Source organism: Kitasatospora sp. NBC_01560 (assembly GCF_045208415.1).
Classification (GTDB): domain Bacteria; phylum Actinomycetota; class Actinomycetes; order Streptomycetales; family Streptomycetaceae; genus Kitasatospora.
The window spans coordinates 3945370-4171216 of the sequence record NZ_CP109364.1 but is presented as its reverse complement, the minus strand read 5'-3'; the positions used below and the strand labels follow the sequence as shown (position 1 = coordinate 4171216).

Genomic DNA, 225847 nt, shown 5'->3' with positions numbered 1-225847 from the left:
GCCCGGGGTCGACCTGGTCGTCGGCGTGGACGTGCTGCCGCCCCGGCAACCCGTCGAGGAGCCGGACGGCCCGGCCGCCCCCTACCGCTTCCACCAGCTCGACCTGCGCCGTCCGGCGGTGGCCCGGGTGATCGCCGAGCACGGCGTCGACACCGTCGTCCACCTGGCCGTCAGCGCCACCGGCCTGGGCTCCACCAACCGCTCGGCGGTCAAGGAGTCCAACGTCATCGGCACCATGCAGCTGCTCGGCGCCTGCCAGAAGGCACCCGGGGTGCGCCGGCTGGTGGTGAAGTCGACCACCGGCGTCTACGGGTCGGCGCCGCGCGACCCGGCGGTGTTCACCGAGCGGACCCAGCCGAAGAACCTGCCCGGCGGCGGCTTCGCCAAGGACGCGGTGGAGGTCGAGGGTTACGTCCGGGGCTTCGCCCGGCGCCGCCCGGACGTCGCGGTGACGGTCCTGCGGTTCGCCAACATCGTCGGCCCCGGCGCGGACACCCCGCTCAGCGCGTACTTCGCCCTGCCGGTGCTGCCCACCGTGCTCGGGTACGACCCGCGGCTGCAGTTCGTCCACGAGGACGACGCGCTCGCCGTGCTCTCCCTGGCCTCCGGCGAGCCCGGGCCCGGCGCCGTCAACACCGGCACCTTCAACGTCGCGGGGGAGGGCGTCCTGCTGCTCTCCCAGTGCGCCCGCCGGCTGGGCCGGCCGACGCTGCCGCTGCTGCTGCCGGCGATCGGCTGGATGGCCGGGCTGGCGCGGCAGACCAGGATGGTCGACTTCTCCCCCGAGCAGCTGCGGCTGCTCACCCACGGCCGGGTGGTGGACACCGCCCGGCTGCGCGAGACCTTCGGCTACCGGCCGGCGTACACCACCCCGGAGGCGTTCGCGGACTTCGCCGCCGCGCAGTCCGCCGGCCTGCTGCCGCCGGCCCGGCTGGCCGCCGTCACGGACGGCCTGGCCGCGCTGCTCGGGCGCGACCACGGCCCGGCCGGCCCGGCCCCGGGCCCGCCCGCCGACCCGGCCGCCGGCCCGCGCTCCGGTCCGACCCGCCCGCCGACCCGACCCAGGAGCTGAACCCGCGATGAATGCCGCAGCCGAGAACGCGCCGGGCGAGGCCAAGGTCATCCCGATCGAGTCCGCACCCAGCTGGAGCGAGCCCGACCGCCCCGCCGGGCTGGCCGACCAGCTCGCCGACGCCGTCGGCGGGGCGCTGGCCGGGCGGCTCGGCCCGGCCGCCACCCGGCTGTTCGGCAAGGGCTGGGAGGGCCGGGCCGCGGAGGGCCTCGCCTTCCTGCGCCGCCGGCTCACCGGCGACTACGAGGTGGACGAGTTCGGCTTCGACCAGGAGCTGACCGACCAGGTGCTGCTCTCGCTGCTGCGCCCGCTCGCCGAGAAGTACTTCCGGGTCGAGGTGCGCGGCATCGAGAACATCCCGGCCGAGGGCGGCGCGCTGATCGTCGCCAACCACTCCGGGACGATCCCGCTGGACGCCCTGATGACCCAGGTCGCCATCCACGACCACCACCCGAGCCGGCGCCATCTGCGGATGCTCGCCGCCGACCTGGTCTTCGTCCTGCCCGGCGTCAACGAGCTGGCCCGCAAGGCCGGCCACACGCTGGCCTGCAACGAGGACGCCCAGGGGCTGCTGGAGCGCGGCGAGCTGGTGGGGGTCTGGCCGGAGGGCTTCAAGGGCATCGGCAAGCCGTTCTCCGAGCGCTACAAGCTGCAGCGGTTCGGGCGCGGCGGCTTCGTCTCCTCGGCGCTGCGGGCGCAGGTGCCGATCGTGCCCTGCTCGATCGTCGGGGCCGAGGAGACCTACCCGATGATCGGCAACTTCCGGACGCTGGCCCGGCTGCTGGGCCTGCCGTACGTGCCGATCACGCCGACCTTCCCCTGGCTGGGGCCGCTCGGGGCGATCCCGCTGCCGACCAAGTGGACCATCCAGTTCGGCGAGCCGATCAACACCGACCGGTTCCCGGTGGAGGCCGCGGACGACCCGATGCTGGTCTTCGACCTGGCCGACGAGGTGCGGGAGACCGTCCAGCACACCCTCTACACGCTGCTGGTGCAGCGGCGGTCGGTGTTCTTCTGATTCCGGCTCCCCCTGAGGTTCCGGGGGCTCCCGGGGCCCCGGGGTTTCGGGGTTTCGGGGTTTCGGGGACTGTCGGGGCTTCGGGGCGGCACTGAGGGGCCCGGCGCTGCTGCCGGGCCCCTCGTCCGTCCTCACCCCGACCGGGCCTCCCCGGTCAGCCGCCGAGGATCCGCAGCCCGGGCAGCAGCCCGGGGATCAGCGGGGGTACGTCGACACCCTGCTGCTGGGCGCCGTCGGCGGCGGTGCTGGGCGCGCCGGACGGCTGCGGGGCCGCCCGGTCGGGCACCGGGTCGGGGCTGGGCGAGGGCTTCGCCCCGGTCAGCCCGCTGGTGAGGTTGTCGACCAGGCCGCTCACCGCGCCCGCGGCGTTGCTGGGCGCGCTGCTCGGGGCGCCGGCGCCGCTGCCGCCGCTACCGGGCGTGCTCGCCCCGGCGGACGGGGCCCGCTCGGTGCTGCCGGGCCTGCTGCCGCCGGCGCTGCCCGCACCGCTGTTCTGGGCCGGTCCGGCGCCCGGTGCGGCGTTGCCGCCGACGGCCGGGGTGCCGGCCGGGGAGCCGCCGTTCGCCGCGGAGCCCGCGCCGCCGCCCGCCCCGGTGCCGGCCGTGCCGCTGCCCTTGGCGGGCGGCTGGGCCAGGCGCAGGGGCGCGACGTCCTCGCTTATGTCGTCGAAGAGCTGGTCGACGAGATGCGCCTGCGGGATCAGCTGGACGGGGAGCTGGCTCTGCAGCTCGCTCCAGCGGCCGTCCTCGTCCTGGGCGAAGCCGGCCAGGGTGCGCATCGGGTCGAGCGAGCCGTTGGTGCGGTACACCGAGCGCAGCAGGTCGCGGCCCTTGAGGGCGTCCGCGTGCATGTCGTCCAGCGCCTTGCGGACCTGGTCGACGGTGCCCGGGCTGAGCGAGCCGGCCGCGTCCGTCCGGCCGACCAGGCTCGTGGCCTCGTGGAGCCGGGTGGCCGCGTTGCCGAGCAGCAGTTCGCCGCGCTCGCTGTCGGAGTCCGCGAAGTCCAGCCGGAGCCCTTCGAGCCCGCGCTTCATGCCGTAGAGCGTGTCCCCGGGCAGGGCACCGGCGCTGGCCGCGGCCACCCCGGTGAAGCTCCCGACGGCCAGCCCGGCGACCAGTCCGCCGATCGCGAACCGGCGGCTCCAGCGTCCGCGCGGGGCCACCCGCAGTGCCCGGTGCCGACGCTGGCGGGGCACCACGGCGCCCTGGCCGCCGGCGAAGGCCTGCTCGAACGCGGCCATCAGCTGGGCGCGTTGGACGCTTCGGACCTCCGGGTCCAGCGCCGGTCCGGGCAGCGAGCCGAGTGCACCGGCCATGCCGACCAGCTCGGCCATGGCGGCCGAACCGGCTCCGGTGGCAGCGGTGTTGGCCGATCCGGCCGCGGCGGGGCCGCGTTGCTCTGCCTGGTGGGCCTCCAGCGCCTCGGCGAAGGCCTTCGCCCGCCGGTGCTCCAGCACGTTTGCCGTCACGGGCCACACCTCCCTTCGTCGTTGTCGACACCCCGGCCTGCCGGACGGTTGCCTCGGCGGGCCAAAGCCACTCCATCGGGTGAGAGGTCGCAATTCGACTTGACCGTACGCCTGGTGGGGGCTTGCACGCTGGCCAACGAGTGGTGCGGGCGGTCGGTTACGCACGGCTGATCATCGGACCGACCGTTCACCCGGACGTGTCGGGCCGCCGCCGTCGGTGACGGCCCCCCGGTTATCTCCCCGGGACAGTCTCCGGCGCCGTCGCCGGTGGTGGTCCCCGATGCGGTCGCGCTCACCGCGCGTCGGGGGGCAGCAGGCGGGCGAGGGTCCGCACCGCGCGGTACTGGAGGGTCTTGATGGCGCCCTCGTTCTTGCCCATGATCCGCGCCGTCTCGGCCACCGAGAGGCCCTGCAGGAAGCGGAGCGTGACGCACTCCTGCTGCTGCGGGTTGAGCCGGCGCACCGCGTCCAGCAGGGCGGCGTTGGAGAGCGACTCCAGCACCGACTCCTCGGGGCTGCGCTCGCACTCGTTGGAGTCGAGCATCTCGCCGGTGGTGACCTCCAGCCGGAACCGGCTGGACTTGAAGTGGTCGGCCACCAGGTTGCGGGCGATGGTCACCAGCCAGGCGCCGAAGTCCCGGCCCTGCCAGGTGAAGGTGCCGATCCGGCGCAGCGCGCGCAGGAAGGTCTCGCTGGTGAGGTCCTCGGCGGTGGCCCGGCTGCCCACCCGGTAGTAGATGTAGCGGTAGACGGTGTCCGCGTAGTGGTCGTAGAGGCGGCCGAAGGCCTCGCTCTCGCCGGCCTGGGCCCGCTCGACCAGCTCCATGATCGGGTTGTGCTCGGTCTCGAAGCCGGGGCTCGGGGCCGTCCTGGCCCGGCTGCGGCTGCTGCCGGTGGCGCCGGTGCGGCTGCGCGAGCCGGTGCCGGCCGAGGAGCCGGCGGCGGTGGTGCGCAGGGCCGGGCCGGGGGGGTGCGGCTGGCCGTGGCCGAACGGGACTCCGGCGGGCACCAGTTGGGGGGAGACGGTGAGCTGGCTGCGGAGCAGGGTGCGCAGCAGCTCCAGGCCGGTGGAGATCTGCCGGGTGGAGGCCGGCCGGCCGCGGAGGCTGGTGCGGGAGCGCAGGGGCGCGGGCGACGGGCGGGAGGGTGCAGGCGCGTCGTTCCGGACGGGTGGGTACACGGGACTCCCAGAGGCAGAACTGTGGACGGATCACCTCCGCCTGCGCGGAGAGCACGCCCGCGCCGCCCGGTCGGGAGGTGCGCGTGGGTGACGTGCATCCAGGAGAGAATAACGCTTTGTGCAATGACAGCTACACCGTGTGGTCGAAGTGGTCGTTTGGGATCCGCATGACGCGGCATTCTGGCCGACACTGACCGAAGATGTCATCGTTCATCCGGCTCAACGTGATCGAACAGGCGCACAGGGTGACCAATTCGGCGGTCGGGCGGGCGGTTTCCCAGCCATTGGCCTCGGTAACCCCCGACTTTCCCGGTCTGGCGAACGATCAGAACCAGTCGCCGGCTGACAGGTTCGGTCGTCGGGCTTCGAGGAGCCTCCGCCACGCGGCAGTTAGCCCGTACGGGGGGCTTGGTCGGCATGCGGATTGACGCGTGGTCACCCCCGGAGAGGGCCTCCCGGCCGTCCGGACCGTCCGGCGCGCGGGTGCGCCCCGCGCCGGAGCGCCGGGGGTTCGAAAAGGGTTCGGCCGGGGTTCGCCGAACGGCCGGCCGGCGGTCGGCCGGCGTTCAGGCGCGCTGCCGGCGGTGCAGCGCGACCGCGGCCGCCGCCGCCCCCGCGGCGACACCCAGGGCGGCCGCCGCCGGCAGGCCCACCCGGGCCGCCTTGCGACCGGTCCGGAAGTCCCGCACCCGCCAGCCCTGGGCCCGGGCGTGCCGGCGCAGCGCGCCGTCCGGGTTCACCACGTACGGGTGGCCGACCAGGGAGAGCATCGGGATGTCGTTGGCCGAGTCGCTGTACGCGGCGCAGCGGTCCAGGTCGAGCCGTTCGCGGCGGGCCAGCGAGCGGACGGCGGCCGCCTTGGCGGGCCCGTGCAGCAGCTCGCCGACCAGCCGGCCGGTGTAGAGGCCGCCCCGGGCCTCGGCGACGGTGCCGAGCGCGCCGGTCATGCCGAGCCGGCGGGCGATCACCCGGGCCACCTCCAGCGGGGCGGCGGTGACCAGCCAGACCCGCTGCCCGGCCTCCAGGTGCATCTGGACCAGGGCGCGGGTGCCCGGCCAGATCTTGTCGGCGACGACCTCCTCGAAGACCTCCTCGCAGATGGCCTCCAGGTCGGCGGTGCGCTTGCCGGCGACCAGGCCGAGCGCGGTGTGCTGGGCGTCGGCCATGTGGTCCGGGTCCTCGGTGCCGGCCAGCCGGAACCAGGCCTGCTGCCACGCGAACCGGGCGATGTCGCGGCGGGTGAGGAAGCCGCGGCGGTAGAGGCCGACCCCGAGGTAGAAGACCGCGGCGCCGCGCAGGATGGTGTTGTCGCAGTCGAAGAAGGCGGCGGCGTGCGGGTCGTCCCGTTCGGGGGTGTGGTTCCCGGCGGGGGCCCTGGGGGTCTTCGCGGGCTTCCCGGCCGGCTCCGCCGTCCGGGCCGCCTCGGCCGTTCCGGCCGTCCGGGCCGGCTCCCGGTCGGTGGCCGGGCCGGTCCGCAGGGCTGCCTCCGCGGCCGCGGCCGCGGCCTCGCCGGCCTGGACGGTCCGCTCGGTGGTGGGACGCCTTGCCTGGGTGAGCCTTCGGAGCACGGCCATGCCACCGAGCATAGCCAGCCGGGCCGGGAGGGGCCGTGACGACGGCGTGCCCGGGTGGTGAACAGCGGGCTCCGCCCGGCCGCGCCGCCGGGTGGGGGTGGCCGGGCGCCCGCGGGGCGGGCGCACAATGGCCGGGTGAGCCCTCTGCTGCGACGTGACAAGAGCCCGAGCCCGAAGCCGTCCGACCGGACGGTGACCCTGATCGGCAAGCCGGGCTGCCACCTGTGCGACGACGCCCGGGAGGTGATCCTCCGGGTGACCGGCGAGCTGGGCGCGGCCTTCGAGGAGCGCGACATCACCCAGGACGAGGCGCTGTACCGGACGTACGCGGAGCAGATCCCGGTCACCCTGGTCGACGGCCGGCAGCACGACTTCTGGCGGGTGGACGAGCGACGGCTGCGCGCCGCCCTGGGGGCCTGAGCCGCCGGGGGCCGTCCGGTCGTCCGGACACGGACGGCCCGCACCCCGCCGACCGGCGGGGGCGGTTCGCCGAATCGTTGTGAAGAAATCCGGGATCGGCCGGGGGCGCCCGTCGGTGGTCGGCTTACGATCGAACTCGTTTGCGCCCGTGGGGGGCTGAGCACACGAGGAGTGCGCCATGCTTCCCGGTCCGACCCCAGGGCCGCCCCCCGCCCCCGTGGGCGCCGGGGGCTTCGCCGTGGTGGACGTGGAGGCGACCGGCCGCAGCCCGTGGCGGCACCGGGTGGTCGAGGTGGCCGTGGTGCTGCTGGACGCGGCGCTGCGCCCGGAGGCGGAGTTCTGCACCCTGCTGGACCCGCTGGGGCCGGTCGGTCCGACCCATGTGCACCGGATAGCCCAGGCGGACGTCGAGGGCGCCCCCCGGTTCCGGGAGATCGCGCCGCGGCTGCTGGAGCTGCTGGCCGGCCGGGTGCTCGTCGGCCACCACGTGACCTGCGACCACGCCTTCCTGGATCGGGAGTTCGCCCGGATCGGAGTGCTGCTGCCGCCCGTCCCGCTGCTCTGCACGATGCGGCTGGCCCGTGCGCACCTGCCGCAGGCCCGCGGCTACGGCCTGGTGGCCTGCGCGGAGGCGGCCGGGCTGGGCGGGTTCCCGGCGCACACGGCGCTGGGCGACGCCCGGGCCACCGCCGAGCTGCTGCGGCACTGCGTGGGGGCGCCGTCCTGCCCGCCGGACGACTGGGTGGTGCCGCTGCGCGAGGCGGCGCGGGTGCCGTGGCCGCGGCTGGGCCGGCCGCGGTCCGGGCCGGCGGGCGAGCTCGTCCCGTGGCTGCGCCGCGAGCCGCTCGCGGAGCCGCCGGCGGAGCTGCTCGCGGGCCCGCCCGGGCCGTCGGGCGGGCCGCCGGGGGAGCCGCCGCCGCCGTTGCCGTACGGCCTGCGGACACCCGGCGCACAGCCCCCGGCGGTGGTCCCGAAACAGTCCGGTGCTATGGGGTCCAGGGCGTGATGCGCATCACTGTGCGGGGACAAATCGGACACCATCTTTGTGCACACGTTCACAAACGCATAGCCTGGCTGCCAAAGCCCAGCTTCACCCACAGGAGCACCGTGGCAATCGGCCGATCACCACAGAGCAGTTCGCAGACGCCCGACCAGGGCGCCGCGCGCCGACCCTCGCGTGCCCGGGGTATCCCGGAGGCGACCGTCGCCCGTCTTCCCCTCTACCTGCGGGCCCTCACCGCGCTCTCCGAGCGCTCGGTGCCGACGGTGTCCTCGGAGGAACTGGCGGCGGCCGCGGGCGTGAACTCCGCGAAGCTCCGCAAGGACTTCTCCTACCTCGGCTCGTACGGCACCCGCGGTGTCGGCTACGACGTCGAGTACCTCGTCTACCAGATCTCCCGCGAGCTGGGCCTCACCCAGGACTGGCCGGTCGTCATCGTCGGCATCGGGAACCTCGGCCACGCCCTGGCCAACTACGGGGGCTTCGCCTCCCGCGGGTTCCGGGTCGCCGCCCTGCTGGACGCCGACCCCTCCGTGGTCGGCAGCAGCGCGGCCGGCCTGCCGGTGCGCCACATGGACGAACTGGAGTCCATCGTGGAGAGCCAGCACGTCTCGATCGGTGTCATCACCACCCCGCCCGGCGCGGCCCAGCAGGTCTGCGACCGGCTGGTCGAGGCCGGCGTGACCAGCATCCTCAACTTCGCCCCGACCGTGCTGACCGTCCCGGACGGCGTGGACGTGCGCAAGGTGGACCTCTCCATCGAGCTGCAGATCCTGGCCTTCCACGAGCAGCGCAAGGCCGGCGACGAGCCGGACCGCACCGAGTCGGTGCTCGACCGCGCCCCCGGCCCGGTCCGCGCCGCCGCGGCCAAGCTGCGCCGGGCCGCCGGCGGCACCGGCAAGGCCCGTCCGGCCACCGAGCCGGCCGCCAAGGACGCCGAGGCCCCCGCCAAGACCCCGCAGGCCAAGACCGGCGAGGGCGAGCTCTCCGCGGTGATGCCGGCGTGAGCACGTGGAACGGACGCACCGCCGGGATCCGCGCCCGGCGCGCGGCCGCCGCCGGGCACGGCGAGGTGGGCGCATGAGTACCGGGATCCGTGGCACCAGGGGGCGGGCATGAGTCTTCTTGTCGTAGGGCTGAGCCACCGCACCGCCCCGGTCGGCGTGCTGGAGCGCGCCGCCCTGACCGGTGACGTCCCGACCCGGCTGCTGCACGACGCGGCGGCCACCGCGACCGTCGCCGAGGCCGCGCTGCTCAACACCTGCAACCGGATCGAGCTGTACGCGGACGTGGACAAGTTCCACGCCGGCGTCGCCGAGCTGTCGCTGCTGCTGGCCCACCACAGCGGGGTGGACCTGGAGGAGCTGACCTCGCACCTCTACGTCCACTACGAGGACCGCGCCGTCCACCACCTCTTCTCGGTGGCCTGCGGCCTGGACTCGATGGTGGTCGGCGAGGGCCAGATCCTCGGCCAGCTGCGCGACGCGCTGGCCAAGGCCCAGGACGAGCACACCGCCGGCCGCGGGCTGAACGAGCTGTTCCAGCAGGCCCTGCGGGTCGGCAAGCGCGCGCACAGCGAGACCGGCATCGACAAGGCCGGGCAGTCGCTGGTCACCTTCGGCCTGGAGCAGGTCGCGGCCGGTGCGGGCGCGATCGCCGGCAAGCGGGCCCTGGTGGTCGGCGCGGGCTCGATGAGCTCGCTGGCCGCCGCGACGCTGGTCCGCTCCGGCGTCACCGACCTGCTGATCGCCAACCGGACGCCCGAGCGGGCCGAGCGGCTGGTCGAGATCCTCGGCACCGGGGCGGCCCGGACGGTCGAGCTGGCCAAGGTGCCCGAGGCGCTGGCCGACGTCGACCTGGTGATCTCCTGCACCGGCGCGGCCGGTGTGGTGATCCGCGCCGAGGACGTCGCCGCCGCCGTGGCGAGCCGCGCGGGGGCGACCCCGCTGGCCTTCCTCGACCTCGCCATGCCGCGCGACGTCGACCACGCCGTGCACGAGCTGCCCGGCGCGCTCCTGGTCGACCTGGAGAGCCTCTCGCACGCCCACGCCGCCAGCCCCGGCGCGGGCGACGTGGACGCCGTCTCCGGCATCGTCGCCGACGAGGTGACCGCCTTCGGCGCCGCCCAGCGGGCCGCCCGGATCGCCCCCACCGTGGTCGCGCTGCGGGCGATGGCCTCCGAGGTGGTCGCCGCCGAGCTGGGCCGCCTGGACTCCCGGCTGCCCGGCCTGGACGAGCGCTCCCGCGCCGAGATCAGCCAGACCGTCCGCCGCGTCGTCGACAAGCTGCTGCACGCCCCCACCGTGCGGGTGAAGCAGCTGGCCGCGGAGCCCGGCGGCGCGTCCTACGCGGACGCGCTGCGCGAGCTGTTCGACCTCGACCCGGCGGCCGTGCACGCCGTCTCGGGTACCCCGATCGGCGCCCAGCCCTCCGGCGGGGGCGTCAGATGAACCGTCAGCCATCCCACGAGTACCACCGGGACGATCACCTCATGAATGGTCAACCGCTCACCGACCAGGCCCCGGCCGCCACCGCACCCCTGCGGCTCGGCACCCGGCGCAGCGCGCTCGCCATGGCCCAGTCGGGCATGGTCGCCCGCGAGGTGACCCGGCTCACCGGGCGCCCCGTCGAGCTGGTCGAGATCACCACCTACGGCGACACCTCCCGGGAGGCGCTGGCACAGATCGGCGGCACCGGCGTGTTCGTCTCCGCGCTGCGGGACGCCCTGCTGGAGGGCCGGATCGACTTCGCCGTGCACTCGCTCAAGGACCTGCCCACCGCCGAGCCCGCGGGCCTGGTGCTGGCCGCGGTGCCCGAGCGCGAGGACGCCCGGGACGCCCTGGTCGCGCAGGAGGGCCTGGCCCTGCAGGAGCTGGTCGAGAAGCTGGCCGGCGCCGGCCGCACGGCCCGGATCGGCACCGGCTCGCCGCGCCGGACGGCCCAGCTGAACGCCTGGGCCCGGGCCCGCGGCGAGCAGCTGGAGACGGTCGCGATCCGCGGCAACGTGGACACCCGGATCGGCTTCGTCGCCTCCGGCGAGCTGGACGCGGTGGTGCTGGCCACCGCCGGCCTGAACCGGCTCGGCCGCGGTGGCGAGATCACCGAGCGCCTCGACCCGGAGCTGATGCTCCCGGCCCCCGGCCAGGGTGCGCTCGCCATCGAGTGCACCGCCGCCGACACCGGCCTGACCGCCGCCCTGTCGGCGCTCGACCACCTCCCCACCAGGGTCGCGGTGGCCGCCGAGCGCGCCCTGCTGGCCACCCTGGAGGCCGGCTGCTCCGCACCGGTCGCCGCGCTGGCCACCTGGGGCCACGAGTACGAACTGCAGCTGGAGGGCGTGGTCGGCACCGTCGACGGCGCCACCGTGCTGAAGATGTCCGCCAACGGTCCGATCGTCCTCGACGAGACCGCCGAGCAGCAGGCGACGGCCCTCGGCCGCGCCCTCGCCGCCCGGCTGCTCGACGCGGACGCGGCCGCCCTGATGGGGGAGCGAGCCCGATGAGCCCCACCGCCGCCACCGAGACGCCGTTCCCGGCCGACAGCCCGTTCGCGGGCGGGCCGGCCGCCGCCGGACGGTGCACCTTCCTGGGCGCGGGCCCCGGGGACCCGGGTCTGCTGACCCTGCGCGCGGTCGAGGTGCTGGCCTCGGCCGACATCCTGGTCGCCGACCCGCTGACCGCCGCCGCCGTGCGCAGCCACTGTCCGGCCGGCGTGCAGGTGCACGCCCCCGCCGCCGAGGGCACCGACTTCGACCTGGCCAAGCTGGTCGCCGAGGCGGTCCGCTCCGGCAAGCACGTGGTCCGCACCGTCGACGGCGACCCGGGCCTGGACGGCTGCGCCGCCGAGGAGATGCTCAGCTGCGCCGGCGACGGGATCCCGTTCGAGGTGATCCCGGGCGTCGCCCAGTCGGTCGGCGTACCGGCCTACGCGGGCGTGCCGCTGCGCGGCACCGCCGGCACCGACGTCCGGTTCGTGGACGGCGCCGCGCTGCTCGCGGGCAGCCCGGTGGACCTGGGCGCGCCGGAGACCACCCTGGTGGTCCGCACCACGCTGGGCCAGCTGCCGGCCACCGCCAACGCGCTGGTCTCCAACGGCCGCAAGCCGGAGTCCGCGCTCAGCGCGACGCTCTCCGGCACCACGACCCGCCAGCGCACCTTCACCGCGACCCTGGCCACCATCGCGGCCGACCTGAAGGCGGCCCGGGTGCTGCCCTCGCCGGTCTCGGCCCCGGTGGACCCGGCGACCTCGGTGATAGCCGTGGTGGGCGAGCAGGTCGCCCACCGCGCCTCGCACTCCTGGTTCGAGACCAAGCCGCTGTTCGGCTGGAACGTGCTGGTGCCGCGCACCAAGGAGCAGGCCACCGGCCTGTCCGAGCAGCTCCGCTCGTACGGCGCGGTGCCGCAGGAGGTGCCGACCATCGCGGTCGAGCCGCCGCGCACGCCGCAGCAGATGGAGCGGGCGATCAAGGGCCTGGTCACCGGCCGCTACGAGTGGATCGCCTTCACCTCGGTGAACGCGGTGCGCGCCGTCCGCGAGAAGTTCGAGGAGTACGGCCTGGACGCCCGGGCGTTCGCCGGCATCAAGGTCGCGGCGGTCGGCGAGACCACCGCGCAGGCGCTGGTGGACTTCGGTGTGAAGCCGGACCTCGTGCCGTCCGGCGAGCAGTCCGCGGCCGGCCTGCTGGAGGACTGGCCGCCGTACGACCCGGTGTTCGACCCGATCGACCGGGTGCTGCTGCCGCGCGCCGACATCGCCACCGAGACCCTGGTGGCCGGCCTGGTCGAGCTGGGCTGGGAGGTCGACGACGTGACGGCGTACCGGACGGTGCGCGCCTCGCCGCCGCCGGCCGAGACCCGTGAGGCGATCAAGGGCGGCGGCTTCGACGCGGTGCTCTTCACCTCCTCCTCGACCGTGCGGAACCTGGTCGGCATCGCGGGCAAGCCGCACAACGTGACGGTCATCGCCTGCATCGGCCCGGCCACCGCGAAGACCGCCGAGGAGCACGGCCTGCGGGTCGACGTGATGGCCCCGGCCCCGTCGGCCGCGGCGCTGGCGCAGGCCCTGGCAGACTTCGGGGCCAAGCGCCGCGACACCGCGACCGCGGCGGGCGAGCCGGTCTACCGGCCCAGCGAGCGCCGGCCGGGTTCGCGCCGCAAGGCCCGCTGAGCACCTTCCCGGACCGGGGGCGGCCGCACCGCCGCCCCCGGCACTGCACAACCGTTCGGAGAGAGAAGCCGTGACCGCTGAATTCCCGTTCGTCCGACCCCGCCGGCTTCGCACCACCCCGGCGATGCGCCGGCTGGTCGCGGAGACCCGGCTGCACCCGGCGGAGCTGATCCTGCCGCTCTTCGTCCGCGAGGGTGTCGACGCGCCGGTGCCGGTCACGTCGATGCCGGGCGTCGTCCAGCACACCCGCGACACCCTGCGCAAGGCCGCGGTCGAGGCCGCCGAGGCGGGTCTGGGCGGCCTCATGCTGTTCGGCGTGCCGGCCGTGCAGGACGCGACCGGCAGCGAGGGCACCAACCCGGACGGCATCCTGCAGCAGGCGATCCGGGACGTGGTCTCCGAGGTCGGCGACTCCCTGGTGGTCATGTCCGACCTCTGCCTGGACGAGTACACCGACCACGGCCACTGCGGCGTGCTGGCCGCCGACGGCAGCGTGGACAACGACGCGACGCTGGAGCGGTACGCGGAGATGGCCCGGGTGCAGGCGGACGCCGGCGTCCACCTGGTCGGCCCGTCCGGGATGATGGACGGCCAGATCGGGGTGGTCCGCCGGGCCCTGGACGAGGCCGGGCACCAGGACGTGGGCATCCTCGCCTACACCGCCAAGTACGCCTCGGCGTTCTTCGGCCCGTTCCGGGAGGCGGTCGGCTCCTCGCTCAAGGGCGACCGCAAGAGCTACCAGCAGGACCCGGCGAACGCCCGGGAGGCGCTGCGCGAGCTGGAGCAGGACCTCGCCGAGGGCGCCGACCTGGTGATGGTGAAGCCGGCCATGGCCTACCTGGACATCCTGCGGCAGGTGGCCGACGCCTCGCCGGTGCCGGTCGCGGCCTACCAGGTCTCCGGCGAGTACGCGATGGTCGAGGCCGCCGCGGCGAACGGCTGGATCGACCGGGAGCGGATGATCCTGGAGACGCTGACCTCGATCCGCCGGGCCGGCGCCGGGCAGATCCTGACGTACTGGGCGCTCGAAGCCGCGGCGATGGTGAAGTAGCCCCGCCGGTTCCGCACGCACGGCGAAGGCCGGGCCCCTCCCGTGGCGGAGGGGCCCGGCCTTCGCCGTGTCGCCCGGGCGTCAGCCGACGTGGGCGAAGCCCTCCTCGCCGCCGAGCGCGTCGGTGGAGGTGGCGGCGCCCCAGCCGTGGGCACCGGAGTGGATGTGCGAGGTGTGGGCCAGGCCCCACCACTCGCCGGCCGCGAACACCGGGTGGGCCGAGGCGACGAACTCGCCGCCGCCGGCCAGGCCGACGTGCGCGAACGCCGGGGTGGCGACACCCGCGAGCGCGAGCGCGCCGAAGGCGGTCAGTGCGGCCTTGCCCAGCTTGTTCTTCATGGATCTGCCCTCTCGTTCGGAGCGCCCGTTCGGGGCGCCCTGCCACTGATCACGTGAACACACGGTGCCGTCCGTCCCGGCGCCCCACGCGCCGCGCCGACGGCCTGTCACCCGGCCGGCCCGCGCCCGAACGAGCCCGCCCGGCCGGGCAGTTGATCCCACCGAAGCCCGGAGGGCCCGGGGAGACGTCCCCGGGCCCTCCGTCCGCGCCATGCCCCTGGATCAGCCGATCAGGTGCGAGACACCCGCGTCGCCCGAGGACTGGGTGTTCTGGCCGACGTTGCAGATCTGCTTCGGGGTGCTGTTGAGGACCGGAACCTCGACCGGAACCGCGACGCCGACGACGGCGACCGCGATGTTGTGCACCTCGGGCAGGCAGATGTTGGCGTTGTCCAGGGTGTGGAAGTTCGGGCTGCCGTTGCCGTGGGTGCCGGTCTGGTTGGTGCCGCCGTTGCCCTGGGCGGAGACGGCCGAGCCGTCCGAGTCGGCGATGGCGGAGGCCGAGCCGGCGGACATCGCGATGGCGGCGGCGGCCAGGCCGGCGGCGGCGAGGGTCTTCTTGATCATTTCTGGTTTTCCTCTCGGGAGGTGAATCGGGGAGCGATTCGAAGGGTGGTTCGGGGAGGTGATGCAGCTGGGGAGCAGGTCAGCCGATCAGGTGGGAGACGCCGGAGTCGCCCTTGCTCTGGGTGCCCTGGCCCTGGGTGCAGTACTGCTTGCCACCGCTGTTGGCGATCGGGACCTCGACCGGGACGGCCACACCGAGCACGCCGACGGCGATGTTGTGGATCTCGGGGAGGCAGACGTTCGCGTTGTCCAGGAAGTGGAAGTTCGGGCTGTTGTCGCCGACGGTGCCGGTGAAGTTGGTACCGCCGTTGCCCTGGAGGGACGCGGCGGAGCCGTCCGAGTCCGCGATGGCCGAGGCCGGCGCCGCGGCGGCGGCCAGTGCGGCGACGGCCAGGCCGGCGGCGGCGAAGGACTTCTGGATCATGGGGAGATCCCTCTCTGAAAAGCTTTTGGTTTCCGTGCGTACAACGCGTACAACGCTCAGACCCGGTCTGCGGTCACTGACATGGAGATCAAAGAATGACGGCACGGAAGGTTACGGGGATTTTTGAAAAGAGTCCGGGAGGCGCGACCCGGGACGGTTTCCGGTCGGATTATTAGGCCGAACCGGTTAACCGCCGCAATCCGGGCTCCAGGTGTCTCGTTGAGACAGAGTGCTTTCCGGCTGCGCCCGCGCAGCCGCTCCCCCAGATCCCTGTACGGACAGCAGAACGGTGAAAAGCATGAAGTTCTCCAAGCGGGCCGGTGCGATGCTCCTGGCGGTCGGTGCGGGCATGCTCGCCTCCCCGGGGGCGGCGTCCGCCGCCGCCGTCGGTGCCGACCAGGTCGGGGCGCTGGAGGACAGGCTGGCCACCCAGCAGGTCCCGGTCGACGTGCCGCTCGCCCCGCTGGACAGCCGGATCTCCGGCGGCATCCCGACCTCCCTGGTGATGCCGCCGGTGCCCGGCCGGACCACCGGCAACGAGCTCCTCCCGGACCGGCTCGTCCCGGCGCTCGGCACCGGCAAGGTCGGCCCGACCGCCAAGGCCGAGCTGCCGCTGCCGCTGGTCGACCGGGGTGCGGACCTCGGTGAGCTGCTGCTGGAGGCGCCGGCCGCACCGCTGCACGCCGACACCCCCGGGATCGGCCTCGGCAAGCCGCTCGCGCTGGCCCAGGACGGCACCGGGCAGCTGGCCGACGGCGCGCTCAAGGTGGACGAGGTCGACCCGCGGCTGATCACCGGGGCGGTCCAGGCCGTCCCGGGGGCCAAGGCCACCCTCGGCAACGAGGACGAGCGGATCTCGGTCACCGACTCGGTGGGCGACCTGGCGGCGACCACCACCGCGACCACCACCGGTGTGGTGCAGCAGACCGGCCTGGCCGGCCTCGCCCAGCTCTGAGCTGCGCCCCGGGCCTCCGGGCGGCCATGAGCCGCCCGGAGGCCCGGGGTGACCGGGCGGCCCTGAGCGACGCCCTGGGCCCGACGCGCGGGGCCCGACGCGCGCGAGTCCGGTACCCCGTCCGCCCGGACGGGGTACCGGACTCGCGCATGCCCGGGGCTCAGCCGGGCAGGGCGCCGAGCAGCTGGCCGACCACCGGCAGGTCCCGCGGACCGCCGCCCGCGCTCAGCGGGCCGGTCAGCGTGCCGGTGGAGACCGGCGCCAGGCCGGAGTTGTCCGGCTGGACGGTGGCGCCGTTGTTCAGCACGTCGGCGGAGGAGTTGGCCCACGGGTCCAGGCGCAGGTCCTTGACCGGCGCGACGCCGTACCCGAGGCCGGTGGTCGTGCCGCCGAGCGCCTGGGCGAGGTCGGTCCTGGCCAGCGACGCGCCGCCCTCGGCGGGTGCGGCGTGCGCCGTACCGGCACCGGCGCCGAGCAGCATCGCGGCGCCCAGGGCGGCGGCGAGGCCGGCCCCGCTCTTCATCGAAACCATGCGTAATCACCCTTCGGGGGATCGGGGCCCCGGGCGGCTGGACTGCGCCCGGGTATGCCGAACTGCCCCCCGGCCGGCTGGTCGGGGGGCAGTTCGGCCGGAACGCGTGCCGATCGGGATCAGCAGTCGTCCGCGTCGTGCTGCGGGTGCGCTTCCACGTTGGCGCAGCTGTTGCCGAACGCCGGGTTGAGGGCGCCGATCACGTCGATGGAGTTGCCGCACAGGTTGACCGGGATGTGCACCGGGACCTGGATCTGGTTGCCCGAGGCGACGCCGGGGGAGCCGGCGGCGACGCCCTCGGCGCCGGAGCTGGCGGAGGCGGCACCGGCCGCGCCCAGCACCAGGCCGGCAGCGGCGGCGGAAAGGACGGCGGCCTTCTTCACGTTCTGCATGGGGGTTGATCTCCTCGATCACACACGGGTTGAGCGGGCCGCACCCCGCTGTGGGCGGGGTGCGGCACGGACTCGGTGAAGCAGCTGTCGCCGGTGCGGCGACCGCCGGTTCAGCCGATGTTGGCGCAGTGGTTGCCGAACGCCGGGTTCAGGATGCTGACAACGCCGATGGAGTTGCCGCAGACGTTGACCGGGATGTGCACCGGGATCTGGATCTGGTTGCCGGAGAGCACACCGGGGGAGCCGGCGGCGACGCCCTCGGCGCCGGAGCTGGCGAACGCGCCGCCGGCCGCACCGACGACCAGGCCGGCGGCGGCGAGGGACAGGACGGCGGCCTTCTTGAGGTTACGCATGGGGTTCTTCCTCCGTTTTCTGCCCGACCGTAAAGGGGAAATAGTCGGGAGCCGGGCGAAGGGAAATCATCGCCCGCTGGCTTCTGGGAATGCCGTGATTGTCACTCTGGCGGCGCAAGTGGCGCGTGTCGCCCGTGGCTTGGGCGACGGACGGCGACCGCGTCCGCGCGTGTCGCGAACAATTCCCGCACGGCCGGGAACAATTCGCGCAGACACGCGACCAGGAGTATTTCCGGACGGGATCGGACCGGCGGCGGATCTCCCGGAGTCGATGGGCCGTCCGCCGGAGCGGGCGGGCGGCGTTCGGAGCTCGGTCAGGCGTTCGCGCAGTTGTTGCCGAACGCCGGGTTCAGCAGGCCGACCGGGTCGACGGTGTTGCCGCACAGGTTCACCGGGACGTGCACCGGGATCTCGATCCCGTTGCCCGAGACCACGCCGGGCGAGCCGGCCGCGACACCCTCGGCGGACGCGCCGTGAAGGTGGTGGGCGGAGGCGGCGCCGGCGCCGGCGGCCAGCATGGCGGCGGTGGCCGCCGTGCCGAGGACGCCGTGGGCGAGCTTGCGCATGTGCGGTACTCGATTCGTCTGGAGGGCCTGGGTGGAGCGTGTTCCGCCAGGGAGAACGAGGAAGGGCCCGCGGGGAAACGGTCGGGCCCGGTGATCACCCGAATGCCTGGCGGCGGTCCCGTTGGGCCACTCGGGTGACAAAGGGCGTGCTGTCGCAACCGGGTCGGGCGGGTGTCGTTCTAGATGTCGCACTCCCCGTGCATCTCTGTCGATCAATGCAGGAGGCTCCTATGAGCATCAAGAAGACGGCCGCCGTCGGTGCCGCCGTGGTAGGCATCGTGGCGGCCGGTGCCGGCACCGCGATGGCCAGCTCGGGCGCCGAGGGTGTCGCCGCGGGTTCCCCCGGCGTCATCTCCGGCAACCAGGTCCAGGTGCCGGTGCACGTCCCGGTCAACCTGTGCGGCAACACCATCAACGTGATCGGTCTGCTGAACCCGGCGTTCGGCAACCACTGCGTCAACGCGGGCTGATCTGCGCCCGGTTCGGCCGGCGCGAGCCGCCGTTCCGCGCTTCCCTCCTGGGGCGCGGGGCGGCGGCTCTCCCCTTTTCCGGGTGCCGGTTCCCGGTGCTGTCCGAAGCCTTGTTGCGTTACTTGTCAGTACTTAGAATATGAGACCTGCTCACCTTTCTTTGCTCCGAGCCGCCCGGCACCCCTCGGCCGGACGGTCCCCCCTTCGCAAGGAGTCGCGTGTGATCAGGTCACGTTCGTCAGGTGCGCGGCGGGCGGGGCCCGCTGCTCGCCGCTCCCCGTACGGTGCGCTGCTCGCGGCGGGCGCCCTCGTCGCCACCCTCGGCCTGGCCGGTGCCCCCGCCGCCCTCGCCGACACCGGAGCGGCCGCCGCGGCCGGCGCCGCCCGTCCGGCCGCGATCGTCGCCCTCGGCGACAGCGCCATCTCCGGGGAGGGCGCCGGCACCGACACCGGTGACGGCTACTTCCCCGAGACCGACAGCCCCACCAACTACTGCCACCGGCACCCCAAGTCGGAGATCTTCGTCACCGGCATCCCCGACGTCACCCCCGTCGACCTGGCCTGCTCCGGCGCCCAGACCGGCGACCTGGTCAGCGACCCGGAGCCGGCGAAGATCACCGGGCCGGGCAGCGGCGACTTCGGCGAGCGCAAGCAGGACGTCCAGCTCGCCGAGACGGCCGCGAAGTACGACGTCAGGATGGTCGTCGTCACCATCGGGGCCAACGACGACTTCGACTTCAGCGGGATCATGATGCACTGCCTCGGGCAGTACTTCCCCGTCCCCAAGGACCAGGGCTGCCGCGACACCATCGGCAGCACCGAGATCGCCCAGCGGGCCGAGCGGGTCCGGCCGAAGGTGGTCGCCGCGCTGCAGAACATCCGCCGGACCATGCGGCAGGCCGGCTACCAGGACTCGGCGTACCAGCTGGTCTTCCAGTCGTACTTCAACCCGATCACCCCGGACATCCGCCGCAACGACTACCTCGGCAAGATCGCGGACGGCTGCCCGGCCTTCCCCGAGGACCTCGCCTGGGGGCACAACCTGGTGGTGCCGCTCTTCAGCGACATGCTGCGCGGCGCGGCCTCGCAGGTGCCCGGTGTCCGGTATCTGGACCAGCGGCGGGTCGCCTTCGGCCACGAGGTCTGCGCCGAGTGGACCAGCTCCCCGTACGAGTACACCAACGGGGACGTCATCAACCTCGCCGAGTGGGTGCGCAACGGCTGCGACTCGCAGATCGGCATCCCCGGCCTCTGCATGAACATGGTCCGGCAGTCGTACCACCTGCGGGTGGCCGGCTACCGGGGCGAGGGCGGCTGCCTCGGCCAGTTCTACGCCCGGCCCGACCAGCAGCAGGCCTACTGCACCCTCGACCAGAAGAACACCACGTCCATCCAGCCGCTCACCCCCGGCCGACCGTTCGCCGACGCGCCCGAGGACGGCGCCTGGTACCAGCTCGCCAACTCCGCCGACGGCAAGGTGCTCGACCTCTCCGGCGGCGGCACCTACGGCGACTCCACCAACGGCCGGGCCGCCCTCACCTACACCGTGACCGGTGGGCTCAACCAGTCCTTCGTCCTGGAGGCCGGGCCGGGCGGCAGCTACGAGCTCGACTTCAGCGGCAACCGGGGCATGTGCCTGGACGCCAACGCCGGCTCGACCGCCCCCGGTACCAGGCTCCAGCAGTGGGGCTGCAACGGCGGCGGCAACCAGCACTGGGTCTTCGAGCCGGCGGGGAACGGCCTCTACAAGCTGGCCGACTCGCAGGACCGGTCCAAGGTCGCCACGGCGGGCGGCAGCACCGACGCCAAGGGCAACCGGCTCGTCGAGCTCGCCGCCGACACCGGTGCCGCCAACCAGCTCTGGCAGCTCACCAAGCTCGGCATCGTCTACCTGCACGGCTGACCGGCCCGACGCCCCGGCAACCCGACGACCCGGCGACCCGGCAACCCGCCGGGCCGTCGGCGGGGCGGTGCCGCCCGGGTGTCGGCGAGGAAGTCTAAGGCATCGTCAGATCTGCTCGCGGGCCGACACGTTGATGGAATTCCTGAGGGTCCGCGAGGTGCATAATCCATCGCGTGATCGCCACTCTGGAGGACGCCGCCCGGCTGTTCCGCCCCGCCGCGCACCTCGGGATCGTCTCCCGGCCGCTCTACCTGCTGCCCCTGCTCCGTACCGGCGCCCTGGCCGCCATGCTCTCCAGCGAGGCGGCGGACGCCGGCTGGGCCGCACGGTTCGGCGTGGAGCTGCACTCGCTGGAGGAGCACACGCTCAGCCGCGACGGCGGCCCCGGCGGACCGGGCCTGGACGGCGTGACCGCCCGGCTGCCCGCCCTGGTCGGCCACCGCTGGCGTGGCCGCGAGCTGCGGCTGGCCGGCTACGGCAACCAGCGCGAGCACTGGACGGCCGCCGTGGAGTCCACCGGTGCCCGGCTGCTGGTACCGCCGGCCGTCGCCCGCTCCGAGGTGCTGGTCGACAAGACCGCGATGCGGGAGTGGTTCGACCACCTCGGCGTGCCGACCCCGGCCAGCACGGTGGTCTCCGGACGGCCGGACCACCGCGTGCTCGGCCGCCGGTTCGGCGCGGTCTACGTGGCCCAGACCCCGCGCGGTTCCGGCGGCAACGGCACCCACCTGGTCCGCGACGCCGCGGAGGCGGCCGCGCTGCCCGCGCACGAGCGCTGGCTGGTCAGCGAGTACGTCGGGGACACCGCGCTCAACGTGCACGGCTTCGTCGGGCCGGACGGCCTGCCGCAGGTGCTGAACCCGTCGCTGCAGCTGATCGGCGTCGAGGGCACCGGCTGCCGGTTCGGCCAGTACGCCGGCTGCGACTTCGAGGCGCCGGAGCGGCTCTCCCCGCCCGCCCTGCGCCGCTGCCTGGAGGCGACCGAGCGGATCGGCTGGGGCCTCGCCGGCCTCGGCTACCGGGGCCTGTTCGGTGCGGACTTCGTCCTGCGCGGCGACCAGGCCTTCGCCCTGGAGATCAACTGCCGTGTGCAGGGCTCCAGCTGGCTGCTCGGCGAGATCGAGCTGGAGCGCGCGGACGGGCGGCTGCCGTCCCTGCTGCGGCACGTGCTCGGGCGGCACGGCGTCCCCACCCTGGGCAAGCCCGGCCCCGACCCCGCCCAGGGCGTCCAGCTGACCGTCCGGCACACCGGTGCGGCGGTCCGGGCCGAGCGGGCGCCGCAGGCCGGGGCGTACGCGCTGCGCGACGGCGCGCTGGTCCGCCGGGGCGACGCGGCGGGCCTGCTGGAGTGCGGCCCCGACGAGACCGTGCTGGTCAACCTGCCCCCGGCCGGCGCCCTGCTGCACCCCGGGGCCGTCCTCGCCCGCCTGGTGACCCGCCGCTCCCTGACGGCCCCGGACGGCCGCACCCTCACCGCCCACGGCCGGGCCCTGGTCGACGCCCTGCACCGGTTGCACTCCTTCGCGGACCCGGTACGGAAGGTTGACGCGGGCGCCCGAACCCCTGTGCCGTAGGCTCGCCCGGCGGCGGGGCTTTTCGTGGCCGCGCCGATCACGAGCGGGGGCGGGGAGTCCAGAGCTGATGAGCACGGCATCGAGCACATCGAGTACCGAGCCGACGAGTGCGGGCCCGTCCGGCGCCGGTGACCGGCCCGAGGAGGCCGGCCGGGGGAGCCGGTTCGCCGCCGCGGTGGACCGCTTCGCGCCCGCGCTCGGCGCTTACGCGGTGGTCAAGGCGACCGGCCTGACCGTCTTCATGCTCCTGCTCTCGCACACCGAGGACTTCCTCCGCAAGGACGTCGGCCGCGGCGGCGGCGCCCAGCCCTGGGACGTGCTCGGTACCTGGGACGGCATCTGGTACCAGCGGATCGCCGAGAACGGCTACGACCCGCAGCTGATCCCGCTGCACGGCTACCCGCTCGCCACCTACTACGAGAACTCGGCCGCCTTCTTCCCCCTCTACCCGTGGCTGATGCGGCTGGTCGGGGCGATCACCGGTCTCGGCCCGTACGGCTCCGGGATCGCCGTCTCGGTGATCGCCTCGTTCGTCGCGGCGGCCGGGATCTTCGCCGTCGCCGAGCGGCTCGGCGGGTTCCGGGCGGGCGTGATCGCGGCGGTCGTCTGGGGCCTCTTCCCCGGCTCCGGGGTGGAGTGGGCGGTCTACTCGGACTCGCTCTTCGTCGCGATCTCCGCCTGGGCCTGCTACTGCGTGATGACGCACCGCTGGGTGGCGGCCGGGGTGCTGGCCCTGGCGGCGGGCCTCAACCGGCCCACCGCCGCCGCACTGATCGCGGCCGTCTCGATCACCGCGCTGGTGGCCCTCGTCCGGCGCACCGACGGCATCGCCCGCCCGCTGACCGCGATGCTGATCACCCCGTGGGGCCTGCTCTGGTACGTCGCCTGGGTCGGCTACCGGATGGGCGACTGGGGTGGCTACTTCAAGCTCCAGCGCGGCGCCTGGAACCGCTACTTCGACTGGGGCGCCTCCACCTCCCGGACCTTCCTGGACGTGATCACCGGGCACTGGGACTTCTGGCAGTCCAACCCGGTGCCCGACCTCATCGCGGTGGCGCTGCTGATCGTCCTGCCCGGCCTGCTGGTGCTGCTGCTGCGCACCCGGCCGCCGCTGGTGCTGGTGGTCTTCACCGTGCTGACCGTGTTCACCGCCCTGAGCAGCAACCAGATCTTCGGCAACATCTCGCGCTACCTGCTGCCCGCCTTCCCGCTCTGCATCGGCCTGGCCGTCGCACTGCGCCGGGTGCGGCTGCCCGGCCTGGTCGGCCTGCTCGCCCTGCCGACGGTGGCGGCCGGCTGGTACGCGGGCTACGCGCTGTTCGAGCTGGGCATCCCGTAACCCCGGAGCCGGGCATCCCGTAACCCCGGCGGGGCCGGGTGGTTCCTCACGGGATCATCCGGCGGCAGACGGCATTGCTACGCTCGGACGTATGACGACGAGCCCGCCCGTGCGCCAGATCCGCGACATCTCCGGCCTGCTGGACCACGCCAGTCACGTGCTGGCGACCAGGATGTCGGCCGCCTTCACCGAGCTCGGGATCACCCCGCGCGCGTACTGCGTGCTCTTCCACGCGCTGGAGGCCGAACGCACCCAGATCCAGCTGGCCGAGCTGGCGGACCTCGACAAGACCACCATGGTCGTCACCGTCGACGAGCTGGAGAAGGCCGGCCTCGCCGAGCGCCGTCCGTCCGCCACCGACCGCCGGGCCCGGATCATCTCGGTCACGGAGGCGGGGGAGCGGGCCGTCGAACAGGGCACCGCGATCGCCGACCGGGTCCACCGCGAGGTGCTGGACTCGCTGCCGGACGGTGAGCGGACGGCCTTCGTCGCGGCCCTCACGCGGCTGGTGAACGGGCCGCTGGCGGAGCCGGTGGAGAGTGACCGGACGGTCCGCCGGGCCCGCCGCTCCCGAAGCTGAGGCAAGAACGGGACGTTCCCGAGAAAGATAGTCCCGAACAAAACCATCTGCTAATGTCGTACCCGGTACTCGACGAACCGGGAGAGCCCGACATGACCACGCACGCCCCGACCGCCCCCGCCCCGCACCGGGTCGCACCGGCCGCATCCGCCCGCTCGCGGGCCCTGGCCCTCGCGGTGCTCTGCGCCGGGATGCTGATGATCGTCCTGGACGGCTCCATCGTCACCGTGGCGCTGCCGGCCATCCAGGCCGACCTCGGCTTCACCCCCGCCGGTCTGACCTGGACGGTCAACGCCTACCTGATCGCCTTCGCCGGTCTGCTCCTGCTGGCCGGCCGGCTCGGTGACCTGGTGGGCCGCCGGAAGGTCTTCGTCGCCGGGCTCGCGCTCTTCACCGCCGCCTCGCTGCTCTGCGCGGCGGCCCCCGGGCAGGAGGTGCTGATCGCCGCCCGCTTCCTGCAGGGCGTCGGCGGCGCGATGGCCTCCGCGGTCAGCCTCGGCATGATCGTCACGCTCTTCCCCGAACCGCGTGAGCGCGGCCGGGCGATCGGCGCCTTCAGCTTCGTCGGCGCGGCCGGCGCCTCGATCGGCCAGGTGCTCGGCGGCGTGCTCACCGAGGCCCTCGACTGGCACTGGATCTTCCTGATCAACCTGCCGCTCGGCCTCGCCGCCGCCGTGCTCGCCGTCCGGGTGCTCGCGCCGGACCGCGGCCCCGGCCTGCGGGCCGGCGCCGACGCCCTCGGGGCCGTCCTGATCACCGCCGCCCTGATGCTCGGCATCTACACCATCGTCGGCACCGGCGAGCACGGCTGGGCGTCCACCCGCACCCTCGGCCTCGGCGCGCTCTCCGGGCTGCTGCTCGCCGCCTTCCTGCTCCGCCAGGCCCGGGCCGCCCACCCGCTGCTGCCGCTGCGGATGTTCCGCTCCCGCAACGTCTCCGGTGCCAACGCGGTGCAGGTCCTGACGATCTCCGGGATGTTCGGCTTCCAGATCCTCGTCGCCCTCTACCTGCAGAACGTGCTCGGCTACGGCGCCGCCGCCACCGGCCTCGCGATGCTCCCGGCCGCGGTCGCCATCGGCGCCGTCTCGCTGCTGCTCTCCGCCCGGCTGAACGCCCGGTTCGGCGAGCGCAACGTCCTGCTGGCCGGGCTGGCCCTGCTGGTGGCCGCGCTCGGGCTGCTCGCCCGGCTGCCGGTCGAGGCCGACTACGTCGCCCACCTGCTGCCGACCATGCTGCTGATCGGCGGTGGCGGGCTGGTGCTCTCCGGCCTGACCGGTCTGGGCATGTCCGGGGCGGGTGAGGCCGACGCGGGCACCGCCTCCGGCCTCTTCAACACCACCCAGCAGGTCGGTGCCGCGCTCGGGGTCGCCGTCCTCACCACCCTGGCCGGCTCCCGCACCGCCGCCCTGACCGCCGCCGGCCACTCCGGCGCCGATGCCCTCACCGGCGGGTTCCGCCTCGCCTTCGCGGTCGCGGCCGGCCTGCTGGCGCTGGCCCTGGTGCTCGCCGCCGTCGTCCTGAAGCCCGCCGCGCGGCCCGCCGCCGACCGGCCCGCGACGCCGGTGATCTGACGGACACTGACCTGACGGACACTGACCTGACGGCCGATCGGAAGACGGGCCGGTCACCGGGGGAGACCCCCGGTGACCGGCCTTTTCTGTTCGGTGACCGCCGGGACCGCGCCGGATTTATGTCTGATTTACAGCATTCACCCGGTTGGTCGCGTTTATTCAACAGCTTTGTTTACAGTGATGCTTGACCGCCGCCGGACAGGCTTGGCATGCTGGCAATGACGCCGTAACCGATCATGCGTTCTCCTGGTGCGAGGAGATCAATCGGATACGTGTCATATTCCGAGACGGGGGGTCGGGTGGGCTTGAGTCGGCCCCGACCGGTGCGACAGTGCGGGCGCCGGTGGGCCGGAACGCCCGTCTCACGGTTCGAGAATTCATCAGTCCTGGTCAGAGGGCAGTTCTAGACGTCCCGCAAGGGGATCGCTGCAACCGCAAATGGTGTGCCCCTCACATTCCTCAGTGGTGCATTGGGTCCGCAAATCAGTGCGGAGGGCGCTGCCTGCCTGCCCGCGTGCCTCGCGCATATTCCGTGGACCGGAGAATAGGAGGGGTGTGTCAAGTGCAAGGAAATTTGATCGCACAAAAAGCAATATCGGTTGCATATGTGCCCGAGCGCGAATCCTCGGGCCGCACCGCTGACCTGTGGGCCCGGGTGGCCCTCCCGGCGGCCTCGCCCGTACCGCCCGCCGAGCCCGTCGTGGCCCCCGGCTTACGTCTGGCGCTGTCCCTGCTGGAGGAGGGCGCGCTGACCAGTGGCGCCGGCCGCTCCAGCGGCTCGTCCGCGGCGCGCGCGGTGCCCTCGGCCGGAGCCGTCTACCCGTACGAGTTCGCCGTCCTCGCCCTGGAGAACGGTGTGCCGGCGGCCTTCAAGGTCGACGCCGACCGCCGCGCCTGCACCCGGCTGGCCGCCGGGGAGGTCGTCGCCGAGGCGCTGCGGGCCACCGGACTGGCCGTCCCCGAGGACGGCGGGGCGGTGGTGATCACCCTGACCCGCCCCTGGCTGTCGATGCGCAAGTACGGCGACCGCGGGTACCTGTACACCCAGCTCGACGCGGGTCACGCCGCCGGGAACCTCGCCCTGGCCGCGGCCGGTCGTGGCGCCACGGGGGCGCTGCGACTGCGCTTCGCCCGCGAGCCGCTCTCCGGGCTGCTGCAGGCGGGCGAGAACTGCCGGGAGATCCACTCGGCGGCCCTGGTGCCGGCCGGCGCGGCCGACGACTCGTGGACCCGCTGGACGGTGCACGACGGCACCGACCGGGAGCAGACCGGGCCCACCTGGCGGTCCTGGCTGGAGAGCACCTGCTGGGACTCCCTCGCCGGGTGGCCCGAGCACTCCGGCGCCCCGGCCCCCGGGGCGGCGCCCGCGCCGCTCGCGCAGATCCGGACCGACCACCGGCTCCCCGGCGAGGAGGCCGGACTGGGCGACGCGTCGGACTGGCCGAAGCTGATCGGGACGCGCGTCTCCAGCAAGGCGTTCACCGGCGAACCCGTCTCCGCCGCCGCCGTCTGGCGGGCGGTTTCGGCCCTCGCCACACCGCTGGGGACCGACCTCCCGGACGCCTCGCCGCTGTCCGCCACCCTCGTCCTGCGGTCCACCACGGACCCGGAGCAGGACGCGGTGTACCGGCTGGGCACCGGCGAGCGGCAGCCGGGACGGCTGCCGACCACCGACGAGGTGGCCCGGGCCTGCATGCAGCAGCGTGCCCTCGCCGGGGCCGCCGCCGTCCTGCTGCTGCACGTCCCGCGGACGTCGCTCGCCGGGCCCGGCGCGGCCGAGGACGCCGAGAACCTGCGCGAACTCGCCTTCCGCTGCGGCGCCCTGGGGCAGTTGCTCTACCTGGGCGCGAACCGCGCGGAGGTCGGCGTGACCGGCATCGGCGGCTTCGACACACCGCTCTGGCGCACGCTGGCGGGGCTGCCGGAGGACGACGAGATCCTCTACGCCCTGCTGCTCGGCAGCCCGGACGACTCGGGCATCAAGTTCGACCGGCTTGCCACCGCGCACGCCCAGAACGAGCGGTGAGCCCGTTGACCACCGTCCTTCCCGACGTCTTCACCGCCGTCCTCGCCCGCCACGGCGGGCGGGTGGCGGTCACCGACGCCGACGGCTCGATCGACTACGCCGGGCTGGCCGGCCGGGCGCGTGCCGCGGCGGACCGGCTCGCCGCCCACGGTGTGCCCGGCGAGCGGCTGCGGGTCGGCCTGTACGCCACCAACTCGGTGGACTACGTGGTCGGTTACCTGGCGACGCTGTTCGCCGGCGCGGTGCCCTTCCTGGCCGACTCGGCCTTCGGCCCGTTCGAGCTCTCCCGGATCGCCGAGGACTGCGGGCTGGACCTGCTGATCCACGCCCCGGGTGCCGACGTCCGCAGCCTGGTGGACGAAGGCCTGCCGGACGAGGGCGAGTTCGGCGCCCTGACGGTGAGCCGGGTGCGCCGCTACGACGCGCCGCGACCGCAGCTGCTGGGCGACACCGAGGTGTGCCGGTTCACGTCCGGCTCCACCGGCCGGCCCAACTGCATCGAGTTCTCCGGCGCGGCCGTCTCCGCAGCCGCCGCCAACTGGGCCGAGGGCACCGGCCTCTCGGCCGACGACCGGATCGCCTGCTTCGCCGCGCTCTCCAACGGCCTGGCGTTCAACACCTCCCTGCTGGCGGCGTTCCTGCCGGGCGCCTCGCTGCACCTGGCCCACGGACTGCCCACCGCCTCCCGCGTGGTGCGGCTGCTGGAGAGCACCGCCGCCACCCGGCTGGTGGCCTTCCCGGCGCTGTACGAGTCGATCGTGCGGCGCGCCCCGACGGAGGGCTTCGCCGCCGTCCGCACGGCGATCTCCTCCGGAGCCCCGCTGCGCGAGAGCGTCCGTGAGGAGTTCACCCGCCTCACCGGCGTGCCGATCAACAACTACTACGGGGTGGCCGAGGCCGGTCCGCTCACCTACGCCGCGGACGGCGCCGGCGGCGGACTCGGCGCCCCGCTGCCCGGCGTCCACCTGCTCACCGAGGAGCGGGGCATCCGGGTCAGGAGCGAGTCGATGGGCTCGCGCTACCTCAACGCCCCCGGCGTCTTCGAGGAGCGCGTCGACGACGAGGGCTACTACCACACCGGCGACCAGGGCCACCTGACCGACAACACGCTCCACCTCACCGGCCGTACGAGCCGGCTGGTCAACGTGGGCGGCCGCAAGATCGACCCGATCGAGATTGCCGAGGTGCTGCGCGCGGCCCCGGGCGTGCTGGACGCGGTCGCCTTCGAGGCCGACAACCAGCACGGCGAACCGACCCTGGCGGCCGTCGTCGCCGTCGAGGACGGGGTGAGCGCGCAGTCGGTGCGGGCGCACTGCACGGCCACGCTCCCCTCGTTCAAGGTGCCCGGGATCCTCCGCCTGGTGGACCGGATACCGGCGAACTCGATCGGCAAGCCGTCCGTCGAACGCCTGCGCCGCCTGCTCGGCGAATCCCAGAGCAACTGAACCTCCCTTCCAGACACAGGACTTCCCCATGGACAGCAGCTCGCTCCGCACCAAGATCCTCGACCTCGCCATCGCGGCCGGGGACGGCAGCATCTCAGCCAACGAACTCGCCGGCGCCAACTACTCGCTCCGCGACGTCGGTTACTCCTCGCTCTCGTACATGCGCCTGATCGACAGCATCGAGAACGAGGTCGGGGTCTACCTCGACCCGGAGGCCCCGATCGAGCACTACGAGACCATCGACTCCGTCACCGCCCTGGTGGTCGCCAGCGGCGTCGGCGCCGATGCCTGACAGCGCCACGGGCGACGGCCGCACGATCGGGATCGTCGGCCTCGGGCGGCTCGGCACGGCCCTGCAAGGGGCCTGCCGGGCCGAGGGCACGAGGGTGACGCTGACCGCCTCCCGCCGCGGCGGCTGGCAGGCCGACGCGGTGCCCGGGGTGCTGGTCGACGCCAGCGCCCCCGAGGCGCACCCCGACGTCCTCGACTACTGCGCCACCCGCAGGGTCCCGCTCGTCGCCTGCGTCTCCAACCTCACGGACACCCAGTGGAAGGCGCTGGAGGAGCTGGCCGAGGTGGTGCCGGTGGTCCGGGCCACCAACCTCTCCTTCGCCCACTACCTGCAGCTGCGGATCGCCGAGCTCACCGCGGCGCTCACCGCGGGACGGTTCGGCGCGACCACCACCGTCCGGGAGCGGCACCCGCTCGGCAAGGCGCACCGGCCGAGCGCCACCGCGCTGGCGCTGGCGGACACCTGGGCCGCGGCGAGCGGCCACGCGGTGGCCGACATCGCCGACGAGCGGGCCGGGCTCGCCGTCAGCGAGCACGAGGTGACCCACACCTGGGACGGCGAGGCCCTGCACGTGCGCCACCACGTCGCCAGCTGGACGGTGCCGGCCCGGGGCGCACTGGCCGCCGCCGACTGGGCCCGCACCGCGCCGCCCGGCCTGGTGACCATGCGCACCGTCTACGACGACCTGACCGCGAGGAGCACGACATGACCACCGCCGCCGCGCAGCCGCTGAGCCCGGCCGAACGCCGTATCGTCCAGCAGGTCGCCGTCGGTGCCCGGATGCTCTCGCTCGACGGGCACGACGACTTCAACCAGGGCCAGATCTCCGCCCGCATCCCCGGCCGGGACGAGTTCTTCATCAAGGGGGCGCTGGTCGGCTTCGACGAGGCCGCCCCGGCGGACGTGGTCCGCTGCTCCGTCGACCACACCCTGCCCGCGCCGCCGCTCGCGCCGCCGGAGCTGCCGCTGCACCAGGCCATCTACCGGGCCCGCCCGGACGTCAACGGCATCGTGCACAGCCACGCCCCGTACACCCTGCTGTTCGGCGCCACCGACCTGCCGATGCGCCCGATCTCCCACGACGGCTCGTACTTCCGCGACCGCATCGGCCTTTTCACGGAGACCAGCAACACCGTCCTGGACATCGCCACCGGCGACCACATCGCCAAGGACCTCGCCGATCACCCGGCCGTCCTGCTGCGCAACCACGGCGGCGTGATCGTCGGCAAGAGCGTGCGGCACGCCGCCGTCTTCGCGCAGGTCCTGGAGCGGGCCTGCCGGCTCCAGCTGATCGCCGAGGGCACCGGCGTGCCGTACACCTGGTCCACCGACCAGGACGTGGCCGCCAAGCAGGACTTCATCTACGCCGACCTCTCCGTCCGCTCGTACTGGGACTACGCCGTCCGCCGGGTCGCCCGGCAGTGGCCCGAGACCGCCGAGTGGGAGCGCGGCTGACCGCTCCACCCGCACGGTCTCCGCAGGTGGAGGATCCGTCGCCACGGAGCGGGCCCGCGCGCCCGTGCGGGCCTGCGGCCGCCTGCTCCGCCCCCCCCAACAACCGAGACCCACGGAGGTCGTTCGATGAAGGTTCAGCGCATCCTGCCCACCGAGGAGGCGGCCGATCTGCTCGGCCTGGTCCGGGAGATCGCGGCCGGTGAACTCGCGCCCCGCGTGGCCGAGTTCGAGGCCGCCCACGAGTTCCCCCGGGAGATCGTGCGGACTCTCGGCAAGGCCGGGCTGCTGAGCCTGCCGTACCCGGAGGAGTACGGCGGCGGCGGGCAGCCGTACGAGGTCTACCTCCAGGCGCTGGAGGAGATCGCCTACCACTGGTTCGGGGTGGCCGAGGCGGTCAACGTGCACAACCTGGCCTGCTTCGGCACGGCCACCTACGGCACCCCGGCCCAGCGCGAGGAGCTGCTGCCCGGCATGCTGGGCGGCGAACTCCTCGGCGCCTACTGCCTGTCGGAGGCGGAGGCCGGCTCCGACGCGGCCGCGCTGACCACCCGGGCGGTGCGCGAGGACGGCGACTACCGCATCACGGGCACCAAGGCCTGGGTCACCCACGCCGGCCACGCGGACTTCTACAACGTGTTCAGCCGCACCGGCGGCCCGGGGGCGCGCGGGCTGTCCTGCCTGGTGGTGCCCGGTGGCACGCCGGGCATGGTGGTGCACGAGCCGGAGCGGAAGCTGGGCGTCTGGTCCAACCCCACGGCCCAGGTGGGCTTCGAGGACGTCCGGGTGCCGGCCGGTCGGCTGATCGGCCGGGAGGGCAAGGGCTTCCTGATCGCGATGGGCGCGCTGGACTGCGGCCGGCTGGGCATCGCGGCGTGCGCCGTCGGCATCGCCCAGGCCGCCGCCGACTACGCGGTGCGCTACGCGAAGGAACGCCGCCAGTTCGGGCAGCGGATCATCTCGTTCCAGGGCGTGGGCTTCCTGCTGGCCGACATGGCCACCCAGATCGCGGCGGCCCGGGCGCTGACCCTGGCGGCCGCCCGGCTGAAGGACGCCGGGCTGCCCTACTCGCTGGAGGCGGCGAAGGCCAAGCTCTTCGCCACCGACGTGGCGATGAAGGTGACCACCGACGCGGTGCAGGTGCTCGGCGGCGCCGGTTACGTCGCCGACCACCCGGTGGAGCGGTGGATGCGCGAGGCCAAGCTGCTGCAGATCGTCGAGGGCACCAACCAGATCCAACGCATGGTCATCTCGCAGGGCCTCGACTAGCCCCGTGCGTTCGGCCCGATGTCAGGCCTCGGACGAGGCAACCCAAGGGAAGGTTTGGAAGACGATGACCACGGTCGAGGAGCGGACCATCAGGCTGGACTCCGCGAGGGCCGGGACGGGCCCGGCCACCTGGGGGCAGCGGGCGATCTGGGGTGTCGTCACCCGGCTCGGCGACGACGCCCCCCGTTACAACCTCCGGCTCGACCTGCCCGTCTCGCCGCCCCGGCCCGCCGACCGCGTGCTCGCGGACCTCACGGAGCTGCTCCGGATGCACGACAGCCTGCACACCCGGCTGCTGCCGGTGGGCGAGGACGGTCTGGAGCAGGTCGTGGACGGCAGCGGCGAACTCGCGGTGGAGGTCCGGACGTGCGCCGCGGCCGAGGCTCCGGCGGTCGGCGAGGCCCTGATGGAGGAGCTGGCCGGACGCTCCTTCGACCACGCGCGGGAGTGGCCGTTCCGGGTCGGTCTGGTGGAGTGCGAGGGGCTCGTCCACCGGCTGGTGCTGGCGGCCTCGCACACCGCGATGGACCTCTGGGGCGAGGGGCGGATGCTCCGGGACCTCGCGCTGATCGAGTCGGGGGAGTCCGTCGAGTCCCTGCTGGCGGCGCGCCCGGCCCTCCAGCCGCTGGAGGCCGCGGCGGTGCAGGCCTCGCCGCTCGGCCGCCGCCGGGACGAGGCGGCCCGCCGCTACTGGTGCGAGCGGCTGGCCGCCGGCCCCCGGAAGATCTTCCTGAACCCGGCGGCGCCGGAGCTCGCGGCCGATCCGGGCCGGATGTTCCCCAACGCCCTGCTGCGCTCGCCCGCGCTGGCGGTGGCCGTCGGGCCGGTGGCGGCGGCGCTGGGGGTGAGCGACGCCGCGGTGCTGCTGGGCGCGGCCTCCCACCAGCTGGCCCGGATGTCCGGCAGCAGTGACGTGCTCTTCCAGGTGGTCGTGGGCAACCGCTTCCAGCCGGCCGCCGCCGAGTCGGTCAGCACGATGGCCCAGGAGGCCGTGTTCCTGCTGACGGACGCCGACCAGGACTTCGGGGACGCGGTACGGCGTACCCGGTCGGTCGCGTTCGCCGCGTTCCGTCATGCGGGGTACGACAAGTGGGCGCTGGAGCGGGAGGTGGCGGGGCTGGTCGGGCGCGGTGAGGCGGCCGACCACTCGTACTGGTGGAACGACACCCGGGATCCGGCGAGCGGCCCGTTCGACACCGTGGAGCGGCCGCAGGCCACGCCGGGCGAGCTGGCCGGCCGGACGGAGTTCAGCTGGCCGACGGAGTTCCTGCCCCGGGTGAACGTGTCGGTGGCGGTGGACGTGCTGACGGCCCCCGGCGCCCTCGAACTCGCCATGACCGCCGACCCGGCCGTCCTCTCGCGCGACGGCATGGAGGAGTTCCTGCGCGGCGTCGAGCAGCTGGTCGTGGCCGCGGCGACAGCACTGGGGGAGGCGTGACCACCCGCTACGCGGGCATCGCCTGGACGGGCACCGGCTACCGCGTCGAGGTCGTCGACGCGGTGGGCCGGCGGGTGGTGGAGCCGGGCAGCTGGGACGCCGGCCGGGTCGCCGAACTCATCACCCGGCTGCGGGAACTGGCCGACGGCGGGGCGCTGGCCGTGGTCGTCGACAGCACCAACGGCCTGCTCGACGGCCCGATGACCGCCGCCGGCCTGGACGTCTACCGCGCCGACCCGTGGCAGCTGCCGCCCCGGCCGCGGTTCGGGTCCGTCCCCGCCGCGCTGCTGGCCGAGCAGGCCCGCAGCGCGCCGGGCACGCTGGCCCGGGTGACCGCCGAGGGCGGCAGCCTGACCGGCCGCGCCGAGGAGTTCCACGAGGGCGTGCGCGCCAGCGAGCCCGTCCGGGCCGCGCTCACCGCGGCCGGGCGCTACTTCGAACACGGCCGGCGCGACACCCCTCGCGTCGCGCTGACCTTCGACGACGGGCCCGACCCGGTCCACACCCGGCAGGTGCTGGAGATCCTGGACCGCTACGACGCGCGGGCCACGTTCTTCTGCGTCGGCCACCATGTGGCGGCCCTGCCCGACGAAGTCCGCCGGATCGCCGCGGCCGGCCACGAACTCGGCAACCACTCCTGGTCCCACCCCTTCCTCCCCGACCTGACGGCCGGACAGCTGCGCGAGCAGCTCGACCGCACGGCCGAGGCGGTCGCCCGGGTGACCGGCGAGACCCCGACCCGCTTCCGGCCCCCCTACGGCGCCCTCAGCCCCGAAGTCCCGGCCGCCCTGGAGGGGCATCCGGCCACGCTGACGCTGTGGGACGTGGACTCCCGGGACTGGTCGAGGCCCGGGCCCGGGCAGATCACCGCGACCGTGCTGGAGGCCACCGGGCCGGGCTCGGTGGTCCTCATGCACGAGGGCGCCGGTGACCGCGGGCAGACCGTCCAGGCCCTCCCGTCGATCATCGAGGGCCTGCTCGAACGCGGCCTGGAGCTGGTCACGGTGGGCGAGCTCGCCGAGCCGGCCGTCCACGCCGGGGTCGGCGGATCCGGCGGGCGGCCGCCCGCCGGATCCGCCGACCCCGGCGGGCGGCACTGACCCCGGCCCCGGACCGGCGCGCCGGGCGCCCGCGCCTCCCGGCACCGACGGCGAGCAGCCACTCGACCGATGAAGACCCCGATCCACGGCTGGAGTACCGAAGAATCATGACTGACCGTTTGGCAGACGAGACTGCGGTGGAGGCGTCACCGCAGCACCAGGACCGGCCCGCCGAGGAGCCGCCCGCCGCGGGACCGTTCCCGGGTGAGCCGGCGATCTGGTCCCGCAACTTCCGGTACTACTTCACCGCGCGCAGCGCCGGTCTGCTGAGCTGGGCGATGCTGCCGGTGGCGGTGTCGGCCGGTCTGCTGGCGGGCGGTTACGGGCTGGACACCGCCGGGTACGCGATGGCGTTCCTGGTCGCGCCGTTCGCGGGCCTGGTGCTGTTCGGCGGCGTCCTGGCCGACCGGTTCACCGCCCGCCGCATGATGATCGTCGCGGACCTGGCGAACCTGACGGCGCACCTGCTGCTCGCCCTGCTGTTCCTCAACGGCATCGACCATCTCTGGCAGCTCTACGGCCTGCTGGTGGTGGCCGGCGTCGCCAACGCGATGTTCCAGCCGGGTGCTTCGTCCACCGTCCCCCTCGTCTCCCGTGACGTCCAGGGGGCCAACGGCGTGCTGCGGACGTCGGAGGCGATCACCGGTCTCGGTGGCCCGGCGCTGGCGGGTGTGCTGGTCGGCTTCGGTTCGACCGGCTGGGTCATGGTCATCTCCGCGGTCGCCTACGGCACCAGCGCGTTCTGCCTCTTCACGCTCCGCCTCGGCAGGATTCCCGCCCCGCCCGCCGGTGAGAGCCTGTGGCGCAACCTGGTCGTGGGCTGGTACGAGTTCCGCTCCCGCAGCTGGCTCTGGGGCGTCATCCTGATCTGGATGTTCTACGCGATCCTCTCCTGGGGGCCGCAGCTGTCCGTCGCCGCCGGTGTGATCGTGCCCCGGCACGGTGCGAGCGCCTTCGGCCTCGTCAACGCCGCCCTGGGCGCGGGCACCGTCGCCGGCGGTCTCCTCGCGATCCGCTACAAGCCCCGCCGCCCCCTCGCCGCCGGGGCCGTCGCCATGATGGCCTACCCGCTCTACCCGCTCGGCATCGTCCTCGACTGGCCGGTCTGGCTCCTCGCCGCCGCCCAGGTCGCCGTCGGCATCGGCATCGGCGTCTGGGGCGTCATGTGGGCCACCAGCGTCCAGACCCAGGTCCCCGGCGAGGTCCTCAACCGCGTCCACGCCTACGAGGTCGCCGGCTCCGTCGGCATGTACCCCATCGGCAGCGCCCTCGCCGGCCCCGCCGTCCACGCCTTCGGCACCGACAAGGTCCTCCTCGTCGGCGTCGCCGTCGCCTTCCTCACCGCCACCGCCCTCCTCCTCACCCGCCCCATCCGCACCCTCGGCCGCGCCCCCGAACGCACCTGAACCCCACCGGGTACGCCACGGCGCGCCGGACCGCCCCGCCGAACAGCAGCGGGGCGGTCCGGCGCGCCGTGGTTGACAGGGCCTCAGCGGCCCCAGGGCCCCCAGGGGCCGCAGGTCAGGGCCAGACCAGGCAGTACAGCTGGTGGCCGGCGTCGTGGAGGCGGTTGGCGAAGTCCTGCCACTCGTGCAGCATGCTGTAGATCACGAAGGCGTCGCGCGGGCCACGGCGGTCGGGCACGGTGGACCAGATGAAGGCGGCGGCGCCGAGCTCGGTCTCGTCGGCCTTGCGCAGCGGCTCGACGACGTTCTGCGGGAGCTGCACGACGGCGTAGTCCGGGTGCAGGACCACCAGCTCCAGCGGCGGCACCTGGTGCAGCGGCACGCCCTGGATGCCGGTGAGGACCATGGCGCTCATGGTCTCCGGTTTGATCTTGGTGGAGAGGTGCCCGTTGGGCGAGCCGCTCGTCTCCATCAGGTCGCCGAGCCGGCCGAGCGAGCCGAGCTCACCCGCGTCCAGGCCCAGCCCGCCGGGGCCGAGCGCGGTGGGGACTCTCGCCGCGGTGGCACGGTCGGGCGCGCCGAAGTACTTGTAGGTCACCCCCACGCGTCCCTCACCCCGCCTCTCACCGCCGCGACCGCCGCGACCCGTACCCGCTCCCGTACCCCCGCGTGCGGTCTCGGCGGGCCTGCGGGAGCCACCCGCGGCCTCGTCGTGGCCGTCCTGCGCCTCGGACACTCGGACCATCCTCACCGGAATTCGCCGGAATCGACAGACCCCCGCACTCCCGGCGTCCCACCGGGAGTGCTCCTTACTCGTCATGCGCCGCCGTACCCAGCTGGGGCACGCGGCAGTCCTCTTCACACCCCTGCACACCCGGGCGTCTGCACGCGCCGGGTGGAAAGCCTGAGTACACAGTCTGACTGGTCCGGTAGGCGGAGGCAGTCAGAGCCCCGTTGTACGGATAACCGTACAGACTTCCTCACCCGGATCATCGTTCCAGATGATGAGGTCCGACATGCAGAGGTGAAGGACACGATTTGAGACCATGTCTCCCGTGAGCTACCCCTACGAAGCACCTCAGTCCCAGTCGCTCTTCGACCGCGCCTCGGTCGTCACGCCCGGCGGCGTCAACTCCCCGGTGCGCGCCTTCCGCGCGGTGGGCGGCACGCCGCGCTTCATGGTGTCCGGCACCGGCCCCTACCTCACCGACGCCGACGGCCGCGAGTACGTCGACCTGGTGTGCTCGTGGGGCCCGATGATCCTCGGCCACGCGCACCCGGCCGTGCTCGACGCCGTCCGGGACGCGGTCTCCCGCGGCACCTCCTTCGGCACGCCCGGCCTGGGCGAGGTCGAGCTCGCCGAGGAGATCGTCGCCCGGGTCGCCCCGGTCGAGCAGGTCCGCCTGGTCTCCTCCGGCACCGAGGCGACGATGTCCGCGATCCGGCTGGCCCGCGGCTTCACCGGCCGGGCGAAGGTCGTCAAGTTCGCCGGTTGCTACCACGGTCACGTGGACGCGCTGCTGGCCGCCGCCGGTTCCGGCGTGGCGACCTTCGGCCTGCCGGACACGCCGGGCGTCACCGGCGCCCAGGCCGGCGACACCATCGTGCTGCCGTACAACGACCTGGCCGCCGTCGAGCAGGCCTTCCGGGCGCACGCCGGCGAGATCGCCTGCGTGATCACCGAGGCCTCGCCCGGCAACATGGGCGTCGTCCCGCCGCTGCCCGGCTTCAACGGCGGCCTGGCCCGGCTCTGCCGGGAGAACGGCGCCCTGTTCATCTCCGACGAGGTGATGACCGGCTTCCGCGTCTCGAAGGCCGGCTGGTACGGCCTGGAGGCCGCGCACGAGGGCTGGGCGCCGGACCTGCTGACCTTCGGCAAGGTGATGGGCGGCGGCTTCCCCGCGGCGGCCTTCGGCGGCCGCGCCGACGTGATGGCCCACCTGGCCCCGGCCGGCCCGGTGTACCAGGCCGGCACCCTCTCCGGGAACCCGGTCGCCACGGCGGCCGGCCTGGCCCAGCTGCGCGGCTGCACCGACGAGGTGTACGCGACGGTCGACCGGGTGGCCGCCGAGATCGCCGGCCTGGTCTCCGCCGCGCTGGCGAAGGAGGGCGTGACGCACCGGCTGCAGACCGCCGGGAACATGTTCTCGGTGTTCTTCACCGACGCCGTCGTCACCGACTACGACGTGGCGAAGACCCAGGAGGCGTACCGTTTCAACGCCTTCTTCCACTCGATGCTCAGCCAGGGCGTCTACCTGCCGCCGTCCGCCTTCGAGTCCTGGTTCGTCTCGGCGTCCCACGACGAGCGGGCGGTCGAGCGGATCGCCGCCGCCCTGCCGGCCGCCGCCCGTGCGGCCGCCGAGGCCACGGCCTAGACCCTACGAAGCTCCAGGAGAACCGAGAAGTGAGCGCCAAGGACATCACCGTCGTCCACCTGATGCGACACGGTGAGGTGCACAACCCCGAGGGCATTCTGTACGGCCGCCTGCCCGGCTACCGGCTCTCCGAGCTCGGCCGGCAGATGGCCGACCGGGTGGCCGAGGACCTCGCCGACCGGGACATCACCCACGTGGTGGCGTCGCCGCTGGAGCGGGCGCAGGAGACGGCCGAGCCGGTCGCCAAGTCGCACGGCCTCGGCCTCGCGACGGACGAGCGGCTGATCGAGGCCGACAACATCTTCCAGGGCAAGACCTTCGGGGTCGGCGACGGCTCCCTGCGGAACCCGGGCTACTGGAAGTACCTGACCAACCCGTTCAAGCCCTCCTGGGGCGAGCCGTACATCGAGCAGGCGGTGCGGATGATGGGCGCGCTCGCCGCGGCCCGGGACGCCGCGCGCGGGCACGAGGCGGTCTGCGTCAGCCACCAGCTGCCGATCTGGATCGTCCGCTCCTTCGTGGAGCGCCGCCGGCTCTGGCACGACCCGCGCAACCGGCAGTGCTCGCTGGCCTCGCTGACCAGCTTCACCTACGAGGGCGACCGGATCGTCTCGGTCGGCTACCGCGAGCCGGCCCGTGACCTGCTGCCGGCGCACCTGGTCGGCAAGGGCGGCAGGAGCAAGCCGGTGGGCAAGAGCTTCGGCGCCTGAGACCGTGCTCCGGGCGGCCCGCGGCGGTGGGCCGCGCTGCCCGGTGCGACGTGGTGTAAAGCCGATCTAAATATGGGCTTCGTCACGTCGCGAAGGGCCGGGCGGTTCGGTCGAGCCGCAGGTCAGAGGGGGTCCGACACGGAATGTCGGACCCCCCCGAACCTGGTCGCAGGAGCATGCGAAACTTTTCACATGTCTGGCACGACGCGCCCCCGTCCCCGTCTCGCCGCAGCGGCCGCCGCCACCGCTGCCGCCGCCGCGCTCGCTCTCTCCGGGTGCTCCTCGTCCGGCTCGTCCGGCAGCGCCGACGGGCAGGTCGGTTTCGTCACGGCCAAGGGCACCAACATCTCCCGGGCCGAGGTGGGCCACCGCCAGGACGCGCCGGACATCGCCGGCAACACCCTGGAGGGCACCCCGGTCAAGCTCTCGGACTACCGGGGCAAGGTCGTCGTCCTCAACGTCTGGGGCTCCTGGTGCGGGCCGTGCCGGAGTGAGGCGGACGACCTCCAGCGGATCTGGGACAAGTACAAGGACCAGGGCGTCCAGTTCCTCGGTATCAACACCCGGGACCAGGAGATCAAGAACGCCGTCCGCTTCGAGCAGGAGAAGGGTGTCACCTACCCGAGCCTGTACGACCCGGCCGGCACCGAGCTGCTGAAGTTCCCCAAGGGCAGCCTCAACTCGCAGTCCATCCCGACCACCATCGTGGTGGACCGGGACGGCAAGCTCGCCGCCCGGGCCGTGGGCGGCCAGGTCGACGACGCCCTGGAGTCGATGCTGCAGCCGGTGCTGGCGGAGCCCAAGCCGTGAGCGCGGCGGTTCTCCTCGCCGACAACATCGGGACCATCCAGAGCGGGGCGCTGCTGGTCGCGGCGCCGATCGCGCTGGTGGCGGGCCTGGTCTCGTTCTTCTCGCCGTGCGTGCTGCCGCTCGTCCCCGGCTACCTCTCCTACGTGACGGGCTTCTCCGCCGCCGACCTCGCGGACGCCCGCGGTACCCGGCGCGGCCGGATGCTGCTCGGGGCGGTGCTGTTCATCCTGGGCTTCACCGCCGTCTTCGTCTCCGGCGGGGCGCTGTTCGGCCAGTTCGGCGACACGCTCCGGGAGCACCAGCAGGTCATCAGCAAGGTCCTCGGCGTGGTCACCGTCGTCATGGGGCTGGCCTTCATGGGGTTCGTGCCCGGCCTGAGCATGCGCGAGGTGCGCTCGCACCGCCGCCCGGTGATCGGCCTGCTCGGCGCGCCGCTGCTCGGCGTGGTCTTCGGGGTCGGGTGGACGCCGTGCATGGGGCCGACCCTGGGCGCCGTCACGAACCTGGCGCTCAACCAGGCCGACGCCCAGCGCGGCGCCCTGCTGATGTTCTTCTACTGCATGGGCCTGGGCGTACCGTTCATCGTGGCCGCGGTGGCCTTCCGCCGGGCGCTGGGCGCCTTCGGCTGGGTGAAGCGGCACTACCCGCTCGTCATGCGGATCGGCGGCGGCATGCTCGTCGCGGTCGGTCTCCTGCTCGTCACCGGGGTCTGGGACTCGATGGTGAACGACCTGCAGAACCAGTTCGCCGACTTCCAGATCGGAATCTGACCCGTGAGCAAGACCACGACCGATACCGAGCTGCCTCCGGCGGCCGAGGCCGAGGCCGCGGCCGAGCGGCTGACCTCCGCGCCGGTCGAGTCGGACGGCCCCACCGGCATAGGGATGTTCGGCTGGCTGCGCTGGATGTGGCGCCAGCTGACGTCGATGCGGGTCGCGCTGATCCTGCTCTTCCTGCTGTCGCTGGCGGCGATCCCCGGTTCGCTGATCCCGCAGAACGGCCAGAACCAGTTCAAGGTCGAGACCTGGAAGACGCAGCACACCACGGTCGCGCCGATCTACGAGAAGTTCCAGCTGTTCGACGTCTACAGCTCGGTCTGGTTCTCGGCGATCTACATCCTGCTGTTCGTCTCGCTGGCCGGCTGCATCGTCCCGCGCACCTGGCAGTTCGTCGGCGTGCTGCGGGCCCGGCCGCCGGCCGCCCCGCGCAACCTGACCCGGATGCCGGTCTACGCGGCCTGGCGCACCGACGCGGACGCGGAGACGGTCAACGCCGCCGCGCACCGGCTGCTGCGCCGGCGCCGGTTCCGCGCCAACCTGGCGGGCGGCTCGGTGGCCGCCGAGAAGGGCTACCTGCGCGAGGTCGGCAACCTGGTCTTCCACCTGTCGCTGTTCGCGCTGCTCGGCGGCTTCGCCTGGGCGAGCCTGGCCAGCGGCACCGGCGGCAAGCTGATGGTGGGCGGCGAGGGTTACTCCAACACCATCACGCAGCTCGACGACTTCACCGGCTCGCGGTTCTACGGCACCGAGGACCTCGACCCGTTCTACCTGAAGCTGGACAGCTTCAAGTCCAGCTTCCAGACCAAGGGCGACCAGATCGGCGCCGCCCGCGAGTTCACGGCGAACGTCCAGTACTACGCGGGCAACGACGCCTCCAGGCTGACCAAGGGCACGATCGAGGTCAACCACCCGCTGGAGATCGGCAGCAGCAAGGTCTACCTGATCGGCCACGGCTACGCCCCGGTGGTCACCGTGAAGAACGCCGCCGGCGAGACGGTCTACACCGGCGCGACCCCCTTCCTGCCCCAGGACGCCAACCTGACCTCCACCGGCGTCGTGAAGGTCTCGGACTACGGCGACAAGGACGGCAAGAAGACCCAGCTGGGCTTCTCCGGCTTCTTCCTGCCGACCGCCCCGCTCAGCTTCGAGGGCACCGGCCCGATCTCGCTGTTCCCGGGCGACGCCGCCCCGGAGCTGGTGCTGAACGCCTTCGCGGGCGACCTCGGCACCGACTCCGGCCTGCCGCAGAACGTCTACCAGCTGAACCAGAAGAACCTGACCCAGCTCCAGCAGGACGGCCAGCCGGCCAAGGCCCGGCTGAAGCCGGGCCAGGTCTGGGACCTGCCGGACGGCTACGGCACGGTCACCTTCGAGGGCTACAAGCAGTGGGCGAGCTTCAACATCTCGCACCGCCCGGGCAACGAGATCGCCCTGGCCGGCGGCGTGCTGGCGATCCTGGGCCTGATCGGCTCGCTGTTCGTCCAGCGCCGCCGGATCTGGGTCCGCGCGGTGGCACTGCCCGGCGGCGGCACCCTGGTCGAGCTGGCCGGGCTGGCCCGCAGCGAGTCGGCGAAGATCGCCGAGGAGCTGGCCGAGCTGGCGGTGGACCTCCAGGACGACGCGCCGGCGACGGACGACCCGGTGGACCCGGACGGTCCGGCCGGCCAGGTGGACCCTGACGGCCCGGCCGACGGCACCGCCACGAAGAGCGCGAACGACGGCACCGCCACGGCGAGCGCCGCCGACGGCGACGCCGACCACCCCGGGGCGGCCGGTGCGGCCGACGCCCCGGAAGCACCCTCAGACCCCGCAGTCCCTGCCGACCAGAACTCCAAGGAGTAGACGGTGCATCTCGCCTCGGCGGTCGACCCCCACCTGGCCGACCTCTCCAACAAGCTGATCTATTCGGCCATGGCCGTCTACACGATCGCCATGCTCGCCCACATGTTCGAATGGACCTTCGGCAGCAAGGGCGCCGTCGCCGTGCGCTCCACCGAGCAGGCGGGCAGCCTGGGCGAGACGGTCGCCGCGACGACCGGGACGAAGGCCACGAAGAAGGTCACCGTCACGGTGGCCTCGGCCGGCGGCGGCACCACCACGCTCACCCGCACCGCCCTGGCGGGCGAGGGCGCGACGGTCGTCACCAGCGGCCGCGGCGAGGACGAGACGGACGGCCCGGGCGCCGCCGGCACCAGCGAGCGGGCCGACCTGGCCGGCCGGATCGCGGTCTCGCTCACCGTCCTGGGCGCCACGCTGCACGTGGGCGGCGTGGTCACCCGCGGCCTCTCGGTGTCCCGCTGGCCGTGGGGCAACATGTACGAGTTCTCCTGCGCCTTCGCGCTGGCCATGACGGTCGCCTACCTCGGGCTGCTGGCCTCGAAGCGGCAGGTCCGCTGGCTCGGCCTGCCGGTCACGCTGGCCGTCGTGCTCACCCTCGGCATCGCCACCCAGGTGCTGTACACCGACTCCGAGCAGCTCGTCCCGGCACTGCACTCGTACTGGCTGGCGATCCACGTCTCCACCGCGATCGTCTGCGGCGGCGCCTTCTACGCGGCGTTCATCGCGACCCTGCTGTACCTGGGCAAGGACTCCTTCGACCGGCGGGTGGAGGCGGGCCTGACCACCGGCCCGCTCGGCACCTCGGCGTCGATCTGGCAGCGGCTGCCCGCCGCTTCGACGCTGGACAAGCTGTCGTACCGGATCAACGCGCTGGTCTTCCCGCTCTGGACCTTCACCATCATCGCGGGCGCGATCTGGGCCGAGGCGGCCTGGGGCAAGTACTGGGAGTGGGACCCGAAGGAGACCTGGTCCTTCATCACCTGGGTCGCCTACGCCTGCTACCTGCACGCCCGCGCCACCGCCGGCTGGAAGGGCCGCAAGGCCGCGTACCTGGCCCTGGCGGCGTTCGCCTGCTGGCTGTTCAACTACTACGGCGTGAACATCTTCGTCACCGGAAAGCACTCCTACGCGGGGATCTGACCGGAGGAAAGCACCCACCGGCCCGGCGCTCCGTCAGACAGGAAGCCGGGCCGAGGTGTGACAGGGGTAGTTCGTGCCGGCCCACCCGGGCCGGCACGGGGAGGAACGAGGAGGAAATCGCGCAATGGAGTGCGACGAGGTCATGCTGACCGTCCGAATCACCGCCGCCGAGCGCATGCTGCTCCGCCGGCTCGCTCAGGGGCACCGCAGCGACGTGTCCGAGGTCGTCGCGGACGGCCTTCTGGACATCATCCCCACGTTCAGCTCGCCGGCGGACGCCTACCGGCTGCTGGGCGCCCTCACGGCCCCCGCGCCGTGCGCGCTGACGGTCTGGCTGCCGACCCCGCTGGCCGACCTGCTGGTCCCGGGCGCGGCCCGGATCGCCCAGGTCACGCAGGTGCGGATCGGGTCGGCCAGCGCGATGCTGGGGGCCGCGCTGCGGCTCTGGCTGGCCCAGGACCCGGTCCGGCTGGCCGCCAACCTGAGCGTGATGCACGCGGGCCGGCCGGCCGCGCTGGTCGCGGCCTGACCGGCCGGTGCCGGGCGGACGGCACCGCGGCGGGTCAGCTGGCGAGCGGCAGGCTCTCGTCCCCGTGCGGGCCGCGGCCCGCACCGCGGTCCGGGCCGCCCGGGCGGCCGTCCCGGGTCTCCCGCCGGCCCGGGGCGCCCCCGGCCGGGACGGTGAGCAGCCGGCACTCGGCGGCCGTCCGGCCGTCCTGCACCAGCAGCACCCGGACCGGGACCGGGCCGTCCCCGGCGTCGGGCCCGTGGACACCGTCGCCGCTCCGCGCGCCGTCGTCCCCCCGGCCGGCCGCGCCGCCGTCGGTCTCGCGGACGGCCCGCACGAGGCAGGGCCGGTCCAGCTCGATGAAGCCGTGGAACGAGGAGACCAGCTCGACCGGCAGCACGGGTTCGGGGTGCCGCAGCTGCTGGGCGGCCTGCCGGGCGGCCTCCAGCACCAGCAGGCCGGGCACGTGGTCGGCCGCCCGGTCGAACAGCACCGGGTGACCGGTGCCGGCCTGCAACAGCCAGCTCCCCGGCACCGGCGAGGGCCCGAGGACGAGACCGTCGGGCCGGTCGCGGTCGGCCTGCGCGGGAACGGCCTGCCGGGCGGGGCCCGGCGCGGGGGCGGGGTGCGCGGGGGTGCTCTGTGGGGCGCTCTGCGGGTTGCCCTGCGGGGGGACGGTGGCGGCGCCGCCGGGGCGGCCGGGCGCGGCACCCCGCCGCGCGGACCCGCGCAGCCGCGCGTACGCGGCCGGGGTGAGCACCCGCAGCTGTCCGCCGGCACGGCCGACCGGCCGGCCGTCCCGCCGGATCTCGGCGTGCACCCGCAGCGAGGCCAGCCGGCCGTGCCGCATCCGGACGTCCTGGCAGCCGACCTCCAGCATCAGCGAGGCGGGCGCGGCGGTGACGGCGAGGCCGTCCATGCCGTCCGGGCCGAGCGTGTAGCTGAGCTCGTCGAGCGCGAATTCGTGGTCGCGCGGCACTCCGAAGCCGACGTGGCCGATCAGCAGCCCGGCCTGCCGGACGGTCTCCGCGAGCAGCAGCGGGTCGTGGTGCCGGGCGCCGGGCGGGCGGTGGAAGTCGTGCGGCCGCGGCCACTGCGCGCCGACCAGGAAGTCGTACGGCCCGGTGGCCTGCCAGCCGGTGATCAGTACCTCGGAGACGGCGGCGCGGTGCACCAGCTGCCGGGAGACCGTCCGGTCGTGGAAGTCGTATCCGGAGCCTGGGTGGGGATAAGGACCGTCGTCGGGTGCTGCGATCCATGGCATGACGGGCCCCACTCCCGGGTGTCGGTCGACCGGCTGCGCAGGCGGCCACGGAAAAACATACAGACCACCCGGTTTGCCGTCGGCGGGCGGGGTCACCGCTGCCGACAACTTGGCGTGACCACGTTACCCGGGCCCTGGTCTGCGACGACGCCCGACGGACCGAGGCCCGACCTTGGGCGGGGGTCGGTCCCCGCTGGACGGCGGGGGCCACCCAGGGGCTAGATTAGATACCAACCATGCGGTTTCGGGTGGGTCGTCCCGCATGCGAGGCGTCGCACCCACCGACGGCGGCGCCCTGACAGCAGCCGGGCGAGCCGGGATCTCGTCGAGGCCGAGGCCGGAGGGGCCCAGTGGTCAAGCAGGAACGCGCGGGGCGGACCAGGCAGGCCGTGCTGCTCGCGGCGGCGGACACGTTCGCGGACGCGGGGTTCGAGTCGGCCAGCCTGGTCGACATCAGCCGCCGGGCGGGGGTCAGCAAGGGCGCGCTCTACTTCCACTTCGTCTCCAAGCAGGCGCTCGCCGACGGCGTCCGGGCGGCGGCCGCCCGCGAGATCGGCTCGGCCGCGCTGCGCGCCCGGCGGGCCGCCGGTCCCGCTCTCCAGGGCCTGATCGACTTCTCGCACGAGCTGGCCAGGCTGCTCCGCGAGGACGTCGTCGTCCGGGCCGGTGTCCAGCTCGGCCGGGGGGCCCGGGGCGGCGCCGCGGCCGCCTGGCAGAGCCTGACCGCCGTCTTCCGGCGGCTGCTGGACCGGGCCGCCGCCGCGGGGGAGCTGCACCCGGGGCTGGACCGCCGGCAGGCCGCCGAACTCCTCACCACCCTGGCGGCCGGGCTGGTGCTGCTCGCCCCCGAGGACGCGCACCGGCTCCGGCCGGAGGCGGTGCGCACGCTCTGGGCGACCGCACTGCCCGCGCTGGTCCCGCTGGACCGCTGCGCCGCCTACCGCGCCTGAACCCGGCCGGGGCCGGGGCCGGGGTCAGGCCGGCCGCTCGGCCACGCTGAGCCGGGCCAGCGCGTGCGGCTGGACGAGGCCGGGCAGCAGCAGCGTCCAGAAGTCGGCCATCCGCCGGAGCAGGTCGCGGCGTTCGGTCAGTACCTGCGAGTTGAGCTGGATCCCGGTCACCGCACCGGTGATCACCCCGGCCGCGGCCGCCACGTCCAGGCCCGGGTGCAGGTCGCCGGCCGCGCGGGCCCGCTCCAGCAGCTCGCGCGCGGCGTCCGACCAGCCCTGGTAGGCGGCGATCTGGGGCTGGGTGAAGCTGCCGTGCTCGATGGTCAGCCGGATGCTGCCGCGCACCAGCGGGTCGTCCAGCAGCGCGTGCGAGAAGGCGTAGCCGAGGTCGATCAGGGTCTGCACCGGGCTGTCGGAGGTCGGCTGCCAGGTGGCGAGCCAGGCGCCCTGGCCCTCGATCACGGCCAGCGCCAGCTCCTCCTTGGAGTGGAAGTGGAAGTACAGCGCGCCCTTGGTGACGCCGGCCCGCTCCAGGATCTCCGCCATGGTGGCGGCCGCGTAGCCGCGTTCGTCGAACACCTCGGCCGCAGCGAGGAGTACCGCCTGGCGGGTTGCCAGCGCCCGGGCCTGCTTGGCCATCGCAGCCTCCCTGGATAGTTCTCGTGCTCGGCAGCGGCCGATCCTATGGGGGCCGACGGTGCGGGGGGCGCATACCGTCCAGTAGGTATTCTACCGAGCCGCCCGTGCCCGGCCCGGCCCCCGGCGGGGTCCGGGTCGTCCGCGGGCGCCGTCGGCCGGGGCCGGGCACGCCGGTGGCCGGCCACCCGGAGGGGTGACCGGCCATTGGTCGGGCGTTGCGGGGCCGTCAGGCGGCCTGCTGCCAGCTCACCGGCGAGAAGTACGCCGGGCGGCGCTCCAGGCGGTGCCAGTTGGCGATCGGCTCGACGGGCGCGGCGGCGGCCGCGGCCTGCTGGGCGGCCGCGGCGCGGGCCATCAGCACGGCGGTGAGGGCGGCGAGCTCCTCGTCGGAGAGCGAGCCGCGGACGATGCGGACAAGGGGTTCGGCTGAAGCGGTCATGGTGTGGTTTTCTCCCCCGGCACGTTTCTGGTGAATGGTCAGCAGAACTGCGGTGCTACATGGGCGGGTTGCCGTGCTTGCGGCTCGGCAGGTCGGCGTGCTTGGTACGCAGCATGGCCAGCGAGGAGGCCAGGACCTGGCGGGTCTCGGCGGGGTCGATGACGTCGTCCACGAGGCCGCGCTCGGCCGCGTAGTACGGGTGCATCAGCTCGCTCTTGTACTCCTTGATCTTCTGCGCCCGCATCGCCTCGGGGTCCTCGGCGCCGTTGATGTCGCGGCGGAAGATCACGTTGGCGGCGCCCTCGGCGCCCATGACGGCGATCTCGTTGGTCGGCCAGGCGAACGAGAGGTCCGCGCCGATCGAGCGGGAGTCCATCACGATGTACGCGCCGCCGTAGGCCTTGCGCAGGATGAGCTGGATGCGCGGCACGGTGGCGTTGCAGTAGGCGTAGAGCAGCTTGGCGCCGTGCCGGATGATGCCGTCGTGCTCCTGGTCGACGCCGGGCAGGAAGCCGGGGACGTCGAGCATGGTGACCAGCGGGATGTTGAAGGCGTCGCACATCTGGACGAAGCGCGCGGCCTTCTCGCTCGCGTTGATGTCGAGGACGCCGGCCAGCGACTGCGGCTGGTTGGCGATGATGCCGGTGACGTGGCCGTCGATCCGGGCCAGTACGCAGAGCACGTTGGTGGCCCAGCGCTCGTGGACCTCCAGGTACTCGCCGTGGTCGACGATCTCCTCGATCACCTTGCGCATGTCGTACGGCCGGTTGCCGTCGGCGGGCACGAGGTCGAGCAGTGCGTCGTTGCGGCGGTCGACCGGGTCGTCGTTGACGGCCGGCGGCGGCATCTCACGGTTGTTCTGCGGCAGCAGCGAGAGGAGGTAGCGGACCTCCTCGATGCAGGACTGCTCGTCGTCGTACGCGAAGTGCGAGACGCCGGAGACCGAGGAGTGGACGTCGGCGCCGCCGAGGCCGTTCTGGGTGATCTTCTCGCCGGTGACGGCCTGGACGACGTCCGGGCCGGTGATGAACATCTGCGAGGTCTCGCGGACCATGAAGATGAAGTCGGTGAGCGCGGGGGAGTAGGCGGCGCCGCCGGCGCAGGGGCCGAGCATCACGGAGATCTGCGGGATGACGCCGGAGGCGCGGGTGTTGCGCTGGAAGATGCCGCCGTAGCCGGCGAGGGCGGTGACGCCTTCCTGGATCCGGGCGCCGGCGCCGTCGTTGAGCGAGACGAGCGGGGCGCCGGCCGCGATGGCCATGTCCATGATCTTGTGGATCTTCTGGGCGTGGGCCTCGCCGAGGGCGCCGCCGAAGATCCGGAAGTCGTGGGCGTAGGTGAAGACGGTGCGGCCGTGCACGGTGCCCCAGCCGACGACGACGCCGTCGGTGTGGGGCTTCTTCGCCTCCAGGCCGAAGCCGGTGGCGCGGTGCCGGCGCAGGGGCTCGACCTCGTGGAAGGAGCCCTCGTCGAGGAGCAGCGCGATCCGCTCGCGGGCGGTCAGCTTGCCCTTGGCGTGCTGGGCCTCGGTGGCCTTCTCGCTCGGGCCGCGGCGGACCTGCTCGCGCAGTTCGTGCAGCTCGGCGACCCGCCCGTGGGCGTCGGCCGGGATCTCGGGGATCTCGTCGCCGACCGGCGCCTCGTGCACAACCGTCATCTCGAACCACTCCAAGGGTGAGGGAACTGTCCGACAGCCAACGTCTGCATTGCCCCCGGCTGCGAATCACTTCTTCACTTATGACTGTACGAGGGGCTGCACGCTGGTTTCGGCGTCGATTCCGTACAAGGTCGCGTCCGTTTAGATGTCAGGGCTGCACAGAAACCGGCCCTGACTGCCATGTGCACAACGTGTCCGTTCGATTACCCGGGGCTGTCCGCCCGGTGGCGTCCGGATGATCTGGACATGAGGAAACCCGCAGGTCAGGGTGGGCGCCAGAGCTTGCCGGGCGACCGGCCCAAGGCGCGCCTCAGGCCGGCTTGAGCGGGGTGTGCCGAGCGGGCCGGAGCGGGTTCGGGGGCTGCTCAGTCGTAGGGATACGCCAAAAATGCCGCAGCCCACCCGGAGCCTCCCGGGTGGGCTGTTCGAGGGAGCCGGGTCAGCTCCGGCGGCCGTCGTCCGGCTCGTCGCCGCCGCGCAGCTCCTCCTCGCGGCGGCGCAGATCGGCCTCCCACTGCTTGAGCATGTCCTCGTGCTGCTTGTTGTCCTTCTTCAACGACGCCAGGAACTCCGGGTCGTCGTCCGGTGCGAGCGGCCGGCCGCCGCGCGGGTGCTCGTGGCCGGAGAGGCCGCCCGCGCCCCCCGCCGGACCGGTCCGCACGCCACCCCGCCGCTTGCCCGCCACCAGCCAGGCGATCGAGCCGACCAGCGGGAAGAGCAGCACGATGATCACCCAGACCACCTTGGGCAGGTGCTTCACCTCGTCCTCGGGCGTGGTCAGGCAGTCGATGAACGCCCACACCCAGAGGGCGAGCGGAAGGACGAAGGTCAGGATCCTCAGCACGGCGGCGATCTCCCCCGGCGACGGCGGTGGTGGCGGACGTCCCCGGACCGGCGGGCGGCTTCCCGGGGGCCCTTGACCGGGCCAGGCTATCGGGTGGCGGATACTGACTGGCATGGCATACGACGATCTCCGCTCCTTCCTGCGGGCCCTGGACCGTGAGGGTGACCTCAAGCGCATCAAGGCCGAGGTGGATCCCCACCTGGAGATCGGCGAGATCGTCGACCGGGTGCAGAAGGCCAAGGGCCCGGCGCTGCTGTTCGAGAACGTCAAGGGCTCGTCGATGCCGCTGGCGATGAACGTCTTCGGCACCGAGCGCCGGCTCGCCAAGTCCCTCGGCCTCAAGGGGCCGGACGACATCTCCGAGAAGATCGCCGGGCTGCTGAAGCCGGAGCTGCCGCACGGCTTCACCGGCTTCCGGGACGCCTTCGGCAAGCTGGCCTCGATGGCGCACGTGCCGCCGAAGAAGGTGAAGCCGGGCGAGGCCCCGGTGCAGGAGGTCGTGCTCACCGGTGACGACGTCAACCTGGACGAGCTGCCCGCCCTCTTCACCTGGCCGCTGGACGGCGGCGCCTTCTTCAACCTGGGCCTGACCCACACCAAGGACCCGGACTCCGGCGTCCGCAACCTGGGCCTCTACCGGCTCCAGCGGCACGACCGGCGCACCATCGGCATGCACTGGCAGATCCACAAGGACAGCCGCAACCACTACGCCGTCGCGGCGAAGCGCGGGGAGCGGCTGCCGGTCGCGATCGCCTTCGGCTGCCCGCCGGCCGTCACCTACGCGGCCACCGCGCCGCTGCCGGGGGACATCGACGAGTACCTGTTCGCCGGCTTCGTGGCGGGGGAGCGGGTGAAGATGGTCGACTGCAAGACCGTTCCGCTGCAGGTCCCGGCCGACGCCGAGGTGGTGCTCGAAGGCTGGCTGGAGCCCGGCGAGATGCTGCCCGAGGGTCCGTTCGGCGACCACACCGGGTTCTACACCCCGCAGGAGCCGTTCCCGGCGCTGACGATCGACTGCGTGACGATGCGTCGCCGCCCGATCCTGCAGTCCATCGTGGTCGGCCGTCCGCCGACGGAGGACGGCCCGCTGGGCAAGTTCACCGAGCGCTTCTTCCTGCCACTGTTGAAGATCATCATCCCGGACATCGTCGACTACGACCTGCCCGAGGCCGGCGGCTTCCACAACTGCGTGATCGTCTCGATCGACAAGAAGTACCCCAAGCACGCCCAGAAGACCATGCACGCCATCTGGGGCGCCCACATGATGTCGCTGACCAAGCTGATCATCGTGGTGGACGCCGACTGCGACGTGCACGACTACCGGGAAGTGGCCTGGCGTGCCTTCGGCAACGTCGACTACAGCCGCGACCTGACCGTGGTCGAGGGCCCGGTCGACCACCTCGACCACGCCTCCTACCAGCAGTTCTGGGGTGGCAAGGCGGGCATCGACGCGACCCGCAAGCTGCCCGAGGAGGGCTACACCCGGGACGGCGGCTGGCCGGAGATGGTCAGCTCGGACCCGGCCACGGCCGCGCTGGTGGACCTGCGCTGGAAGGAGTACGGGCTCTGATGAGTACGGCCGCCGCACTGCCGGACGTCCCGCCGGGCAAGGTCAGGGCCTTCCTCCGGCTGGTGATGATCGAACACTCGGTCTTCGCCCTGCCCTTCGCCTACATCGCCGCGCTGACGGCGATGTTCCTCGCCGACGAGCGGGTGCACTGGGGCGAGCTGTTCGTCGTCACCGTCTGCATGGTCGGCCTGCGCACCTTCGCGATGGCCGCCAACCGGATCATCGACCGCGAGATCGACGCCCGGAACCCGCGCACCGCCGGGCGTGAACTCGTCACCGGCGCGGTGTCGGTGCGGACGGCGTACATCGGCTCGGCGGTCGCGCTGGTGGTCTTCCTCGGCGCCGCCGCCCTGCTGAACCCGCTCTGCCTGGCCCTGGCGCCGGTCGCGGTGGTGCCGATGGTGGTCTACCCGTACGGCAAGCGGTTCACCGACTTCCCGCAGGCGATCCTCGGCCTGGCCCAGGCGATGGGCCCGGTCGGCGCGTGGCTGGCGGTCACCGGTACGTGGTCCTGGGACGCGGTCGTGCTCGGCGCGGCGGTCGGCATCTGGATCGGCGGCTTCGACCTGATCTACGCCTGCCAGGACGTCGCCTCCGACCGGGTGGGCGGCGTGCGTTCGGTGCCGGCCCGGTTCGGCATCCCGGCGGCGGTGTGGGGCGCGCGCGTCTGCCACCTGCTGACCACGCTGCTGCTCGGCTGGTACGCGGTGCTGACCGGCGCCGGGCCGGCGTTCTGGGTCGGCCTCGCCGTGGTGGCGGGCGCCTTCGTCTACGAGCACACCATCGTGAAGCCGTCCGACCTGTCGAGGCTGAACCGGGCGTTCTTCCAGACGAACGGCTTCGTCGGGATCTCGCTGTTCTTCTTCGCGCTGGTCGACCTCGTCGTGCGCGGCCTCGGGATCTGAGGCCGCGCCCGCGGGGGTGTGGCGGCGTCAGGCGGCGTCCTCGTCCAGGGTGTGCTTGACCAGGGCGTTGGCGTGGCCGTGGCCGATGCCGTGCTCGGCCTTGAGCCAGGCGACGAGCTCCATGTGCTTGGTGAGCGGGGAGGAGCGGATCAGCTCCTTCCAGTGCGCGACCGGCAGGCCGTGCTTCTTCTCGATCGAGGGGAAGTAGCTGGCGGGGCCCTTGGCGGCGTCGGTCATGGTGGTGGTCTCCGGTCGGTTCGGCGGGACCCGCGCCGCGGGCGGGCGCCGCGGGCGGGTGTGTCGGACAGTCGGACAGTAGGACTGCCGGCGGGGGTGGAACTCATCGGCGTCCGGGTGTGATCCCGGTCACGCCGCCCGGAGGGCTCCGGGCGGCAGCCCTGGCATCGGACGGGTGACCGGGACCGGCGCCGACTTCCGCGCCGACCGGATCGGCAGCGCCCTGCGGGCCGCCGTCGGCGCCGAGCTCGACGCCCTGCGCCGCTATTCCCCCGGCCCGCCCGCGTCACTCCATCCCGTGAACCTTGCGGCGAAGCCAACCGCCCCGGGGCGGGCCGTGGTTACGCTGCGCCCATGGACATCGTGATCCCGCTCTTCGACCGCTTCGAGCCGCTCGACGCGATCGGGCCGTACGAGATCCTCGGGCACGTCCCGGGCGCCCGGGTGCGCTTCGTGGCGCCCGAGCCGGGGCGGGTCACCGACGTGCTGGGCGCGCTCGCGGTCGACGTTCCCACCCGGTACTCGGAGGTCGACTCCTGCGACGTGCTGGTCGTGCCCGGCGGCGGCGGGACGCGACCGCTGGTCGCCGACCCGGACTTCCTCGACTGGATCCGCGCCGTGCACGGGACCACCCGGTTCACCACCTCGGTCTGCACCGGCTCGCTGGTGCTCGGCGCGGCCGGGCTGCTCAAGGGCCTGGCCGCGACCACCCACTGGGCCGCGGTCGCCGACCTGGAGGCCTACGGCGCCACCTACACCGCGGAGCGGGTCGTCCGGCACGAGCGGATCATCACCTCGGCCGGCGTCTCCTCCGGCATCGACATGGCCCTGCGGCTCGCCGCGCTGCTCACCGACGACCTCACCGCCCGGGCCATCCAGCTCTGCACCGAGTACGACCCCCAACCGCCCTTCGACACCGGCTCGGTGGCCAAGGCGCCGGCCGCCGTCCTGGAGCGGGCCCACCGGCTCGGCCGGTGAGCCGCACTGCCGCGGAGCGTCCGGTGCGCTAGTCGGCGGACTCGGCGCTGATGTAGTCCCGGTACTCCGCGGCCGTGAGCAGGCCGTTCAGCGCGGACTGGTCGGCGATCGTGACCTCGATCATCCAGCCGTCCTCGTAGGGATCGTCGTTGACCCGCTCGGGCTCGTCGTTCAGGTCCTCGTTCACGGTCGCGATCGTGCCGCTGAGCGGCATGTAGAGCTCGCTCACCGACTTCACCGACTCGACGCTGCCGAACGGCTCGCTGCCTTCGAGCCTGTCGCCCTTCTTGGGGAGTTCGACGAAGACGATGTCCCCGAGCTGCCGCTGCGCGTGATCGGTGATCCCGACGCGGACCACGCTCTTGCCGGTGGACCGTACCCACTCGTGGTCCTTGGTGTACTTCAGGTCGTCCGGGGTGTTCGCCATGGAGGTCTCCGTCGAGTCGTCGCTCCGTGCACTGACGGGCCGTCAGCATCGAGGGAGAGCCTGCCGCAGATCCGTTCCCGCAGGCCGGACCATCACCCGGACGAGTGAGTCTGTGGCCGCCGGCCCGCCCGGCGCGCCCGCGGCCGCCCCCGTGATCGGCCGGCGTTCTCCCGGGCGGCCGGCCCGGCGCGCCCGCGGCCGCCCCCGTGATCGTCCGGCGTTCTCCCGGGCGGCCGGCCCGGTGTCCGGCGGCCGCGGGCCGGGCGGCCCGGGAGAGGAGAATGGCCGGAACGACTCCGGGAGGCTCTTCGTGATCGGCAAGCTGCAGTGCATCGTCCTCGACTGCCCCGACCCGGCGGCGCTCGCCCGGTTCTACGCGGCGCTGCTCGGCGGTGAGGTGGACCGGCCGGACCGCCGCTGGTCGCTGGGCGCCACGTGGTCCACCCTGCACACCGGCGACGGCCGGGTGCTCTGCTTCCAGGGGGTCGAGCAGTACCGCCCGCCGCAGTGGCCCGATCCGGCCCACCCGCAGCAGATGCACCTGGACATCGACGTGGCGGACGTCGATGCCGCCGAGCGCGCGGTGCTCGCCCTGGGTGCCACCCGGCTGAGCGACGCCGGCGGCTGGCGGGTCTACGCGGACCCGGCCGGCCACCCGTTCTGCCTGGTCGGTGGCTGAGCGGGCACGGCGGCCGGCTGCTACGGGAGGGCGAACGGCCTTCCCCGGTCAGTGCAGTGACAGGACGTCACCGATGCTGAGCCGGCCCGGCCTGGCCACCTCGGCGAGGGCGTCCAGCCGGGTGTCGTGCGCGTAGGCGATGGCCTTCAGGATCTCGGGGGCGTGCGGCAGCCCGGGCTGGGCGGCGGTGGCCATCACGCAGCGCTCGCTGGACCGGGCGAAGGCCAGCCGGGCGCCGGACCGGTCGCCGCTGCGGCCCTCCCGCCCGAACCAGGTGTCCTCGACGAACGCCGGCGTGCCGGGCGGCGTCCGCAGCAGGATGTTGGGGCGGAACCGGCGTTCGTCCACCACGGCGTCCGGTACGGCCTCGCGGACCCAGTCGAGGGTGGCGGTGGTGAGCACGCTGACCGGCAGCTGGTCGAAGTGCGAGACGGCGTCCTCGCGGGCGAGCGCGACGTCGGGGCGCTGGAGGTAGGCGCGCAGGAACGCGGTCGGGTCGGCGACCGGGCGGCCGAGCGGGTCGAACAGCTCGGGGCCGTCGATCCGGTGGCCGAGCCGGGAGGAGAGGCGGAGCAAGCCGTCCATCCGGCGGAACCGCCGGGTGTTCTTTCCGGAGCCGAGCTTGCCGGCGGCGTCGCGGACGGCGTACAGCCGGTCGCCGGCCAGGCCGCGCACGTCCACCTCGACGGAGCCGAGCCGCTCGCCGCCGGTGGACTTCACGGGGTAGCGCCAGAGCTGCTCGATCACTCCGATGATCTCTGCCATGGCGGGAAAGCGTAGCGGCGCGCGCGGGGGATGGTCTAGACCAAGTCCCGCTGCTGTCAGCCCAACCGGGCCACCGCCCGTACCGGCGCGCCGTCGGCGGCGACCAGGCGCAGCGGGAACAGCGACACCTCCACCGGCCGGCCGGCCCGCTGGGCGTCGAGCACCGCCCGCAGGTCGGTCAGGTTCTCGGCGATCACGCCGCCGCCGGGCGCACCGAGCAGCACCCGGTGTGCGGCCAGGGTGGGCTCCGCGGCCACCGGCTGGTCGTGCTCGTCGGTGAGGTCGGCCAGCAGCGCTGCCACCGCCGGGTCGCCCGGGCCCGGATCGGGGGTGGGGTCGACGCTCAGCGCGTCCACCCCGACCGTCCGCACCCCGGCGGCGACGATCGCCTCCGCCGCGCCGGGTGTCAGGCTCGGGTGCGCGAGGTAGGCGTCGGTGCCCCAGTGCCGTGCCCAGCCGGTGGCCAGCAGCAGCACCGTCCCCTCGGCGGCCCGCTCCAGGGCGGGGGCGAGCAGCTCCGCGGTCACCTCCGCGCGCGGCTCCAGGCCGCGCAGGTCGGCGACCACCGCCGGTCCGGTGAACCGCTCCAGCGGCAGCCCGTCCAGGGTGGGCCAGGTGACGTCCACGTGGTACGGCGCGTCCACGTGGGTGCCGGACTGCGAGCCGAGGTGCAGGGCCAGCACGTTCACCCCGGCCGTGGCGGTGGTGAGCGCGGGCTCCAGGACGACGGCCGGATCGCCGGGGTAGACCGGCATCGCGGTGGTCACCTGGTGGGTGAGGTCGACGAGAGTCGCTGCCATGCCGCCCATCCTCCCAGGGCCCGCGCCGGACGGGACCGGCGCGGGCGGACAACCGCCACCGCAACCGTCACCGCGACTGCCACCGCAACCGCCGCCGGCGCCCCCGACCTGCCCGGACACCCTCGGAGCCGTGCGTGACCGCGGAGCCGTATAGAAAGGGAGCCATGGGAACAGACAAGCGTCAGCCGTGGGTGGTCGGGGTCTCGGGCGCGTCCGGTACGCCGTACGCCGCTTCGGTGATCCGGGCGCTGCTCGCCGCCGGGGAGCCGGTGGACCTGGTGGTCAGCCGCGCCGCCCGGCTCACCATCCTGGACGAGACCGGAATCGCCTTCCGGGACGCGCACTGGCGCACCGACCTCGCCACCTGGCTGGCCGCCGACGACGTCGGGTTCGACCCCGGCCGGCTGGCGGACGTCCGCTACTGGGCGGCGGGGGACTTCGCGGCCGGCCCGTCCAGCGGCTCCTACCCGGCCAAGGGCATGCTGGTGGTGCCGGCCACCACCGGTGCGGTGGCCGGGATCGCGCTCGGCCTGAGCAAGGACCTCCTCCAGCGGGTGGCCAGCGTGACCCTGAAGGAGCGCCGCCCGCTGGTGGTCTGCGTCCGTGAGGCGCCGCTCAACGGGGTGACGCTGAAGCACCTGGTCGAGCTGGACGCCCAGGGCGCCGTCGTGCTCCCTGCGTCGCCCGGTTTCTACGCCGGCGGATCCACCGTCCGTGAGCTGGTCGACTTCGTGGCCGGACGGGTCCTGGACGCGGTCGGCGTACCGCACGCGCTCTACCGGCGCTGGGAGGGTGAGTTGGGCGCGGCGGCGCGCCACAGCGCGCCGCCGGAGTGAGGGGGAGTGGGGAGCCCGGGGGCGGGAGAGTATGTTCTCTGCGATATCCGGGTTGTCCCGCGCATGGCGCCTTTGAATCCGGATAATGATCTGTGGGTCTGGTGAGGTTCGGAAGGACGCGGACGGTATATGGACACGGTGGACAGACAGCTCATCCAGGCGCTCCGGGAGAACGGCCGTGCCTCCTACGCCGAGCTGGGCCGGTTGGTGGGCCTCTCCGGCCCGAGCGTCACGGACCGGATCAACCGCCTGGAGCAGGCCGGTGTGATCACCGGTTACCGCGCGACGGTCAATCCGGCCTCGCTCGGCTTCGGCGTCACGGCGCTGATCGGCCTCCAGCTCACCGACGCGGCCGACCACGAGGACGTCGCGTTCCGGCTGAAGGACCTCAACGAGGTCGAGGACTGCTGGTTCATCGCCGGTGACGACTCGTACATGCTCAAGGTCCGGGTGCCGGACGTGGAGGGCCTGGAGTCGGCGGTCAAGCGGATCTCCGGGACGAAGGGCGTGGCCCGGACCCGCACGACCGTCGTACTCTCCACGAAGTGGGAGAACCGGGTCAGCGAACTCCCCCTGGTCGAAGGAGAGTAGTCCGATGGCACTGGTCGGTCTGGAGGAGCTGCGCGCGGCCCGGCAGCGGATCGCCGGGGTCGCGGTACGGACCCCGCTGGTCCCCGCCCCCTGGGCGGCCGACGGTGAGCGCCGGCTCTGGCTCAAGCCGGAGAACCTCCAGCCGACCGGTGCCTTCAAGACCCGCGGCGCCTACAACCGGCTCGCGGCGCTCACCGGGCCGGAGCGCGCCCGCGGCGTGGTCGCCCAGTCGAGCGGCAACCACGCGCAGGCGGTGGCCTACGCGGCCGGGCTGCTCGGCATCAAGGCCGTGATCGTGATGCCGGACACCTCGCCCGCGGTCAAGGTCGACGCCACCCGCGCGTTCGGCGCCGAGGTGCTGCTGGTCGGCCCGGAGGAGCGCGACACCGTGCCCGGCGAGCTCGCCGAGCGGCACGGCTACGTCTGGGTGCCGCCGTACGACGACCCGTTCGTCATCGCGGGCCAGGGCACGGTCGGTCTGGAGATCGCCGAGGACGCCCCGGCCGGGCTGGACACCGTGCTGGTGCCGGTCAGCGGCGGCGGCCTGATCTCCGGGACGGCGGCCGCACTCAAGCTCACCCGTCCGGGTGTGCGGGTGATCGGCGTCGAACCCGAGCTGGCCGCCGACGCGCAGGCCAGCCTGCGGGCCGGCGAGCGGGTGGCCTGGCCGGTCGCGGACACCTACCGGACCGTCGCGGACGGGCTGCGCACGCCCTCGGTCGGCGTGCTGCCCTTCGAGCACATCACCGCCTACGTGGACGACATCGTCACCGTCGGCGAGGACGAGATCCGCGCCACGGTGGCCCTGTTGGCCCGCCGCGGCCGGCTGGTCGCCGAGCCCTCCGGCGCCGTCGCCCCGGCCGCGTACTTCCACCGGAAGGCGGAGCTGGGCGGCCAGGCGGTGGCGGCCGTGGTCAGCGGCGGCAACATCGAGCCCGCGCTGCTCGCCGAGCTGCTCGCGCACTGACCGCGCGTCCGGGGGCGGGCCGAGGCCAGGTCCGCGGGGTGCATAGGCGTACGCTCGTTCCGGCAAGGAATCGAAGTCGGAGGAGGCGGGGCACCGCATGGACGCAGGGCTCAAGCGCGAGCTGGAGGCGAAGGTCTACGCGGGTGAGCGGCTGACCCGCGAGGACGGGATCGCGCTCTACGAGAGCGACGACCTGGCCTGGCTGGGCGGGCTGGCCCACCACGTGCGGACGCAGAAGAACGGCGACGTCGTCCACTTCAACGTCAACCGCCACCTCAACATGACCAACGTGTGCAGCGCCTCCTGCGCGTACTGCTCGTTCCAGCGCAAGCCGGGCGAGAAGGACGCGTACACGATGCGCATCGAGGAGGCCGTCCGGCTGGCCAAGGCGATGGAGGTGGACTCCCTCACCGAGCTGCACATCGTGAACGGCCTGCACCCGACCCTGCCGTGGCGCTACTACCCGCGCTCGCTGCGGGAGCTGAAGGCGGCCCTGCCGAACGTCTCGCTGAAGGCCTTCACCGCCACCGAGATCCACTGGTTCGAGAAGATCAGCGGCCTGCCCGCCGACGAGATCCTGGACGAGCTGATCGACGCCGGCCTGGAGTCGCTGACCGGCGGCGGCGCGGAGATCTTCGACTGGGAGGTCCGCCAGCACATCGTCGACCACGACACCCACTGGGAGGACTGGTCCCGGATCCACCGGCTCGCCCACAGCAAGGGCCTCAAGACGCCGTCCACGATGCTGTACGGCCACATCGAGGAGCCCCGCCACCGGGTGGACCACGTGCTGCGGCTGCGCGAGCTGCAGGACGAGACCGGCGGTTTCCAGGTCTTCATCCCGCTGCGCTACCAGCACGACTTCCACGACTCCAAGGACGGCGTCGTGCGCAACAGGCTGATGGCGCGCACCGAGATGGCCACCGGCGCCGAGGCGCTGAAGACCTTCGCCGTCTCCCGGCTGCTCTTCGACAACGTCCCGCACGTCAAGGTCTTCTGGGTGATGCACGGCGTCACCACCGCCCAGCTGGCGCTCAGCCACGGCGCGGACGACATGGACGGCTCGGTGGTCGAGTACAAGATCACCCACGACGCGGACAACTTCGGTACCCCGAACAAGCTCGGCCGGGACGACCTGCTCGGCCTGATCCGCGACGCCGGCTTCCGCCCGGTGGAGCGCAACACCCGCTACGAGATCATCCGCGAGTACGACGGCCCGGACCTGACGCGCCGCGAGACCCCGCAGGCGATGCGTCTCTGACCCGGCGCCCGACCAGGGATTCTGCTGCGCCCCCCGGGCCGTCACCGGCCCGGGGGGCGTCGTCGTCCCGCCGGGGCGGCGTGGCCTTCACGGCTCCCGCACAGACTCCGGGTTTCCCAACGGGCCCTCCGTTTGGCAGGATCGGCCGCATGTCCGGTTCCCATCGCGCCACCGCGTACCCGCCGCACGAGCCGATGCACGAACCGGCTCACCGGCCGGGGGACGCGGTGCCGCAGCAGTCCTACGGGGTCTACGAGCAGCCCTCGTACACCGAGCAGCCCTCGTACACCGAGTACACCGAGTACGCCGAGTACACCGAGTACGGTGCGCCGGAGGCCTACGGGGCCGGCGGCGGCCGGGGGGCGTACGGGTACCCGCAGCAGTACGGTCAGCAGGCCTACCAGGGCCAGCAGGACCAGCAGGGCCAGGGCCACGAGACCCAGGACTACCGGACCCAGGGCTACGGGACGCAGGCCCGGCCGGACCGGGCCCACCCCGCCGCGGACGGCTACGACGCCTACGACCGGCCCTTCCAGGCGTACCCCGCGGCCGGCCCCGCCGAGCCCGTGCGGTCGTACGAGCCGGAGCCCGGGCCGCTGTACGCCGACGAGCTCGTCCCCGGGCCGGTGCCCCTGGCCCCGGTGACGGTGGCGGCCTCCACGGCCCCGGCCGGCGGCCGGGCGGCCGCGCGCGGCCACCGCCGCAAGGCCAAGCAGAAGAAGTACACCGGCAAGGCCGTGACGGCGGGCACCGCGCTGCTGCTGGCGGCCGCCGCCGGCTGGTACACCGTCGGCCAGGACGCCGCCAAGCCGGGCGTGACCGCCGCCGACGGCCCGGGCCCGGACGGCCTCGCCACCCCGGACCGGCCCTCCCCGGCCGCCGGTGCCCCGGCCCCCGCCACCGCCCAGGCCGCCGGGGACCGGCACACCGAGGCGCCCGCCGCCGACCGCAGCCAGGCCCGCCCGGACGGCTCGGTCGTCGCGATACCCGGCCTCGGCGCCGCCTTCACGGCCCGGATACCTGCCGAGACCAACCAGGTGGTGCTCGCCTCCGGCCAGGACAAGGACGCCAACCGGACGGCCGTCACGCTCTGGACCAGGACCGCCGAGGGCCGCTGGCTGGCCGGCGAGACCTGGCAGGGCCACAACGCCAACAAGGGCTGGACCACCGACCACAACGAGGGCGACCTGCGCAGCCCGATCGGCGTCTTCTCGCTGACCGACGCCGGCGGTCGCAAGGCCGACCCCGGCAGCAAGCTCCCGTACGACAAGGACGCCGACTTCGTGGTCTCCGGCAAGGGCTTCGCGGGCGAGCCGCTGGCCGGCTCCTTCGACTACGTCGTCGCGATCAACTACAACCGGGTCGCCGGCAACTCCCCGCTCGACCCGCGCCGCCCCAACGGCTCGACCAAGGGCGGCGGGATCTGGATCCACGTCGACCACGGCGGCCCGACGCACGGCTGCGTCTCCGTCCCCGAGGACAAGATGGCCGAGCTGATCCGGGCTCTCGACCCGGCCGCCCACCCGGTGATCGTGATGGGCGACGCGGCCTCGCTGGCGGCCTGAAACCCTGCGCGATCCGGCCGGGCCCGCTGGTCACGACCCAGTCGCCGCAACGCCCCTTGTCGGCCTCCTACAGGTTCCGGGGTCGGATCCTGTAGCCGGTCGCGCCCGGCTGACCAGTGGGTAACCCGGTTGAGTGGCTGTATGAGCGGTTCGCGCATTGTGGCACTCGGCCACTACCAGCCCCCGAAGGTCCTCACCAACGACGACCTGGCGGTGCTGGTCGACACCGACGACGAGTGGATCCGCAGCCGGGTGGGGATCCGGACCAGGCACATCGCCGAGGGCGAGACCCTGGTCGACCTCGCCACCGAGGCCGCCCAGAAGGCGCTGGCCAAGAGCGGTCGCACCGCCGCCGACGTCGACCTCGTCGTGGTCGCGACCTGCACCGCGGTCGAGCGCAGCCCGAACACGGCCGCCGCCGTCGCCGCACGGCTCGGCATCCGGTCGCCGGCCGCCTACGACATCAACACGGTCTGCTCGGGCTTCTCGTACGCGCTGGCCACCGCGGACCACGCGATCCGGGCCGGAGCGGCCCGCACCGCCCTGGTGATCGGCGCCGAGCGGATGTCGGACACCATCGACTGGACCGACCGCAGCACCTGCGTGATCTTCGGCGACGGTGCCGGCGCCGCGGTGGTGGAGGCGCAGGAGGACGGCGCCGAGCCCGGCATCGGCCCGGTGGTCTGGGGTTCGGAGCCGGAGAAGAACGACGCCGTGGTGATCACGGGCTGGGATCCGGTGATCAGCCAGCAGGGCCAGTCGGTGTTCCGCTGGGCCACCACCCAGATCGCCCCGCTGGCCCGGCAGACCTGCGAGAAGGCCGGGATCGAGCCCTCGGAGCTGAAGGGCTTCGTGCCGCACCAGGCGAACCTGCGGATCATCGACGCGATCGCGGCCAAGCTGGGCGCGCCCGACGCGGTGGTCGCCCGGGACGTGGTCGAGTCGGGCAACACCTCGGCCGCCTCGATCCCGCTGGCCTTCTCCAAGCTGGTCGAGCGCGGCGAGCTGTCGCCCGGCGACCCGGTGCTGCTGTTCGGCTTCGGCGGCGGCCTGGCGTACGCGGGGCAGGTCGTCCGCTGCCCCTGAGCGGCTTTCCGGCCCCCCGGTGCACTGCTGGGGCCTCCCGGGGCCCGGAGCGGCCCCGCGGGCCGCTGCGGGGGCCCTGAAACGCACGTGCCGGTGGGCGGACACCCTTGCGGGGGTGTCCGCCCACCGGCATGTCTGGCGCGCTGCGGACCGCCGGCGGACCTCCCCCGAGGACACGGCCGCCGTCCGTCGTTCCCCGGACAGGAGGCCGGGGCTGCGCGCGGAGCGGATGGGTGGGTAGGCGGATCGGTCTACTTGGGCGGCTTCTTGCCGGTGACACCCAGGTACACCAGGGGAGCGAGGTTGGGCTTGAGGTCCTTGACCTTGACGCCCCAGGAGGTGAAGGCCTTCTGGTGCTCGGCCGCCGAGGCGAGCAGCGAGACCAGTGCGCCGGCGACGGCGGCCGGGTCGAGCGACTTGTCGGCCTGCCCCTTCGCCTGGAGTTCCTTGACGGCATCCGTGAGCGGCTTGGCGACCGCGTTGAGGACCGTCATGCGGATCTTGAAGAACCGCTTGTCCCCTTCGGCGGCACCGAGCGTGACCACTCGGAGAATGGCGTCGTTCTTGCGCCAGAAGGCGAGGAATCCGTCGACCAGTTCTTCCGAAGTGGCCGTGCCGGACTTCCCTGCCCAGGACTTTCCGGCCACCAGCTCTTTGAGGGCGTCGGAGTCCTTGGCCATTTCCTCGGCGATTTCGAGGACAGCGCCCTCGACATCCGGGAAGTACTGGTAGAAGGTCGCGGGGGAGGTACCCGCCATACGGGCGACGTCGATGACCTTGACGTCCCGATAGGGCGACGTGCTGAGCATCTCGCGAAGGCAGTCGAGCAGCTTCTGCCGCGTCTCCTGTCCGCGTCGCCCGGCGACGCGACCGTCGACGGTGCGAACTTGTCCTGTCATGCCGTCAGCTTACCGTGGCTCGATCTTGGCGCGATTCGGTGATGTGACAATTACTCCGCCCGGGGGTTGGTATAGGGCTGTCAACCACTTCGGACGAATAATTTCCGGCGTTCTCGGCCCCCTGTTGTAGCCCCCCCGTGTGCTTATGACCCCACAGCGTGACGACCCCTCCGCTGAGGGGTGGTCGGGTGACAGAGCGTGACGATCGACGGAATCCTCAATTCCGCTCCGGGCGGAGTCCGGGCGGAGTCCGGCGAGCCCGGGAGCACCCGCCGCCGGAGCGGACGTCAGAATCCGGCCGTTCCGGCGCCACTGACCTGACGCTGGCCGCCCGCCGCCCGGTGGCGGGCCGTCGGCGCAGCGGTGGACGGTCGGTGGCCGCCGGGGGCGGCCCGGGCTCCCGGCCGATGGCGCACGGACGGTAGTCCCGTGGTCCGTTCCGGGCGGGGGAGGTTGGAGATGGGCCGGGCGGCATTGGAGAATCGGGTCCGGCACCCCGTGGCGGGTGTGCGGGATACGGGGAGGTGGCAGCGGAGTGGACCAGCTGACGGCGCACGATCCGAGGCGGATCGGGCCCTTCGAGGTGCTCGGGCGACTCGGCGCGGGCGGGATGGGCCTGGTCTACCTGGCGCGCTCCGCGTCCGGCCGGCGAGTGGCCATCAAGACCGTCCGGGGGGAACTGGCCGAGGACGAGCTGTTCCGGGTCCGCTTCGCCCGGGAGATCGAGGCGGCCAAGACGGTCGGCGGCTTCTACACCGCGGCGGTGGTGGACGCCGACGCCGACGCCCGGGTGCCCTGGCTGGCCACCGCGTACGTCCCGGCGCCCTCCCTGGAGGACCTGGTCACCGACTGCGGGCCGCTGCCGGTGGGGGCCGTGCGCTGGCTGGTGGCCGGCATCGCCGAGGCGCTGCAGTCGATCCACGCCGCCGGGCTCGTCCACCGCGACCTCAAGCCCTCCAACGTGCTGGTGGTCGAGGACGGCCCGCGGGTGATCGACTTCGGCATCGCCGCCGGCGTCTCCAGCACCCGGCTCACCATGACCAACGTGGCGGTCGGCACCCCCGCGTACATGTCGCCGGAGCAGGCCCGGGACAGCCGCAGCGTCTCCGGCGCCAGCGACGTCTTCTCGCTCGGCTCGCTGCTGGTCTTCTGTGCCACCGGGCACCCGCCGTACCGCGGCGCCAACCCGGTCGAGACCGTCTTCCAGCTGCTGCGCGACCAGCCCGACCTCTCCGGCCTGCCGGCCGAGCTGGTCGACCTGGTCCGCGCCTGCATGCGGCCCTCCCCCGAGCACCGGCCGTCCCCGGCCCAGATCCAGGCCGAGCTGGCCCCGCACCTGTTCTCCCGGGACGACGCCTCCGGTGAGGCGGGGGACTGGCTGCCGCCCAACGCGCTGGAGCTGATCGAGCGCAAGCGCGGCCGCCGCCAGCCGCCCACCCCGCAGCCCCAGCCGGTGCCCCCGCAGCCCCAGCCGCAGCCGGTGCAGCACCAGCAGCCGCCGGTGCCCCCGCAGCGGCCCGGCCAGGCCGACCCGCGGACCCGCCACCCGGCCGGCCACCACAACCCGCCCGGCACCGGACCGGTGCACGCCGCGCCGGCACCCCTCGCGCCGGACACCGAGGCCGCCACCGAGAAGATCGCCGCCCCCCGCCGGCACCGCGCCCCCGTCGCCGGGGAGAACGCCGCCGAGGTGCGGCTGCCCGGTGCCTCGGTGCGGATAGGCCCCGGACCGCGCGCCGAACAGGCCGGGCCGGGCACCGCGCCCGCCGAGACCGACTGGGTCCGCCGGGCCACCCCGCCGCCGGTGCGGGCCGTCCGCTGGCGCCCCTGGCGGTTCCGGATGTCCAACGACGTCTGGGGCACCCCGGTGGTCGCCGACGGCACGCTCTTCGTCTCCAGCTTCGAGGTGCACGCCCTCGACATCGCCTCCGGCCAGCGCCGCTACAAGACCCGGGACGTCGCCTGGGCGCTCGCCGTCGACGCCGGCCGGGTGCACGCGGCCGACGGCCCGCATCTCTACACGGTGGACGTCGCGGACGGCACCGAGCGCTGGCGGCAGTCCCTGGACGGCTGGGTCTACTCGCTGGACGCCGCCGACGGCGTGCTCTGCTGCGGCGTCCGGGGCGGCGGGGTGCAGCTTCGCTCGGCGGCCGGCGGCGCCGAACTGTGGCGCGCCGACGACGCCCAGCAGGACTACGAGAACCCGCAGTCCGGTCCGGCCCTGGTGGGCGGCGCCGCGTACTACTACGGCGGCGGGCGGCTGCGCTGCGTGGACCCGCGCGGTGCGGGCCTGCGCTGGTCCTTCCCGGTCGGCGAGGACGTGCCGTCCCGCCCGGTCGAGCGGGCCGGGGTGCTGTACGTGACGGCCGGCACCCGGGTGTTCGCGCTGGACGCGGCCAGCGGCGTCGAGCGCTGGCGCTTCGACGCCCCGGTGGTGCTCTTCACCCCGCCCGCGCTGGACGCGGACACGGTGTACGTCGCCGACTACCTCGGCACGGTGTACGCGCTGGACGCGGCCACCGGCCGGGACCGGTGGCGCGGTGCGACCGGCGCCCGCCAGGGCGCCGAGCCGGTGGTGGTCGGGGAGGGCATGGTGCTGGTCGGCAGCGGCGAGGTGCTGTACGCCTTCGAGGCGGCCACCGGCCGGGAGCGCTGGCGGTACACGGCGCGGGGCGAGATCGTCGGCTCCCCGGCGGTCGCCGACGGCCTGGTCCACCTCGGCAGCCGGGACCACTCGCTGCACACCCTGGACCTGGCCAGCGGTCAGCTGCGCTGGGAGCTCGGCACCAAGGGTGAGCTCACCGGCTCGCCGGTGGCGGTCGGCGGGAAGGTCTTCGTCGGCAGCAAGGACCGCTGCGTCTACGCGCTGGACGCCTTCTACGGGACGGCGGTGCCGTCGCACTAGCCGTGCGGCTGTGCGGCCGTACCGGGGGCCCGTGGGGCCCGGACCGCACGCGGTCCGGGCCGCTGTGCCCTAGGACTTGCGGGCCTCCGGGTGGCGGGCGCACCAGCCGTCCCAGGCCGAGGCCACCATCTCCTCGACCCCGTACCGGGCGGTCCAGCCCAGCTCGCGCCGGATCAGCTCGGCGGAGGCGACCACCCGGGCCGGGTCGCCGGCCCGGCGCGGGGTGACCTCGCCGGTGGTGTCGTAGCCGGTGACCTTGCCGATCACGTCCAGCATCTCCCGGACGCTGACGCCCTCGCCGCGGCCGATGTTGAGGACCAGGGACGTCCCGCCGGGCGGGTCGGCGGCCAGCCGACGGGCGGCCGCCACGTGGGCGGAGGCGATGTCGGCGACGTGGATGAAGTCGCGCACGCAGGTGCCGTCCGGGGTGGGGTAGTCGGCCCCGAAGATGCGCGGGGCCCGCCCGGCGGTGATCCGCTCGAAGACCATCGGGACGAGGTTGAACACGCCGTCGTCGGCCAGTTCGGGCGAGGCCGAGCCGGCCACGTTGAAGTAGCGCAGCGAGACGGTCGAGAGGCCGTACGCCCGGCCGGCCGCCGCGACCAGCCATTCGCCCGCCAGCTTGGTCTCGCCGTAGGGGTTCATCGGCACGCACGGGGCGGACTCGCTGACCAGCTCGACGTCGGGCATGCCGTAGACGGCCGCGGACGACGAGAGCAGGAAGCGCTTCACCCCGGCCTCGGTGGCGGCCTCCAGCACGGTCTGCAGGCCGGTCAGGTTCTCCCGGTAGTAGTGGAAGGGGCGCTCGACCGACTCGCCGACCTGCTTCTTCGCGGCGAAGTGCAGCACGCCGTGGACGCCGTGGGTGCGCAGCGCCGCGTCCAGCGCGGGGCGGTCCAGGGTGGAGCCCTCGATCAGCGCGACCTCGGACGGCAGCCGGGTGCGGTCGCCGGTGCTGAGGTCGTCCAGCACCGCCACCCGCTCGCCGGCCGCGACGAGCTGGTGCGCCACGTGCCGCCCGATGTAGCCCGCGCCGCCGGTGAGCAACCAAGTCATGCCCCGCATCCTAGGGGGTGCCGGCATCGTCGCCGGGGACCCGGCGGGGCGCTGCCGGCCCCGCCCGGGGCGTGTCCGGCGACTCGTCGCGGCACCGGGCGAGTCGGGGCGGCGATTCGGACATAACGGTGAAATGCTGACAAAGATCTCTGTCTGGTGAGGGAATCGGAGGCAGCCAAGGTGAACCGCAAGAAGGAGCCCACCCGCCCGCTCCCGGCCGGGCCGCGCCCCACCGGTCCCAAGGCGTTCGGAGGCCGGTTCGCCGTTCCCGGGACGGTCGCCGCGCTGACCGCACTCGCGCTGGCCGGGTGCAGCAGCGGCTCGTCCTCGTCCTCGTCGACCTCGGCCTCGACCACCACGGGCGCCTCCGGATCCGCCCAGCCGGCCGGGGGCAACCAGCTCCAGATCGACTACCAGCGGGTCATCGCCGACGTGCTGCCGTCGGTGGTGCAGATCACCACGGCGAGCGGTCTCGGCTCCGGGATCGTCTACGACAACAAGGGCGACATCGTCACCAACGCCCACGTGGTCGGCACCGCCACCACCTTCACCGTCACCCTGGCCAACAGCACCAAGCCGCTGGACGCCACGCTCGTCGCCAGTTACCCGGACTCCGACCTCGCGGTGATCAGGCTGAGCAGCCCGCCGGGCGGCCTCAAGCCGGCCGCCTTCGCGGACTCCGCCAAGGTCGAGCTCGGCCAGATCACGCTGGCCATGGGCAGTCCGTTGGGCCTCTCCAGCAGCGTCACCCAGGGCATCGTCTCGGCCACCGGCCGGACCGTCTCGGAGCCCAACAGCGAGGGCTCGCCCGGGGCCACCATCGGCAACATGGTGCAGACCTCGGCCGCGATCAACCCGGGCAACAGCGGCGGCGCGCTGGTCAACCTGAACAGCCAGGTGATCGGCATCAACACGCTGGCCGCCACCGAACCCGAGGCCAACGGCGCGGCCGCGCCGGGCATCGGCTTCGCCATCCCGGCGTCCACCGTCACCAGCATCGCGAACCAGCTGATCAAGGACGGGAAGGTCACCAACTCCGGGCGGGCCGCGCTCGGCATCACCGCCCGGACGTACTTCGACCAGGACTTCCGCCCGGCCGGCGCCGTGGTGGTCGCGGTCGCCTCGGGCGGCGCGGCCGACGCCGCGGGCATCCAGGCCGGCGACGTGATCACCAAGGTCGGGGACACCCCGGTCGACTCGCTGAACTCGCTCACCACCGCACTGGCCTCGCTCACTCCGGGCAGCAGAACGACCGTCACCTTCACCCGGGACGGGCAGAGCAAGACGGCCGACGTCACCCTCGGCACCCTGGCCACGCCCTAGGGCGGGCCGGGGGTTGGGCTCCGTACGCCGACAGCCCGCACACCGCGCAAGGGTTCGCGGGCGGCCGGCGTACGGCAACGGGCCGGGACGTCGTCGACTGCCTCGACGACGTCCCGGCCCCTCGGCGTCCGGGCCGGCGGCGTTCCGTGTCCGGCGGCCGCCCCGGCGGTGGTCGCGGGTCAGCGGCGGGCGGCGCGGGTGTGCCAGGGGAGCTCGACGGTGACGGTGGTCGGCCCGCCGTGCGGGCTCTCCACCAGGAAGACGCCGTCGACCGCCCGGATCCGCTCCGCCAGCCCGCCGAGGCCGCTGCCCGGGTACGGCGCCGCGCCGCCCTTGCCGTCGTCCTGGACGAGCAGCATCAGCTGGTCCCCGGCCCGCCAGGCGTCGACCGTGGCCGAGCGGGCGCCGGAGTGCTTGGAGACGTTGGTCAGCAGCTCGCTCACGGTGAAGTAGGCGATTCCCTCGACCGCGGAGTCCGGGCGTTCCACCGTGCCGTCCGCACCCTTCAGCTCGACGTTCACCTTGACCCCGCCGGGCACCGTGCAGCGGGCGGCCACCGCGGAGAGCGCCGCGTCCAGGCCGCGGTCGGTGAGCACCGCCGGGTGGATCCCGCGGGCGAGGTCACGCAGCTCCTGGAGGGCGAGCTTCACCTCGCCGTGCGCGTTGTCGACCATCCTGGCGGCGGCCTGCACGTCCTCCGGCGTCTCGGTCTCCCGCAGCCGCTCCTTGGCCAGGCCGAGGTCCATCGCCAGCGCCACCAGCCGGGCCTGGGCCCCGTCGTGCAGGTCGCGCTCGATCCGGCGCAGGTCGGCGGCCGCGGTGTCGACCACGGTGCCGCGGTCGTCCTCCAGCTCGCGCACCCGCTCGGACAGGGCGCCCTGGTGCAGCAGGGTCTCGACCAGCATCCGGTCGATCGCCGCCTCGAAGCGGACCACCCAGGGCAGGGCCGGCCAGCCGATGATCACGCAGATCAGCGTCACCGCGAAGCTCAGCAGGCCCCAGGGCAGCAGCAGCACGTTGTAGAGGGCCGAGCGCCAGCTCAGCGCATCGGTGAGGTGCGCGATCGCGAAGCCCGTGACGCCCGGCCGGGGCCGCTGGACCGGCTCGGGCTCGCTCACCGCGGAGCCGTGCACCCACCGGGCCCGGCGGCGGGCGACGGCGCCCAGCCCGCGGCAGCCGGCCAGTCCGGCGGCCAGCAGCGGCAGGCCGATCACCGTGACGGAGAGGGCGAGGCCGACCGAGAGCATCACGACGGTGAAGACGAACCCCGCGATGCCGAGCGGCAGGTTGAGCATCAGCTGGCCGGCCTGCCGCCACATCCGCGCGCCGTACAGGGGAGCGCGTTCCGTCTGCGCGCCCTGCTCCTCGGTGGCGTCCGCCGCGCGGCGGTGCAGAGACTTCATCTGGATCTACCGTTCCTGTCGGTCGAGCTGGTGATCCCCAGCTTCCCCGGAAAGGGGCCGCCAGGGCCATGGGGGTGATACGTCCTCCCGGCCGGGGGTTATCCCCACCCCCGGAACGGGACCGTCCGGCCGCGGGGAGCCGGAGCGGCGTCCGCGAGGTGTCCACCGGTCGTCTTGCGGATCGGGCGGGGTACGGCGCTGCGCGGCGGTGCACTTAGACTCACGCATTGGCGAAGGTTATGACCGTGTAAAGAAACGTCGTAGAACTGCCCCGACGGGCGGTTTCCACGGCCGATGTGGAGGCGAGTGGCATGGAGGGGCAGCCGGCAGCTGCCGTTGCTGCCGACCCGGCGGTCGGTAGCGGCTACTTCGACGCGTATGCCGCGATGGGCCTGCTCGCCGTGGTCGGCGTGCTCTTCGTCGCCGTGGCGTTCACCGCCAACCGGCTCCTGCGGCCGGTGGTGTACTCGCCGGAGAAACTCCTCGCCTACGAGTGCGGCGTGGACCCGGTGGGGGAGGACTGGGCGCACACCCAGGTCCGCTATTACGTCTACGCCTTTCTGTACGTGATCTTCGCGGTCGACGCGATCTACCTGTTCCCGTGGGCGACCGTCTTCGCCTCCGCCGGATACGGCGCCGGGACGCTGATCGAGATGTTCGTCTTCATCGGCTTCCTCGCGGTCGGGCTGCTCTACGCCTGGAGGAAGGGCGTGCTGGAATGGACGTGACGCACAACCACGCGCACGCGCACGGTGCCGCCGGAGGCCCGGTCCCGCTGGGACTGCCGGACCCGGCACGCCCCGGTGCGGCCGTCGAGCGGCGCGGCCTCGGCCCGCTGGCCCGGCTCGCGCCGGACCCGGTCAAGGTGGTCCTCAACTGGGGACGCCGCTACAGCCTCTGGTGCTTCAACTTCGGCCTGGCCTGCTGCGCGATCGAGTTCATCGCCGCCTCCATGGCCAAGCACGACTTCATCCGCATGGGTGTCATCCCGTTCGCGCCGGGCCCCCGGCAGGCCGATCTGATGATCGTTTCGGGGACGGTCACCGACAAGATGGCCCCCGCCGTGAAGCGCCTCTACGAGCAGATGCCCGAGCCGAAGTACGTCATCTCCTTCGGCGCCTGCTCCAACTCGGGAGGCCCCTACTGGGACTCCTACTCCGTCACCAAGGGCGTGGACCAGATCATCCCCGTCGACGTCTACGTGCCCGGCTGCCCGCCGCGGCCCGAGGCGCTGCTCCAGGGCATCCTCAAGCTCCAGGAGAAGATCGCCGCCGAGTCGCTGCCCGAGCGGTACGCCGCGCCGGACGCCGCGCTGCGCCGCCCGCTGGTGGCGGGGCCCGCGACCGAGAGCCCGACCGAGCGCCCCGCCGCGTCCGAAGGAGGCGTCTCGTGAGCACGGCCGAGCAGTACGCGGCGTCGGTCGGCGAGTGGGCCACCGGCGCCGAGGCGTACGGGCTGATCACCGTCGACGTGCCCGCCGAGCACTGGATCGAGGCGCTCACCGCGGCCCGGGACACGCTGGGGCTGGGCTTCTTCGACTGGCTGAGCGCCGTCGACGAGCTGGCCGACGGTTTTTCCGTGGTCGCCCACCTGGCCTCCGTCGACGCCCCGGGCGTGCGCCACCTGGCGCTGCGCACCCGGGTGCCGCGCGACGCGGCCGCCCTGCCGACCGCCGTCGCGGTCTACGCCGGTGCCGCCTGGCACGAGCGCGAGACGCACGAGATGTTCGGCATCGACTTCCCCGGCCACCCCTACCTCGCCACCCTGCTGCTGCCGGACGGCTTCGAGGGGCACCCGCTGCGCAAGGAGTTCGTGCTCGCGGCCCGGGTCGCCAAGGCCTGGCCGGGCGCCAAGGAGCCGGGCGAGTCCGACCACGGCGACGGGCCGGCGCGGCGCAAGATGCAGCCGCCCGGCGTGCCCGACCCGAACGAGTGGGGGCCGCTCAAGGGCACCCTGCCGCCCGTCGCCGAGCGGCCCGCGCGCGGTGCCCGGGCGGCGGGCGCGGCGGCGCGTACGCCGCGGGCCGCCGCGGGTGCGGCGGGTGCCGGTGCGGCGCCGGCCGAGGGCGGGCCCGCGGTGCGGGCCGACCGGCCGCGCCGCACCAGGACGGTCGGCGACGGCTCGGTGAGCCAGGCCGACGAGGCGGCGCAGGCCGCCGGGCCGGCGGAGGGTGCGGCGGAGACCGCCGCCCCGCCGGTGCGCGTCGACCGGCCGCGCCGGACCAGGTCGGTCTCCGAGGGCTCCGCGAGCCAGGCAGCCGCCGAGGGCGCCCCCGAGGCAGCCGCCGAGGGTGCTCCCGGGGCACCTGCCGAGGCGAAGCCGGAGCGGCCGGCCCGGACGCAGTCCGCGGACGCGCCCTGGCACCACGCCGTGCCCGCGCACGACGAGCCGCAGGGTGACCGGCCGCACGGTGCCGAGCCGAAGAGTGCCGAGCCCGAGGGTGCCGAGCCCGGGGACGGGACGTCCCGGGGCGGGCGGAACGAGAACCCGGCCGAGCCGGCCGACCAGGACGGGGACAGCGCGTGAACCTGCTCGACACGTTGCTGCGCTGCGTCGCCACCCTCGTCGTCTTCCTCACCCTCCCGCTGGTCATCGGCCAGACCGAGCACAAGGTGATGGCGCACATGCAGGGCCGGCTCGGCCCGATGTACGCCGGAGGCTTCCACGGCTGGGCGCAGCTCGTCGCCGACGGCGTGAAGTTCGCGCAGAAGGAGGACATCGTCCCGGCCGACGCCGACCGGCGGATCTTCCAGCTGGCGCCCGCCGTCTCGCTGCTGCCGTACCTGTTCGTGCTGCTCGCTGTCCCGGTCGGCCCGGACGGCTTCGTCGGCCAGGCCGTGGACGCGGGGCTCTTCTTCGTGCTCGCCGTGATGGGCGTCGGCGTGATCGGCAAGCTGATGGCCGGCTGGGCCTCGGCGAACAAGTTCTCGCTGCTCGGCGGTCTGCGGACGGCCGCCCAGCTGATGTCCTACGAGCTGCCGATGGTGCTCGCCGCCGCCTCCGTGGCGATGGCGGCCGGGACGCTCTCGCTGCCCGGGATCGTGGACGCCTGGCAGTGGTACTGGATCCCGTGGCAGATCATCGGCGCGTTCGTGTTCTTCACGGCCGGCCTGGCCGAACTTCAGCGCCCGCCGTTCGACATGCCGGTGGCCGACTCGGAGATCATCTTCGGCGCGTACACCGAGTACACCGGCCTGCGCTTCGCGCTCTTCCTGCTCTCCGAGTACGTGGGCATCCTGGTCGTCTCCGCACTGACCGCGGTGCTCTTCCTGGGCGGCTGGCACGGCCCGCTGCCGGACCAGCTCGGCTGGCTCTGGACGATCCTGAAGACCTTCGCGCTGGCCTTCGTGGTGATCTGGCTGCGGGTCACCTACCCGCGACTGCGCGAGGACCAGCTGATGAAGTTCGCGTGGATCGTGCTGATCCCGCTCGCCCTCGTCCAGCTCGCCCTCACCGGCATCATCAAGGTGGCGATCTCATGACCACGCGGTGGGGACACCCCCGGCCGGAGGCCGTGGGAGAGACCAGCACTGACAGGCGCGCACGGGCGGACGCCCCTGCCGAGCAGAGCGAGGCGGGCGCATGAGCTTCCCCGGCGCCGGCCTGGCCAAGGGCCTGGCCGTCACCCTCCGGACGATGACGAGGAAGAGCGTCACCGCGCAGTACCCCGAGGTCCAGCCCGTGCTGCCGCCGCGTTCGCGCGGCGTGATCGCCCTGCTGGAGGAGAACTGCACGGTCTGCATGCTCTGCGCCCGTGAGTGCCCGGACTGGTGCATCTACATCGACTCCCACAAGGAGACGCTGCCCGCCGCCGACCCGAACGCGCGCGCCCGCACCCGCAACGTGCTGGACCGGTTCGCGATCGACTTCTCGCTCTGCATGTACTGCGGGATCTGCATCGAGGTGTGCCCGTTCGACGCGCTGTTCTGGTCGCCGGAGTTCGAGTATGCGGAGACCGACATCCTGGAGCTGACCCACGAGCGGGACAAGCTCCGCGAGTGGATGTGGACCGTCCCCGCGCCGCCGGCGCTGGACCCGGCGGCCGAGGAGCCCAAGGAGATCGCCACCGCCCGCAAGGCGGCGGACAAGCTGGTGGCCGCCGCGGTCAAGGCCGCCGAGGCTGCGGAGGCCGCCGAGGCTGCTGGAACGGAGGGTGACGCGGAATGAGTGCCACCCTGCTCGCCGCGACCGGGTCGCTGGACCCGGCCGCGCGCTCCTTCCTCTCCCCGACCGGGGTCGAGATCGTCTTCCTGCTGGTCGGCATCGCCGTGCTCGGCTCCGCCGTCGTGGCCGTCACCACCAAGCAGCTGGTGCACGCCGCGCTCTGGCTGGTGGCCGCGCTCGGCGGGCTCGCCGTGGAGTTCCTGCTGCTCACGGCCGAGTTCATCGCCTGGGTGCAGGTGCTGATCTACCTCGGCTCGGTGGTCGTCCTGGTGCTGTTCGGGCTGATGCTCACCCGGGCGCCGATCGGGCGCTCGCCGGACGCCGACTCGGGCAACCGCTGGGTCGCCCTGGTGGTCGCGCTGGCCTCGGGCGGCACGCTGGTCACGCTCGTCGTGGACGCCTTCCGGACGTCCTGGATCGACCTCGGCGCGGGCGGCGGCTCGGCGGCGGTGACCGGCGCCAGCCTGTTCCGCACCTGGGTGCTGCCCTTCGAGGCGCTCTCGGTGCTGCTGCTGGCCGCACTGGTCGGCGCGATCGTGCTCTCGCGCGGGAACGCCCGGCGGGTGCCGGCGCCTCGGGCCGGGCGGATCCGGGCCGGCCGGCCGGTGGGCTCGAACGGGACGGTCGCCGCGACGGTGCCCAGGCCCGCGGCCCCCGCCCCGGCGGCGGAGTCGCCGGTCCCGTCGGTCCCGTCGGATGCGCCGGCCTCGCCGACCCCGCCGGTCCTGCCGACCTCGCCGGTCCCGCCGGAGGAGAGCTGATGCATCTCGCCTACCCCGCCGTGCTCGCCGCGCTGCTGTTCAGCGTCGGCGTCTACGGCGTGCTCGCCCGGCGCAACGTCGTCCTGGTGCTGATGTCCGTCGAGCTGATGCTCAACGCCGTCAACCTCAACCTCGTCGCCTTCGACGCCTGGCTGCGGGACTCCCTGCACGCCGGGCAGGCGCTCACCCTGTTCACCATCACCATCGCCGCCGCCGAGATCGGTCTCGGGCTCGCCATCGTGCTGCTGCTGTTCCGGGCCCGTGGCACCGCGGACGTCGACCGGGTCACTGCGCTCGGCGACCCGTCCGAGTCCGCGGCCGAGGAGACACCGGCCGGAGCCGAGGCGCTGAAGGGCCAGGCCGTCGCATGAACCTCGCCCTGCCCGCCCTCGTCCCCGCGCTGCCCGCGCTCGGGGCCGCCGCCACCCTGGCCACCGGCAAGAAGGTGCCCGGTCTGGCCCGGCCGCTGGCGATCGTGCCGGTCGCCGTGTCGGCCGTGCTGGCCCTGGTCGTCGCGCTCCAGCTGGGGACCGGCCAGGTGCTGGACGCCGGCACCCGGCTCACCCCGACCGGTGGCCCGGACATCACGCTCGGCTTCTACCTGGACGGCTACTCCTCGCTGATCTCCGTCCTGGTCGGCCTGGTCGCCACCTGCGTGCAGGTGTACTCGACCGCCTACCTGAAGGACGACCCGCGCTACCCGTCGTACGCGGCGCTGGTCTCGCTCTTCACGGCCGCGATGTTCCTGGTCGTCTACTCGGGCGACCTCATCGTGCTGCTGGTCGGCTGGGAGGTGATGGGCATCTGCTCGTACTTCCTGATCGGCCACCACTGGGAGACGGCCGACGCCCGCTCGGCCTCGCTGAAGGCCTTCCTGGTCACCAAGCTCGGCGACGTGCCGTTCCTGTTCGGCATCTTCCTGCTCGGCGCCGACGCCGGCAGCTTCCGGATCCCGGACGTGCTGGCCGCCGCCACCGACGGGCGGCTCGGCCACCCGACGCTGATCGCGCTGCTGCTGCTCGCCGGCGTGGCCGGCAAGAGCGCGCAGTTCCCGCTGCACACCTGGCTCCCGGACGCGATGGCCGGCCCGACGCCGGTCTCCGCGCTGATCCACGCCGCCACCATGGTCGCGGCCGGCATCTACCTGGTCGCCCGGCTGCTGCCGGTCTTCCTGCTCTCCGGTGCGGCGCTGGTGGTGCTGGCGGTGATGGCCGCCGTGACGATGATCGGTTCGGCGCTCTGCGCGCTCGCCCAGGACGACCTGAAGCGGGTGCTCGCCTACTCGACCGTCGGCCAGCTCGGCTACATGGCCGGGGCGCTGGCCAGCGGCGACCGCGAGGCCTCCGTCTTCCACCTGGTCAGCCACGGCGCGTTCAAGGCGCTGCTCTTCCTCGCGGCCGGTGTCGTGATCCACGCCGCGCACACCAACTCGATCTCCGAGATGTCCCGGATGCCGGGGCTGCGCCATCGCGTGCCGGACGCCTACTGGACGATGGGCATCGGCCTGGTGGCCCTGATCGGGCTGCCGCCGCTCTCCGGGTTCTTCAGCAAGGAGGCGGTGCTGACCGCCGCCGAGCACGCCGCCAACGGCGACGCGCTGACCAACGGCGTGGGCCCGGCCTCGGCCGTCCCGCAGGCGGCCGGGTGGATCGTGCTGATCTCGGCGGCGCTCACCGCGCTGCTGACGGCGGCGTACGCGACCCGGCTCTTCCTGGTGGCCTTCCACAGCCCGGCCGCAGCCGCTTCGGCGGCACCCGGCCCGACCCCGGCCGCCGCGGATCCCGCCGCGCACGAGGCGGACGCGCCGTACTCGCCCGAGGTGGACGAGGCCGACCCGGCCACGGCCGAGCCGCCCGCGATGCGCTGGCCGCTCTGGGTGCTGGCCGTCCCGACCATGGCCTTCGGCGTGGCCGGACTGCGCTCGGGCTGGCTGCCCGCCCTGCTGGACGGCGGCTCGCTGCGGCCCTCGGCCGTGACCGCCGTGACCGGCACCGGCCTCGCCGTGGCCGGCGTGCTGCTCGCCTACGGCGCCTGGCGCTCCGCCACGGCGCGGCTCGGGGCCGGCCGGCCCGCCCCCGCAGCGGCCGGCCGGGTGCCCGAGCAGGCCGGGGCACCGGCTGCCGAGGTGATCGTCGCCGACCCCGGACGCACCCTGCTCGGCCCGCTGTTCGGCCCGGCCCGGCACGGCTTCGGCGTCGACCGGCTGTACAGCGCGCTGTTCGTCCGCCCGGTGGCCGCCGCCGCGCAGTTGGTCCGCTTCCTCGACCGCGAGGTCGTGGAGACGTACGTGCGCGGCAGCGGGGCCGGCGCGAACCTGCTCGGGCGGGCCGTCCGGCTCGCCCAGACCGGCAACGTGCAGACCTACCTCAGCGCGCTGCTCGCCGGCGTCGTCCTGCTGGCCGTCCTGGTGGCGGTGTAGCGGATGCCGTACGTCCCTCTCCCGACCCGGCCGAACCTCCCGACCCGGTCGGCCCGCCCGGCCCTTCCGACCGCCGCAGCCCGTAGGAGCCCCCGATGAACGCGGTCCTCATCGCCCTCCTGGCGCTGCCGCTGGCCGGGGCCGCCGTCACCCTGGCGCCGGTGTTCGGCCCGGACGCGGCCGCCGCCGACCGGCGCGCGCTGCGGCTGAACAGCGTCGTCACCGGTGTCGTGCTGGTGCTGACCGCCGTCCTGGCGGCCGGCTTCGACCACGACGAGCCCGCCAGGATGCAGGCCACCACCGACGTGTCCTGGATCCCGGCGATCGGCGTCCGGTTCCACCTCGGCGTGGACGGCATCTCGCTCCCGCTGATCGTGCTGACCGCGCTGCTCACCTTCCTCTGCGCGCTGTACTCGGAGAAGCGGCTGCCCGCGGGCGCGGAGGTGCCGTCGGCCCGGGCGTTCGTGGGCCTGTTCCTCCTCCTCGAAGTCGGCATGCTCGCCACCTTCGCGGTGCTGGACCTGCTGCTCTTCTTCCTGGCCTTCGAGATCGTGCTGATCCCGATGTATTTCCTGATCGCTCGCTGGGGGAGCGGGGCGAAGGCGCCGGCCGCCAACCGGTTCATCCTCTACACGCTGCTCGGTTCGGCCGTGATGCTGCTCGGCTTCCTGCTGGTCGGCAGCAAGGCGGGCACCTTCGACATGCAGGCCCTGGCCGCCGCGCACGGCAACGGCCTGAGCCACACCACCCAGGTGGTCGCCGGGCTGGCGATCATGGTCGGGCTCGCCGTCAAGGCCCCGGCCTGGCCGCTGCACAGCTGGCTCCCGGACGCGCACACGGCCGCCCCGACGGTCGGCTCCGTGCTGCTCGCGGGCGTGCTGCTGAAGATGGGCACGTACGGTCTGGTTCGCGTCCTCCTCCCGGTCGTCCCCGACGGCACCGCGACGCTCGCCCCCTACCTGGGCGCGTTCGCCGCGGTCGGCATCGTCTACGGCTCGCTGGCCTGTCTCGCGCTGGCCCGCCCGGGGGCGAAGGGCGACCTCAAGCGCCTGATCGCCTACTCCTCCGTCGGCCACATGGGCTTCGTGCTGCTCGGCATCGCCTCCCTCACCCAGGTGGGCGTCAACGGCGCGCTGTTCGCCAACATCGCGCACGGTCTGATCACCGGTCTGCTCTTCTTCGTGGTGGGCGCGCTCAAGGACCGCTACGGCACCGCGGACCTCGACACCGTGGCCGGCGCCACCGGCGGAGCCCTGTACGGCCGGGCGCCGCGGATCGGCGCGCTGCTCGCCTTCGCCGCCGTCGCCAGCCTGGGGCTGCCGGGGCTGGCCGGCTTCTGGGGCGAACTGCTCGCGATGTTCGGCGCGTTCGACCCGGCCGAGGGGCTCTCGCGCCCCGCGTTCGTCACCTACATGGTCATGGCCGGCCTCGGCACCCTCCTCACCGCCGCGTACCTGCTGGTCGTGGTCAGGCGGGTCTGCATGGGCGACCCGAAGCAGCCGGCCCCCGTGGCCGAGCTCGCCGACCTGCGCCCGTACGAGGCCGTCAGCTGGACGCCGCTGGCCGCCCTCACCCTGCTGGCCGGGCTCTGGCCGGCGCTCCTGCTCGGTCTCTCCGACCCCGCCGTCAAGCACCTCCTCGGGGGTGGCTGAGCATGCTCGGACCCCAGCTCGCCGCACTCGGACCTCACTCCACGGGGCAGCCCACTGTGACCTCCCTCGCCGTAGCCGACCCGGGCAGCCTCATCCAGTCCGTGGACTGGGTGGCGATCGCGCCCCCGCTGATCGCCGCCGTGGCAGCCCTCGCCGTACTGGTCACCGACCTCTTCCTGCCCGAGCGCCACAAGAGGTGGCTCGGCCGGCTCACCGTCGCCGGGCTCGCCCTCGCGCTCGCCGCCCTCCTTCCGCTCACCGGGGGGTCACCCCGGGCGACCTTCTGTGCGCAGAACGTAGCAGCGGCCACTGACAGCGCACTGCCCGGCGGCTCCGCCGCGGCGGGCTGCTCGTACGTCGCCGACCACTTCGCGCTGGTCTTCCAGCTGCTCGCGCTGGGCGGCGCGCTGATCGCCGCACTGCTCTCGGTGCACACCGTCGACGGCAGCGCGTCCGACGGCGCGTCCGGCGACGGCCCCGGCGCGGGGCTGCCGCGCGGTGAGTACTGGTTCCTGCTGCTGTCCAGCGCCACCGGCGCCGCCCTGCTGCCCGCCTCCCGCGACCTCGCCACCCTGGTGATCGCGCTGGAGGTGGCCTCGCTGCCGGCCTTCGCGCTGGTGGCCCTGCGCCGGGACGGCCGGGGCGCCGAGGCCGCGCTGAAGTTCTTCCTCTCCTCCGTCACCGCGACCGCCGTGATGCTGCTCGGCGTCGGCTTCGTCTACGCCGCGAGCGGCAGCCTGCACCTGGGCGCCGTCGCCGACGGCCTGGCGCACGCCCCTGCGCAGCTGAAGCCGCTGGCCGAGGCCGGTGCGGTGCTCACCCTGGTCGGCTTCGCCTTCAAGGTCGCCGCCGTCCCGTTCCACTTCTGGGTGCCCGACACCTACGTCGGTGCCCCGCTGCCGGTGGCCGGCTACCTCTCGGTGGTCGGCAAGGCGGCGGGCCTGTCCGGCCTGGCGCTGGTCACCACGATCGCCTTCCGCCCGTACGCGCACACCTGGGGCCTCGTGCTCGCGGTGCTGGCCGCCCTCACCATGACGGCCGGCAACGTCGGCGCGCTGCGGCAGCGCTTCGACACCCGGTACAGCGCGGTGCGGCTGCTCGCGTGGTCCTCCGTCGGCCAGGCCGGTTACCTGCTCGTCCCGCTCGCCGCCGCCGGGTACGCGCCGGACGGGACCGACGCGCTCGGCGCGACCGCCGCCTACGCGCTGATCTACGGCGTGGTGAACCTGGGCGCCTTCGGCGTGGTCGCCGCGGTCGGCCGGACGGCCGGGACGAGCGTCGACGACTTCCGCGGCCTGTTCGCCCGGCGCCGCTGGACGGCCCTGGCGCTCGCCTTCTTCCTGCTCTGCCTGGCGGGGCTGCCGCCCGGCGTGATCGGCCTGTTCGGCAAGGTGGTGGTGTTCCGCGCCGCGGTCGACGCCGGGCTCGGCTGGCTGGCGGTGATCATGGCGGTCAACGTGGTCGTCGCGCTGTACTACTACCTGCTCTGGACGGCACGCCTGTTCGCCCCGGCCGACGCGGCGGCGCCGGCCGCCGCCGACTCCGGGCGCCGGCTGCCGGTGTCGCTGGCGGCCACCCTGGGCCTCACGGCCGGTGCCGCCGTGGTGCTCTCGGTGGCCCCGGAGCTGGTCCTCCAGGTGGTCGGCGGCACCCTGTTCTGAGGCCGCCGTACGGTGGCTGCCGGGCGCGCCGCCGGAACGGCCGCCGCACGGGGGCGGGGCACGGGCCGCGGACGTGTGCGGCGGTGGCCGCCGGGCCGCCCCGGCGGCAAGCGGGTGTCGCGCTGGTCACAAGGGAACAAGGCCGACGGCCTCGCCCGTTGAGCGTGCAGAGGGACGAGGCAGAGAGGGCTTCCCCACCGCACCATTGGAGGGCCTGCCGTGCACCGCCGGCACAACGGACTGAGGACCGCAGCACTGCTCGGCGGCCTCTCGGCGCTGATCCTCGTGATCGGCAGCTTCTTCGGCCGCACCGGCTTCGTGATCGCCCTGCTGGTCGCGCTCGGCACCAACGCCTACGCGTACTGGAACAGCGACCGGCTCGCCCTGCGCGCGATGCGGGCCCGGCCGGTCAGCGAGATCGAGGCCCCGCGCCTGTACCGGATCGTCCGCGAGCTCTCCACCTCCGCCCGGCAGCCGATGCCCCGCCTCTACCTCTCGCCGACCCCGGCGCCGAACGCCTTCGCGACCGGCCGCAACCCGCGCAACGCGGCGGTCTGCTGTACCGACGGCATCCTGCAGCTGCTGGACGAGCGCGAGCTGCGGGGCGTGCTCGGGCACGAGCTGAGCCACGTCTACAACCGGGACATCCTGATCTCCTCGGTCGCCGGGGCGCTCGCCTCGGTGGTGATGTTCCTGGTGAACTTCGCCTGGCTGGTGCCGTTCGGCCGCAGCGAGGACGACGACGGGCCGGGGCTGTTCGGGATGCTCGCGATCATGATCCTCGGGCCGCTGGCGGCCTCGCTGATCCAGCTGGCCGTCAGCCGCTCCCGCGAGTACCAGGCCGACGCCGACGGGGCCCGGATGACCGGCGACCCGCTCGCCCTGGCGAGCGCCCTGCGGAAGCTGGAGACCGGGACGCGGCAGCTGCCGCTGCCGCCGGAGCCGCAGCTCCAGACGGCCAGTCACATGATGATCGCCAGCCCGTTCCGGCCGGGCGAGGCCGGGGCGAAGCTCTTCTCCACCCACCCGCCGATGGCGGAGCGGATCGCCCGGCTGGAGCAGATGGCGGGCTACCGGGGCTGAGGCTCCCGCGCCCGCCCGGGGGGAGCGGCCCACGCCCGGCGGCCCCGGCCCGGCGGTCACCCCCGTGTCGCCCCCACCACCTCCTCGTACGCCCGGCGGAGCCGGTGGACGCCCTCGGCGGCCTGCGCCGGGCCGTTGGCGGCGGCGTAGCTCAGCCGCAGGTGCGGGGCCGGCGGTTCGGCCGGGTAGTAGGGCCGGCCGGGAGTGATCAGGACGCCGGCGCGCAGGGCGGCGGCGGTGAGTGCGGTGTCGTCGGTGCCGTCGGGCAGCCGCAGCCACAGGTGGTAGCCGCCCGGCCGGTACGCGCCGAGCAGGCCGGGCAGCTCGCGGCGGAGCGCGGCCACGGTGGCGGTGCGGCGGTCCCGGAGCTCGGCGCCGAGGGTGCGCAGGTGGCGGGCCCAGCCGGGATCGGCCACCAGCTCCAGGGTGGCCTCCTGGAGCGGCCGCGGCACGAAGAAGCTGTCCACCACCTGGGTGGCCCGCAGCCGTTGCAGGGCCGGGCCGCGGGCGGTGAGCGCGCCGATCCGCAGGTTGGGCGAGGCGGCCTTGGTCAGCGAGCGCAGGTGCACCACGACGCCGTCCGGGTCGTCGGCGGCGAGCGGCCGGGGCAGCGCGGGGGCGTCGGTGTGCACGAGCCGGCGGGCGAAGTCGTCCTCGACGACGAACGCGCCGGCCGTGCGGGCGATCCGCAGCACCTCGGTGCGGCGTTCGGGGGAGAGCACCGCGCCGGTCGGGTTCTGGAACAGCGGCTGGCAGACGAAGAGCCGGGCCCGGGTGGCGTCGAAGGCGGCGGCGAGCTGGTCGGTCCGCACCCCGTCCTCGTCCACCGGGACGGGGACCACCCGCAGGCCGGCCGCGCGGGCGACCGCGAGGATGCCGGGGTAGGTCGGCGACTCCACCAGGACCGGGGCGCCCGGGGCGGCCAACGAGCGCAGCGCGATGGTGAGCGCGCTCTGCCCGCCGGCCGTGATCAGGACGTCGCCGGCGCCGAGCGGACCGTTGTTGCCGCCGATGTCGCGGGCGAACCAGCCGCGCAGCTCGGTCAGCCCGTCGACCGGGGGCCGGTCCCAGGCCCCGGGCCGCCGGCCGGCCCGGGCCAGTGCGGCGGCGAGCAGCCGCTCCGGCAGCAGTGCGGCGTGCGGGTAGCCGCCGTTGAGGTCGATCACGTCCGGCGGCGGCACGTTCAGGGTGGCGAACAGCGGCTGGGCGCCGTCGAGGCGGAGGCCGCCGTCGGCGCTCAGGGCGACCTCCTGCCAGGAGAGGTCGCCCGGCCGGGCGGGCGGCGGGGCGGCGGGCGGCGGTCCGGAGGTGCCGGCGAAGGCGGCTGCCCGGAAGACCCCGGCACCCGGCCGGGAGACCACCAGGCCCTCGGCGGCCAGTACGGCGATGGCCCGGGAGACCGTCACCGGGCTGACCTGGTGGCGCTCGACCAGGGCCCGGCTCGACGGCAGCTTCCGCCCCTCGGGGTAGCGCTCCACCTCGCTCCGGAGTATTCCCGCGAGATCGCCCACGCTGCTACGCTCGTTCATGACAGCACAAGATAGCGCTACCCGGCCCGCGGCGATAGCACCGCGAGCGGTGACCGCCCCGGCGCCGAGCACCGCACCCGCCGCGACTGCTGCACCCGCCGCGCCGGCCGCGACTGCCGCGCCCGCCGGCTCGGGTTTCGGCTCCGGCACGCTGCTGGCCGCGCTCGGCGTCCTCTCGTTCTCCTTCAGCTTCCCGGCCACCGCCTGGGCCCTGACCGGCTTCGGCCCCTGGACGTCGACCGGGCTGCGCGGCGCGCTGGCCGGGCTGCTCGCCGCCGGCTGCCTGGCGGCGGCCCGCGTCCCCGTCCCCGCGCGGCGGCACTGGCCCGGGCTGCTCGTGGTCGCGGCCGGCTGCGTGCTCGGCTTCCCCCTGCTCACCACGCTGGCCCTGCGGGCCTCGTCCACGGCCCACTCGGCGGTCGTCATCGGCGTGCTGCCGCTCGCCACCGCCGTGTTCGCGGCGGTGCGCACCGGCCGGCGCCCGTCCCGGGCGTTCTGGGGTGCGGCGGTGGCCGGGGCGGCGGCGGTGCTCACCTTCACCCTGGTGCAGAGCCACGGGCGGCCGACCGTCGCGGACCTCTGCCTGTTCGCCGCGCTGCTGGTCTGCGCGGCCGGGTACGCGGAGGGCGGGCGGCTCTCCCGGGAGCTCCCGGGGTGGCAGGTGATCGGCTGGGCGGCGGTGGCCTCGCTGCCGGTCACCGTGCTGACCACGGCGGTCGCGCTGCCGGCCGAGCCGGTCCACCTGGGTGCGAAGGCGCTGGCCGGGCTGGCGTACACGGCGGTCGTCTCGCAGTTCTGCGGGTTCGTGCTCTGGTACCGGGGGATGGCGGCGATCGGGGTGCCGCGGGCCAGTCAGCTCCAGCTGGCGCAGCCGCTGCTGACGCTGGTCTGGTCGGTGCTGCTGCTGGGCGAGGACCTGCCGGCGGCGGCCCCGCTGACGGCGGGGGCGGTGCTGGTCTGCATCGCGGTCACCCAGCGCGCCCGGGTGTGAGCCGTGGCGGGCCGGGGCCGCTGCGGGGAGCGACGGGGGCGGGGCCGTTGCGGGCGGGCCGGACGTCGCCGCGCCCGGGACCGGTGCTGCTCGGTCCGGGCGCGGCGGCGGTCGGCGGGGGGACCGCCCGCACGGGCTAGAGCTCGTCGGGGCGGTAGACGCAGAGCGCCCAGATGATGAAGACGTCCATGGCGATCACGACGATCGACCAGAACGGGTAGTAGGGCAGGTCCAGGAAGTTCTCCAGGGCGCTCACCGCGGTGAGCACGATACCGGCGTAGCGGGCCCAGGAGGCGCCCTTGAGGAGGAACGCACCGACCACCGCGACCAGCACGCCCACCACGATGTGGATCCAGCCCCACCCGGTGAGGTCGAACCGGAACACGTAGCGCGGGGTCGTCACGAAGAGGTCGTCGTCGGCGACCGCCATGATGCCGCGCAGCGCCTCCATGAAGCCGTTGATCAGCATCAGGACACCCGCGAAGATCACCAGTCCGGGTGCCCAGTCGCTGAACCGGTTGACCGACGGCGGCGGTGGCGGCGCCCCGGTGCCGGATCGCCAGGGCGGGGGCTGGTCGGGGGTGGGCGACGACGCTGGGCTGCTCATGGGTTCCTCCTGGGCCGTAGCCGGGCCGGCGGCATGACGCGACCGGCAGCCGAACAGGCGTACGGAAAGGCGTACGGACTTCGACCGTCCGCCGGACCGGGGCGCGGGGCAATCGGGCCGCGGCTGTTCGGGTGACGGGCCCGCGCGGCCGACGGGCGTCGCGGCCGCCGCCTGGTACTGGTGGGGCGACCGCTGTCCGGGCCCGGCCCGTCGGCCCGGGCGGGCGGTCACCGGCGGGCCGGGCCCCCGTCCGGCCCGACTACGGAAGGCGCCACGTGACTCTTCTGCCGAAGGACGTCGTGGAGCAGGCTCCGCGCCCGTCGCGCACGCCCCGGTTCGACCGCTCGCGCGCGGTGCGCCGCCGCCGGCGCGGCCGGGCCCTGGTCGGCTGGCTGACCACCACCGACCACAAGCAGATCGGCACCCTCTACATCACCACCGCGTTCCTGTTCTTCCTGCTCGGCGGTCTGATGGCGATGCTGATGCGGATCGAGCTGGCCCGGCCGGGGCTGCAGCTGCTCTCCAACGAGCAGTTCAACCAGCTCTTCACGATGCACGGCACGGTGATGCTGCTGATGTTCGCGACGCCGCTGTTCGCCGGGTTCGCCAACTGGATCATGCCGCTGCAGATCGGTGCCCCCGACGTGGCCTTCCCCCGGCTCAACGCGCTCGCCTACTGGCTCTACCTGTTCGGCTCGCTGATCGTGATGTTCGGCTTCCTCACCCCGGACGGCGCGGCCGACTTCGGCTGGTTCGCCTACGCGCCGCTGAACAGCGCCGAGCGCAGCCCCGGGCTCGGCGCCGACCTGTGGATCATGGGCCTGGCCTTCTCGGGCTTCGGCACCATCCTCGGTTCGGTCAACTTCATCACCACGATCGTCTGCCTCCGCGCGCCGGGGATGACGCTGTTCCGGATGCCGATCTTCGTCTGGAACATCCTGCTCACCGCGGTACTGGTGCTGTTCGCGTTCCCGGTGCTGGCCGCCGCGCTGCTCTGCCTGGAGTCGGACCGCCGGTTCGGCTCGCACGTCTTCGACGCGGCGAACGGCGGGGCGATGCTCTGGCAGCACCTGTTCTGGTTCTTCGGGCACCCCGAGGTGTACATCATCGCCCTGCCGTTCTTCGGCATCGTCACCGAGATCATCCCGGTCTTCAGCCGCAAGCCGGTGTTCGGCTACTCCGGCCTGGTCGCGGCGACGATCGCCATCACGGGCCTGTCGATCACGGTCTGGGCGCACCACATGTTCGTCACCGGCCAGGTGCTGCTGCCGTTCTTCTCGATCATGACGATGCTGATCGCGGTGCCGACGGGGGTGAAGTTCTTCAACTGGATCGGCACCATGTGGCGGGGCTCGCTGAGCTTCGAGACCCCGATGCTCTGGACGGTCGGCTTCCTCGTCACCTTCCTGTTCGGCGGGCTGACCGGGGTGCTGCTGGCCGCGCCGCCGATCGACTTCCACGTCTCCGACTCGTACTTCGTCGTCGCCCACTTCCACTACGTGGTGTTCGGGACGGTCGTCTTCGCGATGTTCGCCGGCTTCCACTTCTGGTGGCCGAAGTTCACCGGACGGATGCTGGACGAGCGGCTCGGGCGGATCCACTTCTGGACGCTCTTCGTGGGCTTCCACGCCACCTTCCTGGTGCAGCACTGGCTGGGGGCCGAGGGGATGCCCCGCCGGTACGCCGACTACCTGGCCTCGGACGGCTTCACCACGCTGAACACCGTCTCCAGCATCGGGTCGTTCCTGCTCGGGCTCTCCACCCTGCCGTTCCTCTACAACGTCTGGCACACCGCCCGGTACGGCGAGAAGGTGACGGTCGACGACCCGTGGGGGTACGGGCGGTCGCTGGAGTGGGCCACCTCCTGCCCGCCGCCGCGGCACAACTTCGTCGCCCTGCCGCGGATCCGTTCGGAGTGCCCGGCCTTCGACCTGCACCACCCCGCGATCGCCGAGCTGGACCGGCGGCAGAACGCGCGCGAGCCGCAGGAGCCGGTGGCCGGCCGGGACCGGGGCGCGGGGCCGTCCGGGCCGGGCGGGCCCTGAGGCGGCCGGGGGCCGATCGATAGGATGAGAACGCGCTCCGCCGGCTGCGGGGCGCGGCATCCGGAGGGAGTGGCCGTCATGGCAGAGGAGAGGCACGCCCCGGCGGCCGGGGATCCACGGGCCCGGCGGCGCGGCCAGGGCGAGCTGGAGGCCCAGGTGCTGGCGGTGCTCCAGCGGGCGCCCGGTCCGGCCACCGCGGGGTGGGTGCAGGAGCGCCTGGACGGCGGCCTGGCCTACACCACGGTGATGACCATCCTGTCCCGGCTGCACGCCAAGAAGGCCGTCTCGCGGACCCGCGCCGGCCGCTCCTACCTGTGGCAGGCCGCCTCCGACGCGGCCGGGCTGGCCGCGCTGCGGATGCGCCGGATGCTCGACGGCGAGCCGGACCGGGACGCGGTGCTGGCCAGCTTCGTCACCGCGCTGCTGCCGCACGACGAGGAACTGCTGCGGACACTGCTGGACAGCGCGGCCCCGGACGGCCCGGCACCGGCCGGCGCGGCCACCGTACCGGGCGCCCCCGCCGAGCCGGCAGCGGCCGATCGCGAGCGCTGACCGGTGGGCGTCTTCGTCTTCCTCCCGCTCATCCTGCCGCTGACGGCGGTACCGATCGCCCGGCTGGCCGAGCAGCACCTGCACCCGCGGGGCGCGGCCCGGCTGCTGACCGTGATCAGCGCGGTGATGGCACTGTGCAGCGCCGTCTGCCTCGGCCTGATCGGCGTGGTGGGCACCGCCCAGATCCCGGGCAACCCGCTGCCGGACAGCTGGTCCGACCCCGAGGTGCGGGCGGCGCTGCCGTACCACGAGACGGTCGGCACGGCGGCGCTCTGCGTGCTGGTCGTGGTGGCCGCGGCCGGGGTGCGGACGGTGCTGCGGCACCTGCGGGTCCGGGCCCGGGCCCGGCGGGCCCTCGGCGGCGGCCTGTTCGGCGGCGGCCTGTTCGGTGGCGGACTGCCGGGCGGCCTGCCGGGCCGGGCCGACGCCGACGTCGCCGTGCTGCCCGACGACACCGCCTACGCCTACGCGCTGCCCGGGACGCCCGGGCGGGTGGTCGTCTCCACCGGCATGCTGGCCGGGCTGGCCGCCGACGAACGCGAGGCGCTGCTCGCCCACGAGCGTGCGCACCTGGCGCACCGGCACCACCGCCACCTGCTGGCCACCCAGCTCGCGGCCTGCGTCAACCCGTTCCTCCGGCCCCTCCAGCACGCGGTGGCCTACAGCGCGGAGCGCTGGGCGGACGAGGAGTCGGCCCAGGCGGTCGGCGACCGGCGGGTCACCGCGCGGGCGGTGGCCCGGGCGGCCCTGGTCTCGCACTGGGCACCGGCCCCCGGGTTCGCCGCCTTCGCCGCGCCGGCGGCCACGCCCGGCCCGGTGCCGCGGCGGGTGGCCGCCCTGCTCGGCCCGGTGCCGGCCGCCCGGAACTGGCCGCCGGCGCACTCCCGGGCCGGCCTGGCCGCGATGGTGGCGGCGGTCGGCACGGCCGCGTCGGCGCTCTGCGCGCTCAACGCGGCGGTGGCGCTGCTGCTGGTCCTGAAGGCGGTCACGCCGCTGTAGCGCAGAGCTGCCGCGTAGACACGCCTGTGGGCGGGGAGGATCAGTCATAGGTGCCGGCAGCACAGCGTGAGAGGGTGCCCACCATGAAGGTGATCGAGTTCGTCCTGAACGCCATCTGGCTGATCTTCTGCGGTATCTGGATGGCTCTCGGCTATGTGATCGCGGGAATCATCTGCTGCATCCTCATCATCACGATTCCCTTCGGCATCGCCTCGTTCCGGATCGCCGGCTTCGTCCTCTGGCCGTTCGGGCGCACCACCGTCGAGAAGCCGGACGCCGGGGCGCCGTCCTGTGTGGGGAACGTGATCTGGTTGGTGTTCGCGGGGTGGTGGCTGGCGCTGATGCACCTGGTGACGAGCATTCCGCTGTTCATCTCGATCATCGGCATCCCGTTCGGCTGGGCCAACCTCAAGCTGATCCCCATCTCCCTGATGCCGCTGGGCCGGGAGGTCGTCCCGACCGACGAGCGGTGGGGCGGCCGGTAGGGCGCGGACGTCACCGGCCCGGCGGAGGCAGCAGCCTCCGCCGGGCCGGTCGTGTCCGTGGGCGCGGTCGGCGCCGGGCCGGTCAGGTCAGGGGGCGTCGGTGAGCTGGACGATCATCTTGCCGGTGTTGGCGCCGCGGAGCATGCCGAGGAAGGCGTCGACCACGTTCTCGAAGCCCTCGACGACCGTCTCGTCCGGGACGACGGCGCCGGAGCGCAGGTGGGGGACGAGGAAGTCGTACAGCTCGGGGCGGGCGTCGAGGTGGTTGCGGACGAGGAAACCCTCCAGGCGCAGGCTCTTGCCGACCACGTCGTAGAGGTTGCGCGGGGCGGCGGGCGGGTCCTGGCGGTGGTTGTACTGGGCGACGGCGCCGCACCAGGCGATCCGGCCGTGGTCGCGCAGGGCGGCGATGGCGCCTTCGAGGTGGTCGCCGCCGACGTTGTCGAGGTAGACGTCCAGGCCGGTGGGCGCGGCCTCGCTGAGCCGGTCGGCGATCGGGGCGTCGTGGTAGTCGAAGGCGGCGTCGAAGCCGAGGTTCTCCGTGAGGTGGCGGACCTTGGCGGCCGAGCCGGCACTGCCGATGATCCGGCCGGCGCCGAGCAGCCGGGCGAGCTGTCCGGCGGCGCTGCCGACGCCGCCGGCGGCTGCCGAGATGAAGATCGTCTCGCCGGGCTGGAGGAGGGCGACCCTGGTCAGGCCGACCCAGGCGGAGAGCCCGGTGCCGCCGAGCACGCTCAGGTGGGCGGTGAGCGGGACGCCCGCGAAGTCGGGCAGCACGGTGGCCTCGGTGGCGCCGACCACCGAGTGGGTGCGCCAGGCCCGGCGGTGGTGGACCAGGGCGCCGACGGGCAGGGCCGGGGTGCGGGACTCCACGATCCGGCCGAGCGCGCGGCCCTCCAGCGGGGCGTTCAGCGCCCAGCCGCCCTCGTCCATCTCCTCGCGCATGTACGGGTCGACGGACTGGTGGATGTTCTCGACCAGGGCGTGGCCGTCGGCCAGGGCGGGGACGGTCTCCCGGACGAAGGCGAAGTTCTCGGCGGCGGGGGCGCCGGCCGGGCGGGAGACCAGGTGGACGGCGGTGGCGGTGGGGCGGGACATGGGAGCTCCGGTGCTGGGAGGGGGAAGGCGGGGTGGACGTGATCACCGTAGGAAGTGCGGTGCCACCCCGGGCAGGGGTCCGCGTCGATGGAAGGGCCGGTGCCATGAGCCGGATCGATGGATACCGGTAGGTTCGGGGGATGACCGACACCCCGCCGGGATCCGGGCCGGCCCCCGATCTCGCCCCGCAGGAGCTGCGCGTCCTGGTCGCCGTCGAGGAGGAACGGGGCTTCACCGCGGCCGCGGTGCGCCTCGGTACGACGCAGTCCGCCGTGTCGCACGCCGTGCGCACCTGCGAACGGAAGCTCGGCGCGGTGCTCTTCGACCGCGGGCGCCACGGCGCACGCCCCACGGCCGCCGGCGCGCGGGCCGTCGGGTACGCCCGGCGGATCCTGCGCCTGCTGGAGACGATGGGCCCCGAGGTGCGGGGAGCCGTCGCCGGGGAGGCGTCCGCCGAGATCACCGGGGTGCTGCGGATCGCGGCCTTCCGCAGCGTCGCCGCCCACCTGCTGCCGTCCGTCCTGGCCCGGCTGACCGCCCGCCACCCGGGGCTCACCCCGCAGGTCCGGATCGTCCGCGAGCTCGGCCGGGGCACGGCCGGCGAGGTCGCCGACGGCCGCGCCGACCTCGGGCTCGCCACCCTCGACGCGGGCGGTCCCCCGGCCGTCCCGGGGCTGATCGCGGTCCGGCTGTTCGAGGAGACGTACGCACTGGCGCACCGGGCCGGGGATCCGGCGCCGCGCGAGCTGCCGCTGGTCGACTGGGACGAGAACTGCGGGTCGTACACCAGGGCCTGGTGGGCCGAGCAGGACTGGATCCCGCCGCGGACGATCAACGTCGAGGACGACACCATCGCGGTCTCGCTCGTCTCCCAGGGGCTCGGCATGGCGATCATGCCCCGGAGCGCGCTGCTGGGGGCCCCGCCCGGCCTGGCGGTGACCGATCTCGGTCCGCGGCCGCCCAGCCGCTCCGTCGGGTACGTGACCACGCCCGAGCTGGCGGGCACGGCGGCCGTCCGGGCGCTGATCCGTGAACTGCGGGCGTCGGCCCTGCCGGAGGGCCTGTCGGCGGCCTGAGCGTTCCGGGGCGTCCGGGGCGTCCGGGACACCCCCGGCGCCCCGGGCGGCTACGGGCGGGCGGGCGGCTCCGCCACCGCCTCCCGCAGCCGGCGGAACTCCTCCGCCAGCGCGTCGAGCGTGTAGTGCGCGTTGAGTCCGCTCGGGTTGGGCAGCACCCAGACCTCGGTCTCCCCGATGCCCTCCGGCTGCCGTCCGATGCTCGCCGTGCGCCGCCCGAAGGCCGTCCGGTAGGCGCCGATGCCGAGGACGGCGAGGGCCCGCGGGCGCAGCCGCCGCACCCGCTCGACCAGGGCGGCCCCGCCCTCGCGCAGCTCGTCGGCGGTGAGCTCGTCCGCCTTGGCGGTGGCGCGCGGGGCGACGTTGGTGATCCCGAGGCCGAGGGCGGGCAGGTCGCCCTGCTCGTCCGGGCGGAGCCGGCGGGGAGTGAAGCCGGAGCGCTCCAGGGCGGGCCAGAAGCGGTTGCCGGGGCGGGCGAAGTGCCGGCCGGTGGCGCCGGACCAGAGCCCGGGATTGATGCCGCAGAACAGCACCCGCAGCCCGGGGGCGGCCACGTCGGGGATGGTGCTGTCGCGGGCGGCGAGCAGGTCCTCGGCGGTGGGCCGGGCGGTCCGGGCGGCGGCTTCTCCGCGCGCCCCGGACGCCCCGGGCTCGCCGGACGCCCCGGGCTCGCCGGACGCCGCGGGCTCGACGGACCGGACGGGTTTCCCGGGCTGCCCCGGTGCGGAAGGCTTCACCCGCCCAGTCTGCCCGCGACGGCCCCGGCCCCGGCCACGGGGGCCGGAACGGCCCGCAGCCGCTCCCACCGCCGGACCCGCAGCCACCGCAGGCCGTACACCACCACGGCCGCGTACGACCAGCCGGCCAGCACGTCGACGATGAAGTGCTCGGCGCCGTAGACCAGGGTGAACGCCATGGCGAGCGGGTACGCGACGAGCAGCGCCCGCAGCGGCCGTCCGGCGGTGGGCCAGAAGAAGAACAGCAGCATCGCCGGGTAGGCGGAGTGCAGCGAGGGCATCGCGGCGACGTCGTTGGCGAAGCGGCTGCCGTTCTCGAAGACCGAGCCGGCCCGCGGGAGTCCGCTCTGGGTGAGGACGTCCGACACCACCCGGGTCAGTGCGGGCAGGTGCCCCTGCTGGGAGGCCAGCCACGGCGGGACGGCGGGGTAGAGCAGGTACGTCGCGAAGCCGGCGAAGGTCAGTGCGAGGTAGCAGGTGAGCAACTGCCGGAACCGGTCGTGCCGGCGCCGCCAGAGCACGGCCAGCACCACGAAGACCACGAAGAAGTGCGACAGGTAGACGGTGACCGCCGCGTAGTCGTACCAGTGCGGCGAGCCGGGCGTGTAGAGCGCGTGCTGGAGCCGGACGGTCCAGGTCTCGCCGAAGCCGAGCACCTCGTCGGTGCGCAGCTGCGGCCACAGGTACGGCCCCCACGGGGTGTGCGCGCCGTAGCCGCGGAGCAGCGAGTACGCCCAGACGGCGGCCATCACCGGCACCCAGTCGCGCAGCACCAGCAGGAAGCCGCGCGCCCCGTGTCCGCTGTGCACGGCGGCGGCCAGCAGGGCGCCGATCAGCCAGAGGAACACCACGTCGTTGGAGTACGGCAGCCCGTACGCGCGCAGGTACCAGAGCAGGGCGAGGAGGTAGAGCGGCCACGCCAGCAGCCGGAGTCGTGCCAGGGCGCCGAGGTGCGCGCCGGGCAGCGGCCGGTTCACCGGACGCAGCCGCCCGGCGCGCTCGGTCGGGAGCGGCGCCGGGCGGAGCAGTTTGTCCATGCCTGCCGAAGCTAGCAAGGCATTCTTGGAGGAGTCTCCGTGCGAACCGCCGTTCGTCCAGCCGGGACTCAGAAAGCCTCCGCTCAGCGCAACGCCGTGCCCCGCTACGCGACGGTGCCGAGCTCGTGCGGGGTGTTGTTGAAGCGCCGCCCGCCGTGCTCGGTGACCGTCACGATGTCCTCGATCCGCACCCCGAACCGGCCGGGGAGGTAGATGCCGGGCTCGATCGAGAAGCACATGCCGGGGACGAGCGGCTGCTCCTCGCCCTCGACCAGGTAGGGCGGCTCGTGCGTGGTGATGCCGATGCCGTGGCCGGTGCGGTGGATGAAGTACTCGCCGTAGCCGGCCTCGGTGATCACCCGGCGGGCGATCCGGTCGATCTCCTGGCAGCTCACCCCCGGCCGGACGGCCTCGAACGCGGTCTGCTGCGCCTGCCGGACGACGTCGTGCACCTTCTGCACCTCGGCCGGGACGTCGGTGCCGACGTGCACCGTCCGGGTGGTGTCGGAGCCGTAGCCGTCCTTGAGGCCGCCGAAGTCCAGCACGACGGTGTCGCCGGCCCGGATGACCCGGTCGCCGGCCTCGTGGTGCGGGTTGGCGCCGTTGGGACCGGAGCCGACCACGGTGAAGTCGACCTGGCTGTGCCCGTACTTGATCAGCAGGGCGCTGAGGTCGGCGGCGACGTCGGTCTCCCGCCGGCCGGCGAACTCCACCTCCAGGATGCCCCGGTAGGCGGCGTCGGCCGCGCCGCCGGCTGCGGCGAGGCGCTCCAGCTCGTCGGTGCCCTTGACCGCCCGCAGCATCGGCAGCGCCTCGGTGAGCGAGGTCCAGCCGGTGCCGGGCAGCGCGGTCTGCAGGCCGAGCAGGTGCATCGCCCACGCGTTGTCGGAGATGCCGTACCGCCCGGCCGGGTCGAGCAGCGGGACGGCGGTGGCGTACGGGTCCTGCCCGTCGGTCCAGTCGAGCAGGCGCAGGGCGGTGGCGCCGGGCGCCTTCTCGGCGTCCGGGCGTTCCAGCCTCGGGACGACCAGGGCCGGTTCGCGCCCGGTGGTGAGGACGAGGGCGGTCAGCCGTTCGGTGATCGCGGTGGGCTGGTAGCCGCAGAGGTAGACGAGGTCGGGGCCGGGCGCGACGACCAGGCCGGTGAGCCCGGCGGCGGAGGCGGCGGCGGTGGCCCGGGCCAGCCGGGCGGAGTAGTCCTCGGTGGTGAACGGTCGTGGCACGGGTGTCTCCCGCCTTCCTGGGTCGGCAGCGTTCGGCCGGGGTGCCGGCGGTTGCGGTACTGACGCTCTATCACGTCCGGCCGGCGCCGGCGTAGTGCCGGAGGAACAGCGCCTCGACGTGCGCCATGTGCTCGATCTCGCCGGGGTCGACGCTCTCGTTGGGGGCGTGGATGAGACAGCGCGGCTCCTCGACGCCCATCAGGATGATCTCCGCCTCCGGGTACGTCCGGGCGAGGACGTTGCAGAGCGGGATCGAGCCGCCCTGGCCCAGGAAGGACATCGGCCGGCCGTAGACCTCCTGCATGGCCTTGTCGAGTGCGGCGTACGCCGGTCCGCCGGTGGCGGCCCGGAACGGCGCACCGACGCTCTCCGGCTCCACGGCGACCTGCGCGCCCCACGGCACGGCGGCCTTCAGGTGGGCGGTGAGCGCGGCCTGCGCGGCCTGCGGGTCGGTGCCGGGGGGCACCCGCAGGCTGACCCGGGCGCGGGCGGTGCCCGGGACGGCGGCGGCCGAGCCGACCACCGGCGGGCAGTCGATGCCGAGCACGGTGACGGCGGGCCGCGCCCAGAGCCGGTCGGCGACGCTGCCGGAGCCGGTCAGCCGGACTCCGTCGAGGACGCCGGCGTCGGTGCGGAACTGCTGCTCGTCGTAGCCGACCCCGCTCCACTCGCCGGTGCAGTCCAGGCCGTCGATCCGGGTGCCGCCGTCGGGGTCGCGCAGCGAGTCGAGCGCGCGGATCAGCGCGGCCAGCGCGTCCGGGGCCGGGCCGCCGAACATGCCGGAGTGCATGTCGCCGCGCAGCGTGGTCACGGAGACGACCAGGTTGGCGAGCCCGCGCAGCGAGGTCGTGGCGGTGGGGACGCCGACGGCGGCGTTGCCGGTGTCGCAGACCAGCAGGGCGTCGGCGTGCAGTTCGCCGGCGTGCGGGGGCACGTACGCCTCCAGGCCGCCGGTGCCCTGTTCCTCCGAACCCTCGGCGACGAACTTGATGCCGACCGGGACGTCGTCGCCGAGCGCCCGCAGCGCGGTGAGGTGCATGACGACGTTGCCCTTGCAGTCGGCGGTGCCGCGCCCGTACCAGCGGCCGTCGCGCTCGGTCAGCTCGAACGGCGGGGACGTCCAGGCGGCGTCGTCGAGCGGCGGCTGGACGTCGTAGTGGCAGTACAGCAGGACGGTCGGTGCGCCGGGCGGGGGCGGGCGGTGGCCGATCACGGCGTGGCTGCCGTCCGGGGTCTCCTCCAGGTGGACGTCGTGCAGCCCGGCCTCGGTGAAGGCGGCGGCGACCCACTCGGCGGCCTCGCGGCACTTCTCCGGCGGGTACTGGCGGGGATCGGCGACGGACGGGATGGCGACCAGCTCGGCCAGGTCGGTCTTGGCCCGGGGCATCAGGCCGGCTATCCGGCGGGCGAGTTCGTCGGTCATGGGAGTGGCTCCTGGGGGGGTGCGTCGGTCACGGTGCGTCGGTCGCGGTGCGTCGGCTGCGGTGCGTCGGTGGCAGTGTGTCGGTGGCGGTGCGTTGCCGGCCTCGGGTTGGCTGCGGTGCGTCGGCTGGGCCGGGTCGGCTGTGGTGCGTCAGTTGCGGACGGTGTCGCGGAGCTTGAGGTCGTCGATCCGGTCCTGGATGGCGGTGAGCCTGTCCGGGCAGTACACCGAGAGCACGATCGCCTCGGCGAGCACCACCTCGCGGTCGGAGAGCACCGGCCGCTGGCCGGGGCCGCTCGCACCGTTGGACATGCCGTACTTCCACTGCGCCTGCTGCAGCGCGTTCGCCGGGTCCGCGCAGACGGCGCCGCCGTCCTCGCCCAGGGTGTGCACGATCTGGCTCTGGTCCGGCACCGGGTAGCCGGCCGCCCGCAGGGCTTCGGAGAGCTGCTGGGCCTTCTTGCCGGCCTGGGTGGTGGCGTGCACCTGGGTGTAGCTCAGCAGGCCGATGACCAGCATCGCGACCAGCACGACGATCGAGCCCAGGTAGATCCAGCGGTGGCGCGAGGCCATCAGCGTGCCGGTCATGCCGCACCTCCGGTGCTGTCGTCGCCGCGGGTGCGGAGGGTGCCGTCGGGGGTGGCCCCGCCCAGCTCCTGCGCCTCCTGCGCGGCGAGTTCGGCCTGCGCCTCCGGTGAGCGCCACTCCGGCTTGCGCAGCCGCAGGAACAGGTAGGGGATCAGGGCGCCGAGCACCAGCAGGCCGCCGCCGACGATGGCGACGTAGACCCAGACGCTGCCGCCGCCGAACTGCGAGGACGGCACGAACCCGATCGCCATCGCGGCCGCCGAGGACAGCAGACCGATCACGCAGATCGGCACCAGCGCCGGTGCCCGGTAGCCGCGGGGGTGGTCGGGCTGGGTGCGGCGCAGCCGGATCGCCGCGGCGAACATCAGCAGGTAGACGATCAGGTACACCTGCGTGGTGATCACCGAGAAGATCCAGTAGGCGCTGGAGACGTTCGGGATGAGCGCGTACGCGAGGGCGATGACTGTGGTCACCACGCCCTGGGTGACCAGCAGGTTCTGCTGGATGCCCTCCTTGTTCAACTGCTGCAGGAACGGCGGCAGGTAGCCCTCCTGCCGGGAGATCATCAGCAGGCCCCTGGACGGCCCGGCCAGCCAGGTCAGCATGCCGCCGAGCGAGGCCGCGACCAGCGCCACCGCGATCACCGGGGTGAGCCAGCCGATGTGGAAGTACTGGAAGAAGGAGTCGAAGGCCTGCATCACGCCGGCCGTCAGGCTCAGCTGGCTGGACGGCACCACCCAGCTGATGGCCAGCGCGGGCAGGATGAAGATCAGCAGCACCATGCCGGAGGCGGTGAACATCGAGCGGGGGAACTCCTTCGCCGGGTTGCGCAGCGAGGAGACGTGCACCGCGTTCATCTCCATGCCGGAGTAGCTCAGGAAGTTGTTGACGATCAGCACCAGGCTGGCCAGGCCGGTCCACTGCGGGAACAGGTGGGCGGCGTTCATCGGGGCGGCGGAGGCGTTGCCCTGGCCGAGGAAGACCATGCCGAGCACCACCAGCAGCGTGCCGGGGATCAGGGTGCCGATCACCAGGCCCCAGGAGGAGAGGCCGGCCACGGCCTTCGTCCCGCGCGAGGAGACCCAGACGCCGGTCCAGTACAGCACCATGATCACTACGGCGGTGTACGGGCCGTTGCTGGCCAGGGACGGGTTGACCACGTAGGCGATGGTGGAGGCGACGTAGGCCAGCAGGGACGGGTAGTAGAAGATCGTCATCGCGAACTGGCACCAGACGGCGAGGAATCCGAGCGGCTTCGACAGGCCCTCCGACACCCAGCGGTAGACGCCGCCGTCCCAGCCGGACGCCAGCTCGGCGGAGACCAGCGCGGTCGGCAGCAGGAAGACGACCGCCGGGACGAGGTAGAGGAAGACGCAGGCCAGGCCGTACACCGCCATCGTCGGGGCCGACCGCAGGCTCGCCACCGAACTGGTGGTCATCAGGGCCAGCGTCAGCCAGGACATCCGTGGCGCGCTGGCGAGCCGGGCGGCCACCGACCCGCCGCGTTCCCGTACGGTGGCTGCTCCGGCCGGGCTGCTCCGGCCGGGCGAGGGTACGTCCGTGGAACTCATCAGTCCTCCTCGGGTGCGGCCCCGGGCGCCTGCTTGCGCCCGCTCCGGGCTCCGGGGCGTCCCGGAGGCGGGCCGTACCCGGCCAGTTCACCCGGTTGCCGCGCGCGTCGCATGCGGCGTGCACCCGCACGGGTGAGCGACTCTCAAGCCCGCGCGGCGGCGGTTCGGGCCCCGGCACGGGGGGTACCGGCACGGGGGGTACCGGCACGGGCGTCCCGGAGGGCGCCGGAGCGGCCCGCGGCCCGCGGCCCGGCGCCGCCCGCGGAGCCGGCGGATCCGCGATCGCGCGGCCGGCGAATTCGCCGGAGAACGACGCGCTGCCCGCCGGTGTCGACCCGGTCCGCGCCGACTTCGGCACGCACCTCCGGTCCGGCCGGGTCGACTTCAGTGCCCCCGAGGACGGCTCGGCGGGCCCGCCCGGCCTCCTCGCGGACTTCGCACGGCGCCCCGGCCCGGCCGGGCTGATCCGATTCCGCCGTCAACTCGCCGCAATCATGGACGAGTTGCAGGCCTCGCCGGAGGTCGACGGCGAGGTGCCCGGCGGGGCGGAGGGCGCCGTGGAGGCGATCGTGCCGACCCTGCTCTACGGCGTCCGGCCCGAGCGGCCCTCTCGGGCCGGTTCCCTTCCAGCCACGGAATCGTAAATGCCGGGCCGATTGTCAGTGCCGTGGTTCAGGATGACTGAATGCCCTACGAACTTCAGGCGCTGATCGGCCCGGCAGAACTGCTCGCCGTGGCCGCGGCCGAGGTGCCGGCCGCCCGCCTCAGCCCGCTGTCCCAGGGGCTCGCCCTGCTCCCGGCCACCCCCGCCTTCCTCTCCGCGCCCCAACTCGGCGGCAGTGACGGGGCGTCGGACTGCAGCGCCGGCTTCGACTGGTTCCCGGACGGGCTCGAACTGCGGATCGCCGCCTGGTCCAAGGCCGGCCCGATCGCCTGCGTCGAGACCGACTGGTCCGGCGGCGTCGGTACGCAGCGCGCCGCCGTCTGGGCCGACGGCCGGCTCGACCTCGGCCCGCTCGTCACAGCCGAGTTCGAGCCCTTCCCGCCGGAGGGCAGCCCGATATCCCGGGCCCTGCGCCGGCTCGGTGCCCGCGTCGGGCACGCGGACCACGCCGACGAGTTCGAGGCGGTCGGCCTGGCGGCGCACTCCAGCACCGCCCGCTGGGCGACGGCCGGTTGAGCCGTCGGGCCCCCGGCCTCCGGCCCCGGCCCTGCGTTCCTCCCGGCGTTGCGGTGTGTCGCCACCGTTCGGCGTACCTACGGTGGCCGGCCCAACCGGCCTGCCCCAACGTGTGAATCGGGCGATCCCGCCCGACTCGCATCGAGAGGAAGCAACACCCATGCGTGCCACCTGGATGGCCGCCGCGCTGACCGCAGCCATTGTGCTGACCCCGGTCGCCACGGCGTCCGCCACCGCCGCCGGCAATGGAGCCGCGGCCCCCCGAACCTCCCCCTTCTCCGCTGTTGTCCCGGGCCTGTCGGCCGTTCCGGTCGCCGCGGGCGTCCCCGTCGCCCCCGCGCGCCCGGCCGATGTGCCGCTGCCCGTCACGGTGCCCCCGGCCGATGCGCCGGTGTCCGGCCTCCCGGCCCTGCCGGACCTCCCGGCCGACCCGGCTCTTCCCGAGCTCCCGACCCTTCCCGAGCTGCCGGCCCTCCCCGCCGCCCCCGACCCGGGCGCGCTCCTCGGGACGGTCGGTGACCTCGTCGGCACCGTCACCGGGCTGGTCACGTCCCTGACGTCCGGGCTGCCCGACCTCGGCGCCCTCCAGCAACTGGTGGCCTCGCTGCAGTCGGCGCTGCAGGGCCTGCTCGGCCAGCTGCCGACCCCGCCGGTGACCGTTTCGACCCCGCCGACCGTCCCCGGCGTGAGCGCCCCCGCACCGACCCTCGCGGAGCAGCTCGCCGCCCTCAAGGCGCAGGGCCAGTCCCTCGCCGACGCCGCGGCCGCGGCCCGCCAGGCCGCCGGCCACCCCCACCCCGCCGCCGGCTGACCCGGCCCGGCCGACGAGAGAGGCCCCGGTCCCGAACAACTCGGGACCGGGGCCTCGCCGCACACACCCCGCAGAGGGTCAGCGGTAGTTCACGAACTGGATCGCGAAGTCGAGGTCCTTGCCCTTGAGCAGTGCCTGGATGGTCTGCAGGTCGTCGCGGCTCTTCGAGCTGACGCGCAGCTCGTCACCCTGCACCTGGGCCTTCACGCCCTTCGGGCCCTCGTCGCGGATGATCTTCGCGACCTTCTTGGCATCGTCCTGGGAGATGCCCTCCTTCACGTCCGCGAAGATCTTGTACTCCTTGCCGGAGAGCTGCGGCTCCTTGGTGTCCAGAGCCTTCAGCGACAGGCCGCGCTTGATGAACTTGCTCTGGAGCACGTCCAGAACGGCCTTCACCCGCTCCTCGCCGTTGGCCTTCATCTCGATCGTTTCGCCGGACCGGCTGATGTCGGCGCCGACGTTCTTGAAGTCGAACCGGGTGGCGATCTCGCGGGAGGTCTGGTTGATCGCGTTGTCGACCTCCTGCCACTCGACCTTCGAGACGATGTCGAAACTGGAGTCGGCCATGGGTGTTGGTCTCCTTGATGCTCTGGCTTCACTGACACGGTCCGCCCCACCGGGCGCCCGCCGTCCCAGCCTATCCAGCCCCGCCCCGCCCCCGCCCCCGACAGCCACGCCCACCCCTTGATCATCACGTGACCTATCGAGTGGCGAAGCACCCCCCGGCATCGGGTATCGTTTACGGAGTCGAACGGGGCAAGCCCCCGGGAGACACCGATCCTGGCTGGTTGCCCGAGCGGCCAAAGGGAGCAGACTGTAAATCTGCCGCGCAAGCTACGCAGGTTCGAACCCTGCACCAGCCACTGGATTATCGGACCGGCCCGGACAGCGGAAACGCTGTCCGGGCCGGTCCTTTTTGTTCGGCGGGTCCGGCAGGTCCGGCCGACCCGTGGTCAGGGGTTGGCGAGCAGGAGGGCCGCGGCCGCGGGGGTGTCGGGGGCGGTGCGGGTGGGGGTCGGATGGGACGGGGGGAGGGGTGCGGGCGGGGCCGGGGTGATCCAGATGGAGCTGACGCCGGCGGCGTGGGCGCCCCGGATGTCGGTGGCGGGGTTGTTGCCGACCATCCAGGTGTCGGGGGTGAGGGTGCGGCCGAGGCGGGCGGCGGCGAGCCGGAAGATCTCCGGGTCCGGTTTGCGGGCGCCGGCCTCCTCGGAGACGCAGACGGCGTCGACGGCGGGGAGCAGGCCGGTGCGGGCGAGTTTGGCGCGCTGGATGTCGGTGCTGCCGTTGGTGACGACGGCGATGGCCCAGCCGGCTTCGCGGAGGGCGGCCAGGGCGGCGGGCACGCCGGGGATCAGGTGGGTACGGGCGGCCTCCTGGGCGACGTGCTCCTCCCAGAGGGTGTGGCCGGAGTGCGGGAGGCCGTAGCGGGCGGCGATCCGGGCGAAGCCGGCGGGGGAGCGTTCGGCGCGGGACAGGGTGAAGACGATGGGGGCGGCTTCGGCGGGGAGGCCGTGGGCGGCGCAGAAGCCGGGTACCCAGGCGTCCGGGCCGCCGTCGCGTTCGACGAGGGTGTGGTCGAGGTCGACGAGGAAGAGTCGCGCAGGGTGAGTGATCATGTGCGAAGGGTAGCCATTCGCCTCGGGAGTGCCGTTATTGCGTATTACTTGCAATTACCTTCCCGAGCCAGCAGAGTGGTCGCAGGGGACGGGCAGGGCCGTGCAGCCTTGTCGCAGAGCAGTCCCGGTCGTGTCCGCATGCGCCGGGAGTCCTTCGTCCGAGCTGATCGTCTTCCCAACCGGCGCCCGCCGGGACGACGGCCCTCCCTCCCCGACCACTTCCTCCCCGGCCGTGCCTTCCCCGGCCGTGTCCTCTCCGGCCACTTCCTCCCCGACGTTCCCCGCCGGCCCCGCCGACGGCACGTCAAGAGCCCGTCAAGGGCGCCCGTCGCGGCGTCAGGAACGCGTAGGGGCGGCGGAGCGGGGGTCGGTCGGCCCGCAGGATCGGGAGCAGTAGCCCGACTGCGGAGGTTCCGTTCGATGTCCAGCCCCGTCACCCCGGCCACCGGTCCGGTCGTCACCGCCGGGCCCCGGCCCCCGGATGCCGGCGCGGCCCCGGACGAGCGCCACCGGCTGACCGCACTGGGCGGCCTGTCCGCACTGTCGTTGGACGCGATGGCGTCGGTGGCGTACGGGCCCGAGTCGATCGTGCTGGTGCTGGCCGCGGCGGGCGCGTACGGGCTGGGGTTCACCCTGCCGGTGACGGCGGCGATCGCCGTGCTGCTGGCCGTGCTGGTGGCCTCGTACCGGCAGGTGATCGCGGCGTTCCCGGACGGCGGCGGCTCGTACGCGGTGGCCAAGGCGCACCTGGGGCGGCGGACGGCGCTGACCGCGGCGGCCTCGCTGGTGATCGACTACATCCTCAACGTGGCGGTGTCGGTGACGGCCGGGGTGGCGGCGCTGACCTCGGCGGTGCCTGGCCTGTACGGCGACCGGGTCTGGCTCTGCCTGGGCGTGCTGGCGCTGGTGACGGCGGTGAACCTGCGGGGGATCGCGGAGTCGGCGCGCTGGTTCCTGGCGCCCACCGCGGTCTTCGTGCTGTCGGTCCTGGCGATCGTCGTCGTCGGTCTGTTCCGGGACGCGCCGGCGAGCACCGAGGCCGCCGCCGGGCACGCCTCCGTCCTGGCCGGGAACGCCACCGCGGTCGGCGCGCTGCTGCTGCTCAAGGCCTTCGCGGCCGGCTGCTCGGCGCTGACCGGCGTGGAGGCGGTGGCGAACGCCGTCCCGTCCTTCCGCGCGCCGCGGGTGAAGCGCGCACAGCACACCGAGGTCGCGCTCGGCGTGCTGCTGGGCGTGATGCTGATCGGACTGGCCGTGCTGATCGGCCGCTTCCACCTCCAGCCGGTGGAGGGCGTCACCGTCCTGGCCCAGCTCGCCGACGCCTCGCTCGGCCACGGCGCCGGCTTCTACCTGGTGCAGTTCGCCACCGTCGTGCTGCTCGCTCTGGCCGCCAACACCTCCTTCGGCGGCCTGCCCGTCCTGCTCCACCTCCTCGCCCGCGACAACCACCTCCCGCACGTCTTCGCGCTGCGCGCCGACCGCCAGGTGCACCGGCACGGCGTGCTGTTCCTCGCCGCCGTCTCCGCGCTGCTGCTGGCCGGCTCGGGCGGGGACGTCAACAGCCTGGTGCCGCTGTTCGCGATCGGGGTGTTCGTCGGCTTCACGATCTGCCAGGTCGGCATGGTCCGGCACTGGTGCCTCGAACGGCCGGCCCGCTGGCGGGCGAGGGCCGCGCTGAACGGTTTCGGCGCGCTGCTCACCGGCGTCGCCGCGGTCGTCGTCACGGGCACGAAGTTCACCGAGGGCGCGTGGGGCATCTGCCTGGCCCTGCCGCTGCTCGTCCTCCTCTTCGAGGGGATCCACCGCAGCTACACCCGGATCGGCGAGCGCCTGGAGCTCGGCCGCGTGCCCGGCCCGCTCACCCCGCAGCGCAGCCTGGTCGTCGTCCCCGTCACCGCCATCACCCGCCTCACCCGCGACGCCCTCTCCGCCGCCCTCTCGCTCGGCGACGAAGTCCTCGCCGTCACCGTCGTCCACGACGGCGCCGAGGCGGAGGCGCTGCGCCGGGACTGGGAGCTGTGGCAGCCCGGCGTGCCGCTGGTGGAGCTCCCCGACGGCCACCGCCGGCTCGGCCCGCCGATCGCCGCCTTCGTCAACGAGCTCGCCGCCGAGCACGCCTACGACCGGCTCACCGTGCTGATCCCCGAGGTCGAACCGGCCCGCTCCTGGCAGCGGGCGCTGCAGAACCGGCGCGGCGCCGTCATCGACCGGGCGCTGCGCCGCCACACCGACGCGGTGGTCTGCCGGCTCCGGATGCGGATGTAGCGGTGGACCGGAGCGGGCGGGCGCTGCGGTGCCGGCGAGCGGGCGGGCGGGCGGGCGGGCGGGCGCAGCGGCACCCGGCGAGTGGGCGGGCGGGCAGGCGGACGGGCCGGCAGGCGAACGGAGCGGCCCCGGAAGGGCCGGCCGGGCCCGGGCGAAAAGTACGGAATGCCCCGAATAATTCGGCCGATCGTCATATCTTGACGATGTCTTAACGGGGGGGCTCAATGCCCCGAAAACACCCCCGACCGACCCGGAACGGCCCGTACATAGCGGCTTCGACCTGCGAGAACACTCCGCCCAAAGGGCGCGCCGCCCCGGCCGGACACTCCGCCGCGGCTCATTGCCGCCCGGATCCAGGCCCTTACGCTCACCCATGTGTTCAACGTGCCCCAGGCGCTCAAGCGCCTAGTGATCGGCAAGGCCATGCGCAGCGAGGAGCTGGGCGAGACGCTGCTCCCCAAGCGGCTGGCGCTGCCGATCTTCGCTTCCGACCCGCTCTCCTCGGTCGCCTACGCGACCCAGGAGATCCTGCTGGTGCTCACCGTCGGTGGCACCGCCTTCCTGTACCTGACCCCGTGGGTCGCGGCCGGCGTGGTCGCGCTGATGGCGGTCGTGGTGATGTCGTACCGCCAGGTCGTGCACGCCTACCCGAGCGGCGGCGGGTCGTACGAGGTGGTCTCCCGCAACCTGGGGGCCAACTCCGGCCTGGTGGTGGCGGCTTCACTGCTGGTCGACTACGTGATGACGGTCGCGGTGTCGGTGGCCTCGGGCGTGGACAACATCATCTCGGCGCTGCCCTCGCTGGCCGACCACCGGGTCGAGCTGGCGGTCGGCTTCGTCGCCCTGCTGGCGGCGATGAACCTGCGCGGTGTCCGGGAGTCCGGCAAGGCCTTCGCCGCGCCGACGTACCTGTTCATCGGCGGCATGCTGCTGATGGTGGTCACCGGTCTGGTCAAGGCGGTCTTCGGGGACACCCCGGTGGCGGCCAGCGCCTCGTACGGGGTCCTGCCGGTGGACGGCAAGGACACCCTGGCCGGTCTCGGGCTGCTGATGCTGGGGCTGCGGGCGTTCGCCTCCGGCTGCACGGCGCTGACCGGCGTCGAGGCGATCTCCAACGGCGTACCGGCCTTTCGGGCGCCCAAGTCGAGGAACGCCGCCGCCACGATGGCCGTGATGGGCATCACGGCCGTGGTCATGTTCGTCGGCATCACCGCGCTGGCCCTGATGGCGAAGGTGCACCTCACCGACGACGCCTGTCAGCTGACCGGGTTCGTGGGCGACTGCCACACCGCGCCCCAGCAGACCGTGATCGCCCAGCTGGCGGCCGCCGTCTTCGGCGGGGACCAGAGCTTCCTCTTCTACTTCATCCAGGCCGTCACCGCGCTGGTGCTGATCCTGGCGGCGAACACCGCGTTCAACGGGTTCCCGCTGCTGGCCTCGATCCTGGCCGAGCACCGCTACCTGCCCCGGCAGATGCACACCCGCGGCGACCGGCTGGCCTTCTCGAACGGCATCATCGCGCTCGCGGTGGTGGCCGGCGGGCTGCTCTGGCTGTACGACGCGGACGTCACCAGCCTGATCCACCTGTACATCCTGGGGGTCTTCACCTCCTTCACGCTGTCCCAGATCGGGATGGTGAAGCACTGGAACCGCGCCCTGGCCACCGAGACCGACCCGGCCGTCCGCGGCGCGGCCCAGCGCTCCCGGGTGATCAACGCCTTCGGCGCGGTCACCACCGCGCTGGTGCTGGTCATCGTGCTGCTGACCAAGTTCACCCAGGGCGCCTGGCTGGCCGTGGTCGCGGCGGTCGTGCTCTGGGTGATGATGCGCGGCATACGCCGGCACTACGACAGCGTCGCCGAGGAGCTGGCGGTGGACGATCCGGACGCCGAGTCGGTGCGGCCGTCCAAGGTGCACGGGATCGTGCTGGTCTCGAAGCTGCACAAGCCCACCCTGCGGGCGCTCGGCTACGCGGAGGCGTTCCGGCCGGACTCGCTGGAGGCGCTGACCGTCGCGGTGGAGGACGACGCGACCCGGGAGCTGGAACGGCAGTGGGAGGAGCTGGACGTCCAGGTCCCGCTGAAGGTGCTGGACTCGCCGTACCGGGAGATCACCCGGCCGGTCGTCCAGTACGTCCGTGAGTACCGCCGGAGCAGCCCGCGGGAGGCGGTGGCGGTGTTCATCCCCGAGTACGTGGTCGGGCGCTGGTGGGAGCACCTGCTGCACAACCAGTCCGCGTTCTGGCTGAAGAGCCGGCTGCTGTTCACCTCGGGCGTGATGGTGATCAGCGTGCCGTGGCAGCTCACCTCGTCCAGCAAGGCGCACCACCCGTCCGGCCGGGCTCCGGGCGCGGTGCGGCGCGGGGAGCCGACGGTGCGGTCGGAGTACGAGAAGCTGCCGGCGCCCGAGAACGCCTGACCGGCCGCGGCGCCGACGACCGCCGCCGCCCGCCCGAGAGCCCCGGACGCACGCGTCCGGGGCTCTCGGCGCACCCGGTGCGCACCCGGTGCGCACCCGGCTCCCGGCCCCGGCCCCGGAGGCTCCCGGGCGGGCCGTGATGCCGCCCGCCGGACGCCCGTATGGACCTCGTCAACAATCGAACGGGCGCCGTATGGAGGGCGTCAAGAACGGCGGTAACGCCCCGTGAGCGCGGTTGGCTGGCCTTGCCGGCCTGCCGCCGGCGCCGCAGCCGGGCCCGCAGGGGCAGGCCGCGGCCACCCCCGAACCACTGTGGTGGAGCCCATGTCCGATCTCATCTACGTCGGTGTCACGGTCGCCGTGTTCGCCGTCATTGCCCTGATCGCGCGGGGGGTGGAGAAGCTGTGAGCGCGGAGAACATCGCTGGTCTGCTCGTGGCCGTCGCCCTCGTCGGGTATCTCGTCGTGGCGCTGATCTACCCGGAGAAGTTCTGACATGGGTTCGACTCTCGCGGGCTGGTTGCAGGTCCTCGCGCTCGTCGGCGCGCTGGCCCTGTGCTACCGCCCCCTGGGCGACTACATCGCCCACCTCCTGACCTCCAAGAAGCACCTGAGAGTCGAGCGCGGCCTCTACAAGGTGATCGGCGTGGACGGCGACGCCGACCAGCGCTGGCCGGTGTACCTGCGGTCGGTGCTGGCCTTCTCGGCCGTCTCCGTGCTCTTCCTGTACGGCCTGATCCGGCTGCAGGGCCACCTGCTGCTGAGCCTGGGGGTGCCGCAGATGGCGGGCCACCAGGCGTGGAACACCGCGATCTCGTTCGTCGCCAACACCAACTGGCAGTCCTACAGCGGTGAGTCCGCGATGGGCCACCTGGTGCAGATGGCCGGCCTGGCGGTGCAGAACTTCGTCTCCGCCGCGGTGGGCATCGCCGTCGTGGCCGCGTTCGTCCGCGGTTTCACCCGCAACCGCACGGACCGGCTGGGCAACTTCTGGGTCGACCTGACGCGGGTGACCCTGCGCCTGCTGCTGCCGGTCTCGGTCGTCTTCGCGCTTGCGCTGATCGCCACCGGCGTGGTGCAGAACTTCCACGGCTTCCACGAGGTGGCCACCCTGGCGGGCGACCCGCAGGCGATTCCGGGCGGGCCGGTGGCCTCGCAGGAGGTCATCAAGGAGCTGGGCACCAACGGCGGCGGCTTCTTCAACGCCAACTCGGCGCACCCGTTCGAGAACCCGACCGGGCTCAGCAACTTCCTGGAGATCTTCCTCATTCTGCTGATCCCGTTCGCGCTGCCGCGCGCCTTCGGCAAGATGGTCGGTGACCACCGGCAGGGCTACGCGATCGTCGCGGTGATGGGCCTGTTCTGGGCGGCCTCGGTCGCGCTGATCACCTTCTTCGAGGCACAGCACTCCGGTGCCGCGATGCAGGCGGCGGGCGCGGCGATGGAGGGCAAGGAGCAGCGCTTCGGCGTGGCCGCTTCGGGTCTGTTCGCGGCGTCGACGACGCTGACGTCGACGGGTGCGGTGAACTCCTTCCACGACTCGTACTCGCCGTTCGGCGGCGGGATCACGATGTTCAACATGATGCTGGGCGAGATCGCGCCCGGCGGGGTCGGCTCCGGCCTGTACGGGATGCTGGTGCTGGCGATCGTGGCGGTCTTCGTGGCCGGTCTGATGGTCGGCCGGACCCCGGAGTACCTGGGCAAGAAGCTGGGCGGCCGGGAGATGAAGTTCGCCTCCCTCTACATCCTGACCACGCCGACGATCGTGCTGATCGGCACGGGTTTGGCGATGGCGCTGCCCGGTGAGCGGGCCGGGATGCTCAACTCCGGTGCGCACGGCTTCTCCGAGGTGCTGTACGCGTTCACCTCCGCCTCGAACAACAACGGCTCGGCCTTCGCCGGCATCACCGTGAACACCGACTGGTACGACACGGCGCTGGGTCTGGCGATGGTGTTCGGCCGGTTCCTGCCGATGGTCTTCGTCCTGGCGCTGGCCGGCTCGCTCGCGCAGCAGCAGCCCGTCCCCGCCACCCCGGGCACCCTGCCCACCCACAAGCCGCTGTTCGTGGGCCTGCTGTCGGGCGTCGTCCTGATCGTCGTCGGCCTCACCTACTTCCCGGCCCTGGCCCTCGGGCCGATCGCGGAAGGTCTCTCCTGATGTCGTCCACCCTGACCGACAAGCCGGCCCCGCAGCCGGAGGCGCCCGCCGCGGCGGCGCCGCACAGAGTATCCGGCGGCCTGCTGGACCCGAAGCTGCTCGTCGCCTCCCTCCCCGACGCGGTGAAGAAGCTCGACCCCCGGGTGATGGTGAAGAACCCGGTGATGTTCGTGGTCGAGGTCGGCTCGGTGGTCACCACCGTCGCCGCGATAGCCGACCCGTCGGTGTTCGCCTGGTCGATCACGGTCTGGCTCTGGCTGACCACGGTCTTCGCCAACCTGGCCGAGGCCGTGGCCGAGGGCCGCGGCAAGGCGCAGGCGGACACCCTGCGCAAGACCAAGACCGACACGATGGCCCGCCGGCTGCTCGACTGGCCGAAGGGCCGGGCCGAGGAGGAGGTGCCGGGGACGGCACTGCGGCTCGGCGACCACGTGGTGGTCGAGGCCGGGCAGATCATCCCGGGCGACGGGGACGTCGTCGAGGGCGTCGCCTCCGTCGACGAGTCGGCGATCACGGGCGAGTCGGCCCCCGTCATCCGCGAGTCCGGTGGCGACCGCAGCGCGGTCACCGGCGGGACGAAGGTGCTCTCCGACCGGATCGTGGTGAAGATCGCCTCGGAGCCCGGAAAGTCGTTCATCGACCGGATGATCGCCCTGGTCGAGGGCGCGGCCCGGCAGAAGACGCCGAACGAGATCGCGCTCAACATCCTGCTGGCCTCACTGACCATCGTCTTCCTGATCGCGGTCGTCACGCTCCAGCCGATGGCGACGTTCGCGGGCGCCCCGCAGTCGATGATCGTGCTGGTCGCCCTGATCGTGGCGCTCATCCCGACCACCATCGGCGCGCTGCTCTCCGCGATCGGCATCGCCGGCATGGACCGCCTCGTCCAGCGCAACGTGCTGGCGATGTCCGGCCGCGCCGTCGAGGCCGCGGGCGACGTCAACACCCTGCTGCTCGACAAGACCGGCACCATCACCCTCGGCAACCGCCAGGCCGCCGAGTTCCAGCCGGCCAAGGGTGTGAGCATCGGTGACCTCGCGGATGCCGCGCAGCTCTCCTCCCTCGCGGACGAGACCCCGGAGGGCCGCTCGATCGTCGTCCTCGCCAAGACCGAGTACGGCCTGCGGGCCCGCGCCCAGGGCGAGTTGACGCACGCCACCTGGGTGCCGTTCACCGCCCAGACCCGGATGTCCGGCGTCGACCTCGACGAGGCCGACGGCGTCCACTCGGTGCGCAAGGGCGCGGCCGGTTCGGTCACCAACTGGGTCACCGAGAACGGCGGCACGGTCGGCAGGGACGTCGCCGACCTGGTCGACGGCATCTCCGCCGCCGGCGGCACCCCCCTGCTCGTCGCCTCCAGGACCGGCAGTGCGGCCCCGAAGGCCCTCGGTGTCATCCACCTCAAGGACGTCGTCAAGGAGGGCATGCGGGAACGGTTCGACGAGCTGCGCCGGATGGGCATCAAGACCATCATGATCACCGGCGACAACCCGCTGACCGCCAGGGCGATCGCGGAGGAGGCGGGCGTGGACGACTTCCTCGCCGAGGCCACCCCCGAGGACAAGATGGCCCTGATCAAGAAGGAGCAGGAGGGTGGCAAGCTCGTCGCGATGACCGGCGACGGCACCAACGACGCCCCCGCCCTCGCCCAGGCCGACGTCGGCGTCGCGATGAACACCGGGACCATGGCGGCCAAGGAGGCCGGCAACATGGTCGACCTCGACTCCAACCCCACCAAGCTGATCGAGATCGTCGAGATCGGCAAGCAGCTCCTGATCACCCGCGGCGCCCTCACCACCTTCTCGATCGCCAACGACGTCGCGAAGTACTTCGCGATCATCCCGGCGATGTTCGCCGCCGTCTACCCGGGCCTGGACAAGCTCAACATCATGGGCCTGCACAGCCCCCAGTCCGCGATCACCTCGGCGATCGTCTTCAACGCCCTCGTCATCGTCGGCCTCATCCCGCTCGCCCTGCGCGGCGTCAAGTACCGCCCCTCCGACGCCAGTTCACTGCTGCGCCGGAACATCGGGGTCTACGGCTTCGGCGGGCTGGTCGTCCCCTTCATCGGGATCAAGCTGATCGACCTCGTCGTCCAGTTCATCCCCGGCCTGAGCTGAGAGAGGAGAACCCAGATGTCCAAGCCCCTGCCCACCACCGTGCGCACGCACTTCACCGCACTGCGGATGCTGCTGGTGATGACGGTGATCCTCGGCCTCGCCTACCCGCTGCTGGTCACCGGCATCGGCCAGGTCGCCTTCAGCGACAAGGCCAACGGGTCGATCGTGACGGTCGACGGCAAGGAGTCCGGCTCCAGCCTGCTGGGCCAGAACTACAACCTGCCCAAGCAGAACCCCGACGACCAGAACGAGGAGGCCAAGCCGGACCCGCAGTGGTTCCAGCCCCGGCCCTCGGCCAACGGCTACGACCCGAAGGTCTCCGGCGCCTCCAACCTGGGCCCCAACAGCGAGGACCTCACCACGACGGTCGAGGACCGCCGCAAGGCCGTCGCCGCGTTCGACGGCGTCGACCCGGCGAGCGTGCCGGCGGACGCCGTCACCGCCTCCGGCTCCGGCCTCGACCCGCACATCTCCGTGGCCTACGCCAAGGAGCAGGCCGACCGGGTCGCCAAGACCCGCAACCTGCCGGTCCAGGCGGTGAACACGCTGATCGGGAAGTACACCGAGGGCCGCTCGCTCGGCTTCCTCGGCCAGGACGGCGTCAACGTCGTCCTGCTCAACACCGCGCTGGCCCAGCAGAAGTGAGGGCCGCACGAGTGACGGCCTCCCGGCCGGACCTGTGAGACGGGCCGACCCGGGCCGGGGCACCACCCCGCGCCCGGGTCGGCCGACGTACGCCCCGCCACTCGGACGAAGACGAAAGAGCAGCGCCCATGGCCCGCGACCTCGCCCCCGGCACCGGCCCCCGCCGCGGCCGGCTGAGGGTGTACCTCGGTTCCGCCCCCGGTGTCGGCAAGACCTACCGGATGCTGGACGAGGCGCGGCGCAGACAGGAGCGCGGCGCGGACGTCGTGGTCGGCTTCATCGAGTGCCACGGGCGCCGCCACACCGAGTCCATGCTGGCCGGTCTGGAGACCCTGCCGCGGGCCCGACGGGCCTACCGGGACGCCGAGTTCGACGAGATGGACCTCGACGCGGTGCTGACCCGCCGCCCGGCCGTCGTCCTGGTCGACGAGCTGGCGCACACCAACATCCCCGGCGGCCGGCACGCCAAGCGCTGGCAGGACGTCGACGAACTGCTGGACGCCGGGATCGACGTCATCACCACCGTCAACGTCCAGCACCTCGAATCGCTGAACGACGTCGTCCAGAAGATCACCGGCATCCCGCAGCGCGAGACCGTCCCGGACGAGGTGGTCCGCCGGGCCGACCAGATCGAGCTCGTCGACATGGCCCCCCAGGCGCTGCGGCGCCGGATGGCCCACGGCAACGTCTACAGGGCGGAGAAGGTGGACGCCGCGCTCTCCAACTACTTCCGGGTCGGCAACCTGACCGCACTGCGCGAACTCGCCCTGCTCTGGGTGGCCGGGCGGGTCGACGAGGGCCTGCGCGACTACCGGGCCAGCCACAACATCGACCGCGTCTGGGAGACCCGCGAACGCGTCGTGGTCGCCCTCACCGGCGGTCCCGAGGGCGAGACGCTGATCCGCCGCGCCGCCCGGATCTGCGACCGCACCGCCGGCGGGGACCTCCTCGCCGTCCACGTGACCCGCAGCGACGGTCTCGCGGGGGCGTCGTCGGGTGCGCTCGCCCAGCAGCGGCAGCTGGTCGAGACCCTCGGCGGCAGCTACCACATGGTGGTCGGCGACGACATCCCCACCGCGCTGCTCGCCTTCGCCCGCGCCCACGACGCCACCCAGCTGGTGCTCGGCACCAGCCGGCGCGGCCGGATCACCCGCTTCCTCACCGGCCCCGGCATCGGCGAGACCACCGTGGACGCCTCCGAGGACATCGACGTCCACATGGTCACCCACGAGTTCACCGGCCGCGGCCGGCTGCCCTCGCTCGGCCGCCGCCACTCCAGGCGCCGCACCGTCGCCGGCTACCTGGCCGGGCTGATCCTGCCCTGGCTGCTCACCGTGCTGCTCTCGCAGGCCCACGAGAGCGTCAACCTCACCACCGACGCGCTGATCTTCCAGCTCGGCGTGGTGATCGTCGCCCTGCTCGGCGGCGCCACCTCCGCCCTGCTGGCCGCGCTGGTGGCCTCGGTACTGCTGAACTACTTCTTCATCCCGCCCGTCCACACCCTGACCATCGGCGAGACCAACAACATCGTCGCCCTGGTGGTCTTCGCCGCCGTCGCGCTGGCCGTCTCCACCGTGGTCGACCACGCGGGCCGGCTCACCACCCGGGCCGCCCGGGCCACCGCCGAGGCCGAGACGCTGTCCACCCTGGCCGGCAGCGTGCTGCGCGGCGCCGACGCGCTGCCCGCGCTGCTGGAGAAGTCCCGGACGGCCTTCGGGATGGACTCCGTCGCCCTGCTGGAGCGCACCGGCGGCGGGGTGCTGGCCGTCTGCGGGGCCGAGCCGGCCGGGCCCGCGCACTCCGCGCCCGCGCAGTCGGGGGCGGTGACCGGAGCCGGGCCCGCACGACCGGGCGAGACCACCGAGATCCCGGTCGGCGCCGACGCCGTCCTCGTCCTCACCGGCCGCCGGCTGCCCGCCGCCGACCAACGCGTCCTCACCGCCTTCGCCGCGCACGTGGCCGCCGCGCTGGAGCGCGACCGGCTCGCCGTGGTGGCCGCCGAGGTGGAGCCGATCAAGGCCGCCGACCGGATGCGCACCGCCCTGCTCGCCGCCGTCAGCCACGACCTGCGCACCCCGCTGGCCGCCGCGCTCGCCTCGGTCGGCTCGCTGCGCAGCTCCGACGTCGAGTTCTCCGCCGAGGACCGGGCCGAACTGCTCGCCACCGCCGACGAGTCCCTGGTCAGGCTCACCCGGCTGGTGGACAACCTGCTCGACATGAGCCGCCTCCAGGCCGGTGCGCTCACCCTGCACCTCACCGAGACCCACCTGGACGAGATCCTGCCCCGGGCGCTGGACACCCTCCCCGACCCGTACGCGCCCGTCCGGCCGCTCGACCTGACGTACGACGTCGACGAGGGCGTCCCGGCCGTTCTGGCCGACCCGCCGCTGCTGGAACGCGTCCTGGCCAACGTCATCACCAACGCGCTGCGGTACAACGCCCCCGGCACCCCCGTCCTGGTCGCCGCCAGCCACCACCGCGGCCGGGTGGAGGTCCGGATCGTCGACCGCGGACCGGGCATCGCCCCCGAGGACCGCGACCGCGTCTTCCTGCCCTTCCAGCGCCTCGGCGACACCGACAACACCACCGGCGTCGGCCTCGGCCTCGCGCTCTCCCGAGGCCTCGCCGAGGCCATGGGCGGCAGCCTGGACGTCGAGGACACCCCCGGCGGCGGCACCACGATGCTGCTCACCCTGCCCGCCGCGCAGACCCTTCACGACGACCGTCCGGAAGAGGCGCCCGCATGAGTGAAATCCTGATCGTCGACGACGAACCGGCGCTGCTGCGCACCCTGCGGATCAACCTCAGCGCCCGCCGGTACGCCGTCCGGACGGCCGCCGGCGGCGTCGAGGCGCTGGACCGCGCCGCGCGGACCGCGCCCGACGCCGTCCTGCTCGACCTCGGCCTGCCGGACCTGGACGGCATGGACGTCATCCGGGGCCTGCGCAGCCGCAGCGCGGTGCCGATCATCGTGCTCTCCGGCCGCTCCGACACGGCCGACAAGGTGGACGCGCTGGACGCCGGCGCCGACGACTACCTGACCAAGCCGTTCCTGATGGAGGAGCTGCTCGCCCGGCTGCGCGCGGTGCTGCGCCGACCGCCGGGCGGCGCCGGCCCCGCCGCGCCCGGGCCGGTGATCGGCGACCACGCCGTGGACCTCGCCGCCACCACCGTGACCGGCCCGGCCGGCCCGGTCCGGCTCACCCCGACCGAGTGGCGGATCCTCAGCCTGCTGCTGGCCCACCCCGGCCGGCTGGTGCCGGGCCGGCAGATCCTGCGCGAGGTCTGGGGCCCGGCGCAGGAGGACCGCGGCAACTACCTGCGGGTCTACCTGGCCGGCCTGCGCCGCAAGCTGGAGCGGGACCCGGGCCGCCCGCGTCACCTGATCACCGAACCCGGCCTGGGCTACCGGTACGAGCCCTGAGCGCGGGCACCCCCGGCCCCGGGCCCGTACCGCCGGGCCGGTGGCCGGCAGGCCGGGGCGTGCGGCCGGCACCGCGCGCCCCGATCACCCGGTCGGCGCAGCCGGGGCACCCCTGACGGCCCTGACGGCCCGGCCGGCCCGGGGCCGCCGCACCGCGCGACCGGCCGGCCGGGCGCTCAGCCCCCGTCCACGCCCCCCGACTGCCGGGGCAGCGCCAGCGCCACCGTGTCGGCGAACTCCCGCACGGCGCTCGTCCTGCTGACCACCCGTCCGCTGTGCACCACCAGCCGGCTGTGCCCGCCCGCGAGCGCCCCCGGGAGGCTGTCCCCGCGCACCGCCAGCAGCTCCGCCGGGAAGCCGGCGTCCACCCGGACGGGCGGCAGCCCGAGCGCCGCCCGGGCCTGGTTGGACACCGCGTCGTACGCCGCCTCCGGGGCCAGCACCCCGCTCGCCGCCAGCAGGTACGCGGCCTCCAGCGGATCCGCCCGGCCCACCGGGTTGGCCGGGTCGCGCAGCGCTCCGCCGCCCGCCGCAAGTGGCACCCGGGCCTCCATCAACTCGCGCAGCAGGCCTGGCCGTTGTCCGCGGGAGCGGCCTTCGAGGCCGGTGCAGCAGCCGTTCTGCGGCAGGCAGACGACCCGCACGCCGCTGCCGGCCAGCACCGTCGCGCCGCCCGGCGCCAGCGCCCCGCAGGGGCCGAGTACCACCCGCGGGCGCAGCGGCCCGAGTGCGGCCGCCAGCCGGGCCAGCTGGGCCGGATCGGCGGCCGTGGTGTGCAGGTCGACCGGGCAGTCCGCCTCCCGGGCGGCGTCCAGCAGCACCTGGACGTAGCCGGCCGGGTCAGGGTCCAGCTCGGGGCAGCCGCCGGCCGCCGTGGCGCCCAGCTTGAGCGCCTCGCGCAGCTGCGCCCGGCCCTCCGCCCCGGCCAGGCCGGTGAGCAGCCGGGGCATCGCGACGGCCTGGAGCTCGGCCAGGCCGCGCAGCGCCTGCCGGGCGGTGAGCACCGCCTCCAGCCGGCGCAGACCGTGCACGTCGCCGATCCGGACGTGGGTGCGCTGCGCGGTGGCGCCGTAGCCGAGCGAGGTGAGCGCGGCCTCGGTGACCCGCCGGGTGAGGTCGGTGGCGGTCTCCGGCGGCGGGGTGGGCAGCGCGGCGGAGAAGGCCGCGTCGTAGTGGGCGTGCGGCTCGGCCGGGGCCGGCAGCAGCAGGTAGCCCTTCAGGTCGATCCGCGCGCCGGTGGTGGAGGTGGGGGCGCCGGGCAGGGCGGGCAGTGGGCCGAGGCCGCCGGCGGTGCCGACGGCCTGGATCCGGTCGCCGCTGATCCGCACGTCCACCACGCGCCCGTCGGAGAGCCGGGCGTCGGTGAGCAGCAGGACGGGGCCGTGCCCCAGCGGGTTGGCCGCCGGGCCGGGCCCGGAGTGCGGACCGTCGGCGGCTGCACTGTCCATGGCCCGGCTCCTTCTCGCGCTGGCCCGTTGCGTACCCCGGCCCGTCCCGATCAATGAGCGACGAGCCTATGGCGCGCGGGTGCGGGCGGCCGGGAGGCGGGCAATAGTCGTATCGGGTCGGGCCGCGCCGTCGGGGGCCGGTCGAACGCCCGGCCTTCGATCGCTCACCCGTGCGCGCCGCCGACCTGCGGACTTCGCGTCGGGATACGGATTTCACCTCTGGGCGCGGAACGTGTAATCTCTTCCTCGTTCGCCCCTATAGCTCAGTCGGTAGAGCGTCTCCATGGTAAGGAGAAGGTCTGCGGTTCGATTCCGCATGGGGGCTCTGGTGAGAAGGTCCTCGGCTTCGGCCGTGGTCCGGATCACTGTGGCGGTGTAGCTCAGTTGGTAGAGCAAGCGGCTCATAATCGCTGTGTCACCGGTTCAAGTCCGGTCACCGCTACCCCGCGTAGTCGGTCGGGAGATCGAACTCCCGGTCGGCTACTCTTGTTGTGTTCTTATTCAATGTCCAAGGAAGGCACTCCCGTGGCTGCCACCGATGTCCGCCCGAAGATCACGCTGGCCTGCGTGGAGTGCAAGGAGCGGAACTACATCACCAAGAAGAACCGGCGTAACGACCCGGACCGTCTTGAGATGAAGAAGCACTGCCCCCGCTGCAACTCGCACACTGCTCACCGCGAGACCCGCTGACCCTGAATCAGGGCGCCGGGCCTGCGTGAAGTCAGGTCTTATGGCTCCGGGCCGCACTCCTCAGGGGTGCGGCCCGGAGCCTTTTTTGCTACCCACCGGACATTCGAGGAGTTGCCCGTGGCACTCGACCCCTCCTTCATCGGGCGGACGTACCCGCCCACCGACCCGTACGAGGTCGGCCGGGAGAAGATCCGCGAGTTCGCGCTCGCCGTCGGTGACGCCAATCCGGCGTACACCGACCCGGAGGCGGCCAAGGCGCTGGGCCACCCGGACGTGGTCGCCCCGCCGACCTTCCCCTTCGTGCTCACCTTCCGGGCCGCCGCCCAGGTCGTCCAGGACCCGGAGCTGGGCCTGGACTACAGCCGGGTGGTGCACGGCGACCAGAAGTTCGTCTACACCCGCCCGGTGCTGGCCGGCGACCGGCTCTCGGTCGTGGTGAGCATCGACAACATCAAGTCGCTGGCCGGCAACGACGTGCTCACGGTGCGCGGCGAGGTGACGGACGCGACCGGCGAGCACGTGGTGACGTCGGTCATGACCCTGGTGGCCCGGGCCGCCGACGAGGCGGGGGAGTAGTCCGATGGCGATCAGTTTCGACGAGGTCGCGGTCGGCACCGAGCTGCCCGCGCAGTCCTTCCCGGTGACGCGCGCCACCCTGGTGCAGTACGCGGGCGCCTCCGGCGACTTCAACCCGATCCACTGGAACGAGAAGTTCGCTCTGGAGGTGGGCCTGCCGGACGTCATCGCGCACGGCATGTTCACCATGGCCGAGGCCGTCCGGGTCATCACCGACTGGGTCGGTGACCCGGCCGCGGTGGTCGAGTACTTCGTCCGGTTCACCCGTCCGGTGCCGGTGCCCAACGACGGCGTCGGTTCCGTGATCGAGGTCACCGGCAAGGTGGCCAAGCTGCTGGACGACCGCAAGGTGCAGGTCGACCTGGTGGCGACGTACGGCGGCCTGAAGGTCCTGGGGATGTCCCGGGCCGTCGTCCGGCTGGGCTGAGCGGCGGGCGGCGTACGGGACCCCCGTACGCTGGGGGGCGTGCTGGTAGAACTCGACGCCCCCCTCGCCCCGCTGACCACCCTCCGGCTCGGCGGTCCGGCCCGCCGCCTGGTGACCGCGACCACCGACGAGGACGTGATCGCCGCCGTCCGCGCGGCCGACGCCGCAGGTGAGCCGCTGCTGGTCCTCGGCGGCGGCTCCAACCTGGTGATCGGCGACACCGGCTTCCCCGGCACGGTGCTGCGGATCGCCACCTCCGGCTTCCTGCTCGACGGCACCGGCCTGGAGCTGGCCGCCGGCGAGGTCTGGTCCGAGGCGGTGACCAGGACGGTGGAGCACGGCCTGGCCGGCATCGAGTTCCTCGCCGGCATCCCCGGTTCGGCCGGCGCCACGCCCGTCCAGAACGTCGGCGCGTACGGCCAGGAGGTGGCGCAGTCCGTCACCGAGGTGGTCGCCTACGACCGCCGGGCCGGCGAGGTCGTCACGCTCTCCCGGGCCGCGTGCGAGTTCTCCTACCGGCACAGCCGCTTCAAGGCCGACCCGGACCGCTACGTGGTGCTGCGGGTCCGCTTCGCGCTGGAGGACAACGGCGGGCTCTCCACCCCGGTCCGCTACGCCGAGACCGCCCGGCACCTGGGGGTCGAGCAGGGCGAGCCGGTCGCGCTGCGCGAGGCCCACGACGCCGTGCTGCGGCTGCGCGCGGGCAAGGGCATGGTGCTCGACCCGGCGGACCACGACACCTGGTCGGCCGGCTCCTTCTTCACCAACCCGGTGCTGAGCGCCGAGCAGTACGACGCCTTCCTGGCGCTGGCCGCCGAGCGCGAGCTCACCGCCCCCGCCTACCCGGCGCCGGACGGCTGCACCAAGACCTCGGCCGCCTGGCTGATCGACAAGGCCGGCTTCGGCAAGGGCTACGGCAGCGGCCCGGCCACCCTGTCGACCAAGCACACCCTGGCCCTGACCAACCGCGGCGCGGCCACCGCCGAGGACCTGCTGGAGCTGGCCCGGGAGATCCGCGACGGTGTCCGGGCGGCATTCGGCGTCGAGCTGGTCAACGAGCCGGTCATGGTCGGCGTGGCGCTCTAGAGCGCACCCGGGCTGTCCGGCGCCCCCTCGGCGCCGCTCGCGGAGCCGTTCACCAGCCAGGCGTCGATGTCCGCCAGCAGCTCCTTCCGGGTGCCCTCCGGGGCGCGCGAGCCGCGCACCGACTGGCGCGCCAGCTCGGCGAGTTCGGCGTCGTTGAAGCCGAGCACGTCGCGCGCCAGGTCGTACTGGGCGGCCAGCCGGGAGCCGAACAGCAGCGGGTCGTCGGCGCCCAGCGCCAGCGGCACGCCCGCGTCGAACAGCCGGCGCAGCGGCACGTCCTCGGCGTGCTCGTAGACCCCGAGCGAGACGTTGGAGGACGGGCAGACCTCGCAGGTGACCTGCCGGTCCGCCAGCCGCTGCATCAGCCGCGGGTCCTCGGCGGCCCGCACGCCGTGGCCGATCCGGCCGGCGCCGAGGTCGTCCAGGCAGTCCCGGACGGACTCCGGGCCGGCCAGTTCGCCGCCGTGGGGGGCGGCCAGCAGCCCGCCGTTGCGGGCGATGTCGAAGGCCCGGTCGAAGTCCCGGGCGAGGCCGCGCCGCTCGTCGTTGGAGAGGCCGAACCCGACCACCCCCCGGTCGGCGTACCGGACGGCGAGCCGGGCCAGGGTCCGGGCGTCCATCGGGGACTTCATCCGGTTGGCCGCGACCAGCACCCGGATGCCCACCCCGGTGGCGGCGGAGGCCTGTGCCACGGCGTCCAGGATCAGCTCCAGGGCGGGGATCAGGCCGCCCAGCCGGGGCGCGTAGGAGGTCGGGTCGACCTGGATCTCCAGCCAGCGCGAGCCGTCCCGGGCCTCGTCCTCGGCGGTCTCCAGGACGAGGCGGCGGATGTCCTGCTCGTCCCGCAGGACGGAGCGGGCGGTGTCGTAGAGGCGCTGGAAGCGGAACCAGCCGCGCTCGTCGGTCGCCCGCAGCCGGGGCGGCTCGCCGGAGCTGAGCGCCTCCGGCAGCCGGACGCCGTGCCGGTCGGCCAGTTCCAGCAGGGTGGCCGGGCGCATCGAGCCGGTGAAGTGCAGGTGCAGGTGGGCCTTGGGGAGGTCCCTGACGTCGCGCGGTTTCAGCAGGCGTTCCATTCGCCGATACTGCCGCATCCGGCCCCGGTACGGGAACCGCCCCCTTCACATCCCCCGAAGGGGTGAAAAGGGGGCGGTGCGGGCCGGGCGGTTGCCGTCAGGCGGTCGCCTCGGCGAGCAGCTTCTGGAGCCGGCCGACGCCCTCGACGAGGTCGGCGTCGCCCAGCGCGTACGACAGCCGCAGGTAGCCCGGGGTGCCGAAGGCCTCACCGGGGACGACCGCGACCTCGGCCTCGTCCAGGATCAGCGCGGCCAGCTCGGCGGAGGTCTGCGGGCGCTGCCCGCGGATCTCCTTGCCCAGCAGGCCCTTGACGGACGGGTACACGTAGAACGCGCCCTCGGGCTCGGGGCAGACGACGCCCTCGATCTCGTTGAGCATCTTCACGATGGTGCGGCGGCGCCGGTCGAAGGCGGTGCGCATCTCGTGGACGGCGGAGAGGTCGCCGGCGACGGCGGCGATCGCGGCGCGCTGCGCGACGTTGGAGACGTTCGAGGTGGCGTGCGACTGCAGGTTGGTCGCGGCCTTGATGACGTCCTTGGGGCCGATCACCCAGCCCACCCGCCAGCCGGTCATGGCGTAGGTCTTGGCGACCCCGTTGACCACGATGCACTTGTCGGCCAGCTCGGGGAACAGGGCCGGCAGCGAGGTGAACTCCGCGTCGCCGTAGACCAGGTGCTCGTAGATCTCGTCGGTGAGCACCCAGAGGCCGTGCTCGACCGCCCAGCGGCCGATCGCCTCGGCCTCGGCCCGGGTGTACACCGCGCCGGTCGGGTTGGACGGCGAGACGAACAGCACCACCTTGGTGTTCTCGGTGCGGACGGCCTCCAGCTGCTCGATCGAGACCTTGTAGCCGGTGGTCTCGTCGGACCGGACCTCCACCGGCACGCCGCCGGCCAGCTGGATCGACTCCGGGTAGGTGGTCCAGTACGGGGCCGGGACGATGACCTCGTCGCCCGGGTCGAGGATCGCGGCGAAGGCCTCGTAGATCGCCTGCTTGCCGCCGTTGGTCACCAGCACCTGGGAGGCGTCCACCTGGTAGCCCGAGTCGCGCAGCGTCTTGGCGGCGATCGCGGCCTTCAGCTCCGGCAGGCCGCCGGCCGGGGTGTAGCGGTGGTTCCTGGGGTCGCGGCAGGCCTCGACGGCCGCCTCGACGATGTAGTCCGGGGTGGGGAAGTCCGGCTCGCCGGCGCCGAAGCCGATCACCGGCCGGCCGGCCGCCTTGAGGGCCTTGGCCTTGGCGTCCACGGCGAGGGTCGCGGACTCGGCGATCGCACCGATCCGGGCGGAGACCCGGCGGTCGGCGGGGCGGACGGAACTGTCGGGCTGCGGGGTGGAAGCGCTCATGCCTGCATGGTCGCAGAACCGGGACGGACCGGGCATGGGGGTTTCACCATATGTACGGGCTCGTCCGCATGGCGGCCCCTCCCGGCGCCGGTCACGGCAGGTCGGGCGCCCGGCGGGCGAAGAAGAGGTTCGACCAAACGCCCCTCGACCACGTACACTCACTGCTCGACGGCCACCGAGAAAGCCGAAGCTTTCACCGCTTGTGCATACAGCGGCGGGAGATGCGGTAGGTTGGTGGTCGCTACAGGGGCCGCAAGGCACCGTAGGGCAATAGCTCAATTGGTAGAGCACCGGTCTCCAAAACCGGCGGTTGGGGGTTCAAGTCCCTCTTGCCCTGCTGCTTGATCCGTATTCAGCCCGTTCGCTCCGAAGAGCGAGCGGGCTTGATGCGGAGAGGGCACCGAACAGCACCGCTTTAGCCGGCCGCTCGTGCCCGATCGGGTACGCAGGTGATGCTCGGCAGGACCCGGATTCAGGTGAGGACGAGTGACGGAGACCACGGGCTCCACCGCAACGCCTGAGAGCGGCAACCCCGAGGGTGCCGACGGCGCTGAGGAGAGCACGGCCGGCGAGAGCGAGTCGCGCCGCGACCGCAAGCGGGCCAAGGGCGAGAAGAAGTCCGGCAAGCGGGCCAAGAAGGGCGTCTTCGCCCGGCTCGCGCTGTTCTACCGCCAGATCATCGCCGAGCTGCGCAAGGTCGTCTGGCCCACCCGCAGCGAGCTGGTCAACTACACCACCGTCGTGGTCGTGTTCGTCGTGGTCGTGATGGGCTTCGTGGCCGGCCTCGACTACGGATTCTCGAAGCTCAGCCTCTGGATCTTCGGCTGACCGAGCCGCCCCACCTTCGAAACAGCCACCCGACCCGGGCCGATTCTTCGGCCCGGGTCGAGCTGTCGGCGCCGGACGTACGAGGCCGCTACCGTTGACTCGGTACTGTTGAAGTCTCCGAGGCATCTCCTGGCGCCCGCGTGAGCGGAGCGGCGCCGGAGCGGTTCCGGAGCGCGCCACCTTCACCATCTCCAGGAAAGAAGCAGCCACCGTGTCTGAGTCCCCCCTGTACGACGCCGACGAGACCGTCCGCGAGGCGGATGTCGCCGCCGAGCCGGACGCGGCCGAGCTGGCTGACGACGTCGAGGCCGCCGAGCAGATCGTGGACGCCGCGGACAGCGACGAGGACGAGGCCGAGGCGTTCGACGAGGCCGAGGCCGGCGAGCCCGCCGAGGAGGCCGCGCTGCACGTGGAGTCCGACGAGGAGCTCACCGCCGAGGACACCGAGGACACCGAGGAGGCCGCGGACGAGGCCGCCGAGGAGACCGAGGCCGAGGCCGGCACCGAGGAGGTCGTCGAGGCCGAGGAGGTCGTCGAGGTCGACCCGGTCGCCAAGTTCCGCGAGGACCTGCGCTTCATGCCGGGCGAGTGGTACGTGATCCACACCTACGCCGGCTACGAGAACCGGGTGAAGCAGAACCTCGAACAGCGCGCGGTCTCCCTCAACGTCGAGGAGTACATCTTCCAGGCCGAGGTGCCGCAGGAGGAGGTCGTCCAGATCAAGAACGGCGACCGCAAGACCATCCGCCAGAACAAGCTCCCCGGCTACGTCCTGGTGCGCATGGACCTCACCCCGGAGTCCTGGGGCGTCGTGCGCAACACCCCCGGTGTCACCGGCTTCGTCGGCAACGCCTACGACCCGTACCCGCTGACCCTGGACGAGGTCGTCAAGATGCTCGCCCCGGACGTCGAGCGCCAGGCGGCCAAGGAGGCCGGCAAGCCCTCGCCGGTCAAGCCGAGCGAGATCCAGGTGCTGGACTTCGAGGTCGGCGACTCGGTCACCGTCACCGACGGTCCGTTCGCCACGCTCCAGGCGACCATCAACGAGATCAACCCGGACTCGAAGAAGGTCAAGGGCCTGGTCGAGATCTTCGGCCGCGAGACCCCGGTCGAGCTCTCCTTCGACCAGATCCAGAAGAACTAGTACGAGCCTTCGACTTCGGGGCGGGGCCGCGGCCCCGCCCCGAAGTCGTTTTGGTCCGGCGGCGCATTCGCGTTAGCCTGGTCCGATGTGTGTGCTGGCGGCCGGGTGTCGCCCCGGCCCGGCATGCACCAGCAATCACCTCTCGGAAGGACCCGGAGAGAAATGCCTCCCAAGAAGAAGAAGATCACGGGGCTTATCAAGCTCCAGATCAACGCCGGTGCGGCCAACCCGGCTCCGCCGGTCGGCCCCGCGCTGGGCCAGCACGGCGTGAACATCATGGAGTTCTGCAAGGCCTACAACGCTGCGACCGAGTCGCAGCGCGGCATGATCGTGCCGGTGGAGATCACGGTCTACGACGACCGCTCCTTCACCTTCATCACGAAGACGCCGCCGGCCGCGCGCCTCATCCTGAAGGCCGCGGGCGTCGACAAGGGTTCGGCCGAGCCGCACAAGACCAAGGTCGCCAAGCTGACGGCCGCCCAGGTCCGCGAGATCGCCACGGTCAAGCTCCCCGACCTGAACGCCAACGACCTGGACGCCGCGTCCAAGATCATCGCCGGCACCGCCCGGTCGATGGGCATCACGGTCGAGGGCTGATCACCCTTCTCGTCCATGTGGTAGGGCCTGCGCGGCCCGTACATACCACGACTCCATTCCCCATTCAGGAGCAGCAGTGAAGCGCAGCAAGGCTCTGAAGGCCGCGGACGCACAGGTCGACCGCGAGCGCCTTTACGCCCCCCTCGAGGCCATCCGCCTCGCCAAGGCGACCAGCACCAGCAAGTTCGACGGCACCGTCGAGGTCGCCATGCGTCTGGGCGTCGACCCGCGCAAGGCGGACCAGATGGTCCGCAGCACCGTGATCCTCCCGCACGGCACCGGTAAGACCGCTCGGGTCCTGGTCTTCGCGACCGGCGAGCGTGCCGAGGCCGCGCGTGCTGCGGGCGCCGACATCGTCGGCTCCGACGAGCTCATCGACGAGGTCGCCAAGGGCCGCCTCGACTTCGACGCCGTCGTCGCCACCCCGGACCTCATGGGCAAGGTCGGCCGCCTGGGCCGCGTGCTCGGTCCCCGTGGCCTGATGCCGAACCCGAAGACCGGCACCGTGACCCCGGACGTGGCCAAGGCCGTGAACGAGATCAAGGGCGGCAAGATCGAGTTCCGCGTCGACAAGCACTCGAACCTGCACTTCATCATCGGTAAGGTCTCCTTCACCGACGAGCAGCTGGTCGAGAACTACGCCGCCGCGCTGGACGAGGTGCTCCGCGCCAAGCCGTCCGCCGCCAAGGGCCGCTACATCAAGAAGGCCGCGGTCTCCAGCACGATCGGCCCCGGCATCCAGGTGGACCCGAACCGCACCCGCAACCTCCTCGTCGAGGAGGACCCGGCCTCCGTCTGAGCCACTGGCTCCGACCGGTAGCCGCGTCCTGGGCGCAGCACAGTCCGTACGACGGGCCCGCACCCCCTTCACCGGGGGTGCGGGCCCGTCGTCGTGCCCGGGGCGCGGTGGCTCCGGTGGCCCCGGCCGTCCCGGCGCGGCTCTTGGCAGCCCCGGCGGCCGGGCGGGCCGTGGCCGCCGTTGTGGCCGGATCGAGACCGGGCCGGGGAGGACGCGCGGCACGCCTCGTCGTACGCTCAGCCGGTCTGATCATGTGACCGACCGTGTGACCGCCGGAGTGTGCCGTGCCACCCGCCCTTCGCCCCGCCGCCTGGGGGGCGGCCCTGCTGCTGCTCGCGGGCTGCCTCACCGCGTGCAGCCTGCTCGCCGTCTCGGGGGACCGCACCCCGGCCGGCGCGGCGGAGACCGTCCGGCCGCCCCGGCAGGTGCTGCTCTCCGCGGTGCAGAACCTCGACGACTCCGGCGGGGCCCGCGTCCAGCTGGTCGAGGAGGGCCCGGCCGGGCGGCGCGCCGCGGGCGGCACGCTCGCCTGGGGGGCCCGGGACGTGGCCGAGCTGACCGTCACCGACGAGCAGGGCTCCGGCCGGCTGCGGGCCGAGGACGGCACGCTGGAGCTCGGCTACGACGGTGCGCCGGTGAAGCGGGCCGGCCGGGACGCCGCCGAGACGCTGGACCCGCGGGGCGGCGGGGCGGCGTACGCGGGCGGCTGGCTGAGCGGGCTGGTCGCCAACCCCGGGGGCCCCGCGCACGCGATGGCGCTGTCGGGGAAGCTCACCTCGCTCGGCGGTGAGCAGCTGGCCGGCACCACCGTCGCCCACTACCGGGGCTCCGCACCGGTCGCCGAGTTCTTCGCCGCCGAGCAGGGCCTGAGCCCGGAGCGGCTCGCCGTGGTGGTCGGCTACCACCGGGACCGCGGGATCACCACGATCGGCTACGACTTCTGGGTCGCTCCCGGCGACCGGCTGCTCAGGCTCCGCGCCACCGTCGGAACCGTGGTCACCACGACCGACGTCTCCGATCCCGGCACGGCGACGGCGGGCCCGGCGACGCCCACCGGGAGCCCAACGGCGACGGGATGACCGGGGGTTGGGACGATCGGTGGGCGCCGGCCCGGCCATCCGTTAGAGTCCGCTGGGTATGACCTGATCATCAGTCACTACGGGGGGTTCCTTCATGCGCGCTCTGCGCCACGCTTCCGTCGCCGTCACCGCGGCCGTCCTGCTCACCGGCCTGACGGCCTGCGGCAGCGACGGGAAGCCGGTCGCCAAGGCCGATGCCACGGCCGCGGGCGACGCCGTCGCCGCCCAGGTCGCCGACCTCGACCCGAAGGCGGCGCTGACCGCCGCCGCCCTGGTGATGCAGAAGGCCGGCAACGGCAACATCCAGCTGACCACCCCGGACGAGGTGGGCACCGGCACCGCCGACTGGCGGGACCGGACGGCCGTCGACGTGACCGGGAAGACCGGCAACAAGATGCGCGTGGTCGGCGACGACCTCTACCTCGGCGGTGGCCCCAACGTGACGGCCGTCCTGGGCGGCAAGCACTGGGCGAAGGCCGATCCCAAGGACCCGGTCGTCGGCCCGATGACCGGCACCTTCCTGACCAGCGCCCAGATGGTCAACCCGGTGCTCCAGCTGGGCGTCGCCGCCCAGGCCGGAAAGCCGGTCAAGGTCGGACAGGAGACCCTCGACGGGGGCGAGACCACGCACTACCGCGCGGTGGAGGACGCCGCCAAGCTGATCGAGGGGCTGACCACGCTCGCGCCCGACCAGCGCGCCGTCGTCCAGAAGACCCTCGACCGGGACGGCAAGACGCTCACCGTCGACTTCTGGCTCAACGCCAAGCAGGAGCTGGTCCAGCTCAAGGAGTACGGCGACAAGGGCGGCGTGGCGACGTCCGTCACGGTCAAGTACTCCGGTCTCGGCACCGCGCCCGCGATCACGGCGCCCGCCGCGGGCGACGTGGGCAGCGCCGCCGCGCTCGCCAAGCTCCTCGGCTGAGCCACCGGCGCCGCCCGTCCCGGGCCGGCGGCCGGGCGGGGGAACGCGGCGCAAGCCCGCGCCCCCGCGGCGGGGGCGCCGCCGGCCGGCCGGGCCGTTGGTGGCACAGTGGCTCGGAGCGGACCGGACGGGCACGACCGGTACGACCGGCGGCACGGGCGCCGCGGGCGGGAACGGACAGGACCGGACGGAAGGGGAGCGGGCATGGCGGTGCGGCAGCGGCTGGCGGCGGCGGTGGCCGCGGCGCTGCTGGCGAGCGGCCTGACCGCCTGCGACGGCGGGGCGGCCACGCCACCGGCGCCGTCCGGCACACCGACGCCGACCAGCGCCTCCCCGACCGGCCCCGCCAAGCCGACCGACCGGTCCCCGCACGGCGTCCTGCTCTCCGCCCAGCTCGCGATGCAGACCGCCCGCCGCGCCAAGGTCAGCTACCGGCTAGGGCCGGACGCCGGCGCGGGCCCGCTGTTCTGGCTGCCGAAGACGGCGCTGCAGGTCAAGCGCTCGACCCCGGCCGAGGCCGAGCAGCTGATCGTGGTGGACACCGTGGCCTACCAGGGGGGCGACGCCGCCACCGCCGCACGGCAGGGCGGCCGGCACTGGGAGCGGTTCTCCGTCCCACCCGGTCCGGACGGCCACCGGGAGATCCCCTACGCCGGGCTGATCGACCTGCTCAACCCGGTCGAGGCGCTGGCCGCCGCGACCGCGGACGGGGTGGAGGCGCAGTTCGTCGGCGAGGAGAAGTTCGAGGACAGCACGGTCGAGCACTACCGGGTCGGAACCAACGCCGAGCGGTACGCGGCCGCGCAGACCCAGCTGAGCCAGACCCGCCGGGACGGCCTGCGCACCGCGCTCGCGCCCGGCGGCTCGGCCACGCTGACCCTGGACCTCTGGCTCAACGACAAGGACCAGCTGGTGAAGCTCCAGCGGACCGGCACCGGGGACGGCGGCCGGGCGGACGACTCGGTGCTCTACTCCGACTTCGCCGGCACCCTCTCGGTGCAGGCCCCGGCCGAGGCGGACGCCGTGGACGTCGGTACCCGCACCGTCTCCCCGCTGGCCCGCTGACCGGCCCGGGCCCGTCCGGTGGAGGGCGATTTGCCCCGGACGGCGGAGTCCGGTTACTGTTTCCGAAGCCAAAGACCGCTGGTTGTCGCCGTCCGCTCGTCAGAGGGGTCGCGACCGAAGGATCTGCGTTTGTTCGCAGACAGCCCGCGCAGGATTGTTTGGAGCTTGGACCTCCGGGTCGCACGTGTTCGCACGTGGGATCTGTCGAGGTCGTGGTGAGCCCCGTGCGCCTGCGCACCGGGGCTCCTCTGCTTTTCCGCAGGAGCTTTCCTTCCGTCCGTCGGTCCGAGGCGCGAATGGTCGACTTTCGCGGTCGGCCGGACTTCGACATCACGGAAGGAGGCGTAAGCCTATGGCTAGGCCCGACAAGGCTGCTGCCGTCGCCGAGATCGCGGACAAGTTCCGTGCCTCGAACGCGGCCGTGCTGACCGAGTACCGCGGTCTCACGGTGAAGCAGGTCAAGACTCTGCGTCGCTCGCTGGGTGACAACGCCCAGTACGCCGTGGTGAAGAACACGCTGACCAAGATCGCTGCCAACGAGGCCGGGATCACGGAGCTCGACGACCAGTTCAACGGTCCGACGGCTGTCGCCTTCGTCACCGGTGACCCGGTGGAGTCGGCGAAGGCTCTGCGTGACTTCGCCAAGGAGAACCCCGCACTCGTCATCAAGGGCGGTGTTCTTGATGGCAAGGCGCTGTCCGCCGATGACATCAAGAAGCTCGCGGACCTCGAGTCCCGCGAGGTGCTGCTCGCCAAGCTGGCGGGTGCCCTGAAGGGCAAGCAGTCCCAGGCTGCCGCGCTCTTCCAGGCCCTGCCGTCGAAGCTCGTCCGCACTGTGGACGCGCTGCGCGACAAGGTCGAGCAGGGCGGTGCCGGTACGCCGGCTCCCGCCGCCGAGGACGCGGCCGCCGAGTAATTCGGCAGGCTCACGCCTCGCTGCGGGCCCGTGCCCGCCCAACCCGTACATACGGCACCACCTGCCGATTTAGTGGAAGGACGCCATCATGGCGAAGCTGTCCCAGGACGAGCTGCTCGCGCAGTTCGAGGAGCTCACCCTCATCGAGCTCGCCGCCTTCGTGAAGGCCTTCGAGGAGAAGTTCGACGTCACCGCCGCTGCCCCGGTCGCCATCGCGGCCGGCGGCGCTGCGGGCCCCGCGGCCGAGGCCGTTGAGGAGCAGGACGAGTTCGACGTCATCCTCGAGGGTGCCGGCGACAAGAAGATCCAGGTCATCAAGGAGGTGCGCACCCTGACCTCCCTCGGCCTGAAGGAGGCCAAGGACCTCGTTGACACCGCCGGTGCCAAGGTCCTGGAGAAGGTTGCCAAGGACGTTGCCGAGAAGGCCAAGGCTGCCCTTGAGGGTGCCGGCGCCAAGGTCACCGTCAAGTGACTTCTCCCCGGCCATGACGGCCGGGAGGTGCCACCACGCCCCCTCTGAGGGGCTGGAGCTCCTGAGGCCGGGCCGATCACCCCTGCGGGTGGTCGGCCCGGCCTTTTTGCGTACCCGGGCCCGGGCCGGCCCCGCCGGCGGACGGCGGACGGCGGGGCGCCGGGCGGCCGGCCGGGCCGCCGCCCGGCGGTGGGCCGGCGGCGGTCGGGATTCCACCGGTCCGGCCGAGCGGGCACTCGGCACTGTCGGTGCGGGCGGGTATGGTGATCGATGTCATCGAGAGTGGCCCCCACCACGGCTTCTGTAACGCCGGGCGGGCTCGCGACGATAGACGGGTCGAGGTCCGAGCCGGAGGCGGGCCCTTGACGAACCAGGCGCGGCGCGCGATTCTCAAGGCGCGAGTTCGCCCGGTTGGTTCGGTGCTGGATGCATAACCAGCGCCTCCGGCGGGAAGTGACTCCACGTGAGTGGTGGAGGCCCGGGAGTTCCCGGGCCGGTGCAGTACCCGGTGGGCGTTCGCGTCCGCCGGCTACCGGGAGGAGTCTCCGATTCGGTTTCCGAATCAGAGCTGGACAGCAGTGTGCCGTTTGGCTACACTGTCCCTTTGCGCTGCCTGTTAGCTGCTCCGTGACTCGTCGCCCGGAGTTTGCGTTGCCCTGAAGGGGTCTGGCACCGCCTCCGCAAAGCGGCTTTGACCTGGGGTTTCGATCCCGGCAGAGGCCAGTGGCGCAGGGGTGGCACCAAACCCAAGAAGGCCCGGCCGGTACGCGCGTAGTGAGCTCCGAGCCCTCGGAAGGACCCCCCTCTTGGCCGCGCCGCGCAACGCCTCGAACAATTCCGCCGCATCCACCGCCCCGCTCCGCGTCTCGTTCGCGAAGATCAAGGAGCCCCTCGAGGTCCCGAACCTCCTGGCCCTGCAGACCGAGAGCTTTGACTGGCTGCTCGGGAACGCGGCCTGGAAGTCCCGGGTCGAGGCGGCCCTGGAGAGTGGTCAGGACGTCCCCACGAAGTCCGGTCTGGAGGAGATCTTCGAAGAGATCTCCCCGATCGAGGACTTCAGTGGGTCGATGTCGCTGACCTTCCGCGACCACCGTTTCGAGCCGCCGAAGAACTCGATTGACGAGTGCAAGGACCGCGACTTCACGTTCGCGGCCCCGCTCTTCGTCACGGCCGAGTTCACCAACAACGAGACCGGTGAGATCAAGTCTCAGACGGTCTTCATGGGCGATTTCCCGCTCATGACCCACAAGGGCACGTTCGTGATCAACGGCACCGAGCGTGTCGTCGTCTCGCAGCTCGTCCGTTCTCCGGGTGTGTACTTCGACTCCTCCCTGGACAAGGTGTCCGACAAGGACATCTACTCCTGCAAGGTCATCCCCTCGCGTGGTGCCTGGCTGGAGATGGAGATCGACAAGCGCGACATGGTCGGCGTCCGCATCGACCGCAAGCGCAAGCAGTCCGTCACCGTGCTGCTGAAGGCGCTCGGCTGGACCAACGAGATGATTCTCGAAGAGTTCGGCGAGTACGAGTCGATGCGCGCCACCCTGGAGAAGGACCACACCCAGGGCCAGGACGACGCGCTGCTCGACATCTACCGCAAGCTGCGTCCGGGCGAGCCGCCCACGCGCGAGGCCGCGCAGACGCTTCTGGAGAACCTGTACTTCAACCCGAAGCGCTACGACCTCGCGAAGGTCGGCCGTTACAAGGTCAACCGCAAGCTGGGCAACGCCGAGTCGCTGGACTCCGGCGTGCTCACCGAGCCCGACATCATCGGTGCGATCAAGTACCTGGTGAAGCTGCACGCGGGCGAGACCGAGTGGCGCGACAACGAGGGCCGGGACATCGTCGTCGAGGTCGACGACATCGACCACTTCGGCAACCGTCGCCTGCGCAACGTCGGCGAGCTCATCCAGAACCAGGTCCGTACGGGTCTCGCCCGTATGGAGCGCGTCGTGCGCGAGCGCATGACCACCCAGGACGTCGAGGCGATCACGCCGCAGACCCTGATCAACATCCGGCCGGTCGTCGCCTCCATCAAGGAGTTCTTCGGCACCAGCCAGCTGTCGCAGTTCATGGACCAGACGAACCCGCTGTCGGGCCTGACCCACAAGCGTCGTCTGTCCGCCCTCGGTCCCGGTGGTCTCTCCCGTGAGCGCGCCGGCTTCGAGGTCCGTGACGTGCACCCCTCGCACTACGGCCGCATGTGTCCGATCGAGACCCCCGAAGGCCCGAACATCGGTCTGATCGGGTCGCTGGCCTCCTACGGCCGGGTCAACGCCTTCGGCTTCATCGAGACCCCGTACCGCAAGGTCATCGAGGGTGTCGTCACCGAGCAGGTCGACTACCTCACGGCCGACGAGGAGGACCGCTACGTCATCGCGCAGGCCAACGCCCCGCTGACGGCGGAGCTGACCTTCGCCGAGCCGCGTGTCCTGGTCCGCCGCCGTGGCGGCGAGATCGACTACATCCCGGGCACCGAGATCGACTACATGGACGTCTCGCCGCGCCAGATGGTGTCGGTCGCGACCGCCATGATCCCGTTCCTCGAGCACGACGACGCCAACCGCGCGCTCATGGGCTCGAACATGATGCGCCAGGCGGTGCCGCTGCTGAAGAGCGAGGCCCCGCTGGTCGGTACCGGCATGGAGTACCGCTGCGCCGTCGACGCCGCGGACGTCATCACCGCCGAGAAGGCCGGTGTCGTCCAGGAGGTCTCGGCCGACTACGTCACCGTGGCCAACGACGACGGCACGTACACCACGTACCGCGCCGCCAAGTTCACCCGCTCGAACCAGGGCACCGCCTTCAACCAGAAGGTGCTCGTCGACGAGGGCGCCCGCGTCGAGGTCAACCAGGTCCTCGCCGACGGTCCCTGCACCGACGAGGGCGAGATGGCCCTCGGCAAGAACCTCCTCGTGGCGTTCATGTCGTGGGAGGGCCACAACTACGAGGACGCGATCATCCTGTCGCAGCGCCTCGTGCAGGACGACGTCCTCTCCTCGATCCACATCGAGGAGCACGAGGTCGACGCCCGTGACACCAAGCTCGGCCCGGAGGAGATCACCCGGGACATCCCGAACGTCTCCGAGGAGGTCCTCGCGGACCTCGACGAGCGCGGCATCATCCGCATCGGCGCCGACGTCGTCACCGGCGACATCCTGGTCGGCAAGGTGACGCCCAAGGGCGAGACCGAGCTGACCCCGGAGGAGCGTCTGCTCCGCGCGATCTTCGGCGAGAAGGCCCGTGAGGTCCGCGACACCTCGCTGAAGGTGCCGCACGGTGAGTCCGGCAAGGTCATCGGCGTCCGCGTCTTCGACCGCGAAGAGGGCGACGAGCTGCCCCCGGGCGTCAACCAGCTGGTCCGCGTCTACGTGGCCCAGAAGCGCAAGATCACCAACGGTGACAAGCTCGCCGGCCGTCACGGCAACAAGGGCGTCATCTCGAAGATCCTGCCGGTCGAGGACATGCCGTTCCTGGAGGACGGCACCCCGGTCGACATCATCCTCAACCCGCTGGGTGTCCCGTCCCGAATGAACCCGGGGCAGGTCCTGGAGATCCACCTCGGGTGGCTCGCCAAGCAGGGCTGGGACGTCTCCGGCCTCGCCGACGAGTGGGCCCAGCGCCTGCAGGCGATCGGCGCCGACACCGTCCAGGGCGGCACCAACCTCGCCACCCCGGTCTTCGACGGCGCCCGCGAGGACGAGATCACCGGCCTGCTGGACAACACCACCCTCACCCGTGACGGTGAGCGCCTGGTGAACTCCACCGGCAAGGCCCGGCTGTTCGACGGCCGCTCCGGCGAGCCGTTCCCGATGCCGGTCTCGGTCGGCTACATGTACATCCTCAAGCTGCACCACCTGGTCGACGACAAGCTCCACGCCCGTTCGACCGGCCCGTACTCGATGATCACCCAGCAGCCGCTCGGTGGTAAGGCGCAGTTCGGTGGTCAGCGATTCGGTGAGATGGAGGTGTGGGCCCTTGAGGCGTACGGCGCGGCCTACGCGCTGCAGGAGCTCCTCACCATCAAGTCCGACGACGTTCTCGGCCGCGTGAAGGTCTACGAGGCCATCGTCAAGGGCGAGAACATCCCCGAGCCCGGCATTCCCGAGTCCTTCAAGGTGCTCATCAAGGAAATGCAGTCGCTCTGCCTCAACGTGGAGGTGCTGTCCTCGGACGGCCAGTCCATCGAGATGCGGGACTCCGACGAGGATGTCTTCCGCGCCGCCGAGGAGCTCGGCATCGACCTGTCCCGGCGCGAGCCGAGCAGCGTCGAAGAGGTCTGACGGAGGCCGGGCCGGCTCTCCACCACTGGGAGCCGGCCCGCCCCCAGGCCCCCCTCAGACCACATGAACGACTCTCGACTTACGAAAGAGGGCTTGACGACCAGTGCTTGACGTCAACTTCTTCGACGAGCTCCGCATCGGCCTGGCCACCGCCGACGACATCCGCCAGTGGTCGCACGGCGAGGTCAAGAAGCCGGAGACCATCAACTACCGCACCCTGAAGCCCGAAAAGGACGGACTCTTCTGCGAGAAGATCTTCGGTCCGACCCGGGACTGGGAGTGCTACTGCGGCAAGTACAAGCGCGTCCGCTTCAAGGGCATCATCTGTGAGCGCTGCGGCGTCGAGGTGACCCGCGCCAAGGTGCGCCGTGAGCGGATGGGCCACATCGAGCTGGCCGCCCCGGTCACGCACATCTGGTACTTCAAGGGTGTCCCGTCCCGTCTGGGCTACCTGCTCGACCTGGCGCCGAAGGACCTCGAGAAGGTCATCTACTTCGCCGCCTACATGATCACCTGGGTGGACGACGAGCGTCGCCAGCGCGACCTCCCGTCCCTGGAGGCGCACGTCTCGGTCGAGCGCCAGCAGATCGAGAACCGCCGCGACTCCGACCTCGAGGCCCGTGCCAAGAAGGCCGAGACCGACCTGGCCGAGCTGGAGGCCGAGGGCGCCAAGGCCGACGTGCGCCGCAAGGTGCGCGAGGGTGCCGAGCGCGAGATGAAGCAGCTGCGCGACCGCGCGCAGCGCGAGCTCGACCGCCTCGACGAGGTGTGGGCCCGCTTCAAGAACCTCAAGGTCCAGGACCTCGAGGGCGACGAGCTGCTCTACCGTGAGCTGCGCGACCGCTTCGGCACCTACTTCTCCGGCTCGATGGGCGCGGCGGCCCTCAAGGACCGCCTCGAAACCTTCGACCTGGCGGAGGAGTCCGAGCGCCTGCGCGAGATCATCCGCACCGGCAAGGGCCAGAAGAAGACCCGTGCGCTCAAGCGCCTCAAGGTCGTCTCCGCGTTCCTGCAGACCACCAACAAGCCCAACGGCATGGTGCTGGACTGCGTCCCGGTCATCCCGCCGGACCTGCGTCCGATGGTGCAGCTGGACGGTGGCCGCTTCGCGACCTCCGACCTGAACGACCTGTACCGCCGCGTGATCAACCGCAACAACCGCCTGAAGCGCCTTCTCGACCTCGGTGCCCCCGAGATCATCGTGAACAACGAGAAGCGCATGCTCCAGGAGGCCGTCGACGCCCTGTTCGACAACGGCCGTCGTGGTCGCCCGGTCACGGGCCCCGGCAACCGTCCGCTGAAGTCCCTCAGCGACATGCTGAAGGGCAAGCAGGGTCGTTTCCGTCAGAACCTGCTCGGCAAGCGAGTCGACTACTCGGCCCGTTCGGTCATCGTCGTCGGCCCGCAGCTCAAGCTGCACCAGTGCGGTCTGCCCAAGGCCATGGCGCTGGAGCTCTTCAAGCCGTTCGTGATGAAGCGCCTGGTGGACCTCAACCACGCGCAGAACATCAAGTCGGCCAAGCGCATGGTCGAGCGCGCCCGCCCGGTCGTGTGGGACGTCCTCGAAGAGGTCATCGCCGAGCACCCGGTGCTGCTGAACCGTGCACCCACCCTGCACCGCCTCGGCATCCAGGCCTTCGAGCCGCAGCTGGTCGAGGGCAAGGCCATCCAGATCCACCCGCTCGTCTGCACCGCGTTCAACGCGGACTTCGACGGTGACCAGATGGCCGTCCACCTGCCGCTCTCCGCGGAGGCGCAGGCCGAGGCCCGCATCCTGATGCTGTCCTCGAACAACATCCTGAAGCCGGCCGACGGTCGCCCCGTCACCATGCCGACCCAGGACATGGTGCTCGGTCTGTTCTTCCTCACCTCGGACCGCGACGCCGTCAAGGGCGGCGGCCGCTCCTTCTCCTCGACCGCCGAGGCCGTCATGGCCTTCGACGCCAAGGAGCTGGACGTCCAGGCCGTCATCGACATCCGCCTGCCGATCGGCACCGTCCCGCCCCGTGGCTGGACCCCGCCGGTCGACGAGGACGGTCAGTCGAGCTGGTTCGAGGGCGAGTCCTTCCGCCTCCAGACCACCCTGGGCCGCGCGCTCTTCAACGAGCTGCTGCCCGAGGACTACCCGTTCGTCGACTACGAGGTGGGCAAGAAGCAGCTCTCCGCGATCGTCAACGACCTGGCGGAGCGCTACCCCAAGGTCGTCGTCGCGGCGACCCTGGACAACCTGAAGGCGTCCGGTTTCCACTGGGCGACCCGCTCGGGTGTCACCGTCTCGATCTCCGACGTCGTCGTCCCGCCGAGCAAGCCCCAGATCCTTGAGGGCTACGAGGCGAAGGCGGAGAAGGTCCAGCGTCAGTACGAGCGCGGCCTGATCACCAACGACGAGCGCAAGCAGGAGCTCATCGGCATCTGGACCCAGGCGACCAACGAGGTCGCCGAGGCCATGAACGCGAACTTCCCGAAGACGAACCCCATCTTCATGATGGTCGACTCGGGTGCTCGTGGAAACATGATGCAGATGCGTCAGATCGCCGGTATGCGTGGTCTGGTGTCGAACGCCAAGAACGAGACGATTCCCCGTCCCATCAAGGCGTCCTTCCGTGAGGGCCTCACCGTTCTCGAGTACTTCATCTCGACCCACGGTGCCCGTAAGGGTCTGGCCGACACCGCGCTGCGTACCGCCGACTCCGGCTACCTCACCCGTCGTCTGGTCGACGTCTCGCAGGACGTCATCATCCGCGAGGAGGACTGCGGCACCGAGCGCGGCCTCAAGCTGGCGATCGGCACGGTCGAGAACGGCGTCCTGCGCAAGACGGACGACGTCGAGACCAGCGTCTACGCCCGCATGCTCGCCGAGGACATCACGGTGGACGGCAAGCTCCTTGCCACCGCCAACACCGACCTCGGTGACGTGCTGATCGACGAGCTGATCCGCCACGGCATCAGCGAGGTCAAGACCCGCTCGATCCTGACCTGTGAGTCGGCCGTCGGCACCTGTGCCTTCTGCTACGGGCGCTCGCTGGCCACCGGCAAGCTGGTCGACATTGGTGAGGCGGTCGGCATCATCGCCGCCCAGTCCATCGGTGAGCCCGGTACCCAGCTGACCATGCGTACCTTCCACACCGGTGGTGTGGCCGGTGACGACATCACCCAGGGTCTGCCGCGTGTCGTCGAGCTCTTCGAGGCCCGTACCCCCAAGGGTGTGGCCCCGATCTCGGAGGCCTCCGGCCGGGTCCGCATCGAGGACACCGAGAAGACCCGCAAGCTGGTCGTCACGCCGGACGACGGCACCGACGAGATCGCCTACCCGGTCTCGAAGCGTGTGAAGCTGCTCGTCAGCGAGGGCGAGGCGGTCGAGGTCGGCCAGAAGCTGACCATGGGTGCCACCAACCCGCACGACGTGCTGCGGATCATGGGCCAGCGTGCCGTCCAGATCCACCTGGTCGCCGAGGTCCAGAAGGTCTACAACTCGCAGGGCGTGTCGATCCACGACAAGCACATCGAGATCATCATCCGGCAGATGCTCCGCCGCGTGACGATCATCGAGTCGGGCGACGCCGAGCTGCTCCCGGGCGAGCTCGTCGAGCGCGGCCGCTTCGAGACCGAGAACCGTCGTGTGGTCTCCGAGGGCGGTCACCCCGCCTCCGGCCGTCCGCAGCTGATGGGTATCACCAAGGCCTCGCTGGCCACCGAGTCCTGGCTGTCGGCCGCCTCCTTCCAGGAGACGACCCGGGTCCTCACCGACGCGGCGATCCACGCCAAGTCGGACCCGCTGCTGGGCCTCAAGGAGAACGTCATCCTCGGTAAGCTCATCCCGGCCGGTACGGGTCTGCCCCGCTACCGCAACATCCGGGTCGAGCCGACCGAGGAGGCCAAGGCCGCCATGTACTCGGCCGTCGGCTACGACGACTACGACCTGTCGCCCTTCGGCGCCGGCTCCGGCCAGGCCGTTCCGCTGGACGACTACGACTACGGCCCGTACACCGGCTGAGTCAGTCACCTCCGGCCCGTCCTCGGGCCGGGACCGCCGGGCGGTCACCCCTCACGGGGTGGCCGCCCGGCGGCGTTCCCGGGGCCGGCCGGGAAACCGATTAGGTTTCCCGGACGAACTCACGTAGAGTCGTGTTTACCGACGCGGGGTGGAGCAGCTCGGTAGCTCGCTGGGCTCATAACCCAGAGGTCGCAGGTTCAAATCCTGTCCCCGCTACAAATCGAAGGGCCCGGAGGCATTCAGCCTCCGGGCCCTTCGGCGTTCCCGGACGTCTCCGCGTCTCTCCGGGCCGCCGCACCGGTCCGGCTCCCCCGCGCGGGGGAGCCGGGGGAACCGCCCGGGCGGGCGAGGCGGCGGCGGGCCGGAGCGGAGGAGGCTCCTCGGTGTCGGAGCAGGGCGGACACGGAGGGGAACCGGGATGAAGCGGGTACTGGGAGCGATGGCGGTCACCGCGGCGGTGCTGGCCGGCACGTCGGGGTGCGTGTGGGACGACGAGGAGCGGCGGGACGTCGCCTACGGGGTGACCGGGCCGGTCCGGGTGCTGGTGGTCGAGGCGCACACCGGTGGGGTGACGGTGCGCGGCGGCGGGGACGCGGTGCGGGTGACCGAGCACCAGAGCTTCAAGGACGGCGAGCCGCGGAGCAGCCACGAGGTGCGGGACGGCACGCTGACCCTGGCCTACGACTGCGACGGGTGCGCGATCGGCTACGAGGTGGAGGTGCCGGCCGGGACGAAGGTCAGGATCGGGGCCGGGACGGGTGGGGTGCGGCTGAGCGGGCTGGCCGGCGAGGTCGAGGCGACGGTCAGCACGGGCGGGATCGAGGCGAGCGGGCTGACCTCGCCGACGGCACTGCTGCGGACCGGGACGGGCGGGATCGAGGCGGACTTCGCCGCCGCGCCGGTGAAGGTCGAGGCGCGGGCGGGGACCGGCGGGGTCCGGGTGCGGGTGCCGGCCGGTGACGCGTACGCGGTGGACGCGGGCGCGGAGACCGGCGGGGTGGAGGTCACGGTGCCGCGGCAGCCGGGGGCGCCGCGCAGCATCCTGGCGCGGGCCGAGGTCGGGGGCGTGACGGTCGCGCATGGGTGAGCGCGCCCTCGCGGGCCCGCCCGGCGCTCCACCGGGCCCGCCAGGTGCTCTCCCGGGCCCGCCAGGCGGCGGGCTCGGCGTACCGCTCCTGCTGCCGGTCGGGCATGATCTTCTCCGCGGGGGCGGCACGCCCGCGCACGGGGGAGGAGCTGCGATGGGGAGTGTGGCGCGCTGGTGGGCCCGCCTGGCCGGGGGGAGCCCGTACCTGCTGGACGTCCCGCTGGCCCTGTTCTCGTTCGGGGTCTCGCTCTGGTCCGTCCACAACGACGACGTCGCCCGGCCCTGGTGGATCTACCTGATGACGCTCGGCACGGCGCTGCCGCTGCCCTGGCGCCGCCGGGCACCGCTCACGGTGGCCGCGCTGAGCGGGCTGGCGTCCGTCCCGGTGTCGGTGATCGCCCACTCGGTGATGCCGCAGATCCCGGTGTACGCGGTGCTCACCGTCTACACGGTGGCCGACCGGGGCCGGGACTGGCAGCGCGGGCTGCTGCTGGGCGTCCTGGTGGTCTCCAACATCCTGGGCACCCACTCGGTCAACGGGGCGTTCTTCAGCCTGCTGCTGACCGTGGGCACCTTCGTCCTCGGCTCGCTGGTGCGCGAGCTGCGCCGGCTGGCCCGGGTCGAGGCGGAGCGGGCGCGGGAGGCCGGGCAGCGGGCGGCCAGCGACGCGGCGCGCGCGGTGGCCGAGGAGCGGGCCAGGATCGCCCGGGAGATGCACGACATCCTGGCGCACGCCGTCTCGCTGATGGTGATCCAGGCGGAGGCCGGGCCGCTGGTGGTGCACCGCGACCCCGAGCGGGCGATCCGGACCTTCGACACCATCGCCGACTCGGGCCGCGACGCGATGGTGCAGCTGCGGCGGGTGCTCGGGGTGCTGAAGGAGGAGGGGGCGGCGCCCGAGCTGGCGCCGCAGCCGCGGCTGGCCGAGCTGGCGGCGCTCGCCGAGCGGGTGCGCGGGGCCGGGCTCCGGGTCGGCCTGGAGCTCGGCACCGGGGCGGGGCCGCTGCCGGCCGACGTCGAGGCGGCCGCGTACCGGATCGTGCAGGAGGCGCTGACCAACACGGTGAAGCACGCCGGTGCCTCGTCCGTCGAGGTCCGGGTGGTCCGGACGGGGGAGGAGCTGACGGTGGTGGTGTCCGACGACGGGCGCGGGCTGCGGCAGCGGGCCGACCGGGCGGTGAGCGACTGGTCCGGCGGGCGCGGGCTGGTCGGGATCCGGGAGCGGGCGGCGGCCTGCGGCGGCCTGGCCGAGGCCGGTCCGGGGCCGGCCGGCAGGGGTTTCCTGGTGAGCGCCCGGCTGCCGGTGGGTGCAGCGGGCCGGACGGAGAGGGTGGGCGGATGACGCCGATACGGGTCGTGGTCGCGGACGACCAGGAGCTGGTGCGGGCCGGGTTCGGGATGATCCTGGACGCGCAGCCGGACATCGAGGTGGTCGCCGAGGCCTGCGACGGTGCCGAGGCGGTGGAGGCGGTCCGCGAGCACGGCCCGGACGTGCTGCTGCTGGACGTCCGGATGCCGGTGATGGACGGCCTGGAGGCGGCCCGCCGGGTCTGCGCGGAGTACCCGGCGACGAAGGTGATCATGCTGACCACCTTCGACATCGACGACTACGTGTTCGACGCGCTGTACGCGGGGGCGAGCGGCTTCCTGCTGAAGGACGTCCGCCGGGACGACCTCGCGCACGGGGTGCGGATGGTGGCCTCCGGCGACGCGCTGCTGGCGCCCTCCGTGACCAGGCGGCTGATCGGCGAGTTCGCCGCACGCCGCCCGGGCGGGCCGGACCGGTCGGCGCTGGGCGTCCGGGCGCCGTCGCGGCTGCTGGAGCAGCTGACGGTGCGCGAGCAGGAGACGCTGCGGCTGCTGGCGCGCGGGCTCTCCAACGCGGAGATCGCGGCCGAGCTGGTGGTGAGCGAGCACACCGTGAAGACGCACGTCAGCAATGTGCTGAGCAAGCTCGGGCTGCGCGACCGGGTGCACGCGGTGGTGTTCGCGTACGAGGCGGGGGCGGTCGTCGCGGGGGAGGCCTGAGGCCGGCGTACCGGTGCCTCCCCCGCACGGGGGAGCCGCCGCTTTCACCGGCGCGGGCGATCCGCGACGAGGGGGCCGGCCGACAGCATCCGGGGTGTCGGAATCGGAACCCGCAGACCGGAGATCACTCGTGGACAGCACGAAGCGCGACCGCCTCACCCCGTACGCCGTCGTCGGCGGCCCCGCCCTGATGGCGCTCTACGGCGGCATCCGGCTGCTGGCCGGCTCCCGCGACCCGGGGCCCGGCTGGCTGGTCGGCCACAGCCTGATGCTGGCCGGGCTGCTGCTGTTCGGCCCGGTGCTCACGGCGCTGCACGGGCGGCTCTCACCACGCGGAGCGGCGGGCCGGATCGCCGCCGGCACGCTCACGGGGGTGGCCTTCGCGGGCCTGGCGGCCTCGGTGGTGCAGATCGGCATCGACCTGTACGTCGGGGCGGTGGCCGTCGACAAGGCGGACCAGCACCGGCTGTTCGACCGCGTCCAGAGCCACCCCGGGGTGCTGCCGGCCTTCTACTCGGTGGGCCCGCTGCTGTTCTACGTCGGACTGCTGGCGCTGCTGACCGCCGCCTCGGTGGGCCCGGCGCGCGTGCTGCGCTGGTGGAGCCCGGTGCTGGTGCTGTGCGGCGTCGCGATGACGGCGGCCGACCTGGCGCTGATCCCGCCGGCCGCCGTGCTGTTCCTGGTGGCGCTGGCGCCGCTGGCGGGCTTCGGCGGGGCCCGGCGGTCCGCGGTCGCCTGACCCCCCGGCAGGACGGCCCGGTGCCCGTGGATTTTCGGTGGCGGGCGGGAGGCCCGGGCCCGTACCGTCCGGGGCATGAACGCGAAGCGCCCGCTGATCGCCGTGCTCACCGGCGCCGGGATCTCCACCGACTCCGGCATCCCCGACTACCGCGGCCCGAACGGACTCTGGCAGCGCGACCCGAAGGCCCAGGAGCTCGTCACGATCGGCCCGTACCTGGCCGATCCGGACGTCCGCCGCCGGGCCTGGCTGATGCGCCGGGACGTGGGTGCGCTCGCCGCCGAGCCCAACGCCGGGCACCGCGCACTGGTCGACCTGGAGCGCAGCGGGCTGCCGTTGCGGGTGCTCACCCAGAACATCGACGGCCTGCACCAGCGGGCCGGGCTGACGGCCCGCAAGGTGCTCGAACTGCACGGCACCGCACGGGAGGTGCAGTGCGTCGACTGCCGGGCGGTCGGGCCGACGGAGGAGACGCTGGAGCGGGTGACGGCGGGCGAGCCGGACCCGCCCTGCCGGGCGTGCGGCGGTGTGCTCAGGCCCCGCACGGTGATGTTCGGCGAGGAGCTGGACCAGGCCGTCCTCCAGCAGGCCGAGTCCGTGGCCAAGGCCTGCGACGTCTTCGTCGCGGTCGGCACCAGCCTGCAGGTCTTCCCGGTGGCCGCGCTGCCGTTCGTCGCGGTGAAGGCCGGCGCCCGGCTGATCATCGTGAACGGCGAGCCGACGCCGTTCGACGAGGCCGCGGCCGAGGTGGTCCGCGAGCCGATCTCCACCGCGCTGCCGGCCCTGGTCCGCAGGCTGGTGCGGGAACGGGCCTGAGACGCCCCTGCTTCGTCCGGTCCGGTCCCGTGCGGGCCTGGACCGGACGGGCTGCGTGCGTACGATGATCACCCCGGCTCCCCCCTCACGGCCTGGAGTGATCGAGCAGTGACGACGACGGCGAAGTTCGACCCCTGGTCCGCGGCCTTCGTGGCCCACCCGTACGACGCGTACGCCGAGCTGCGCGCGCACGCACCGGTGACGTACTACGAGCCGACCGGCCAGTGGCTCGTCTCCCGGCACGAGGACGTCGCCGCGCTGCTGCGGGACCGGCGGCTCGGGCGGACGTACACCCACCGGTTCACCCACGAGGAGTTCGGGCGGCCGACGCCCGATCCGGCGCACGAGCCCTTCCACACGCTCAACGACCACGGGCTGCTCGACCTGGAGGCGCCGGACCACACCCGGATCCGGCGGCTGGTCTCCAAGGCCTTCACCCCGCGGATGGTCGAGGGGCTCCGGCCGACCGTGCGGCGGCTGGCCGGCGAACTGGTCGACGGGCTGCTCGCGGACGGCGGCGGCGACCTGATCGCCGCCGTCGCCGAGCCGCTGCCGGTCGCGGTGATCGCCGAGATGCTCGGCGTCCCCGAGCCGGACCGCCACCTGCTGCGCCCGTGGTCCGCCGACATCACCGGCATGTTCGAGCTCAACCCGACCGAGGAGGCCGCCCGCCGGGCCGTCACCGCGAGCGTCGAGTTCTCCGACTACCTGCGCGCCCTGATCCGCGAGCGCCGGACCGACCCGGGCGGCGACCTGATCAGCGCGCTGATCCGGGCCCAGGAGGGCACGGACGCGCTCAGCGAGCAGGAGATGGTCTCCACCTGCGTGCTGCTGCTCAACGCCGGCCACGAGGCGACCGTCAACACCACCGGCAACGGCTGGTGGGCGCTGTTCCGCAACCCGGACGAGCTGGCCCGGCTGCGCGCCGACGTCGACGGCCTGCTGCCCACCGCCGTCGAGGAACTGATGCGCTGGGACACCCCGCTGCAGATGTTCGAGCGCTGGGTCCTGGAGGACGTCGAGATCCGCGGCGTCACCGTCCCGCGCGGCTCCGAGATCGCCCTGCTCTTCGGCTCCGCCAACCGCGACCCGGCCCGCTTCGCCGACCCGGACCGGCTCGACCTCGGCCGCACCGACAACCCGCACGTCACCTTCGGCGCCGGAATCCACTTCTGTCTGGGCGCCCCGCTCGCCAGAATGGAGCTCGCCGAGTCGTACGGCGCACTGCTGCGCCGGGCGCCGGGCCTGCGGCTCGTCCGCGAGCCCGCGTGGCGCCCGGGGTACGTGATCCGGGGGCTGGAGGAACTGCACGTCGAGATCTAGGGGGAGTCGTGGGCAAGGCGACGGGAACACTGCTGGGCCTGGCGATCGGGGACGCGCTGGGCCGGCTGACGGAGTTCCGCACGATCGAGATGATCGCCGCCTACGAGGGCCGCGACTGGCGCCGGCTCCCGCTGCCGGAGAAGGCGCTCGTCACCGACGACACCCAGATGACGCTCGCCCTCGGGCGAGGCCTGCGCACCGCCCTGGAGCGCGGGCCGCTCGGCCCGCTGCGCCTGGAGCGGCCGCTGCGCGAGGAGTTCGTCGAGTGGTCCCGCTCGCCCGAGAACAACCGGGCCCCCGGGATGACCTGTCTGCGCTCCTGCCAGCGGCTCTCCACCGGCCGCCGCTGGCAGCTGGCGAGCGACATCGGCTCCAAGGGCTGCGGCGCCAACATGCGGGTCGCCCCGATCGGCCTGGTGGCCGAGCTGACGACGCGCCAGCTCTCCGGCGCCGCCCAGCTGCAGTCCGCGCTGACCCACGGCCACCCGACCGCGCTCGCGGCGAGCGACCTCACCGCCTACGCCGTCCGCAAGCTCGCCGAGGGCCTGCCGCCGGCCGGGCTGACCGCCGTCCTGCGGGCGTACGCGCTGGCGAACCGCACCCGGTACGACGAGTTCTGGCTCGGCGACCTCGCGGCCCAGGCCCACGACCACTCGCCGGAGAAGTTCGTCGCCCGCGGCTGGGACGAGTGCCTCGGTGTGCTCGACCGCCTGGACGCGGCGCTGGCCGATCCCGACGTCGAGGCGGACCCGTGCCTGGCCACCGGCGAGGGCTGGATCGCCGAGGAGGCGCTCGCCACCGGTCTGCTCTGCTTCCTGATGCTGCCGGAGGACCCGGTGGCCGCCGTCCGCCGGGCCGCCTACTCCTCCGGGGACTCCGACTCGATCGCCTGCCTGACCGGCGCCTTCGCCGGCGCCCACCTCGGCGGGCAGGCCTGGCCGGCCGACTGGGTGGAGCGGATCGAGTACCGCGACGAGCTGCTGGAGCTTGGCGCGCTCTGGGACTGAGCGGCGCGGCCCGCCCCGGCGGAGGGAACCGCCCGGGCGGGTGCCGCGTCGAACCGCCATGACCAGTCGAACCAGCCGGACCAGTCGAACCCACCCGACCGGCCGCCGCCCGGCGGTCCTGCTCCTCGCCGCGACCCTCACCGCGGCCCTCGCCACGCCGCTGCTGCTCGCCGGCTGCGGATCCACCGCCGCCGCGCCCGTCGTCGTCCGCGCCACCACGCCCGCCTCGCTGCCGGCCCCCGACCCGGCGCAGGTCGCCGCGACCGCGGCCGCCACCGACGCCTTCGGCCTGGACCTGCTGCACACCCTCACCGCCGCGCCCGACCAGGCGGGCCGCAACCAGGTGCTCTCGCCGTCCGGGCTGGCCACCGTGCTCGCCCTGCTGCTGCCCGGCGCCCGCGGCACCACCGCCGACGAGCTTGCCAAGGCCCTGCACACCGGCCTCACCCCGCAGCAGTACGCCCTCGCCACCGGCGCGCTCAATCGCCGGATCCCGCCCACCGACGGGCTGACCCTGCGCCAGGCGGACGACCTCTGGGCCCAGGAGGGCCTCCCGCTCTCCGCGGACTACCTGGCCACCCTCGCCGCCGCGTTCGACACCGGCGTGCACACCGTCGACTTCGCGAAGGACCCGGAGGGTGCCCGCAGGACCGTCAACGCGGCCGTGGAGAAAGCCACCGAGGGCCGGATCAAGGACCTCTTCCCCGAGCGGACGATCAACTCCGACACCCGGCTGGCGCTCACCGACGCGCTCTACCTGAAGGCGAAGTGGGCCACCCCGTTCAAGGCCGCGCAGACCGCCGACAAGCCGTTCCACCGCCTGGACGGCTCGACCCCCGTGGTCAGCACGATGGGGCAGGCCGGCACCTTCCGCTATGCCGACGGCTCCGGCGGGATCCTCGGCCAGCCCTGGCAGGCTGTCGAACTCCCCTACGCGGAGGGCGGGCTGGTGATGGATCTGCTGGTGCCCGCGCAGGGCGGCTTCGCGGAGTTCACCAAGAGCCTGGACCAGGCCCGGCTGGACGGCATCCTGGGCGCACTCGCCGAGCGGTCCGTCGACCTGACGCTGCCGCGCTTCCACGTCGACACGGCCAACGAGCTGACCCCGGCGCTGCGCGCGCTCGGTGTCAACGCCGCCTTCGACGCTGCCGACCTCGGGGGCATCCCCGCGCAGGGCGTGAACCAGGCACTGAAGGTCGGCACCGTCGTCCAGAAGGCCACCATCACGGTGGACGAGGCGGGGACGGTGGCGGCCGCCGGCAGCGGCGTCGGCGTGGACGTGGCGGCCGCGTCGGCGCCGAAGCGGCCCGTGGAGCTGCACGTCGACCGGCCGTTCCTGTTCCTGGTCCGGGACACCGGCACCGGCCGGCCGCTCTTCCTCGGCCAGGTCACCGACCCGCAGGCCGGCTGACCGGCCGACCGGCCGCGGGCGGGGCCGCCGCCCGCGGACCGGGCCGCACCGGGACGGCCCCGGCTACCAGGCCGGGTAGCGGCCGCCTAGTGCCGGGTGCGCGGGCTCCCGGCTGCCGAACAGCACCAGCAGGTCGTCGGCGACCCGCAGCAGCGTCTCGTTGCCCTCCACGGCCTCCGTCCAGGCGGTCGGGAGGGCGGCGGCGCCGTACGCCGCGCCGACCAGGTTGCCGCAGACCGCGCCGGTGGAGTCGCTGTCCCCGGAGTGGTTCACCGAGAGCAGCAGCGCCGTCCGGGCCGGGTCGGGGCCGGAGTCGGCGGCCAGCAGGCAGTACACGGCGATGGCCAGGCACTCCTCGGCGATCCAGCCCAGCCCGACCCGCTCCACCGCCTCCGCCGAGGGGTCGGACTCCTGGGCCACCCGCACCGCCCGGGCCAGCGCCTGCACGGTCTCCTTGGAGCCCGGGAGGTCCCTGGTCTGCTCGACGGTGTCGCCGACCGCCGCCCACGGCTCCACCCCGTTCGCCAGCCGCTCGACCAGCGAGGCGAACGCGCCCGCCGCCAGGTAACCGGTCGGGTGCCCGTGGGTGAGCTGCGCGCACTGCGCGGCCAGCCCGAAGGACTGCTCCGCGCCCAGCCGGGCCAGCCCGAACGGCGCCGAGCGCATCACCGTGCCGCACCCCTTGGAGTGCGCGTTGACCGGCCCCGGCTGCCCGAACGGCGCCGGCGCCTGGAACTCCGGGTGGTAGGAGACCCCGGTCAGGCAGGCGTTGCCCGGCGCCCGCCGCGCGTACAGGAAGGGCTGGCGCAGCAGCCAGCCGTCGTACGGCCGGGGCAGCGGCTGCTGGTCCGGCGCACCCTGGTTCTGCGTCAGCAGCCAGCGACGGTAGGCACCGTGGACGGCGTCCGGCACCGAACCGCCGCCGCCCGACCAGCCCCGGACGAAGCCGCGGATCAGGCCCTCGGCGGTGAACAGCGTCATCTGGGTGTCGTCGGTGACCTCGGCGATCCGGCCCCCGGACGGCAGCCCGGTCACTCCGTCCGGGCCGTACCGCTCCCGGATCTGGTCCAGCTGCTGGAACTCCACCGGCCAGCCCAGGGCGTCCCCGACCGCCCCGCCGATCAGCGCCCCGCGCACCCGGTCCGGGTACCCCGCCTCCGTCACCGCCACCACCGTCCCCCCTCGCTCGTACCGGAGTCCGTTCTATCAGGCGGCGCCGGCCGGACGCCCGGGGCCGCCCCGGCGGGCCGGCCCGCCCTACGGACGGATCTCGCCGGCCCGTCCGTGCAGGGCGGCCCGGTCGGCGGCCGCGCGGCCGGCCGCCCAGCCCTCGCCGTCGCTCACCCGGACCCGCTGCGAGACCAGCTTCGGGAACATCCGCCCGACCTCCTGGTCGACCGCCTCGCTGCGCGCGGCCAGGGCCGGCAGCAGCCGCTCGTCCGGCACCAGCTGCTCCTCGGTGCCGTCCTCGCGCAGGTGCCGGCCGGCCGCCGCGTCGCTGGTCGCCCGGTCGGTGGCGGCGGCCAGCCGCTCGCGGATCCGGGCGGCGTACGCCACCAGGAACGAGTGCCGGAAGGCCTTGGTGCGGGAGGCGCCGTCCAGGTGCTGGCGCGAGCCGGCCCGGTGCATCGCGTGCGTGGCCTGCACCAGCAGCGAGGTGTACAGCAGCTCGACGCCGTCCAGGTCGCCGTCGAAGCCGATGATGGTGCAGAAGCCGAACTCCTTCGCCCAGATCACCCGGCAGCGGTTGGCCGCCGCCACCGCGTCCAGCAGCATCGTCTTCGGTCCCTCGTACGGGTTGTCCACGCCGATCCGCAGCGCCGCGGGGGTGTTGCGGTCCGCCCCGGCGACGGCCAGCAGCGCCTCGTCGATGCTGTGCTGCGCCATCAGCTGCTGGGCCTTGGCGGTCAGCGCCTCGGCCTCCTCCGGGTACTCGGTGGACTCGGCCTTCGCCAGCAGGGCCCGGATCCGGGAGAGCATCCGCGGCTCGCCCGCCACCGGCCCGGGCGCGGGCCGGTCCGCCCGGGGCACGCCGCCGCGGCCGGGGGCCGGGCCGACCGGGGAGATCGGGGGCAGCCGGCCCCACACCCGCACCAGCTCCAGCACGGCGGTGGCCAGCGCGAAGCGGTCCAGCCGGTGCCGGTGGGCGAACGCGGCGAGGTACTCCTCGTCCGCCTGCCACCAGACGGCGCACTCCAGCTCGCGCAGCTGCTCCTGCCAGCGCCGGTCCGCGGCCGCTGCCGGGTGGCGGCGCCCTTCGGCGGCGATCAGGTCGACGGCGAGCGCCAGGTGCACCGGCTTCAGCTCGCGGCGCACCACCCGGGCCAGGTCGGCCGGGCGCCAGCCCGCCGACCAGCACCGCCCGACCGCGACGTCGGCGTGGCCCAGCAGGGCCCGGCTCACCGCCGGCCACTGCGCGGGCGAGGCCGCCAGCAGCGAGGCCCCGGTGTCCAGGGCGAGGTCCAGCGTCTCGTCCGGTGCGGCCAGCACGGCCCCCACCGCACGTTCCAGCAGTGGCCCGGCGCTCTCGTCCGACCCGGCCCGCCCGGGCTGCCTGCGCTTTCCCACGGTGTTGCCCGCTCTCCTCGTACCCGCCCTGCGGTCAGGACAGCCTCCCGCCCATGATGCCGGAGCGCCCGGCCCCGCGACGGGGACCGGGCGCTCGGGGCCCTCCGCGGGGCCGGGGGCGGTGCGCCGCCGTCAGCGTTCGACGGTCTTGGCGAGGATCTCCGGGATCCGCTCCAGCAGCCGGCCGGCGGCGAGGCGGACGCCGAGGACGGCGACCAGGGCGCCGTACAGCGGTCCGAGCAGGAGCACCGGCCAGGCCGGGCCGTCGGTGACCAGGGCCCAGCCGAGGTAGCCGCCCACCGGCGCGGCCAGCAGGGCGGCGCCGAACATCGAGCCGAAGCTGTTCAGCATCACCAGGCCGCCCTGGCCGGGGGCGGCGTTGCGCATCGGGTTGCTGTCGGACGGCATCGTGTACGGCGCCAGCACGCTGAGCACCGCGCCGACCGCGAGACCGCAGCCGAGCAGGGTGAACGCCGTGCCGAGGGCCGGGGCCAGCCCGGCCCAGTCACCGGTGACGGCGGCCAGCCCCACCCCCAGCACCGTGGTGACCGGCAGGGCGTAGGAGAGCACCGCGTAGGCCCGGCCGCGCAGCTCGGCCCGGGCGTCGGCGGGGGTGAGCAGGGTGGCGGCGACCATCCAGAACGCCGAGCCGTCCATGCCGAACAGGTTGAGCATCTGCAGGCCGAGGAAGAGCCCGGTCGCCGCGATCAGGTAGACGGTGGACCAGCCCTGGACGACCGACAGCACGCAGACCACCAGGGTCATCCCGATGCTGGTGAAGACGGCGGCCTTGGCGCGCGGCTCCCGCCAGGCGTAGCGCAGGTGACGCTGCATCACCGCGCCGGCCCGGCCGGCGGGCAGGAAGCCCCAGCCGCGCGAGCTCTGCACGCCGCGCGCCACCTCCAGGGTGGAGGCGTCCGCGGTGACCATCAGCTGCTGGAGGCTGGCCCGCCACCAGCGCAGCAGCAGCACCAGCAGCGCGGCGGTGCCGGCGAGCTGGAGCAGCGCCAGGCCGTACCGGCCCTCGCCCGCGGTGCGGGCGGCGTCCACCGCGGAGACCGGCGGCACCCAGCGCACCACCGAGGCGATCGGCGCGAGCGGGGAGAGGTCGAGGCCGTGGTCGCCGGGCTTGCCGAAGACGCTCTGCGAGCCGACGTTGGCGACCTGGATCAGCAGGGCGAAGAGCAGCCCGCCGAAGATCGCGAAGTCCTTGCCGCGCCGGCTGGAGAGCAGCCGGGCGTTGCCGGCCGCGACCGAGCGGGAGAGCGTCACCAGGCAGAGCACGGCCAGCGGGACGCCGATCAGGGCGGCCACCGCCGAGGCGGCGCCGTCCGCGCCGGACAGCGCCGCGCCGGTGACCAGCACCAGCGAGACGAGCGGCCCGGGCCCGATCAGCGCGGCCAGCACCGAGCCGCGCAGCAGCGGTGCGGGCCGCAGCGGCAGCATGGTGAGCCGGGTCGGGTCGGCGCTCTCGTCGCTGGAGAAGAGGAAGAGCGGCAGGGCGGCCCAGCCGATCGTGAGCACGCCGACCAGCATCACGCCGGCGTCCCCGGCGCCGGCGTGCCCGTTGAGCAGGGCCATGGCGAGGGCCACCGCGGCGGCGAACAGCAGGCCGAGCAGGGCACCGATGACGTAGACGGCGGCCCGGCCGCGGCTGCGGCGCAGGCCGTTGCGGAGCAGCCGGAGCTTGAGGGCGACGAGTGCGCGGACGACCGTGCGCCCGTCGGGCACCGGTGCGGTGGCGGCGCGGACGCCGGTGGTGGCGGGGGAGGGGCTCACCGCTGCTCGCCCCCGGTACCGGCGGCGTCGCCGTCGAGCCGTGCCTCGCCGGCCGGCGCCTCGTCGCCGCGTCCGCCGCCGAGCCAGCCGAGCGCCTGCCCGTCGTCCTCCCGCACGCCGATCAGGTCGAGGAAGGCCTCGTGCAGGCTGTGCTCGCCGCGGACGGTGTCCAGCGGGCCCTGGGCGATCACCCGGCCGGCGTTGACGACGGCGACCCAGTCGCAGAGCTGCTCGACCAGCTCCATGACGTGGCTGGAGAACACGACGGTGGAGCCCGCCGCGGCGTACCGCTTGAGCACTCCTCGGATGGTCTGGGCGGAGACCGGGTCGACACCCTCGAAGGGCTCGTCGAGGAAGAGCACGTCGGGGTTGTGCAGCAGCGCGGCGGCCAGGCCGATCTTCTTGCGCATGCCGGTGGAGTAGTCGGCGACCAGCTTGTCGGCGTGGCCGGCGAGGTCGAGGACGGTCAGCAGCTCCTCGGCCCGGCGGTCCACCTCGGCGCCGGGCAGGCCGCGCAGTCGCCCGTTGTACTGGAGCAGTTCGCGGCCGCTGAGCCGTTCGAACATCCGCAGGCCCTCGGGCAGGATGCCGATCCGGGCCTTGGCCGCGACCGGGTCGCCCCAGACGTCGGAGCCGTGGATCAGCACGGTGCCCTGGTCCGGCCGGAGCAGACCGGTGGCCATCGACAGGGTGGTGGTCTTGCCGGCGCCGTTCGGGCCGACCAGTCCGATGAACGCACCGGCCGGCAGCTCCAGACTGAGCCCGGCCACGGCGGCCTGGCTGCCGAAGTGCTTCCACAGCCCTTGGATGCTCACGGCCGACCGGGGGGCGGGCCCGGTGGCGGGGGCGGGGGACGGCGGCGCTGACGCCTGCATGATGGCCTTCTCTGCTGGTCGGTGCGGGTGCTGACGGATGATCCGGTCGACAGCCTGCCACTGCGCCGGGCGGGCTGTCGCCCGACTTGATGGTCCTCTGAGGGTCCGGTCCGAGCGGGCGGCAGTGCCGCACTGTCCGGAGCCGGTCGCCGAAAACGGCAACTACTCGGAGGCGGGGATCGTCCTGCACTATGAGAGGCGACGGGCGGAGCGCTCGTCGGGGTGTCGGAGGTGGCGGATGGGCGTTCAGCCGTGGGGCGAGCAGGGCCACGGTCAGGGGGGCCCGCCGTCGCAGGTGCCGCCCGTGCCGTACGCCAAGCCGTGGCCGGTCGCATCCCCGGCGCCGGCGCCCCAGCCGGCCGTGCACCTGCACCAGTCGCAGATGCGGGCGGCGCACGCGGACCGCGACCGCACCGTCGACGTGCTGAAGGCCGCGTTCGCCGAGGGCCGGCTCACCGCCGACGAGTACGGCCAGCGCTTCGACGCGGCGAGCAGCGCGCAGACCTACGGCGAGCTCACCCGGCTGGTGGCCGATCTGCCGTCCGGCCCGATGGTGACGCCGGTGCCGATGGCGGCCCAGCCGGTGCCGCAGACCTTCCTGCCGCCGCCGGTCATGATGCCGCTGCCGCGGCCGACCAACAGCGCGGCCGTGACGTCCCTGGTGCTCGGCCTGCTCGGGCTCGGGCTGCCCGCGGTGATCGCCGGCCACGTCGCCAAGGGCCAGATCCGCGAGCGCCGGGAGGACGGCGACGCGATGGCCACGGTCGGCCTGGTGCTCGGCTACGTGGAGTGCGTCTTCTGGTGCCTGTTCTGGGTGGCGGTGCTGGCGGTCTGACGCGCGCCCGCGCCGGCCCCGGGCGGCGCCGCTCCGGCGGCGCCTCCGGTGGCGGCGCCCGTCCGGGTGTGGTAGAGCGGCAGGAGAGAGGTCCGACACCGGGCGGCCGCGTGCGGGACACCCGGGCGACACTCGGCCGAGGGCCACGACCTGCGGCGTTGCATTTGTTTTGACCGAGCCCGATGCGCTAGGTACGCTCTGACCTTGTGCCTGGGGTGTCCCCGGGTCCTTGTGCGTGCATGCACACCGGTCGCCGCGCCAAGCCGGAGCGCCTTTTCGGCGCGCCGCGCGTGAGCGCCGTCGCTGTACAGCAGCCCATGGGATTCCGTACCGGAATAAGCCCAACACACCCGACCGCGTGGGTCGACCACGGGGTCGTGTGCAACGGGAACACCGCAGGTTAGTTCCACCAAGCCTTGGCACACAGAAAACGGAGAAACGGTGCCTACGATCCAGCAGCTGGTCCGAAAGGGCCGGCAGGACAAGGTCGAGAAGAACAAGACTCCCGCGCTGAAGGGTTCCCCGCAGCGCCGTGGGGTCTGCACGCGTGTGTACACGACCACCCCGAAGAAGCCGAACTCGGCGCTTCGCAAGGTCGCCCGTGTGCGCCTCACCAGCGGGATCGAGGTCACCGCTTACATTCCGGGCGAGGGCCACAACCTGCAGGAGCACTCCATCGTGCTGGTGCGCGGTGGTCGTGTGAAGGACCTTCCTGGTGTCCGCTACAAGATCATCCGCGGCTCCCTTGACACCCAGGGTGTCAAGAACCGCAAGCAGGCCCGCAGCCGCTACGGCGCCAAGAAGGAGAAGTAAGAATGCCTCGTAAGGGCCCCGCCCCGAAGCGCCCGGTCATCATCGACCCGGTTTACGGCTCCCCGGTCGTCACCCAGCTGGTCAACAAGATCCTGCTGCACGGCAAGCGCTCCACCGCCGAGCGGATCGTCTACGGCGCCCTTGAGGGCGTCCGCGAGAAGACCGGTGCCGACCCCGTCGTGGCGCTCAAGCGCGCGCTGGAGAACGTCAAGCCGGCCCTCGAGGTCAAGTCCCGCCGTGTCGGTGGCGCGACCTACCAGGTCCCGGTCGAGGTCCGTCCGGGCCGCGCCAGCACCCTGGCGCTGCGCTGGATGGTCGGTTACTCCCGCGCCCGTCGCGAGAAGACCATGACCGAGCGCCTGATGAACGAGATCCTCGACGCCAGCAACGGCCTGGGCGCTTCCGTGAAGCGTCGCGAGGACACCCACAAGATGGCCGAGTCCAACAAGGCCTTCGCGCACTACCGCTGGTAGTCCCAACCCCGTCACTAGACAGAGAGAGAACGAGCCACCATGGCTGCAACCTCCCTTGACCTCGCCAGGGTCCGCAACATCGGGATCATGGCGCACATCGACGCGGGCAAGACCACCACCACCGAGCGGATCCTGTTCTACACCGGTGTCTCGTACAAGATCGGTGAGGTCCACGATGGCGCTGCCACCATGGACTGGATGGAGCAGGAGCAGGAGCGCGGCATCACGATCACGTCGGCCGCGACGACCTGTCACTGGACGCTCGACGGCGTTGACAACACGATCAACATCATCGACACCCCGGGTCACGTCGACTTCACCGTCGAGGTGGAGCGCTCGCTGCGCGTCCTCGACGGTGCCGTCACGGTGTTCGACGGTGTCGCCGGTGTCGAGCCCCAGTCCGAGACCGTGTGGCGGCAGGCTGACCGCTACGGCGTCCCGCGCATCTGCTTCATCAACAAGCTGGACCGCACGGGCGCGAACTTCTTCTTCTGCGTCGACACCATCGTGGAGCGCCTCGGCGCGATCCCGCTGGTGATGCAGCTCCCGATCGGTGCCGAGGCGGACTTCCAGGGCGTTGTCGACCTGGTCCGCATGAAGGCGCTGGTCTGGACGGCCGAGGCCGCCAAGGGCGAGATGTACGACATCGTCGACATCCCCGCCGACCTGGTGGACCAGGCCGAGGAGTACCGCGAGAAGCTGCTGGACACCGTGTCGACCGTCAGCGACGAGGTGATGGAGCTCGCCATGGAGGGCGAGACCGTCCCCGAGGCGCTGCTGATCGCCGCGATCCGCAAGGGCACGCTGAACTCGGACTTCACGCCGATCTTCTGTGGCACCGCCTTCAAGAACAAGGGCGTTCAGCCCCTGCTCGACGCGGTCGTCAACTACCTCCCGTCGCCGCTGGACATCGAGTCCATCGAGGGCACCAAGCCCGGCGACGACACGGTCAAGATCTCCCGCAAGGCGTCGGACGACGAGCCGCTCGCGGCTCTGGCGTTCAAGATCATGTCCGACCCGCACCTGGGCAAGCTCACCTTCGTCCGGATCTACTCCGGGCGCCTTGAGGCCGGCACCGCCGTCCTCAACGCGGTGAAGGGCCGCAAGGAGCGCATCGGCAAGATCTACCGCATGCACGCCAACAAGCGTGAGGAGATCGACTCGGTGGGCGCCGGCGACATCGTCGCCGTCATGGGTCTCAAGCAGACCACCACCGGCGAGACCCTGAGCGACGAGAAGCACCCGGTCATCCTGGAGTCCATGGACTTCCCGGCCCCGGTCATCCGCGTCGCGATCGAGCCGAAGTCCAAGGGCGACCAGGAGCGGCTCGGTACCGCCATCCAGCGCCTGGCCGAGGAGGACCCGTCCTTCCAGGTCAACACGGACGAGGAGACCGGCCAGACCATTATCGCGGGTATGGGCGAGCTGCACCTCGAGGTGCTGGTCGACCGTATGAAGCGTGAGTTCAAGGTCGAGGCCAACGTCGGCAAGCCGCAGGTCGCGTACCGCGAGACGATCCGCAAGGCCGTCGAGCGCATCGACTTCACGCACAAGAAGCAGACCGGTGGCTCCGGCCAGTTCGCGAAGATCCAGATCGCGATCGAGCCGATCGAGTCCGGCGAGGGCTACGAGTTCGTGAACAAGGTCACCGGTGGCCGCGTGCCGAAGGAGTACATCCCTTCGGTCGACGCCGGTTGCCAGGAGGCCATGGAGTTCGGCGTGCTCGCCGGCTACCCGCTCCAGGGTGTCCGCGTCACGCTGCTCGACGGTGCCTCGCACGACGTCGACTCCTCCGAGCTCGCGTTCAAGATCGCCGGTTCGATGGCCTTCAAGGAGGGCGCTCGCAAGGCGTCCCCGGCGCTGCTCGAGCCGATGATGGCCGTCGAGGTCACCACGCCCGAGGACTACATGGGCGATGTGATCGGCGACATCAACTCGCGCCGTGGCCAGATCCGGTCCATGGACGAGCGTTACGGTGCCCGCGTCGTTTCGGCGCTGGTGCCGCTCTCCGAGATGTTCGGCTACGTCGGTGACCTGCGCAGCAAGACCTCCGGTCGCGCAAGCTACTCGATGCAGTTCGACTCGTACGCCGAGGTTCCGCGGAACGTGGCGGACGACATCATCGCCAAGGCCAAGGGCGAGTAAGGACCGGCACCTGCCGGCTCCTTGCCCGCGGTCGCAGGAGGTCCCGACAATCGGGACGATTGCGAACCCTTAGGCTATTAGGAGGCGAACCCGGGGGAATCCACTCGGATTCCCCCGGGGGCCTCCGCCCCCACCCGCGGGACGGCATGGGGTGCTCCGGCACTCCGTACCCAAACCCGATCAAAGACCAACTGACGTCAGCACGGCGTACAGAACTGTCCTCAGGAGGACTGCAGTGGCGAAGGCGAAGTTCGAGCGGACGAAGCCCCACGTCAACATCGGCACCATCGGTCACATCGACCACGGTAAGACCACTCTTACCGCGGCGATCACCAAGGTGCTGCACGACGCGCACCCGGACATCAACCCCTTCACGCCGTTCGACCAGATCGACAAGGCGCCGGAGGAGCGGCAGCGCGGTATCACCATCTCGATCGCGCACGTCGAGTACCAGACCGAGGCGCGTCACTACGCCCACGTCGACTGCCCCGGTCACGCGGACTACATCAAGAACATGATCACCGGTGCGGCCCAGATGGACGGTGCGATCCTCGTCGTCGCCGCCACCGACGGCCCGATGCCGCAGACCAAGGAGCACGTCCTCCTGGCCCGCCAGGTCGGCGTCCCCTACATCGTCGTCGCCCTGAACAAGGCCGACATGGTGGACGACGAGGAGATCCTGGAGCTCGTCGAGCTCGAGGTCCGTGAGCTCCTCTCCGAGTACGAGTTCCCGGGCGACGACCTGCCGGTCGTCCGCGTCTCCGCGCTGAAGGCGCTGGAGGGCGACAAGGAGTGGGGCGAGAAGCTCCTCGGCCTGATGGCCGCGGTCGACGAGGCCATCCCGACCCCGGCCCGCGCCGTGGACCAGCCGTTCCTGATGCCGATCGAGGACGTCTTCACGATCACCGGTCGTGGCACCGTCGTCACCGGTCGTATCGAGCGTGGCATCCTCAAGGTCAACGAGACTGTCGACATCATCGGCATCAAGGAGACCAAGACCACCACCACGGTCACCGGCATCGAGATGTTCCGCAAGCTGCTCGACGAGGGCCAGGCCGGCGAGAACGTCGGTCTGCTCCTCCGTGGCATCAAGCGCGAGGACGTCGAGCGCGGCCAGGTCATCATCAAGCCCGGTTCGGTCACCCCGCACACCGAGTTCGAGGCCCAGTCCTACATCCTGTCGAAGGACGAGGGTGGCCGTCACACCCCGTTCTTCAACAACTACCGCCCGCAGTTCTACTTCCGTACCACGGACGTGACCGGCGTCGTGACCCTCCCCGAGGGCACCGAGATGGTCATGCCGGGCGACAACACCGCCATGACGGTCGTGCTGATCCAGCCGATCGCCATGGAGGAGGGCCTGAAGTTCGCCATCCGTGAGGGTGGCCGCACCGTCGGCGCCGGCCAGGTCACCAAGATCATCAAGTAATTGATGCTCTAGACCTGCCTGCACCACAGGCATCCGAAGGGCTCCGCACACTCCGGTGTGCGGGGCCCTTCGGCCTTTGACGGTACGTTCATGCGCTCTCACAGTCGGCTCACGACCGACTGCTATTCTCGGGCTCGATCCAGCCAGCAGCAGCGAAAGCGGGACCAACTCATGTCGACGGCGCCCCTGTTGTCGGTTGTGATGCCGATCTACAACGAGCAGGAGGCACTGCCGCTGACGGCCGAGCGCCTGCGGCCGATCCTCGACGGCCTCGGTGTCGACTACGAGGTCGTCGGCGTCGACGACGGCAGCACCGACGCGACCCCGGTCATCATGCAGAAGCTCCGCCAGGACTGGCCGCAGCTGAGGACCGTCCGGTTCGCGCGCAACTCCGGCCACCAGGCCGCACTGACCGCCGGCATCCACCGGGCCTTCGGCGACTACGTCGTCTCCATCGACGCCGACCTCCAGGACCCGCCGGAGAAGATCCCCGAGATGCTCGCGCTCGCCCGCGAGCAGAACCTCGACATCGTGTACGGCGTGCGCGGCGACCGCGGCACCGACACCTTCTTCAAGCGGCGCACCGCGGGCGCGTACTACTGGCTGATGCGCCGGCTGGTCGGCAAGCGGATGCCCAGCCACGCGGGCGACTTCCGGCTGCTCAGCCGCGCCGCCGTGGACGCGCTGAAGGCGATGCCCGAGCACCAGCCGGTCTACCGGCTGCTGGTGCCCTGGCTCGGGTTCCCCAGCGGCGAGGTGGTCTACGTCCGCGAGGAGCGGGTGGCGGGCAGCACCAAGTACCCGCTCTCCAAGATGGTCCGGCTGGCGCTCGACAGCATCACCAACTTCTCCGCCAGCCCGCTGCGGCTCGCCACCTGGCTCGGCCTGCTGAGCTTCCTGGTCTGCCTCTGCCTGGCGGTCTACACCACCGTGTCGTACGCGTTCGGCTCCACCGTGCCCGGCTGGTCCTCGCTGTTCATCGGGATGCTCTTCATCGGGGCCGTGCAGCTGGTCTGCGTCGGGCTGCTCGGCGAGTACGTCGGGCGGATCTACTCGGCCGTGCAGGCCCGGCCGGCGTACTTCGTCGGCTACGACTCGGCCGAGGACGAGGCCCCGCAGGCCCCGCAGGCCCCGGGGAAGCCGTGATGACGGTGACCGGCGAGCCGGCCGGGCCGACGAGGGCGGGCCGGAGCACCCGGCGCCAGCTGCCGTCGTTCCTGGTCATCGGCGTCCTGAGCACGCTCTTCTACCTGCTGCTGTTCGTCGTCGCGCGGTCCTTCACCGGCGCGCAGGCCGCCAACCTGATCGCGCTCGCGGTCAGTGCCGTCGCCAACACCGCCGCCAACCGCCGGTTCACCTTCGGGATCACCGGCAGTCGCGGCGCGCTGCGGGACCAGCTCCAGGGCGCGGTGGCCTTCCTGATCGGCCTCGGGCTGAGCAGCGGCGCACTCGCCCTGCTGGACGTGCTGGTGCCGGACGCCTCCCGGCCGGTCGAGGTGGCCGGTCTGGTGGTGGCCAACGGCCTGGCCACGGTGGCGCGCTTCGTGCTGCTCAAGGTCTGGGTGTTCCGGGGCCGTTGAGCCGCGGCGGCAGGGCGGTACGGCCGCAACGGCCGGCCGCCGCCGACGCCCGAGGGCCCGGTCGCAGACGCTGCGACCGGGCCCTCGGGGTGTCCGGGGCTGACCGGATCAGGCGCGGTACGCCTCGCTCAGGCCCGCGGTGAACGCCTTCACCTGCTGGTAGTCCGGCAGCAGGCCGCCGGCGAGCGCCTCGGCCAGCGTCGGCGCCGCGGTGTCCTTGGCGGAGAGCTGCGGCGCGTCGGCCGGCCACTCGATGCCGAGGTCCGGGTCGAGCGGGTGCACGCCGTGCTCGCCGGTCGGGTTGAACGTCTCGGAGCACAGGTAGCTCAGCGTCGCGTCGTCGCTGAGCGCGCAGAAGCCGTGGCCGAGGCCCTCGGAGATGTAGACCGCCTTGCGCTCGGTCTCGTCCAGCCGCACGCCTTCCCAGCGGCCGAAGGTCGGCGAGCCGACCCGCAGGTCGACGATCACGTCGAGCACCGCGCCGCGCACGCAGGTCACGTACTTGGCCTGGCCGGGCGGGACGTCGGCGAAGTGAATGCCGCGCACGACGCCCCGGCTCGACACCGAGAGGTTGGCCTGGGCCAGCCGCAGCGGGTGCCCGACGACCTCGGCCAGCTTGTCGAAGCGGAACCATTCGGTGAACAGTCCGCGCGCATCGCCGTGCAGCTGCGGGGTGATCTCCCAGGCGCCCTCGATGGACAGCTCGTTGAACTTCACCGGGCCGCCTCCTCGTCCAGCAGCGCCACCAGGTACTGGCCGTACCCGCTCTTGAGCAGGGGCTCGGCCAGCTCGCGCAGCTGCTCGGAGCCGATCAGGCCGGCCCGCCAGACGGCCTCCTCGATGCAGCCGATCTTGAAGCCCTGGCGCTCCTCGATGACCCGGACGAACTCCGAGGCCTGGACCATCGAGACGAACGTCCCGGTGTCCAGCCACGCGGTGCCGCGGTCCAGGATCGTCACGTGGAGGTCACCGGCCTGGAGGTAGGCCTCGTTCACGGCCGTGATCTCCAGCTCGCCGCGGGCGCTGGGCTTCAGGCCGCGGGCGATCTCGACGACCCGGTTGTCGTAGAAGTACAGGCCGGGGACGGCGTAGCGCGACTTGGGCTCGGTGGGCTTCTCCTCGATGGAGATCACCTGCCCGGCGTCGTCGAACTCGACGACGCCGTAGGCGGTCGGGTCGGCCACCGGGTACGCGAAGACCCGGCCGCCCTTGGCGCCGGTGTGCTCGGCGAGCCGGGTACCGAGGCCGCTGCCGTGGAAGATGTTGTCGCCGAGGATCAGCGCGACCGGCTCGTCGCCGATGAAGTCGGCACCCAGCACGAAGGCCTGGGCGATGCCCTCGGGACGCTCCTGGACGGCGTACTCCAGGCGCAGGCCGAACTGCGACCCGTCACCCAGCAGGCGCTCGAACTGCTCCCGGTCGGCCGGGGTGGTGATGATGAGGATCTCGCTGATCCCGGCCATCACCAGGGTGGAGAGCGGGTAGTAGATCATCGGCTTGTCGAAGACCGGGAGCAGCTGTTTCGAGACCGCTCGGGTCAGCGGCCACAGCCGCGAGCCGGTACCGCCGGCCAGAAGGATTCCACGCATGCGTGCACCTTATGCGAGTTCCCCGGGGCGGGTGAGGCCCGGGTCATGAGGGGCCCGGGCGCGAAGGTAGACTCGGCGCCACTATGCGCATCCTCGTGACCGGCGGTGCCGGCTTCATCGGTTCTGAATTCGTCCGCCAGCTGCTGGGCGCCGACACCACTGACCGGATCACGGTCTTCGACAAGCTCACCTACTCGGGCGTCGAGGCCAACCTGGCGTCCGTGGCGGACCACAGCGGCTACTCCTTCGTCCGGGGTGACATCTGCGACGTCGACGCCGTCGACCAGGTCATGCCCGGCCACGACGTCGTCGTCCACTTCGCGGCCGAGTCCCACGTGGACCGCTCGATCGCCGGCGCCGGCCCCTTCGTGCTCACCAACGTGGTCGGCACCCAGGTCCTGCTGGACTCCGCCCGCAAGCACGGCGTCGGCCGCTTCGTGCACATCTCCACCGACGAGGTCTACGGCTCGATCAGCGAGGGCTCCTGGACGGAGACCTGGCCGCTGGTGCCGAACTCGCCGTACTCGGCCTCCAAGGCCTCCTCCGACCTGCTCGCGCTGGCCTACCACCGCACGCACGGCATGGACGTCGTGGTGACCCGCTGCTCCAACAACTACGGGCACTACCAGTTCCCGGAGAAGGTCATCCCGCTGTTCACCACCAACCTGATCGACGGCAAGAAGGTGCCGCTGTACGGCGACGGTGGCAACGTCCGCGACTGGCTGCACGTCTCCGACCACTGCCGCGGCATCGAGCTGGCGATGCGCAACGGCCGCGCCGGCGAGGTCTACAACATCGGCGGCGGCACCGAGGCGACCAACAAGGAGCTCACCGGCCTGCTGCTGGAGGCTGCCGGGGTCGGCTGGGACATGGTCGAGTACGTCGAGGACCGCAAGGGCCACGACCTGCGCTACTCGATCGACATCAGCAAGATCCGCGAGGAGCTCGGCTACGAGCCGCAGGTGCGCTTCGAGGACGGCCTCGCCGCGACCATCGCCTGGTACCGCGAGAACCGCGCCTGGTGGGAGCCGCTGAAGACGAAGGCGGCCCTGCAGAAGTGACCGCCAACTCCGCCGGCCAGGTCCGCTGGCTGGTCACCGGCGCGGCCGGGATGCTCGGCCAGGACGTGCTCGCGGTCCTGGCGGCCGACCCGTCCGCCGAGGTCACCGCGGTGCGCCGGGCCGACCTGGACATCACCGACGCGTCGGCCGTGGAGGCCGCCGTCGAGGGCCACGACGTGGTCGTGAACTGCGCGGCGTGGACCAACGTCGACGCCGCGGAGACCGAGGAGGAGGCCGCCACCGCCGTCAACGGCACCGGTGTGCGCCACCTCGCCGCGGCCTGCGCCAAGACCGGCGCCCGGCTGCTGAACGTCTCCACCGACTACGTGCTGCCCGGCGACGCCACCGAGCCCTACGCCGAGACCGCGCCGACCGGCCCGGTCAACGCGTACGGCCGCAGCAAGCTGGTGGGGGAGCGGGCCGTCGCCGACCTCCTCCCCGCGCACGGCTACAACGTGCGCACCGCCTGGCTGTACGGGGAGCACGGCGCGAACTTCGTCGCCACCATGCTCAAGCTGGCCGCCCAGCGGGACAGCCTGGACGTGGTGGACGACCAGCACGGCCAGCCGACCTGGTCCTACGCGCTGGCGGAGCGGCTGGTCGGGCTCGGCCGGGCCGCACTCGCCGGGCAGGCGCCGGCCGGCGTCTACCACGGCACCGCGAGCGGCCGGACGACCTGGTGCGGGCTGGCCCGCGAGACGTACCGGCTGAGCGGGCTGGACCCGGAGCGGATCCGCCCGACCACCTCGGACGCCTTCGTCCGCCCGGCCGTCCGCCCGTCCTTCAGCGTGCTCGGCCACGACGGCTGGGCCGCGGCGGGCCTGGCCCCGCTGCCGGACTGGCAGGCCATGCTGGCCGAGGCCCTGGAGCGCCCGGCGTTCCGGGCGCTGCGCGCCGCGGCGGAGCGGTGACCGGCGTGCTCGGCCGGCTGACCCGCGCGCTGCCGCCCGGCCTGCTGGCCGTCGGCGTCGGCACGGTGACCCTCGGCTTCGCCTCGTACGCGCACCTGGCGGTCGCCGGGCACGCGCTGGACCGCGAGTCGCTGGCCGAGGTCTCGGTCCTGTGGACGATGGCGATGTCCTTCGGGCTGGGGCTGTTCTTCCCGGTCGAGCAGGAGCTGACCCGGGTGATCGCCGCCCGGGCGGCGAGCGGACAGGGCGCCCTGCCCGTCCTGCGCAAGGCGACGGTGCTCACCGCCGGGCTGCTGGTGGTGGTGCTGGCCGGGCTGGCCGCCTTCTCCGGCCGGCTCGCCGACGTCTTCTTCCACGGCGACCGGACGATGGTGCTGGCGCTGGCCGCCGCGTTCGTCGGCCCGGCCGCCTGCTACCTGACCCGCGGCGTGCTGGCCGGTCTGGGGCACTTCACCTCCTACGGCGTCCAGCTGGGCGTCGACGGTGTGCTGCGGATCGCCTTCTCGGTGGGTCTGATGGTGGCGGGCGTCCATTCGGCGCTCGCCTACAGCCTGATCCTGGCCGTCTCGCCGCTCCTGGCGATGCTGGTGAGCCTGCCGCGGACGCTGCGGATCGCCCGCCCCGGGCCGGCCATCGGCTGGCGGGAGCTGTGCAGCGGCCTCGGCATGCTGACGGCCTCGTTCCTGCTGGCCCAGTTCGTGGCCAACGCCGCCGTGCTCTCGATCCAGGTGCTGGCGCCCTCGCAGGCCGTCCTGGTCGGGGCGTTCACCGGCGCGATGGTGCTCAGCCGGGTGCCGCTCTTCGTCTTCGGCGCGCTGCAGGCCTCGCTGATGTCGGGGCTGTCCACCGCGGTGGCCACCGGCGACCGGGCCGGCTTCCGCCGCCTGCTGACCAGGACCTGCGGCATGGTCGGCGCCCTCGGCGTACTCGGCGGAGTGCCCGCCGTCGTGCTGGGGCCGTGGATCATTCACGTGGCGTTCAACGCGGACCGGCATGCTCTCGGCCCGGTGGACTTCCTCTGGCTCTCGGTCGGCACGCTGGCGTACCTGCTGGCGACCGTGGTGGGCCAGGCGGTCATCGCCCGGGGCCACCACCGCCGGCAGCTGGCCGGCTGGGCCCTCGGTACCCTGGCGCTCCTGCTCATCACCTGCCTGCCGGGTGATCCGGCACTCCGCGTCGAGGCCGCCTACACGGTGGGACCGCTGGTGGTCCTGGCCGTGATGTTGCTGGCGCTGCGCGGTGGCGGTAGCGTGCCGGGCGCCGGACCCGACGCCGCGCGGGCAGCTGTCGCCGCCGACACCGTCTCCGCCGGCTGAGCCCCTCGTGCTCCCCCCGGCCCCCTGGAAGGGCACTGCGGCACCGGCCCATTCCATAGGTGCCTCACCCACGCGTGAAAGGCGTAACCCATCGTGCAGCTGAGTGTGCTGACCTCGATCACCGGCGTGCTGGTGCTCGTGTGGATTCTGGAGCTGTTGCGTCGGCAACAGCTCCGGGAGAAGTACGCCGCGCTCTGGCTCGGTATCGGGGTCGTGGTCGCACCCCTGGGGTTCTTCCCCCGGGTACTCGACTCGACCGCCCGCCGCCTCGGCGTCGCATCGGGCGTCAGCCTGGTGCTGTTCGCGGGCTTCCTGCTCGTCCTCCTGGTCTGCGTCCACCTCAGCTGGGAGACCAGCCGGCTGGAGGCCGAGACCAGGACCCTGGCCGAGGACGTCGCGATGATGCGGGCGCACCTGGCCGAGCACCACGACTTCCCGATCGCCCGCGCGAGCGGTGGCGTGACCGACCCCGAGGTGAAGGCATGATCGACGGCAAGCGGGTTCTGATCATCCTTCCCGCCTGGAACGAGGCGGAGGGTCTGCCCAAGATCCTCCGCGAGATCCAGCAGAAGCTGCCCGGCGTGGACACCCTGGTGGTGGACGACGGCTCGAAGGACAACACCGCGGCGGTCGCCGCCGCGTCCGGCTCCCGGGTCGCCCAGCTTCCGTACAACCTCGGTGTCGGCGGCGCGATGCGCTTCGGCTACCGCTACGCGCACCTGCACGACTACGACGTCGCGCTGCAGTGCGACGCGGACGGCCAGCACGACCCGGCCTACGTCCCCGCGCTGCTGGAGATGCTCAAGGAGGCCGACCTCGTCATCGGCGCCCGCTTCGACGGCGAGGGCAGCTACAAGGTCCGCGGCCCCCGCAAGTGGGCGATGAAGCTGCTGTCCGTGGTGCTCTCGCGGGTCACCAAGACCCGGCTGACCGACACCACGTCGGGCTTCAAGGCCTGCAACAAGCCGATGATCGAGTTCTTCTCGCAGTGGTACCCGGTCGAGTACCTCGGTGACACGATCGAGAGCATGGTCGGCGCGGCCCGCTGCGGCTTCGTCATCCGGCAGGTCCCGGTGGCGATGCGCGAGCGCACCACCGGCACGCCGAGCGCCTCCCCGGTGAAGGCCATGATCTACCTGGCGCGCGCCGGTCTGGTGCTGCTGCTCGCGATGATCCGCCGGATGCCGGCGAACCTGAAGGCGATCCAGCCCGCCACCCGTACGGCCGCCCGTCGGCCCGAGCTCATCGGCAAGGTCTAGGTCCCCGCGATGTCCCGATTCGAGATCCTGCTGCCGTACTACGGCGACGTCCGCCTGATGCAGGACGCCGTCCGCAGCGTGCTGGTCCAGGGCGGCGACGACTGGCGGCTGACGGTCGTCGACGACGGCAAGGAGCCGGACGTCCCCGGCTGGTTCGAGTCGCTGGGTGACCCCCGGGTGCGGTACTTCCGCAACGAGCAGAACCTCGGCGTCTCCGGCAACTTCAACCGCTGCGTCGAGCTGGCCGAGTACGAGCACCTGGTGCTCATGGGGTGCGACGACCTGATGCACCCCAACTACCTGAAGGTGATCCGGGAGACGCTGGAGCGCTTCCCGGACGCCGGCATGGTGCAGCCGGGCGTGCTGGTGATCGACGGGGACGGCAAGCCGGTCGAGGGCCTGGCCGACGCGGTGAAGCGCAAGCTGTACGCGCCGAAGGACCCGGGGCCGAAGCTGATGGCCGGCGAGCCGCTGGCGATCAGCCTGATGCGCGGGAACTGGCTGTACTTCCCGTCGATCTGCTGGCGGACGAAGGCGGTCCAGCAGTTCCGCTTCCGTACCGACCTCGGGGTGATCCAGGACCTCGCGCTCATCCTCGACCTGCTGCTGGACGGGCAGTCCCTGGCGGTCACGCCGGAGGTCTGCTTCAGCTACCGGCGGCACGCCGTGAGCGAGTCCTCGGCGACGGCGTTCAGCGGCAAGCGGTTCGAGGAGGCGCGGCGCTTCTTCCGGGAGGCGGCGGACCGGCTCGACACGCACGGCTGGCACCGGGCCGCGACGGTCTCGCGCCGCTTCTTCTCCTCGCGGCTGCACGCGCTGACCATGATCCCGGCGGCCGGCAAGAAGGCCGGGATGCAGGGCGTCGGAGCGATGCTCAGCCATGTGACGGGGCGGCGGGCCTGAGGGTGCCGGCCGCAGCGCCGTACACGGAGCAACGACGAGGAGCCCGGCTCTCTCCCCCCGCGGGAAGGAGCCGGGCTCCTCGGCACTTTCGGGCAGGCCTTCACCGGTCGCGTATGACACGCCCTTGGGGGTGTGACTACCATGAGTCGCGCACGGAGTGTGATATGTGAACCGGCCGTCCCCCGAGGCGGCCGCTTCTCTGCGCGGGAGCACGCACCGGACCTACCCGGCACGCCCGCGTAACCTTCACATCCGGTCGTCCCGAGCGGTGCGTACGTGACTGCGGGAGGACCGTCATCGGGCCGAGCGGCCTGCCGGATCCCATTCAGAGCCGGGCTACCAGGGGAAGAGTCGGAGTTCAGTGCAGAGTTCAGCGAAGACCGCCGAAGAGCGGCCGGACGGCGTCGACACGTCCACACCGGCCGGGAGGCCGCCCGGTGACCGCCCGGACGTCATAACCCGCGTCGGCGCACTGGCGCTGCGGGCCAGCACCCACCGCCGGTTCTGGCCGATTCTCATCCTCGCCGGCTACCTGCTGGAGGTGGCCTACCGCCTGGTGCTGGTGCGCCACCTGAGCTATCCCTCGGTGCACGCGGACGAGGACACCTACCTGGTGCTGGCCCGGGTGCTCGCGGGCCGGCCGACCACCGAGATGCCGGTCGGCGTGGTGATCCCCGGCGGGTACCCGCTGCTGATCTCGCCCGCGCTCCGGTTCTCCGACGACCCCGTCCTCGCGTACCACCTGGTGCTGGGCCTGAACGCGGCGTTCAACGCGCTGGTCTTCCCGCTGGCCTACCTCGCCCTGCGCCGGCTGGGCCTGCGCCGGCTCCTGGCGTACCTGTTCGCCTTCGCCACCGCCCTGCTGCCGCCGGTCATCTTCTACTCGCAGTTCGCGATGGCCGACACGGTGCTCCCGGTCCTGGTGCTCTGCTGGCTGCTCTGCCTGCACGGCTGGCTCTCCGAGGGCTCGCCCAGGGCCCGGTACTGGTACGCCGCGGGCGCGGCGGCCTCGGCCGCGTACTCGATGGCGACGCACGACCGCGGCGGCGTCATGATGGCGATCACCGGCGTGGTGCTGGTGGCCGCCGTGGTCTTCCGCTGGGCGCCCTGGCGCACCGCGGTGGCCGGGCTGGGCGTCCTCGTCCTCGGCTTCGGCGGGGTCAAGGTGCTGGCCTGGTGGCTGCTGAAGCAGTTCACCGTGAGTGACAGCAGTGTCGGCACCCAGGCGATCGACAACTTCACCAACCCGGAGCTGCTCGGCCGCACCCTGACCCGCTCGCTCGGCCAGTTCTGGTACCTGATCGTCTCGACCTACGGCGTGGCCGGCCTGGCGATCGTGTTCTGTGTCTTCGGCCTCTTCAGCAGCCGGATCGAGCGGCCCCTGCGGATCGTCGGCGCGGTCATGCTGGCGCTGATGGCCGGCGTCGCGCTCGCCTCCTCGGCCGCGCTCCCGGACGACGGCCGGATCGACAACTGGGTGTACGCCCGCTACCTGTCGCTGCTGGTGCCGGCGATGTTCGTGACCGGTGTCGCGGTGCTGAGCAGGCTCGGCCGCCGCCAGCTCGGCTACGTGGCGCTGGCCACCGTCGGCCTGACCCTGGCGCTGTACGAGGTCGTCACCCAGTACGCCGGATCGCAGCTGTACAAGAAGGTCTTCATCGGCTGGGCGCTGCCGGACACCTCGTTCCTCAGCGCCAACTGGTCCGGCCTGCAGATGCTCCGGGTGACGGCGGCCGCGTTCGCGCTGCTGCTGGTCGCCTGTCTGCTCCGGGTCGCGGCCGGGCGCAAGGTCCTCTGGGCGGTCGCGATCGCCCTGAGCCTGTTCGCTGGCTTCGCCACGGCGACCATCACCGAGCGGGTCTCCTACTCGCACTCGAACTGGCGCAAGTTCGAGGCCACCGGCTTCACCAAGTCGGCCGGGCTGAAGCCGAAGGACAACCTGGTCATCGCCTGGGACATGGAGTGGGGCCTGCGGATGGCGCAGACCTACGAGGTCTACCAGGGCCGGGTCTGGTACCGGGACCCGCGCTGGCAGGAGATCCCCAAGGAGGCGACCGCGATCGTCACCCCGCTGCCCGAGGAGGGCAAGGCGCCGGAGTCCTACTGGAAGGACCACCCGGCGGAGTGGTACGTCTCCGCGACCAGCAAGGCGCACGGCTGGATGGTCTGGCGCCGCCACTGAGCGGCGGGTGCCCGGTCGGGGCCGGCGGGGGGAGACCTCGCCGGCCCCGATTCGCGTTTGGACTGCTCCATGTGGCAGTATGTCCAAGTTGCTCGGTTGAGTGCCGATGCTGTGCGCCTCCCGCCGGGAGGACCGGAAGCGAGTCCCAAGTACTCGTCGTTCCCGTGATGGCCGTTCATGTGTCCACGAGAAGTATGTGGACGCAGTGGTGTGAAATCGACACCGCGGCAGCTGCGGGGCGGACGTACGGGAATCTTCCGGGAAGCATGGGCAGGGCCTCGATCCGGCGCCTGGTGGGTGCAAGACCTCACCGACCCAGTGGAAATCCGCAGGAGGGGAACCTCATGCCGGATTTTTTGCAAGCGGGAGTGCGACACGCCCGACCGCGTGGGTCGAAGGCAACCACCCAGGGGTGCCACCGGACACAGTCCACCTGGATGAATCCGGCCGCAGAAGCAGCAGACGACACAAAGGACTACTGAGTAGCCATGGCGGGACAGAAGATCCGCATCCGGCTCAAGGCCTACGACCACGAGGTGATTGACTCCTCGGCGAAGAAGATCGTCGAGACTGTCATTCGCACTGGTGCGCAGGTCGCGGGCCCGGTGCCGCTGCCCACTGAGAAGAACGTGTACTGCGTCATCCGCTCGCCGCACAAGTACAAGGACTCGCGCGAGCACTTCGAGATGCGCACTCACAAGCGTCTGATCGACATCCTCGACCCCACGCCGAAGACGGTTGACTCGCTCATGCGTCTCGACCTGCCGGCTGGTGTCGACATCGAGATCAAGCTCTGAGAGGCACACCGAAGATGGCTAAGCAGATTAAGGGCATCCTGGGCGAGAAGCTCGGCATGACCCAGGTCTGGGACGAGAACAACCGGATCGTTCCGGTGACCGTCGTCAAGGCTGGGCCCAATGTCGTGACCCAGGTCCACACCGCCGACAGCTCGGCCGGCTACGACGCCGTCCAGATCGGCTTCGGCGAGATCGACCCCCGCAAGGTGAACAAGCCCCTCGCGGGTCACTTCGCCAAGGCCGGTGTCACCCCGCGCCGCCACCTGGTCGAGCTGCGTACCTCGGACGCGTCCGAGTACACCCTGGGCCAGGAGATCACCGCCGAGCTGTTCGAGGCGGGTGTCAAGGTCGACGTGACCGGCACCTCCAAGGGCAAGGGCTTCGCCGGTGTCATGAAGCGCCACAACTTCCGGGGCCTCGGCGCCGGTCACGGTGTGCAGCGCAAGCACCGCTCGCCCGGCTCGATCGGTGGCTGCGCCACCCCGGGTCGCGTGTTCAAGGGCGTACGGATGGCCGGCCGGATGGGCCACGAGCGTGTGACCACCCAGAACCTGACCGTCCATGCCGTTGACGCGGAGAAGGGGCTGCTCCTGATCAAGGGCGCAATCCCGGGTCCGAACGGCGGCCTCGTCCTCGTCCGCACCGCGGCGAAGGGGCTGTGAGGATATGAGCACCATTGACATCCTGTCGCCCTCGGGCGACAAGACCGGCAGCCTGGAGCTTCCGGCCGAGATCTTCGACGCGAGGGTCAGCGTTCCGCTGATGCACCAGGTCGTCGTGGCGCAGCTCGCTGCCGCCCGTCAGGGCACCCACAAGACCAAGACTCGTGGCGAGGTCCGCGGTGGCGGCAAGAAGCCGTACCGCCAGAAGGGCACCGGCCGCGCCCGTCAGGGCTCGACCCGCGCCCCGCAGTTCGCCGGCGGTGGCGTCGTGCACGGTCCCGTGCCGCGTGACTACTCGCAGCGGACGCCCAAGAAGATGATCGCCGCCGCTCTCCGCGGTGCGCTCACCGACCGGGCCCGCCACAACCGCATCCACGTCATCACCGACGTGGTCGCGGCCGAGGCGCCGTCGACCAAGGCCGCCAAGGGTCTGTTCGGCAAGATCACCGAGCGCAAGAACGTCCTCCTCGTCGTCGAGCGTGCCGACGAGCTGGGCCTCAAGAGCGCCCGCAACCTGCCGAACGTGCACATCCTGGACGCCGGCCAGCTGAACACCTACGACGTGCTCGTCTCCGACGATGTGGTCTTCACCCAGGCCGCCTTCGAGCGTTTCGTGGCGGGTCCCGCCGCGTCCGCCAAGGCCGTGGCTGCTGAGGGCGAGCTCGAAGGGAGCGCCGCCTGATGGCTGCAGAGATCACGAGCAAGACGTTCACGGACCCCCGTGACGTCCTGGTGAAGCCGGTCATCTCGGAGAAGAGCTACTCGCTCCTCGACGAGAACAAGTACACGTTCGTCGTGTCGCCCGGTGCCAACAAGACCCAGATCAAGCAGGCCGTCGAGGCGGTCTTCTCGGTCAAGGTCGAGTCCGTCAACACGCTCAACCGTCAGGGCAAGCGCAAGCGCTCCAAGACGGGCTTTGGCAAGCGCAAGGACACCAAGCGCGCCATCGTGACGCTGGCTGAGGGCAACCGCATCGACATCTTCGGTGGTCCGGTCTCCTAACGGAGATCGTGATCGTCGATAAGGACGAGGACGAGAGAGCCAAATGGGCATCCGCAAGTACAAGCCGACTACGCCGGGCCGTCGTGGCTCCAGCGTGGCCGACTTCGTAGAGATCACGCGGTCCACGCCGGAGAAGTCGCTGGTTCGCCCCCTGCACAGCAAGGGCGGCCGTAACAACGCCGGTCGGATCACCGTTCGCCACCAGGGTGGCGGGCACAAGCGCGCCTACCGCGTGATCGACTTCCGTCGTCACGACAAGGACGGCGTGCCGGCCAAGGTCGCGCACATCGAGTACGACCCGAACCGCACCGCGCGTATCGCGCTGCTGCACTACGCGGACGGCGAGAAGCGCTACATCATCGCCCCGCGCGGCATCGCGCAGGGTGACCGGGTCGAGAACGGCGCAGGCGCCGACATCAAGCCCGGCAACAACCTGCCGCTTCGCAACATCCCGGTCGGTACGACCATCCACGCGGTGGAGCTGCGTCCCGGTGGCGGTGCCAAGCTGGCCCGCTCCGCCGGTTCCGGCATTCAGCTGCTGGCGCGTGAGGGCAAGATGGCGCACCTGCGCATGCCCTCCGGTGAGATCCGCCTGGTCGACGCGCGCTGCCGCGCGACGGTCGGCGAGGTCGGCAACGCCGAGCAGTCGAACATCAACTGGGGCAAGGCCGGCCGTATGCGCTGGAAGGGCGTTCGCCCGACCGTGCGTGGTGTGGCCATGAACCCGATCGACCACCCGCACGGTGGTGGTGAGGGTAAGACCTCCGGTGGTCGCCACCCGGTCTCGCCGTGGGGCCAGAAGGAGGGTCGCACTCGTAGCCCGAAGAAGGCTTCGAACGCCCTCATCGTGCGCCGCCGCAAGACCAACAAGAAGCGCTAGGAGCAGGTCAGATGCCGCGCAGTCTCAAGAAGGGCCCCTTCATTGACGGCCACCTTCTCAAGAAGGTGGACGCGCAGAACGAGGCGGGTACCCAGAACGTCATCAAGACCTGGTCCCGTCGCTCCGTGATCTTCCCGGCCATGCTCGGCCACACGATCGCGGTGCACGATGGCCGTAAGCACGTCCCGGTGTTCGTCACCGAGTCGATGGTCGGCCACAAGCTCGGCGAGTTCGCGCCGACGCGTACCTTCCGCGGTCACGTCAAGGACGACCGCAAGTCGAAGCGTCGCTAGTCGCCAGCGAGATTACCGACTCAATGACTTACACCAGCAAGGGGACAACCATGGAAGCCAGGGCCCAGGCGCGGTACATCCGCGTCACGCCCATGAAGGCCCGCCGCGTGGTGGACCTCATCCGTGGCCTGAACGCCACGGAGGCCCAGGCGGTCCTGCGTTTCGCTCCGCAGGCCGCTACCGTGCCGGTCGGCAAGGTGCTCGACAGCGCCATTGCCAACGCCGCGCACAACTACAACCACTCCAACGTGGACGACCTCGTCATCAGCGAGGCGTACGTTGACGAGGGCCCGACCCTGAAGCGGTTCCGTCCGCGTGCCCAGGGCCGTGCCTACCGGATCCGCAAGCGGACCAGCCACATCACCGTGGTCGTCAGCAGCAAGGAAGGGACCCGGTAATGGGCCAGAAGGTTAACCCGCACGGGTTCCGCCTCGGCATCAGCACGGACTTCAAGTCCCGCTGGTACGCCGACAAGCTGTACAAGGACTACGTCAAGGAAGACGTTGCCATTCGTCGCATGATGACGAAGGGCATGGAGCGCGCCGGCATCTCGAAGGTTGAGATCGAGCGCACCCGCGACCGCGTCCGCGTCGACATCCACACCGCGCGCCCCGGCATCGTCATCGGCCGCCGTGGCACCGAGGCCGACCGCATCCGCGGCGACCTGGAGAAGCTGACCGGCAAGCAGGTCCAGCTGAACATCCTCGAGGTCAAGAACCCCGAGCTGGACGCCCAGCTCGTGGCTCAGGGCGTCGCGGAGCAGCTGTCCTCCCGCGTCTCCTTCCGTCGTGCCATGCGCAAGTCGATGCAGGGCACGATGAAGTCCGGCGCCAAGGGCATCAAGGTCCAGTGCTCCGGTCGTCTCGGCGGCGCCGAGATGAGCCGTTCGGAGTTCTACCGCGAGGGCCGTGTGCCGCTGCACACCCTGCGCGCGAACGTCGACTACGGCTTCTTCGAGGCCAAGACGACCTTCGGCCGCATCGGCGTGAAGGTCTGGATCTACAAGGGCGACGTCAAGAACATCGCCGAGGTCCGCGCTGAGAACGCCGCTGCCCGCTCGGGCAACCGTCCGGCCCGTCCCGAGGGTGGTCGTCCCGCCCGCGGTGGCGAGCGCCGTGGTGGCGAGCGCGGTGGCCGTGGCCGTCGTCCCGCCGGTGCCGAGGCTCAGGCCCCGGGCTCCGCCGAGACCCCGGCTGCCGAGAACACCGGAACGGAGGCCTGACCCAAATGCTGATCCCCCGTCGGGTCAAGCACCGCAAGCAGCACCACCCGAAGCGCCGTGGCGCTGCCAAGGGTGGCACCGAGCTCGCCTTCGGCGAGTACGGCATCCAGGCCGTCACCCCGGCCTACGTGACGAACCGGCAGATCGAGTCCGCTCGTATCGCCGTCACCCGTCACATCAAGCGTGGCGGCAAGGTCTGGATCAACATCTACCCGGACCGTCCGCTCACCAAGAAGCCGGCCGAGACCCGCATGGGTTCCGGTAAGGGTTCGCCCGAGTGGTGGATCGCGAACGTGCACCCGGGTCGGGTCATGTTCGAGCTGTCGTACCCCAACGAGAAGGTGGCTCGTGAGGCGCTGACCCGCGCAGCTCACAAGCTCCCGATGAAGTGCCGGATCATCCGGCGCGAGGCAGGTGAGAGCTGATGTCGGCCGGCACCAAGGCTGCTGACCTCCGCGAGCTGGACAACGAGGGTCTCGTTGCCAAGCTCCGTGAGGCCAAGGAGGAGCTGTTCAACCTCCGCTTCCAGGCGGCGACCGGGCAGCTCGACAACCACGGACGGCTCAAGCTCGTCCGTAAGGACATCGCGCGGATCTACACCCTGATGCGCGAGCGCGAGCTGGGCATCGAGACGGTGGAGAACGCCTGATGACTGAGAACACCAACGAGACGCGCGGTTTCCGCAAGACCCGTGAGGGCCTCGTCGTCAGCGACAAGATGGACAAGACCGTCGTCGTCGCCGTCGAGGACCGCGTCAAGCACGCTCTGTACGGCAAGGTCATCCGCCGTACGAACAAGCTGAAGGCGCACGACGAGGCGAACGCCTGCGGCATCGGCGACCGGGTCCTCCTCGCGGAGACCCGCCCGCTGTCCGCGACGAAGCGCTGGCGCGTCGTCGAGATCCTCGAGAAGGCCAAGTAACGAAGTTGATGCGGTACGGCCGTATGTGCACCAGGTCCCTCGCGGGCGCTGGTGTGAGCAGCGGCCGGCCCGTCAGCTCTCGTTGACGATCAGGAGAAAGCTGTGATCCAGCAGGAGTCGCGACTGCGTGTCGCCGACAACACGGGCGCGAAGGAAATCCTTTGCATCCGCGTTCTCGGTGGTTCCGGTCGCCGCTACGCCGGTATCGGGGACGTCATTGTCGCGACCGTCAAGGACGCGATCCCCGGCGGTTCGGTGAAGAAGGGTGACGTCGTCAAGTGCGTCGTCGTCCGTACCGTGAAGTCGCGCCGTCGTCCCGACGGTTCGTACATCCGGTTCGACGAGAACGCCGCTGTCGTTCTCAAGAACACCGACGGTGACCCCCGCGGTACCCGCATCTTCGGCCCGGTGGGCCGCGAGCTGCGCGACAAGAAGTTCATGAAGATCATCTCGCTGGCGCCGGAGGTGCTCTAACCCATGGCGAACAGCATGAAGATCAAGAAGGGTGACCTGGTCCAGGTCATCACCGGCAAGGACCGCGGCAAGCAGGGCAAGGTCATCCAGGCCATGCCCGCCGAGAACAAGGTCCTGGTCGAGGGTGTCAACCGGGTCAAGAAGCACACCAAGCCGGGCCCGGGTACTCAGGGTGGCATTGTCACCGTCGAGGCCCCGGTGCACGTCTCCAACGTCCAGCTGGTCGTGGAGAAGGACGGCAAGAAGGTCGTCACCCGCGTTGGCTACCGCTTCGACGACGAGGGCAACAAGATCCGCGTTGCCAAGCGAACCGGTGAGGACATCTGATGTCTGAGACGTCTGTTGAGAAGGTGACCCCCCGTCTCAAGGAGCGTTACAACTCCGAGATCAAGGGTCAGCTGCAGGAGCAGTTCTCGTACGAGAACGTCATGCTGACGCCCGGCCTGGTCAAGGTCGTCGTCAACATGGGTGTCGGCGAGGCCGCCCGTGACAGCAAGCTGATCGAGGGCGCGATCCGCGACCTGACCGCGATCACCGGTCAGAAGCCGGCCGTGACCAAGGCTCGTAAGTCCATCGCGCAGTTCAAGCTGCGCGAGGGCCAGCCGATCGGCACCCACGTCACCCTTCGTGGTGACCGCATGTGGGAGTTCCTGGACCGTCTGGTGTCGCTGGCCCTGCCGCGTATCCGTGACTTCCGTGGTCTCTCCCCCAAGCAGTTCGACGGCCGTGGCAACTACACGTTCGGTCTGACCGAGCAGGTCATGTTCCACGAGATCGACCAGGACAAGGTCGACCGTCAGCGCGGTATGGACATCACCGTCGTGACCACCGCTCAGACCGACGACGAGGGCCGGGCGCTCCTGCGCGCTCTGGGCTTCCCGTTCAAGGAGGCGTGAGCCAATGGCGAAGAAGTCCCTCATCGCGAAGGCCGAGCGGAAGCCGAAGTTCGGCGTCCGGGCCTACACCCGGTGCCAGCGCTGCGGCCGTCCGCACTCGGTGTACCGCAAGTTCGGCCTCTGCCGTGTGTGCCTCCGTGAGATGGCGCACCGCGGCGAGCTGCCGGGCGTGACCAAGAGCTCCTGGTAGTCAGGACCTCGCGGTAATGCCATAGCGAAGCAGGTGTGCCCGATCGCACAACACCCCTTTTTTGGGGGTCCGTACGGGAATCCCGTAAGGTAGTGGGGTCGGGCCCCCTGTCGCGGTGGCTCCATAGCTGCCGTCGACCCTCTTCGGAGGGCTCGCACCCAGTCTTACGACGCCGCAGGTCCCCTGCGTCTGTGCCCCTGCCGCACTCCCCGGAGTGCGGCAGGGGGACCTGGCGCGGAGAAACCACGGCGAGAGAGGCCTGAGGCCATCATGACCATGACCGACCCCATCGCAGACATGCTCACGCGTCTGCGTAACGCGAACTCGGCGTACCACGACTCCGTGGCGATGCCGGCCAGCAAGATCAAGGCGCACGTCGCCGAGATCCTGCAGCAGGAGGGGTACATCTCCTCCTACAAGGTTGAGGAGCCCACTGAGGGCGAGGTCGGCAAGAAGCTGACCATCGAGCTCAAGTTCGGCCCCAACCGTGAGCGCTCGATCGCTGGCATCAAGCGGATCAGCAAGCCGGGCCTGCGGGTCTACGCAAAGTCCACCAACCTGCCGAAGGTCCTCGGCGGCCTGGGCGTGGCGATCATCTCCACGTCCTCCGGTCTCCTCACGGACAAGCAGGCTGCCAAGAAGGGCGTAGGCGGAGAAGTTCTCGCCTACGTCTGGTAATTCGGGAAACGGAGGTACAGCAATGTCTCGCATTGGACGGCTGCCCATCCCGGTTCCCGCCGGCGTGGACGTCACCATCGATGGCCAGGCGGTCTCGGTGAAGGGCCCGAAGGGCTCCCTCACCCACGTTGTCGCCGCGCCGATCGAGATCGGCAAGGGCGAGGACGGCGTTCTGGCTGTCACCCGCCCCAACGACGAGCGTCAGTCGAAGGCCCTGCACGGCCTGACCCGCACGCTGGTGGCGAACATGATCACCGGCGTGACCGCGGGCTACCGCAAGTCGCTGGAGATCAGCGGTGTTGGTTACCGAGTCGCAGCGAAGGGCTCCAACATGGAGTTCCAGCTCGGCTACAGCCACCCGATTCTGGTCGAGGCCCCGGAGGGCATCTCCTTCGTGGTCGAGTCGCCCACCAAGTTCCACGTGGACGGCATCGACAAGCAGAAGGTCGGCGAGGTCGCCGCGAAGATCCGCAAGCTGCGCAAGCCCGACCCGTACAAGGCCAAGGGCGTCAAGTACGCGGGCGAGGTCATCCGCCGCAAGGTCGGAAAGAGTGGTAAGTAAGCGATGAGCGTCTCTGTCAAGATCGGCAAGGGCAACGCCTACAAGAGCGCCGCTCGCAAGCGCCGCGCCATCCGTGTTCGCAAGCGCGTCACCGGCACCGAGGTGCGTCCGCGCCTCGTGGTGACCCGCTCGAACCGCCACATGGTCGCCCAGGTCATCGACGACGCCAAGGGTCACACCCTGGCGTCGGCGTCCACCCTCGACGTGTCCATCAAGGGCGTCGAGGGCGACAAGACCGAGCTGGCCAAGAAGGTCGGGAGCCTGGTCGCCGAGCGCGCCAAGGCCGCCGGCATCGAGTCGGTCGTCTTCGACCGCGCGGGCAACCGGTACGCAGGCCGCATCGCCGCTCTGGCCGATGCTGCCCGTGAGGCCGGGCTCGACTTCTAAGCCGCTCGTCGGCTCAGTCGACGGACGTAATCGAGAGAGGTAATTCCAATGGCTGGACCCCAGCGCCGCGGTAGCGGCGCCGGCGGCGGCACCGGCGGTGGCGAGCGGCGTGACCGTAAGCGTGACGACCGGGGCAACGCCCCCGCCGTCGAGAAGACTGCTTACGTCGAGCGCGTTGTTGCGATCAACCGTGTCGCCAAGGTTGTCAAGGGTGGTCGTCGTTTCAGCTTCACCGCGCTGGTCGTGGTGGGCGACGGTGACGGCACCGTAGGTGTCGGCTACGGGAAGGCGAAGGAGGTTCCGGCCGCCATCGCCAAGGGTGTTGAGGAGGCCAAGAAGAACTTCTTCAAGGTCCCCCGTATCCAGGGCACCATCCCGCACCCGATCCAGGGCGAGAAGGCTGCCGGCGTCGTGCTCCTGAAGCCGGCTGCCCCCGGTACCGGTGTTATCGCCGGTGGCCCGGTGCGTGCCGTGCTGGAGTGCGCCGGTATCCACGACATCCTGTCGAAGTCGCTCGGCTCCGACAACGCGATCAACATCGTGCACGCCACCGTGGCGGCTCTGAAGGGCCTCGTGCGCCCCGAGGAGATCGCCGCCCGCCGTGGCCTGCCGCTGGAGGACGTGGCTCCCGCCGCTCTGCTGCGGGCTCGTGCTGCAGGGGTGAGCGCCTGATGGCTCGCCTGAAGATCACGCAGACCAAGTCCTACATCGGCAGCAAGCAGAACCACCGCGAGACGCTGCGCTCGCTGGGTCTGAAGCGCATGCACGATGTGGTCGTCAAGGAGGACCGTCCCGAGATCCGCGGGATGGCCCAGACCGTGCGTCACCTCGTCACGGTCGAGGAGGTGGACTGATTATGGGCGACTCGCCGATCAAGGTTCACAACCTGCGTCCCGCCCCGGGTGCCAAGACCGCCAAGACCCGTGTCGGTCGTGGTGAGGGCTCCAAGGGTAAGACCGCCGGTCGTGGCACCAAGGGCACCAAGGCCCGCTACCAGGTTCCGCAGCGCTTCGAGGGTGGCCAGATGCCGCTCCACATGCGCCTGCCGAAGCTGAAGGGCTTCAAGAACCCGTTCAAGATCACGTTCCAGGTTGTCAACCTCGACAAGCTGGCCGAGCTCTACCCGCAGGGTGGCGCGGTCACCGTCGAGGACCTGGTCCTCAAGGGCGCGGTTCGCAAGAACTCCCTCGTCAAGGTGCTCGGCACCGGCGAGATCTCGGTTGCCCTGCAGGTGACGGTGGACGCCGTCTCCGGCACCGCCGCCGAGAAGATCACCGCCGCCGGCGGTACCGTCACCGAGCTCGTCTGAGCCCGCTGACTCCCCACGAGCCCCGCACCTCCTCCGGGAGGTGCGGGGCTCGTGTCGTCGCGCCGCGGGGCCCGCACTTTGCTCAGGCAGGTGCGGGCCTCGTTCTTTTGTGTGGCAAACCCGGGCATCCCGTACCCCGTGAGTGGGGGAGGGGCCGTACGCGCTTCTTTCGAGTGGCTGCGCACTGTTAGAGTCCGTGGAGTTCCCTTGTAGGCTGCGCGTAGGTTCGCCTGTGCCGTCTGTGGGGGGGCCCGACCGCAAACTCCCCATTCAGGACCGACCCTCCCGCCGACGACGTGCGGGAGGCGCAGGAGGCACCGTGCTCAGTGCGTTCGCGCGGGCGTTCCAGACGCCCGACCTGCGCAAGAAGCTGCTGTTCACGCTGGGCATCATGGTGCTGTTCCGGCTGGGCTCCCACATCCCGGTACCCGGGGTGGACTTCCAGGCCGTCAACGCCTGTGTGAAGGAGACCAAGAACAGCGGTCTGTTCGGGCTCGTCAACCTGTTCAGCGGTGGCGCGCTCCTCCAGCTGACGATCTTCGCGCTCGGCATCATGCCGTACATCACGGCCAGCATCATCCTCCAGCTCCTCACCGTCGTGATCCCGCGGCTCGAGGCGCTGAAGAAGGAGGGGCAGGCCGGTACCGCCAAGATCACCCAGTACACCCGGTACCTGACCATCGCGCTCGCCGTGCTCCAGGGCACCGGCATCGTGGCGACGGCCTCCAGCGGTGCGCTGTTCTCCGGCTGCGTCTACGCCAACCAGATCGTGCCGGACACCGGCGTGTTCCGGATCGCCGTCATGGTGCTCACCATGACCGCCGGCACCACGTTCATCATGTGGCTCGGCGAGCTGATCACGGACCGCGGCATCGGCAACGGCATGTCGCTGCTGATCTTCACCTCGATCGCGGCGCAGTTCCCGTCCTCGATGTGGGCGATCAAGACCTCCGGCACCATCGGCGGCGGCTGGGTCGAGTTCCTCTCCGTGGTCGCGGTCGGCGTCATCGTTGTGATGCTGGTCATCTTCGTCGAGCAGGCGCAGCGCCGGATCCCGGTGCAGTACGCGAAGCGGATGATCGGCCGCCGGGCCTTCGGCGGCACGTCGACGTACATCCCGCTCAAGGTGAACCAGGCCGGTGTCATCCCGGTCATCTTCGCCTCGTCGCTGCTGTACATCCCCGCCCTGGTGGTCCAGCTGACCAACAGCCAGGCAGGCTGGGCGACGTGGATCAGGACCAACTTCGTCAAGGGTGACCACCCGGTCTACATGGCCACCTACTTCCTGCTGATCGTCTTCTTCGCCTTCTTCTACGTCGCCATCTCCTTCAACCCCGAAGAAGTTGCCGACAATATGAAGAAGTATGGTGGGTTCATCCCGGGCATCCGGGCCGGCCGGCCGACGGCCGAGTACCTGAACTACGTGCTCACCCGCATCACGTGGCCGGGTTCGCTCTACCTGGGCCTGATCGCGTTGATCCCGATGATCGCCCTGGTCGCCTTCGGACAGCAGACCAACTTCCCGTTCGGCGGCACCAGCGTTCTCATCGTCGTCGGCGTCGGACTCGAAACTGTTAAGCAGATCGAGAGCCAGCTCCAGCAGCGCAATTACGAAGGGTTCCTCCGCTGATGCGTATCGTCCTCGTCGGGCCTCCCGGGGCCGGGAAGGGTACTCAGGCGCACCTGCTCGCCAAGACCCTGTCCATCCCCCACATCTCCACCGGCGACCTCTTCCGCGCCAACATTGGTCAGGGCACCCCGCTGGGGCTCGAGGCCAAGGGCTTCATGGATGCGGGTCGTCTGGTACCGGATGAGGTCACCATCGGGATGGCCAAGGACCGCATGCTCCAGCCGGACGCCGTCAACGGCTTCCTGCTCGACGGCTTCCCCCGCAACCTGGGGCAGGCCAAGGCGCTGGACGAGTTCCTCGCCGAGCAGGGCATCGAGCTCGACGGCGTGCTCGACCTGGAGGTCCCCGAGGACGAGGTCGTCAAGCGGATCGCCGGCCGGCGGCTCTGCCGCAACGACGGTGGCCACGTCTTCCACGTGGACTACAACCCGCCGAAGGCCGAGGGCGTCTGCGACGAGTGCGGCGGCGAGCTGTACCAGCGCTCGGACGACACCGAGGAGAAGGTGCGCACGCGCCTGGAGGTCTACCACACGGAGACCGAGCCGATCATCGACTACTACGCCCAGCAGGGCCTGGTGGCGACCATCCCGGCCCTCGGCAAGGTCGACGAGGTCACCCAGCGCGCGATCGAGGCGCTGAAGCAGGACAACTGAAGTCTGAGCAACGCACGTACGGCCGCGCTCCCCTCCCCGGGGCAGCGCGGCCGTACGGCGTCGTACGGTGGAACGAGTGCACGGCCGCCCGGCAAGGACCGGGCGGGAACCCTAGGAAGGCGTGACCAGATGGTGGAGATCAAGACCCCCGAGCAGATCGCGAAGATGCGAGCGGCCGGGCTGGTCGTCGCCGAGGCGCTGAAGGCCTGCCGCGAGGCGGTCGCTCCGGGGGTGACCACCCAGGAGCTCAACGACGTCGCGGACAAGGTCATCGCCGGCCACGGCGCCACCTCGAACTTCCGCGCCCACCACGGGGGCCTCTGGTTCCCCGGGGTGATCTGCGCCTCGGTGAACAACGAGGTCGTGCACGGCATCCCCGGCGACCGGGTGCTGCAGGAGGGCGACGTCATCTCGATCGACTGCGGCGCGATCCTGGACGGCTGGCACGGCGACGCGGCGATCACCGTGGCGGTCGGCGAGGTCCGGCCCGAGGTGGAGATGCTCAGCCGGGTCACCGAGGGCTCCATGTGGGCGGGCATCGCCCAGATGAAGAAGGGCAACCGCCTGGTCGACGTCTCCAAGGCGATCGAGGGCTTCATCCGCCGTCAGCCGCTGCCGCCCAAGGGCAAGTGGGGCATCACCGAGGGCTACGGCGGCCACGGCATCGGCACCGCGATGCACATGGAGCCCCACGTGCTGAACTACGTCGAGCGCGGCCGCGGCAAGGGCCCGAAGCTGATCCCCGGCACGGTGCTGGCGATCGAGCCGATGGTGTCGCTCGGCACTCCGCACACCACGGTGCTGGAGGACGAGTGGACCGTCGTGACGAACGACGGCACCTGGGCCTCGCACTGGGAGCACTCGGTGGCCGTGACGGAGCAGGGTCCGCTGGTGCTGACGGCCTTCGACGGCGGCGCGGCGGAGCTGGCGAAGCTCGGCGTCACCGCGGCGCCCGACCCGCTCGCGTAGCAGGTCAGGCGGCCTGTCGCCGTAGCCGGCAGGGGATCGGGGCCCTGGAGGTTTGGACCTCCAGGGCTTTTGTCCTATTTTTATCGGCTGGCAGGGGCTTCAGCGGCTTCGGCGGCTTCGAACGGCAGGAGAGAGCAGTGCTCAAGGGATTCCGCGACTTCATGATGCGCGGCAACGTGGTCGACATGGCCGTGGGTGTGGTCATCGGTGCGGCCTTCACCGGTGTGGTGACCGGCTTCGTGTCGGCCTTCCTCACCCCGCTGGTGGGCGTCGTGGTGGGCGCGGCCGGCGACTTCAGCTCGTACAAGGCCAACCTGGGCGGGGTCATCTTCCCGTGGGGGCAGTTCCTCAACGTGCTGATCGCGTTCCTGATGACCGCGGCCGTGCTCTACTTCTGCGTCGTGCTGCCGGTGACCAAGGCCACCGCCCGGTACCTGCCGAAGAAGCCGAAGACCCCGAAGCGGCCCTGCCCGGAGTGCCTGACCGAGATCCCCGAGGCCGCCCGCCGCTGCGCGGCCTGCACCGCGCACGTCGAGCCGCTGGCGCTCCCGCTCCCGCTCCAGCGCTGAGCCGGGCCGGGGGCCCCGCGCCGGGCCGTGCGCCCCGGTTTTGGTGCTTCCCACGGGCTGGCGTAGGATGGACCGTCGGCTCACTCGTAGCGTGCTTCAGCACGCCCTCTTCCCTCGCGGGTCGGGGTGAACCCAGGTTCGCACGAGCGTGCCGCATACGGTAGCCGGTCCCGGAAGGTGGATCTCGCAGTTCATGGCTAAGAAGCAAGGCGCCATTGAGATCGAGGGCACCGTGATCGAGTCTCTTCCGAACGCGATGTTCAAGGTCGAGCTGCAGAACGGTCACAAGGTCCTCGCGCACATCAGCGGCAAGATGCGCATGCACTACATCCGCATCCTGCCGGACGACAGGGTCGTCGTGGAGCTCAGCCCCTACGACCTCACGCGTGGCCGGATCGTCTACCGCTACAAGTAAGTGAAACCACCGCCTCGCGGCGGTGGCGCCAGATCTAGACCCGGAGAACCTGAGACATGAAGGTCAAGCCGAGCGTCAAGAAGATCTGCGACAAGTGCAAGGTGATCCGCCGTCACGGCCGGGTCATGGTGATCTGCGACAACCTGCGCCACAAGCAGCGCCAGGGCTGATCAGTTCTCCGCAGCATTTCTCGTAGTACTTCGCGCGACGCGAAAAACGTCATAAGCGGGCTGCCCGATCCATCCGTGCGCGGGTGGACTGCCGCCCCCGGTCAGAGGCCGGGGCTCCCTCACCGTGAGGTGTCGGAGTAGGCAGCACGCAAGACCTCTGAAAAATCACAGGAGCCATGAATGGCACGCCTCGCCGGCGTTGATCTCCCCCGTGAGAAGCGGATCGAGATCGCCCTTACCTACGTGTACGGCATCGGCCGTACCCGCGCCCAGCACACCCTCGCCGAGACCGGTGTCAGCCCGGATGTCCGCGTTCGCGACATCTCCGAGGAAGACCTCGTCAAGCTGGGTCAGTACATCGACGCCAACTACACGGTCGAGGGTGACCTCCGCCGTGAGGTGGCCGCCGACATCCGCCGCAAGGTCGAGATCGGCTGCTACGAGGGTCTGCGTCACCGCCGCGGCCTGCCGGTCCGCGGTCAGCGCACCCACACCAACGCGCGTACCCGCAAGGGCCCGCGTCGCGCGATCGCCGGTAAGAAGAAGCCGGGCAAGAAGTAGTCCGTCCCGTCACCGGACATCCCTCCGGCCCGCGGGTCAGCGGACCGACCACCTCAGTAGGAGAACAGACTTATGCCCCCCAAGGGTCGTCAGGCTGCCGGCGCCAAGAAGGTGCGCCGCAAGGAGAAGAAGAACGTCGCTCACGGGCACGCCCACATCAAGAGCACGTTCAACAACACCATCGTTTCGATCACGGACCCCGCGGGCAACGTGATCTCCTGGGCCTCCGCCGGCCACGTCGGCTTCAAGGGCTCGCGCAAGTCCACCCCGTTCGCCGCGCAGATGGCCGCCGAGGCCGCTGCCCGTCGCGCGCAGGAGCACGGCATGCGCAAGGTTGACGTCTTCGTGAAGGGTCCGGGCTCCGGCCGCGAGACCGCGATCCGTTCGCTCCAGGCCACCGGCCTGGAGGTCGGCTCGATCCAGGACGTCACCCCCACCCCGCACAACGGCTGCCGCCCGCCGAAGCGCCGCCGCGTCTGACGCAGCGCCTTCGGGCACTGGCGTTCGCTCGACACCGCGTACGGGGTCCCGGTTCGTCCGGGACCCCGTACGCTGGTTCTGTTCGGCATCAAATAGTGGGTGCCGAAGACAACTGGAGGATCTGAAAACATGCTGATCGCTCAGCGCCCCTCGCTGACCGAAGAGGTCGTCGACGAATTCCGCTCGCGGTTCGTGATCGAGCCGCTGGAGCCGGGCTTCGGCTACACCCTCGGCAACTCCCTTCGCCGCACGCTCCTCTCCTCGATCCCCGGCGCCGCTGTCACCAGCATCCGCGTCGACGGCGTCCTGCACGAGTTCACCACCGTGCCGGGCGTCAAGGAGGACGTGACCGACCTCATCCTCAACATCAAGCAGCTGGTCGTCTCCTCGGAGCACGACGAGCCGGTCGTGATGTACCTGCGCAAGCAGGGCCCGGGTGTCGTCACCGCCGCCGACATCGCGCCGCCGGCCGGTGTCGAGGTGCACAACCCGGAGCTGGTCCTCGCCACGCTGAACGGCAAGGGCAAGCTGGAGATGGAGCTGACCGTCGAGCGCGGTCGCGGCTACGTCTCCGCCGTCCAGAACAAGGCCTCCGGCCAGGAGATCGGCCGCATCCCGGTCGACTCGATCTACAGCCCCGTGCTGAAGGTCACCTACAAGGTCGAGGCCACCCGTGTCGAGCAGCGGACCGACTTCGACAAGCTGATCGTCGACGTCGAGACCAAGCCCGCCATGCGCCCGCGTGACGCCATGGCCTCGGCCGGCAAGACCCTGGTGGAGCTGTTCGGTCTCGCCCGCGAGCTGAACATCGACGCCGAGGGCATCGACATGGGCCCGTCCCCGACGGACGCCGCCCTGGCCGCCGACCTGGCGCTGCCGATCGAGGAGCTCGAGCTCACCGTTCGGTCGTACAACTGCCTCAAGCGCGAGGGCATCCACACCGTGGGTGAGCTCGTCGCCCGCTCCGAGGCCGACCTGCTCGACATCCGCAACTTCGGTGCGAAGTCGATCGACGAGGTCAAGGCGAAGCTGGCCGGCATGGGCCTGGCCCTCAAGGACAGCCCGCCCGGGTTCGACCCGACCGCCGCCGCCGACGCCTTCGGCGCCGACGACCTGGACGACGCGGGTTACGCGGAGACCGAGCAGTACTAGGGGTTTCCCGACGGGAGCGGCTCCCCGGAGCCGCCCCCGTCACCATGGACCACGGTCGTGACGGGACCGGCATGAGGGCCTCCGGGCCCGCGTGAGAAGCCCCCTCCCCGGAGGGGGCGGCGTCACCCAAGTCGTACGGGCACCGTGTCCGTACGCCCGCTGCGGTACCTGGTACGGCCGCAGTAGGAGATCCAAGGAGTCATTCCATGCCGCGTCCCACCAAGGGTGCCCGCCTCGGCGGCGGCCCGCACCACGAGCCGCTGCTGCTCGCCGGTCTGTGCCGGGAGCTGTTCCAGTACGGCCGCATCACCACGACCGAGGCCAAGGCCCGTCGGATGCGCCCGCTGGCTGAGAAGCTGATCACCAAGGCGAAGAAGGGCGACATCCACAACCGTCGCCTGGTGCGCAAGACCATCACCGACATCTCGGTGCTGCACACCCTCTTCACCGAGATCGCGCCGCGCTACGAGAACCGCCCGGGTGGCTACACCCGTATCACCAAGATCGGCGGCCGCCGTGGCGACAACGCCCCGATGGCCGTGATCGAGCTGGTCGAGTCGCTGACCGTCGCGCAGAACGCCGTCGGCGAGGCCGAGGCCGCCACCAAGCGTGCCGTCAAGGAGGCCGACGCCAAGGCGGAGGAGACCAAGGTCGAGGAGGCCCCCGCGGCCGCCGAGGCCGAGGCCGCCGAGCAGGCCTGACACCGTCAGTTGTGATGCGGGCCCGCTCTCCCATTCGTGGGGGAGCGGGCCCGTTCCTCGTTTTCCGGGTACGAGAAGCAGTCTCTGGAGTGGAGAGCAGTGGTCAACGATTGCGCCGAGCGGCCGCCGGTGAAGGACGGGCCGGCGGACGGGTACGTCCGGGTCCGGCTGGACCTCGCCTACCACGGGGCCGAGTTCTCCGGCTGGGCCCGTCAGCGCGGCGGGCGCCGGACGGTGCAGGAGGAGATCGAGACCGCGCTGCAGATCGTCACCCGCAGCCCGGAGCTGTTCCCGCTCACGGTGGCCGGCCGCACCGACGCCGGGGTGCACGCCCGCGGTCAGGTCGCGCACGTGGACCTGCCGGCCGGGCTCTGGGCCGAGCACCGCGAGAAGCTGCTGCGCAGGCTGGCCGGGCGGCTGCCCGGTGACATCCGGATCTACCGGGTCGGCGAGGCCCCGGCCGGCTTCGACGCCCGCTTCTCGGCGATCTGGCGCCGCTACGCCTACCGGGTGGCCGATCACCAGGGCGGCGTGGACCCGCTGCTGCGCGGCCACGTGCTCTGGCACGACCGGCCGCTGGACGTCGAGCGGATGAACGCCGCCGCCGCGCTGCTGCTGGGCGAGCACGACTTCGCCGCGTACTGCAAGAAGCGTGAGGGCGCGACCACCATCCGCACCCTGCTGGAGCTGCACTGGGACCGCGTCCCGGTGGACGGCTACGCCACGCAGGAGGGCTCGCTGGCGGTCGCCACCGTCCGGGCCGACGCCTTCTGCCACAACATGGTGCGGGCCCTGGTCGGCGCCATGCTGCTGGTCGGCGACGGCCACCGGCCGGTGGAGTTCCCCGGCGAGGTGCTGGCCGGCGGGGTGCGCAACTCCGCGGTCAACGTGATCCGGCCGTACGGACTGACGCTGGAGGAGGTCGGCTACCCGGCCGACGACCAGCTCGCCGAGCGCAGCCGGCTGGCCCGCCGGATCCGTACGCTGCCGGGCCAGGGGTAATCCGTTTTGGTCCTGGGCGGTGGCTTGGGACAATCTCCCTCATGGGACACGTCGAGATTTCGCACCTTGAGTACTACCTGCCGGACGGGCGGGTGCTGTTCGACGACGCGTCCTTCCGGGTCGGCGAGGGCTCCGCGGTCGCCCTGGTGGGTGCCAACGGAGCCGGCAAGACCACGCTGCTGCGCATGATCGCGGGCGACATCCAGCCGCACGGCGGCTCGGTGACGATCAGCGGCGGCCTGGGCGTGATGCGCCAGTTCGTCGGTACCACCGGCCGTGAGGACCAGAAGGACACGCCCGGCGCGCTCGCCGCCGACGCCTCCGTCCGCGACCTGCTGGTCTCCGTCGCCCCCGAGCGGATCGCCGTCGCGGCCCGCGCGGTGGACGCGGCCGAGCTGGCGATGATCGCCCAGGACGACGAGAAGACGCAGATGGCCTACGCCCAGGCGCTCTCCGACTGGGCCGACGTCGGCGGCTACGACTACGAGACCGACTGGGACGTCTGCACCATGGCGGCCCTCGGCATGCCCTTCGACAAGGCCCAGTGGCGCGGGCTGAACACGCTCTCCGGCGGCGAGCAGAAGCGCCTGGTGCTGGAGGCGCTGCTGCGCGGCCCCGAAGAGGTGCTGCTGCTGGACGAGCCGGACAACTACCTGGACGTCCCGGGCAAGCGCTGGCTGGAGGAGGCCATCCGCGCCACCTCGAAGACCGTGCTCTACATCTCGCACGACCGTGAGCTGCTCTCCCGGACGGCCGAGAAGATCATCAGCGTCGAGTCCGGGGCGGCCGGCAGCAGCGTCTGGGTGCACGGCGGCGGCTTCGACTCCTTCCACGAGGCCCGCAAGGACCGTTTCGCGCGCTTCGAGGAGCTCGGCCGCCGCTGGGACGAGGAGCACGCCAAGCTCAAGAAGCTGGTGGTCACCCTGCGCCAGGCGGCCTCCGTCAGCCACGCGCTCGCCACCCGCTACGCGGCCGCCCAGACCCGGCTGAAGAAGTTCGAGGACGCCGGCCGGCCGGAGGAGCCCCCGCGCGAGCAGAGCATCACCATGCGGCTCCGGGGCGGGCGCACCGGTGTGCGCGCGTTCACCATGGAGCAGCTGGAGCTCACCGGGCTGATGAAGCCCTTCGACCTGGAGGTCTTCTACGGCGAGCGGGTCGGCGTGCTGGGCTCCAACGGCTCCGGCAAGTCGCACTTCCTGCGGCTGCTTGCCGGTGACGCGACGGTCGCGCACACCGGCAGCTGGAAGCTCGGCGCGCGGGTGGTACCGGGGCACTTCCGGCAGACCCACGCCCACCCGGAGCTCTTCGGCCGCACCGTCCGCTCGATCGTCGAGGAGGAGCACGCGCTCAGCCGCGGCGCCGCGATGGGCGTGCTGCGCCGGTACGAGCTGGACCGCCAGGAGGAGCAGAAGTTCGAGTCGTTGTCCGGCGGGCAGCAGGCCCGGCTGATGATCCTCAAGCTCGAACTCTCCGGCGTGACGGCCCTGTTGCTGGACGAGCCGACCGACAACCTGGACCTGGAGAGTGCCGAGGCACTGCAGGCCGGGCTGGAGGCCTTCGACGGCACCGTGCTCTGTGTGACGCACGACCGCTGGTTCGCCAGGACCCTCGACCGTTTCCTGGTCTTCGGGGCCGACGGACGGGTCTACGAGTCCACCGAACCGGTCTGGGACGTGACCCGCGTCGAGCGCGAACGCTGAGCGTTTTTGACCCGTCCGGGGCAGCCCGGTAGGCTGGGGGCTTGTTGTGCGTATTGGCTCGCTCTATCTCACGTGAGAGGTCGGTACGCCGGAGATACCAGGTCGACGAACCAGCGGCTCCCCTTGAATTGCGTCCAAGGCGGCCAGGCTGTGTGCCTCGACCGGGTGCTCCTGTCAGGACTCACTCACTGAAAAGCAGAGGCTACGACCGTGCGTACGTACAGCCCCAAGCCCGGCGACGTCCAGCGTCAGTGGCACGTCATCGACGCGACCGACGTCGTGCTCGGCCGTCTGGCCTCCCAGGCCGCCAACCTCCTCCGGGGTAAGCACAAGGCGATCTACGCGCCGCACGTTGACACGGGTGACTTCGTCATCATCATCAACGCGGACAAGGTGCACCTGTCGGGTAACAAGAAGACCCAGAAGCTGGCGTACCGCCACAGCGGCTTCCCGGGCGGTCTCCGCTCGGTCCGCTACGACGACCTCCTGGCGAACAACCCGGAGAAGGCCGTCGAGAAGGCCATCAAGGGCATGGTCCCCAAGAACAGCCTGGGCCGCCAGATGCTCTCCAAGCTGAAGGTCTACTCGGGCGACCAGCACCCGCACGCTGCCCAGCAGCCGGTGCCGTTCGAGATCACCCAGGTCGCGCAGTAATTCCGGCCACCTAGCCCCCCAACACTGAAAAGAGCTGAGGAACCCCGTGGCCGAGACCACTGAAACCCTTGAGGTCGAGTTCGACGAGACTGTCGTCGAGGGCGAGTACACCTCTGAGGAGAACTACACCTCCGAGTCGCTGGCCGGCCGCTTCGGCGAGGCCGTCCCCGGCGCCGGTCTGGGCCGCCGCAAGGAGGCGATCGCCCGCGTGCGCATCGTCCCCGGCACCGGTGTCTGGAAGATCAACGGCCGCACCCTGGAGAACTACTTCCCCAACAAGGTGCACCAGCAGACCGTGAACGAGCCCTTCAAGCTGCTGGAGCTCGACGGTCGTTACGACGTCGTCGCCCGCATCTCGGGTGGCGGCACCTCCGGCCAGGCCTACGCGCTGCGCCTCGGCGTGGCCCGTGCCCTGAACGAGGCCGACGTGGACAACAACCGCGCCGCCCTCAAGAAGGCCGGCTTCCTGATGCGTGACGCGCGTGCCGTCGAGCGCAAGAAGGCCGGTCTCAAGAAGGCCCGCAAGGCGCCGCAGTACAGCAAGCGCTAGTCGCACCCGAGGGGTGTGCGCCGCCCTGGTGGTGCACGCCCCTGGTGCGCTCTCACGCCCCGGAGTACCCCGTGTACTCCGGGGCGTTGTGCTCCCCGGCATGGTGCGGAGGCCGGGGATTCGATCGAATGGTGCTGCCGGATCACGGCCGGCAGCAGCGATGGAGGACTGGACAGTGGGACGACTCTTCGGTACGGACGGCGTGCGTGGTGTGGCCAACGAAGGCCTGACGGCCGAGCTGGCGCTCGGGCTGTCGGTCGCGGCGGCGCACGTACTCGGTGAGGCGGGGGCCTTCGACGGCCACCGGCCGGTCGCGGTCGTGGGACGTGACCCCCGGGCGTCCGGCGAGTTCCTGGAGGCCGCCGTCATCGCCGGTCTGGCCGGCGCGGGCGTCGACGTCCTGCGGGTCGGCGTGCTGCCCACCCCCGCTGTGGCCTATCTCACCGGCGCGCTCGGCGCCGACTTCGGCGTGATGCTCTCCGCCAGCCACAACGCCATGCCGGACAACGGCATCAAGTTCCTCGCCCGCGGCGGCCACAAGCTGGACGACCGGATCGAGGACGCCATCGAGGCGCACTACCGGACGTACTCCATCGGCACCGACGAGTGGAAGCGCCCCACCGGCGCCGCCGTCGGCCGGGTCCGCGAGTACACCGAGGGCTTCGACAAGTACGTCGCCCACCTGATCGGCGTACTGCCCAACCGCCTGGACGGCATCCGGGTCGTCATCGACGGCGCGCACGGCGCGGCCGCCTACGTCGCCCCCGAGGCCTTCGCCCGGGCCGGCGCCGAGGTCGTCCTCACCCTGGGGGCCGAGCCCACCGGCCTCAACATCAACGACGGCGTCGGCTCCACCCACCTGGACCGGCTGCAGACCGCGATGCGCGACCACAAGGCCGACCTCGGCATCGCGCTCGACGGCGACGCCGACCGTTGCCTGGCCTCCGACGCGGACGGCAACGAGGTCGACGGCGACCAGATCATCGCGATCCTGGCCGTCGCCATGAAGGAGGCCGGCACGCTGCGCCGCAACACGGCCGTCGCGACCGTGATGTCCAACCTGGGCTTCAAGCTGGCGATGGAGCGCGAGGGCATCGAGCTGGTGCAGACCGCGGTCGGCGACCGCTACGTGCTGGAGGCGATGAAGGAGCACGGCTTCGCGCTCGGCGGCGAGCAGTCCGGCCACGTCATCCTGCTCGACCACGCGACCACCGGCGACGGCACGCTGACCGGTCTGATGCTCGGCGCCCGGCTGGCCGCCACCAAGCAGCCGCTGGCCGACCTGGCCACCGTGATGACCCGGCTGCCGCAGCTGCTGATCAACGTCAAGGGCGTCGACAAGAGCCGGGTGCACAGCAGCGTCGAGCTGGCCGCCGCGGTCGCCGAGGCCGAGGCCGAGCTGGGCTCCACCGGCCGGGTCCTGCTGCGTCCGTCCGGCACCGAGCCGCTGGTCCGGGTGATGGTGGAGGCCGCCGACCAGGTGCAGGCCAAGGCCGTCGCCGAGCGGCTGGCCGAGGCGGTCCGGACCCACCTGGGCTGACGCCCGCTCACCCGGGTCGGTGCTCCACCGGCCCGGGGTGACGCCGGCTCACCTGTTCGCCCGGGCCAACGGGGCCCAGGGGCGCCGGAGTCGGAGCCGTTGCACGGGAAGGCCCCCGCCCTGCGGCGGGGGCCTTCACATGTTCCGGTCTGCGGTCGGGGCTTCTCGCCGGCCGACGCCGGTGTCGGGTCAGAGCTTGCGGAGCAGGGCGCGGCGGACCTTGTGGTCCTGGCCCTTCTGCAGGACCAGCGTGGCGCGGCCGCGGGTGGGCAGCACGTTCTCCAGCAGGTTCGGCTTGTTGATGGTGCGCCAGACCTGCCGGCCGTACTCCATCGCCTCCTCCTCCGGCACTTCGGTGAAGCGGCGGAAGTAGGAGTTCGGGTCCTGGAAGGCGGTCTGCCGCAGCTTGCGGAACCGGTCCAGGTACCAGTTCTCGATGTCGTCGGTGCGGGCGTCGACGTAGATCGAGAAGTCGAAGTAGTCGGTCACCGCGAGGCGGGTCCGGCCGTCCGTGCCGGGCAGGGCCGGCTGGAGGACGTTCAGGCCCTCGACGATGAGGATGTCCGGGCGCTCCACGGTGAGCCGCTCACCCGGCACGATGTCGTACACCAGGTGCGAGTAGACCGGGGCGGTCACCCGGTCCTTGCCGGCCTTCACGTCCGCCACGAAGCGCATCAGCGCGCGCCGGTCGTACGACTCGGGGAAGCCCTTGCGGGCCATCAGGCCGCGGCGGCGCAGCTCGGCGTTGGGCAGCAGGAAGCCATCGGTGGTGACCAGCTCGACCCGCGGGTGCTCGGGCCAGCGGGCCAGCAGCGCCTGGAGCAGGCGCGCCGTGGTGGACTTGCCGACGGCGACCGAGCCGGCCACGCCGATGATGAACGGGGTCCGGGTGCGCTCGGTGTCCGGGGTGTCCAGGAAGGTGCCCAGGGCGCCGCGCAGATCGTGCGTGGCGTGGATGTAGAGGTTCAGCAGCCGGGACAGCGGCAGGTAGACGTCGCGCACCTCGTCCAGGTCGAGGGCGGTGCCCAGGCCCCGCAGCCGTTCCACCTCCTCCGCGGTCAACGGCAGCGGCGTACGCTCGCGCAGCGCGCTCCACTCGGCCCGGCTGAGGTCCACGTAGGGGGACGGGGACGGGCCGGGCGTGGCAGCGCCCCGCGTACAGAGTTCGGTCAGCACATGCTCCATTGTGGGCCGTAGCAGCGTTCACGGTGCTTGTGGTGTCGGTCACGCGCTGTGGGCGAACTGTGCGAAAGGGGCATCCCGGCCGCCCTTATGCTGGCACGCATGTGCGGAATTGTTGGATACGTGGGCGCGCAGCCCGCTCTTGACGTAGTAATCGCAGGCCTGCAGCGACTTGAGTACCGGGGCTACGACTCGGCCGGTGTCGCGGTGCAGGTCCAGGGCTCCGACGGGCAGTGGAGCCTGGCCACCGACAAGCGGGCCGGCAAGCTCGCCAACCTGGAGAAGTCGCTCGCCGAGACCCCTCTTCCCGGCGGCACCACCGGCATCGGCCACACCCGCTGGGCCACCCACGGCGGCCCGACGGACGCCAATGCCCACCCCCACCTGGACGACGCCGCCCGGGTCGCCGTGGTCCACAACGGCATCATCGAGAACTTCGCCCAGCTGCGGGCCGAGCTGGCCGAGCGCGGTCACACGCTGCGCTCGGAGACCGACACCGAGGTCGTCGCGCACCTGCTGGGCGAGGTGTACGACGGTGACCTCGCGGAGGCCATGCGGGTGGTCTGCCGCCGCCTCGACGGCGCCTTCACCCTCGTCGCCGCGCACGCCGACGCGCCGGACGTCGTGGTCGGCGCCCGTCGCAACTCGCCGCTGGTCGTCGGGCGCGGCGAGGGCGAGAACTTCCTCGCCTCGGACGTCGCCGCCTTCATCGCGCACACCCGCGAGGCGATCGAGCTGGGCCAGGACCAGGTCGTCGAGCTGCGCCGCGAGGGCGTCACGGTGACCAACTTCGACGGCACCCCGGCCGACGTGCGCGAGTACCACGTCGACTGGGACGCCTCGGCCGCCGAGAAGGGCGGCTACGACTACTTCATGCTCAAGGAGATCGCCGAGCAGCCGAAGGCCGTCGCCGACACCCTCCTCGGCCGGATCGGCACCGACGGCCGGCTCACCCTCGACGAGCTGCGGATCTCCGACGCCGACCTGCGCTCGGTCGACAAGGTCGTCATCGTCGCCTGCGGCACCGCGTTCCACGCGGGCATGATCGCCAAGTACGCGATCGAGCACTGGACCCGCATCCCCTGCGAGGTCGAGGTCGCCTCGGAGTTCCGCTACCGCGACCCGATCATGGGCCCGGGCACGCTGGTCATCGCGATCTCGCAGTCCGGCGAGACCATGGACACCCTGATGGCGCTGCGCCACGCGCGCGAGCAGGGCGCCAAGGTGCTGGCGATCTGCAACACCAACGGCTCCACCATCCCGCGCGAGTCGGACGCGGTGCTGTACACCCACGCCGGCCCCGAGGTGGCCGTCGCCTCCACCAAGGCGTTCCTGACCCAGCTGGTGGCCTGCTACCTGGTGGCGCTCTACCTCGGCCAGGTGCGCGGCACCAAGTGGGGCGACGAGATCTTCACCATCATCCGCGAGCTCGGCGACGCGCCGAAGCAGGTGGAGCAGGTGCTGGAGACCATGGAGCCGGTCCGCGAGCTGGCCCGCTCCCTGGCCGACGCCAAGTCGGTGCTGTTCCTCGGCCGGCACGTCGGCTTCCCGGTGGCCCTGGAGGGCGCGCTCAAGCTCAAGGAGCTGGCGTACATGCACGCCGAGGGCTTCGCGGCGGGCGAGCTGAAGCACGGGCCGATCGCGCTGATCGAGGAGGGGCTGCCGGTCGTCGTGGTCGTGCCCTCGCCGCGCGGCCGGTCGATCCTGCACGACAAGATCGTCTCCAACATCCAGGAGATCCGGGCCCGTGGCGCCCGCACGATCGTCATCGCGGAGGAGGGCGACGAGGCGGTCGTCCCGTACGCCGACCACCTGATCCGCATCCCGGCGACGCCGACGCTGCTGCAGCCGCTGGTGTCCACCGTGCCGCTGCAGGTCTTCGCCTGCGAGCTGGCCACGGCCAAGGGCCACGAGGTCGACCAGCCGCGCAACCTCGCGAAGTCCGTCACCGTCGAGTAGCCGGCTCCTGCGGCACCGGGCTCCTGCGGTGGGTGCGTCCTACCGCAGGGGCCCGGTGTCCAGGGTGAAGGAGAACGGGGCGGGCAGGTCGAGCGGCTTGCCGAAGTCGACCTGGCTGTGGGCGGTGTAGTCCTCGCCCTCGGGGTCGGTGAAGAGGGTGACCTTGCCCTCGCCGCGGTCGACCAGCAGGTAGCAGGGGATGCCGGCGGCCGCGTAGCCGCGGCGCTTGGGGCCGCGGTCCTTGACCGGGTTGGTCGACGTCACCTCGAAGACCAGCAGGACCCCGGAGGTGCTCGCCCAGGAGCCGGCGGTCTCGAAGTGGCCGACCGGGGAGACCGTGCCGTCGGGGACGAACCGGCCCGTGGGGGTGATCAGCCCCTTGTTCCCCGAGAGGTCGAGATCGATCGCGGCCTTGCGGAAGAACTGCTTGCTGAGCAACGAGAACGCGGTCTCGTGCGATCCGTCCGGCGGCGGCGTCACGACGATCTCCCCTTCGATCAACTCGGCCTTGAAGCCCGGCGGTGTGTCCAGCTCCAGGAACGCCTGGAGGATGTCCTGCTGCGGCGGGTGCTCGACTGCCGGCATGGCGACCATGGCCCTTCTCCCTCCTGCTGGTCCTTGCGCCTGTCTGCCTCGCGAGCGACACGGTAGGCGTACGGACCGACACCGGTGGGGGATCGAAGTGGTTGTCACTCGAAAGTGTCCCGCAAAGCCGGAGGAACAGCTGGTGATCATCGGAGTCGGGATCGACGTGGCGGGGATCGACCGGTTCGGCGCCGCGCTGGAGCGGACGCCGGGCATGGCGGAGCGGTTGTTCACCCCGGGTGAGCTGCGGCTGCCGACGGGGGAGCGGCGGGGCGCGGCCTCGCTGGCCGCGCGGTTCGCGGCGAAGGAGGCGCTGGCCAAGGCGCTCGGGGCGCCGGGCGGGCTGCACTGGACGGACGCCGAGGTGGTGACGGAGGCGTCCGGGAAGCCGGAGCTGTGGGTGCGGGGAACGGTCGCCGCGCGGGCGGCCGAGCTGGGCGTCGTCTCGTGGCACGTGTCGCTCAGCCACGATGCGGGCGTAGCGTCGGCGGTAGTCATCGCCGAGGGTTAGGGCTTTCGCATGCGCAGCGCTCACCGTGTCGACCAGGTCCGGGCCGCCGAGGCCGAACTGATGGCCCGACTGCCGGAGGGCACGCTGATGCAGCGCGCCGCCACCGGCCTCGCCGCCACCTGCGCCCGGCTGCTGACCCGGAGCCGCGGCCGGGTCTACGGGAGCCGGGTGGTGGTGCTCGCGGGCAGCGGCGACAACGGGGGGGACGCGCTCCACGCCGGCGCGGCGCTGGCCCGGCGCGGTGCGCGGGTGGTGGCGGTGCTGCTCTCGCCGCAGCGCGTCCACGCCGGGGGGCTGGCGGCGCTGCGGGCGGCGGGCGGCCGGGTGACGCAGGAGCAGGAAGTCGGCCTGGCCGACTTCTCGCGTGCGGACCTGGTGTTGGACGGCATCGTCGGCATCGGTGGACGGGGTGGCCTGCGACCGGAGGCCCAGCCCTATGCCCGGGCCGCGCGGCCCGGGGTGGTGGTGGCCGTGGACGTGCCGAGCGGGGTGGACGCCGACACCGGCGAGGTGGCGGGCGAGGCCCTGCGGGCGGACGTCACGGTCTGCTTCGGGACGTACAAGCCGGGGCTGCTGATCGACCCGGGCGCCTCGTACGCGGGGGTGGTGCAGTTGGTGGGGATCGGGCTCGACCTGCCGCCGGCCGAGGTGGCGGCGCCGCAGCACGCCGAGGTGGCCGCACTGCTGCCGGCACCGGGAGCGGAGAGCGACAAGTACCGGCGCGGCGTCGTCGGCGTCGCGGCCGGCTCGGCGACGTACCCGGGGGCGGCCGTGCTCGCGGTCGCCGGCGCGCTGCACGGCGGCGCGGGCGCCGTCCGGTACGTCGGCACGGCGGCCGAGGAGGTGGTGCGGCGCTTCCCGGAGGTGCTCGTCACCGAGGGCGGCCCGGCCGGCGCGGGGCGGGTACAGGCCTGGGTGGTCGGCCCGGGCGGCGGGGACGGGGCGCGGCAGGCACTCGCGGAGGCACTGGCGAGCGACGTGCCGGTGCTCGTGGACGCGGACGGCCTGACCGAACTGGCCCGGATCGGCCCGGAGGCACTGGCCGGGCGGACGGCCCCCACCCTGCTCACCCCGCACACCGGTGAGGCGGCCCGGCTGCTGGCGGGAGCGGACGGCAGCGCGCCGCGGTCCGCCGACGAGCTGGCGGCCGCCCGGCTGACCACCGCCCGGCGGCTTGCGGCGGCGTACCGCGCGACGGTGCTGCTGAAGGGCTCCACCACGGTGGTCGCCGACCCGGACGGCACGGTGCGGGTCAACCCGACCGGTACCTCCTGGCTGGCCACGGCCGGCAGCGGCGACGTGCTGGCGGGTCTGGCCGGCTCGCTGCTCGCGACCGGCCTCCCCGCGCTGGACGCCGCATCGGTGGCCGCCTACCTGCACGGTCTCGCGGGCCGTCACGCGGCCTTCGGGTCGGGTGGGTCTGGTGGGCCGGGTGGGCTGGGCGGTGTGGCCGCGGGTGTCGGGGGTGCTGCGGCGGGTGGGGGCGACTGGGGTGCGCCGGTCACTGCGCTGCAGGTGGCCGGCGCGCTCCCGGCCGTCTGGCGCGATGTGCGGGCTTCGGCGGGGAGCGCGGGCAAATAGGTCGACCGGTCTACATATACCGACCGGTCTACATATTCTCTCCGGCCTCCGCAGGCGCGGTGCGGTGGTGCTGATACCTGCGCTGACCCTGCGCCGATCTGGTGCCGACCCTGCGCCGATCCGAGCGAAAGGGTGACGGAGGACTATGTAGACCGGTCCACTTACTTAAGTGGACCGGTCTACATAGTCCTCCCTCCGAGCACCCCCGACCCCTGCCCCGGCGCAGGAGCAAGCACGGCGGCCCGCCCGGAGGACCCGGTGCACCCGGGAGTGGGAAGTCGGCCGGGTCGACTTCCCACTCCTGAGGTGCACGGGAACCGGTGGTGCTTCGTGGGCGTCCGGAGCGGGGGGAGGGGTGCGGGGGCCGCCGCGCCGACGGGCCGTTCGGCGAGGACCCTGAGACGTCTGGGAGACTGACCCTGATGACAACTGCGAAGACGACCGGCACGGCCACCCTCACCGACGGCGTACGGGCCGAGGCGGCGATCGATCTGACCGCGCTGCGCGGCAACCTCGCCGCGCTGCGCGAGCGCGTGGGCGCCGCCACGGTGATGGCCACGGTCAAGGCGGACGCCTACGGCCACGGCGCGGTCCGCTGTGCCCGCGAGGCGGTCGCCGCAGGCATCGGCTGGCTCGGCACGGCGCTCCCGCAGGAGGCGCTGGCGCTGCGCGCCGCCGGTGTCCGCCCCGACCAGGCCCGTATCCTCTGCTGGCTCTGGACGCCCGGCGGCCCCTGGCGGGAGGCGCTGCTCGCCGATGTCGACGTCTCGGTGAGCGGGCAGTGGGCGCTGGACGAGCTGCTCGCGGCCGTCCGGGCGACCGGCGTGCCGGCCCGGGTGCACCTGAAGGCCGACACCGGCCTCGGCCGCAACGGCTGCCAGCCGCACGACTGGCCCGAACTGGTCGCCGCCGCCCGGCGCGCCGAGGCGGAGGGCCTGCTCAGGGTGGTCGGTGTCTGGTCGCACTTCGCGGCGGCCGACGAGCCCGGTCACCCCTCCATCCAGGCCCAGCTGGACGCCTACCGCGAGGCCCTGGCCCACGCCGAGGCCGCCGGGCTGCGCCCCGAGGTCCGGCACCTCGCCAACTCGCCGGCCACCCTGCTGCTCCCGCAGTCGCACTACGACATGGTCCGCACCGGCCTGGCGATGTACGGGCTCTCGCCCGTCCCGGAGGTCGGCGCACCCGCGGACTTCGGGCTGCGCCCGGTGATGGCGCTGACCGCCCGGCTGGCGCTGGTCAAGCACGTCCCCGCCGGCCACGGTGTCAGCTACGGCCATCACTACACGACGCCGGGCCCGACCACGCTGGGTCTCGTCCCGGTCGGCTACGGCGACGGCGTTCCCCGGCACGCCAGCGGCACCGGCCCGGTGCAGATCGCGGGCAAGTGGCGGACGGTGGCGGGCCGGGTGGCGATGGACCAGTTCGTCGTCGACCTCGGGGGCGACACCCCGGCGGTCGGTGACGAGGTCCTGCTGTTCGGCAACGGCGAGCGGGGCGAGCCGACCGCCGAGGACTGGGGCCGCGCCTGCGGCACCATCTCGTACGAGATCGTGACCAGGATCGGCGCCCGGGTGCCACGCCGCTTCGTCGGCGGCATCGCCGAGGAGCCGGTCGTCCAGGGCCGGGTGGCGGACGGTCTGGTGACGGAGGGCCCGCTCGTGCCCAGCCTGTTCGCGCACAGCCCGCTCGGAACGGCCCCGCTGGTCGACGGTCCGCTCGGATGAGTGAGGGGACCGGCTCCGATCCGGTGGCGGCGGTGACCGCGGCGGCGGGCGCGGCGTCCGGGGTGAGCCGGGCGGGCCTGATCGGCATCTCGGTCGGCGTCGTCGCGGCCGGTGCGGCCGCCGGCGTGGCGATCGAGCGGCTGACGGTCGGCCGGGCGACCCGCCGCCGCGCCCGCGCCGAGCTGGACGCCAATGCCCCGTACGGCTCTCTGCGCGGCCGCCCGTGCACGGTGGCCGCCGCCGACGGCACCGAGCTGTACGTGGAGCTGGACGGTACCGGCTGGCCCGGTCCCGCCCGGGAGCTCCCCGAGCCGCCGCGACAGACCCCGACGGCGACCCCGACCCCGATCCCGGCGCCGACCACGGACGCCCCGGGCGGTCGGACCGTCCGGCGCAGCTGGTTCGCCCGTCGCCGCCCGGGCCCCGCGGCCACCACCGTCACCGTCACCGCCGCCGGTGCTGCGCCCAGGATCACCGCCACCACCAGGCCGGCCACCACCAGGCCGGCGCCCACCGACTCCGCCACCGAGCCCGCCATCACCGAGCCCGCCGCCGAGCCGCTGACCGTCGTCTTCTGCCACGGCTACTGCCTGAACCAGGACAGCTGGCACTTCCAGCGGGCCGCTCTGCGCGAGGGCATGCGGCTGGTCTTCTGGGACCAGCGCAGCCACGGCCGCTCCGAGCGCTCCCGCTCGTACCTGGCCGGCGAACCCGCGAGCATCGACCAGCTCGGCGGGGATCTCAAGGCCGTGATCGACGCCGTCGCGCCGACCGGTCCGCTCGTCCTGGTCGGCCACTCGATGGGCGGCATGACGGTGATGGCGCTGGCCGACCAGCACCCGGAGCTGTTCCGGGAGCGGGTTGCCGGCGTCGCCCTCGTCGGCACCTTGGCGGGGGACTGGGACGCCGTCACGCTCGGGCTGCCGGCGGCCGGTGCCAAGCTGTTCAAGAAGGTCGCACCGAGCATGATGAAGCTGCTCGGCCGTCAGGTGGAGCTGGTGGAGGCGACCCGTCGTCTGGGGGCGGACGTCAGCGCCGTCTTCTACCGCAAGTTCTCCTTCGGCGGGAAGGACGTCGACCCGGGCGTGGTCCGGTTCGCCGAGCAGCTGCTGGACGCCACCCCGATCGACGTGGTGGCCGAGTTCTACCCGGTCTTCGGTGCTCACGAGAAGTCCGCCGCGCTGGCCGCCCTGCGCGGTATCCCCACCCTCGTGCTGGCCGGCACCAAGGACCTGCTGACGCCGCCCGGCCACAGCGAGGCGATCGCCCAGCAGCTGCCCGGCGCCGAGCTGGACCTGGTCGAGGATGCCGGTCACCTGGTGATGCTGGAGCGTCCCGACCTCGTCGACCGCCGGCTGGCCGGGCTGCTCAAACAGGCGGTCGACCACCGCCGGGCGGCCCCACTGCCGCCCTCGGTGCGCGAACTGGCCTGACGCCCGGTGGCCCGGACCCCTTGCTCGGGGTCCGGGCCGCCGTCGTACCGGGCACGGGCCCGGGTGCGGAGATGTCAGGCGCCGGCGCCGGCCTTGCGGCGACGCAGCACGACGAGGGTGCCGACACCGGCTGCCAGCACGGCCCCGCCGGCCACGGCGATGGTGGTGGTGTTGTCGTTGCCGCCGGTGGTCGCCAGGTTGGCACCGCCCGACGGGCGGTTGGCGGCCTTGGCCTTGGCCTTGGCGACCGCGCCGGCGGACGGCTTGGCCTGCACCACCTTGGCCTGGAGGGCGCCGACGGGCGGCACGGTGGCCGGCTTGGCGGCGGGGGTCGAGCCCGTCGTGGTGGCCGGGGCAGGCGCCGCGGAGGTGGCCGGTGCGCTCGGGCGGGCCGAACCGGTGGCCGACGCGGAGGCGGACGGCGATACCGATGCCGACGCGGAGGCCGACGGGGAAACCGAGACGGAAGCCGAAACCGAAGCAGACGCAGACGCAGACGCCGAGGCAGAAGCCGAAGCGGTGGCCGACGGCGAGGCCGTCGCGCTCACGGTGGCACTGGCACTGGCACTGGCACTGGCACTGGCGCTGGCAGTCGCGGACGCGGACGCAGTCGCGGACGGGCCGGTCGTGGCACCACCCGGGGCGACGATCGAGAACCGGGCCGGCTCGCTGTTGGTCGGTTCGACCTCGGCCTCGGCCGACTCCAGATCGATCGAGGTGGTGACGAAGACGGCGCTCGCGTCGTCCGGCAGGGTGCCCTCGGGCAGCGAGAGCCGGACCTGGATCCCGAGCGACTCGTCCTCGCGGAGGAAGAGCCAGGAGTCCTCGGTGGCCGTCCCGTTCGCGTCGAGTGCGCCGAGCAGCTGGAAAACGCCCTTGTCGGCCGGGGCGGGCTTCAGCGTGGCGACGTCCTTCCAGCCGCCCTTGCCGTCGACGTCCAGGTACTGGAGCTTGTGCTGCTCCTTGGCGAACAGCGGGGAGCGGTCGGCCTCGGTGTAGAGGAACGGCAGGAAGACCAGGGCGCGGTGGGCGGTGTTGGTGATCTCCAGGGTGAAGGTCACCGCCCGGCCGTCCGCGGTGACCTTCGCGGGCAGGTTCTTGACGGCCAGGGCCGGGTGGACCTCGGTACCGGCGGCCGCCTTGGCGGCGACAGGCGCGGCGGACGTGCCGACCGCGGTGGCGGCGGCGAGTGCGGCCGGGGCAGCGGCGATGACGGAGGCCGTGGCCAGGGCGGCGACGGCGGGTATCGCAAGACCGCGACGGAGCTTCATGGAGTGTGTGACCTCGGTGAACCGGCCGGACCGTCGGGTGGTCCGGGCGCTGGAGTCGGGCCGGCGCCGGCGTGCCCGGCGACGGCCCGAAGGGGGATCAAGGACAGGACCGTAGCGGGATCCTGAGGATTTCCTGAGAGCGGGGTCCGGTCCGGTACGAACGCTCGGGCGGCAAATGCGGACACACCAGGACGGGACGGCCCCGGAGCGCGGGGGGTCGTCGATGTGGCACCGTAGCGGGGGGCGCCCGGTGGTCGGTGCGCCGTTGCAGGGAACGTACCGAAGGGCTTGATTCGCGCATGGGCTCGCACGCCACTCTCACCGTTGCCACTCCCGAGCGGATGGGCCGGCTCGGCCGGGAGCTGGCCGCGCTGCTTCGGCCGGGGGACCTCGTGCTGCTCTCGGGGGAGCTGGGCGCGGGGAAGACCACGCTGACCCGGGGTCTGGGGGAGGGGCTGGGAGTGCGCGGCGCGGTCACCTCGCCGACCTTCGTGATCGCCCGGGTGCACCCGTCGCTGGTCGGCGGTCCGGCACTGGTGCACGTGGACGCGTACCGGCTGGGCGGGGACCTGGACGAGATGGAGGACCTCGACCTCGATGTGTCGCTGCCGGAGTCGGTGGTGGTGGTCGAGTGGGGCGAGGGCAAGGTCGAGCGGCTGTCCGAGGACCGGTTGGAGGTCCGGATCGAGCGGGCCCTCGGTGCCGAGCTGGAGGGCGACGACGAGGACCCGCGCCGGGTGGTGCTGACCGGGATCGGCCCGCGCTGGGCCGGGGCGGAGCTGGCGCGGCTCGCCTGAGCCCGTCCCGCCCGGGATTCGCCGGGATTCGCCGGGGTTCGTCGGGGTTCGTCGGGGCTCACGTGCGGCTGCGGCCGGGAGCCGGTGCGGGCACGTGGCGGCCGGTGACGGGCCGACCGTTGCCGACAGGTTGTCGGCAACGTGTTGCGGGCGGGGGACCGGGCGTGATGGGATGGGTGCTGCGGTTAGGTCTGCCTAACTAGGGAGGCGCCATGTCGAGCACCACCCCCGTTCCGGAGCGCGCGCCGCGCGGCACCGGAGCCGGAGAGCCCGCCCGCAGTGTCCGGGGCGCACCGATGCGGGCCCTGCTGGCCGCGTGTGCGGCCGCCGAGGCGATCTCCACTCCGCCGGAACGCCGGGACAGCACCCGGGACGGCACTCGGGAAAGCACCCGGAACGGAGCCCGGGAGGGCGCCGAACGCTCCTGTACGACCGCCGGCCCGAAGGCCAGGACCGACACCCCTCGCGCCGACACCCCCCGCGCTGCCTGACCGCTGACACCCCCCCCGCGCCGCCTGACCGCAGCCGGGGCACCCGCCGGGCGCTGCCCCTCCCCGGGGCAGCCGGCCCGGTCAGGCGATCACGACCACCTTGGTGCCCTGCGGCGCGAAGTCCCAGAGCAGCTGGCCGTCGGGGCGGCTGCTGCGGATGCCGCCGGTCTTGGCCTTCGGATCGGTGGTCGGGGTGGCGCCGTCCGCGGCCGCGCTGAAGCCGAAGACCACGCCGTTCTGCTGGGCGAAGCGCACCACGTGCTCGATCTGCCGCCCGTCGGTGCCCGTGGTGGTGGCGGTTCGGCTGTAGACCGGGTAGCTGCCGGCGACGGGCTCCACCGAGCCCGGGGTGACCGCGAAGGCGGCCACCACCTGCGGGTTCTTCTTGGGGTCGACCAGCCAGACGTAGTGGCTGCCGACCGAGTACACGACCCGCAGCCCGGTGCCCGAGGTGGCCGGCAGCGCGGGGGCGGTCGGGGTGGCCGAGGCGGAGGGGGTGGCCGAGGCGGCCGGTCCGCTCGACGAGGCGGACGTGCTGGTGGCCGGCCGGGCGCCGCCTGCGCGGTCCTGCGCGCCGTTGGCCTGGAAGGCCAGCAGGCTCACCACCGCCAGGGCCCCCAGGGTCAGCCCCGTGACCACCACTCCAGGACCCATCTTCGCCACGTGTGCTCCCACCGCCGTCCCAAAACCCGTCGGCCCCATCGTGCCAGGTCCGTCCGCCCGGACCGGCACCACGTAGGACGTGTGTTCCGAACCCGGACGGGGTGTCGACCGGGCGGAGCAGGAAGGCCCGGCTGCCGGACCGGCGGTGGCCGAGCGCCCCGACCGGTCTAACCTTGACCCGTGCTGCTGCTCGCGTTCGACACCGCTACCCCCGCCGTCACCGCCGCCGTCCACGACGGTACGGCCGTCCTCGCCGAGACCGACCAGGTCGACGCCAGGCGCCACGGCGAACTGCTCCTCCCCGCCATCGACCGGGTGCTGAGGACGGCAGGCGTCGACAAGCACCGGCTGACCGGCATCGCGGTCGGCGTCGGCCCGGGCCCGTACACCGGCCTGCGGGTCGGCCTGGTCACCGCCGCCGCGCTCGGCCACGCGCTCGGCGTGCCGGTGCACGGCGTCTGCACCCTGGACGCGATCGCCCACGCGGCGCGTGCCGCGGAGCCGGCCGGCGGACCCTTCACGGTGGCCACCGACGCGCGTCGCAAGGAGGTCTACTGGGCCTCCTACGACGCCGACGGCCGCCGGACCGAGGGCCCCTCGGTGGACCGCCCGGCCGAGCTGACGCCGCAGCCGCGCGCGGTCGGCGCCGGTGCGCTGCTGTACCCGGACCACTTCCCCGGCGCGCACGGACCGGAGCACGTCTCGGCGGGCGCCCTGGCCGACTTCGCCGCGGGCGAGCTGGCCGCCGGCCGCGAGCTGCTCCCCAACGTGCCGCTCTACCTGCGCCGCCCCGACGCCCAGGTGCCGGCCGGGTACAAGCCGGTGCTCCCGGCGTGACCGGCCCGACCGCACAGACCGGCGTGACCGGCGTGACCGGCGTGACTGCCCCGGCCGGCCCTACCGCCCAGACCGCCCGGGCCGGCCAGACCGGCGCCACCGCCCAGACCGCCGCCCTGCGCCCGATGCGCTGGTGGGACATCGCCCCGGTGATGGAGCTGGAGCTGGAGCTCTTCCCGGAGGACGCCTGGTCCACCGGGATGTACTGGTCCGAGCTGGCCGAGGCCCACCCCGGCGGCACCCGCCACTACACCGTCGCCGTCACCGCGGACGGCGCCGTCGCCGGCTACGCCGGCCTGATGGTGGTGGCCGGCGAGGGAGACGTGCAGACGATCGCCGTCCACCACCGCCACCAGGGCTCCGGCCTCGGCGCGGCGCTGCTCACCGACCTGATCCGGGAGGCCGCCCGGCGCGGCTGCGCGGAACTGCTGCTGGAGGTGCGGGTGGACAACCCGCGCGCCCAGCGGCTGTACGAGCGGTTCGGTTTCGAACCGGTCGGCATCCGGCGCGGCTACTACCAGCCGGCCAACGTCGACGCGCTGGTGATGCGCCTCGACCACCCAAGCACCGAACCGAAGGACCTGAAGGAAACCCGCCATGGCTGACGAACCGCTCGTCCTCGGTATCGAGACCTCCTGCGACGAGACCGGCGTCGGCATCGTGCGCGGCACGACCCTGCTCGCCGACGCGGTCGCCTCCAGCGTCAACGACCACGCCCGGTTCGGCGGCGTCGTCCCGGAGATCGCCAGCCGCGCGCACCTGGAGGCGATGGTCCCGACCATCCAGCGCGCCCTGGACACCGCCGGCGTCAAGGCCAGTGACCTGGACGGCATCGCCGTCACCGCCGGCCCCGGCCTGGCGGGCGCCCTGCTGGTCGGCGTCAGCGCCGCCAAGGCCTACGCCTGGGCGCTGGACAAGCCGCTCTACGGGGTCAACCACCTGGCTTCGCACATCTGCGTGGACCAGCTGGAGCACGGCCGGCTGCCCTCGCCCACGATGGCGCTGCTGGTCTCCGGCGGGCACTCCTCGCTGCTGCTCAGCGAGGACATCACCACCGACGTCCGCCCGCTCGGCGCGACCATCGACGACGCGGCCGGCGAGGCCTTCGACAAGGTGGCCCGGGTGCTCGGGCTGGGCTTCCCCGGCGGCCCGGTGGTCGACCGGACGGCCCGCGAGGGCAACCGGAAGGCGATCGCCTTCCCGCGCGGCCTGACCGGCCCGAAGGACCCTGAGTACGACTTCTCCTTCTCCGGCCTGAAGACCGCCGTCGCCCGCTGGGTGGAGGCCCGGCGCCGGGCCGGCGAGGAGGTGCCGATCGCCGACGTCGCGGCCTCGTTCCAGGAGGCCGTCACCGACGTGCTGACCCGCAAGGCCGTCAAGGCCTGCAAGGACAACGGCGTCGACCACCTGATGATCGGCGGCGGGGTCGCGGCCAACTCGCGGCTGCGCGAGATGGCCCAGCAGCGGTGCGACAAGGCCGGGATCCGGCTGCGGGTGCCGCGTCCGGGCCTGTGCACCGACAACGGCGCGATGGTGGCCGCGCTCGGCTCCGAGATGGTCTGGCGCAACCGCACGCCCTCCGCCTTCGACCTCTCGGCCGACTCCTCGCTGCCCGTCACCGAGACCCACGTGCCGCACACGGACGTCCACGGCCAGGCGTACGAGGCGCTCGGCGGGGACGCCCGGTGACGGCACCGGCGGGGACCACCACCGCCGCCATGTGGGAGGCCCGGGCCGCCGAGGGCCGCGGCGCGGAACTGGCCGCCTGGGTCCGGGGGACGGCGCTGCCGGCCCTGCGCGGTTCGGCGGGTCTGGTCCGCACCGAGCTGTTCGGCGCGCCGGGTGACCGGGTGCTGCTGATCACCTGGTGGACGGGGGAGCCGGTGCCGGTCGCCGAGCCGCCCGCCGGCCTGGTGGGCCGCCCGGTGCACCGCTGGTCCTTCACCAGCGAGCACGTGGAGTAGCCGCTCGTAGATCCGTCCGGGAACCGAACACCCGACCGCCGCCGTGCTTAGCTGAGAGAAAGCTGGACGGGACCGGGGAGCGCGGCGCGGTGAAGAGGTACGGGCGGGGCAGGACGAGGACGTACGCGGTGGGGGCACTGGTCCTGCTGGCGGCCGCCACGGGTTGTGGCGGTGGCGGTGCGGGCACGCCGGCCGCCGCGGGCAGCACCCCGCCGGCGGCGGTCACCCCCACGGCCGGCACCACCGCGGGCCGGCCCACCCCGGCACCCGCGGCCGGCACGCCCGCCGCCGGGGACGCGGCTGCCTGGGCGAAGTGGAACCTCAAGCCGCTGCCGGCCGCCCCGGCGGCGCCCGCCGACAAGCCGGTCAAGCTCGAACGGACCGGCCCGGTACCGGTGTTCAGCGATGTGAAGACCACCGACAAGGTGGTCTTCATCACCATCGACGACGGCGCCGAGAAGGACCCGAAGTTCGTCGAGATGCTGACCGACCTCAAGGTGCCGGTCTCGATGTTCCTGACCAGGGACATCGTCAAGGACAACTACGGCTACTTCAAACCGCTCCAGGCGCTCGGCAACCACATCCACAACCACACGGTCGACCACGCCCAGATGAGCAAGGTCCCGCCGGAGAAGCAGAAGTCCGAGATCTGTGACGCGCAGTCGGCGCTCACCCAGCAGTACGGCACCGCGCCGCTGCTGTTCCGCCCGCCGTACGGGGACGGCGCGAACACCCCGGCGCTGAACACCTCGGTGCAGCAGTGCGGGCCGCGCGCGATCGTGCTCTGGCGCGAGTCGATGCAGATCCACGACATGCAGTACCAGGCCGCCGACAAGAAGCTGAAGCCCGGCGACATCGTGCTGGCCCACTTCCGCGGCCCGAAGGACCTCAAGGGCGAGACGATGACGCAGATGTTCGGCGAGATGCTGGCCCGGATCCAGGAGCAGGGCTTCGCGGTGGCCCGGCTGGAGGACTACATCCAGGCGCCGCCGGCCTGAGCCGCCGGCCCGAGCCGCCCGCCGGGGCCTTCCCCGCCGCGCCGCAGGGCGTGCCCCGGCGGGCGCTACGGCGCCGTGACCGGCTGGCCGAGCATCATCAGCGGGCCGTGGTCGGTGCGGCTGAGGATCACCGTGACGCTGTTCGGGCCGCTCGGCTTCAGCTGACGGCGCAGCTCCTCCGGGGTGATCGCCATCCCGCGCTTCTTGATCACCACCGTGCCGACGGCCCGTTCACGCAGCAGGGCCTTCAGCTTCTTGATGTGGAACGGCAGCACGTCGGTGAGTTCGAAGGCGTGCGCGAACGGGGTGGCGACCAGCTCGTCCGAGGTCAGGTAGGCGATCTTCGGGTCGATCAGCCGGCCGTTCACCTGCTCGGCCACCTCGGCCACCAGGTGGGCGCGGATCACCGCGCCGTCCGGCTCGTAGAGGTAGCGGCCGACCGGGCCGGCCGGCGGGTCGGGCAGGTCGCCGCCGGTCAGGCAGGCCTGCTGGGGGAGCAGGGTGGCGCGGTGCGGCCGCTCCGCGCGGGTGCCGAACCAGAGCACCGCCTCCTTGACGTCGCCGTGGTCGGAGACCCACTCCGCCTCGGCGTCCGCCGGGACGGCCTCGTGCGGGATGCCCGGCGCCACCTTCAGCGCCCCGATCGGGGTCCGGCGGCCGGCCTCCAGCGCCCAGGAGAGCGGCGGGGCGTACGCCTCCGGGTCGAACACCCGGCCGCGCGACGTCCGGCGGGCCGGGTCGGTGAAGACGGCGTCGTAGCCGGTGACGTCCACCTCGGTGACGTCCGCGCAGCGCACCTCGACCAGGCCGGAGAGGCCGAGCGCGGCCGCGTTGGCGGCGGTGGCCGCGCAGGCCGCCGGGTCCTTGTCGACGGCCAGCACCTCGATCCCCGCCCGCGCCAGCGCCAGGACGTCCCCGCCGATCCCGCAGCAGAGGTCGGCCAGCCGCCGCACGCCCAGCCCCGCGAAGCGGCGGGCCCGCCACTCGGCGACGCTGCGCCGGGTGGACTGCTCGACGCCGTTGGGCGTGAAGTACATCAGGTCGGCGTCCGCGCCGAACTTGGCCCGCGCCCGCTGCCGCAGCCGCGCCTGCCCGAACGCCGCCGACACCAGCTCCGCCGGGTGCTCCCGCCGCAGCCGGGTGGCCAGCGCCAGCTCCTCCTCGGGCGTGAACTCGCGCAGTTCGGCGAGCAGGGCTTGGCCCTCGGGGGTCAGCAGGGGCTGCAGGTTCTCGGTCTCCACACCGTCATTCTCGCCGCTCCGGGCCGCCCGCTCATCCGCCCGCCCGGCGGCCCGTGCACCTGCCCGCGCGCCCGTCGCGGATCGCGCTCCGGAGGACGTCCTGGCGCGCCGTTGGCACTCTGGTTGACTGAGTGCTAACTGCGGCCTAAGGTCGTTCTTGGCACTCTCCCCATGGTGAGTGCTAACGCGACGACGTGTGTCTGACCCCCGCGACGGCAGGCCCGCAGGTTCGCCAACTACCTGTTAGAAAACCCCGTAATCTCCGAAGGGGAGCTCGGACGTGACCACCAGCAGCAAGGTTGCCATCAAGCCGCTCGAGGACCGCATTGTGGTCCAGCCGCTCGACGCCGAGACCACCACGGCCTCCGGCCTGGTTATCCCGGACACCGCCAAGGAGAAGCCCCAGGAGGGCGTCGTCCTGGCCGTCGGGCCGGGTCGCTTCGAGGATGGCCAGCGTCTGCCGCTCGACGTCGCCGTCGGTGACATCGTCCTGTACTCGAAGTACGGCGGCACCGAGGTGAAGTACCAGGGCGAGGAGTACCTGGTCCTCTCGGCTCGCGACGTTCTCGCGATCATCGAGAAGTAAGTCGTTCCAGCCCGCCCCGGATCCGTGTCCCTAGTGACAGGGGCCCGGGGCGTGGTTGTTGGTTCATGCAGTCCGGCGGCCGTCGTGCCGGCCGAGCCCCGAGGGAATAGGGAACATGGCGAAGATCCTGCAGTTCGACGAGGACGCCCGCCGCTCGCTGGAGCGCGGTGTCAACAAGCTGGCCGACACCGTCAAGGTGACCATCGGCCCCAAGGGCCGCAACGTCGTCATCGACAAGAAGTTCGGCGCGCCGACCATCACCAACGACGGTGTCACCATCGCGCGTGAGATCGAGCTGGACGACCCGTACGAGAACCTTGGCGCGCAGCTCGTCAAGGAGGTCGCCACCAAGACCAACGACGTCGCGGGTGACGGCACCACCACCGCCACCGTGCTGGCCCAGGCCCTGGTCAACGAGGGTCTGCGCAACGTCGCCGCCGGTGCCGGCCCGGCCGCCCTGAAGAAGGGCATCGACAAGGCCGTCGCCGCCGTCTCCGAGCACCTGCTGTCCATCGCCCGCGAGATCGAGGGCAAGGACGACGTCGCCGCCGTCGCGTCCCTCTCCGCGCAGGACACCCAGGTCGGCGAGCTCATCGCCGAGGCGATCGACAAGGTCGGCAAGGACGGTGTCATCACCGTCGAGGAGTCCAACACCTTCGGCGTGGAGCTCGACTTCACCGAGGGCATGCAGTTCGACAAGGGTTACCTGTCGCCGTACTTCGTCACCGACGCGGAGCGGCAGGAGGCGGTCCTGGAGGACCCGTACATCCTGATCAACCAGGGCAAGATCTCCTCCATCCAGGAGCTGCTCCCGCTGCTGGAGAAGATCCTGCAGGGCGGTGCCTCCAAGCCGCTGCTGATCATCGCCGAGGACGTCGACGGCGAGGCGCTGTCCACCCTCGTGGTGAACAAGATCCGCGGCACCTTCAACGCGGTCGCCGTCAAGGCCCCGGGCTTCGGCGACCGCCGCAAGGCGATCCTCGGCGACCTGGCCACCCTGACCGGTGCCACCGTCATCTCCGAGGAGGTCGGCCTCAAGCTCGACCAGGCCGGTCTGGACGTGCTGGGCACCGCTCGCCGCGTGACCATCACCAAGGACGAGACCACCGTCGTCGACGGCGCCGGTGACTCCGAGGCCGTGGCCGGCCGCGTCGCCCAGATCAAGGGCGAGATCGCCAACACGGACTCCGACTGGGACCGCGAGAAGCTGCAGGAGCGCCTGGCCAAGCTGGCCGGCGGCGTCTGCGTCATCAAGGTCGGCGCCGCCACCGAGGTGGAGCTGAAGGAGCGCAAGCACCGCCTGGAGGACGCCATCTCGGCGACCCGTGCCGCGGTCGAGGAGGGCATCGTCGCCGGCGGTGGCGCCTCCCTCGTCCACGCCGCCAAGGTGCTGGACGGCGGCCTGGGCCTGTCGGGCGACGAGGCGACCGGTGTCGCGGTCGTCCGCAAGGCGCTCGCCGAGCCGCTGCGCTGGATCGCCCAGAACGCGGGCCTCGAGGGCTACGTCATCACCCACAAGGTCGCGGAGCTGGAGGCCGGTCACGGCTTCAACGCCGCCACCGGTGAGTACGGCGACCTGCTGAAGGCCGGCGTCATCGACCCGGTCAAGGTGACCCGCTCCGCGCTGGAGAACGCCGCCTCGATCGCCTCCCTGCTGCTCACCACCGAGACCCTCGTGGTGGAGAAGAAGGAAGAGGAGGCCGACAACGGCCACTCGCACGGCGGGCACGGCCACTCGCACTGACGCGATCGGTGACCGGAGGCCCGGTCCGCACCCCTCGGGGTACGCGGACCGGGCCTCCGGCGTTCCGGCGCGGGGCGGACAGCGGGGCGGACAGCGGGGCGCGACGGCAGGGCGCGACGGTAGGGCGGGACGGCAGAGCGGGACGGCGGGGCCGGTGCGGGGCGGGCCGCAGGGCCCGCTGCGGGGCCGGTGCGACCGACCGCCTGCCGGCGACCGCCGCTTGAGCGTTAAACTATCAGCGTAATTTTGCATATGGCAAAGTTTGGCTTATAACTGAGGCATGATCGAGGCCCGCCATCTGCGCGTCCTGCGTGCCGTCGCCCGCACCGGCTCCTTCTCCGCCGCGGCGCGCGAGCTGGGCTGTACGCAGCCCGCCATCAGCCAGCAGATGAAGGCCCTGGAGAAGTCCGTGGACACCCCGCTGGTGGTCCGCTCGGGGCGCGGCATGCAGCTGAGCGAGGCCGGGCGGGTGCTGCTCAAGCATGCCACCGGGATCCTGGCCGGCCTCTCCGCCGCCGAGGAGGAGGTGGCGGCGATCGCCGGGCTGCGGGCCGGGCGGGTGCGACTGGTCTCCTTCCCGACCGCGAGTTCCACTCTGGTGCCGCCGGCCGTCGCCCGGCTGCGGGACAGCCATCCGGGGGTCCGCGTGTCGCTGGTCGAGGCGGAACCGCCGGAGTCGCTGGCGATGCTGCGCGGCGGCGAGTGCGAGGTGGCGCTGGCCTTCCGCTACCCGCAGGCCCCGGGCGGCGCCCCGGTGCCGGTCGCCGCGCCGGCGCACGGCACGCCGCGCGAGGCGCGGGCCGAGGCCAATCTGGAGGCCCAGCAGCTCAGCGCCGGTGCCGACTGGTCCGACCTGGTGGTCACCCCGCTGCTGGACGACCCGCTGATCGGCCTGCTGCCGGCCGCGCACCCGCTGGCCGGGCGCTCCGGCGCGGGCGGCCCGGTGGAGCTGGCCGAGCTGGCGGGGGAGCAGTGGATCGCCGGCTGCCCGCAGTGCCGGGGGCACCTGGTGGAGCTCTGCGCGGGGGCCGGGTTCGAGCCGCGGATCGACTTCGCGACCGACGACTACCCGGCGGTGGTCGGCCTGGTGGCGGCCGGGCTCGGAGTGGCGGTGCTGCCGGGCCTGGCGCTGCGGTCGGTGCGCCCCGACGGCGTGTCGGCGGTCCCGGTGCGGACGGCGGCGGGTGCGCCGGCGGTGCGGCAGGTGGTCGCCCTGACCCTGCCGGACCTCGCCGAGGTGCCGGCTGTGGCGCTGATGCTGGAGCGGCTGGCGGGGGCGGCCGCCGGGCGCTGATCCCGGCGCGGCGCGGCACCGGGCGGCTTGAAGCGCCGCGAAGAAACGTTTCTCCACGGCGCGGCGCGGGCGAGCGTCTAGCGCTGCAGCCCCGTCGGCGCGACCAGCGGCACTTCGACCAGGCGGTTGCGCGAGCGGCCCATCATCTCCTCGCGCTCGTCCTCGGTCAGGCCTCCCCAGACGCCGTACGGCTCGCGGACCGCCAGCGCGTGCGCCGCGCACTCCGTCCGCACCGGGCAGCGCATGCAGACCTCCTTGGCGCTGGCCTCGCGCGAACTGCGCGCGGCTCCCCGCTCGCCCTCGGGGTGGAAGAAGAGCGAGCTGTCCACGCCGCGGCACGCCGCGGAGAGCTGCCAGTCCCAGAGATCGGCGTTGGGGCCCGGGAGGCGGGAGAAATCTGCCATGGCTCATTCCCTTCAGAGGCTCGTCGGCCGCGGGCCGGCCGCCAGTGGACTGGGCGGGCACGGCGAGGCTTCGATGCGCTGGTGTGGACACCTGGAAATATGACTTAAGGCAACTCCATGGACAAGTCACCCACAGAGTGGCACAACAGTCAATGACCATACAAAAGCTATAAAAACGGGCAAAGTGGGCAAGGAGTTCGGCGGGCGCAGGCGTGGCAATCGGGTGGCCGACGGGCGCGCGGCGGTCCGTACCGGTGTGCGGGTCGCACGCCCACCGCGCGCGAGCTGCACAAAAGTGCGGCGTGTGCACCGCGATGCGGCCGATCGGTAACGGGTCGGCCACGTACAGTGGTGGAGATGGCCCTGAAGGCCGTAACTCATTCGAGTGACGGTCGTTGGAAGTGCGGAGGCGGTTAGCGGGCGCCGGACGTCGGGAACGATCGCGGGGAAGTTCAGGCGATCGGCACCCCGGGTCCGTCGCCAATCGGCCGTGTCGGAGAGATTCGTACCAGCCAGGAGGCTCAACGTGACGCGGATCAGCTGCGGAGGACGACAGTCATGACTTCCGTTCTCGTTTGCGACGATTCCCCGCTCGCCCGCGAGGCGCTTCGCCGCGCGGTCGCGACCGTACCCGGTGTCGACCGGGTCACCACCGCGACGAACGGGGAGGAGGTCCTCCGCCGCTGGGTGGCCGACCGCTCCGATCTCGTCCTGATGGACGTCCGGATGCCCGGCCTCGGCGGGGTCGAGACCGTCCGGCGGCTGCTGTCCGCCGACCCGGGCGCGCGCATCATCATGCTCACCGTCGCCGAGGACCTCGACGGCGTCGCCCTCGCGGTGGCGGCCGGGGCCCGCGGCTACCTGCACAAGGACGCCTCGCGCGCCGAGCTGCGGGCCACCGTCACCCAGGCCCTCGCCGACCCGACCTGGCGGCTCGCCCCGCGCCGGCTCCGCAGCCCCGACATGGGCGCCGCGCCGACACTGACGGCGCGTGAGATCCAGGTCCTGGAGGGCATGAGCCACGGCCGCAGCAACGCCGAGATCGGCCGCGAGCTGTTCCTCTCCGAGGACACCGTCAAGACCCACGCCCGGCGGCTGTTCAAGAAGCTCGGCGCCTCGGACCGCGCGCACGCCGTGGCCCTCGGTTTCCGGTGGGGCCTGGTCCGCTGACCACCGGCGGTTCCGCCGGCCACGGCGGGCCGCCTGGGATTCCTCCCGCAGGGGCATGTGACGTTGCGGTCCCGAGGTTGCACCATGGAGTGGTGGAGCACCTCGGGGACCAGCGGACAGGCGCTGCGGCGAACCACGCAGCCGCAGGACACTCGGCGGACGGCGCGACGGACGGGACCACGACCGACAGCGACGGGGCGGGAGGCGGCACGGTGCAGGAGGGGCCGGTGGTGCGCGGTGGCGCCGCACCGCATAACGTTCCGGTGCACAACTCCGGACGCGGTGCCGCGTTTTCCCGCTCGACCAGGCACCATGGACCGATGCGTGACGACGTTGCCGGTACTCCCGGCGAGGCCGACCCGGTGGAGGCCGAGCCCTCCGGCCCGGGTCACGATCCGTCGTACGCGGAATCCGGCGACGGCGGGCCCGAGCACGACGGCCACGACGTCGGTGCGGAAGCGGCCCCCGGACGCGGGAGCGGCCCCGGCCGGGCCCCGGTGCTCGGCACCGGCGGATCCCCGCTGGTCGGCGAGCTGGTCGCGGCGGCCGTGCGCGGCGAGGGCCCCGCGATCGACGCACTGCTCGCCTACGTCCACCCGCTGGCACTGCGCTACTGCCGCGGCCGGCTCGTCCGGCTGCCCGGCGGCGCCCGGCACCACGTGGACGACGTGGCCCAGGAGGTCTGCGTGGCGGTGCTCTGCGCACTGCCGCGCTACCGGGACCAGGGCCGGCCGTTCGAGGCCTTCGTCTACGGCATCGCCGCCCACAAGATCGCCGACCTGCAGCGCGCCGCGATGCGGGGCCCCGGGTCGACGGTGATCCCCCCGGACGACCTGCCCGAGGTGCCGGACGAGGCACTCGGCCCGGAGGAGCGGGCGCTGCTCAGCAGCGACGCGGCCTGGGCCAAGGAACTGCTCTCCAACCTGCCGGCCCGTCAGCGCGAGCTGGTGCTGCTGCGGGTGGCCGCGGGGCTGTCGGCGGAGGAGACCGGCGAGGTGCTGGGGATGTCGCCCGGCGCCGTGCGGGTCGCCCAGCACCGTGCGCTCAGCCGCCTGCGGGCGCTCGCGGAGGAGTCCTCCTAGGGTCGTCCGCGGTCCGGCCGTCCGGCCGGAATGAGCCGTGACGGCCGGGTGTTGTCAAGGGCACACGAGGACGCATTCGCGGTGCCAGTACGATGGGGTATCGGCGCCTGGGCGGGTTGCCAAAGTTTCGTGGGTGCGAGCGGAGTTTCCCTGGAGGTTCCTCCAATGGCACCGAGCTTTCGGCGGCCTGAGCGAGTGAGCGACGACAGCGCCCCCATCCTCAGGGCGCGAGCGGAATAGGCCGGCCACGGAAGGTACCCCCAAATGTCCTACAACGCCGCAGGCGTACCCGAGAAGTTCGCGATGCTCGGGCTCACGTACGACGACGTGCTGCTGCTGCCCGGGGCCTCCGAGGTGCTGCCGAACGAGGTCGACACCTCCTCCCGGGTCTCCCGGAACGTCCGGGTGAACATCCCGCTGCTCTCCGCGGCGATGGACAAGGTCACCGAGGCGCGGATGGCCATCGCGATGGCCCGCCAGGGCGGCGTCGGCGTGCTGCACCGCAACCTGTCCGTCGAGGACCAGGCGAACCAGGTCGACCTGGTGAAGCGTTCCGAGTCCGGCATGGTCACCGACCCGATCACGGTCGGCCCGGAGACCACGCTCGCCGAGGCCGACGCGCTCTGTGCCAAGTTCCGGATCAGCGGTGTGCCGATCGCGGACGAGGCGGGCAAGCTGCTCGGCATCGTCACCAACCGCGACATGGCCTTCGAGTCGGACCGCAGCCGCCAGGTCCGCGAGATCATGACCCCGATGCCGCTGATCACCGGCAAGGTCGGCATCTCCGGCGAGGACGCGATCGGCCTGCTCCGCCGCCACAAGATCGAGAAGCTCCCGCTGGTCGACGACGAGGGCCGGATCAAGGGCCTGATCACCGTCAAGGACTTCGTCAAGGCCGAGAAGTACCCGAACGCCGCCAAGGACGCCGAGGGCCGGCTGCTGGTCGGTGCCGCCGTGGGCGCCAGCGCCGAGGCGTTCGACCGGGCCCAGGCCCTGGTCGAGGCGGGCGTCGACTTCCTCGTCGTGGACACCTCGCACGGTCACAGCCACAACGCGCTGGCCTGGATCGCCAAGATCAAGGCGGCCGTCGGCGTCGACGTGGTCGGCGGCAACGTCGCCACCCGCGACGGTGCCCAGGCGCTGATCGACGCCGGCGTGGACGGCGTCAAGGTCGGCGTCGGCCCCGGCTCCATCTGCACCACCCGGGTCGTCGCCGGCATCGGCGTCCCGCAGGTCACCGCGATCTACGAGGCCGCGCTCGCCTGTCAGGCGGCCGGCGTGCCGGTCATCGGCGACGGCGGCCTGCAGTACTCCGGCGACATCGGCAAGGCGCTCGCCGCCGGTGCCGACACCGTGATGCTGGGCTCGCTGCTGGCCGGCTGCGAGGAGTCGCCCGGCGAGCTGCTGTTCATCAACGGCAAGCAGTTCAAGTCCTACCGCGGCATGGGTTCGCTGGGTGCGATGCAGACCCGCGGGCAGGCGAAGTCCTTCTCCAAGGACCGGTACTTCCAGGGCGAGGTCACCTCGGACGAGAAGCTGATCGCCGAGGGCATCGAGGGCCAGGTGCCCTACCGCGGCCCGCTCTCCGCCGTGCTGTACCAGCTGGTCGGCGGCCTGCGGCAGACCATGGGCTACGTCGGGGCCGCCACCGTGGCCGAGATGGAGAGCAAGGGCCGGTTCGTCCGGATCACCTCGGCGGGCCTCAAGGAGAGCCACCCGCACGACATCCAGATGACCGTCGAGGCGCCGAACTACACCAGCCGCTGACGGCCGTACCACCCCGAGGGGCCCGCCACCGCGAGGTGGCGGGCCCCTCGGTCCGTTCCCGGGCCCGGCCACGGGCCCCGGCGGGGCCGTCCGCAGGCCGGGCCGTCGGGGCGCGGGCCCGGAGCGGTGCGGGATACTGGGGGCGGCCGGGGTGACCCGGCGGGTACGAGCAACAAACCAGAAGGGCTCGAAGTGACTGAGATCGAGATCGGGCGAGGCAAGCGCGGCCGCCGGGCATACGCATTCGACGACATCGCCGTCGTCCCCAGCCGTCGTACGCGTGACCCGAAGGAGGTCTCGATCGCCTGGCAGATCGACGCCTACCGCTTCGACCTGCCGTTCCTGGCCGCTCCGATGGACAGCGTGGTCTCCCCCCAGCAGGCCATCGCGATCGGCCGGCTCGGCGGTCTCGGCGTGCTCAACCTGGAAGGCCTCTGGACCCGCTACGAGGACCCGCAGCCGCTGCTGGACGAGATCGCCTCGCTCACCGACGAGGCCGCCGCCACCCGCCGGCTGCAGGAGCTCTACTCCGCGCCGATCCGGGCCGAGCTGATCAAGCAGCGGATCCAGGAGGTGCGCGACTCCGGTGTGGTCACCGCCGCCGCCCTCTCCCCGCAGCGCACCGCCGAGTTCTCCAAGGCCGTCGTGGACGCCGGCGTCGACGTCTTCGTGATCCGCGGCACCACCGTGTCGGCCGAGCACGTCTCCAGCGGCGCCGAGCCGCTCAACCTCAAGCAGTTCATCTACGAGCTGGACGTCCCGGTGATCGTCGGCGGCTGCGCGACCTACACCGCCGCGCTGCACCTGATGCGCACCGGTGCGGCCGGCGTGCTGGTCGGCTTCGGCGGCGGCGCCGCCCACACCACCCGCAACGTCCTCGGCATCCAGGTGCCGATGGCCACCGCCGTCGCCGACGTGGCCGCCGCCCGCCGCGACTACATGGACGAGTCCGGCGGCCGCTACGTGCACGTGATCGCGGACGGCGGTGTCGGCTACAGCGGCGACATCCCGAAGGCCGTCGCCTGCGGCGCCGACGCGGTGATGATCGGTGCCGCACTGGCCCGCGCCACCGACGCGCCCGGCAAGGGCTTCCACTGGGGCATGGAGGCCGTCCACGAGGAGCTGCCGCGCGGCAAGCGGGTGGACCTCGGCACCGTCGGCACCACCGAGGAGATCCTCACCGGCCCGTCGCACACCCCCGACGGCACCATGAACCTGTTCGGCGCGCTGCGCCGCGCGATGGCCACCACCGGCTACACGGAGCTCAAGGAGTTCCAGCGCGTCGAGGTGACCGTCAACCCGGCGCTGCACCACCGCTGAGCCGCCGCGCCCAGTGCTGCTCGCGCTCCCGAGCCCCCGCCGGTCCCGGCGGGGGCTCGGCCCGTTCCGCCGCCCGGGCCCGTCCGGCGCTGCTCGCTGGGGGAAGGGCCGGACGCGCCCTACTGCGGTGCGGCCGTGCGGCGGGTGAGCAGGAAGCCACCGATCAGCGCGATGCCGTAGAAGACGTAGTCCAGCAGGCGCCGGTCGGCGCGCCAGAGCGGCAGGGCGTCGCCGACCAGCTCGGCGTACGCGGTACCGGCCTGGTGGTGCAGACGCAGCGTCTGGCCGAGCAACTGGCCGAGGAAGAGCGCGCCGGCCGCCAGCAGCGCGCCCAGCGGGGGCAGCAGCAGGCCACGGCCGCCGAGCCGGCCGAGCGGCCAGGCGACGGCGGCGGCCAGCGCGATGGCCAGCCAGCCGATGGTGCCGCCGACCCGTGCCACGGCGGCGCCGTACGCGAGCGCGCCGGCCAGCATCGCGACGACGGCGGTCGCCACGGCCAGGCCGGTCCGGCGCCGGCGGCGGTGCCGGCGGACCGGCTCCTCGGCGGGCTCCGGAAGGAATCCGGCCACCGGCGCACCGGGCATGCCGGGGGCGACGTAGCCCTCCGGCACGTCCGCTGCGGCCGCCAACGAGAAGTGCTGCGCCGTTCGCGGCTGTCCGGACTGGCCGTCAGTGCCCGGCTCGGATGCGGTCATGGGCGTCGGATCCCCCCGGAAAGACTGTGAGCGGCCGAACGTTAGCAGCGTGCCGGGCCGGCCGGACAGAGTTTTCGATCACAGATCGGGCACGGAGCGCCGGGTCCGGCCGGGTCCGGTCGCCGGGTGGCCGGGGGCCGGGTGGTCGCGGGCCCCCGGGACAGGGGATGATGGAGGCTTGGAGTTCTGGCCCGGCGTCGGGCCGACCCGCCGTCACCTCGACCGGCCAGCACCACATGGGGGAACGTTCCGAATGACCCAGGCGCAGGGTTCCACCGGCCGCCTCCTGGCCGGACGCTACCGGCTGGAGGCGGTGCTCGGTCGCGGCGGCATGGGCACCGTCTGGCGCGCCGAGGACGAGATGTTGGGCCGGATCGTCGCGGTCAAGGAACTGCGGATGAACGGCAGCGTCGACGAGGATGAGAAGCACCGGCTGATCGTCCGGACGCTGCGCGAGGCCAAGGCGACGGCGCGGATCCGGCACAGCTCGGCCGTCACCGTCTACGACGTGGTCGAGGAGGACGACCGGCCCTGGATCGTCATGGAGCTGGTCGAGTCCCGGTCGCTGGCCGACGTGATCAAGGAGGACGGCCCGCTGGCCCCCGGCCGGGCCGCCGAGATCGCGCTCGACGTGCTGGGCGTGCTCACCGCCGCGCACGCGCACGGCATCCTGCACCGCGACGTGAAGCCGTCCAACGTGCTGATCGGCGAGGACGGCCGGGTGGTGCTCACCGACTTCGGCATAGCCAGCGTCGAGGGCGACCCCTCGGTGACCTCGACCGGGATGCTGGTCGGCGCGCCCTCGTACATCTCCCCGGAGCGGGCCCGCGGGCAGAAGCCCGGCCCGCCGGCCGACCTCTGGTCGCTGGGCGGCACGCTGTACGCGATGGTCGAGTGCCGGCCGCCGTACGACCGGGGATCGGCACTGGCCACCCTGACGGCGGTGATGACCGAGGAGCTCGGCCCGCCGCTGAACGCCGGCCCGCTGCGGCCGGTGATCGAGGGGCTGCTGGCGAAGGACCCGGCCGAGCGGCTGGACGCCTCGCAGACCCGGTCGATGCTGAAGCGGGTGGTGGCGGAGTCCACCGCGCGGGCGGAGTCGACCACCGAGCACGCGATGCCGGTGAAGCCGGCGGCGGCCGGAGCGGCCCCCGCGGCCGCGACCGCGACCGGGGCGGCCACCGCGGCCGGGAGCACGGACGGGGCGAGGACGGCGGACGAGGCCGCGGACGCTCCCGCGAAGCCGGCCGCGAAGCGGACGATCGGCGGGCTGCTCGGCACCGTCCGGGTCGGCAGCCGGGCTGCGGCCGGCGAGGACGCGGCGGGCTCTGCCGGCGCGGTGCCGGCGGCCGCGGACGGGGCCGGTACGCCCGCCACGCCCGCGAGCGAGTCGATCCGGCCGGTGACCAGCGAGTGGACCCTCGGCGCGACCCAGGCGGCCGGCGCGAACCCGCGGACGGGTCGGCGGCGGCTGGCCGTGGCCACCGTGGTGGTGGTCCTGGCGCTGATCGCCGGGGTGGTCGCGCTGGTGCAGGCCCTCGGCGGCGCCGACGACCGGCAGACCGGCGGCGCGGGCGCCACCTCCTCCGTGGCGGTCACCGCCACCTCCGCGGACGGGTCGGCCGGCACCGCGCCGCCGGCACCGGCAGCCACTGCGGCGGGCACCGCGGCCGGTCCTGCTACGGGTACTCCGGCGGGCCCGGCGGCGGGGAGCACCCCCGCGGCGACGCCCGCGGGCACCGGTGCAGCCCCCGCCGTGCCCCCGGCCCCGGCCACTGCGCCGGCCACCACCCCGGCCCCGGCCACGGTGCCCGGCCCGGCCCTGCCCGCCGGGTTCCACGAGTACAAGGACCCGTCCGGCTTCTCGATCGCACTGCCGGACTGGCTCCAGCCGGCCGGCTCGGACCCGACCCGCCGCACCTTCAAGGGCAACGGCAGCACCCTGCGGATCGAGTGGACCACCACGCCGGGCGCGAGCGCCGTCGCCGACTGGCAGGAGTCCGAGCCCGCGCTGCGCGGTCAGGTCTCCGGCTACCAGCGGGTGCAGCTGCAGGCCGTCGCCTACCGCGAGTGGACCAACGCCGCCGACTGGGAGTGGACCAACGGCACCCCGCGGATGCACTCGCTGAACCGGGGTTTCGTCACCGGCACGCCCGCCAAGTACGGCTACGCGATCTACTGGACCACCCCGGACGCCGACTGGGGCGCCCCGGCGGACATCCAGGCCCGCCAGGTCGCCTTCGACACCTTCCAGCCCGCGCCCTAGGGGCCCGTGGGGCCCGTGGGGCCTCAGGGCCCCGGCGGGCCCGGGCGGCGGCGCGGCTCAGCCGATCAGGCGCTGCTTGGCGCGGCCGAACTCCTCGTCGGTGAGCGCGCCGGCGGCGTGCAGGGTGGCGAGCCGCTCCAGCTGGTCCAGCAGCTCGGCGCCCGAGGAGGGCGCGGGGGCCGGTGCGCCCGGTACGGCCGCCGGGGCCTTCCGCTCGGCCTCGCGGGCCAGCCGGGCGGCGGCGCGGAGCTGCTCGGCGAACACCTCGGCCTTGACCACGTCCTCGAACCGGTGCGAGCCGGTGAGCGCGACCACCAGCAGCACCTCCCCGTTCAGCCTGGTCCTGGTCACGGTGGCGTCGGTGACCGCGGTCAGCGGAACCGGGAGGGGCGGTTTCCCGTCCTTGAGGAAGAGCAGCCGGTGGGTGGTGAGGACCAGCACTCCCTTGCGGAAGTGGTCGGGGTGGCGACCGGCCGTGGAGGCGACCGGCCGCTCGCCGGGTGCGACGTTCGCCTCGACCGTGCGCAGGGCCGCGGCCCGGGTGTCACCGTTGCTGTTGCCGGCCATGTCGAAGGCCGTGTCGATGAGATCGGTCCAGTCCATGGGGCCGAGCGTAGTGCCGCGGCCGCCGGGGCCGGCCGGCAAAGTCCCGCCGCCGGGCCGTCGGCGGGCGGCCGGGACTCCGCCCGCAGGGCCTAGGCTGGGGCGCGAGCGAGAGGAACACCCATGCGAGCGGGTCCGGGTCAGGTACTGGCGGGGCGTTACCGGCTGACGGACCATCCGGAGGTGCTGCGCGCCGCCGCCGTCGACGAGCGGACGGGTGCCGGCGTCGGGCTGCGCGGCCTGGAGCTACCGGCCCTGCTGGCGAGTGGTCACGACCCCGACGATCCGGTGCCCGAGCAGGGCGAGCGGATGGTCCGCCGGGTGGCCGCCGCCGGCTCGGCGGCGCCCGCGCACCAGAGGCTGCTGCAGGGGGTCGGGGCGTTCGTCGAGGGCGATCTGTTCTGGACCGCGGAGGAACGGCCGGCCGGGGTCCTGCTGGCCGACCTGGCCGTCGCCGGGCCGGTGCCGCCTTACCGGGCCGCCGAGTTGGCGGCCGATCTGGCCGGCGCGCTGCGGGCGCTGCACGAGGCCGGGATCGCGCACGGCAACCTGACCGCCGATTCGGTGCTGGTCTGCGAGGACGGCGCGGCGATGCTGGGCGGGCTGCTCGCCGGGGTGGCCGAGGAGGCGCTGGCCGAGGAGCTGGGCGGGCCCGGCGGGCGCCGCCGGTACGACGTACGGGCCACCCTGGTCGGCCCGGTGGCGGAGCGCTGGCCGCTGGACGGCGGCCCGGCGGGCGACTGCTGGGCGCTGGGCGTGCTGCTGCAGCGGCTGGTGACCGGCCGCTCGCCGTTCCCGGACCGCGGGGTGCCCGAGCTGGTGACCGCGGTGCGGGACGGCCGGCGGGAGCCGTCCACGGTGTGCGGGCCGCTGGCCCCGCTGGTGGAGCGGCTGTTGCAGCCGGACCCGGCGCTGCGGCCGACCGCGGCGGCGGTCCAGCGGGAGCTTGCGGACCTGCTGGCGGGCGCGCCGGAGCCGGCCGACGAGGAGCGGGCGGCGCGGGCCCTCGCGCTGCGGCCGGAGGGGCCGTTGGTCCCGCTGACCCCGCGTCGGCGCGGCCGCGGGGGGAGGGCCGCGGCGCCGGTCGACGAGGCTTCACCGACGGATTCCGCACCGGGGCCGGACCGCCCGCCGCGGATACCGCCGGCCCTGCTGGGGCCGTTGCTGGTGGGCGGGGTGTTCGTGCTGCTGGTGCTCGCAGTGGTGGCCGTGGTGCTGTTCTCGGGCTGATGTTCGCAGGCTGACGGTGCCTGCCGGTCCCCCGCCGCCTGTCCGGTGGGCGGGGGAGATTACCCGGGTGCGGGCGGTGCGCCTAATGTGTGCCTGGCATCTGTTCGAAAAGTGGTCTGCACCGGGCCCTCCGTCGTGCTGACGGCAGGTGGATGAGGGGGAGCGGTCGCCGATGGGCGTGCAGGACAGGCCGGAGGCGGCCGAGGCGGAGCGGCTGCTGGCCGGACGCTATGAGCTGGGCGACCGGCTGGGCCGGGGCGGTATGGGCACGGTCTGGCGGGCCTGGGACCGGATGCTGAACCGCGAGGTGGCGGTCAAGGAGCTGACCGTCAGCCACCTCCCCGAGGAGGACCTGCAGATCCTGCACGCCCGGATGAAGCGGGAGGCCAGTGCGGCCGCCCGGATCAAGCACCCCGGCGTGATCACCGTGCACGACGTGCTGGAGCAGGACGGCCGGCCGTGGATCGTGATGGAGCTGGTCGACGGCCGTTCGCTGGCCGACGTGATCAGCCAGGACGGCACCCTGCAGCCGCGTGCCGCCGCCGAGGTCGGCAGCCAGGTGCTGGCCGCCCTGCACCGCGGCCACCAGCTGGGCGTCCTGCACCGGGACGTGAAGCCGGCCAACGTCCTGCTGGAGCGCGGCACCGGGCGGGTGGTGCTGCTGGACTTCGGGATCGCGACCTACGAGGGCTCGACCGAGCTGACCCGGCCGGGCGACCTGGTCGGCTCCCCGGACTACCTGGCGCCCGAGCGCGCCCAGGGCGAGCGGCCGGGCCCGGCCTCCGACCTCTGGGGTCTCGGGGCGACGCTGTACGCGGCGGTGGAGGGCGAGTCGCCGTTCCGGCGGACCTCGCCGCTGACCACACTGGCGGCCGTGGTCGGCGATCCGCTGCCCGAGCCGCGCCGGGCCGGGGCGCTGGGGCCGGTGCTGGCCGCGCTGATGGCCAAGGACCCGGCCGACCGGCCGGTCGCGGACGAGGCGGCCCGGATGCTCGCCGAGGTCCAGGCCGGGCACACGATGGGCTTCAAGCCGGTCGCGCCGGTGAAGATGCCGACCCAGGCCGTGCCGGTGGTGGACCGGAACGGGGAGCGGACCGGCGCCGGCCGGAGCCAGGGCGAGGACGGTGCGGGCGGTGCCGTCGGCCCGGAGGGTTCCGAGCCGCCGACCGGGCCGACCGTGCCGCAGCGGGCGGCCACCCCGGCCGTCGCCCCGGACGCACCGGATGCCGCGGACGCCCCGGCCGCCGCGCCGGACGACGTCCGGACGGCGCCCACTGGTCCGGTCGCGCCGGTGGTGCACCCCGTCGCGCCCGCTCGCGGGCCGGCCAGGCGCCGCAACGTGCTGCGGATCGCCGCGGTCGGGCTGACCGTCGCCGTGCTGGCCGCGGGGGCGACCTTCCTCGTCACCCGGCACTCCGGCACCCCGGTCGCCGACCCCGCCCCGACCGCCACCGCCGGGCCGCAGCCCACCGCGTCCGGCGCCCCCAGTACCGCGCCCACCGGTTACCGCTGGGTGGACGACCCGGCGGGCTTCCGCTTCCCGCTGCCGGTGGCCACCCCGGCCTGGCAGCGCAGCACCGACACCGCCAACCAGATCTTCTACAGCCCGGACAACAAGACGCACTACCTCCAGTTCGCCGTCACCGTCGGCCAGTCGGTGAAGCCGCTGGAGCACCTGCGGCAGATGGAGACCACCGTCTCCAAGCTGAAGGAGTACCGCCAGCACAAGCTGACCAGCGTCCTGGTGAACGGCCACGACGCGGCGGTCTGGGAGTTCAGCTACGCGGCCAAGGAGGGGGGCCGGCGGCGCGCGATCGAGGCGGAGTTCATCGACGACGACGGGACGGGCTACGCCATCTACCTGTCCTGTCCGGAGACGGACAAGGACTGGCCGGAGGGGGAGCAGCGGTTCAACGCGGTGCTCAGCCACTTCACCCCGACCCGCTGAGCCCCGGCCCGCTGAGCGCACGCCCGCCGGGCCCCGGCCCGGCAGTTTGTTGTTACCGACGGGTACCGAACCGGCCGCCGAGCGCCTAGGCTGCGCCGTATGACGGACCTCACAGCAGATGCCACGGCCTCCGCGCAGCCCGGTGCAGGCGCCGCGGGCCGCAATCCCGCCGCGCCCGGCGGCGGCCGCACCGTCGCCGCGGCCGTCCCGTCGTCGCTGGTGGCCCGGCTGGCCGGCGGGATCACCGCGACCGGCGAACCCAGCCTGGTGGAGACCGTCGCCCCGCTGACCGGCGAGCGGCTGGCCAGTCTGCCGCAGTCCACCCCGGCCGACGTCGAGGTCGCCTACGAGCTGGCCCGCCGCGCCCAGCCGGCCTGGGCCGCACTGCCGGTGCGCCGGCGGGCCGCCGTCCTGCTGCGCTTCCACGACCTGCTGCTCAAGCGGCAGGACGAGGTGCTCGACCTGATCCAGGCCGAGACCGGGAAGGCCCGGCTGCACGCCTTCGAGGAGGTGCTCGCCGTCGCCATGGCCGCCCGGCACTACGGGCGCGCCGCGCACGGCTACCTGCGCGACAAGCGGCGCGGGGGTGCGCTGCCGGTGCTCACCCAGGCGGTCGAGGCCCGCCGCCCCAAGGGCGTGATCGGGCACATCTCGCCGTGGAACTACCCGCTGGAGCTCTCCATCGGTGACGCGCTGCCCGCTTTCGTGGCCGGCAACGCCGTGGTCAACAAGCCGGACACGCAGACCGCGCTGACCGCGCTCTGGGCCCGCGAACTGCTGGTCGAGGCGGGGCTCCCGGCCGACCTGTGGCAGGTCGTGGTCGGTGACGGCCCGGTGATCGGCCCGGCCGTCGTCGAGCACGCCGACTACGTCTCGTTCACCGGCTCGACCCGGACCGGCCGCGAGGTGGCCCAGCGGGCCGCCGCCCGCCTGGTCGGCGCCTCGCTCGAACTCGGCGGCAAGAACGCCATGCTGGTGCTCGCCGACGCCGACCTCGACCGGGCCGCCGAGGGTGCGGTGCGGGCGTGCTTCTCCTCGGCCGGCCAGCTCTGCATCTCGATCGAGCGGCTGCTGGTGCACCGCGCGGTGGCCGACGAGTTCCTCGCGAAGTTCGCCGAGCGCACCCGCGCGCTGCGGCTCGGCGGCGGCCTCGCCTACGGCGCGGACATGGGCTCGCTGGTCTCCGTCCGGCAGCTGGACGCGACCACCCGGCACGTGGAGGAGGCGGTCAAGGCCGGCGCCACCGTGGTGGCCGGCGGCCGGGCCCGGCCGGACCTCGGCCCGTTCTTCCACGAGCCGACCATCCTGGACGGCGTCACCCCGGACATGGCGGTCTGCGGCGAGGAGACCTTCGGCCCGGTGGTCTCGGTCTACCGCTTCGACACCGAAGACGCGGCGGTGGCGGCCGCCAACTCGACCCCGTACGGCCTCAACTCCAGCGTCTGGACGAAGGACCTGCGGCGCGGCCGGGCGGTGGCGGCCCGGCTGCGCACCGGCACGGTCAACGTCAACGAGGCCTACGGGGCGGCGTACGGCTCGGTGGCCTCGCCGATGGGCGGCATGGGCGAGTCCGGGCTGGGCCGGCGGCACGGCGCCGAGGGGATCCTGCGGTTCACCGAGGCGCAGACCATCGCGACCCAGCGGGTGATGCCGCTCGCGCCCTCCTTCGGGCTGGACGACAAGCAGTTCGCCGCGGTCTTCACCGGGGGCCTGCGGGTGCTGAAGGCACTGCGGTTCAAGTAGGCCGGTCCGGTCTTCGGTTCGTTTCGTTCTGCGAAGGAGCAGTGGCACATGGTGGGGTCCCGCGAGGGCACGGAGTTCGACTACGACGTGGTCGTGATCGGCTCGGGCTTCGGTGGTTCGGTGTCCGCGCTGCGGCTGGCCGAGAAGGGCTACCGGGTTGCCGTGCTGGAGGCCGGCCGGCGCTTCGGGCGCGACGAACTGCCCAGGAACTCCTGGGACCTCGCCAACTACCTGTGGGCGCCCAAGCTCGGCCTGTACGGCATCCAGCGGATCCACCTGCTGGCCAACGTGCTGATCCTGGCGGGCGCGGGGGTCGGCGGCGGTTCGCTGAACTACGCCAACACCCTCTACGTGCCGCCGAAGCCGTTCTTCGAGGA

The 225847-nt window shown here is 72.6% G+C and carries 220 protein-coding genes and 5 tRNA genes (2 of these 225 running past the window's edge); 174 read left to right on the top strand and 51 right to left on the bottom strand.

Features of this window, described 5'->3' with window-relative positions; translation table 11 throughout:
• Together OH807_RS18045 and OH807_RS18040 are read left to right on the top strand one after the other, a co-directional pair.
• On the top strand, window positions 1-1072 hold the 3' portion of the coding sequence (locus OH807_RS18045; protein WP_406199847.1) for an NAD-dependent epimerase/dehydratase family protein. 74 nt of this gene lie to the left of the window's left edge; the window shows 1072 of its 1146 coding nt (coding positions 75-1146); its start codon lies beyond the left edge, outside the window; the stop codon is at window positions 1070-1072.
• A 7-nt stretch (window positions 1073-1079) separates the two neighbouring features.
• On the top strand, window positions 1080-2090 hold the full coding sequence (locus tag OH807_RS18040) for a lysophospholipid acyltransferase family protein (protein ID WP_406199844.1): 1011 nt from the start codon (window positions 1080-1082) through the stop codon (window positions 2088-2090).
• Between the two features lie 154 nt (window positions 2091-2244).
• Here OH807_RS18040 and OH807_RS18035 read toward each other — a convergent pair whose 3' ends face one another.
• The 3 genes from OH807_RS18035 to OH807_RS18025 all read right to left on the bottom strand — a co-directional run bounded on the left by OH807_RS18035 (window position 2245) and on the right by OH807_RS18025 (window position 6312).
• The gene (locus OH807_RS18035) at window positions 2245-3558 is read right to left on the bottom strand and encodes a DUF5667 domain-containing protein (protein ID WP_406199842.1); all 1314 of its coding nucleotides are present in this window, start codon (window positions 3556-3558) and stop codon (window positions 2245-2247) included.
• A gap of 292 nt (window positions 3559-3850) precedes the next feature.
• Window positions 3851-4570: an ECF subfamily RNA polymerase sigma factor, BldN family gene (locus OH807_RS18030; protein WP_406211063.1), complete on the bottom strand. Its 720-nt coding sequence runs from the start codon at window positions 4568-4570 to the stop codon at window positions 3851-3853.
• Between the two features lie 734 nt (window positions 4571-5304).
• The gene (locus OH807_RS18025) at window positions 5305-6312 is read right to left on the bottom strand and encodes an HAD family hydrolase (RefSeq protein ID WP_406199839.1); all 1008 of its coding nucleotides are present in this window, start codon (window positions 6310-6312) and stop codon (window positions 5305-5307) included.
• A 135-nt stretch (window positions 6313-6447) separates the two neighbouring features.
• On the opposite strand from OH807_RS18025, the gene OH807_RS18020 reads away from it, so the two are divergent.
• The 7 genes from OH807_RS18020 to hemB all read left to right on the top strand — a co-directional run bounded on the left by OH807_RS18020 (window position 6448) and on the right by hemB (window position 13949).
• Window positions 6448-6732 (top strand): glutaredoxin family protein, encoded by a 285-nt coding sequence (locus OH807_RS18020; RefSeq protein ID WP_406199837.1) that lies wholly within the window; start codon window positions 6448-6450, stop codon window positions 6730-6732.
• A gap of 178 nt (window positions 6733-6910) precedes the next feature.
• Window positions 6911-7738: an exonuclease domain-containing protein gene (locus OH807_RS18015; RefSeq protein ID WP_406199835.1), complete on the top strand. Its 828-nt coding sequence runs from the start codon at window positions 6911-6913 to the stop codon at window positions 7736-7738.
• Window positions 7739-7839: 101 nt separating this feature from the next.
• Window positions 7840-8739: a redox-sensing transcriptional repressor Rex gene (locus OH807_RS18010; protein ID WP_406199833.1), complete on the top strand. Its 900-nt coding sequence runs from the start codon at window positions 7840-7842 to the stop codon at window positions 8737-8739.
• Between the two features lie 108 nt (window positions 8740-8847).
• Window positions 8848-10182 carry a glutamyl-tRNA reductase gene (locus OH807_RS18005; protein ID WP_406199831.1) on the top strand — a complete coding sequence of 445 codons (1335 nt, stop codon included), beginning with the start codon at window positions 8848-8850 and terminating at the stop codon, window positions 10180-10182.
• 41 nt (window positions 10183-10223) lie between these two features.
• Window positions 10224-11234 carry a hydroxymethylbilane synthase gene (gene hemC / locus OH807_RS18000; protein ID WP_406199828.1) on the top strand — a complete coding sequence of 337 codons (1011 nt, stop codon included), beginning with the start codon at window positions 10224-10226 and terminating at the stop codon, window positions 11232-11234.
• Window positions 11231-12898 (top strand): uroporphyrinogen-III synthase, encoded by a 1668-nt coding sequence (locus OH807_RS17995; protein ID WP_406199826.1) that lies wholly within the window; start codon window positions 11231-11233, stop codon window positions 12896-12898. The genes hemC and OH807_RS17995 overlap by 4 nt, the downstream gene beginning before the upstream one ends.
• A 70-nt stretch (window positions 12899-12968) precedes the next feature.
• Window positions 12969-13949, top strand: coding sequence for a porphobilinogen synthase (gene hemB / locus OH807_RS17990; RefSeq protein ID WP_406199824.1), 981 nt, complete (start codon window positions 12969-12971; stop codon window positions 13947-13949).
• Window positions 13950-14030: 81 nt separating this feature from the next.
• Here the strand turns inward: hemB and OH807_RS17985 are convergent, their stop codons facing one another.
• From OH807_RS17985 to OH807_RS17975, 3 genes are all read right to left on the bottom strand, one after another.
• A complete protein-coding gene (locus tag OH807_RS17985) occupies window positions 14031-14288 on the bottom strand; it encodes a hypothetical protein (protein WP_406199822.1) in 258 nt (85 codons plus the stop codon).
• Between the two features lie 222 nt (window positions 14289-14510).
• Window positions 14511-14855: a rodlet layer protein gene (locus tag OH807_RS17980; protein ID WP_406199819.1), complete on the bottom strand. Its 345-nt coding sequence runs from the start codon at window positions 14853-14855 to the stop codon at window positions 14511-14513.
• A 79-nt stretch (window positions 14856-14934) separates the two neighbouring features.
• Entirely contained in the window at window positions 14935-15279 is a 345-nt protein-coding gene (locus tag OH807_RS17975; RefSeq protein WP_313764319.1) for a rodlet layer protein, read from the bottom strand.
• Between the two features lie 298 nt (window positions 15280-15577).
• Here OH807_RS17975 and OH807_RS17970 point away from each other — a divergent pair, with 298 nt between their 5' ends.
• The gene (locus OH807_RS17970; RefSeq protein WP_406199817.1) at window positions 15578-16234 is read left to right on the top strand and encodes a hypothetical protein; all 657 of its coding nucleotides are present in this window, start codon (window positions 15578-15580) and stop codon (window positions 16232-16234) included.
• Window positions 16235-16394: 160 nt separating this feature from the next.
• On the opposite strand, the gene OH807_RS17965 is transcribed toward OH807_RS17970, so the two are convergent.
• From OH807_RS17965 to OH807_RS17950, 4 genes are all read right to left on the bottom strand, one after another.
• Window positions 16395-16766 carry a hypothetical protein gene (locus OH807_RS17965; protein ID WP_406199815.1) on the bottom strand — a complete coding sequence of 124 codons (372 nt, stop codon included), beginning with the start codon at window positions 16764-16766 and terminating at the stop codon, window positions 16395-16397.
• A 119-nt stretch (window positions 16767-16885) separates the two neighbouring features.
• Window positions 16886-17158 (bottom strand): chaplin, encoded by a 273-nt coding sequence (locus tag OH807_RS17960; protein ID WP_406199813.1) that lies wholly within the window; start codon window positions 17156-17158, stop codon window positions 16886-16888.
• Window positions 17159-17268: 110 nt separating this feature from the next.
• Window positions 17269-17511: a chaplin gene (locus OH807_RS17955; protein ID WP_406199809.1), complete on the bottom strand. Its 243-nt coding sequence runs from the start codon at window positions 17509-17511 to the stop codon at window positions 17269-17271.
• Window positions 17512-17825: 314 nt separating this feature from the next.
• Window positions 17826-18077 (bottom strand): chaplin, encoded by a 252-nt coding sequence (locus OH807_RS17950; protein ID WP_406199806.1) that lies wholly within the window; start codon window positions 18075-18077, stop codon window positions 17826-17828.
• A 230-nt stretch (window positions 18078-18307) separates the two neighbouring features.
• On the opposite strand from OH807_RS17950, the gene OH807_RS17945 reads away from it, so the two are divergent.
• The 15 genes from OH807_RS17945 to OH807_RS17875 all read left to right on the top strand — a co-directional run bounded on the left by OH807_RS17945 (window position 18308) and on the right by OH807_RS17875 (window position 35942).
• Window positions 18308-18547, top strand: coding sequence for a chaplin (locus tag OH807_RS17945; RefSeq protein WP_406199804.1), 240 nt, complete (start codon window positions 18308-18310; stop codon window positions 18545-18547).
• A 220-nt stretch (window positions 18548-18767) separates the two neighbouring features.
• Window positions 18768-20450 (top strand): RICIN domain-containing protein, encoded by a 1683-nt coding sequence (locus tag OH807_RS17940; RefSeq protein WP_406199801.1) that lies wholly within the window; start codon window positions 18768-18770, stop codon window positions 20448-20450.
• 173 nt (window positions 20451-20623) lie between these two features.
• Window positions 20624-22024, top strand: a complete 1401-nt coding sequence (locus tag OH807_RS17935; protein ID WP_406199799.1) for an ATP-grasp domain-containing protein — start codon at window positions 20624-20626, stop codon at window positions 22022-22024.
• A 67-nt stretch (window positions 22025-22091) separates the two neighbouring features.
• On the top strand, window positions 22092-23363 hold the full coding sequence (locus OH807_RS17930; RefSeq protein ID WP_406199797.1) for a hypothetical protein: 1272 nt from the start codon (window positions 22092-22094) through the stop codon (window positions 23361-23363).
• Window positions 23364-23454: 91 nt separating this feature from the next.
• Window positions 23455-23943 carry a MarR family winged helix-turn-helix transcriptional regulator gene (locus OH807_RS17925; protein ID WP_406199795.1) on the top strand — a complete coding sequence of 163 codons (489 nt, stop codon included), beginning with the start codon at window positions 23455-23457 and terminating at the stop codon, window positions 23941-23943.
• A 92-nt stretch (window positions 23944-24035) separates the two neighbouring features.
• Complete coding sequence (locus OH807_RS17920) at window positions 24036-25514, top strand: DHA2 family efflux MFS transporter permease subunit (RefSeq protein ID WP_406199793.1); 1479 nt, start codon at window positions 24036-24038, stop codon at window positions 25512-25514.
• A gap of 607 nt (window positions 25515-26121) precedes the next feature.
• Window positions 26122-27540 (top strand): nitroreductase family protein, encoded by a 1419-nt coding sequence (locus tag OH807_RS17915; RefSeq protein ID WP_406199790.1) that lies wholly within the window; start codon window positions 26122-26124, stop codon window positions 27538-27540.
• Between the two features lie 5 nt (window positions 27541-27545).
• A complete protein-coding gene (locus tag OH807_RS17910) occupies window positions 27546-28985 on the top strand; it encodes a class I adenylate-forming enzyme family protein (RefSeq protein ID WP_406199788.1) in 1440 nt (479 codons plus the stop codon).
• Window positions 28986-29013: 28 nt separating this feature from the next.
• The gene (locus tag OH807_RS17905; RefSeq protein WP_406199785.1) at window positions 29014-29277 is read left to right on the top strand and encodes a phosphopantetheine-binding protein; all 264 of its coding nucleotides are present in this window, start codon (window positions 29014-29016) and stop codon (window positions 29275-29277) included.
• The gene (locus OH807_RS17900; RefSeq protein WP_406199783.1) at window positions 29270-29986 is read left to right on the top strand and encodes a dihydrodipicolinate reductase C-terminal domain-containing protein; all 717 of its coding nucleotides are present in this window, start codon (window positions 29270-29272) and stop codon (window positions 29984-29986) included. The genes OH807_RS17905 and OH807_RS17900 overlap by 8 nt, the downstream gene beginning before the upstream one ends.
• Window positions 29983-30732 (top strand): class II aldolase/adducin family protein, encoded by a 750-nt coding sequence (locus tag OH807_RS17895; protein ID WP_406199781.1) that lies wholly within the window; start codon window positions 29983-29985, stop codon window positions 30730-30732. The genes OH807_RS17900 and OH807_RS17895 overlap by 4 nt, the downstream gene beginning before the upstream one ends.
• A 126-nt stretch (window positions 30733-30858) precedes the next feature.
• Window positions 30859-31998, top strand: coding sequence for an acyl-CoA dehydrogenase family protein (locus OH807_RS17890; protein ID WP_406199779.1), 1140 nt, complete (start codon window positions 30859-30861; stop codon window positions 31996-31998).
• A gap of 64 nt (window positions 31999-32062) precedes the next feature.
• Window positions 32063-33436: a condensation domain-containing protein gene (locus OH807_RS17885; RefSeq protein WP_406199777.1), complete on the top strand. Its 1374-nt coding sequence runs from the start codon at window positions 32063-32065 to the stop codon at window positions 33434-33436.
• Complete coding sequence (locus tag OH807_RS17880) at window positions 33433-34536, top strand: polysaccharide deacetylase family protein (protein WP_406199775.1); 1104 nt, start codon at window positions 33433-33435, stop codon at window positions 34534-34536. The genes OH807_RS17885 and OH807_RS17880 overlap by 4 nt, the downstream gene beginning before the upstream one ends.
• A 107-nt stretch (window positions 34537-34643) precedes the next feature.
• On the top strand, window positions 34644-35942 hold the full coding sequence (locus OH807_RS17875) for an MFS transporter (protein ID WP_406199773.1): 1299 nt from the start codon (window positions 34644-34646) through the stop codon (window positions 35940-35942).
• Between the two features lie 115 nt (window positions 35943-36057).
• Here the strand turns inward: OH807_RS17875 and OH807_RS17870 are convergent, their stop codons facing one another.
• Window positions 36058-36687, bottom strand: coding sequence for a hypothetical protein (locus OH807_RS17870; RefSeq protein WP_406199770.1), 630 nt, complete (start codon window positions 36685-36687; stop codon window positions 36058-36060).
• Window positions 36688-36988: 301 nt separating this feature from the next.
• On the opposite strand from OH807_RS17870, the gene hemL reads away from it, so the two are divergent.
• From hemL to OH807_RS17835, 7 genes are all read left to right on the top strand, one after another.
• Window positions 36989-38317 carry a glutamate-1-semialdehyde 2,1-aminomutase gene (hemL, locus tag OH807_RS17865; RefSeq protein ID WP_406199768.1) on the top strand — a complete coding sequence of 443 codons (1329 nt, stop codon included), beginning with the start codon at window positions 36989-36991 and terminating at the stop codon, window positions 38315-38317.
• A gap of 62 nt (window positions 38318-38379) precedes the next feature.
• A complete protein-coding gene (locus OH807_RS17860) occupies window positions 38380-39027 on the top strand; it encodes a histidine phosphatase family protein (protein WP_406211061.1) in 648 nt (215 codons plus the stop codon).
• 192 nt (window positions 39028-39219) lie between these two features.
• Window positions 39220-39837 (top strand): TlpA family protein disulfide reductase, encoded by a 618-nt coding sequence (locus OH807_RS17855; RefSeq protein WP_406199766.1) that lies wholly within the window; start codon window positions 39220-39222, stop codon window positions 39835-39837.
• Window positions 39834-40607, top strand: coding sequence for a cytochrome c biogenesis CcdA family protein (locus tag OH807_RS17850; RefSeq protein WP_406199764.1), 774 nt, complete (start codon window positions 39834-39836; stop codon window positions 40605-40607). The genes OH807_RS17855 and OH807_RS17850 overlap by 4 nt, the downstream gene beginning before the upstream one ends.
• A 3-nt stretch (window positions 40608-40610) precedes the next feature.
• Entirely contained in the window at window positions 40611-42458 is a 1848-nt protein-coding gene (locus tag OH807_RS17845) for a cytochrome c biogenesis protein ResB (RefSeq protein WP_406199762.1), read from the top strand.
• 3 nt (window positions 42459-42461) lie between these two features.
• The gene (gene ccsB / locus OH807_RS17840) at window positions 42462-43595 is read left to right on the top strand and encodes a c-type cytochrome biogenesis protein CcsB (RefSeq protein WP_406199760.1); all 1134 of its coding nucleotides are present in this window, start codon (window positions 42462-42464) and stop codon (window positions 43593-43595) included.
• Between the two features lie 124 nt (window positions 43596-43719).
• A complete protein-coding gene (locus tag OH807_RS17835; RefSeq protein WP_406199757.1) occupies window positions 43720-44124 on the top strand; it encodes a hypothetical protein in 405 nt (134 codons plus the stop codon).
• Window positions 44125-44158: 34 nt separating this feature from the next.
• Here the strand turns inward: OH807_RS17835 and OH807_RS17830 are convergent, their stop codons facing one another.
• Window positions 44159-45367, bottom strand: a complete 1209-nt coding sequence (locus OH807_RS17830) for a ScbA/BarX family gamma-butyrolactone biosynthesis protein (protein WP_406199755.1) — start codon at window positions 45365-45367, stop codon at window positions 44159-44161.
• A 350-nt stretch (window positions 45368-45717) separates the two neighbouring features.
• Here OH807_RS17830 and OH807_RS17825 point away from each other — a divergent pair, with 350 nt between their 5' ends.
• Window positions 45718-46317, top strand: coding sequence for a ScbR family autoregulator-binding transcription factor (locus OH807_RS17825; RefSeq protein ID WP_406199752.1), 600 nt, complete (start codon window positions 45718-45720; stop codon window positions 46315-46317).
• A 24-nt stretch (window positions 46318-46341) separates the two neighbouring features.
• On the opposite strand, the gene OH807_RS17820 is transcribed toward OH807_RS17825, so the two are convergent.
• From OH807_RS17820 to OH807_RS17805, 4 genes are all read right to left on the bottom strand, one after another.
• Complete coding sequence (locus tag OH807_RS17820; RefSeq protein WP_406199749.1) at window positions 46342-46956, bottom strand: ScbR family autoregulator-binding transcription factor; 615 nt, start codon at window positions 46954-46956, stop codon at window positions 46342-46344.
• Between the two features lie 226 nt (window positions 46957-47182).
• Window positions 47183-47395, bottom strand: a complete 213-nt coding sequence (locus OH807_RS17815) for an acyl-CoA carboxylase subunit epsilon (RefSeq protein ID WP_360182529.1) — start codon at window positions 47393-47395, stop codon at window positions 47183-47185.
• Window positions 47396-47450: 55 nt separating this feature from the next.
• Entirely contained in the window at window positions 47451-49052 is a 1602-nt protein-coding gene (locus OH807_RS17810; protein ID WP_406199745.1) for an acyl-CoA carboxylase subunit beta, read from the bottom strand.
• A gap of 439 nt (window positions 49053-49491) precedes the next feature.
• Window positions 49492-49896 carry a PLD nuclease N-terminal domain-containing protein gene (locus OH807_RS17805; protein WP_406199742.1) on the bottom strand — a complete coding sequence of 135 codons (405 nt, stop codon included), beginning with the start codon at window positions 49894-49896 and terminating at the stop codon, window positions 49492-49494.
• Between the two features lie 112 nt (window positions 49897-50008).
• On the opposite strand from OH807_RS17805, the gene OH807_RS17800 reads away from it, so the two are divergent.
• The gene (locus OH807_RS17800; RefSeq protein ID WP_406199740.1) at window positions 50009-51466 is read left to right on the top strand and encodes a menaquinone biosynthesis decarboxylase; all 1458 of its coding nucleotides are present in this window, start codon (window positions 50009-50011) and stop codon (window positions 51464-51466) included.
• Complete coding sequence (gene mqnP, locus OH807_RS17795; protein WP_406211059.1) at window positions 51463-52371, top strand: menaquinone biosynthesis prenyltransferase MqnP; 909 nt, start codon at window positions 51463-51465, stop codon at window positions 52369-52371. Before OH807_RS17800 ends, mqnP begins: the two co-directional genes overlap by 4 nt.
• 27 nt (window positions 52372-52398) lie before the next feature.
• On the opposite strand, the gene OH807_RS17790 is transcribed toward mqnP, so the two are convergent.
• The gene (locus tag OH807_RS17790; RefSeq protein ID WP_406199737.1) at window positions 52399-52608 is read right to left on the bottom strand and encodes a DUF4287 domain-containing protein; all 210 of its coding nucleotides are present in this window, start codon (window positions 52606-52608) and stop codon (window positions 52399-52401) included.
• 354 nt (window positions 52609-52962) lie between these two features.
• On the opposite strand from OH807_RS17790, the gene OH807_RS17785 reads away from it, so the two are divergent.
• Complete coding sequence (locus tag OH807_RS17785; protein WP_406199735.1) at window positions 52963-53586, top strand: DJ-1/PfpI family protein; 624 nt, start codon at window positions 52963-52965, stop codon at window positions 53584-53586.
• 28 nt (window positions 53587-53614) lie between these two features.
• Here OH807_RS17785 and gcvH read toward each other — a convergent pair whose 3' ends face one another.
• Window positions 53615-54013 (bottom strand): glycine cleavage system protein GcvH, encoded by a 399-nt coding sequence (gene gcvH / locus OH807_RS17780; protein WP_406199733.1) that lies wholly within the window; start codon window positions 54011-54013, stop codon window positions 53615-53617.
• A 310-nt stretch (window positions 54014-54323) separates the two neighbouring features.
• Between gcvH and OH807_RS17775 the strand changes: the two genes are divergently transcribed.
• Window positions 54324-54692: a VOC family protein gene (locus OH807_RS17775; protein ID WP_406199731.1), complete on the top strand. Its 369-nt coding sequence runs from the start codon at window positions 54324-54326 to the stop codon at window positions 54690-54692.
• Window positions 54693-54740: 48 nt separating this feature from the next.
• Here OH807_RS17775 and OH807_RS17770 read toward each other — a convergent pair whose 3' ends face one another.
• Both OH807_RS17770 and OH807_RS17765 read right to left on the bottom strand, forming a co-directional pair.
• Window positions 54741-55457 carry an MOSC domain-containing protein gene (locus tag OH807_RS17770; protein WP_406199729.1) on the bottom strand — a complete coding sequence of 239 codons (717 nt, stop codon included), beginning with the start codon at window positions 55455-55457 and terminating at the stop codon, window positions 54741-54743.
• Window positions 55458-55513: 56 nt separating this feature from the next.
• Window positions 55514-56257, bottom strand: a complete 744-nt coding sequence (locus tag OH807_RS17765) for a cyclase family protein (protein WP_406199726.1) — start codon at window positions 56255-56257, stop codon at window positions 55514-55516.
• Between the two features lie 164 nt (window positions 56258-56421).
• On the opposite strand from OH807_RS17765, the gene OH807_RS17760 reads away from it, so the two are divergent.
• From OH807_RS17760 to OH807_RS17735, 6 genes are all read left to right on the top strand, one after another.
• Window positions 56422-57093, top strand: coding sequence for a UbiX family flavin prenyltransferase (locus OH807_RS17760; RefSeq protein ID WP_406199724.1), 672 nt, complete (start codon window positions 56422-56424; stop codon window positions 57091-57093).
• Window positions 57094-57222: 129 nt separating this feature from the next.
• Complete coding sequence (locus OH807_RS17755; RefSeq protein WP_406199722.1) at window positions 57223-57684, top strand: Lrp/AsnC family transcriptional regulator; 462 nt, start codon at window positions 57223-57225, stop codon at window positions 57682-57684.
• Window positions 57685-57688: 4 nt separating this feature from the next.
• Entirely contained in the window at window positions 57689-58651 is a 963-nt protein-coding gene (locus OH807_RS17750; protein WP_406199720.1) for a threonine/serine dehydratase, read from the top strand.
• A 97-nt stretch (window positions 58652-58748) separates the two neighbouring features.
• A complete protein-coding gene (gene mqnE, locus OH807_RS17745; RefSeq protein WP_406199718.1) occupies window positions 58749-59912 on the top strand; it encodes an aminofutalosine synthase MqnE in 1164 nt (387 codons plus the stop codon).
• 149 nt (window positions 59913-60061) lie between these two features.
• Window positions 60062-61477 carry a L,D-transpeptidase family protein gene (locus tag OH807_RS17740; RefSeq protein ID WP_406199716.1) on the top strand — a complete coding sequence of 472 codons (1416 nt, stop codon included), beginning with the start codon at window positions 60062-60064 and terminating at the stop codon, window positions 61475-61477.
• A 141-nt stretch (window positions 61478-61618) separates the two neighbouring features.
• Window positions 61619-62563, top strand: coding sequence for a beta-ketoacyl-ACP synthase III (locus OH807_RS17735; RefSeq protein WP_406199715.1), 945 nt, complete (start codon window positions 61619-61621; stop codon window positions 62561-62563).
• A gap of 251 nt (window positions 62564-62814) precedes the next feature.
• Here OH807_RS17735 and OH807_RS17730 read toward each other — a convergent pair whose 3' ends face one another.
• The gene (locus tag OH807_RS17730) at window positions 62815-63462 is read right to left on the bottom strand and encodes a TetR family transcriptional regulator (RefSeq protein ID WP_406199713.1); all 648 of its coding nucleotides are present in this window, start codon (window positions 63460-63462) and stop codon (window positions 62815-62817) included.
• Window positions 63463-63997: 535 nt separating this feature from the next.
• Between OH807_RS17730 and OH807_RS17725 the strand changes: the two genes are divergently transcribed.
• Entirely contained in the window at window positions 63998-66367 is a 2370-nt protein-coding gene (locus OH807_RS17725; protein WP_406199711.1) for a PQQ-binding-like beta-propeller repeat protein, read from the top strand.
• A 69-nt stretch (window positions 66368-66436) separates the two neighbouring features.
• Here the strand turns inward: OH807_RS17725 and galE are convergent, their stop codons facing one another.
• Entirely contained in the window at window positions 66437-67423 is a 987-nt protein-coding gene (gene galE, locus OH807_RS17720) for a UDP-glucose 4-epimerase GalE (protein WP_406199709.1), read from the bottom strand.
• A 285-nt stretch (window positions 67424-67708) separates the two neighbouring features.
• Between galE and OH807_RS17715 the strand changes: the two genes are divergently transcribed.
• The gene (locus tag OH807_RS17715) at window positions 67709-68746 is read left to right on the top strand and encodes a S1C family serine protease (RefSeq protein ID WP_406211057.1); all 1038 of its coding nucleotides are present in this window, start codon (window positions 67709-67711) and stop codon (window positions 68744-68746) included.
• 179 nt (window positions 68747-68925) lie between these two features.
• On the opposite strand, the gene OH807_RS17710 is transcribed toward OH807_RS17715, so the two are convergent.
• Window positions 68926-70065 (bottom strand): sensor histidine kinase, encoded by a 1140-nt coding sequence (locus OH807_RS17710; protein WP_406211055.1) that lies wholly within the window; start codon window positions 70063-70065, stop codon window positions 68926-68928.
• 395 nt (window positions 70066-70460) lie between these two features.
• Here OH807_RS17710 and OH807_RS17705 point away from each other — a divergent pair, with 395 nt between their 5' ends.
• From OH807_RS17705 to htpX, 11 genes are all read left to right on the top strand, one after another.
• Window positions 70461-70877, top strand: a complete 417-nt coding sequence (locus OH807_RS17705; protein ID WP_406199706.1) for an NADH-quinone oxidoreductase subunit A — start codon at window positions 70461-70463, stop codon at window positions 70875-70877.
• A complete protein-coding gene (locus OH807_RS17700; protein WP_406199704.1) occupies window positions 70868-71542 on the top strand; it encodes an NADH-quinone oxidoreductase subunit B in 675 nt (224 codons plus the stop codon). Before OH807_RS17705 ends, OH807_RS17700 begins: the two co-directional genes overlap by 10 nt.
• Window positions 71539-72675, top strand: a complete 1137-nt coding sequence (locus OH807_RS17695) for an NADH-quinone oxidoreductase subunit C (RefSeq protein WP_406199702.1) — start codon at window positions 71539-71541, stop codon at window positions 72673-72675. The genes OH807_RS17700 and OH807_RS17695 overlap by 4 nt, the downstream gene beginning before the upstream one ends.
• Before the next feature lie 2 nt (window positions 72676-72677).
• Entirely contained in the window at window positions 72678-73631 is a 954-nt protein-coding gene (nuoH, locus tag OH807_RS17690; protein ID WP_406211053.1) for an NADH-quinone oxidoreductase subunit NuoH, read from the top strand.
• Between the two features lie 100 nt (window positions 73632-73731).
• A complete protein-coding gene (locus OH807_RS17685; protein ID WP_406199699.1) occupies window positions 73732-74316 on the top strand; it encodes a NuoI/complex I 23 kDa subunit family protein in 585 nt (194 codons plus the stop codon).
• Complete coding sequence (locus tag OH807_RS17680) at window positions 74313-75074, top strand: NADH-quinone oxidoreductase subunit J (protein ID WP_406199697.1); 762 nt, start codon at window positions 74313-74315, stop codon at window positions 75072-75074. The genes OH807_RS17685 and OH807_RS17680 overlap by 4 nt, the downstream gene beginning before the upstream one ends.
• A complete protein-coding gene (gene nuoK, locus OH807_RS17675; protein WP_406199695.1) occupies window positions 75074-75445 on the top strand; it encodes an NADH-quinone oxidoreductase subunit NuoK in 372 nt (123 codons plus the stop codon). Before OH807_RS17680 ends, nuoK begins: the two co-directional genes overlap by 1 nt.
• On the top strand, window positions 75442-77493 hold the full coding sequence (locus OH807_RS17670; protein WP_406199692.1) for an NADH-quinone oxidoreductase subunit L: 2052 nt from the start codon (window positions 75442-75444) through the stop codon (window positions 77491-77493). Before nuoK ends, OH807_RS17670 begins: the two co-directional genes overlap by 4 nt.
• 95 nt (window positions 77494-77588) lie before the next feature.
• Window positions 77589-79145, top strand: coding sequence for a NuoM family protein (locus OH807_RS17665; RefSeq protein ID WP_406199689.1), 1557 nt, complete (start codon window positions 77589-77591; stop codon window positions 79143-79145).
• Window positions 79146-79147: 2 nt separating this feature from the next.
• Complete coding sequence (locus tag OH807_RS17660) at window positions 79148-80806, top strand: NADH-quinone oxidoreductase subunit N (protein WP_406199687.1); 1659 nt, start codon at window positions 79148-79150, stop codon at window positions 80804-80806.
• A 219-nt stretch (window positions 80807-81025) separates the two neighbouring features.
• A complete protein-coding gene (gene htpX / locus OH807_RS17655) occupies window positions 81026-81889 on the top strand; it encodes a zinc metalloprotease HtpX (protein ID WP_406199685.1) in 864 nt (287 codons plus the stop codon).
• A gap of 56 nt (window positions 81890-81945) precedes the next feature.
• On the opposite strand, the gene OH807_RS17650 is transcribed toward htpX, so the two are convergent.
• Window positions 81946-83418 (bottom strand): PLP-dependent aminotransferase family protein, encoded by a 1473-nt coding sequence (locus OH807_RS17650; RefSeq protein WP_406199683.1) that lies wholly within the window; start codon window positions 83416-83418, stop codon window positions 81946-81948.
• Between OH807_RS17650 and OH807_RS17645 the strand changes: the two genes are divergently transcribed.
• Window positions 83417-84409: a DMT family transporter gene (locus tag OH807_RS17645; protein ID WP_406199681.1), complete on the top strand. Its 993-nt coding sequence runs from the start codon at window positions 83417-83419 to the stop codon at window positions 84407-84409. The two genes, OH807_RS17650 and OH807_RS17645, sit on opposite strands and share 2 nt — an antisense overlap.
• A 136-nt stretch (window positions 84410-84545) precedes the next feature.
• Here the strand turns inward: OH807_RS17645 and OH807_RS17640 are convergent, their stop codons facing one another.
• The gene (locus OH807_RS17640) at window positions 84546-85016 is read right to left on the bottom strand and encodes a hypothetical protein (RefSeq protein ID WP_406199679.1); all 471 of its coding nucleotides are present in this window, start codon (window positions 85014-85016) and stop codon (window positions 84546-84548) included.
• 353 nt (window positions 85017-85369) lie between these two features.
• Between OH807_RS17640 and ctaD the strand changes: the two genes are divergently transcribed.
• The 4 genes from ctaD to OH807_RS17620 all read left to right on the top strand — a co-directional run bounded on the left by ctaD (window position 85370) and on the right by OH807_RS17620 (window position 89097).
• A complete protein-coding gene (gene ctaD / locus OH807_RS17635; RefSeq protein WP_406211051.1) occupies window positions 85370-87061 on the top strand; it encodes a cytochrome c oxidase subunit I in 1692 nt (563 codons plus the stop codon).
• Window positions 87062-87139: 78 nt separating this feature from the next.
• On the top strand, window positions 87140-87613 hold the full coding sequence (locus OH807_RS17630) for a BlaI/MecI/CopY family transcriptional regulator (protein WP_406199676.1): 474 nt from the start codon (window positions 87140-87142) through the stop codon (window positions 87611-87613).
• A gap of 3 nt (window positions 87614-87616) precedes the next feature.
• Window positions 87617-88612 (top strand): M48 family metalloprotease, encoded by a 996-nt coding sequence (locus tag OH807_RS17625; RefSeq protein ID WP_406199673.1) that lies wholly within the window; start codon window positions 87617-87619, stop codon window positions 88610-88612.
• Between the two features lie 83 nt (window positions 88613-88695).
• Window positions 88696-89097 carry a YccF domain-containing protein gene (locus OH807_RS17620; protein ID WP_406199671.1) on the top strand — a complete coding sequence of 134 codons (402 nt, stop codon included), beginning with the start codon at window positions 88696-88698 and terminating at the stop codon, window positions 89095-89097.
• 87 nt (window positions 89098-89184) lie between these two features.
• Here OH807_RS17620 and OH807_RS17615 read toward each other — a convergent pair whose 3' ends face one another.
• Window positions 89185-90195 (bottom strand): NADP-dependent oxidoreductase, encoded by a 1011-nt coding sequence (locus OH807_RS17615; RefSeq protein WP_406199669.1) that lies wholly within the window; start codon window positions 90193-90195, stop codon window positions 89185-89187.
• 140 nt (window positions 90196-90335) lie between these two features.
• Here OH807_RS17615 and OH807_RS17610 point away from each other — a divergent pair, with 140 nt between their 5' ends.
• Window positions 90336-91271: a LysR family transcriptional regulator gene (locus OH807_RS17610; RefSeq protein WP_406199666.1), complete on the top strand. Its 936-nt coding sequence runs from the start codon at window positions 90336-90338 to the stop codon at window positions 91269-91271.
• A 50-nt stretch (window positions 91272-91321) separates the two neighbouring features.
• Here the strand turns inward: OH807_RS17610 and mug are convergent, their stop codons facing one another.
• The 6 genes from mug to OH807_RS17580 all read right to left on the bottom strand — a co-directional run bounded on the left by mug (window position 91322) and on the right by OH807_RS17580 (window position 97850).
• A complete protein-coding gene (gene mug / locus OH807_RS17605) occupies window positions 91322-91858 on the bottom strand; it encodes a G/U mismatch-specific DNA glycosylase (RefSeq protein WP_406211049.1) in 537 nt (178 codons plus the stop codon).
• Between the two features lie 146 nt (window positions 91859-92004).
• A complete protein-coding gene (locus OH807_RS17600; RefSeq protein ID WP_406199662.1) occupies window positions 92005-93045 on the bottom strand; it encodes a phosphatase PAP2 family protein in 1041 nt (346 codons plus the stop codon).
• Between the two features lie 104 nt (window positions 93046-93149).
• Window positions 93150-94268 carry a M24 family metallopeptidase gene (locus tag OH807_RS17595; protein ID WP_406199659.1) on the bottom strand — a complete coding sequence of 373 codons (1119 nt, stop codon included), beginning with the start codon at window positions 94266-94268 and terminating at the stop codon, window positions 93150-93152.
• Window positions 94269-94338: 70 nt separating this feature from the next.
• A complete protein-coding gene (locus tag OH807_RS17590; protein ID WP_406199656.1) occupies window positions 94339-95691 on the bottom strand; it encodes a dipeptidase in 1353 nt (450 codons plus the stop codon).
• 150 nt (window positions 95692-95841) lie between these two features.
• Entirely contained in the window at window positions 95842-96279 is a 438-nt protein-coding gene (locus tag OH807_RS17585; protein ID WP_406199654.1) for a hypothetical protein, read from the bottom strand.
• Window positions 96276-97850: an APC family permease gene (locus OH807_RS17580; RefSeq protein ID WP_406199652.1), complete on the bottom strand. Its 1575-nt coding sequence runs from the start codon at window positions 97848-97850 to the stop codon at window positions 96276-96278. Before OH807_RS17580 ends, OH807_RS17585 begins: the two co-directional genes overlap by 4 nt.
• Before the next feature lie 685 nt (window positions 97851-98535).
• Between OH807_RS17580 and OH807_RS17575 the strand changes: the two genes are divergently transcribed.
• Both OH807_RS17575 and OH807_RS17570 read left to right on the top strand, forming a co-directional pair.
• A complete protein-coding gene (locus OH807_RS17575) occupies window positions 98536-99030 on the top strand; it encodes a hypothetical protein (protein WP_406199650.1) in 495 nt (164 codons plus the stop codon).
• 160 nt (window positions 99031-99190) lie between these two features.
• Window positions 99191-99841, top strand: a complete 651-nt coding sequence (locus OH807_RS17570; RefSeq protein ID WP_406199647.1) for a hypothetical protein — start codon at window positions 99191-99193, stop codon at window positions 99839-99841.
• Window positions 99842-99919: 78 nt separating this feature from the next.
• Here the strand turns inward: OH807_RS17570 and OH807_RS17565 are convergent, their stop codons facing one another.
• Window positions 99920-100408 (bottom strand): YajQ family cyclic di-GMP-binding protein, encoded by a 489-nt coding sequence (locus tag OH807_RS17565; protein WP_406199645.1) that lies wholly within the window; start codon window positions 100406-100408, stop codon window positions 99920-99922.
• 215 nt (window positions 100409-100623) lie between these two features.
• On the opposite strand from OH807_RS17565, the gene OH807_RS17560 reads away from it, so the two are divergent.
• Window positions 100624-100704: transfer RNA gene (locus OH807_RS17560), tRNA-Tyr, on the top strand.
• A gap of 90 nt (window positions 100705-100794) precedes the next feature.
• Here the strand turns inward: OH807_RS17560 and OH807_RS17555 are convergent.
• Window positions 100795-101460 carry an HAD family hydrolase gene (locus OH807_RS17555; protein WP_406199642.1) on the bottom strand — a complete coding sequence of 222 codons (666 nt, stop codon included), beginning with the start codon at window positions 101458-101460 and terminating at the stop codon, window positions 100795-100797.
• 420 nt (window positions 101461-101880) lie between these two features.
• Here OH807_RS17555 and OH807_RS17550 point away from each other — a divergent pair, with 420 nt between their 5' ends.
• The 8 genes from OH807_RS17550 (at window position 101881) to OH807_RS17515 (ending at window position 114489) form a co-directional block, all read left to right on the top strand.
• Window positions 101881-103725, top strand: a complete 1845-nt coding sequence (locus OH807_RS17550; protein ID WP_406199639.1) for an APC family permease — start codon at window positions 101881-101883, stop codon at window positions 103723-103725.
• Between the two features lie 423 nt (window positions 103726-104148).
• Window positions 104149-106143 carry an APC family permease gene (locus OH807_RS17545; RefSeq protein ID WP_406211047.1) on the top strand — a complete coding sequence of 665 codons (1995 nt, stop codon included), beginning with the start codon at window positions 104149-104151 and terminating at the stop codon, window positions 106141-106143.
• 404 nt (window positions 106144-106547) lie between these two features.
• Window positions 106548-106637 (top strand): K(+)-transporting ATPase subunit F, encoded by a 90-nt coding sequence (gene kdpF, locus OH807_RS17540; protein WP_344467856.1) that lies wholly within the window; start codon window positions 106548-106550, stop codon window positions 106635-106637.
• 1 nt (window position 106638) lies between these two features.
• Window positions 106639-108300, top strand: a complete 1662-nt coding sequence (gene kdpA / locus OH807_RS17535; RefSeq protein WP_406199636.1) for a potassium-transporting ATPase subunit KdpA — start codon at window positions 106639-106641, stop codon at window positions 108298-108300.
• The gene (gene kdpB, locus OH807_RS17530) at window positions 108300-110420 is read left to right on the top strand and encodes a potassium-transporting ATPase subunit KdpB (RefSeq protein WP_406199634.1); all 2121 of its coding nucleotides are present in this window, start codon (window positions 108300-108302) and stop codon (window positions 110418-110420) included. The genes kdpA and kdpB overlap by 1 nt, the downstream gene beginning before the upstream one ends.
• A 15-nt stretch (window positions 110421-110435) precedes the next feature.
• Complete coding sequence (gene kdpC / locus OH807_RS17525; RefSeq protein WP_406199632.1) at window positions 110436-111065, top strand: potassium-transporting ATPase subunit KdpC; 630 nt, start codon at window positions 110436-110438, stop codon at window positions 111063-111065.
• Window positions 111066-111193: 128 nt separating this feature from the next.
• On the top strand, window positions 111194-113812 hold the full coding sequence (locus OH807_RS17520; RefSeq protein WP_406199630.1) for an ATP-binding protein: 2619 nt from the start codon (window positions 111194-111196) through the stop codon (window positions 113810-113812).
• Entirely contained in the window at window positions 113809-114489 is a 681-nt protein-coding gene (locus OH807_RS17515; protein ID WP_406199627.1) for a response regulator, read from the top strand. The genes OH807_RS17520 and OH807_RS17515 overlap by 4 nt, the downstream gene beginning before the upstream one ends.
• Before the next feature lie 176 nt (window positions 114490-114665).
• Here the strand turns inward: OH807_RS17515 and OH807_RS17510 are convergent, their stop codons facing one another.
• Window positions 114666-115937, bottom strand: a complete 1272-nt coding sequence (locus OH807_RS17510) for a hydrolase (protein WP_406199625.1) — start codon at window positions 115935-115937, stop codon at window positions 114666-114668.
• A gap of 252 nt (window positions 115938-116189) precedes the next feature.
• On the opposite strand from OH807_RS17510, the gene OH807_RS17505 reads away from it, so the two are divergent.
• The 6 genes from OH807_RS17505 to OH807_RS17480 all read left to right on the top strand — a co-directional run bounded on the left by OH807_RS17505 (window position 116190) and on the right by OH807_RS17480 (window position 118716).
• Window positions 116190-116262: transfer RNA gene (locus OH807_RS17505), tRNA-Thr, on the top strand.
• Window positions 116263-116306: 44 nt separating this feature from the next.
• A tRNA-Met gene (locus OH807_RS17500) sits at window positions 116307-116379 on the top strand.
• Window positions 116380-116462: 83 nt separating this feature from the next.
• Entirely contained in the window at window positions 116463-116627 is a 165-nt protein-coding gene (gene rpmG / locus OH807_RS17495) for a 50S ribosomal protein L33 (protein WP_006604855.1), read from the top strand.
• Between the two features lie 117 nt (window positions 116628-116744).
• Window positions 116745-117203 carry a MaoC family dehydratase N-terminal domain-containing protein gene (locus OH807_RS17490; protein WP_406199623.1) on the top strand — a complete coding sequence of 153 codons (459 nt, stop codon included), beginning with the start codon at window positions 116745-116747 and terminating at the stop codon, window positions 117201-117203.
• A gap of 4 nt (window positions 117204-117207) precedes the next feature.
• On the top strand, window positions 117208-117630 hold the full coding sequence (locus OH807_RS17485; RefSeq protein ID WP_406199621.1) for a MaoC family dehydratase: 423 nt from the start codon (window positions 117208-117210) through the stop codon (window positions 117628-117630).
• 42 nt (window positions 117631-117672) lie between these two features.
• On the top strand, window positions 117673-118716 hold the full coding sequence (locus OH807_RS17480; protein WP_406211045.1) for a UDP-N-acetylmuramate dehydrogenase: 1044 nt from the start codon (window positions 117673-117675) through the stop codon (window positions 118714-118716).
• Here the strand turns inward: OH807_RS17480 and OH807_RS17475 are convergent.
• Window positions 118713-119789 (bottom strand): adenosine deaminase, encoded by a 1077-nt coding sequence (locus OH807_RS17475; protein ID WP_406199619.1) that lies wholly within the window; start codon window positions 119787-119789, stop codon window positions 118713-118715. The genes OH807_RS17480 and OH807_RS17475 overlap by 4 nt on opposite strands.
• Before the next feature lie 97 nt (window positions 119790-119886).
• On the bottom strand, window positions 119887-121134 hold the full coding sequence (locus OH807_RS17470) for a pyridoxal phosphate-dependent aminotransferase (protein ID WP_406199617.1): 1248 nt from the start codon (window positions 121132-121134) through the stop codon (window positions 119887-119889).
• Window positions 121135-121398: 264 nt separating this feature from the next.
• Here OH807_RS17470 and OH807_RS17465 point away from each other — a divergent pair.
• From OH807_RS17465 to OH807_RS17365, 21 genes are all read left to right on the top strand, one after another.
• A tRNA-Trp gene (locus OH807_RS17465) sits at window positions 121399-121471 on the top strand.
• A 149-nt stretch (window positions 121472-121620) separates the two neighbouring features.
• Entirely contained in the window at window positions 121621-121962 is a 342-nt protein-coding gene (secE, locus tag OH807_RS17460; RefSeq protein ID WP_406199615.1) for a preprotein translocase subunit SecE, read from the top strand.
• Window positions 121963-122173: 211 nt separating this feature from the next.
• The gene (gene nusG / locus OH807_RS17455) at window positions 122174-123106 is read left to right on the top strand and encodes a transcription termination/antitermination protein NusG (RefSeq protein WP_406199613.1); all 933 of its coding nucleotides are present in this window, start codon (window positions 122174-122176) and stop codon (window positions 123104-123106) included.
• 162 nt (window positions 123107-123268) lie between these two features.
• The gene (gene rplK / locus OH807_RS17450; protein ID WP_402295156.1) at window positions 123269-123703 is read left to right on the top strand and encodes a 50S ribosomal protein L11; all 435 of its coding nucleotides are present in this window, start codon (window positions 123269-123271) and stop codon (window positions 123701-123703) included.
• Between the two features lie 76 nt (window positions 123704-123779).
• The gene (gene rplA / locus OH807_RS17445; protein ID WP_406199611.1) at window positions 123780-124502 is read left to right on the top strand and encodes a 50S ribosomal protein L1; all 723 of its coding nucleotides are present in this window, start codon (window positions 123780-123782) and stop codon (window positions 124500-124502) included.
• A 284-nt stretch (window positions 124503-124786) separates the two neighbouring features.
• Window positions 124787-125581: a hypothetical protein gene (locus OH807_RS17440; RefSeq protein ID WP_406199608.1), complete on the top strand. Its 795-nt coding sequence runs from the start codon at window positions 124787-124789 to the stop codon at window positions 125579-125581.
• 94 nt (window positions 125582-125675) lie between these two features.
• Window positions 125676-126503, top strand: coding sequence for a hypothetical protein (locus tag OH807_RS17435; RefSeq protein WP_406199606.1), 828 nt, complete (start codon window positions 125676-125678; stop codon window positions 126501-126503).
• 204 nt (window positions 126504-126707) lie between these two features.
• Window positions 126708-127568 (top strand): hypothetical protein, encoded by an 861-nt coding sequence (locus OH807_RS17430; RefSeq protein ID WP_406199604.1) that lies wholly within the window; start codon window positions 126708-126710, stop codon window positions 127566-127568.
• Window positions 127569-127920: 352 nt separating this feature from the next.
• Window positions 127921-128484, top strand: a complete 564-nt coding sequence (gene rplJ / locus OH807_RS17425) for a 50S ribosomal protein L10 (RefSeq protein WP_406199602.1) — start codon at window positions 127921-127923, stop codon at window positions 128482-128484.
• 88 nt (window positions 128485-128572) lie between these two features.
• Window positions 128573-128956: a 50S ribosomal protein L7/L12 gene (rplL, locus tag OH807_RS17420; RefSeq protein ID WP_406199600.1), complete on the top strand. Its 384-nt coding sequence runs from the start codon at window positions 128573-128575 to the stop codon at window positions 128954-128956.
• A gap of 806 nt (window positions 128957-129762) precedes the next feature.
• Window positions 129763-133239 carry a DNA-directed RNA polymerase subunit beta gene (gene rpoB, locus OH807_RS17415; RefSeq protein ID WP_406199598.1) on the top strand — a complete coding sequence of 1159 codons (3477 nt, stop codon included), beginning with the start codon at window positions 129763-129765 and terminating at the stop codon, window positions 133237-133239.
• 103 nt (window positions 133240-133342) lie between these two features.
• Window positions 133343-137233 carry a DNA-directed RNA polymerase subunit beta' gene (locus OH807_RS17410; RefSeq protein ID WP_406199596.1) on the top strand — a complete coding sequence of 1297 codons (3891 nt, stop codon included), beginning with the start codon at window positions 133343-133345 and terminating at the stop codon, window positions 137231-137233.
• A 142-nt stretch (window positions 137234-137375) separates the two neighbouring features.
• A tRNA-Met gene (locus OH807_RS17405) sits at window positions 137376-137449 on the top strand.
• Between the two features lie 202 nt (window positions 137450-137651).
• Window positions 137652-138320 carry a hypothetical protein gene (locus tag OH807_RS17400; protein WP_406199594.1) on the top strand — a complete coding sequence of 223 codons (669 nt, stop codon included), beginning with the start codon at window positions 137652-137654 and terminating at the stop codon, window positions 138318-138320.
• A gap of 154 nt (window positions 138321-138474) precedes the next feature.
• Window positions 138475-139662, top strand: coding sequence for a sensor histidine kinase (locus OH807_RS17395; RefSeq protein WP_406199592.1), 1188 nt, complete (start codon window positions 138475-138477; stop codon window positions 139660-139662).
• Complete coding sequence (locus OH807_RS17390) at window positions 139659-140348, top strand: response regulator (protein ID WP_406199590.1); 690 nt, start codon at window positions 139659-139661, stop codon at window positions 140346-140348. The genes OH807_RS17395 and OH807_RS17390 overlap by 4 nt, the downstream gene beginning before the upstream one ends.
• Before the next feature lie 130 nt (window positions 140349-140478).
• The gene (locus OH807_RS17385; protein WP_406199587.1) at window positions 140479-141087 is read left to right on the top strand and encodes a hypothetical protein; all 609 of its coding nucleotides are present in this window, start codon (window positions 140479-140481) and stop codon (window positions 141085-141087) included.
• A gap of 75 nt (window positions 141088-141162) precedes the next feature.
• Window positions 141163-141903, top strand: a complete 741-nt coding sequence (locus OH807_RS17380) for an SIR2 family NAD-dependent protein deacylase (RefSeq protein WP_406199585.1) — start codon at window positions 141163-141165, stop codon at window positions 141901-141903.
• A gap of 108 nt (window positions 141904-142011) precedes the next feature.
• Window positions 142012-143226, top strand: a complete 1215-nt coding sequence (locus OH807_RS17375) for a cytochrome P450 (RefSeq protein WP_406199583.1) — start codon at window positions 142012-142014, stop codon at window positions 143224-143226.
• 8 nt (window positions 143227-143234) lie between these two features.
• Window positions 143235-144233, top strand: a complete 999-nt coding sequence (locus OH807_RS17370) for an ADP-ribosylglycohydrolase family protein (protein WP_406199580.1) — start codon at window positions 143235-143237, stop codon at window positions 144231-144233.
• A 58-nt stretch (window positions 144234-144291) separates the two neighbouring features.
• The gene (locus OH807_RS17365; RefSeq protein WP_406199578.1) at window positions 144292-145644 is read left to right on the top strand and encodes a serpin family protein; all 1353 of its coding nucleotides are present in this window, start codon (window positions 144292-144294) and stop codon (window positions 145642-145644) included.
• Between the two features lie 63 nt (window positions 145645-145707).
• On the opposite strand, the gene OH807_RS17360 is transcribed toward OH807_RS17365, so the two are convergent.
• The 4 genes from OH807_RS17360 to OH807_RS17345 form a co-directional block, all read right to left on the bottom strand.
• Complete coding sequence (locus OH807_RS17360; RefSeq protein ID WP_406199576.1) at window positions 145708-146808, bottom strand: ADP-ribosylglycohydrolase family protein; 1101 nt, start codon at window positions 146806-146808, stop codon at window positions 145708-145710.
• A gap of 93 nt (window positions 146809-146901) precedes the next feature.
• Window positions 146902-148212, bottom strand: coding sequence for a DUF2786 domain-containing protein (locus OH807_RS17355; protein ID WP_406199574.1), 1311 nt, complete (start codon window positions 148210-148212; stop codon window positions 146902-146904).
• 132 nt (window positions 148213-148344) lie between these two features.
• Window positions 148345-149991, bottom strand: a complete 1647-nt coding sequence (locus tag OH807_RS17350) for a transporter (protein ID WP_406199572.1) — start codon at window positions 149989-149991, stop codon at window positions 148345-148347.
• A complete protein-coding gene (locus tag OH807_RS17345) occupies window positions 149988-150866 on the bottom strand; it encodes an ABC transporter ATP-binding protein (protein ID WP_406199570.1) in 879 nt (292 codons plus the stop codon). The genes OH807_RS17350 and OH807_RS17345 overlap by 4 nt, the downstream gene beginning before the upstream one ends.
• Window positions 150867-151104: 238 nt before the next feature.
• Here OH807_RS17345 and OH807_RS17340 point away from each other — a divergent pair, with 238 nt between their 5' ends.
• From OH807_RS17340 to OH807_RS17310, 7 genes are all read left to right on the top strand, one after another.
• The gene (locus OH807_RS17340) at window positions 151105-151701 is read left to right on the top strand and encodes a DUF1707 and DUF4190 domain-containing protein (protein WP_406199568.1); all 597 of its coding nucleotides are present in this window, start codon (window positions 151105-151107) and stop codon (window positions 151699-151701) included.
• 441 nt (window positions 151702-152142) lie between these two features.
• Window positions 152143-152514 (top strand): 30S ribosomal protein S12, encoded by a 372-nt coding sequence (rpsL, locus tag OH807_RS17335; RefSeq protein ID WP_014144289.1) that lies wholly within the window; start codon window positions 152143-152145, stop codon window positions 152512-152514.
• A gap of 2 nt (window positions 152515-152516) precedes the next feature.
• Entirely contained in the window at window positions 152517-152987 is a 471-nt protein-coding gene (gene rpsG, locus OH807_RS17330) for a 30S ribosomal protein S7 (RefSeq protein ID WP_188306747.1), read from the top strand.
• A gap of 39 nt (window positions 152988-153026) precedes the next feature.
• Window positions 153027-155132, top strand: coding sequence for an elongation factor G (gene fusA, locus OH807_RS17325; protein ID WP_406199565.1), 2106 nt, complete (start codon window positions 153027-153029; stop codon window positions 155130-155132).
• A 235-nt stretch (window positions 155133-155367) separates the two neighbouring features.
• The gene (gene tuf / locus OH807_RS17320; RefSeq protein ID WP_327677906.1) at window positions 155368-156561 is read left to right on the top strand and encodes an elongation factor Tu; all 1194 of its coding nucleotides are present in this window, start codon (window positions 155368-155370) and stop codon (window positions 156559-156561) included.
• 171 nt (window positions 156562-156732) lie between these two features.
• Window positions 156733-157707 carry a glycosyltransferase family 2 protein gene (locus OH807_RS17315; protein ID WP_406199562.1) on the top strand — a complete coding sequence of 325 codons (975 nt, stop codon included), beginning with the start codon at window positions 156733-156735 and terminating at the stop codon, window positions 157705-157707.
• On the top strand, window positions 157707-158141 hold the full coding sequence (locus OH807_RS17310) for a GtrA family protein (protein WP_406199560.1): 435 nt from the start codon (window positions 157707-157709) through the stop codon (window positions 158139-158141). The genes OH807_RS17315 and OH807_RS17310 overlap by 1 nt, the downstream gene beginning before the upstream one ends.
• A 108-nt stretch (window positions 158142-158249) precedes the next feature.
• Here OH807_RS17310 and rfbC read toward each other — a convergent pair whose 3' ends face one another.
• Window positions 158250-158858, bottom strand: a complete 609-nt coding sequence (rfbC, locus tag OH807_RS17305) for a dTDP-4-dehydrorhamnose 3,5-epimerase (RefSeq protein ID WP_406199558.1) — start codon at window positions 158856-158858, stop codon at window positions 158250-158252.
• The gene (gene rfbA / locus OH807_RS17300; RefSeq protein WP_406199556.1) at window positions 158855-159730 is read right to left on the bottom strand and encodes a glucose-1-phosphate thymidylyltransferase RfbA; all 876 of its coding nucleotides are present in this window, start codon (window positions 159728-159730) and stop codon (window positions 158855-158857) included. Before rfbA ends, rfbC begins: the two co-directional genes overlap by 4 nt.
• A gap of 83 nt (window positions 159731-159813) precedes the next feature.
• Here rfbA and rfbB point away from each other — a divergent pair, with 83 nt between their 5' ends.
• The 43 genes from rfbB (at window position 159814) to glmM (ending at window position 190381) form a co-directional block, all read left to right on the top strand.
• Window positions 159814-160791: a dTDP-glucose 4,6-dehydratase gene (gene rfbB, locus OH807_RS17295; protein WP_406199553.1), complete on the top strand. Its 978-nt coding sequence runs from the start codon at window positions 159814-159816 to the stop codon at window positions 160789-160791.
• Window positions 160788-161702: a dTDP-4-dehydrorhamnose reductase gene (rfbD, locus tag OH807_RS17290; RefSeq protein WP_406199551.1), complete on the top strand. Its 915-nt coding sequence runs from the start codon at window positions 160788-160790 to the stop codon at window positions 161700-161702. Before rfbB ends, rfbD begins: the two co-directional genes overlap by 4 nt.
• Complete coding sequence (locus OH807_RS17285; RefSeq protein ID WP_406199549.1) at window positions 161699-163018, top strand: lipopolysaccharide biosynthesis protein; 1320 nt, start codon at window positions 161699-161701, stop codon at window positions 163016-163018. Before rfbD ends, OH807_RS17285 begins: the two co-directional genes overlap by 4 nt.
• A gap of 93 nt (window positions 163019-163111) precedes the next feature.
• Window positions 163112-163504: a DUF2304 domain-containing protein gene (locus OH807_RS17280; protein WP_406199547.1), complete on the top strand. Its 393-nt coding sequence runs from the start codon at window positions 163112-163114 to the stop codon at window positions 163502-163504.
• On the top strand, window positions 163501-164277 hold the full coding sequence (locus tag OH807_RS17275; protein ID WP_406199545.1) for a glycosyltransferase family 2 protein: 777 nt from the start codon (window positions 163501-163503) through the stop codon (window positions 164275-164277). The genes OH807_RS17280 and OH807_RS17275 overlap by 4 nt, the downstream gene beginning before the upstream one ends.
• Window positions 164278-164286: 9 nt before the next feature.
• On the top strand, window positions 164287-165180 hold the full coding sequence (locus tag OH807_RS17270; RefSeq protein ID WP_406199543.1) for a glycosyltransferase family 2 protein: 894 nt from the start codon (window positions 164287-164289) through the stop codon (window positions 165178-165180).
• Between the two features lie 361 nt (window positions 165181-165541).
• Entirely contained in the window at window positions 165542-167362 is a 1821-nt protein-coding gene (locus tag OH807_RS17265; RefSeq protein WP_406199541.1) for a phospholipid carrier-dependent glycosyltransferase, read from the top strand.
• 488 nt (window positions 167363-167850) lie between these two features.
• Complete coding sequence (gene rpsJ, locus OH807_RS17260) at window positions 167851-168159, top strand: 30S ribosomal protein S10 (protein WP_012785157.1); 309 nt, start codon at window positions 167851-167853, stop codon at window positions 168157-168159.
• A 14-nt stretch (window positions 168160-168173) separates the two neighbouring features.
• Window positions 168174-168821, top strand: a complete 648-nt coding sequence (rplC, locus tag OH807_RS17255; RefSeq protein ID WP_406199539.1) for a 50S ribosomal protein L3 — start codon at window positions 168174-168176, stop codon at window positions 168819-168821.
• A gap of 4 nt (window positions 168822-168825) precedes the next feature.
• Window positions 168826-169503, top strand: coding sequence for a 50S ribosomal protein L4 (gene rplD, locus OH807_RS17250; RefSeq protein ID WP_406199537.1), 678 nt, complete (start codon window positions 168826-168828; stop codon window positions 169501-169503).
• Window positions 169503-169823: a 50S ribosomal protein L23 gene (rplW, locus tag OH807_RS17245; protein WP_063348967.1), complete on the top strand. Its 321-nt coding sequence runs from the start codon at window positions 169503-169505 to the stop codon at window positions 169821-169823. Before rplD ends, rplW begins: the two co-directional genes overlap by 1 nt.
• 43 nt (window positions 169824-169866) lie before the next feature.
• A complete protein-coding gene (gene rplB / locus OH807_RS17240) occupies window positions 169867-170703 on the top strand; it encodes a 50S ribosomal protein L2 (protein ID WP_376086155.1) in 837 nt (278 codons plus the stop codon).
• An 11-nt stretch (window positions 170704-170714) separates the two neighbouring features.
• Entirely contained in the window at window positions 170715-170996 is a 282-nt protein-coding gene (gene rpsS / locus OH807_RS17235) for a 30S ribosomal protein S19 (protein WP_030055821.1), read from the top strand.
• A 50-nt stretch (window positions 170997-171046) separates the two neighbouring features.
• A complete protein-coding gene (gene rplV, locus OH807_RS17230; RefSeq protein WP_045304593.1) occupies window positions 171047-171394 on the top strand; it encodes a 50S ribosomal protein L22 in 348 nt (115 codons plus the stop codon).
• The gene (gene rpsC, locus OH807_RS17225; protein ID WP_406199533.1) at window positions 171394-172218 is read left to right on the top strand and encodes a 30S ribosomal protein S3; all 825 of its coding nucleotides are present in this window, start codon (window positions 171394-171396) and stop codon (window positions 172216-172218) included. The genes rplV and rpsC overlap by 1 nt, the downstream gene beginning before the upstream one ends.
• 5 nt (window positions 172219-172223) lie before the next feature.
• Window positions 172224-172643, top strand: a complete 420-nt coding sequence (gene rplP / locus OH807_RS17220) for a 50S ribosomal protein L16 (RefSeq protein ID WP_030055824.1) — start codon at window positions 172224-172226, stop codon at window positions 172641-172643.
• On the top strand, window positions 172643-172867 hold the full coding sequence (gene rpmC / locus OH807_RS17215) for a 50S ribosomal protein L29 (RefSeq protein WP_063348970.1): 225 nt from the start codon (window positions 172643-172645) through the stop codon (window positions 172865-172867). Before rplP ends, rpmC begins: the two co-directional genes overlap by 1 nt.
• On the top strand, window positions 172867-173139 hold the full coding sequence (gene rpsQ, locus OH807_RS17210; RefSeq protein WP_030055826.1) for a 30S ribosomal protein S17: 273 nt from the start codon (window positions 172867-172869) through the stop codon (window positions 173137-173139). Before rpmC ends, rpsQ begins: the two co-directional genes overlap by 1 nt.
• A gap of 102 nt (window positions 173140-173241) precedes the next feature.
• Window positions 173242-173613, top strand: a complete 372-nt coding sequence (gene rplN, locus OH807_RS17205; protein ID WP_030393301.1) for a 50S ribosomal protein L14 — start codon at window positions 173242-173244, stop codon at window positions 173611-173613.
• 15 nt (window positions 173614-173628) lie between these two features.
• A complete protein-coding gene (gene rplX / locus OH807_RS17200; protein WP_030055828.1) occupies window positions 173629-173940 on the top strand; it encodes a 50S ribosomal protein L24 in 312 nt (103 codons plus the stop codon).
• Window positions 173940-174509 (top strand): 50S ribosomal protein L5, encoded by a 570-nt coding sequence (gene rplE, locus OH807_RS17195; protein WP_030300393.1) that lies wholly within the window; start codon window positions 173940-173942, stop codon window positions 174507-174509. Before rplX ends, rplE begins: the two co-directional genes overlap by 1 nt.
• A 4-nt stretch (window positions 174510-174513) precedes the next feature.
• Entirely contained in the window at window positions 174514-174699 is a 186-nt protein-coding gene (locus OH807_RS17190; RefSeq protein WP_030393303.1) for a type Z 30S ribosomal protein S14, read from the top strand.
• Window positions 174700-174969: 270 nt separating this feature from the next.
• Complete coding sequence (gene rpsH, locus OH807_RS17185; protein WP_033213994.1) at window positions 174970-175377, top strand: 30S ribosomal protein S8; 408 nt, start codon at window positions 174970-174972, stop codon at window positions 175375-175377.
• Window positions 175378-175399: 22 nt separating this feature from the next.
• Window positions 175400-175939, top strand: a complete 540-nt coding sequence (rplF, locus tag OH807_RS17180; protein ID WP_406199529.1) for a 50S ribosomal protein L6 — start codon at window positions 175400-175402, stop codon at window positions 175937-175939.
• Window positions 175940-175942: 3 nt separating this feature from the next.
• Window positions 175943-176326, top strand: coding sequence for a 50S ribosomal protein L18 (rplR, locus tag OH807_RS17175; protein ID WP_360631627.1), 384 nt, complete (start codon window positions 175943-175945; stop codon window positions 176324-176326).
• Between the two features lie 48 nt (window positions 176327-176374).
• Complete coding sequence (rpsE, locus tag OH807_RS17170; RefSeq protein ID WP_030055834.1) at window positions 176375-176998, top strand: 30S ribosomal protein S5; 624 nt, start codon at window positions 176375-176377, stop codon at window positions 176996-176998.
• Window positions 176998-177180, top strand: a complete 183-nt coding sequence (gene rpmD / locus OH807_RS17165; RefSeq protein WP_030300409.1) for a 50S ribosomal protein L30 — start codon at window positions 176998-177000, stop codon at window positions 177178-177180. The genes rpsE and rpmD overlap by 1 nt, the downstream gene beginning before the upstream one ends.
• Window positions 177181-177182: 2 nt before the next feature.
• The gene (rplO, locus tag OH807_RS17160) at window positions 177183-177635 is read left to right on the top strand and encodes a 50S ribosomal protein L15 (protein ID WP_406199526.1); all 453 of its coding nucleotides are present in this window, start codon (window positions 177183-177185) and stop codon (window positions 177633-177635) included.
• A gap of 319 nt (window positions 177636-177954) precedes the next feature.
• The gene (secY, locus tag OH807_RS17155) at window positions 177955-179265 is read left to right on the top strand and encodes a preprotein translocase subunit SecY (RefSeq protein WP_406199523.1); all 1311 of its coding nucleotides are present in this window, start codon (window positions 177955-177957) and stop codon (window positions 179263-179265) included.
• Window positions 179265-179918, top strand: a complete 654-nt coding sequence (locus OH807_RS17150) for an adenylate kinase (RefSeq protein WP_406199520.1) — start codon at window positions 179265-179267, stop codon at window positions 179916-179918. The genes secY and OH807_RS17150 overlap by 1 nt, the downstream gene beginning before the upstream one ends.
• A gap of 129 nt (window positions 179919-180047) precedes the next feature.
• Window positions 180048-180887, top strand: a complete 840-nt coding sequence (gene map, locus OH807_RS17145) for a type I methionyl aminopeptidase (protein ID WP_406199517.1) — start codon at window positions 180048-180050, stop codon at window positions 180885-180887.
• A 137-nt stretch (window positions 180888-181024) separates the two neighbouring features.
• Window positions 181025-181456 (top strand): large conductance mechanosensitive channel protein MscL, encoded by a 432-nt coding sequence (mscL, locus tag OH807_RS17140; RefSeq protein ID WP_406199514.1) that lies wholly within the window; start codon window positions 181025-181027, stop codon window positions 181454-181456.
• A gap of 193 nt (window positions 181457-181649) precedes the next feature.
• Complete coding sequence (infA, locus tag OH807_RS17135; protein WP_003956442.1) at window positions 181650-181871, top strand: translation initiation factor IF-1; 222 nt, start codon at window positions 181650-181652, stop codon at window positions 181869-181871.
• A gap of 56 nt (window positions 181872-181927) precedes the next feature.
• On the top strand, window positions 181928-182041 hold the full coding sequence (gene rpmJ / locus OH807_RS17130) for a 50S ribosomal protein L36 (RefSeq protein ID WP_003956441.1): 114 nt from the start codon (window positions 181928-181930) through the stop codon (window positions 182039-182041).
• A gap of 180 nt (window positions 182042-182221) precedes the next feature.
• On the top strand, window positions 182222-182602 hold the full coding sequence (gene rpsM / locus OH807_RS17125) for a 30S ribosomal protein S13 (RefSeq protein WP_406199511.1): 381 nt from the start codon (window positions 182222-182224) through the stop codon (window positions 182600-182602).
• Between the two features lie 72 nt (window positions 182603-182674).
• Window positions 182675-183082: a 30S ribosomal protein S11 gene (rpsK, locus tag OH807_RS17120; protein WP_035800872.1), complete on the top strand. Its 408-nt coding sequence runs from the start codon at window positions 182675-182677 to the stop codon at window positions 183080-183082.
• Between the two features lie 129 nt (window positions 183083-183211).
• Complete coding sequence (locus tag OH807_RS17115; RefSeq protein ID WP_030232516.1) at window positions 183212-184234, top strand: DNA-directed RNA polymerase subunit alpha; 1023 nt, start codon at window positions 183212-183214, stop codon at window positions 184232-184234.
• 206 nt (window positions 184235-184440) lie between these two features.
• Window positions 184441-184935 carry a 50S ribosomal protein L17 gene (gene rplQ / locus OH807_RS17110; RefSeq protein WP_406199506.1) on the top strand — a complete coding sequence of 165 codons (495 nt, stop codon included), beginning with the start codon at window positions 184441-184443 and terminating at the stop codon, window positions 184933-184935.
• Between the two features lie 129 nt (window positions 184936-185064).
• A complete protein-coding gene (gene truA / locus OH807_RS17105; RefSeq protein ID WP_406211042.1) occupies window positions 185065-185937 on the top strand; it encodes a tRNA pseudouridine(38-40) synthase TruA in 873 nt (290 codons plus the stop codon).
• A gap of 41 nt (window positions 185938-185978) precedes the next feature.
• The gene (locus tag OH807_RS17100) at window positions 185979-187637 is read left to right on the top strand and encodes an ABC-F family ATP-binding cassette domain-containing protein (protein WP_406199503.1); all 1659 of its coding nucleotides are present in this window, start codon (window positions 185979-185981) and stop codon (window positions 187635-187637) included.
• Between the two features lie 210 nt (window positions 187638-187847).
• The gene (gene rplM / locus OH807_RS17095; RefSeq protein WP_014136251.1) at window positions 187848-188291 is read left to right on the top strand and encodes a 50S ribosomal protein L13; all 444 of its coding nucleotides are present in this window, start codon (window positions 187848-187850) and stop codon (window positions 188289-188291) included.
• A gap of 46 nt (window positions 188292-188337) precedes the next feature.
• Window positions 188338-188841, top strand: a complete 504-nt coding sequence (rpsI, locus tag OH807_RS17090; protein ID WP_406199499.1) for a 30S ribosomal protein S9 — start codon at window positions 188338-188340, stop codon at window positions 188839-188841.
• A 175-nt stretch (window positions 188842-189016) separates the two neighbouring features.
• Window positions 189017-190381, top strand: coding sequence for a phosphoglucosamine mutase (gene glmM / locus OH807_RS17085; RefSeq protein ID WP_406199497.1), 1365 nt, complete (start codon window positions 189017-189019; stop codon window positions 190379-190381).
• 189 nt (window positions 190382-190570) lie between these two features.
• On the opposite strand, the gene coaA is transcribed toward glmM, so the two are convergent.
• On the bottom strand, window positions 190571-191566 hold the full coding sequence (gene coaA, locus OH807_RS17080) for a type I pantothenate kinase (protein WP_406199494.1): 996 nt from the start codon (window positions 191564-191566) through the stop codon (window positions 190571-190573).
• 99 nt (window positions 191567-191665) lie between these two features.
• Between coaA and glmS the strand changes: the two genes are divergently transcribed.
• Window positions 191666-193522: a glutamine--fructose-6-phosphate transaminase (isomerizing) gene (glmS, locus tag OH807_RS17075; RefSeq protein WP_406199491.1), complete on the top strand. Its 1857-nt coding sequence runs from the start codon at window positions 191666-191668 to the stop codon at window positions 193520-193522.
• Between the two features lie 39 nt (window positions 193523-193561).
• Here the strand turns inward: glmS and OH807_RS17070 are convergent, their stop codons facing one another.
• On the bottom strand, window positions 193562-194107 hold the full coding sequence (locus OH807_RS17070; protein WP_406211040.1) for a Uma2 family endonuclease: 546 nt from the start codon (window positions 194105-194107) through the stop codon (window positions 193562-193564).
• Window positions 194108-194246: 139 nt separating this feature from the next.
• Between OH807_RS17070 and OH807_RS17065 the strand changes: the two genes are divergently transcribed.
• The 4 genes from OH807_RS17065 (at window position 194247) to OH807_RS17050 (ending at window position 199356) form a co-directional block, all read left to right on the top strand.
• Entirely contained in the window at window positions 194247-194618 is a 372-nt protein-coding gene (locus OH807_RS17065) for a holo-ACP synthase (protein ID WP_406211038.1), read from the top strand.
• A 9-nt stretch (window positions 194619-194627) separates the two neighbouring features.
• Window positions 194628-196199, top strand: coding sequence for an NAD(P)H-hydrate dehydratase (locus OH807_RS17060; protein ID WP_406199488.1), 1572 nt, complete (start codon window positions 194628-194630; stop codon window positions 196197-196199).
• A gap of 422 nt (window positions 196200-196621) precedes the next feature.
• Window positions 196622-197923, top strand: coding sequence for an alanine racemase (gene alr, locus OH807_RS17055; RefSeq protein ID WP_406199485.1), 1302 nt, complete (start codon window positions 196622-196624; stop codon window positions 197921-197923).
• Entirely contained in the window at window positions 197920-199356 is a 1437-nt protein-coding gene (locus tag OH807_RS17050; RefSeq protein WP_406199482.1) for an alpha/beta fold hydrolase, read from the top strand. The genes alr and OH807_RS17050 overlap by 4 nt, the downstream gene beginning before the upstream one ends.
• A 74-nt stretch (window positions 199357-199430) precedes the next feature.
• Here OH807_RS17050 and OH807_RS17045 read toward each other — a convergent pair whose 3' ends face one another.
• Window positions 199431-200627, bottom strand: a complete 1197-nt coding sequence (locus tag OH807_RS17045) for an LPXTG cell wall anchor domain-containing protein (protein ID WP_406199479.1) — start codon at window positions 200625-200627, stop codon at window positions 199431-199433.
• 299 nt (window positions 200628-200926) lie between these two features.
• On the opposite strand from OH807_RS17045, the gene tsaE reads away from it, so the two are divergent.
• On the top strand, window positions 200927-201424 hold the full coding sequence (tsaE, locus tag OH807_RS17040; RefSeq protein WP_406199476.1) for a tRNA (adenosine(37)-N6)-threonylcarbamoyltransferase complex ATPase subunit type 1 TsaE: 498 nt from the start codon (window positions 200927-200929) through the stop codon (window positions 201422-201424).
• A 212-nt stretch (window positions 201425-201636) separates the two neighbouring features.
• A complete protein-coding gene (locus OH807_RS17035) occupies window positions 201637-201915 on the top strand; it encodes a hypothetical protein (RefSeq protein WP_406199473.1) in 279 nt (92 codons plus the stop codon).
• Between the two features lie 81 nt (window positions 201916-201996).
• On the opposite strand, the gene OH807_RS17030 is transcribed toward OH807_RS17035, so the two are convergent.
• On the bottom strand, window positions 201997-202569 hold the full coding sequence (locus OH807_RS17030) for a hypothetical protein (protein WP_406211036.1): 573 nt from the start codon (window positions 202567-202569) through the stop codon (window positions 201997-201999).
• A gap of 189 nt (window positions 202570-202758) precedes the next feature.
• On the opposite strand from OH807_RS17030, the gene tsaB reads away from it, so the two are divergent.
• The 5 genes from tsaB (at window position 202759) to OH807_RS17005 (ending at window position 206377) form a co-directional block, all read left to right on the top strand.
• A complete protein-coding gene (gene tsaB / locus OH807_RS17025) occupies window positions 202759-203415 on the top strand; it encodes a tRNA (adenosine(37)-N6)-threonylcarbamoyltransferase complex dimerization subunit type 1 TsaB (protein ID WP_406199470.1) in 657 nt (218 codons plus the stop codon).
• Between the two features lie 125 nt (window positions 203416-203540).
• Window positions 203541-204020 carry a ribosomal protein S18-alanine N-acetyltransferase gene (rimI, locus tag OH807_RS17020; RefSeq protein WP_406211034.1) on the top strand — a complete coding sequence of 160 codons (480 nt, stop codon included), beginning with the start codon at window positions 203541-203543 and terminating at the stop codon, window positions 204018-204020.
• The gene (gene tsaD, locus OH807_RS17015; RefSeq protein ID WP_406199467.1) at window positions 204013-205104 is read left to right on the top strand and encodes a tRNA (adenosine(37)-N6)-threonylcarbamoyltransferase complex transferase subunit TsaD; all 1092 of its coding nucleotides are present in this window, start codon (window positions 204013-204015) and stop codon (window positions 205102-205104) included. The genes rimI and tsaD overlap by 8 nt, the downstream gene beginning before the upstream one ends.
• 29 nt (window positions 205105-205133) lie before the next feature.
• Window positions 205134-205379: a hypothetical protein gene (locus tag OH807_RS17010; protein WP_406211032.1), complete on the top strand. Its 246-nt coding sequence runs from the start codon at window positions 205134-205136 to the stop codon at window positions 205377-205379.
• 128 nt (window positions 205380-205507) lie between these two features.
• Window positions 205508-206377 carry a polysaccharide deacetylase family protein gene (locus tag OH807_RS17005; protein WP_406199464.1) on the top strand — a complete coding sequence of 290 codons (870 nt, stop codon included), beginning with the start codon at window positions 205508-205510 and terminating at the stop codon, window positions 206375-206377.
• Between the two features lie 65 nt (window positions 206378-206442).
• Here the strand turns inward: OH807_RS17005 and OH807_RS17000 are convergent, their stop codons facing one another.
• Window positions 206443-207618, bottom strand: coding sequence for a THUMP-like domain-containing protein (locus OH807_RS17000; protein ID WP_406199461.1), 1176 nt, complete (start codon window positions 207616-207618; stop codon window positions 206443-206445).
• Between the two features lie 280 nt (window positions 207619-207898).
• Between OH807_RS17000 and groES the strand changes: the two genes are divergently transcribed.
• From groES to OH807_RS16985, 3 genes are all read left to right on the top strand, one after another.
• Window positions 207899-208204, top strand: coding sequence for a co-chaperone GroES (gene groES, locus OH807_RS16995; protein ID WP_014136232.1), 306 nt, complete (start codon window positions 207899-207901; stop codon window positions 208202-208204).
• Window positions 208205-208319: 115 nt separating this feature from the next.
• Complete coding sequence (gene groL, locus OH807_RS16990) at window positions 208320-209948, top strand: chaperonin GroEL (protein ID WP_406199458.1); 1629 nt, start codon at window positions 208320-208322, stop codon at window positions 209946-209948.
• Window positions 209949-210228: 280 nt separating this feature from the next.
• Complete coding sequence (locus tag OH807_RS16985; protein ID WP_406199455.1) at window positions 210229-211242, top strand: LysR family transcriptional regulator; 1014 nt, start codon at window positions 210229-210231, stop codon at window positions 211240-211242.
• 77 nt (window positions 211243-211319) lie between these two features.
• Here OH807_RS16985 and OH807_RS16980 read toward each other — a convergent pair whose 3' ends face one another.
• Window positions 211320-211646, bottom strand: a complete 327-nt coding sequence (locus OH807_RS16980; RefSeq protein WP_406199452.1) for a WhiB family transcriptional regulator — start codon at window positions 211644-211646, stop codon at window positions 211320-211322.
• A 558-nt stretch (window positions 211647-212204) separates the two neighbouring features.
• Here OH807_RS16980 and OH807_RS16975 point away from each other — a divergent pair.
• From OH807_RS16975 to OH807_RS16960, 4 genes are all read left to right on the top strand, one after another.
• On the top strand, window positions 212205-212816 hold the full coding sequence (locus OH807_RS16975; protein ID WP_014136228.1) for a response regulator transcription factor: 612 nt from the start codon (window positions 212205-212207) through the stop codon (window positions 212814-212816).
• A 362-nt stretch (window positions 212817-213178) separates the two neighbouring features.
• On the top strand, window positions 213179-213898 hold the full coding sequence (locus OH807_RS16970; protein WP_406211030.1) for a sigma-70 family RNA polymerase sigma factor: 720 nt from the start codon (window positions 213179-213181) through the stop codon (window positions 213896-213898).
• 264 nt (window positions 213899-214162) lie between these two features.
• The gene (gene guaB, locus OH807_RS16965; protein WP_406199449.1) at window positions 214163-215665 is read left to right on the top strand and encodes an IMP dehydrogenase; all 1503 of its coding nucleotides are present in this window, start codon (window positions 214163-214165) and stop codon (window positions 215663-215665) included.
• Between the two features lie 192 nt (window positions 215666-215857).
• Complete coding sequence (locus tag OH807_RS16960; protein ID WP_406199446.1) at window positions 215858-216985, top strand: GuaB3 family IMP dehydrogenase-related protein; 1128 nt, start codon at window positions 215858-215860, stop codon at window positions 216983-216985.
• Window positions 216986-217104: 119 nt separating this feature from the next.
• On the opposite strand, the gene OH807_RS16955 is transcribed toward OH807_RS16960, so the two are convergent.
• The gene (locus tag OH807_RS16955; RefSeq protein ID WP_406199443.1) at window positions 217105-217680 is read right to left on the bottom strand and encodes a hypothetical protein; all 576 of its coding nucleotides are present in this window, start codon (window positions 217678-217680) and stop codon (window positions 217105-217107) included.
• 253 nt (window positions 217681-217933) lie between these two features.
• Between OH807_RS16955 and OH807_RS16950 the strand changes: the two genes are divergently transcribed.
• The gene (locus OH807_RS16950; RefSeq protein WP_406199440.1) at window positions 217934-219946 is read left to right on the top strand and encodes a serine/threonine-protein kinase; all 2013 of its coding nucleotides are present in this window, start codon (window positions 217934-217936) and stop codon (window positions 219944-219946) included.
• A gap of 57 nt (window positions 219947-220003) precedes the next feature.
• Here the strand turns inward: OH807_RS16950 and OH807_RS16945 are convergent, their stop codons facing one another.
• On the bottom strand, window positions 220004-220549 hold the full coding sequence (locus OH807_RS16945) for an SHOCT domain-containing protein (protein WP_406199437.1): 546 nt from the start codon (window positions 220547-220549) through the stop codon (window positions 220004-220006).
• A 123-nt stretch (window positions 220550-220672) separates the two neighbouring features.
• On the opposite strand from OH807_RS16945, the gene OH807_RS16940 reads away from it, so the two are divergent.
• From OH807_RS16940 to OH807_RS16925, 4 genes are all read left to right on the top strand, one after another.
• The gene (locus OH807_RS16940) at window positions 220673-221779 is read left to right on the top strand and encodes a protein kinase domain-containing protein (protein ID WP_406199434.1); all 1107 of its coding nucleotides are present in this window, start codon (window positions 220673-220675) and stop codon (window positions 221777-221779) included.
• Between the two features lie 172 nt (window positions 221780-221951).
• Window positions 221952-223727, top strand: a complete 1776-nt coding sequence (locus tag OH807_RS16935; RefSeq protein ID WP_406199431.1) for a protein kinase domain-containing protein — start codon at window positions 221952-221954, stop codon at window positions 223725-223727.
• Window positions 223728-223826: 99 nt separating this feature from the next.
• A complete protein-coding gene (locus OH807_RS16930) occupies window positions 223827-225470 on the top strand; it encodes a succinic semialdehyde dehydrogenase (protein ID WP_406199428.1) in 1644 nt (547 codons plus the stop codon).
• Window positions 225471-225518: 48 nt separating this feature from the next.
• Window positions 225519-225847 carry the beginning of an FAD-dependent oxidoreductase gene (locus OH807_RS16925; RefSeq protein ID WP_406199426.1) on the top strand. 1516 nt of this gene lie beyond the right edge of the window, so the window shows 329 of its 1845 coding nt (coding positions 1-329); the start codon lies at window positions 225519-225521; its stop codon lies beyond the right edge, outside the window.

What these genes read in the sequence shown, in the direction of transcription:
- OH807_RS18040 (WP_406199844.1), top strand. Translation starts at nt 1,080, where the DNA reads ATGAATGCCGCAGCCGAGAACGCGCCGGGCGAGGCCAAGGTCATCCCG.
- OH807_RS18025 (WP_406199839.1), bottom strand. Translation starts at nt 6,312, where the DNA reads ATGGCCGTGCTCCGAAGGCTCACCCAGGCAAGGCGTCCCACCACCGAG.
- OH807_RS18015 (WP_406199835.1), top strand. Translation starts at nt 6,911, where the DNA reads ATGCTTCCCGGTCCGACCCCAGGGCCGCCCCCCGCCCCCGTGGGCGCC.
- OH807_RS18005 (WP_406199831.1), top strand. Translation starts at nt 8,848, where the DNA reads ATGAGTCTTCTTGTCGTAGGGCTGAGCCACCGCACCGCCCCGGTCGGC.
- hemC (WP_406199828.1), top strand. Translation starts at nt 10,224, where the DNA reads ATGAATGGTCAACCGCTCACCGACCAGGCCCCGGCCGCCACCGCACCC.
- OH807_RS17995 (WP_406199826.1), top strand. Translation starts at nt 11,231, where the DNA reads ATGAGCCCCACCGCCGCCACCGAGACGCCGTTCCCGGCCGACAGCCCG.
- OH807_RS17985 (WP_406199822.1), bottom strand. Translation starts at nt 14,288, where the DNA reads ATGAAGAACAAGCTGGGCAAGGCCGCACTGACCGCCTTCGGCGCGCTC.
- OH807_RS17980 (WP_406199819.1), bottom strand. Translation starts at nt 14,855, where the DNA reads ATGATCAAGAAGACCCTCGCCGCCGCCGGCCTGGCCGCCGCCGCCATC.
- OH807_RS17975 (WP_313764319.1), bottom strand. Translation starts at nt 15,279, where the DNA reads ATGATCCAGAAGTCCTTCGCCGCCGCCGGCCTGGCCGTCGCCGCACTG.
- OH807_RS17970 (WP_406199817.1), top strand. Translation starts at nt 15,578, where the DNA reads ATGAAGTTCTCCAAGCGGGCCGGTGCGATGCTCCTGGCGGTCGGTGCG.
- OH807_RS17965 (WP_406199815.1), bottom strand. Translation starts at nt 16,766, where the DNA reads ATGGTTTCGATGAAGAGCGGGGCCGGCCTCGCCGCCGCCCTGGGCGCC.
- OH807_RS17960 (WP_406199813.1), bottom strand. Translation starts at nt 17,158, where the DNA reads ATGCAGAACGTGAAGAAGGCCGCCGTCCTTTCCGCCGCCGCTGCCGGC.
- OH807_RS17955 (WP_406199809.1), bottom strand. Translation starts at nt 17,511, where the DNA reads ATGCGTAACCTCAAGAAGGCCGCCGTCCTGTCCCTCGCCGCCGCCGGC.
- OH807_RS17950 (WP_406199806.1), bottom strand. Translation starts at nt 18,077, where the DNA reads ATGCGCAAGCTCGCCCACGGCGTCCTCGGCACGGCGGCCACCGCCGCC.
- OH807_RS17945 (WP_406199804.1), top strand. Translation starts at nt 18,308, where the DNA reads ATGAGCATCAAGAAGACGGCCGCCGTCGGTGCCGCCGTGGTAGGCATC.
- OH807_RS17930 (WP_406199797.1), top strand. Translation starts at nt 22,092, where the DNA reads ATGAGCACGGCATCGAGCACATCGAGTACCGAGCCGACGAGTGCGGGC.
- OH807_RS17925 (WP_406199795.1), top strand. Translation starts at nt 23,455, where the DNA reads ATGACGACGAGCCCGCCCGTGCGCCAGATCCGCGACATCTCCGGCCTG.
- OH807_RS17920 (WP_406199793.1), top strand. Translation starts at nt 24,036, where the DNA reads ATGACCACGCACGCCCCGACCGCCCCCGCCCCGCACCGGGTCGCACCG.
- OH807_RS17905 (WP_406199785.1), top strand. Translation starts at nt 29,014, where the DNA reads ATGGACAGCAGCTCGCTCCGCACCAAGATCCTCGACCTCGCCATCGCG.
- OH807_RS17900 (WP_406199783.1), top strand. Translation starts at nt 29,270, where the DNA reads ATGCCTGACAGCGCCACGGGCGACGGCCGCACGATCGGGATCGTCGGC.
- OH807_RS17895 (WP_406199781.1), top strand. Translation starts at nt 29,983, where the DNA reads ATGACCACCGCCGCCGCGCAGCCGCTGAGCCCGGCCGAACGCCGTATC.
- OH807_RS17890 (WP_406199779.1), top strand. Translation starts at nt 30,859, where the DNA reads ATGAAGGTTCAGCGCATCCTGCCCACCGAGGAGGCGGCCGATCTGCTC.
- OH807_RS17885 (WP_406199777.1), top strand. Translation starts at nt 32,063, where the DNA reads ATGACCACGGTCGAGGAGCGGACCATCAGGCTGGACTCCGCGAGGGCC.
- OH807_RS17875 (WP_406199773.1), top strand. Translation starts at nt 34,644, where the DNA reads ATGACTGACCGTTTGGCAGACGAGACTGCGGTGGAGGCGTCACCGCAG.
- OH807_RS17870 (WP_406199770.1), bottom strand. Translation starts at nt 36,687, where the DNA reads ATGGTCCGAGTGTCCGAGGCGCAGGACGGCCACGACGAGGCCGCGGGT.
- hemL (WP_406199768.1), top strand. Translation starts at nt 36,989, where the DNA reads ATGTCTCCCGTGAGCTACCCCTACGAAGCACCTCAGTCCCAGTCGCTC.
- OH807_RS17860 (WP_406211061.1), top strand. Translation starts at nt 38,380, where the DNA reads ATGCGACACGGTGAGGTGCACAACCCCGAGGGCATTCTGTACGGCCGC.
- OH807_RS17855 (WP_406199766.1), top strand. Translation starts at nt 39,220, where the DNA reads ATGTCTGGCACGACGCGCCCCCGTCCCCGTCTCGCCGCAGCGGCCGCC.
- OH807_RS17835 (WP_406199757.1), top strand. Translation starts at nt 43,720, where the DNA reads ATGGAGTGCGACGAGGTCATGCTGACCGTCCGAATCACCGCCGCCGAG.
- OH807_RS17830 (WP_406199755.1), bottom strand. Translation starts at nt 45,367, where the DNA reads ATGCCATGGATCGCAGCACCCGACGACGGTCCTTATCCCCACCCAGGC.
- OH807_RS17820 (WP_406199749.1), bottom strand. Translation starts at nt 46,956, where the DNA reads ATGGCCAAGCAGGCCCGGGCGCTGGCAACCCGCCAGGCGGTACTCCTC.
- OH807_RS17815 (WP_360182529.1), bottom strand. Translation starts at nt 47,395, where the DNA reads ATGACCGCTTCAGCCGAACCCCTTGTCCGCATCGTCCGCGGCTCGCTC.
- OH807_RS17810 (WP_406199745.1), bottom strand. Translation starts at nt 49,052, where the DNA reads ATGACGGTTGTGCACGAGGCGCCGGTCGGCGACGAGATCCCCGAGATC.
- OH807_RS17800 (WP_406199740.1), top strand. Translation starts at nt 50,009, where the DNA reads ATGGCATACGACGATCTCCGCTCCTTCCTGCGGGCCCTGGACCGTGAG.
- OH807_RS17790 (WP_406199737.1), bottom strand. Translation starts at nt 52,608, where the DNA reads ATGACCGACGCCGCCAAGGGCCCCGCCAGCTACTTCCCCTCGATCGAG.
- OH807_RS17785 (WP_406199735.1), top strand. Translation starts at nt 52,963, where the DNA reads ATGGACATCGTGATCCCGCTCTTCGACCGCTTCGAGCCGCTCGACGCG.
- gcvH (WP_406199733.1), bottom strand. Translation starts at nt 54,013, where the DNA reads ATGGCGAACACCCCGGACGACCTGAAGTACACCAAGGACCACGAGTGG.
- OH807_RS17770 (WP_406199729.1), bottom strand. Translation starts at nt 55,457, where the DNA reads ATGGCAGAGATCATCGGAGTGATCGAGCAGCTCTGGCGCTACCCCGTG.
- OH807_RS17765 (WP_406199726.1), bottom strand. Translation starts at nt 56,257, where the DNA reads ATGGCAGCGACTCTCGTCGACCTCACCCACCAGGTGACCACCGCGATG.
- OH807_RS17760 (WP_406199724.1), top strand. Translation starts at nt 56,422, where the DNA reads ATGGGAACAGACAAGCGTCAGCCGTGGGTGGTCGGGGTCTCGGGCGCG.
- OH807_RS17755 (WP_406199722.1), top strand. Translation starts at nt 57,223, where the DNA reads ATGGACACGGTGGACAGACAGCTCATCCAGGCGCTCCGGGAGAACGGC.
- OH807_RS17750 (WP_406199720.1), top strand. Translation starts at nt 57,689, where the DNA reads ATGGCACTGGTCGGTCTGGAGGAGCTGCGCGCGGCCCGGCAGCGGATC.
- mqnE (WP_406199718.1), top strand. Translation starts at nt 58,749, where the DNA reads ATGGACGCAGGGCTCAAGCGCGAGCTGGAGGCGAAGGTCTACGCGGGT.
- OH807_RS17740 (WP_406199716.1), top strand. Translation starts at nt 60,062, where the DNA reads ATGTCCGGTTCCCATCGCGCCACCGCGTACCCGCCGCACGAGCCGATG.
- OH807_RS17735 (WP_406199715.1), top strand. Translation starts at nt 61,619, where the DNA reads ATGAGCGGTTCGCGCATTGTGGCACTCGGCCACTACCAGCCCCCGAAG.
- OH807_RS17730 (WP_406199713.1), bottom strand. Translation starts at nt 63,462, where the DNA reads ATGACAGGACAAGTTCGCACCGTCGACGGTCGCGTCGCCGGGCGACGC.
- galE (WP_406199709.1), bottom strand. Translation starts at nt 67,423, where the DNA reads ATGACTTGGTTGCTCACCGGCGGCGCGGGCTACATCGGGCGGCACGTG.
- OH807_RS17710 (WP_406211055.1), bottom strand. Translation starts at nt 70,065, where the DNA reads ATGTGGCGGCAGGCCGGCCAGCTGATGCTCAACCTGCCGCTCGGCATC.
- OH807_RS17705 (WP_406199706.1), top strand. Translation starts at nt 70,461, where the DNA reads ATGGAGGGGCAGCCGGCAGCTGCCGTTGCTGCCGACCCGGCGGTCGGT.
- OH807_RS17700 (WP_406199704.1), top strand. Translation starts at nt 70,868, where the DNA reads ATGGACGTGACGCACAACCACGCGCACGCGCACGGTGCCGCCGGAGGC.
- OH807_RS17685 (WP_406199699.1), top strand. Translation starts at nt 73,732, where the DNA reads ATGAGCTTCCCCGGCGCCGGCCTGGCCAAGGGCCTGGCCGTCACCCTC.
- OH807_RS17680 (WP_406199697.1), top strand. Translation starts at nt 74,313, where the DNA reads ATGAGTGCCACCCTGCTCGCCGCGACCGGGTCGCTGGACCCGGCCGCG.
- nuoK (WP_406199695.1), top strand. Translation starts at nt 75,074, where the DNA reads ATGCATCTCGCCTACCCCGCCGTGCTCGCCGCGCTGCTGTTCAGCGTC.
- OH807_RS17670 (WP_406199692.1), top strand. Translation starts at nt 75,442, where the DNA reads ATGAACCTCGCCCTGCCCGCCCTCGTCCCCGCGCTGCCCGCGCTCGGG.
- OH807_RS17665 (WP_406199689.1), top strand. Translation starts at nt 77,589, where the DNA reads ATGAACGCGGTCCTCATCGCCCTCCTGGCGCTGCCGCTGGCCGGGGCC.
- OH807_RS17660 (WP_406199687.1), top strand. Translation starts at nt 79,148, where the DNA reads ATGCTCGGACCCCAGCTCGCCGCACTCGGACCTCACTCCACGGGGCAG.
- OH807_RS17645 (WP_406199681.1), top strand. Translation starts at nt 83,417, where the DNA reads ATGACAGCACAAGATAGCGCTACCCGGCCCGCGGCGATAGCACCGCGA.
- OH807_RS17650 (WP_406199683.1), bottom strand. Translation starts at nt 83,418, where the DNA reads ATGAACGAGCGTAGCAGCGTGGGCGATCTCGCGGGAATACTCCGGAGC.
- OH807_RS17640 (WP_406199679.1), bottom strand. Translation starts at nt 85,016, where the DNA reads ATGAGCAGCCCAGCGTCGTCGCCCACCCCCGACCAGCCCCCGCCCTGG.
- OH807_RS17630 (WP_406199676.1), top strand. Translation starts at nt 87,140, where the DNA reads ATGGCAGAGGAGAGGCACGCCCCGGCGGCCGGGGATCCACGGGCCCGG.
- OH807_RS17620 (WP_406199671.1), top strand. Translation starts at nt 88,696, where the DNA reads ATGAAGGTGATCGAGTTCGTCCTGAACGCCATCTGGCTGATCTTCTGC.
- OH807_RS17615 (WP_406199669.1), bottom strand. Translation starts at nt 90,195, where the DNA reads ATGTCCCGCCCCACCGCCACCGCCGTCCACCTGGTCTCCCGCCCGGCC.
- OH807_RS17610 (WP_406199666.1), top strand. Translation starts at nt 90,336, where the DNA reads ATGACCGACACCCCGCCGGGATCCGGGCCGGCCCCCGATCTCGCCCCG.
- OH807_RS17600 (WP_406199662.1), bottom strand. Translation starts at nt 93,045, where the DNA reads ATGGACAAACTGCTCCGCCCGGCGCCGCTCCCGACCGAGCGCGCCGGG.
- OH807_RS17590 (WP_406199656.1), bottom strand. Translation starts at nt 95,691, where the DNA reads ATGACCGACGAACTCGCCCGCCGGATAGCCGGCCTGATGCCCCGGGCC.
- OH807_RS17585 (WP_406199654.1), bottom strand. Translation starts at nt 96,279, where the DNA reads ATGACCGGCACGCTGATGGCCTCGCGCCACCGCTGGATCTACCTGGGC.
- OH807_RS17580 (WP_406199652.1), bottom strand. Translation starts at nt 97,850, where the DNA reads ATGAGTTCCACGGACGTACCCTCGCCCGGCCGGAGCAGCCCGGCCGGA.
- OH807_RS17575 (WP_406199650.1), top strand. Translation starts at nt 98,536, where the DNA reads ATGCCCTACGAACTTCAGGCGCTGATCGGCCCGGCAGAACTGCTCGCC.
- OH807_RS17570 (WP_406199647.1), top strand. Translation starts at nt 99,191, where the DNA reads ATGCGTGCCACCTGGATGGCCGCCGCGCTGACCGCAGCCATTGTGCTG.
- OH807_RS17565 (WP_406199645.1), bottom strand. Translation starts at nt 100,408, where the DNA reads ATGGCCGACTCCAGTTTCGACATCGTCTCGAAGGTCGAGTGGCAGGAG.
- OH807_RS17555 (WP_406199642.1), bottom strand. Translation starts at nt 101,460, where the DNA reads ATGATCACTCACCCTGCGCGACTCTTCCTCGTCGACCTCGACCACACC.
- OH807_RS17550 (WP_406199639.1), top strand. Translation starts at nt 101,881, where the DNA reads ATGTCCAGCCCCGTCACCCCGGCCACCGGTCCGGTCGTCACCGCCGGG.
- OH807_RS17545 (WP_406211047.1), top strand. Translation starts at nt 104,149, where the DNA reads ATGCGCAGCGAGGAGCTGGGCGAGACGCTGCTCCCCAAGCGGCTGGCG.
- kdpA (WP_406199636.1), top strand. Translation starts at nt 106,639, where the DNA reads ATGGGTTCGACTCTCGCGGGCTGGTTGCAGGTCCTCGCGCTCGTCGGC.
- kdpB (WP_406199634.1), top strand. Translation starts at nt 108,300, where the DNA reads ATGTCGTCCACCCTGACCGACAAGCCGGCCCCGCAGCCGGAGGCGCCC.
- kdpC (WP_406199632.1), top strand. Translation starts at nt 110,436, where the DNA reads ATGTCCAAGCCCCTGCCCACCACCGTGCGCACGCACTTCACCGCACTG.
- OH807_RS17520 (WP_406199630.1), top strand. Translation starts at nt 111,194, where the DNA reads ATGGCCCGCGACCTCGCCCCCGGCACCGGCCCCCGCCGCGGCCGGCTG.
- OH807_RS17515 (WP_406199627.1), top strand. Translation starts at nt 113,809, where the DNA reads ATGAGTGAAATCCTGATCGTCGACGACGAACCGGCGCTGCTGCGCACC.
- OH807_RS17510 (WP_406199625.1), bottom strand. Translation starts at nt 115,937, where the DNA reads ATGGACAGTGCAGCCGCCGACGGTCCGCACTCCGGGCCCGGCCCGGCG.
- OH807_RS17485 (WP_406199621.1), top strand. Translation starts at nt 117,208, where the DNA reads ATGGCGATCAGTTTCGACGAGGTCGCGGTCGGCACCGAGCTGCCCGCG.
- OH807_RS17475 (WP_406199619.1), bottom strand. Translation starts at nt 119,789, where the DNA reads ATGGAACGCCTGCTGAAACCGCGCGACGTCAGGGACCTCCCCAAGGCC.
- OH807_RS17470 (WP_406199617.1), bottom strand. Translation starts at nt 121,134, where the DNA reads ATGAGCGCTTCCACCCCGCAGCCCGACAGTTCCGTCCGCCCCGCCGAC.
- rplK (WP_402295156.1), top strand. Translation starts at nt 123,269, where the DNA reads ATGCCTCCCAAGAAGAAGAAGATCACGGGGCTTATCAAGCTCCAGATC.
- OH807_RS17435 (WP_406199606.1), top strand. Translation starts at nt 125,676, where the DNA reads ATGCGCGCTCTGCGCCACGCTTCCGTCGCCGTCACCGCGGCCGTCCTG.
- OH807_RS17430 (WP_406199604.1), top strand. Translation starts at nt 126,708, where the DNA reads ATGGCGGTGCGGCAGCGGCTGGCGGCGGCGGTGGCCGCGGCGCTGCTG.
- rplJ (WP_406199602.1), top strand. Translation starts at nt 127,921, where the DNA reads ATGGCTAGGCCCGACAAGGCTGCTGCCGTCGCCGAGATCGCGGACAAG.
- rplL (WP_406199600.1), top strand. Translation starts at nt 128,573, where the DNA reads ATGGCGAAGCTGTCCCAGGACGAGCTGCTCGCGCAGTTCGAGGAGCTC.
- OH807_RS17400 (WP_406199594.1), top strand. Translation starts at nt 137,652, where the DNA reads ATGAAGCGGGTACTGGGAGCGATGGCGGTCACCGCGGCGGTGCTGGCC.
- OH807_RS17395 (WP_406199592.1), top strand. Translation starts at nt 138,475, where the DNA reads ATGGGGAGTGTGGCGCGCTGGTGGGCCCGCCTGGCCGGGGGGAGCCCG.
- OH807_RS17390 (WP_406199590.1), top strand. Translation starts at nt 139,659, where the DNA reads ATGACGCCGATACGGGTCGTGGTCGCGGACGACCAGGAGCTGGTGCGG.
- OH807_RS17380 (WP_406199585.1), top strand. Translation starts at nt 141,163, where the DNA reads ATGAACGCGAAGCGCCCGCTGATCGCCGTGCTCACCGGCGCCGGGATC.
- OH807_RS17365 (WP_406199578.1), top strand. Translation starts at nt 144,292, where the DNA reads ATGACCAGTCGAACCAGCCGGACCAGTCGAACCCACCCGACCGGCCGC.
- OH807_RS17345 (WP_406199570.1), bottom strand. Translation starts at nt 150,866, where the DNA reads ATGCAGGCGTCAGCGCCGCCGTCCCCCGCCCCCGCCACCGGGCCCGCC.
- OH807_RS17340 (WP_406199568.1), top strand. Translation starts at nt 151,105, where the DNA reads ATGGGCGTTCAGCCGTGGGGCGAGCAGGGCCACGGTCAGGGGGGCCCG.
- rpsG (WP_188306747.1), top strand. Translation starts at nt 152,517, where the DNA reads ATGCCTCGTAAGGGCCCCGCCCCGAAGCGCCCGGTCATCATCGACCCG.
- fusA (WP_406199565.1), top strand. Translation starts at nt 153,027, where the DNA reads ATGGCTGCAACCTCCCTTGACCTCGCCAGGGTCCGCAACATCGGGATC.
- OH807_RS17315 (WP_406199562.1), top strand. Translation starts at nt 156,733, where the DNA reads ATGTCGACGGCGCCCCTGTTGTCGGTTGTGATGCCGATCTACAACGAG.
- OH807_RS17310 (WP_406199560.1), top strand. Translation starts at nt 157,707, where the DNA reads ATGACGGTGACCGGCGAGCCGGCCGGGCCGACGAGGGCGGGCCGGAGC.
- rfbA (WP_406199556.1), bottom strand. Translation starts at nt 159,730, where the DNA reads ATGCGTGGAATCCTTCTGGCCGGCGGTACCGGCTCGCGGCTGTGGCCG.
- rfbB (WP_406199553.1), top strand. Translation starts at nt 159,814, where the DNA reads ATGCGCATCCTCGTGACCGGCGGTGCCGGCTTCATCGGTTCTGAATTC.
- OH807_RS17275 (WP_406199545.1), top strand. Translation starts at nt 163,501, where the DNA reads ATGATCGACGGCAAGCGGGTTCTGATCATCCTTCCCGCCTGGAACGAG.
- OH807_RS17270 (WP_406199543.1), top strand. Translation starts at nt 164,287, where the DNA reads ATGTCCCGATTCGAGATCCTGCTGCCGTACTACGGCGACGTCCGCCTG.
- rpsJ (WP_012785157.1), top strand. Translation starts at nt 167,851, where the DNA reads ATGGCGGGACAGAAGATCCGCATCCGGCTCAAGGCCTACGACCACGAG.
- rplC (WP_406199539.1), top strand. Translation starts at nt 168,174, where the DNA reads ATGGCTAAGCAGATTAAGGGCATCCTGGGCGAGAAGCTCGGCATGACC.
- rplD (WP_406199537.1), top strand. Translation starts at nt 168,826, where the DNA reads ATGAGCACCATTGACATCCTGTCGCCCTCGGGCGACAAGACCGGCAGC.
- rplW (WP_063348967.1), top strand. Translation starts at nt 169,503, where the DNA reads ATGGCTGCAGAGATCACGAGCAAGACGTTCACGGACCCCCGTGACGTC.
- rplB (WP_376086155.1), top strand. Translation starts at nt 169,867, where the DNA reads ATGGGCATCCGCAAGTACAAGCCGACTACGCCGGGCCGTCGTGGCTCC.
- rpsS (WP_030055821.1), top strand. Translation starts at nt 170,715, where the DNA reads ATGCCGCGCAGTCTCAAGAAGGGCCCCTTCATTGACGGCCACCTTCTC.
- rplV (WP_045304593.1), top strand. Translation starts at nt 171,047, where the DNA reads ATGGAAGCCAGGGCCCAGGCGCGGTACATCCGCGTCACGCCCATGAAG.
- rpsC (WP_406199533.1), top strand. Translation starts at nt 171,394, where the DNA reads ATGGGCCAGAAGGTTAACCCGCACGGGTTCCGCCTCGGCATCAGCACG.
- rplP (WP_030055824.1), top strand. Translation starts at nt 172,224, where the DNA reads ATGCTGATCCCCCGTCGGGTCAAGCACCGCAAGCAGCACCACCCGAAG.
- rpmC (WP_063348970.1), top strand. Translation starts at nt 172,643, where the DNA reads ATGTCGGCCGGCACCAAGGCTGCTGACCTCCGCGAGCTGGACAACGAG.
- rpsQ (WP_030055826.1), top strand. Translation starts at nt 172,867, where the DNA reads ATGACTGAGAACACCAACGAGACGCGCGGTTTCCGCAAGACCCGTGAG.
- rplX (WP_030055828.1), top strand. Translation starts at nt 173,629, where the DNA reads ATGAAGATCAAGAAGGGTGACCTGGTCCAGGTCATCACCGGCAAGGAC.
- rplE (WP_030300393.1), top strand. Translation starts at nt 173,940, where the DNA reads ATGTCTGAGACGTCTGTTGAGAAGGTGACCCCCCGTCTCAAGGAGCGT.
- OH807_RS17190 (WP_030393303.1), top strand. Translation starts at nt 174,514, where the DNA reads ATGGCGAAGAAGTCCCTCATCGCGAAGGCCGAGCGGAAGCCGAAGTTC.
- rpsH (WP_033213994.1), top strand. Translation starts at nt 174,970, where the DNA reads ATGACCATGACCGACCCCATCGCAGACATGCTCACGCGTCTGCGTAAC.
- rplF (WP_406199529.1), top strand. Translation starts at nt 175,400, where the DNA reads ATGTCTCGCATTGGACGGCTGCCCATCCCGGTTCCCGCCGGCGTGGAC.
- rplR (WP_360631627.1), top strand. Translation starts at nt 175,943, where the DNA reads ATGAGCGTCTCTGTCAAGATCGGCAAGGGCAACGCCTACAAGAGCGCC.
- rpsE (WP_030055834.1), top strand. Translation starts at nt 176,375, where the DNA reads ATGGCTGGACCCCAGCGCCGCGGTAGCGGCGCCGGCGGCGGCACCGGC.
- rpmD (WP_030300409.1), top strand. Translation starts at nt 176,998, where the DNA reads ATGGCTCGCCTGAAGATCACGCAGACCAAGTCCTACATCGGCAGCAAG.
- rplO (WP_406199526.1), top strand. Translation starts at nt 177,183, where the DNA reads ATGGGCGACTCGCCGATCAAGGTTCACAACCTGCGTCCCGCCCCGGGT.
- OH807_RS17150 (WP_406199520.1), top strand. Translation starts at nt 179,265, where the DNA reads ATGCGTATCGTCCTCGTCGGGCCTCCCGGGGCCGGGAAGGGTACTCAG.
- map (WP_406199517.1), top strand. Translation starts at nt 180,048, where the DNA reads ATGGTGGAGATCAAGACCCCCGAGCAGATCGCGAAGATGCGAGCGGCC.
- infA (WP_003956442.1), top strand. Translation starts at nt 181,650, where the DNA reads ATGGCTAAGAAGCAAGGCGCCATTGAGATCGAGGGCACCGTGATCGAG.
- rpmJ (WP_003956441.1), top strand. Translation starts at nt 181,928, where the DNA reads ATGAAGGTCAAGCCGAGCGTCAAGAAGATCTGCGACAAGTGCAAGGTG.
- rpsM (WP_406199511.1), top strand. Translation starts at nt 182,222, where the DNA reads ATGGCACGCCTCGCCGGCGTTGATCTCCCCCGTGAGAAGCGGATCGAG.
- rpsK (WP_035800872.1), top strand. Translation starts at nt 182,675, where the DNA reads ATGCCCCCCAAGGGTCGTCAGGCTGCCGGCGCCAAGAAGGTGCGCCGC.
- OH807_RS17115 (WP_030232516.1), top strand. Translation starts at nt 183,212, where the DNA reads ATGCTGATCGCTCAGCGCCCCTCGCTGACCGAAGAGGTCGTCGACGAA.
- rplQ (WP_406199506.1), top strand. Translation starts at nt 184,441, where the DNA reads ATGCCGCGTCCCACCAAGGGTGCCCGCCTCGGCGGCGGCCCGCACCAC.
- OH807_RS17100 (WP_406199503.1), top strand. Translation starts at nt 185,979, where the DNA reads ATGGGACACGTCGAGATTTCGCACCTTGAGTACTACCTGCCGGACGGG.
- coaA (WP_406199494.1), bottom strand. Translation starts at nt 191,566, where the DNA reads ATGGAGCATGTGCTGACCGAACTCTGTACGCGGGGCGCTGCCACGCCC.
- glmS (WP_406199491.1), top strand. Translation starts at nt 191,666, where the DNA reads ATGTGCGGAATTGTTGGATACGTGGGCGCGCAGCCCGCTCTTGACGTA.
- OH807_RS17070 (WP_406211040.1), bottom strand. Translation starts at nt 194,107, where the DNA reads ATGCCGGCAGTCGAGCACCCGCCGCAGCAGGACATCCTCCAGGCGTTC.
- OH807_RS17060 (WP_406199488.1), top strand. Translation starts at nt 194,628, where the DNA reads ATGCGCAGCGCTCACCGTGTCGACCAGGTCCGGGCCGCCGAGGCCGAA.
- alr (WP_406199485.1), top strand. Translation starts at nt 196,622, where the DNA reads ATGACAACTGCGAAGACGACCGGCACGGCCACCCTCACCGACGGCGTA.
- OH807_RS17050 (WP_406199482.1), top strand. Translation starts at nt 197,920, where the DNA reads ATGAGTGAGGGGACCGGCTCCGATCCGGTGGCGGCGGTGACCGCGGCG.
- OH807_RS17045 (WP_406199479.1), bottom strand. Translation starts at nt 200,627, where the DNA reads ATGAAGCTCCGTCGCGGTCTTGCGATACCCGCCGTCGCCGCCCTGGCC.
- tsaE (WP_406199476.1), top strand. Translation starts at nt 200,927, where the DNA reads ATGGGCTCGCACGCCACTCTCACCGTTGCCACTCCCGAGCGGATGGGC.
- OH807_RS17035 (WP_406199473.1), top strand. Translation starts at nt 201,637, where the DNA reads ATGTCGAGCACCACCCCCGTTCCGGAGCGCGCGCCGCGCGGCACCGGA.
- OH807_RS17030 (WP_406211036.1), bottom strand. Translation starts at nt 202,569, where the DNA reads ATGGGTCCTGGAGTGGTGGTCACGGGGCTGACCCTGGGGGCCCTGGCG.
- rimI (WP_406211034.1), top strand. Translation starts at nt 203,541, where the DNA reads ATGCGCTGGTGGGACATCGCCCCGGTGATGGAGCTGGAGCTGGAGCTC.
- tsaD (WP_406199467.1), top strand. Translation starts at nt 204,013, where the DNA reads ATGGCTGACGAACCGCTCGTCCTCGGTATCGAGACCTCCTGCGACGAG.
- OH807_RS17010 (WP_406211032.1), top strand. Translation starts at nt 205,134, where the DNA reads ATGTGGGAGGCCCGGGCCGCCGAGGGCCGCGGCGCGGAACTGGCCGCC.
- groL (WP_406199458.1), top strand. Translation starts at nt 208,320, where the DNA reads ATGGCGAAGATCCTGCAGTTCGACGAGGACGCCCGCCGCTCGCTGGAG.
- OH807_RS16985 (WP_406199455.1), top strand. Translation starts at nt 210,229, where the DNA reads ATGATCGAGGCCCGCCATCTGCGCGTCCTGCGTGCCGTCGCCCGCACC.
- OH807_RS16980 (WP_406199452.1), bottom strand. Translation starts at nt 211,646, where the DNA reads ATGGCAGATTTCTCCCGCCTCCCGGGCCCCAACGCCGATCTCTGGGAC.
- OH807_RS16975 (WP_014136228.1), top strand. Translation starts at nt 212,205, where the DNA reads ATGACTTCCGTTCTCGTTTGCGACGATTCCCCGCTCGCCCGCGAGGCG.
- guaB (WP_406199449.1), top strand. Translation starts at nt 214,163, where the DNA reads ATGTCCTACAACGCCGCAGGCGTACCCGAGAAGTTCGCGATGCTCGGG.
- OH807_RS16955 (WP_406199443.1), bottom strand. Translation starts at nt 217,680, where the DNA reads ATGACCGCATCCGAGCCGGGCACTGACGGCCAGTCCGGACAGCCGCGA.
- OH807_RS16950 (WP_406199440.1), top strand. Translation starts at nt 217,934, where the DNA reads ATGACCCAGGCGCAGGGTTCCACCGGCCGCCTCCTGGCCGGACGCTAC.
- OH807_RS16945 (WP_406199437.1), bottom strand. Translation starts at nt 220,549, where the DNA reads ATGGACTGGACCGATCTCATCGACACGGCCTTCGACATGGCCGGCAAC.
- OH807_RS16940 (WP_406199434.1), top strand. Translation starts at nt 220,673, where the DNA reads ATGCGAGCGGGTCCGGGTCAGGTACTGGCGGGGCGTTACCGGCTGACG.
- OH807_RS16935 (WP_406199431.1), top strand. Translation starts at nt 221,952, where the DNA reads ATGGGCGTGCAGGACAGGCCGGAGGCGGCCGAGGCGGAGCGGCTGCTG.
- OH807_RS16930 (WP_406199428.1), top strand. Translation starts at nt 223,827, where the DNA reads ATGACGGACCTCACAGCAGATGCCACGGCCTCCGCGCAGCCCGGTGCA.